The sequence below is a fragment of the Priestia sp. BR_2 genome (assembly GCF_041954005.1).
Taxonomy (GTDB): domain Bacteria; phylum Bacillota; class Bacilli; order Paenibacillales; family Paenibacillaceae; genus Paenibacillus_AQ; species Paenibacillus_AQ lautus_A.
The window spans coordinates 1-230686 of record NZ_JAVFHM010000193.1; the positions used below are offsets into that span (position 1 = coordinate 1).

The 230686-nt window shown below is 48.5% G+C and carries 190 protein-coding genes and 4 pseudogenes (1 of these 194 cut by a window edge); 44 read left to right on the forward strand and 150 right to left on the reverse strand.

The features are described from left to right. From RB298_RS13390 to RB298_RS13410, 5 genes are all read right to left on the reverse strand, one after another. Nucleotides 1-337, reverse strand: a 337-nt coding sequence (locus tag RB298_RS13390) for a hypothetical protein (protein ID WP_486047312.1), incomplete at its 3' end; no start/stop codon positions are given. Between the two features lie 22 nt (nucleotides 338-359). After that, nucleotides 360-965 (reverse strand): hypothetical protein, encoded by a 606-nt coding sequence (locus RB298_RS13395; protein ID WP_375119863.1) that lies wholly within the window; start codon nucleotides 963-965, stop codon nucleotides 360-362. A gap of 448 nt (nucleotides 966-1413) precedes the next feature. Next, nucleotides 1414-2811: a catalase gene (locus RB298_RS13400; RefSeq protein ID WP_486047313.1), complete on the reverse strand. Its 1398-nt coding sequence runs from the start codon at nucleotides 2809-2811 to the stop codon at nucleotides 1414-1416. Between the two features lie 171 nt (nucleotides 2812-2982). Beyond that, nucleotides 2983-3111 carry a hypothetical protein gene (locus RB298_RS13405; RefSeq protein WP_283771833.1) on the reverse strand — a complete coding sequence of 43 codons (129 nt, stop codon included), beginning with the start codon at nucleotides 3109-3111 and terminating at the stop codon, nucleotides 2983-2985. Continuing rightward, complete coding sequence (locus tag RB298_RS13410; protein WP_486047314.1) at nucleotides 3108-4289, reverse strand: Gfo/Idh/MocA family protein; 1182 nt, start codon at nucleotides 4287-4289, stop codon at nucleotides 3108-3110. Before RB298_RS13410 ends, RB298_RS13405 begins: the two co-directional genes overlap by 4 nt. A 160-nt stretch (nucleotides 4290-4449) precedes the next feature. Between RB298_RS13410 and RB298_RS13415 the strand changes: the two genes are divergently transcribed. After that, nucleotides 4450-5319 carry an AraC family transcriptional regulator gene (locus RB298_RS13415; protein ID WP_486047315.1) on the forward strand — a complete coding sequence of 290 codons (870 nt, stop codon included), beginning with the start codon at nucleotides 4450-4452 and terminating at the stop codon, nucleotides 5317-5319. Nucleotides 5320-5415: 96 nt separating this feature from the next. Here the strand turns inward: RB298_RS13415 and RB298_RS13420 are convergent, their stop codons facing one another. Further along, on the reverse strand, nucleotides 5416-6498 hold the full coding sequence (locus RB298_RS13420; RefSeq protein ID WP_486047316.1) for a nucleotidyltransferase domain-containing protein: 1083 nt from the start codon (nucleotides 6496-6498) through the stop codon (nucleotides 5416-5418). A gap of 258 nt (nucleotides 6499-6756) precedes the next feature. Continuing rightward, a complete protein-coding gene (locus RB298_RS13425) occupies nucleotides 6757-7692 on the reverse strand; it encodes a ketopantoate reductase family protein (protein WP_486047317.1) in 936 nt (311 codons plus the stop codon). 148 nt (nucleotides 7693-7840) lie between these two features. Between RB298_RS13425 and RB298_RS13430 the strand changes: the two genes are divergently transcribed. Further along, nucleotides 7841-8392, forward strand: a complete 552-nt coding sequence (locus RB298_RS13430) for a TetR/AcrR family transcriptional regulator (protein ID WP_486047318.1) — start codon at nucleotides 7841-7843, stop codon at nucleotides 8390-8392. A 558-nt stretch (nucleotides 8393-8950) separates the two neighbouring features. Here the strand turns inward: RB298_RS13430 and RB298_RS13435 are convergent. Then, nucleotides 8951-9334, reverse strand: coding sequence for a MerR family transcriptional regulator (locus RB298_RS13435; protein WP_096773792.1), 384 nt, complete (start codon nucleotides 9332-9334; stop codon nucleotides 8951-8953). 230 nt (nucleotides 9335-9564) lie between these two features. Here RB298_RS13435 and RB298_RS13440 point away from each other — a divergent pair, with 230 nt between their 5' ends. After that, nucleotides 9565-10320 (forward strand): SDR family NAD(P)-dependent oxidoreductase, encoded by a 756-nt coding sequence (locus RB298_RS13440; protein ID WP_213578685.1) that lies wholly within the window; start codon nucleotides 9565-9567, stop codon nucleotides 10318-10320. A 452-nt stretch (nucleotides 10321-10772) separates the two neighbouring features. Here RB298_RS13440 and RB298_RS13445 read toward each other — a convergent pair whose 3' ends face one another. The 20 genes and pseudogenes from RB298_RS13445 to RB298_RS13540 form a co-directional block, all read right to left on the reverse strand. Beyond that, the gene (locus tag RB298_RS13445; protein ID WP_486047319.1) at nucleotides 10773-11144 is read right to left on the reverse strand and encodes a VOC family protein; all 372 of its coding nucleotides are present in this window, start codon (nucleotides 11142-11144) and stop codon (nucleotides 10773-10775) included. After that, entirely contained in the window at nucleotides 11141-11458 is a 318-nt protein-coding gene (locus RB298_RS13450; protein ID WP_486047320.1) for a luciferase domain-containing protein, read from the reverse strand. The genes RB298_RS13445 and RB298_RS13450 overlap by 4 nt, the downstream gene beginning before the upstream one ends. 14 nt (nucleotides 11459-11472) lie before the next feature. Then, the gene (locus RB298_RS13455; RefSeq protein ID WP_486047321.1) at nucleotides 11473-11922 is read right to left on the reverse strand and encodes a MarR family winged helix-turn-helix transcriptional regulator; all 450 of its coding nucleotides are present in this window, start codon (nucleotides 11920-11922) and stop codon (nucleotides 11473-11475) included. Nucleotides 11923-12275: 353 nt separating this feature from the next. Continuing rightward, the gene (locus RB298_RS13460; RefSeq protein ID WP_486047322.1) at nucleotides 12276-12914 is read right to left on the reverse strand and encodes a hypothetical protein; all 639 of its coding nucleotides are present in this window, start codon (nucleotides 12912-12914) and stop codon (nucleotides 12276-12278) included. 775 nt (nucleotides 12915-13689) lie between these two features. Beyond that, the gene (locus RB298_RS13465; RefSeq protein ID WP_486047323.1) at nucleotides 13690-14130 is read right to left on the reverse strand and encodes a DUF5946 family protein; all 441 of its coding nucleotides are present in this window, start codon (nucleotides 14128-14130) and stop codon (nucleotides 13690-13692) included. Between the two features lie 590 nt (nucleotides 14131-14720). Further along, a pseudogene (locus tag RB298_RS13470) lies at nucleotides 14721-15758 on the reverse strand (NAD(P)/FAD-dependent oxidoreductase). Between the two features lie 167 nt (nucleotides 15759-15925). Continuing rightward, the gene (locus RB298_RS13475; protein WP_486047324.1) at nucleotides 15926-17515 is read right to left on the reverse strand and encodes a helix-turn-helix domain-containing protein; all 1590 of its coding nucleotides are present in this window, start codon (nucleotides 17513-17515) and stop codon (nucleotides 15926-15928) included. Between the two features lie 151 nt (nucleotides 17516-17666). After that, nucleotides 17667-18653 carry an ABC transporter substrate-binding protein gene (locus tag RB298_RS13480; RefSeq protein ID WP_486047325.1) on the reverse strand — a complete coding sequence of 329 codons (987 nt, stop codon included), beginning with the start codon at nucleotides 18651-18653 and terminating at the stop codon, nucleotides 17667-17669. A 568-nt stretch (nucleotides 18654-19221) separates the two neighbouring features. After that, nucleotides 19222-19650 carry a protein-tyrosine phosphatase family protein gene (locus RB298_RS13485; RefSeq protein ID WP_486047326.1) on the reverse strand — a complete coding sequence of 143 codons (429 nt, stop codon included), beginning with the start codon at nucleotides 19648-19650 and terminating at the stop codon, nucleotides 19222-19224. A gap of 36 nt (nucleotides 19651-19686) precedes the next feature. Beyond that, nucleotides 19687-20178 carry an NUDIX hydrolase gene (locus RB298_RS13490; protein ID WP_486047327.1) on the reverse strand — a complete coding sequence of 164 codons (492 nt, stop codon included), beginning with the start codon at nucleotides 20176-20178 and terminating at the stop codon, nucleotides 19687-19689. 322 nt (nucleotides 20179-20500) lie between these two features. Next, on the reverse strand, nucleotides 20501-21076 hold the full coding sequence (locus tag RB298_RS13495) for a dihydrofolate reductase family protein (RefSeq protein ID WP_486047328.1): 576 nt from the start codon (nucleotides 21074-21076) through the stop codon (nucleotides 20501-20503). 342 nt (nucleotides 21077-21418) lie between these two features. After that, entirely contained in the window at nucleotides 21419-21892 is a 474-nt protein-coding gene (locus tag RB298_RS13500; protein WP_096773802.1) for a VOC family protein, read from the reverse strand. A 143-nt stretch (nucleotides 21893-22035) separates the two neighbouring features. Next, entirely contained in the window at nucleotides 22036-22710 is a 675-nt protein-coding gene (locus RB298_RS13505) for a Type 1 glutamine amidotransferase-like domain-containing protein (protein WP_192571825.1), read from the reverse strand. 407 nt (nucleotides 22711-23117) lie between these two features. Beyond that, on the reverse strand, nucleotides 23118-23876 hold the full coding sequence (locus RB298_RS13510) for an ABC transporter permease (protein WP_486047329.1): 759 nt from the start codon (nucleotides 23874-23876) through the stop codon (nucleotides 23118-23120). Then, the gene (locus tag RB298_RS13515; protein WP_486047330.1) at nucleotides 23873-24622 is read right to left on the reverse strand and encodes an ABC transporter permease; all 750 of its coding nucleotides are present in this window, start codon (nucleotides 24620-24622) and stop codon (nucleotides 23873-23875) included. The genes RB298_RS13510 and RB298_RS13515 overlap by 4 nt, the downstream gene beginning before the upstream one ends. Then, nucleotides 24619-25332 carry an ABC transporter ATP-binding protein gene (locus tag RB298_RS13520; RefSeq protein WP_486047331.1) on the reverse strand — a complete coding sequence of 238 codons (714 nt, stop codon included), beginning with the start codon at nucleotides 25330-25332 and terminating at the stop codon, nucleotides 24619-24621. Before RB298_RS13520 ends, RB298_RS13515 begins: the two co-directional genes overlap by 4 nt. Before the next feature lie 92 nt (nucleotides 25333-25424). Further along, nucleotides 25425-26435: a HAMP domain-containing sensor histidine kinase gene (locus RB298_RS13525; protein ID WP_486047332.1), complete on the reverse strand. Its 1011-nt coding sequence runs from the start codon at nucleotides 26433-26435 to the stop codon at nucleotides 25425-25427. After that, a complete protein-coding gene (locus RB298_RS13530; RefSeq protein WP_486047333.1) occupies nucleotides 26432-27109 on the reverse strand; it encodes a response regulator transcription factor in 678 nt (225 codons plus the stop codon). The genes RB298_RS13525 and RB298_RS13530 overlap by 4 nt, the downstream gene beginning before the upstream one ends. 320 nt (nucleotides 27110-27429) lie before the next feature. Continuing rightward, on the reverse strand, nucleotides 27430-27786 hold the full coding sequence (locus RB298_RS13535; RefSeq protein ID WP_486047334.1) for a DUF998 domain-containing protein: 357 nt from the start codon (nucleotides 27784-27786) through the stop codon (nucleotides 27430-27432). 627 nt (nucleotides 27787-28413) lie between these two features. Continuing rightward, nucleotides 28414-28620, reverse strand: coding sequence for a hypothetical protein (locus RB298_RS13540; protein WP_375119879.1), 207 nt, complete (start codon nucleotides 28618-28620; stop codon nucleotides 28414-28416). 142 nt (nucleotides 28621-28762) lie between these two features. Between RB298_RS13540 and RB298_RS13545 the strand changes: the two genes are divergently transcribed. After that, nucleotides 28763-29371 carry a TetR family transcriptional regulator C-terminal domain-containing protein gene (locus RB298_RS13545; RefSeq protein ID WP_375119880.1) on the forward strand — a complete coding sequence of 203 codons (609 nt, stop codon included), beginning with the start codon at nucleotides 28763-28765 and terminating at the stop codon, nucleotides 29369-29371. 255 nt (nucleotides 29372-29626) lie between these two features. On the opposite strand, the gene RB298_RS13550 is transcribed toward RB298_RS13545, so the two are convergent. The 8 genes from RB298_RS13550 to RB298_RS13585 form a co-directional block, all read right to left on the reverse strand. Beyond that, nucleotides 29627-31516: a sensor histidine kinase gene (locus RB298_RS13550; RefSeq protein ID WP_375119881.1), complete on the reverse strand. Its 1890-nt coding sequence runs from the start codon at nucleotides 31514-31516 to the stop codon at nucleotides 29627-29629. After that, on the reverse strand, nucleotides 31509-33149 hold the full coding sequence (locus RB298_RS13555) for a response regulator (RefSeq protein ID WP_486047335.1): 1641 nt from the start codon (nucleotides 33147-33149) through the stop codon (nucleotides 31509-31511). The genes RB298_RS13550 and RB298_RS13555 overlap by 8 nt, the downstream gene beginning before the upstream one ends. Nucleotides 33150-33174: 25 nt before the next feature. Continuing rightward, complete coding sequence (locus RB298_RS13560; protein ID WP_486047336.1) at nucleotides 33175-34431, reverse strand: FAD-dependent oxidoreductase; 1257 nt, start codon at nucleotides 34429-34431, stop codon at nucleotides 33175-33177. Between the two features lie 68 nt (nucleotides 34432-34499). Then, nucleotides 34500-36032, reverse strand: a complete 1533-nt coding sequence (locus RB298_RS13565) for an extracellular solute-binding protein (RefSeq protein ID WP_486047337.1) — start codon at nucleotides 36030-36032, stop codon at nucleotides 34500-34502. A 157-nt stretch (nucleotides 36033-36189) separates the two neighbouring features. Then, entirely contained in the window at nucleotides 36190-37065 is an 876-nt protein-coding gene (locus tag RB298_RS13570) for a carbohydrate ABC transporter permease (RefSeq protein ID WP_015735479.1), read from the reverse strand. 13 nt (nucleotides 37066-37078) lie between these two features. Further along, entirely contained in the window at nucleotides 37079-38026 is a 948-nt protein-coding gene (locus RB298_RS13575) for an ABC transporter permease (protein ID WP_486047338.1), read from the reverse strand. 517 nt (nucleotides 38027-38543) lie between these two features. After that, on the reverse strand, nucleotides 38544-39323 hold the full coding sequence (locus RB298_RS13580) for a hypothetical protein (RefSeq protein ID WP_486047339.1): 780 nt from the start codon (nucleotides 39321-39323) through the stop codon (nucleotides 38544-38546). Nucleotides 39324-39621: 298 nt separating this feature from the next. After that, nucleotides 39622-40425, reverse strand: a complete 804-nt coding sequence (locus RB298_RS13585) for a phytanoyl-CoA dioxygenase family protein (RefSeq protein ID WP_096773816.1) — start codon at nucleotides 40423-40425, stop codon at nucleotides 39622-39624. Between the two features lie 120 nt (nucleotides 40426-40545). On the opposite strand from RB298_RS13585, the gene RB298_RS13590 reads away from it, so the two are divergent. After that, nucleotides 40546-41343, forward strand: a complete 798-nt coding sequence (locus tag RB298_RS13590; RefSeq protein ID WP_015735483.1) for an AraC family transcriptional regulator — start codon at nucleotides 40546-40548, stop codon at nucleotides 41341-41343. A gap of 50 nt (nucleotides 41344-41393) precedes the next feature. Here the strand turns inward: RB298_RS13590 and RB298_RS13595 are convergent, their stop codons facing one another. The 6 genes from RB298_RS13595 to RB298_RS13620 form a co-directional block, all read right to left on the reverse strand. Then, nucleotides 41394-42932 carry an extracellular solute-binding protein gene (locus tag RB298_RS13595; RefSeq protein ID WP_096773817.1) on the reverse strand — a complete coding sequence of 513 codons (1539 nt, stop codon included), beginning with the start codon at nucleotides 42930-42932 and terminating at the stop codon, nucleotides 41394-41396. Nucleotides 42933-42964: 32 nt separating this feature from the next. Further along, nucleotides 42965-43825, reverse strand: a complete 861-nt coding sequence (locus RB298_RS13600) for a carbohydrate ABC transporter permease (RefSeq protein ID WP_096773818.1) — start codon at nucleotides 43823-43825, stop codon at nucleotides 42965-42967. Further along, a complete protein-coding gene (locus RB298_RS13605; RefSeq protein WP_486047431.1) occupies nucleotides 43819-44721 on the reverse strand; it encodes an ABC transporter permease in 903 nt (300 codons plus the stop codon). The genes RB298_RS13600 and RB298_RS13605 overlap by 7 nt, the downstream gene beginning before the upstream one ends. A gap of 282 nt (nucleotides 44722-45003) precedes the next feature. Further along, a complete protein-coding gene (locus RB298_RS13610) occupies nucleotides 45004-46785 on the reverse strand; it encodes a sensor histidine kinase (protein WP_486047340.1) in 1782 nt (593 codons plus the stop codon). A 41-nt stretch (nucleotides 46786-46826) separates the two neighbouring features. Next, nucleotides 46827-48371, reverse strand: a complete 1545-nt coding sequence (locus RB298_RS13615) for a response regulator (RefSeq protein WP_486047341.1) — start codon at nucleotides 48369-48371, stop codon at nucleotides 46827-46829. A 54-nt stretch (nucleotides 48372-48425) separates the two neighbouring features. Next, nucleotides 48426-50678, reverse strand: coding sequence for an FAD-dependent oxidoreductase (locus tag RB298_RS13620; protein WP_486047342.1), 2253 nt, complete (start codon nucleotides 50676-50678; stop codon nucleotides 48426-48428). Nucleotides 50679-50794: 116 nt separating this feature from the next. On the opposite strand from RB298_RS13620, the gene RB298_RS13625 reads away from it, so the two are divergent. Further along, nucleotides 50795-51637 (forward strand): helix-turn-helix domain-containing protein, encoded by an 843-nt coding sequence (locus RB298_RS13625; protein ID WP_486047432.1) that lies wholly within the window; start codon nucleotides 50795-50797, stop codon nucleotides 51635-51637. A gap of 73 nt (nucleotides 51638-51710) precedes the next feature. Here RB298_RS13625 and RB298_RS13630 read toward each other — a convergent pair whose 3' ends face one another. The 11 genes from RB298_RS13630 to RB298_RS13680 form a co-directional block, all read right to left on the reverse strand. Continuing rightward, the gene (locus tag RB298_RS13630) at nucleotides 51711-51989 is read right to left on the reverse strand and encodes a hypothetical protein (protein ID WP_486047343.1); all 279 of its coding nucleotides are present in this window, start codon (nucleotides 51987-51989) and stop codon (nucleotides 51711-51713) included. Nucleotides 51990-52291: 302 nt separating this feature from the next. Next, a complete protein-coding gene (locus RB298_RS13635) occupies nucleotides 52292-52678 on the reverse strand; it encodes a DUF1259 domain-containing protein (RefSeq protein WP_486047344.1) in 387 nt (128 codons plus the stop codon). Between the two features lie 18 nt (nucleotides 52679-52696). Beyond that, on the reverse strand, nucleotides 52697-52837 hold the full coding sequence (locus tag RB298_RS13640; protein WP_486047345.1) for a hypothetical protein: 141 nt from the start codon (nucleotides 52835-52837) through the stop codon (nucleotides 52697-52699). Nucleotides 52838-53320: 483 nt separating this feature from the next. Then, entirely contained in the window at nucleotides 53321-53884 is a 564-nt protein-coding gene (locus RB298_RS13645) for a dihydrofolate reductase family protein (protein ID WP_486047346.1), read from the reverse strand. 145 nt (nucleotides 53885-54029) lie between these two features. Continuing rightward, nucleotides 54030-54581 (reverse strand): dihydrofolate reductase family protein, encoded by a 552-nt coding sequence (locus RB298_RS13650; RefSeq protein WP_486047347.1) that lies wholly within the window; start codon nucleotides 54579-54581, stop codon nucleotides 54030-54032. A 589-nt stretch (nucleotides 54582-55170) separates the two neighbouring features. Continuing rightward, nucleotides 55171-56436 carry an FAD-binding protein gene (locus RB298_RS13655; RefSeq protein WP_486047348.1) on the reverse strand — a complete coding sequence of 422 codons (1266 nt, stop codon included), beginning with the start codon at nucleotides 56434-56436 and terminating at the stop codon, nucleotides 55171-55173. Nucleotides 56437-57084: 648 nt separating this feature from the next. Continuing rightward, entirely contained in the window at nucleotides 57085-58803 is a 1719-nt protein-coding gene (locus tag RB298_RS13660; RefSeq protein WP_486047349.1) for a response regulator transcription factor, read from the reverse strand. Between the two features lie 3 nt (nucleotides 58804-58806). Continuing rightward, complete coding sequence (locus RB298_RS13665; protein WP_228468915.1) at nucleotides 58807-60426, reverse strand: sensor histidine kinase; 1620 nt, start codon at nucleotides 60424-60426, stop codon at nucleotides 58807-58809. A 152-nt stretch (nucleotides 60427-60578) separates the two neighbouring features. Continuing rightward, complete coding sequence (locus RB298_RS13670) at nucleotides 60579-61457, reverse strand: carbohydrate ABC transporter permease (RefSeq protein ID WP_015735497.1); 879 nt, start codon at nucleotides 61455-61457, stop codon at nucleotides 60579-60581. 12 nt (nucleotides 61458-61469) lie between these two features. Then, a complete protein-coding gene (locus tag RB298_RS13675) occupies nucleotides 61470-62372 on the reverse strand; it encodes an ABC transporter permease (RefSeq protein ID WP_486047350.1) in 903 nt (300 codons plus the stop codon). An 88-nt stretch (nucleotides 62373-62460) separates the two neighbouring features. Continuing rightward, nucleotides 62461-64170 carry an extracellular solute-binding protein gene (locus tag RB298_RS13680; RefSeq protein ID WP_486047351.1) on the reverse strand — a complete coding sequence of 570 codons (1710 nt, stop codon included), beginning with the start codon at nucleotides 64168-64170 and terminating at the stop codon, nucleotides 62461-62463. A 279-nt stretch (nucleotides 64171-64449) separates the two neighbouring features. On the opposite strand from RB298_RS13680, the gene RB298_RS13685 reads away from it, so the two are divergent. Further along, a complete protein-coding gene (locus tag RB298_RS13685) occupies nucleotides 64450-65937 on the forward strand; it encodes an alpha-N-arabinofuranosidase (RefSeq protein ID WP_486047352.1) in 1488 nt (495 codons plus the stop codon). 221 nt (nucleotides 65938-66158) lie between these two features. On the opposite strand, the gene RB298_RS13690 is transcribed toward RB298_RS13685, so the two are convergent. The 4 genes from RB298_RS13690 to RB298_RS13705 are packed head-to-tail and all read right to left on the reverse strand — an operon-like array spanning nucleotide 66159 to nucleotide 72142. Beyond that, the gene (locus RB298_RS13690; protein WP_486047353.1) at nucleotides 66159-67733 is read right to left on the reverse strand and encodes a glycoside hydrolase family 43 protein; all 1575 of its coding nucleotides are present in this window, start codon (nucleotides 67731-67733) and stop codon (nucleotides 66159-66161) included. Nucleotides 67734-67781: 48 nt separating this feature from the next. Further along, entirely contained in the window at nucleotides 67782-69758 is a 1977-nt protein-coding gene (locus RB298_RS13695) for a YjhG/YagF family D-xylonate dehydratase (protein ID WP_283771788.1), read from the reverse strand. Between the two features lie 16 nt (nucleotides 69759-69774). Next, on the reverse strand, nucleotides 69775-71241 hold the full coding sequence (gucD, locus tag RB298_RS13700) for an alpha-ketoglutaric semialdehyde dehydrogenase GucD (RefSeq protein WP_486047354.1): 1467 nt from the start codon (nucleotides 71239-71241) through the stop codon (nucleotides 69775-69777). Between the two features lie 25 nt (nucleotides 71242-71266). Beyond that, on the reverse strand, nucleotides 71267-72142 hold the full coding sequence (locus tag RB298_RS13705; protein WP_277745911.1) for a fumarylacetoacetate hydrolase family protein: 876 nt from the start codon (nucleotides 72140-72142) through the stop codon (nucleotides 71267-71269). Nucleotides 72143-72314: 172 nt separating this feature from the next. Here RB298_RS13705 and RB298_RS13710 point away from each other — a divergent pair, with 172 nt between their 5' ends. Continuing rightward, nucleotides 72315-73238, forward strand: coding sequence for an AraC family transcriptional regulator (locus tag RB298_RS13710; protein WP_486047355.1), 924 nt, complete (start codon nucleotides 72315-72317; stop codon nucleotides 73236-73238). A 35-nt stretch (nucleotides 73239-73273) separates the two neighbouring features. Here RB298_RS13710 and RB298_RS13715 read toward each other — a convergent pair whose 3' ends face one another. The 7 genes from RB298_RS13715 to RB298_RS13745 form a co-directional block, all read right to left on the reverse strand. Further along, entirely contained in the window at nucleotides 73274-75541 is a 2268-nt protein-coding gene (locus tag RB298_RS13715; RefSeq protein WP_486047433.1) for a glycoside hydrolase family 95 protein, read from the reverse strand. Nucleotides 75542-75982: 441 nt separating this feature from the next. Beyond that, entirely contained in the window at nucleotides 75983-77641 is a 1659-nt protein-coding gene (locus RB298_RS13720) for an ABC transporter substrate-binding protein (protein ID WP_486047356.1), read from the reverse strand. A gap of 53 nt (nucleotides 77642-77694) precedes the next feature. Further along, on the reverse strand, nucleotides 77695-78615 hold the full coding sequence (locus RB298_RS13725; RefSeq protein WP_486047357.1) for a carbohydrate ABC transporter permease: 921 nt from the start codon (nucleotides 78613-78615) through the stop codon (nucleotides 77695-77697). A 24-nt stretch (nucleotides 78616-78639) separates the two neighbouring features. Beyond that, complete coding sequence (locus RB298_RS13730; protein WP_176502406.1) at nucleotides 78640-79614, reverse strand: ABC transporter permease; 975 nt, start codon at nucleotides 79612-79614, stop codon at nucleotides 78640-78642. A 274-nt stretch (nucleotides 79615-79888) separates the two neighbouring features. Continuing rightward, nucleotides 79889-82204, reverse strand: coding sequence for a helix-turn-helix domain-containing protein (locus RB298_RS13735; RefSeq protein ID WP_486047358.1), 2316 nt, complete (start codon nucleotides 82202-82204; stop codon nucleotides 79889-79891). 340 nt (nucleotides 82205-82544) lie between these two features. Beyond that, on the reverse strand, nucleotides 82545-83810 hold the full coding sequence (gene xynC / locus RB298_RS13740) for a glucuronoarabinoxylan endo-1,4-beta-xylanase XynC (protein ID WP_486047434.1): 1266 nt from the start codon (nucleotides 83808-83810) through the stop codon (nucleotides 82545-82547). Nucleotides 83811-83896: 86 nt separating this feature from the next. Continuing rightward, on the reverse strand, nucleotides 83897-84721 hold the full coding sequence (locus RB298_RS13745; protein ID WP_486047359.1) for a sugar phosphate isomerase/epimerase family protein: 825 nt from the start codon (nucleotides 84719-84721) through the stop codon (nucleotides 83897-83899). A 132-nt stretch (nucleotides 84722-84853) separates the two neighbouring features. Here RB298_RS13745 and RB298_RS13750 point away from each other — a divergent pair, with 132 nt between their 5' ends. Further along, a complete protein-coding gene (locus RB298_RS13750; protein ID WP_096773837.1) occupies nucleotides 84854-85636 on the forward strand; it encodes a helix-turn-helix domain-containing protein in 783 nt (260 codons plus the stop codon). 95 nt (nucleotides 85637-85731) lie between these two features. Here the strand turns inward: RB298_RS13750 and RB298_RS13755 are convergent, their stop codons facing one another. From RB298_RS13755 to RB298_RS13815, 13 genes and pseudogenes are all read right to left on the reverse strand, one after another. Continuing rightward, complete coding sequence (locus RB298_RS13755; RefSeq protein WP_277745916.1) at nucleotides 85732-87123, reverse strand: ABC transporter substrate-binding protein; 1392 nt, start codon at nucleotides 87121-87123, stop codon at nucleotides 85732-85734. A gap of 352 nt (nucleotides 87124-87475) precedes the next feature. Further along, nucleotides 87476-89287: a family 43 glycosylhydrolase gene (locus RB298_RS13760; protein ID WP_486047360.1), complete on the reverse strand. Its 1812-nt coding sequence runs from the start codon at nucleotides 89285-89287 to the stop codon at nucleotides 87476-87478. A gap of 285 nt (nucleotides 89288-89572) precedes the next feature. Further along, nucleotides 89573-91441, reverse strand: a complete 1869-nt coding sequence (locus RB298_RS13765) for a beta-L-arabinofuranosidase domain-containing protein (protein ID WP_096773840.1) — start codon at nucleotides 91439-91441, stop codon at nucleotides 89573-89575. Between the two features lie 37 nt (nucleotides 91442-91478). Next, the gene (locus RB298_RS13770) at nucleotides 91479-91820 is read right to left on the reverse strand and encodes a carbohydrate ABC transporter permease (protein WP_486047435.1); all 342 of its coding nucleotides are present in this window, start codon (nucleotides 91818-91820) and stop codon (nucleotides 91479-91481) included. 341 nt (nucleotides 91821-92161) lie between these two features. Continuing rightward, nucleotides 92162-94375 carry an ABC transporter ATP-binding protein gene (locus tag RB298_RS13775; RefSeq protein WP_486047361.1) on the reverse strand — a complete coding sequence of 738 codons (2214 nt, stop codon included), beginning with the start codon at nucleotides 94373-94375 and terminating at the stop codon, nucleotides 92162-92164. Between the two features lie 23 nt (nucleotides 94376-94398). Continuing rightward, nucleotides 94399-94929 (reverse strand): DUF1854 domain-containing protein, encoded by a 531-nt coding sequence (locus RB298_RS13780; RefSeq protein WP_192571786.1) that lies wholly within the window; start codon nucleotides 94927-94929, stop codon nucleotides 94399-94401. Further along, the gene (locus tag RB298_RS13785; protein WP_486047362.1) at nucleotides 94926-97193 is read right to left on the reverse strand and encodes an ABC transporter ATP-binding protein; all 2268 of its coding nucleotides are present in this window, start codon (nucleotides 97191-97193) and stop codon (nucleotides 94926-94928) included. Before RB298_RS13785 ends, RB298_RS13780 begins: the two co-directional genes overlap by 4 nt. Before the next feature lie 104 nt (nucleotides 97194-97297). Continuing rightward, nucleotides 97298-97702, reverse strand: a complete 405-nt coding sequence (locus tag RB298_RS13790; protein ID WP_486047363.1) for an alpha/beta hydrolase — start codon at nucleotides 97700-97702, stop codon at nucleotides 97298-97300. Between the two features lie 127 nt (nucleotides 97703-97829). Beyond that, nucleotides 97830-98078 (reverse strand): annotated as a pseudogene (locus RB298_RS13795) (esterase family protein); the annotation flags it as partial. An 83-nt stretch (nucleotides 98079-98161) separates the two neighbouring features. After that, nucleotides 98162-99904, reverse strand: a complete 1743-nt coding sequence (locus RB298_RS13800) for an SGNH/GDSL hydrolase family protein (protein WP_486047364.1) — start codon at nucleotides 99902-99904, stop codon at nucleotides 98162-98164. Between the two features lie 19 nt (nucleotides 99905-99923). Continuing rightward, the gene (locus RB298_RS13805) at nucleotides 99924-101444 is read right to left on the reverse strand and encodes a glycoside hydrolase family 43 protein (RefSeq protein ID WP_486047365.1); all 1521 of its coding nucleotides are present in this window, start codon (nucleotides 101442-101444) and stop codon (nucleotides 99924-99926) included. Nucleotides 101445-101493: 49 nt separating this feature from the next. Beyond that, entirely contained in the window at nucleotides 101494-102528 is a 1035-nt protein-coding gene (locus RB298_RS13810; RefSeq protein WP_486047436.1) for an endo-1,4-beta-xylanase, read from the reverse strand. A gap of 98 nt (nucleotides 102529-102626) precedes the next feature. Next, on the reverse strand, nucleotides 102627-103925 hold the full coding sequence (locus RB298_RS13815) for an endo-1,4-beta-xylanase (protein ID WP_486047437.1): 1299 nt from the start codon (nucleotides 103923-103925) through the stop codon (nucleotides 102627-102629). Nucleotides 103926-104245: 320 nt separating this feature from the next. Here RB298_RS13815 and RB298_RS13820 point away from each other — a divergent pair, with 320 nt between their 5' ends. After that, entirely contained in the window at nucleotides 104246-105019 is a 774-nt protein-coding gene (locus RB298_RS13820) for a helix-turn-helix domain-containing protein (protein WP_213578740.1), read from the forward strand. Nucleotides 105020-105124: 105 nt separating this feature from the next. Here the strand turns inward: RB298_RS13820 and RB298_RS13825 are convergent, their stop codons facing one another. The 13 genes from RB298_RS13825 to RB298_RS13885 all read right to left on the reverse strand — a co-directional run bounded on the left by RB298_RS13825 (nucleotide 105125) and on the right by RB298_RS13885 (nucleotide 125039). Continuing rightward, on the reverse strand, nucleotides 105125-106660 hold the full coding sequence (locus RB298_RS13825; RefSeq protein WP_486047366.1) for a glycoside hydrolase family 43 protein: 1536 nt from the start codon (nucleotides 106658-106660) through the stop codon (nucleotides 105125-105127). 288 nt (nucleotides 106661-106948) lie between these two features. Beyond that, a complete protein-coding gene (locus tag RB298_RS13830; protein WP_486047367.1) occupies nucleotides 106949-108571 on the reverse strand; it encodes a response regulator in 1623 nt (540 codons plus the stop codon). Beyond that, nucleotides 108564-110324, reverse strand: coding sequence for a sensor histidine kinase (locus RB298_RS13835; RefSeq protein ID WP_486047368.1), 1761 nt, complete (start codon nucleotides 110322-110324; stop codon nucleotides 108564-108566). The genes RB298_RS13830 and RB298_RS13835 overlap by 8 nt, the downstream gene beginning before the upstream one ends. An 87-nt stretch (nucleotides 110325-110411) precedes the next feature. After that, a complete protein-coding gene (locus RB298_RS13840; RefSeq protein WP_374705879.1) occupies nucleotides 110412-112064 on the reverse strand; it encodes an extracellular solute-binding protein in 1653 nt (550 codons plus the stop codon). A 196-nt stretch (nucleotides 112065-112260) separates the two neighbouring features. Continuing rightward, nucleotides 112261-113205: a carbohydrate ABC transporter permease gene (locus tag RB298_RS13845; RefSeq protein ID WP_486047369.1), complete on the reverse strand. Its 945-nt coding sequence runs from the start codon at nucleotides 113203-113205 to the stop codon at nucleotides 112261-112263. A gap of 15 nt (nucleotides 113206-113220) precedes the next feature. Then, nucleotides 113221-114138, reverse strand: coding sequence for a carbohydrate ABC transporter permease (locus RB298_RS13850; protein WP_096773854.1), 918 nt, complete (start codon nucleotides 114136-114138; stop codon nucleotides 113221-113223). Further along, the gene (locus RB298_RS13855; protein ID WP_486047370.1) at nucleotides 114135-116693 is read right to left on the reverse strand and encodes a DUF5696 domain-containing protein; all 2559 of its coding nucleotides are present in this window, start codon (nucleotides 116691-116693) and stop codon (nucleotides 114135-114137) included. Before RB298_RS13855 ends, RB298_RS13850 begins: the two co-directional genes overlap by 4 nt. Nucleotides 116694-116705: 12 nt before the next feature. Beyond that, the gene (locus RB298_RS13860; RefSeq protein ID WP_096773856.1) at nucleotides 116706-117332 is read right to left on the reverse strand and encodes a Yip1 family protein; all 627 of its coding nucleotides are present in this window, start codon (nucleotides 117330-117332) and stop codon (nucleotides 116706-116708) included. After that, nucleotides 117329-118789, reverse strand: a complete 1461-nt coding sequence (locus tag RB298_RS13865; protein ID WP_096773857.1) for a hypothetical protein — start codon at nucleotides 118787-118789, stop codon at nucleotides 117329-117331. The genes RB298_RS13860 and RB298_RS13865 overlap by 4 nt, the downstream gene beginning before the upstream one ends. Before the next feature lie 18 nt (nucleotides 118790-118807). Then, nucleotides 118808-119671, reverse strand: a complete 864-nt coding sequence (locus RB298_RS13870) for a carbohydrate ABC transporter permease (protein ID WP_175495229.1) — start codon at nucleotides 119669-119671, stop codon at nucleotides 118808-118810. 14 nt (nucleotides 119672-119685) lie between these two features. Continuing rightward, nucleotides 119686-120639 (reverse strand): carbohydrate ABC transporter permease, encoded by a 954-nt coding sequence (locus RB298_RS13875; protein WP_192571771.1) that lies wholly within the window; start codon nucleotides 120637-120639, stop codon nucleotides 119686-119688. Nucleotides 120640-120659: 20 nt separating this feature from the next. After that, nucleotides 120660-123551, reverse strand: coding sequence for an extracellular solute-binding protein (locus RB298_RS13880; RefSeq protein WP_486047371.1), 2892 nt, complete (start codon nucleotides 123549-123551; stop codon nucleotides 120660-120662). Between the two features lie 96 nt (nucleotides 123552-123647). After that, the gene (locus RB298_RS13885; protein ID WP_486047372.1) at nucleotides 123648-125039 is read right to left on the reverse strand and encodes an ABC transporter substrate-binding protein; all 1392 of its coding nucleotides are present in this window, start codon (nucleotides 125037-125039) and stop codon (nucleotides 123648-123650) included. Between the two features lie 301 nt (nucleotides 125040-125340). On the opposite strand from RB298_RS13885, the gene RB298_RS13890 reads away from it, so the two are divergent. Continuing rightward, nucleotides 125341-126030 carry a helix-turn-helix domain-containing protein gene (locus RB298_RS13890; protein ID WP_486047373.1) on the forward strand — a complete coding sequence of 230 codons (690 nt, stop codon included), beginning with the start codon at nucleotides 125341-125343 and terminating at the stop codon, nucleotides 126028-126030. 52 nt (nucleotides 126031-126082) lie between these two features. Here RB298_RS13890 and RB298_RS13895 read toward each other — a convergent pair. Together RB298_RS13895 and RB298_RS13900 are read right to left on the reverse strand one after the other, a co-directional pair. Beyond that, nucleotides 126083-126247: pseudogene (locus tag RB298_RS13895) on the reverse strand (Type 1 glutamine amidotransferase-like domain-containing protein); the annotation flags it as partial. Nucleotides 126248-126404: 157 nt separating this feature from the next. Beyond that, on the reverse strand, nucleotides 126405-126833 hold the full coding sequence (locus tag RB298_RS13900) for an SRPBCC family protein (protein WP_486047374.1): 429 nt from the start codon (nucleotides 126831-126833) through the stop codon (nucleotides 126405-126407). A 453-nt stretch (nucleotides 126834-127286) separates the two neighbouring features. Between RB298_RS13900 and RB298_RS13905 the strand changes: the two genes are divergently transcribed. From RB298_RS13905 to RB298_RS13915, 3 genes are all read left to right on the forward strand, one after another. Next, nucleotides 127287-127871: a TetR/AcrR family transcriptional regulator gene (locus RB298_RS13905; protein ID WP_486047375.1), complete on the forward strand. Its 585-nt coding sequence runs from the start codon at nucleotides 127287-127289 to the stop codon at nucleotides 127869-127871. A 319-nt stretch (nucleotides 127872-128190) separates the two neighbouring features. Next, nucleotides 128191-128703: a hypothetical protein gene (locus tag RB298_RS13910; RefSeq protein WP_486047376.1), complete on the forward strand. Its 513-nt coding sequence runs from the start codon at nucleotides 128191-128193 to the stop codon at nucleotides 128701-128703. 72 nt (nucleotides 128704-128775) lie between these two features. After that, nucleotides 128776-129417 carry a peroxiredoxin-like family protein gene (locus RB298_RS13915; RefSeq protein WP_096773865.1) on the forward strand — a complete coding sequence of 214 codons (642 nt, stop codon included), beginning with the start codon at nucleotides 128776-128778 and terminating at the stop codon, nucleotides 129415-129417. Nucleotides 129418-129667: 250 nt separating this feature from the next. Here the strand turns inward: RB298_RS13915 and RB298_RS13920 are convergent, their stop codons facing one another. Continuing rightward, a complete protein-coding gene (locus RB298_RS13920) occupies nucleotides 129668-130192 on the reverse strand; it encodes a phosphotransferase-like protein (RefSeq protein WP_375119923.1) in 525 nt (174 codons plus the stop codon). Between the two features lie 254 nt (nucleotides 130193-130446). On the opposite strand from RB298_RS13920, the gene RB298_RS13925 reads away from it, so the two are divergent. Both RB298_RS13925 and RB298_RS13930 read left to right on the forward strand, forming a co-directional pair. Continuing rightward, a complete protein-coding gene (locus RB298_RS13925) occupies nucleotides 130447-130905 on the forward strand; it encodes a DinB family protein (RefSeq protein ID WP_096773867.1) in 459 nt (152 codons plus the stop codon). A 225-nt stretch (nucleotides 130906-131130) separates the two neighbouring features. Then, nucleotides 131131-131340 (forward strand): hypothetical protein, encoded by a 210-nt coding sequence (locus tag RB298_RS13930; protein WP_375119926.1) that lies wholly within the window; start codon nucleotides 131131-131133, stop codon nucleotides 131338-131340. A gap of 221 nt (nucleotides 131341-131561) precedes the next feature. On the opposite strand, the gene RB298_RS13935 is transcribed toward RB298_RS13930, so the two are convergent. The 3 genes from RB298_RS13935 to RB298_RS13945 all read right to left on the reverse strand — a co-directional run bounded on the left by RB298_RS13935 (nucleotide 131562) and on the right by RB298_RS13945 (nucleotide 134548). Next, nucleotides 131562-132431, reverse strand: coding sequence for a hypothetical protein (locus tag RB298_RS13935; RefSeq protein WP_375119927.1), 870 nt, complete (start codon nucleotides 132429-132431; stop codon nucleotides 131562-131564). 209 nt (nucleotides 132432-132640) lie between these two features. Beyond that, a complete protein-coding gene (locus tag RB298_RS13940) occupies nucleotides 132641-133570 on the reverse strand; it encodes a poly(ethylene terephthalate) hydrolase family protein (RefSeq protein ID WP_486047377.1) in 930 nt (309 codons plus the stop codon). A gap of 75 nt (nucleotides 133571-133645) precedes the next feature. After that, nucleotides 133646-134548, reverse strand: coding sequence for an AraC family transcriptional regulator (locus RB298_RS13945; RefSeq protein ID WP_486047378.1), 903 nt, complete (start codon nucleotides 134546-134548; stop codon nucleotides 133646-133648). 153 nt (nucleotides 134549-134701) lie between these two features. Here RB298_RS13945 and RB298_RS13950 point away from each other — a divergent pair, with 153 nt between their 5' ends. Further along, entirely contained in the window at nucleotides 134702-135613 is a 912-nt protein-coding gene (locus RB298_RS13950) for a DMT family transporter (protein ID WP_486047379.1), read from the forward strand. A 232-nt stretch (nucleotides 135614-135845) separates the two neighbouring features. Here RB298_RS13950 and RB298_RS13955 read toward each other — a convergent pair whose 3' ends face one another. From RB298_RS13955 to RB298_RS14000, 10 genes are all read right to left on the reverse strand, one after another. Continuing rightward, a complete protein-coding gene (locus tag RB298_RS13955; RefSeq protein ID WP_486047380.1) occupies nucleotides 135846-136394 on the reverse strand; it encodes a stalk domain-containing protein in 549 nt (182 codons plus the stop codon). Continuing rightward, nucleotides 136366-136632 (reverse strand): stalk domain-containing protein, encoded by a 267-nt coding sequence (locus RB298_RS13960; protein WP_486047381.1) that lies wholly within the window; start codon nucleotides 136630-136632, stop codon nucleotides 136366-136368. The genes RB298_RS13955 and RB298_RS13960 overlap by 29 nt, the downstream gene beginning before the upstream one ends. A 111-nt stretch (nucleotides 136633-136743) precedes the next feature. Beyond that, the gene (locus tag RB298_RS13965; RefSeq protein ID WP_486047382.1) at nucleotides 136744-138162 is read right to left on the reverse strand and encodes a leucine-rich repeat domain-containing protein; all 1419 of its coding nucleotides are present in this window, start codon (nucleotides 138160-138162) and stop codon (nucleotides 136744-136746) included. 412 nt (nucleotides 138163-138574) lie between these two features. Next, entirely contained in the window at nucleotides 138575-141061 is a 2487-nt protein-coding gene (locus RB298_RS13970; protein WP_486047383.1) for a DUF4855 domain-containing protein, read from the reverse strand. Nucleotides 141062-141376: 315 nt separating this feature from the next. Beyond that, entirely contained in the window at nucleotides 141377-142651 is a 1275-nt protein-coding gene (locus RB298_RS13975; protein ID WP_486047384.1) for a Gfo/Idh/MocA family protein, read from the reverse strand. A gap of 96 nt (nucleotides 142652-142747) precedes the next feature. Further along, nucleotides 142748-144430: a response regulator gene (locus RB298_RS13980; protein WP_486047385.1), complete on the reverse strand. Its 1683-nt coding sequence runs from the start codon at nucleotides 144428-144430 to the stop codon at nucleotides 142748-142750. Nucleotides 144431-144442: 12 nt separating this feature from the next. Beyond that, on the reverse strand, nucleotides 144443-146173 hold the full coding sequence (locus RB298_RS13985) for a sensor histidine kinase (protein WP_192571757.1): 1731 nt from the start codon (nucleotides 146171-146173) through the stop codon (nucleotides 144443-144445). A 40-nt stretch (nucleotides 146174-146213) separates the two neighbouring features. After that, nucleotides 146214-147098 (reverse strand): carbohydrate ABC transporter permease, encoded by an 885-nt coding sequence (locus RB298_RS13990; protein ID WP_486047386.1) that lies wholly within the window; start codon nucleotides 147096-147098, stop codon nucleotides 146214-146216. A 37-nt stretch (nucleotides 147099-147135) separates the two neighbouring features. Continuing rightward, the gene (locus RB298_RS13995) at nucleotides 147136-148041 is read right to left on the reverse strand and encodes an ABC transporter permease (protein WP_009590100.1); all 906 of its coding nucleotides are present in this window, start codon (nucleotides 148039-148041) and stop codon (nucleotides 147136-147138) included. Between the two features lie 115 nt (nucleotides 148042-148156). Beyond that, complete coding sequence (locus RB298_RS14000) at nucleotides 148157-149830, reverse strand: extracellular solute-binding protein (RefSeq protein ID WP_277745950.1); 1674 nt, start codon at nucleotides 149828-149830, stop codon at nucleotides 148157-148159. A 305-nt stretch (nucleotides 149831-150135) separates the two neighbouring features. On the opposite strand from RB298_RS14000, the gene RB298_RS14005 reads away from it, so the two are divergent. The 6 genes from RB298_RS14005 (at nucleotide 150136) to RB298_RS14030 (ending at nucleotide 155344) form a co-directional block, all read left to right on the forward strand. Then, entirely contained in the window at nucleotides 150136-150984 is an 849-nt protein-coding gene (locus RB298_RS14005) for a helix-turn-helix transcriptional regulator (protein ID WP_096773882.1), read from the forward strand. Between the two features lie 106 nt (nucleotides 150985-151090). After that, nucleotides 151091-152473: an ADP-ribosylglycohydrolase family protein gene (locus tag RB298_RS14010; protein WP_251496289.1), complete on the forward strand. Its 1383-nt coding sequence runs from the start codon at nucleotides 151091-151093 to the stop codon at nucleotides 152471-152473. A 339-nt stretch (nucleotides 152474-152812) separates the two neighbouring features. Then, on the forward strand, nucleotides 152813-153271 hold the full coding sequence (locus RB298_RS14015; RefSeq protein WP_486047387.1) for a LytTR family DNA-binding domain-containing protein: 459 nt from the start codon (nucleotides 152813-152815) through the stop codon (nucleotides 153269-153271). Continuing rightward, nucleotides 153268-153678: a DUF3021 domain-containing protein gene (locus RB298_RS14020; RefSeq protein WP_486047388.1), complete on the forward strand. Its 411-nt coding sequence runs from the start codon at nucleotides 153268-153270 to the stop codon at nucleotides 153676-153678. The genes RB298_RS14015 and RB298_RS14020 overlap by 4 nt, the downstream gene beginning before the upstream one ends. A 17-nt stretch (nucleotides 153679-153695) precedes the next feature. Then, a complete protein-coding gene (locus tag RB298_RS14025; protein WP_213578762.1) occupies nucleotides 153696-154607 on the forward strand; it encodes an ABC transporter ATP-binding protein in 912 nt (303 codons plus the stop codon). Further along, entirely contained in the window at nucleotides 154604-155344 is a 741-nt protein-coding gene (locus tag RB298_RS14030) for an ABC transporter permease (protein ID WP_145036672.1), read from the forward strand. Before RB298_RS14025 ends, RB298_RS14030 begins: the two co-directional genes overlap by 4 nt. A gap of 27 nt (nucleotides 155345-155371) precedes the next feature. Here the strand turns inward: RB298_RS14030 and RB298_RS14035 are convergent, their stop codons facing one another. Continuing rightward, nucleotides 155372-155740, reverse strand: coding sequence for a winged helix-turn-helix transcriptional regulator (locus RB298_RS14035; protein WP_096773888.1), 369 nt, complete (start codon nucleotides 155738-155740; stop codon nucleotides 155372-155374). A gap of 139 nt (nucleotides 155741-155879) precedes the next feature. Here RB298_RS14035 and RB298_RS14040 point away from each other — a divergent pair, with 139 nt between their 5' ends. Further along, nucleotides 155880-156233, forward strand: coding sequence for a DoxX family protein (locus RB298_RS14040; protein ID WP_036660610.1), 354 nt, complete (start codon nucleotides 155880-155882; stop codon nucleotides 156231-156233). A gap of 157 nt (nucleotides 156234-156390) precedes the next feature. On the opposite strand, the gene RB298_RS14045 is transcribed toward RB298_RS14040, so the two are convergent. Next, nucleotides 156391-156987, reverse strand: coding sequence for a TetR/AcrR family transcriptional regulator (locus tag RB298_RS14045; RefSeq protein ID WP_375119938.1), 597 nt, complete (start codon nucleotides 156985-156987; stop codon nucleotides 156391-156393). A gap of 323 nt (nucleotides 156988-157310) precedes the next feature. Between RB298_RS14045 and RB298_RS14050 the strand changes: the two genes are divergently transcribed. Both RB298_RS14050 and RB298_RS14055 read left to right on the forward strand, forming a co-directional pair. Continuing rightward, nucleotides 157311-158192: an ABC transporter ATP-binding protein gene (locus RB298_RS14050; protein ID WP_096773891.1), complete on the forward strand. Its 882-nt coding sequence runs from the start codon at nucleotides 157311-157313 to the stop codon at nucleotides 158190-158192. 23 nt (nucleotides 158193-158215) lie between these two features. Beyond that, on the forward strand, nucleotides 158216-159829 hold the full coding sequence (locus RB298_RS14055) for an ABC transporter permease (protein WP_486047389.1): 1614 nt from the start codon (nucleotides 158216-158218) through the stop codon (nucleotides 159827-159829). 240 nt (nucleotides 159830-160069) lie between these two features. Here RB298_RS14055 and RB298_RS14060 read toward each other — a convergent pair whose 3' ends face one another. Next, a complete protein-coding gene (locus RB298_RS14060) occupies nucleotides 160070-160471 on the reverse strand; it encodes a DUF6223 family protein (protein ID WP_486047390.1) in 402 nt (133 codons plus the stop codon). Nucleotides 160472-161099: 628 nt separating this feature from the next. Here RB298_RS14060 and RB298_RS14065 point away from each other — a divergent pair. The 3 genes from RB298_RS14065 (at nucleotide 161100) to RB298_RS14075 (ending at nucleotide 163278) form a co-directional block, all read left to right on the forward strand. Next, entirely contained in the window at nucleotides 161100-161786 is a 687-nt protein-coding gene (locus tag RB298_RS14065) for a response regulator transcription factor (RefSeq protein WP_096773894.1), read from the forward strand. Continuing rightward, nucleotides 161783-162919 carry a sensor histidine kinase gene (locus RB298_RS14070; RefSeq protein WP_486047391.1) on the forward strand — a complete coding sequence of 379 codons (1137 nt, stop codon included), beginning with the start codon at nucleotides 161783-161785 and terminating at the stop codon, nucleotides 162917-162919. Before RB298_RS14065 ends, RB298_RS14070 begins: the two co-directional genes overlap by 4 nt. A gap of 173 nt (nucleotides 162920-163092) precedes the next feature. Next, nucleotides 163093-163278, forward strand: a complete 186-nt coding sequence (locus tag RB298_RS14075) for an FIMAH domain-containing protein (protein ID WP_441007202.1) — start codon at nucleotides 163093-163095, stop codon at nucleotides 163276-163278. A gap of 244 nt (nucleotides 163279-163522) precedes the next feature. On the opposite strand, the gene RB298_RS14080 is transcribed toward RB298_RS14075, so the two are convergent. From RB298_RS14080 to RB298_RS14090, 3 genes are all read right to left on the reverse strand, one after another. Continuing rightward, nucleotides 163523-164020, reverse strand: a complete 498-nt coding sequence (locus RB298_RS14080) for an AAA family ATPase (RefSeq protein ID WP_255250498.1) — start codon at nucleotides 164018-164020, stop codon at nucleotides 163523-163525. An 88-nt stretch (nucleotides 164021-164108) separates the two neighbouring features. Next, entirely contained in the window at nucleotides 164109-165533 is a 1425-nt protein-coding gene (locus RB298_RS14085) for a response regulator transcription factor (protein ID WP_486047392.1), read from the reverse strand. Beyond that, nucleotides 165530-167275: a sensor histidine kinase gene (locus RB298_RS14090; RefSeq protein ID WP_486047393.1), complete on the reverse strand. Its 1746-nt coding sequence runs from the start codon at nucleotides 167273-167275 to the stop codon at nucleotides 165530-165532. Before RB298_RS14090 ends, RB298_RS14085 begins: the two co-directional genes overlap by 4 nt. A 364-nt stretch (nucleotides 167276-167639) precedes the next feature. Here RB298_RS14090 and RB298_RS14095 point away from each other — a divergent pair, with 364 nt between their 5' ends. The 4 genes from RB298_RS14095 (at nucleotide 167640) to RB298_RS14110 (ending at nucleotide 172134) form a co-directional block, all read left to right on the forward strand. Continuing rightward, nucleotides 167640-169340 (forward strand): extracellular solute-binding protein, encoded by a 1701-nt coding sequence (locus RB298_RS14095; RefSeq protein WP_096773897.1) that lies wholly within the window; start codon nucleotides 167640-167642, stop codon nucleotides 169338-169340. A gap of 97 nt (nucleotides 169341-169437) precedes the next feature. Further along, a complete protein-coding gene (locus RB298_RS14100; RefSeq protein ID WP_009590468.1) occupies nucleotides 169438-170328 on the forward strand; it encodes an ABC transporter permease in 891 nt (296 codons plus the stop codon). Between the two features lie 65 nt (nucleotides 170329-170393). Beyond that, on the forward strand, nucleotides 170394-171284 hold the full coding sequence (locus RB298_RS14105; protein WP_015735575.1) for a carbohydrate ABC transporter permease: 891 nt from the start codon (nucleotides 170394-170396) through the stop codon (nucleotides 171282-171284). 463 nt (nucleotides 171285-171747) lie between these two features. Further along, on the forward strand, nucleotides 171748-172134 hold the full coding sequence (locus tag RB298_RS14110; RefSeq protein WP_486047394.1) for a hypothetical protein: 387 nt from the start codon (nucleotides 171748-171750) through the stop codon (nucleotides 172132-172134). 173 nt (nucleotides 172135-172307) lie between these two features. Here RB298_RS14110 and rarD read toward each other — a convergent pair whose 3' ends face one another. Then, entirely contained in the window at nucleotides 172308-173186 is an 879-nt protein-coding gene (gene rarD, locus RB298_RS14115) for an EamA family transporter RarD (protein WP_192571744.1), read from the reverse strand. Nucleotides 173187-173714: 528 nt separating this feature from the next. On the opposite strand from rarD, the gene rsgA reads away from it, so the two are divergent. Both rsgA and RB298_RS14125 read left to right on the forward strand, forming a co-directional pair. Next, nucleotides 173715-174788: a ribosome small subunit-dependent GTPase A gene (rsgA, locus tag RB298_RS14120; protein WP_486047395.1), complete on the forward strand. Its 1074-nt coding sequence runs from the start codon at nucleotides 173715-173717 to the stop codon at nucleotides 174786-174788. Continuing rightward, nucleotides 174785-175801 (forward strand): phosphotransferase, encoded by a 1017-nt coding sequence (locus RB298_RS14125; RefSeq protein WP_375119947.1) that lies wholly within the window; start codon nucleotides 174785-174787, stop codon nucleotides 175799-175801. The genes rsgA and RB298_RS14125 overlap by 4 nt, the downstream gene beginning before the upstream one ends. Before the next feature lie 127 nt (nucleotides 175802-175928). Here the strand turns inward: RB298_RS14125 and RB298_RS14130 are convergent, their stop codons facing one another. Continuing rightward, nucleotides 175929-178760: an NHL repeat-containing protein gene (locus tag RB298_RS14130; RefSeq protein ID WP_486047396.1), complete on the reverse strand. Its 2832-nt coding sequence runs from the start codon at nucleotides 178758-178760 to the stop codon at nucleotides 175929-175931. A gap of 547 nt (nucleotides 178761-179307) precedes the next feature. Here RB298_RS14130 and RB298_RS14135 point away from each other — a divergent pair. After that, complete coding sequence (locus tag RB298_RS14135) at nucleotides 179308-180264, forward strand: ABC transporter ATP-binding protein (protein WP_176502409.1); 957 nt, start codon at nucleotides 179308-179310, stop codon at nucleotides 180262-180264. Between the two features lie 2 nt (nucleotides 180265-180266). Next, entirely contained in the window at nucleotides 180267-181097 is an 831-nt protein-coding gene (locus tag RB298_RS14140) for an ABC transporter permease (protein ID WP_096773905.1), read from the forward strand. Nucleotides 181098-181334: 237 nt separating this feature from the next. Here the strand turns inward: RB298_RS14140 and RB298_RS14145 are convergent, their stop codons facing one another. From RB298_RS14145 to RB298_RS14175, 7 genes are all read right to left on the reverse strand, one after another. Beyond that, nucleotides 181335-182261, reverse strand: coding sequence for a DUF2268 domain-containing putative Zn-dependent protease (locus RB298_RS14145; protein WP_486047397.1), 927 nt, complete (start codon nucleotides 182259-182261; stop codon nucleotides 181335-181337). Between the two features lie 260 nt (nucleotides 182262-182521). Continuing rightward, nucleotides 182522-183505, reverse strand: a complete 984-nt coding sequence (locus RB298_RS14150; RefSeq protein ID WP_486047398.1) for an alpha/beta fold hydrolase — start codon at nucleotides 183503-183505, stop codon at nucleotides 182522-182524. Between the two features lie 317 nt (nucleotides 183506-183822). After that, complete coding sequence (locus RB298_RS14155; RefSeq protein ID WP_192572632.1) at nucleotides 183823-184221, reverse strand: YkvA family protein; 399 nt, start codon at nucleotides 184219-184221, stop codon at nucleotides 183823-183825. A 374-nt stretch (nucleotides 184222-184595) separates the two neighbouring features. Then, entirely contained in the window at nucleotides 184596-185054 is a 459-nt protein-coding gene (locus tag RB298_RS14160) for a DUF2269 family protein (protein WP_486047399.1), read from the reverse strand. Between the two features lie 14 nt (nucleotides 185055-185068). Continuing rightward, nucleotides 185069-185797, reverse strand: coding sequence for an NAD(P)-dependent oxidoreductase (locus RB298_RS14165; RefSeq protein ID WP_277745991.1), 729 nt, complete (start codon nucleotides 185795-185797; stop codon nucleotides 185069-185071). 270 nt (nucleotides 185798-186067) lie between these two features. Further along, nucleotides 186068-186400, reverse strand: a complete 333-nt coding sequence (locus tag RB298_RS14170; RefSeq protein WP_486047400.1) for a winged helix-turn-helix transcriptional regulator — start codon at nucleotides 186398-186400, stop codon at nucleotides 186068-186070. A gap of 361 nt (nucleotides 186401-186761) precedes the next feature. Beyond that, the gene (locus tag RB298_RS14175; RefSeq protein WP_486047401.1) at nucleotides 186762-188531 is read right to left on the reverse strand and encodes a glycoside hydrolase family 2 protein; all 1770 of its coding nucleotides are present in this window, start codon (nucleotides 188529-188531) and stop codon (nucleotides 186762-186764) included. Between the two features lie 136 nt (nucleotides 188532-188667). Between RB298_RS14175 and RB298_RS14180 the strand changes: the two genes are divergently transcribed. After that, nucleotides 188668-189459 carry a helix-turn-helix domain-containing protein gene (locus RB298_RS14180; RefSeq protein ID WP_486047402.1) on the forward strand — a complete coding sequence of 264 codons (792 nt, stop codon included), beginning with the start codon at nucleotides 188668-188670 and terminating at the stop codon, nucleotides 189457-189459. A 215-nt stretch (nucleotides 189460-189674) separates the two neighbouring features. Here the strand turns inward: RB298_RS14180 and RB298_RS14185 are convergent, their stop codons facing one another. From RB298_RS14185 to RB298_RS14245, 13 genes and pseudogenes are all read right to left on the reverse strand, one after another. Continuing rightward, the gene (locus RB298_RS14185) at nucleotides 189675-190685 is read right to left on the reverse strand and encodes a phytanoyl-CoA dioxygenase family protein (RefSeq protein ID WP_486047403.1); all 1011 of its coding nucleotides are present in this window, start codon (nucleotides 190683-190685) and stop codon (nucleotides 189675-189677) included. 103 nt (nucleotides 190686-190788) lie between these two features. After that, nucleotides 190789-191682 (reverse strand): helix-turn-helix domain-containing protein, encoded by an 894-nt coding sequence (locus tag RB298_RS14190; RefSeq protein ID WP_486047404.1) that lies wholly within the window; start codon nucleotides 191680-191682, stop codon nucleotides 190789-190791. Between the two features lie 377 nt (nucleotides 191683-192059). Further along, on the reverse strand, nucleotides 192060-192404 hold the full coding sequence (locus RB298_RS14195; protein ID WP_015735592.1) for a DUF1048 domain-containing protein: 345 nt from the start codon (nucleotides 192402-192404) through the stop codon (nucleotides 192060-192062). Between the two features lie 9 nt (nucleotides 192405-192413). Next, nucleotides 192414-192761, reverse strand: coding sequence for a DUF1048 domain-containing protein (locus tag RB298_RS14200; protein ID WP_096773913.1), 348 nt, complete (start codon nucleotides 192759-192761; stop codon nucleotides 192414-192416). A gap of 2 nt (nucleotides 192762-192763) precedes the next feature. Next, a pseudogene (locus tag RB298_RS14205) lies at nucleotides 192764-192976 on the reverse strand (hypothetical protein). Nucleotides 192977-193324: 348 nt separating this feature from the next. Next, on the reverse strand, nucleotides 193325-194893 hold the full coding sequence (locus RB298_RS14210; protein ID WP_486047405.1) for an iron chelate uptake ABC transporter family permease subunit: 1569 nt from the start codon (nucleotides 194891-194893) through the stop codon (nucleotides 193325-193327). Nucleotides 194894-194899: 6 nt separating this feature from the next. After that, nucleotides 194900-195451 (reverse strand): OsmC family protein, encoded by a 552-nt coding sequence (locus tag RB298_RS14215; RefSeq protein WP_096773914.1) that lies wholly within the window; start codon nucleotides 195449-195451, stop codon nucleotides 194900-194902. A gap of 113 nt (nucleotides 195452-195564) precedes the next feature. Further along, nucleotides 195565-196515, reverse strand: a complete 951-nt coding sequence (locus tag RB298_RS14220; protein ID WP_486047406.1) for an ArsR/SmtB family transcription factor — start codon at nucleotides 196513-196515, stop codon at nucleotides 195565-195567. A 154-nt stretch (nucleotides 196516-196669) separates the two neighbouring features. After that, nucleotides 196670-197635, reverse strand: coding sequence for an ABC transporter ATP-binding protein (locus RB298_RS14225; RefSeq protein ID WP_486047407.1), 966 nt, complete (start codon nucleotides 197633-197635; stop codon nucleotides 196670-196672). Next, nucleotides 197628-198611 carry an ABC transporter ATP-binding protein gene (locus tag RB298_RS14230; protein ID WP_486047438.1) on the reverse strand — a complete coding sequence of 328 codons (984 nt, stop codon included), beginning with the start codon at nucleotides 198609-198611 and terminating at the stop codon, nucleotides 197628-197630. The genes RB298_RS14225 and RB298_RS14230 overlap by 8 nt, the downstream gene beginning before the upstream one ends. Before the next feature lie 7 nt (nucleotides 198612-198618). Next, entirely contained in the window at nucleotides 198619-199503 is an 885-nt protein-coding gene (gene opp4C, locus RB298_RS14235) for an oligopeptide ABC transporter permease (RefSeq protein ID WP_228468988.1), read from the reverse strand. Nucleotides 199504-199568: 65 nt separating this feature from the next. After that, nucleotides 199569-200522: an ABC transporter permease gene (locus RB298_RS14240; RefSeq protein ID WP_015735600.1), complete on the reverse strand. Its 954-nt coding sequence runs from the start codon at nucleotides 200520-200522 to the stop codon at nucleotides 199569-199571. A gap of 99 nt (nucleotides 200523-200621) precedes the next feature. Continuing rightward, complete coding sequence (locus RB298_RS14245; protein WP_486047408.1) at nucleotides 200622-202370, reverse strand: ABC transporter substrate-binding protein; 1749 nt, start codon at nucleotides 202368-202370, stop codon at nucleotides 200622-200624. A gap of 710 nt (nucleotides 202371-203080) precedes the next feature. Here RB298_RS14245 and RB298_RS14250 point away from each other — a divergent pair. Continuing rightward, nucleotides 203081-203980, forward strand: coding sequence for a dihydrodipicolinate synthase family protein (locus RB298_RS14250; protein ID WP_486047409.1), 900 nt, complete (start codon nucleotides 203081-203083; stop codon nucleotides 203978-203980). Nucleotides 203981-204209: 229 nt separating this feature from the next. After that, nucleotides 204210-205109, forward strand: coding sequence for an EamA family transporter (locus RB298_RS14255; protein ID WP_486047410.1), 900 nt, complete (start codon nucleotides 204210-204212; stop codon nucleotides 205107-205109). A gap of 230 nt (nucleotides 205110-205339) precedes the next feature. On the opposite strand, the gene RB298_RS14260 is transcribed toward RB298_RS14255, so the two are convergent. Together RB298_RS14260 and RB298_RS14265 are read right to left on the reverse strand one after the other, a co-directional pair. After that, a complete protein-coding gene (locus tag RB298_RS14260) occupies nucleotides 205340-205825 on the reverse strand; it encodes a DinB family protein (RefSeq protein ID WP_486047411.1) in 486 nt (161 codons plus the stop codon). A 112-nt stretch (nucleotides 205826-205937) separates the two neighbouring features. After that, nucleotides 205938-206846, reverse strand: a complete 909-nt coding sequence (locus RB298_RS14265) for a DMT family transporter (RefSeq protein ID WP_486047412.1) — start codon at nucleotides 206844-206846, stop codon at nucleotides 205938-205940. Between the two features lie 125 nt (nucleotides 206847-206971). On the opposite strand from RB298_RS14265, the gene RB298_RS14270 reads away from it, so the two are divergent. Continuing rightward, nucleotides 206972-207859 carry a helix-turn-helix transcriptional regulator gene (locus tag RB298_RS14270; protein WP_486047413.1) on the forward strand — a complete coding sequence of 296 codons (888 nt, stop codon included), beginning with the start codon at nucleotides 206972-206974 and terminating at the stop codon, nucleotides 207857-207859. 118 nt (nucleotides 207860-207977) lie between these two features. Here RB298_RS14270 and RB298_RS14275 read toward each other — a convergent pair whose 3' ends face one another. From RB298_RS14275 to RB298_RS14315, 9 genes are all read right to left on the reverse strand, one after another. Continuing rightward, nucleotides 207978-208919 carry a hypothetical protein gene (locus tag RB298_RS14275; RefSeq protein ID WP_192571723.1) on the reverse strand — a complete coding sequence of 314 codons (942 nt, stop codon included), beginning with the start codon at nucleotides 208917-208919 and terminating at the stop codon, nucleotides 207978-207980. Between the two features lie 177 nt (nucleotides 208920-209096). Further along, the gene (locus tag RB298_RS14280) at nucleotides 209097-210416 is read right to left on the reverse strand and encodes a sensor histidine kinase (RefSeq protein ID WP_486047414.1); all 1320 of its coding nucleotides are present in this window, start codon (nucleotides 210414-210416) and stop codon (nucleotides 209097-209099) included. A gap of 216 nt (nucleotides 210417-210632) precedes the next feature. Then, nucleotides 210633-213224 carry an FtsX-like permease family protein gene (locus tag RB298_RS14285; protein ID WP_486047415.1) on the reverse strand — a complete coding sequence of 864 codons (2592 nt, stop codon included), beginning with the start codon at nucleotides 213222-213224 and terminating at the stop codon, nucleotides 210633-210635. Then, complete coding sequence (locus RB298_RS14290; protein WP_096773924.1) at nucleotides 213221-213904, reverse strand: ABC transporter ATP-binding protein; 684 nt, start codon at nucleotides 213902-213904, stop codon at nucleotides 213221-213223. The genes RB298_RS14285 and RB298_RS14290 overlap by 4 nt, the downstream gene beginning before the upstream one ends. Before the next feature lie 89 nt (nucleotides 213905-213993). Then, a complete protein-coding gene (locus RB298_RS14295) occupies nucleotides 213994-214932 on the reverse strand; it encodes a VanZ family protein (protein WP_486047416.1) in 939 nt (312 codons plus the stop codon). A gap of 102 nt (nucleotides 214933-215034) precedes the next feature. Further along, nucleotides 215035-216036 carry a sensor histidine kinase gene (locus RB298_RS14300; protein ID WP_192571719.1) on the reverse strand — a complete coding sequence of 334 codons (1002 nt, stop codon included), beginning with the start codon at nucleotides 216034-216036 and terminating at the stop codon, nucleotides 215035-215037. Continuing rightward, the gene (locus RB298_RS14305) at nucleotides 216037-216720 is read right to left on the reverse strand and encodes a response regulator transcription factor (RefSeq protein ID WP_015735612.1); all 684 of its coding nucleotides are present in this window, start codon (nucleotides 216718-216720) and stop codon (nucleotides 216037-216039) included. A 151-nt stretch (nucleotides 216721-216871) separates the two neighbouring features. After that, entirely contained in the window at nucleotides 216872-218113 is a 1242-nt protein-coding gene (locus tag RB298_RS14310) for a YbfB/YjiJ family MFS transporter (RefSeq protein WP_486047417.1), read from the reverse strand. 43 nt (nucleotides 218114-218156) lie between these two features. Beyond that, a complete protein-coding gene (locus RB298_RS14315) occupies nucleotides 218157-219242 on the reverse strand; it encodes a polysaccharide deacetylase family protein (protein ID WP_486047418.1) in 1086 nt (361 codons plus the stop codon). Nucleotides 219243-219371: 129 nt separating this feature from the next. Here RB298_RS14315 and RB298_RS14320 point away from each other — a divergent pair, with 129 nt between their 5' ends. Further along, a complete protein-coding gene (locus tag RB298_RS14320) occupies nucleotides 219372-220268 on the forward strand; it encodes a LysR family transcriptional regulator (RefSeq protein WP_486047419.1) in 897 nt (298 codons plus the stop codon). Nucleotides 220269-220478: 210 nt separating this feature from the next. Here the strand turns inward: RB298_RS14320 and RB298_RS14325 are convergent, their stop codons facing one another. Further along, a complete protein-coding gene (locus RB298_RS14325) occupies nucleotides 220479-221195 on the reverse strand; it encodes a glycerophosphodiester phosphodiesterase (protein WP_486047420.1) in 717 nt (238 codons plus the stop codon). Nucleotides 221196-221583: 388 nt separating this feature from the next. Between RB298_RS14325 and RB298_RS14330 the strand changes: the two genes are divergently transcribed. Then, complete coding sequence (locus RB298_RS14330; RefSeq protein WP_096773931.1) at nucleotides 221584-222066, forward strand: MarR family transcriptional regulator; 483 nt, start codon at nucleotides 221584-221586, stop codon at nucleotides 222064-222066. Nucleotides 222067-222125: 59 nt separating this feature from the next. Then, nucleotides 222126-223157 (forward strand): nitroreductase family protein, encoded by a 1032-nt coding sequence (locus RB298_RS14335; RefSeq protein WP_375119973.1) that lies wholly within the window; start codon nucleotides 222126-222128, stop codon nucleotides 223155-223157. Nucleotides 223158-223259: 102 nt separating this feature from the next. Here RB298_RS14335 and RB298_RS14340 read toward each other — a convergent pair whose 3' ends face one another. The 4 genes from RB298_RS14340 to RB298_RS14355 all read right to left on the reverse strand — a co-directional run. Beyond that, a complete protein-coding gene (locus RB298_RS14340; protein ID WP_096773933.1) occupies nucleotides 223260-223685 on the reverse strand; it encodes a DoxX family protein in 426 nt (141 codons plus the stop codon). Beyond that, nucleotides 223678-224166 (reverse strand): phage tail protein, encoded by a 489-nt coding sequence (locus tag RB298_RS14345; protein ID WP_096773934.1) that lies wholly within the window; start codon nucleotides 224164-224166, stop codon nucleotides 223678-223680. The genes RB298_RS14340 and RB298_RS14345 overlap by 8 nt, the downstream gene beginning before the upstream one ends. A 75-nt stretch (nucleotides 224167-224241) precedes the next feature. Continuing rightward, a complete protein-coding gene (locus RB298_RS14350) occupies nucleotides 224242-224721 on the reverse strand; it encodes a GyrI-like domain-containing protein (protein ID WP_096773935.1) in 480 nt (159 codons plus the stop codon). A gap of 338 nt (nucleotides 224722-225059) precedes the next feature. Beyond that, nucleotides 225060-230686 carry the 3' portion of an S-layer homology domain-containing protein gene (locus RB298_RS14355; RefSeq protein ID WP_486047421.1) on the reverse strand. The gene runs 271 nt beyond the window's last position, so only the last 5627 of its 5898 coding nucleotides appear in the window; its start codon lies beyond the right edge, outside the window — the gene reads right to left on this strand; it ends in the stop codon at nucleotides 225060-225062.

The following is a 230686-nucleotide window of genomic DNA, read 5'->3' on the forward strand; positions in this document are numbered from 1 at the left end:
CGTTTACATAATCTCCCCAATATCCCATTGTAATATAGTTTTCATGTAATGAAATCCACTGCAATGACACGATAAAATGTTCTATATTAAAATTACTGTTTTCATAGACTTCTTTACAATAAAGCTGCACTCCATTATCAAATACATCCATTTTAGATATAAAGTGTTCAAACATTTGATGAGAGATATTTTGGAAACCGTCTACTTCTATTGACCAATCCGAATGGGCGGATTCTAATAGTATTACAGCTTTTGATTTATCCGCGTTTTCCCATGCCGTCAAAACTTCATTTGCTGAGAATCTGTTGAATTTAAACAACAGTTGTTGTTTCATCATTAGTGTCACTACCTTTCAAACTTCAATTACCTCTGCTCCAAAAATCATCAAGCGTCTTCTTGCTTTCTCCTAATGAGCGAAGCTGGACAATATCCCCTCTTTCATTTAAAGTAAAATGTCCTTTGAAAGCATCTGGCATGGCATGATATTGTTTTTCTTCCTGCTCATATGCCTGGACAAAACAAGCATATCCATATTGATTTACTAGATACGGCAGCCCAAAAGCAGAGCGAAGCAGCTCATATTCTTGATAGTTATAAGGCGTGCTTTCAGGACGCTTCATCAGAATTTCAATGAATTTAGTCATTAGTTTCTCTACTTCTTTCTCAGTTTCATACTTTGCATAGCCTCGAATTGCAGTCAATCTCATATCTAGGTAGCGCTCTTTTTTAAACGCTTTTAAGAAGAATTCCTTTAAATCAATATCTTCACTGAACACAAGTGCTTTCAATATTGTGTTGCGAGTGTACAAATTTTTAGCCTTAAAATACAGTTCTATTAAAAATTCAGCATCTTCATTTGACAACGTTATATCCTTACATCTTTCCAGCAGCTGTTGAAAATCGTCTTTATTTTCATACCCTCTTTTTTGGGACATCTTCTTAAGCTCTTCAATTATGTTTATCATTTGAATCCCTCCACCATTTCCTTCTCTTCTCTGGCTTTACCCTATTGGCACATCATTCGCCCTTATCCTTTTAACTTCTTAAACCTAGTTAAATATTCACTGACCAATTGGAATTGCACTAACATGTCCCGTTAGTGCAATGGAGTGTCACCTAAATATTATAAAGGAAACATTCCCCATCTGTCTGATAATAATGGCCACCCATCACGCAAAACTGCCCGTTAGATTGTTTGGTATACATAGTTAGATGCTTATCTAATCGGTATTCGGCTCATGTTCTTGTACCGATAAAACAAAAAAGCCGCTATTTTAGCGACTTTCTATGGGACCATGTTCTTGTCCCTCGACATGATTTCTTTTTTTGGCCACATATACCTGTAGCTATGATCCAAAAAAGGCCAACCGAATGGATTGGTTGACCTCATTCTCCTTCATGTCATTGCGTGAATCATCCCTTCTTCGGTGCGGCGATCTGACGTGCTACCCTATCGGCTAATGTTGCATCGGCCTGGAATAAATAGCCTAACACAACCCTTTGAATCTCATGAGAAGCCGCCGATAAGTCATCAGCGAGGTTCTGAACAAGATGATCCTGCTGAACTTGTGTGAGCGATTGGTAGAATTGTCCCGCTTGCGCGAAATTATCGGCCTTCGGAATATCGGATCGAACGATCCGACCGGCTACATAACGACCTGCCCCGCTCGTTACCTGTTCAGTCGGTGACCAGTTTGCTTGATGGTTAATCGGAATTTTGCGGAAATCCGATCCAAGGCGATGCCGCTGTGAATCCCAATAAATATTGCTGCGACCTTGCAGCATTTTATCATCGGACAGCTCGGCACCATCCAGAAGATTTGACGGGGAGAATGCCAGCTTCTCGACCTGCTCCTGATAATCAGTAGGGTTCGTATCCAATACGAGTCGACCAACCGGCAGCAGAGGGAATTGATGCACATCCCACACTTTCGTGTCATCCAGCGGATCGAACGACAGCATCGCCTCATCCTCTGGGTTCATCAACTGCACATACAGCCCGTATTGGACCGGTGTGCCTTTGGCAATCGCGTCATACAGATCTTTACCCGAATAATCCGGGTTCTCGCAAGCCAAACGAGCTGCTTCTTGCGCATCGATATATTGCTCTCCAGCCAACGGAATCCAGCGATATTTGACGTAGAAGCGGACGTTCTGTGCATTTTTCCAAACATAGGTGTTAACACTGTGTCCTGGCGTATGGCGGAAGCTCTTGACCGTCCCTTCGTCCGAGTACAGACGTACAACGAAATGGGTTGCCTCTGGCGCTGTAGCAATGAAACCCCAGAATCGATTCGGATCGATGAGATTGTTAACTGGTGATGGCAGGAAAGCATGAATTGACTCAGGGAACCGGATTGGGTCTCGTACGAGGAACACAGGGATATGATTACAGAGCAGGTCGAACACGCCATGCTCGGTATAAAATTTCGTCGAGAATCCACGCACGTTGCGGGATGTATCGGGTGTCCCTTTGTTGCTGACCGCAAGTGAGAAACGAACTGTAACGGGTACCCGTTGTCCCGGCTGCTGCAAGAAGCACAGTTTCGTATAAGCGGCCATCGAGTGAAGGGTTTCAAAATAACCCATGGCACCAAACCCCTTCACGTGGACCGGACGCTCTAATAGCTTTTCGTGGACAAAGGTTTCAAGTGTTTCATGCAGCATGCTGTCCTGTTCCAGAATCGGTCCCCGTTCCCCCACCGTTTGCGAATGGTGTTCCGGCGACTGCATAGCACTCCATTGTGATTGAGCATTGCCTCTTTGCCAGCTTCGATCGTTTGCCTGATTGTTAGCTTTGTTACCGTCCATTGACCCGCCTCCCATACCTACATTCTCGGGGATATATATGCATGGCTATGTACGGGTATGACAGCATGTCAAATTGTATATTGAATTGAAATGAGTAAATGTGCATTCCATCACATAGTAAAGAAATCCTGTAAACACACTACGTTATCCGCATAGCTTTCTGCTGCGCTTTCAGACACAGTTCTGCCGCCATAAAAGCGGATCGAGCGCAACAGCGGCGATGATAAATTCACCCGGCTTCACCACCGGACAGGGCTTCCCCTTCGGGGCATAGTTCATTCCGTCGCTTTTCTGCATCATGATAATCCTCCGCCCATATCATTTTTTTCGCCATAATTGCTTCCTGTCGTGATCTTCCCATCCTCAAAATTCTCAATGCTCTTGCCCTTTTGGTAAAAATAAGGAACGTTTAGTTGAGCACCCTCTTGCGTATAGAAGGGATCATGCTTTTGTAGCGGGAGTTGCACGTTCTCTCCCATGCTTGCGGATTGGTAGATGCTCATGATCAACTCTAGCGTGCTGCGGCCGTCTTCTCCGTCGATGAGCACCGGCGTTCCATGCTCGATCGCGCTCAGCACATTGTCGATCTGACCAGTATGACCTTCGTACGGCAAATCCGGCAATTCGTCATAGTATTTCTGGATTTTTTCTTCTAGTTCCAAATCGCGATCAGGGAATCCGTTCGGCAAGGAAGTGGAAGCCGTTACCCGCCACGGGGCAGAAATCCGTGCATACTGTCCTTGGAAGATGTATTGCTGTTCTTCTCCGTGGTGGACGACCGAGCTGGTAAGTTGCCCCAAAGCTCCATTCGGATATTTCATCATCGCGATGGATAAATCCTCAACCTCGGCATTGTCATGCGCGACATTAGCCATGTAGGCTTGTACGTGGCTAGGACGACCAAGCATCCACAGCAATCCGTCGATATGATGTACGGCATGATTCAGCGTAGGGCCTCCCCCCTCTTTCTCCCAAGTGCCGCGCCACCATAAGTCGTAATAACTATGGCCCCGCCACCAAAAAGAATCCACTTGGGCATGCAGAATCTTGCCGGCCAGACCGCTATCCAGCACTTGTTTCAGCTTCATAATCGGATTTCTGAATCGATTCTGGGCGATCACGGACAACACCTTGCCGTTAATTCGTGCCGCTTCGATCATGTCATCACATTCCTTAAGCGACGCTGCCATAGGTTTCTCAACAATGACATGGCTTCCTGCGTTCAGGAAATCGACCGCAACCTGCGCATGAACGTACGGAGGCATACAAATGGACACGAGATCGATTCCGTCTTGAAGCAGTTCCTTATAATCGTGTGCGATTTTAGCTTCCAGTCCGTACTGCTCCCGCCTTACTTCAGCCTTCTCTGGGTAAAGATCGCATAAGGCAACAATTTTACAGCGGTCCTTAAACTGCAGATATGCTTCGATATGACTGGGCGAAATTGCACCCGTACCTATAATCGCAACCTTTAACATACGTTATTTTTTACCTCCCAACTTTATTTTTTATATAAAAAATTATATGCGGTGCAAACTTGTAAATGTGTTTTGCTATGGGGGAAAAATAACGCTAGATTGCGGATTGTATGGTATATTCAATGCATGTACGAAGACGAGGTAGAAGGAGGCAAACAAGTTGTCATTCGTTGCAAGCAACTACAGTATCTCTCCCTTGTACTTTGCCTATAGACGTAAAAGCGAAAATTACGAGCATAAAGAGACTTTCCATTCCCATCTTGGCCTTGAAGTGTTATTCATTCATCAAGGAAGGGGGACCATGATCGTTAACAACAACAGCTATGAGATTAAGCCGGGCATGCTTTGTATATTTCAGCCCTGTCAACTCCACCACCTAAAGCTTGAATACGACGATCATCAATGCTTCGAACGTTCGATTGCGATTTTTGAACCGACGGTGTTTGAGGCTTATTTTAAACAGTGGCCCGTTCTCCATGAATTTTACAATTTTATTTATCTAGGCAATCTTCCTTTCCCTTGTTTATACGAGGTCGAGAACCCGTGTCTGGAAGGTGCATACAAGAGCATGAACGATCGATTCCCGACGCTGTCCGACACGGAAAAACATGAAGAAATTTCGCTGTTTCTTGTCGCACTTTTTCGCTCCTTGAAACCAATCTGGGATAAGCGGAAAGTACGGAGTTCAACTTACCAAGCCCGTAAAAATCATCGGGTGGAGCACATCTTAACCTGGATTGAGACGAATTATACGATTCCTTTCCGATTGAACGACATGGCGAAGTCGCTGCATCTATCTCCCTACCATTTATCACATCTCTTTAAAGAAGCGACAGGGATCAGCATCACGGAATACATAGCAGCCCGAAGGATTCATCAATCCATACAGCTCCTAGCGACTACAAAAAAACCGATCTCGCTTATTGCGGAGGAGATCGGATTAACGAATAGCTCTTATTTTTGCAAATTGTTTAAGTCGCAAATGGGAATCACGCCGCATCAATATCGAAAAAAATGGACGAGTACTTAAATAACGGGAATGCGCCTGATATTTATATGGACCTTAGATAAAAAAGTTGATCGTGTCAAGCATGATCAAAGATAGTACACGAACTGGGATGTAAGATCAATGATTGATATAATGGTCATATAATTGCTCGATGGTTGTAAAACGTTCGACTTCTCTACCGACCTTACCATATTCGTCTACATATTCATCCATCATTTCAAGGAACTTCTCTTTCATTACTGATAAATCACTTGCATCAAAGTACTGCATAAGATCAAATTTCTTGGTTCCTTTCTCCGCAGCCATTTCATCAAGATATCCTTGTGCTCCAAAGGCCGAAAGAAAGGCATAGGAGGCATCGTTCGTTTGAACACTGTTCAAGATTTTATTGCGGTAGTTGCACCACAATTCTTCGTAAGTTCCCCTCAGATTATCAAAAGTCGGAGCGGGTTTAACAATGAAGTTATCACACATCTTGCTATGTAACCTCGTAACGCTGTTCAACATATTAAAAGAGGCAATTCGGATATCTTCAATGGTATGAGCTTCGATGACAGACATGTATAAGGATTCGAGGTCATCTGGAACATGGCGATACGAGCGTATTTCTTCTAAATATCGCTTGACACCTCGTTTGATGCACGTGTTATTCATGCTGACCAAGGCATTGACCAAATTGTACAGAACGCCGGCAGATGCATGTCTCACTGAACCGATATTATCACCCAGCATCGTATCGCTGTATGCTTGCTTAGCCAGATCGATCCATTTTTTTGCTCGATTAAGACACGCTTCTCCTATCGGCTCCGCAAGCGCATCAAGAGCTTTCTGCCTAAAGTCGTTCAATTTCTCCAAATCCTCAGACTTTGCATAATAGAGAATTTTAAGCTCGGTTAGGCTCGACACGTTAGGACTCTCTAAGATGGATTGTGCGTGTATTCTTGTATCCCATGGGGTGCAATAGATGTCATAGCCAACGTCATCTAAGATGAAGCAATCGGATATTCCCCATCCCCTTTCCGTATTATTTATGATAATTAAATCAAGATCGCTCTTTTCGTGAAAGTCCCCGGTGCTAAACGAACCAGTAAGCCCAATAATTGCGATATCGTCTTGAAAATCTCTTCTTGCGCGTTCGATCACCATGTTGATCAGCAGTTCATTTTTGTCCAGCAGCTTCTTCTTTATGATTTCGTTCATTCGTTACACCCCTTCGTATGAGCTGGCCGTCCTTCATCACAACAACCTCAACTAGAGTCTATCGATTTAGAGGTGCGGTTGCTATGTATAAGTTGATTTAATTCATCTTTGCACAAAATCCGCTAAACCGTCGATATGACGATTAAGCGGATTTCAGTAGTTCTTTTTTCTTTATGCTTTCGCATGACAAGAAATGCCGATCCGCCAATAAACAGTCCGTTAGCTTAATGCCTGCAGCAAGTTTAGCTTTGTAATACTTTAACAAAAATATGACTGAAGATGTATTTCCGATTTGACATCATTTTGATTTAAAAATTTCATTAAATCATGACTCAGCTGCACAATCTCATTATTCGCATTATTCGCATAATCCGGCAACATCATATCCCTAACCATTTTAGTTCGTAGCCATGTCATAAAGAAAAGATCCAAAAATAAGTTTGGAAATTTAAGCACCATTTTAAGCATGGGTGGATCAATTGAAACGCCAGCTTTTTGTATTGCCAATAGATACGCTTTTAAAGTGGCTGTTATTTGGCGTGCCGTCTTTCTGGTTCCGATTCTTTTTTTGTCAATTATCTTATTTTCAGACTGCAAAACGCTCAACATGGCAATATCTGATACGGAATGCGTGATTAGATACGCTTGCATATCCTTTTTAATAACGTACGGAAGCTTTGCTGTTTTAAATAATTTTGCGAGGTTTTCTATGCGTTCTGTCACTACACCATTAATCTCTCCAAATACAGTTGCCATTATAAACTTTGGTAGAAATCGTGCATGCAATACTCCATCTTTAATCTGTCCGCCGAAGCCGGGAAAAGCGGGTAAAAGTCGATCCCCTACAATATCCAGCCACGAAGAAAACCCAATTGAATTACTAGTCATCGTAACTATATGTTTGCTTTGATTATCTTTTAGCGCTAACAACGCTGATTCGGACCGATCATAACGAACTGTGACGAAAATAAAATCGTATATATCGTCATTTTCGAGCGAATCAATGACCTTCACTTGTATAGATTTAACTGAACCTTTTTCTGTATACTGCAGGCCATTTTCGCTTAATGATTTAAATCTTTTTGAATGTGCAAACAGCGTAACGTCAAACCCTGCTTCAATAAGCTTCATTGCGTACATGCTCCCGATGACACCTGCACCAAAAATTAAAATTCTGTCTTGTTTTGCTGACATGAAAACCACCCCTATTTATTAACATTTCCTTTGGATTATCAGACAACATGTTGTATGATGTGATCATAAATCTTTATTATTCCTTGATCAACCATCAGTATTTTAGAATTTGTCGGATGATTTTTTTATTGGCTAGTAGGAGGGTATCATGAAAAAGCAGCCCCAAATAACGGAGAAAACAAGACAAACGTTTATAGAAGTTTTTTGTGAATTATATAGCCAAATGCCGATTGAAAAGATTTCGGTTCAGGAAATTGCGAATAAGTCAGGATATAACCGCAGCACCTTTTATCAATACTTTACTGACATTTACGAATTGTTAGACTCTGTTGAAAATGACTTATTAAATGAAATGAAAAAAGAATTGGCGAATAAAGAGCTATCGATGCATACGGTTCAAGATACGCTCTATTGTCTGGATAAAAGAGAACATCTCCTGATCCTTAATGCCCTTTTGGGTGATTATGGAAGTACCCGTTTTTTAAAACGCTTAAAAAAAGAAATCACTTTGGATCATTTAGAATTAAACGTTCCGCAAAACCATTCCTTAACGCCATACTTCATTGAGTTTTACCTGACAACTTCCCTTTCTCTATTTCGTCTTTGGCTCCAGCGTCAAAACGACTTATCGTCAGAAGAATTTTTCAAGTTAGTGGAGAACCTATATTCAAGAGGGATTACGCCCTATTTTAAAGAATGAGCCTGTCATTCAAACCGAATCCATATGTTGTATAACTATAAAAAACGCGCATAAGACAGCCTGACTAACTATAGCTTAATCGCAACTTTTCCAAAACCCAAAGGGAAACACACGATCGATGACCGGATGCAGTTGATTCGCTGTAATCGCATGATTCAGTGTCTCAAACATTTCTCGACTGCCTCCATTAATTCTTTGAATGGTCGGCTTTTTCAACATAACCGAAGGAACATTAAATTTTCTTGGCATTTATACCGGTCCGAAAGGCCATCCTCCAAGACGACGCCTGCTGGTTTACCGCAACGGTCCCCTTTCGCAAAAGCATTTAACGTATACACTTCCACATTCATGTTCCTCTCGTCCTCTCCTTATCTTAAAAAAACCGATGTGCGCAACCGTACGTCCTACTCGATGCCATGAAACGGTTGTCGGGGCTCCCGCGCTATTTGGAATCGTTCCGTATCTGTAACATCGTTGAAGTTAATTAAATTTGACCGATATTTCGGATTATACAAAAATACAAAGTCGCTAGATTAGCGACTTTGTATTTGGGCATAATCAAATTTTGATGTTAGTTCGTTCAATCTGAGATTCTATTACATCATATAGAGCAAGTTTATAGTTTATTTTATCCAAATTAAAATATAGCTCTCTTATGCTTTTCTCAATTTCTTTTTTATGATGGAGCATCATCATTTTTCGTTCCGAAATCGTCGAATCCCCTTCTTTATACAAGTAGACATACTTCTGAATTTGAGCAATCGGCATTCCTGTAGCTCTAAGCGCAGTAACGAAGTGAATCCAGCTTAAATCATTTTCGTCATATAAACGCTTCCCATTTTCATTTCTCTTCACATGTGGAAGCAGCCCCTCCTTTTCGTAATATCGAAGTGTGGGAGCCGCTATTCCTGTCAATTCAGTCACTTTCCTTATAGTCAACATAAATAAAACTCATCGCCTCCTATTAAAGTAAACTTTAATTAAATTTTTGGCATATCTAATTAAATAATCCAAATTTATGCTGTGAAAGAAGAAGGAAGATAGGATGAAATCAATTATTTCACTGTTTCATTATACACTTTTTCTTCAGTGGAAAAGTCTTGACTTAAAGTGAACTTTATAATCTATGATAACAATGTAATTAAAAATGAGCCTGGAAGGATGAAGTTACAATGAATAATATCTCAATCGTCACTGGTGGTAGCCGTGGACTTGGTCGCAATTCTGCCATCAGTATTGCCCGTCATGGCGGTGATGTCATCTTGACCTATCGTAGCCAAGCAGAAGAAGCAAAGTCTGTTGTTGCTGAGATCGAATCTTTGGGTCGTAAAGCAGTGGCATTACAACTTGATGTTGGAAATATTGCCAGCTTTGCGGTCTTTGCTGAGACAGTACGTTCGACCCTGCGGTCAACTTGGGATCGTACCACTTTCGATCATTTAGTGAATAATGCCGGCCACGGAGAAATGATAGACTATGCCGAAACTACAGAAGCTCAGTTCGACGGCCTGTTTAATGTGCATGTCAAAGGCGTATTTTTCTTGACCCAGGCTCTTCTGCCGCTTCTTGCAGATGGTGGTCGTATCGTGAACTTCTCATCGGGACTCACTCGCGTTTCTTATCCTGGCTTCTCTGCCTATTCCGCCGCAAAGGGCGCGGTCGAGGTTCTAACCATCTATATGGCCAAAGAACTTGGTCACCGAGGCATTACCGCTAATACCATTGCACCTGGAGCAATCGAAACCGATTTTCTAGGAGGTTCTGTACGCGACATACCTGCTTATAATGACACGTTTGCCTCGATGACTGCCCTTGGTCGAGTCGGCGTACCTGAGGACATTGGTCCTGTAGTCGCCAACCTGCTTGGATCCGACAATCGCTGGGTTAATGCGCAGAGAATCGAAGTCTCGGGTGGTCAGAACATCTGATCGCAAGTAATAGCAGCAAAGACAATCCGTGAAACTGGGGCTGTCTCCGAACGAATACGACCATATTGGGTAAGAATAAATCCCACCCCCATCTTGGTCGTAATCGTTTCTCCCAAAAAGAGAACGCTGATCACGATCGCAATGAGAGGGACCTGAAAATTAAACGATCCGATTTTGCCGGCTTCGCCTCCGCGCACTTCTTGACGAATATATTGCGAATCATTGGGGAGAAACATCCGGGGCTGACATTTGAACTTCTTGTGCATTACGGTAATCGGTACAAGTTCTTACTCGGGACAAGAACTTGTACCGCTAAAACAAAAAAGCCGCTAATTTAGCGACTTTCTACGGGACTATGTTCTTGTCCCTCGACAGGAAGCAATACTTGTTCCAGCTCCTAAAGAGTCTACGAGTCGCCCAATAGGACGACTCTTCTTCTCGACTTCTCAGCATTAAGTTCGATAATAGGACAGCACCCAGCACACGCCGTTTCGGTCGGTAACGATAGCCAACAGTCCGTTAAACGGAGCCTCATATGCTTCCGAGTTAATAATCCCTTCGGCTGCAAATTCTCCGTAGATCCTCTGGAACGCCTCCTCTGTCTCGATTCTCAAGAAAACTCTCACGTAATCGCCTTTCATTACCGGCTTTGCCGCTTGAGTATCAGCAAACTTAAGGGTTACCCCCTCTACATGCAGGTCCGCGTTAAACACCTCTTCCCCTTGCTTGCGAAGAATGGCAATCTCACCACCAAACACGCTTTGATAAAACTTGATTTCGTCTTTGCAATTTTCCAGTACGATGAACGGATTTGCTATCATCATTTACATCCTCCTAATTTTATTTGATCATATTTAGAACGTGCGATTTCAATGGCATGTGCAACATCTTGCTCGGTAATTAAATATACGGATACCCAACCCGAATCGGGATACATATGATGCGGCCTTGCCTTCCCTTCTTCAATCCATCGATCTCGTTCCGTTTTCGGGATGAGCATGTCAAACAAGTGGTTGCCGTGAAGATGCCCAATTTCATTACCGTTCAACTGAAATTCTAACCCTCCGAACTGATGAGGGCGCATAGTAAGGCCAGACCATGTCATTTCGGTCAAGCCTGCCCCTCCGTTCCCACTCATCTCTTCACCTCCTACTACTCGCTCAGATTCCGAAGCACAATTTTAAGCAGGTCCACAAACAAGTCATACTCCTCATCGGTAATGCCCTTCCGGGTTTTGTTCTTAACGCGGTCCAGCGCCTCCTGTACCTTCGGAACTACCTCACGTCCCGATTCTGTCAAATAGAGCAGCTGATAACGGTTATCGGCGGGATCGGCTTCCCTCCGCACGTATCCTTCTGCTTCCAGCTTGGTTATCGCCTTGGCGGTAGTCGTCTTGTCAATGAGCAACTTCTTGCTTAACGCCTTCTGCGTAATTGGCTGCTGAAAAGCAATCGCCATCAGAAATATATACTGTCCGCTTCCGATTCGATATGGCGCCAGCTCGGCTGAGATCAATATCTGCATGTGGCGATAGATGGCTGCAATGTATTGGCCGTGCGATTCCGTTTCGCCCTTTTCAGGTTGTCTCCAATGCTCGCTCAATTTACTCTCTCCTTGAATAGGATGTTATTGCAACTAATTTCATGATAAGCCATATAGGATGTTATTGCAACTATTTTTATGTAAAATTCCACCATAATAGTTACCGCAACTTGGGGTTCCCTGCTGTATTATTTCTCTTTGTAATTTATTGATTTATCGTTTCCTGTTAGCTTAAAGAAAAAGCAGCCGTTCGCATAGAACAGCCGCTCTTACGTTGTTGGACTAACGTTTCCCGTTGATTGAATGTTCATATTTATCTTTATAAAAGAAGCAATCCGAAACTACCACGTTTAGCTCGCAAAAGGAAGCGCAACTGCTTGAAGGCTCTCTGCTTGTAGGGTTGGTTCAACCTGCTATTTTCCGCCTACACTTCGAATTTCCAGCACTCTAGTGATTTGATTAAAGCTCAGAACAAACCTCCTGCCGGATGTGAAGCCAAAAAATGCTGCAGTCCTACGACTCGTTTCAAACCCATCACTAAATCCCGCTTCACCCTCTGCGAAAAGTCGAACCTTCATTTTCTTTTCTTTGCCGGCCCTTCTTACCGTTATCACAGTATTGTCTGGCGGCAAATTGAGTGCGTTGCTAGTGAGTCCAGCAGCCAAAAATACATTGTCTCTATTAACATCGACTTGTTCAATGCCGAAAGGAGCGATGGTTTGAGTTCTTCTAAGACTTATGGTTAGAACATTCGTATTTGGGTCAAATTCCAGCGTATACAAAAATCGGCGATTAACCAGTCCAAACATTCTTGCGGTTGCCGGACTGACATCCAAAAAATTGTTAAACTGTTCTCCTGGACAGTTTTGTCCGGCTTCGGCATTTATGGTGACACGTTTTCTTACTAATCTTCTTTGGAATATCGCAGAGATTCCATTAGGAATTTGAAGTAGTGAACTGCCGCCTTGAGCACATCCGTCTACAAAAACGACGTTATTCGGAACCGATCTGTTAATCCTTACGATAACTGTTCCCCTGACCAATATAATCATCCTTTCCCGTGGATCCTTTTGAATGAAAATTGGTTGGATAACCACCATGGCATATTATGCAAATCAAACAGCATGAGTTCTAGTTGATAAGAACTTAAAATCTATTCTCTCCATCCTTCAATTCCGTGACTTAGTATTTGTCATCGGCGCTGACGTCAGCAACTCCTGAGAACCAGGATGTCTGTAACGCAAAACTACCTTAACTCCTCGTAAGCGCAACGCGGCTGCCGGAATAAGCTGGCAGCCGCGTTTTAGTTATTTATTAAACTCAATAGCTCATCACCGAGTTCGTAATAAGAATCATTCCATCATCTTTGCATTCTCATTTACACCTCTCCTGAAAAGGAAAATGCCCCTTCGAAAAAGGGGGTGCTATTCTTTTGATGACGGAGGTCGTTGGATGAATATGCTCGAAAACTTGAATGGAGGATTAGATTACATCGAACAGAATCTTGAGAAAGAGGTGTGATGAACACGAGATAGCAAAACGTGCTTACTGTTCGGTTTTTCATTTCAAAAGGATGTTTTCATACCTCGCAAGTATTCCTCTTCAAGAATATATTCGTCGTAGACGTGCTCAACTAATCGGTAATCGGCACATATTCTTGTCCTTTATGGCATTCGGTACAAGTTCTTGTCTTCGAATAGAGACAAGAACTTGTACCGATAAAACAAAAAGCCGCTAAATTAGCGACTTTCTATGGGACAATATTCTTCTCCCCCGACATCAACTCAACAGCCTTTTGTCATGGTGCTGCTAACGTTTCCCGTTAGTTTAATCATTACTTTTCATAACCAACGGGCCCATTTCTCTCAGTGTAGTACGCCCCCACTGCTCTACAAGCTTACAATAACTATCGGAGTCACGCATTCGAGAGGCAACATCGGCGATTGTCATGGTCCAAGCTATCTTAGGTAGCGGTATTGCATTCATCGGCCTTCGAATACCCTTCGTGCTTCCTGGTCCACTTGCCATATCTTGACGTATCAACTCCGTAGGATATCCTTCCTCCAGATGCTTCCGCAAAGCGGTTTGCACCCATACATACATTTCATCGCTGTAGCCTTCATGTTGAACCATGTACGAGGCAACAGTTAGAAAGTGCACCTGCCCATAGCTAGGATCGGTGAATTCAAGTGCCATAAATTCATTGAATATCGATTCGCATGTATTCTCCTTCGACAGCTTGGCGCCACATTTAACACAAGAATTCAATATGATTTCCTCCTATGTGATAGTTACAGTCTATTTTTATTCTTGTTCTTAGCGTACCTTTGGACGTAACTATTTAAATCACGTATCTATTCATCTGTGACCACCATTTTCCCATGCTTCTTCTTTAGTGAGAGGAGACCTAAACCATTATAGTAAGCTATTATTCTTTCAGAAATGCCCGTTTCTCGCTCTACATAACCTGTCGTATAAATCTAAATCTCCTCTTTCATTTAAATCATAAACCATAACCTTAAGGTAGAGTCAAGATCTAGTGAACTCAAATTATCTATGTAGGGTTTGTATTATTTGTTATAGTGTTCTCGGCAATCGGTACAAGTTCTACTCCTCGCCTTGGGACTTGTACCGATAGATAAAACAAAAAAGTCGCTAATCGCGACTTCCAATGGGACTATGTTCTTGTTCCTCAACATAATAAGCGATTATCTGCCGGAGGACAAGAACTTGTTCGATTAAATGATTCGGGCAAAATCGATATAGTTGCGGACACCAATCCCACTCCAGTGCAAACTCTCATGCACCCTATAAAGGTAGGATAGATTTCCCGTCCGCCCTAATGATAGCAGACCCTGCTATTCATCGGATACGCCAAGCGCTTTGTTCCGTTCTTTAAACCTCTCGTTATGCGACGATACATAAGCCATTCTCGGCGCCTCGGGATCCAAGTACCGTTTGGCGCTGTTAAGCGCTAAGGCCGCATCCGTGAACGCTCCTGCAATGAGGTTAAGCTTGCTTTCGTAATTGGCGAAGTCGCCAGCCCCGAAAATGCCCGGCAAGTTCGTCTCAAGTCTCGGGCTGACGAATATGTTCCATTCGTCCATATCCAGTCCCCAATCAGATATACCTGTAAAATCAGACTTCAGCCCGTGGTTGACGATAACCTCGTCTATTTCTATCTCGCGCTAGTCCCCTGATTCGGTATGGGTAATCGTCACCCGTTCAATCGTCTTTCCGTTGCCGCTGTATAACTGCGTGACTTCATATGGCGTATGCACATCGGCAGAAGACTCCTTCATTCGAAAAATGTTTTTTTCATGTCCGCCGAAGCGGTCGCGCCTATGTACGACTGTAACCTCAGCAGCGATGGGAACCAGCTCGTTCGCCCAATCGACAGCGGAGTTTCCCCCACCCGAAATAAGTACTCGTTTCCCCCTAAAAGGCTCTAGTTCTTGCACGGTATAGTGAAGATTGGACACCTCATAGCGCTCAGCCCCTTCCAGCTCCAGCTTCGCCATTCGCAGAATGCCGCGGCCGATAGCCAGAATGACCGTGCGAGTCCAGTGCTTCTCCCCCGTTGCCGCCTTCAGAATATACGTCGAATCCGCTTTTTTCTCCAGTCCGATGATGTGCTGGCCGAATACAATGGTCGGGTCGAACGTCTTCGCCTGCTCCGACAATTGGGCGATTAACTTCTCGCATAGGATCGGCGGAACCCCGCCAACATCCCAAATCATTTTCTCGGGATAAATAAGCATCCGCCCGCCGAGCTCGTCTTTCGCTTCTATTAGCTTTGTCTTCAAATCGCGCATTCCACTATAAAAGGCAGTATACATTCCCGCAGGACCACCGCCGATAATCGTCACATCGTATAATTCAAGCTGCTCAGTCAATTGATATCCTCCTCAAGCCGGCTCATGTAAAGTTCATGTTGTGATAATCATTATCAATATAATTTTAGCTTCAGCCAGGTGATAATAACAATGGACAAAATCGACGGTTGCTTTATACAAAATACAAAATGGAGAATGCAGACTTTTCAGTGGCAAGCAAAACCGAATCAAGCTAAAGAACGCAGTATATCATCGATTTTTTTACCGTTGGAAATAATTCCGTTATTCATCCAAGTTAGAAAATCAACCTCGTAAACGTGGTTATTTCGTACAGCGGGCAGCTCACGCCACTCCGGCTGCTCTAGCAGTTCCCTCTCCTTTCCTTCTGCCTGGCTATGCCACTTATCGAAAGTAATGAACAGATGATCCGCGGTTAACGTGCGTAGGTCCTCTACAGAGAGATTGAACATGCCCGGCCTATTCGTTTTTGAAGCTACACCTACTGCGGAGTGGGAACGCAAGCCAACATCTCCATAGAGAACAGTCGAAACAAAGCCTTGCCCTTCTTCCGTATATTGAATGATGTGGTCCGCCGAGATACGCAAAAAAGCGACCGTTTCACCTTTTATAACCTGACTCAGCGTATGACTCGCACTCCGTGCTTTGAAATCATACTTTGCGATAGCATCTTCGGCCAACTCTGTCCGACCGAAATAATCAGCGACGGTACGCAGCAGCGTACGCCAATTATTGGTCTGCTCACGCAGGATGCATATGTTGGATATGCGTCGGCACTGAGAATATTGCTGTTGCTCATAACGATCCATAAGCAATATCAAATCCGGCCTATAACCGGAAAGCGCGTCAAAGTTGCCGCCGTTCTCGTCGAACGTCGGTATATGGTTTAAGCCTAGATAGTCTTGCTTGCCCCATTTCGCATGCCAGTACTGGGCGATAGGCTGCATATCCAGCGCGACCAAGAAATCCTCCAAATACGGCGCTACTACTCTAAGCTTTTCCTTGCGGCTGCGACGGTATTGTCCGGGCGATATGCCTACCGTCTGCTTGAAACGACGATTGAAATAATATTCATTGTTGAAACCTGCATTCAGTGCAATATCGAGCAGCTTGTCATCGGTGCTTGCCAGCCACTTCTTAGCTTCATTAATCCGTACTTCATTCAAGTACTGAAGCGATACTTGACCCGTAGCCTCTTTGAACAGACGAGTATACTTCCAGCGATCAATGGCTGCGAGGGAGGCTAACTCCTCCACGGTCAGAATCTCACGGTAATACTGATGAATATGACGTATGCTGAGCTCTATCCCATGCCGCTCGATATCCGTTCCCTTATCCTCGGCTGCAGGAGCATTTTGACGGAATAGAAAAAGCAGCAGTTCTTGAAATCTTACAAATCGTTGGAACAGCTCGAGTTCGTCGCTCGCCCCGCGGAGTCCATATATCTCATCAAGCAGCTCCATCGTCTTCGCGAAAGGTGCGCAGGCAAGCTCTTGCTTATCCGGCAGCAAGCTCGAAGCTGCATCATATCCGCTCGTTACGAAGCACACACGGTAATAGCTGCAGTTCATAATCTCTTGATCAATAGATAAAGATCTCCCAGGACCCTGCAAATAGCATTTTCCTTGTCCCGTCCCGCTCATTATAATGAGCAGTTCAAAGCTTTCCTTATCGTTTCTATCGCTGCCGTCCAAATCACTCATTTCTACTTGCTCGCCCGCAACGATCAAGCGGATTGATCGCAGCACATAATGGACTAAAGGGGCAGTCCCGGCTTGTTTGCGCTGATCAATATCCATCGTTACTATCAACCCCTTTTTAATTGATATTCATTCTCAATGAACATAGTGTAAATCAAAAAGAGCCGCCCATCAACCATCGTTGAAAAGCGGCTCTTTCTCAATTATGGCGATGAGTCCTGCCAATGAACTTAATCACGCTTATGTCCTGCTAAGAAGCCAGCAGTCGAAGTAAATCATCCATCTTCAATCCGTTGGCCGTAATGGCTCCCGTCTGCCAAAACGATCTCTCTACGGGATATACATGGCCGTTCTTAAATGCAGGAACGGTCTGCCATAGCGGATCTGCCTTCATTTCCTCAAGCGCTTTCGCGTTGCTCTCTTCCTCCCACGTTCCGTTGGACGGAAGCAAAATAATATGGTCCGCGTCAAGCTCCGGAATGACCTCTTTCGACAAGACGATATTGCCCTCCGTCATCGCCTCGGCGAGCCCCGGTGCCTTCAAACCAAGATCCTCATACAAGATTTGTCCGACAAACGTGTTATGAATGCCGAAAATATTAATCGATTTGTCTACAACGTTCATCCGCAGAACAACAAGCTTTTCATCGCCGATCGCCGCGTTCAGCTTCGTCTTCACGTCGACAATACGGGCTTCGTAATCGGCAAGAACCTGCTCCGCCTTGTCGCTGAGACCAAGCAATTCGGCGATTAAGGTCAATGTTTTGCGCGAATCCGCTAGTACGTCATCCGGCAAGCGGAACGTCGGTGCAACCTTGGAATAGAGCTCGTATTGTGCTGCATCAACCTCTCCGGCGCCGATGATCAAGTCCGGTTCGGACACAAGCAAAGCTTCGATGCTGCCGGTCACGTCGAACAACGGTACTTCCAGCTTCAAATAATCCTGCTTGCCCCACATCGGGTTATAATATTGCACAATAGGAGTTACCCCAAGCGCAACCAAATAATCTTCACGATAAAGAGCTGAGATTCGCTTTGGATTTGCCGGAATCTCTACCTCTCCGAAGCCATCGGTTACGACGCGCGTTTCCGTCTGAGGCGGAGCTTCGCTTGGCGCTGCGGTTGCCTGTCCAGGCTGATCGGTAGTACCGCCTGTCGAGCCGCAGCCTGTCACCGTAATCATTGCTGCCGTTATAAGTGATATCCATCCTGTTTTCATAAATCCCGATCTTGCCATGATTTAATTCACTCCCATAAGTTTTATGTTTTGTAGCAAAACAATTCGTTTATTGTTAATAATGATAATCATTATCATTTTGCTTGAGTAGATTTTACACCAAATTGGTTTACATGCTCAATATACATTCTCTACGACAGGCTTTATACAAACTCGTGACTTCCTACTAACGAATAGCAATGAAACATTCATGACCCTCTACCGGGTCACAGACTATGATGAAATGTCTTCTAAACCCTCCAATATTGCTAATGAACCAAGCAGACCTCGTGGCTTTCTGTGTTATAAATACTGAAGCGGTAACCTTGAAACACATAGGTTCAGGCACTAAGTCGTATCTTACAAAACCTCACAGCTTATGGCTATTAGAATCATTAAACATTGTCATGTCCTTGGCACGGGACATCTTGTACCTATAAAACAAAAAAGCCGCTGCAATAGCGACTTTTAATGGGACTCGACAACATTCTTAGCTTCAGCACCATATTCCAGTTTAAAGCCTTTGTGTATACAGAAGCATGGCTTTTGCAGGGCTCTCTGGCGTTATCCTCCACCTATAGGGCCCTTCCTATTTGAAACGAGAGACAAAGCGGCGTTGCCAAGGCGTCTCAACAGCTCGTGGACTGTATTGCTGCCGAATATAGTCGACAGCTTCATAATTTGGTAATCCATCAATCACAGCGAGACAAGCTAGTGCCGTACCCGTTCGCCCAATCCCTCCCCCACAGGCGATCTCAACCCGTTCAACTTCAGCCCGAGACCATGCTTCCCGAAGTGCATCAGCGGCTGCAGCCTTGTTTGTTGGCAACCAGAAGTCCGGCCAAGGAATCCAGCGGCTTTCCCAAGCAACGGGCGCTGGTTGTCGTCCGAGCAGGTAGAGTGCAAAAGTGGGCTGAAGCCCTTGGGGAAGTGGACGTCTGAGTGCTCGGCCGCGGACGAGTCGACCTGAAGGAAGGCGCAACACACCTGGCGATTCGGGGTTCCAAGTATCATTCATTGTGTCACCCTCCTAAGGATTTAAGAACACGTACAACTAAACACTCCTTCGAAGCTTAACATTGCATTCTGACGTTGTCGCAGTGACGTACTCCATAAAATTCACAGAGCCGTTAAAGTTCAAATAAGCTTCATAACGCATGCGGATTGCGGGTAAAGTGATCAAATCCAGAACATTCTCCTTTGGAACCCACCTGCATTCGCTAGATTCTTCAGTCGATTCAGCTAACTCTCCACCCACAGCTTTGCACACGAAATCAAACATGACCTTCGTAGGAACATCTGTTTCACCGTCATACCACTTATGGACCGCTGTATTCGAAACAACACTGATTAAATGGCTAACAATGGCGTCTATTCCACTTTCCTCTTTAATTTCACGGATCACGCCATCAATCAGGTTTTCTCCAACTTCAGTTATTCCACCAGGATATACCCAACCGTCGTCGTGGGCTTTTACTAACAGGATATTTCCAATTCCATCTTCTACAATTCCGCCTGCCGATACAATATGTGTCGGAAACGACATTTCTCAACCTCCTAATACCGATAATTTGTATATTTATTCCACGTGTTTCTTGTACTTCCCTGCTTTCATAAATTTATATGCTTTAAGGTACTCACGAAACGATTGGACTATCCTGCCCGTTAGTTTAATAACAGGGCGTCTGCCGCTGTCGATGAAATCATATTGGGAATTATTCTTCAAACAAAAAAGCCGCATAGATTGCGACTTTCAAATTCATCATGTTCTTGTCTCTCGACACGTGTCTGAATAACAAGCCAGCTCTTCAATTTCTTCATTGAGATATATCGTGTCCCGTTAGCGTAATCTACTTTTGGAGACAGAGTCATCGAACCGTCTGGTAAACGAGGCCTATAGCTCCAGAATCAAATGTCTTGTTTTCGATAAGTTTAAGATTGACTTTCTCCTTGAGACCTTGGAATAACGGCAACCCGCTGCCGATCAGGACGGGAGAAACCGTAATTTTATACTCATCTATTAAATCAAGCTGCATAAGGTAGTGTGCGAACCTAGGACTGCCGAGGATGACCATATCCTTGCCTGGCTGCTGTTTGAGGTTTTTGATCTCTTCCTCGACATCTTCTTTCACCAGTCTGGAATTGTTCCATTCGACTTTCTCCAGCTTCGTGGAAAAAACGACTTTGGCTGTCTTTTCGATCCACTCGGCATGATTAAGTTCATGCTGCGAAGCTGATGGGTTCGAGGGCACAGATGGCCAGTAACTGTGCATCATCTGATAAGTTCCACGTCCCCAAATGACAGTGTCGGCAGTACTCAGAATTTCTTTCGCGTGCTTCTCCAAATCAGAATCGTAAGCAACCCAGCCAATGTCCATTTCACCGTTCGGCCCTTCTACAAAACCGTCAAGCGATGCGTGCAAGAATAGAACAAGTTTTCTCATTTTCAGTTCTCCTTTGTTTATGAGGGGTATCTACATTAACTACATTATAGGACAACTCAGCCTGGGTTGTTTCTTACGGATTGCTAATCACAAATGGAGTAATTTACTAACCTAGAAAAAATCCTTCCTTTATATTCTACAAAACAGCCCGTTAGGTAATCGGTACAAGTTCTTGTACCAAGGCATGTGCAAAAAAATTATACCGATATAATAAAAAAGCCGCTAAAATAGCGACTTCAATGGTCCATATTCTTGTCCCTCGACATTTAAAAAAGACAACCGATCGCTCTGACCGGCTGCCTCCTCTTCTTTATTCAGCTCCCGTTAGCGAAATTGATCTGATTAATCGATTAAAGGCTGCCAAACTTCCCATATGTTACCGTCAGGGTCAGCAAACGTTATGTTTGGTCCGCTTGTGACCCGTTCTCCTAAAATATTCACTCCGTTTTTCTTAAAACGTTCAAATAGCTCTTCGATCCGTGGTGTAATAAAACATGCAATTGCGTGGGGCTTGCCGTTGTCCAATGACCATGAAAAGCGTAATCGCCCGCCCTCTTCGTCTGATTTGTGAAGGAACAGAGCGGGTACAACTTGCCTTAAACCAGGCGAAGGCAGGTTTCCATTCCGATCGGGAATATTCAAAACAGCCATGACCATCCCAGGCTCAACATGATCGTTGTTTGCAGGTTGGTACCCTAAATTCTTTTGATACCATTTAATAGACTCGTAAACATCACTTACCGGTACGTAAATACAAGTAACTCCCGTAATGTCTTCCAGCCTTTCTTCCAGTTTGAATTCCTCATTTGCCCGCATAGCTTTTCATCCCTTTGTTCATTCTTATTCTAGCCTTTTATCAAAACAAGGTTAAATGCGATGTTTTTCCCCTGGTGTAGCTTGGAGAAATACTAGAGGACAATGAGGCAATCTTCTCTCCATTGTGCACTTCTCCACTCTTCCTATAGGAGGGGCGAAAAACGTTTCCAATTCCCTTCGGAGACAACTTCAACCGTTCCGTCGATCACTTTGATCGCGGTCTGATCATCAATCGCATACGCTGGCCCTTGCATCCCGGCGGCCCATCTCTCTGCATCAGCCATGGTGTTTCTCGGCAGCATTTCGTGATCCAGATGCGGAAATATTGCAAAATCAACCAGACTCAGCGCGTCATCGCCGCCAGTGGGTGGAGTCCAGCCAACGAAGAATTCCCCGATGTTAGGTGCCATCACCATACTCCCGGCACTCAGTCCCACATAAACTGCCTGCAGAGACGGTAAGAGGTCTGCAAGTCCGGACTGCCGCATCCAGTGGCACAGGTAGAGGGCGTCGCCGCCCGAAACCAGCAGGACGTCCGTCTCCCTTACTAGCGGCACCCAGCGGTCTTTGTCGATGCTTGGCAGCGCTGTGAGCTCCAGCACGCCGACAGACTTCCAGCCTAGGTCGACCATGGGATTCTCGGAATTCCCGCTGATGAATTGCCAGGCTTTGACGCCGGGGCCTACCCAGGGGTGTCCGTACATCGCGGTGGGAATACACAGGGCATTGCAGTCGGCGATCGGCTTGCCCAGCATGTCAACTAGCGCATTGTGTATGCTTTTGTTATTAATGCCGGCAGATGTGAGCAATAATTTCATAACTTCACTCCTTTGTTTGCGTTTGTCGTTTATTCTTTAGACTTTAGGGGGCTACATAAACTATAATATAGTACATTTCCGTGCGGATTGTTTCTTACAGATTGCTAATCTAATCTGCCCGTTAGTTCAATATAAGGGCGTGTCGCCGTCGATCAAATCATATCGGGAATGTTATCAAGTTCTTGTCATTGTGTTTTAACAAGAACTTGTCCCGATAAAACTAAAAAGCCGCTAAATTAGCGACTTTCTATGGGTCTAGGTTCTTGTCCATCTACAACTTTCAATGAGACTCTCAATGAGACTTTGTTTTTGTACTCCGTCACATCTATCATATAGACCATCGTACTTTTTCAGAAATTTTTTAAAAAATCACTAGCGTTATATTTTTGAATGGATGAAACTTAAACTCAGGCATCTCGTTTACGGTAAAATACAATAGCTGCCGTAATAAAAATCAGTGTCCATATCAATGAAATCCCTGTCCCTTGCATTGGTGAAAGGACATTTATTTCATCAGAGGAAGGCGGCATATACATATAATATCCTGCCGTATCCGGAAAATACATTTTAAAACTAGGCAGAAGATCTCTCGATAATGGACTGACAACGAAATAATAACCAAGCAGCACCACTAAAGCAGGGGTGGTTCGTCTTAATAAAGCACCTATAGCTGCACTGAGAAGTGAGGTTAGTGTCAGATAGCCTGTTGCACCTGCTAATGCTTCTACCATGGTATCTATATCAATCGCTGCTGCTGTGTCTTTCATCATCATATAAGTATATACTACACCGGATGCAGCGATAATAAAGGCCGCGGGAACCGTTATGATTGCCAATGCCAAATGCTTCATGGATAATTGAATCCCACGACAAGGTATCGCAGCTAACGTAGTTCGAATCTGTCCACCGATATACTCTGAACAAGTAGCTAGGATCCCAAGAATAATGAATCCTGCTTGAAGATAACCCATCGAAGCAAAACCTATATTCAGTATTTTTTGCGTCCCTATTGCTCCTTGTAAACCTATAGAAGTAAAAGCTGCGGCTAATCCTAAATTAAGAATGAATGTACCCATAAGAGTGAGCCATATCAATGGTAATGTAGCTAATTTATCCAGTTCAGCACGAAGGATTTGTGTTATCTTTCTAATAGAAGGGACACTCATGCAGCAACGTCCCTCCTATGGAATACGATAGCTGCAGCAATGAAAAGAACGACTACCCAGGCAGACATGACTATGCCGCCTATGAACGGGGTGAGGAATCTGTCGCTCAGAAACATAAACATTTCAAGGCCGACCCGATCCGGTAGGTATAACGCTAACTTTGTAACTTTAGAAAGCAGGAAACTAAATGAAACAACGGATGTATTTATGATGAGCACAGCAAGCGGAATCGTGCCATTCTTAGTTAGTACAGTAATCCCGAATGCTAATAGAGCAGTGAATGTCCAGTAACAAACTGCACCGAGCAGCTTCGACCATTCAAATGCTGGGGAATACTCACCAAGAACAAGATGCGTGGCTGACACAGTTGTCATGATAGCAACAATACAAAGCAGTATACTGATTACTGTCACAGCGCCTGCTTTTGCCAGCAAAAATTGAAGCCTTGATGAAACAACCGTTAAACTTGTTGTAATCTGTTGTCCTCCGCCAGATTCACTGCTCTCTGTCAAATACTCGCTGCTGACAGCAAGCACACCAAGGATGATGACACCTTGTACACCAAGGGCTAGTCCAATATAGCCAACTTCCAAAAGCCGTGTGCTAACTCCAGCTATAATCTCCTCTTTTTGAGCTATACTGTCTAAGGCGGCTATGACCGCAGGAGAAAATGCTCCAACAAGAAAGGCAAGCCAAATGCCCGGCAGGGAGAACAATTTAGATAGTTCCGCGTTGAATGCTCTCATACAACACCACCAGCATGATCAGATGTCCGGGCAAAAAAAGCTTTCTCCAGCGTGGAATGGTTACCTATTACTTCGTCCAACGTTCCATCTGCAACGATTGTTCCTTGCTTAATAATAACCACATCATCAACTGTCTCTGCAAGCTCTCCTATTAGATGACTGGATAGTAACACCGTGTTGCCAGACTCAGCCCGTTTACGTAAAAATGTCCGGATCCAACGAATTCCTTCCGGGTCGAGCCCATTTACGGGTTCATCTAGAACCAATATCGCGGGATCACCCAGCAGCGCAGCGGCCATTCCAAGTCTTCTCCCCATACCAAGCGAATATTTTCCCACTCTTTTGTCAGCTGCATTAGTAAGACCTACGATTTCCAAAACTTCCTCGACACGTGAGTTAGACAATCCTGCGGCACGAGCAATCCAGCGCAAGTGTGCCCGCCCTGTTCGCATACGATGGGCCCCAGATCCATCAAGTGCAGCACCTACTGTTGCTAGAGGATTATGTAACTCTGAGAAGGGTTTGCCATTTATGAGAGCACTCCCTGATGTGGCGCGATCTAATCCAAGCAGGATGCGAATCGTTGAGCTTTTACCTGCCCCATTTGGACCTAAAAAACCAGTCACTCTGCCAGGTCTCGCTTTAAAACTGATACCCGATAAGATTTCTTGAGATCCGCGATGTTTGACTAAGTTATTAATTTCAAGCAACCATAACACTCCCTTTCTGTTATGGCTCTCATTATAAAGTAGCAAAGTTACATCACGGTTATCATGGTGTTTACTTCCGGGTTACCTTTGGGTTACGCTCTACCAATAACTACTCTTGTGCCATTTTCATTTGAAGTAAAGTCAGCTCTCAGCTTCATTTTTTTCAACATATAATTTGAAGTCGATAAACCAATCCCTGCCCCATGCTCATGGGAAGAGTTATCCAAACCTGGACCTCTGTCTGCAATAATGATCTGTTCTTTTTCTACATCAACCACAATGATTGCATATTTCCCTTCTGCTGCATGGCGAAGAATATTCTGAAATAAATTATCCAAAACCCGTGTCATCCAATTCGGATCTGCTTCCCAATAAAAAGTCTCCTCTCCCGGAAAATCAACATCAAGCTGAATTTCTTTGTCTTCAAATACAGGGTACCACGCAGCAACAGATGCTCTTACTAGACGTCCAATATCTGTTGAAACGGGCACGAAAGGATGTTTTCCCGAGGTAAGCAATGTATAGGACAGTAAATCATCCATTAGATCTCCGACTCTTGTAATCGTATGGTTGATCTCCGTTAACGAGTTTTGTCCTTCTTGACTCATGGGTTCTTTATTTAAACGGGTGACATGTCCTCTCAAAATGGTAAGCGGTGTTCGTAAGTCGTGAGATAAATTCGCAATGAGTCGATGTCGTAATAACTCCTCTTCATATTCTCGTTTGCGACTGTCTTCAAGCTGCTGAATCATCCAATTAAAAGAACTTCCTAACTGGTCTATCTCATCCATACGATCACTTTGAACAGATATGGTTTTAGGAAACGAGTTGTTTTTAGCTGAAAATGACATGACTTCTTGTAAGCGGGCAAGACGTTTTTGAAGTTTCAAGAAGAAGCGCCAAGATAAGATCACAAATGCGACAATAATAAAACCAAACACTAGTACGGTAACGTAAAACAGATGTAACGTATTTACATTTTTATCATGGATATCTGAAACCCCAAAAAACGCACTGATAAAAATAATCATAATGGGAGGAAAAAAAATAAATAGAAAATGTACTTTTAGAAAACGACGAAATAATGATCTATTTTGCTTCATAGTTTCACCCGATAGCCTATACCCTTCAACGTTTCAATAATCTCGGGGGAATCGGGATGGCGTTCCAGCTTTTGACGCAGCCGGTGGATATGCACCATCAGTGTTTTATCGCCTGTTATATAAGCTTCATCCCAGATAGCCTCATAAATTTGTTCTTTTGTTAAAACTTGATTAGGGTGGCGTATGAAGTACATTAAGATTTGATGCTGTTTCCCTGTTAAAATAATTTCTTCTCCTGTGTGTTTGTCAAATATCATTTGACCTTCCGGATCTACTTCAATCTGATTTCCTAATGTAATGCGATCGGATGTTGATCCACCACTACGACGGATTAATACTTCTATTCTTGCAACTAATTCATCCGTATGGAATGGTTTCGTTACGTAGTCATCAGCAAATTGCAAACCATCTACTTTATCATCTATCGATGTTCGAGCAGTTAACAGCAAAATAGGAATAGCAGGAGCTGTCTTCTTTAATCGTCTTCCCACAGTAAATCCGTCTAAACCGGGTAACATGATATCCAATATAACGATATCGTGCTGATTGACTTCTTTTTCGGCTCCTTCACCAGTTAGCAGCCACTGAACTGAATACCCTCGCTGTTCCAATTCTTCCTTTACCCAACTGCCTATTTTCTCGTTATCTTCAATATATAATACGTTTCTTTTCAAGTAACATCCCTCTTTTTAAATGGAGTCCACTACAGATTAACACACTATAAAAAAAAGTTTCCAGTTAAGACAATTTTATCGTTCGCTTATAGAGTTTTATAAAAAAGAGGCCCGTCTAACGGATTGACACTTTTCTGCTCATGACATTAGATTTAATACGAACAATAGAAAATCCCCAAAACCCTCACTGTATCGAGGGTCTTTGGGGATTTTCGTACCGAATGAATTATTCGAGTATTATGACGTAGACCAGCTGCAACTTCAATGCAGCCGGTTTAAGATCATATGTATTTTTTCTTCTGCGGTTTCCTCACCTACACTTATTTAGAAGCTCCGAGCTTGACTCCATGAATCCCTACAACAATCAGCCACGTAATCTCCGCCAAGATTAAGAATCGTCCGAACATACCGGCCAAAACCTCTGGTCCGAATTGCCCGTCTTGCGGAATTTGAAGAACGAATACCAGCATTGCGACGATTGCAATCATCGCGCTTGTCAGCAACACTCGCTTCATAGGACGCCAAACATCAAGTCGACATAACGAAAGACTGATCAATAATGCGGCTATCGGCGTGTAGTCCAGCATCGCACCGATAGAGTGCATGCTGCCGCTAAACGTCGCATCATCCGGACTAACGGAGATGGGATCGGTCACGAAGATACCTGCGATTATCACGCCTATTGCACGGATTCCAAGATTAACAAGTCCAATGTATCCCGTAACCGTACGAATATGCGGGAATATCGTAATTGCTACACTGATTTGAGCAAAAGCCAACAATCCAAAAGACAGGTGCATAACGCCATGTCGGATCAAATTCGGGCTGCAGCAAGTGCAGGCTGCATAGGAGAAGCACGAAATTTCCAAACAAGGTATTGTTTCGGAGAGCCCTCCTCAATGTCATTGAGCGTAAAGAACAATCTTCGTGCTCGGATGTGCACGGCCAGGATAACTTCTAATACGACTAGCCTCTAAAAAACCGCATTACGGTGCGGTTTACAGACGTTTCGCACTCAAGGAGCCGCTATAATAAACGCGGCATATTATTTAACTTGTCGGTAATTGTCATTGGCGCTGCGTAAGTTCTCGTCCGCTGTTCGGGATAAGAACTTGTACCGATAAAACAAAAAAGCCGCTAAATGAGCGACTTTCTATGTGGCCATGTTCTAGTCCCTCGACATTGCCGGGCATGTAATACCCAATGGAGTTAAGCTCCTTCCATATGAGTATGAATTCTGCATGTAACATGCAAGTATGACGAGTGCCCATACATTTCAGGGATGGCCCCTTCTGTCCTGCAACCTAATCTCTGCCGGTCAACAGTCGTCTTCCTAACTGCAATCGTGCTTCAAGCTCAATCCCGTTTTTGCAATCTTCGCAGCAATGCATTCCATTGAAATTTCGTTTCACACGGTCGTAAGCTTGAGTCCCCTCAATGACATAAAACTCTCTTCTGCAATGATAACAGGTGGTACGAATACGAAAAAATCCATCGATTTGCTCTAGCATTGCTTCCCTCCCGTCAATCACAACAAAGTCCAGTACTATTGACGTGTTAATTGCGACGCGATATAACTAAATAAACTCTAAATAACACAGTGTGTTATTTATTTTAATTCATTGTGCTAAATAAAACAAGGGGGCGTTAGCCTTGCCGAAAGTCGTGGATCACGAACAAAAAAGAAAACTGATCGCCGAATCAGCATGGAATATTATTAAAGAAAAAGGGATCGAATTCGCGTCAATCCGTGCCATTGCAGCTGCGGCAGGGTTATCACCCGGCGCATTGCGGCATTATTTTTCAACACAGGACGAGCTGTTGCTATTTATCGTGGATTATTATTTGACAAGAGGAGTTGCCAGAGCAGAAGAGCGCCTCGAAATAAGCCCTATTCCGATGAAGGCTGCGAGGGAAATTCTGTTACAACTGCTCCCTTTGGATGCAGAAAAACGAACGGCCGGCGGCGTCTGGTGGGTCTTCGCCATCCGCTCCCTCACGAGTCTGGCATTACAAGCTAAAAAAGACGAGCTCACGGACGGACTCCACTACCTGACAAAAGTCGTCCTCGAAATCCTAGCTGAGGCGAAGCTTCTCCTCCCTTCGGTAGACATTCAACTTGAAACATTAAGATTGGCCGCGATTGTCGAAGGCTTGACGATACTCGCTTTGCTCCGCCCTGAGCTCTACACGCCGGAGACAATTGAGCAGATCGTCAGCCGCCATCTTCAGGAGCTGTGCTCGCAAGCTATGGATGAATGAGCATGTAGACTTAACTAGAAACTTAACTAATCAATAGTCAGCTCATGTTCTTTTCCTTTGCGGCAATCGATGCAAGTTCTCGTCCTCGAGACATGAACTTGTATCGATATAACAAAAAAGCCGCTATAATAGCGACTTTCTAACAGGTTCCGATTCTGTGTCTCCACCCTTCTATGAGGCTGACTCAACGAATGTCTTCTGCGATTACGGCTCGTAGACGATGCCAGGATAACCCCGATCCCCTATCGCATGCAGCTAAGCTTTATTTTCTTCAGAATCTCGGGAGGTCATAAACTCTGCTTTCATCCGGACGGTGACAGAGGTACCCGCACAGAGTTTCGACGAGACGCTCAAGCCATACCCCTCACCAGAGTGCAGCTTGATCCGCTCGTTCACGTTAAACAAGCCGTAGGAGCTTCCGTTGCCCGTGTGATCACCAGGGCTGACTCGCTCCTCCGTCAGCAGACTGCGGGACATCTCCTCGTCCATGCCAATGCCGTTGTCCGAAATCACGAAAACGAGATCGCTTTGATCCAACTCCACCGTAATATCGATAAGCCCTTTCCGGTCCTTCGCCTTGCGTATGCCATGCAGCAACGCGTTCTCGACGATCGGCTGCAAGATAAGCTTAGGCATGCGATATGCCTTCAACTCATCCCCCGCAGCCACCTTGAAATCGAACGAGCCGAAAAATCGGCTCTGCTGAATTTCGAGATACACCTCTGCCAGCCTCAGCTCGTCCGTAACGCTTACGATGGTATTTCCTTTATTGAGACTGAGACGGAAATACTTCGCGAGACTGTCAATCATCATACTGATGTCAGTCGCACCCTTACCGATGGCAATCCAGTTGATCGTATCCAGCGTGTTGTAAAGGAAGTGCGGATTGATCTGCGCCTGCAACGCTGACAGCTGGGCTTCCCGTTCGCGAATCTCAGCTCTGTAGTTTTCTTCGACGAGCGTACGCACCCTTAGGATCAGATGGTCGACGCTTCGCTCCAGCATATGGAAGTCACCATTAACCGCCGGTAACTCATGCAGACCGTCGATCGCTTCCTTGCCCTCCTTCCCTTCCTTTCGGATGACGGTGATCACGTGGTTGACTCGCCGGTTCATCCCCCGCACGATAATCGCCAGAAGGACAAACGGAAGGATCAGAAACAACGCGACATATTCAATCAGCGAGCGCCACTCTGACTGCTTCGTCTGTCGCTGCGTAGCGGGCGACAGCTGGGATTCCGTTCCCTGAGCGACAAGCTTCCAGCCCGTCGGCGCAAGCGTCGTATACAGCACGTCGCTTTGTTCATTGTTCAGCAGAAGCGACTTTGTTCCTTCCGCCCCCTCGTTCAGCGCATCCAACAGGTGAGGTTCAACCGCCTTGCCGATAAGTGCCTCATCGGGATGATAAACGATTGAGCCATCCTGAGCAACAAGGTACACTGCTGTGCCCGGGGCGAACTGAAGATCGGATAAAATATTGGAGACGATGTCTTGACGAACGTCGATCATGAGCACACCGGACACTTTGTCATAATTATCGGGATCCCGCAGCATTCGGGCAGCAGATAATATCGTCTCATTGGAGCCGCCGAGATACGACTCCTCGTAGACACCCGTCCATACGATCCCACCGTTTCCATCGATGATGGAATGAAACCACGGTCTAACCATCAAGCTATCCAGCGTAAAGAAATTGATTCTCTCTTCTGCATACAGCTTAGATTTGTCCACGAACACCCGAACATGAAACACGTCGGAGTTAGACTGTACGGTCTCGACCAAATACCGCAAATCCTCAATCACCTTGATCTGTGTGCCGATGGACTGATCATCCGAATTAATGGATAAGTACGAATGCAGGTTTGCGTTCATGAATGCAGCGTCACTAATATCCTCGATGCGCTCCAGCCGGTAGGAGAGATTGCTCCCGGCCTGCTTTAGCGCTTGCTGCATCGTCCGGATGACCTCGCTCCTCAGAATATCCGCGGAACGCGCGTAATAACCATACAAGAAAATGCCCGCCGGAAGCACAATGAGCAGCAGATACGCGATTAACCAAGAACGGGGGATCGAGAAACGGCGAATCGCCGCTGGCTGGAGCAGCGGCGAAAGCAAGCCGGTTACGGCGACCCAGGCTCTACGCATGAGACCCCCGGTATGCGCTAGGTGTAACACCCGTTACCTTTTTGAACAGCTTTGAGAAGTAACTAGGGTCGGTATATCCGATCGCGTAACAAATATCATAAAACTTGTACTGCGGATCGCGCAGCAGCTCCTTCGCCTTATCCACGCGCACTTTAGTCAAATATTCGCCCACCGTCTGCCCCGTCTCTTGCTTAAACAGGAGACTGACGTACGTGGAAGACAAATAGACCGCCTTGCCGATATCGGCTACGGTAAGCCCGCCGTTGGCGTAGTTCTGATCGATATACCCGCGTACTCGCTCAATGACGTTTGCCACCCTGCCAGTCCGCTTCTCCCGAATGTGTTCCCCGACAGTCGCCAGATACGATTCGATCAGCCCCCGCATATCTTTTAACGTCTCCTTCGCGTACAACGCCTCTGTCAGCTCTCCCTCCATAACTTCCAGTTCGGGGTCCCCCGCGCCAAGCTCCATGAGCAGCTGTCCGATCGCGAGCACGAGCTGCATGCACAGATTGCGGCCGTACTTCAGGCCGTTCGGGCGGGTGTAGGACAAGCTGGCAAAAATCATCTCCACGGCTTCGCTAATCTTGTCCTCATCGTCCGCCTTGAGTGCGGAAATCAGCTTCTCATTGAGCTCGTAATCGTATTTCCGCATGGCGCCTTCCTCCGGCTCTGCGCTCTCCAGACTGTCCATAGTGATGATACGGTTTTTGCCGAGGTACCACTTGTAATCGACCGCTTCGCGAGCTTGCTTGTAAGCTGGCGCCAGTCCGGATAAGCCGCCTGCCATATCGCTAATGCCGATCGTCACGCCGATCTTGAGCCAGCGTTCCAGATTGGAGCGAAGGTCGCCGGCCAGCGCAAACAGTGCCTCCGCCGCTTCGGATACCGAATCGCCGCCGGGCTCCGACACCTTCAGCACGCCTACAAATTCGCCGGTACGTTGCTCGAAGGCATACCCTCGCAGATGCGCATCCAGCAGCTCCTCGTAGATGTTCAGCACCGAATACCACAGCAGCTGGCGGTCGCGCTCGGAACGGCTGGCCATCACATCGGCAAGATCATCCACGCAGACGACCATCACCCAATAGGAAGCATTCACGGGCAAGTCCAATCCCAGAAACGATACCCGCTCCGCCAATTCCGACTTCGGCGCACCCTCTCTGATCATGGAGAGCAGGAACTTCTCACGCAGGAGCGGCATACCTTCCTTTAGTTTAACGAGCAGCTCCTGCTTATAAATCCGTTCGGAGCTCTCCGCGTCCAGATCGGCAACGACGCGCTTGATGACCGTACTCAGCTCCTGCAAATTAACCGGCTTAAATATATAGTCGACCGCGCTGACCTTCATCGCTGATTTAAGATAATCGGCGTCGTCGTGCCCGCTCACGAATATGATCTTCATGGCCGGATATTCGGACGAGATACACTGCGACATCGTAATACCGTCCATGTTCGGCATTCGGACGTCCGTTAGTATAAGGTCGGGCTGATCGCGGGCGATCATCTCAAGAGCCACGTCTCCATCATCCGCTTCGCCTGCCACTTCAATTCCGTAAGCGGCCCAATCGAAATAAGCGCGCAAGCCCGCTCGGACCGCCGGTTCGTCATCCACGATAAGCAATCGATACATCGCCCGCCATCTCCCTTCTCCTAATTTAACGGCCTAACAGTATAGCGTCTTGATTGGCAAGCTCGGCCTGCACCTTGTCAATGTCTACTTCGCGAACGGGCACGCCGTCTTCGAGCGAGATCGCGGCCGCAATGCCTGCTGCTTGACCCAGCGCATAACAAGTCGCTTGGACGCGCATCGAAGACATCGCGACATGCGTTGCGGAAATCGATCTGCCCGCAACGAGCAGGTTGTCGATATCGCCAACAGGCACCATCGTGCGATACGGAATATCGTAGCCGTCTACGCGGCGCTCGTCGGTTGTCTTGCCCGCATCCGGGCTATGAATATCGATCTCGTAATTTGTTTGGGCGACCACGTCCGGGAAACGCGTACCGCTTACAACATCTTGTTCGGTCAACGTGTACAGCCCTTCAATTTGATTGGTCTCCCTAACACCTGTCTGCGGAGCGATGTGGGCGATGGCGTATGTCTCGAAGCCCGTTCTCTGCAAATAATGCGCGATCGAGAACACCTGCTTAAGCGCTTCGGTCTCCGCGTAATTGACTTGCTCCATATCGGCTCCGTTCGCCTTGACGCGCGACATATTAATGAGCAACACGCCGTCTTCGCGCTGCTTCCAATATAACCTGCGCCCCTGCGGCAGATCGGATACCTCCTCGTAATAATAACAGCCTTCCGGAAGTATCTTCTCTACTGGCTTTCCCGTATCCTGCATCGTAAACATAAGTGTCATCGGCTGCGTGAGTCCATCAGACTCGCGGCCCGTGCGGTAAGGTACACCCGCATCGATGGCTACTCGCGCATCGCCCGTGCAATCGATGATGACATCGCCTTCTATCGCCCTTAGGCCTTCGCGCGTCGAAACGATAACCGAACCGATCCCGCTGCCGCTGCGGATCGTGCCCACGAATTCACAATGGAAGTAGACCGATACCCCTTCTTTTTTCATTTTGTCATTCAAGTATTGGCGAAGCAAAAATGGCGAATATTGCGGCGCGACCGATTCGTCATGGCCTGCGGGCAGATAGTCGGCCAGCATCTCCTTGATGATCTCGCGGTAGATGCCGGTCACATTGCCGACAGGCATAAAAACGCTTACGTTGGCAAGCGTCCCCATCCCCCCGAGTTGAGCGGACTTCTCCAGCAAGATCACCTGTTTGCCGCGTCTGGCCGCGCCAATGGCAGCGGCCGTCCCCGCAGGTCCGCCTCCGATGACGACAACGTCGGCCTTGGCATGGGTTTTCACTTGACGTTCGAACGAATACACTGCATGTTTCATGATGATCTCTCCCTTAGATCGAAGTAGCGGTGTGAGCAACAAAGGATCACCACCGCTTATCCTGTTTTTTATTTAGTCGTTGCGTACCAATCGTTAATTTCCTTTGAAGCCGCTTCCCCGCCCGCTGACATAAACTTGGATTGAAAGTCGGCAAGGCTATCGATGGACTCCGCGCCGGCGATCAGTTTGACCGTGTAGTCGCCAACCATGGTGCTCAATTGCTGATTCGTCTTCGAATATTGCTGCATGTACGGAGCAAGACCCAGAACGTTTTTGATTTTTACTTCGGCTGGCTGCTCGTTGTTCAGGAAGTTAAACGCATCAAACATTACCGGGTTTTTGCGAACGCGCGCTTGCCAATATTGCGGATAGTTTTCTTCATCCGTTCCCGCCATGTAGTTATTCGCCAAGTTGCGCTCGTCGGTGAAGATCGGCTGGATAGGCTCGTATGCTCCGTCTACTACTTTATAATGCGTGCCTTCCACGCCGATCGCCATATTTTTGAACGTTTCCGGCTCCAGGCTTTCATTGATCCATTTGATCGCATCTTCCGGATGCTTTGATGCTTTCGGAATGAACGTCAGACGGTCAAATCCGGCGTTTGCCGCGAAGCCGGCTTCTCCGTTAGGCCCCTTGAGCGCCGGCACAAAAGCGAATTTGGCCTCCGGCTTGGTCTTCGCAAGGGAATCCGAGATGGCCGGAATGTCCGCCCAGTGAACAACGATGGCGCCAGCTACGCCGCTTGCGAATTTCTCCTTCGCTGTAGCGTCTTTGTTGGCTACGAATTCTCGGTCGATCAATCCTTTCTCGTACAAGTTGCCTACGTAAGCGACATAGTCCTTAAATGCCGGGTCCATGACACGCGGCACAAGCTTGCCGTCTACGTCGTTCCAAGCATTGGCGATGCCGAACGCGCCTACGAGGTTGTCAATCATCGATTGGTCACCCTTGATCGTAAGTGGTACGTTGCGGTCGCCGTTGCCGCCTGGGTCCTTCTCCTTGAATTGCGTGAGAACGTTTGTCAGCTCTTCGGTCGTCGTCGGCATGGACAGACCCAGCTTATCGAGCCAGTCCGTACGGATGAGTATGGAACTGTTGATATCATACGTAACGGTTACCGGGATTGCGTATAGCTTGCCATTTACCTTAAGCGCTTCCATCGATTCGGGCTTTATAGCCGCCTTAATATTTGGGCCAAATTCGTCGATAAGCGGCGTCAGGTCGACGAGCGCACCCTTTTGCGCATAATCCGAATATAAAGCCATGTCGTTATAGGAAGTGACGATGTCATACGCTTCGCCGGAAGACATGATTAGGTTCAGCTTCTCCGCCCACTTGTCTTGAGGCAGCATATCGTATTGTACTTTGTAGCCCGTTTTATCTTCGAGCAGCTTGGCTACCGGGTATGCATTGTATTCTTCGTTCTGCCATACGTTCAGTCGCTTTAAGGCTGGCTTTTCCGCATCCGATTTGGCCGTCGCTTCGTTGTCCGTGTTCGTTCCGTTGCCTGTGTTCGTTCCGTTGCCGGAACAAGCAGCCATAGTCATTACCAGAAGCGCAGACATGGCCATGACAGACATCCATTTGAATGCTTTTTTCATAATGAGACCCTCCTGCAATTAATATAATCTATATCATTAATTTTCCCGCAACGTCCAGATGAAGGGGCAATTCTCCGGTACCTGAAGTCATGCCTTGACGTTCATCGCCATTGCTGGAAAAGTTAATGCCTTTGGAAAGCTGCTTTACATGCCTCCATCAACCTTTTACGGAACCGATGAGCACGCCTTTGATAAAATATTTCTGCAGGAACGGATAAACGAGCAGAATCGGAATCGTGGATGCGATGACCGTTGCTGAACGGACGCCTTCCGCAGGCACGTTCATGAGATCGTCGGCCGTCTTGTCAAGCGCCGAAGATGTATCGGCATTCATGACGATGTCCTGTAGGTACAATTGCAACGGCTTCAGCGACGAGCTGTTGATGTACAGCATCGGGTTGAAGTAGTCATTCCAATAATAAACGGCGTAAAACAGACCAATCGTCGCAAGCACGGGACCACTTAGCGGCAAAATAATACGGAACAGAACCGTTAAATTGCTCGCGCCCTCGATTTTGGCGGATTCCTCCAGGCTGGCCGGCAAGCTTTCAAAGTAGCTCTTGATGACCAGCATGTTGAACACGCTGATGAGCGCCGGCAAAATGAGTGAGCCTAGGTGGTTAATGAGGCCCAACTCGCGGATGAGCAGATAGTTGGGGATGATGCCCCCGTTAAACATCATCGTGAAGATGAACAAAATGATGATGATGCCCATCCCCGGCAGTTCGCGCTTCGAGAGCGGATAAGCGGTCAGCGCCGTAATGAGCAGCGATGCGAGAGTACCGATGACTGTAATCAGCACCGATATCCAGAGCGAGTTTAGAAACTGGCTGTTCGTGACGACGAATTTCATCGTTTCGAGCTGAAAGCCGACCGGGAAAATTCCGACTTGGCCCGACAGGATGGCCCACTCTTCACTGATCGACTTGGAAAATACGTTTACAAACGGAAGCAGTGTAATAAGCCCCATTGCGATGAGCAGAACGTAGATAGAGCCATCGAGCATGAAATCTTTGACAGTTTTCCTATACATGGTCGTTCCTCCTTTACCAGATGCTGCGATTCAGAAATTTGCGGCTGAGCATGTTGCCGATGACGATAAGCAGGAATCCGACCGCTGAGTTGAATAGGCCAACCGCCGTACTGAAGCTGTAATCCTGCTGGCCGAGTCCCATCCGGTATACATAGGTGCCGATGACGTCCCCGGTCTCGTACACGAGCGGATTATACATGGTTAAAATTTGTTCCGTCCCCGCCTCCAGCAGGCTGCCGATCCGCAGGATGAACATCAACACGATGGTAGGCAGCATGCCCGGAAGCGAGATCGACCACATCTGTCTGATCCGCCCCGCCCCGTCGATGGCTGCGGCTTCGTATTGCTCCTGCTCGATACCCGCAATCGCGGCGATAAACACGATAGCGTTCCAGCCGATTTCCTTCCACCCGGCCGTGAAGACAACCAAGCTGCGGAACAGGCTGTTGTCGGTAAAAAACGAGATCGGCTCTCCGCCGAACGAACGGATGATTTCGTTCACGATACCGCCGGTAGGTGACAGAATGTTAAGGAACAACCCCGAGATAATGACCCAGGAAAGGAAATGCGGCAAATAAATGATCGTCTGGATCGTCCGCTTGAAGAACATGCGCCTCACTTCATTTAGCATAAGCGCGATGACGATCGGAATCGGGAATAAAATCGTTATTTTGTACAAGCTGATGAGCAGCGTATTTGCTAATACTTGCAGAAATTCATCCGATTGCAGCAACCTCTCGAACTGCGCCATCCCTACCCACTCGCTGCCGGATATGCCGCCGAAGATGTTGAAATCCTGGAAGGCGATAACGATGCCGTACATCGGCGTGTATTTGAACAATAACAAGAACACAAGGCCCGGTATAAGCAGCAAATACATATCCAAGTTGCCTCTAATCAGCTTCCAACGCCGTCCGCCGGCGTACAGGAGAGTGCCTTCTCTTCCGCTGCGTTTGCTCACGATCTCCACCTACTTTTCTCTGTCTTGTCTCTTATTGTAGGGGAGGCAGCCCAGAGGGAGTAGAGGTCGATCCTTTTATTTCTGGTCTTTTCCAACACAGTTTGCGAATGGGCTTGGGACATGGCGGGGCCCTGTAGTGTGCTGCTTTGCCAAAAATTTTAGATAGCGCTTAAAGTCCTTTAAATCCTATCGCCCCCCCTAAACGATTGCCCGCTCAGGGGATCCACATTACTAAATAGGTATTGCAGCAGCGTCTATAAGCTCGTTCGCCAGACGGTCATAAACGCACATTCGACAAAACAAACGCATGTTGGGATGCCGGCATGATCAATATAAATCTGGATATGTCCGTCAGGAGCGCAGCATAATGGAGGTTCGGTTCGCCACTCATTAATCTTGTAATAATGACCCTGATTGCACAAAGCAATAGGGTCATTTTTCTAGTGTACCTTCAAAGAATTGGTCAGCAATTTGTCCCTTACGGCAATTGCCCCAATTCTTGTCCCTCGACAGAATTCTATCGGCAAGTCAGGTTAGCCAATCGCCGTATCTCATCGCTTAACTTTCGATTGACTGGATACACCTCTTCTATGAAATTTAAAATACGAAGTGCCGATTCTGGAACATGATCGTATCCCTGTATCATATCTCCTATGATTCCAGCAAAACGCGGGTATCTCCTCTCTAGCCGCCTCTCATTGCCGAACGGATCGGGAAAGTAGTCCACCTCTTGCTCCAGCAGATGGAGCACCGATAGAATCCGATCCACTGCGTAACCTTGAACAAACCTTGTCGCGGAGAGACGCTCTCCCCTTGCATAGCGACCGAGCCCCACGTATAGATTGGTTAGCGCTTCATTCAAAGGAAAGTCCAAGGAATCCACTTTTAGGTTGGGGACCGGGTTGGAAGGTTTGGCGATGGCCGTATTGGAATACAGGGGGTTCTTCTTCCATATGACTCTGCCTTCAGTATAGGTCGCATTCGCCAGCTCCCACTCCTCGAATACAGCATATTCCCCGAAAATACCATCCTCGAACAATACTTTGTAGCCAACATCCGAATTCTTAAACGCATAGGCAAGAGGGTGTACGTCCTCGAGCCAATCCAATCGGTCTATATATCGGTTTTTCTCCCTTGGCTCTACAATGACAAAGAAATCTAAATCCGAATATTCATCCAACCGTTCAGTTTCGACCCCAACGGAACCAACGCCTAATAATAAAAGAGCTCCCCCCTTGCGTTCGAGCGACTTGCCGATCTCGCCCAGCCGCTGTAACAGCAATTCCGTTCTCAACATTACGAACCCTCCCCTAGTTTTGGAATGCAAAAAGGGTCCAACCCACTTTTCAGCGAGGTTGAACCCGAAGGTTGCATTGCCTTTATTATCCTGCCATCAAGGTATCACGTATTCTTATTGCCGTCAATCGAAAAAAACTTGCCATGATTTGTAATTACGGTTCACCGCACATGATCTCAATCTATCCTGCCCTATATTTAATGGACTTTGAAGCTGCTGCCGGCGGCAAGCTGCTTCCTGGTGCGTTTGAGCTATCGTCAGGGCACCGTGGTATCAACATAACAAACCCTGACATTCTTCATTTGATCAGCATGGATTTGAGAGGCACCATCGATTCCTCTGGGACGTAATAATTGAATTTGTTGTCGCTGATCTGTCCAAGAAGCTGGCGGCGTATCGGATCGGCGTCCTTCAGCAGACTCACAGACGCCGAGTGATAGTCAATAGGACGCATCCAGATCGGGCTGTAGCCCAGGAACAGCTGCCTCCTTGTGAATGTGGAGCGATTCGGCGAGCCAGCATGCCACAAGTTTTGGGCGAACACGAAGACGTCACCTGGTTTTCCGCACACTTGTACCTCTCCGTCAAGCTGCTGGCGCACATCCTTGTGATTCGGATTGTACGGCTGCTTGTGACTGCCCGGAATCACTTTCGTATTGCCGCGATCCGGCTCCGACATATCGCTCAAAATATAACAAACCTTAATATAATAGGTTGCCGTCAAGCCGTTAATGACAGGAAACTGCGGATGCGGACCGTCTTGATGCCAATCGATAAAGCTGTGCGTGTCCGTTTGGGTTTCGCTTGGATTCGGTTGTCTGATCGTGAGGTGGGAGATATGAAGCTGGATGTTGTGGCCAAGCAAATTAACGATTAACGGAAGAATGGCAGGCTGATCGATTAATGCAGCAATCTCGGCATGGCGTTCTACGCTGTTATAAATATTACGCGAAAGCGCTTCCGGTTCAATCGAGACAATTTCGTCGATCGCGGCATTCAGCCGGCTTACCTCTTCCTGCGACAAAATATCTGGTATAACCAAATACCCCTGTTCATGAAATTGCTCCATTAATTTCGGTATTTCCAAATGGGCTGTCTTCATCCTTTATACCTCCTACTTGTATTTAATTTAATTATATTTGGCGAACCATCATGTTATAATGTAAGAAAAATCGATTTTCCTTGTAAATAATTTCAATTTGCGAAAGGGTGTTGTCATGCAATGGAGTTCAGCGGATTTCTGGATCCCGATTTGCAATACCATGTCTACGTGAAGGATACCCCTCAATTTCAGAAAACGCATGATACATATGATCATTGGGCGTTGTTCATCGTCGAAGAAGGTGCTTTTAATTACAGAATGGGCAGCCAAAGCGGAAGGGCGGTCAAGGATGACATCGTATTATGCCCGCCCGATCTAACCTTCTACCGGCAAACGGACGGTTTATCATTCCATCTCATGGGGTTTCAATGGATCAATTCCCTAGAGGGGCCGCCGCGTGCGGCGGATTTCCCGACTTTCGGCAAGCTTCGGCTATTGAACCACAAACGCTTCCAATCCACCCTCTCTCAATTTCGCGAAGCCCAATACTTGCATGCAGGGATTGGTCATACGTACAAGAAACATCTTCTCAGGGATCTGCTCTATTTGCTTCAGATCGAGCAATCCGAGCAGCATACGATGACCTTGTTCAGCGAGGATCCGACCCTTGGGCGAGCCCTGCATTTGCTTCAGCAGCAAGCAGAATTCGGCCTATCGTTGAAGTCGATCGCTGTGGAGCTTGGTCTAACCCAGGTGCAGCTGACAAGACTGTTTACACGCGAGTTCCGCATAACGCCAAGCGCCTACGCGACTAATCTTAGAATGGACAAGGTCAAGCAACTCCTTGTATACTCTTCGCTTACCCTTGCCCAAATCGCCGAGCATTGCGGATTTACCGACGAACATCATTTAAGCAAAAGCTTCAAAAAACTGTGCGGCGTCAATCCTTCGTCTTACCGAAAAACGCATAGCGTATAATAGAACAGGCCGACCTGCATCGAATGAGGTCGGCCTTTCGTTCCCGTTATTTAGTCACCGTAACCAAGCGCCTTGAGCTGTTCCATGGCGCTGTCCACTAACGCTTTGTAGTTCATGGACGTTTCCAGCGTCTTGATAAAGTCATCGTATTCGGTCAATGGACGTTTATCGTAAATAAACTTCGCGATCTCCTCTTCCATGTACCGATTCGCATCGGCAGGGTTATACCCCTCCGGATTGTCAACAAATCCGTTCAACGCTTCAATACGGGGTTGATCGTTCGCGAATTCGATTGCAGCCGATTGTGCGGCGAACTTCGCTTGCAAATACTCCATTTCCGGTCTGCCGGTGAATTGGTACAGCCAAGAATGGCCGACTTCGCCCGCCTTGTCCGTCATCATCGGCTTGCCGTCCTCAAGTGTGAAGTGCGTATCCTTCACCCCGAACTGCACGAGCAGCGAGCCTTCGTCCGGATTCGAAATATAGTTGAGCAGATCGAACACCCGCTGCAGTTTCTCCGGGTCTTTCTCAAGCGCTTTCGGAATGGCATATCTCCCAGGCGCCGCGCCGATATCCCACGAACCGTCGAATTGTCCTCCTGTACCCGAAGGAGCGGCGATTTGCAGCCATTCCGCATTCGGATTAACGGTTTTGATCTGTTCCACGAACTGCTCCTTCGTCATGTTCGGCCAATCGATATAGACGATGCCCGCCTGCCCTTTGATCGCCTTCTCCTGATGCTGCAAACCGCTGTTGGCCAGCAGCTCCGGATCAACCGATCCGGAACCAATCATGTCCTTAATAAAGGCCAAAGCATCTTTCATTGCCGGCTCATGAAGCGCATTGACGACTTTGCCGTCCTTCTCGTAGAAGTTGCCTGGCATTCCGACGCCGAAGGCTCCGAAAACGGTCGAGAATGCACTCAGCTTGCTGCCCGTTAGACCAAAGGTATCCGGCTTGCCATTTCCATCCGGATCGTTCTTAGTGAACGCATCCGCTACGGAAGCCAACTGTTCCACGGTCGTCGGCACTTCCAGCTTCAGCTTGTCGAGCCAATCCTTGCGGATCCATAAGGTATTGTATGGGATTTGCGGAGATTTGGAGATGCCATATACTTTCCCGTCGACCATCCCCTTCTTGACGCTGTCCTCCCCGATGAACGCCACCGTTTGCTCCAATTTATCCATATACGGCGTCAGATCGAGCAGCAGCCCTTGCTTGGAAAATTGAATTAACTGCTGCCGGTCGACCATGAACAAGTCGGGAAAGTTCCCCGAGGACATCCGAACGTTTAGTTGATTGTTGTAATCGTCCGCTGCTGGATATACCGTCAGGTTCAGGTCGATATTCAGCGCCTTATCCAATTCCTGCTTAATGATGTCTTTATCGGGTGACGGAAGATTGTTCCCCGTCTCGATAATGTCGAGCTTAACCGGTTTGCCGCTAGACTGCTCCGTCGTTTCCGTTCCGGGCTTGGCGGTAGCGCCCGAAGGATTTCCCGGATTACCGCTGCTGTTTCCACCCGAACACGCCGTAAGCATGGCCCCCGCTAATGAAACGGCTACGAGCAAAGTCCCTAATTTCTTCATGATCTTAACCCCTCTCTGAATGGTTTCATCGGTTAACCTTTAATCGAACCAAGCAGCATCCCTTTTGTAAAATGCTTTTGAAGAAACGGATAGATCACAATGACCGGCAAGCTCGCAATCATGACGGATGCCATTTGCATCGTCTGCGTCGGCATCATATTTTCCGCGTTCTCCAGCGGCTGCTGGCTTTGCATCAGAATCTCCCGGACGACGACCTGCAGCGGATACAGCGTGCGATCGGTCACATAAAAAATCGCTTGAAAAAACTCGTTCCAATGGCCGACCAGGTAAAACAATCCAACCGTCAACAAGACAGGAACGGAAAGCGGCGTAACGATTTGCAGCAGGATGCGGAACTCTTTGGCTCCATCCATTCGGGCCGACTCGAACAGCTCCTCCGGCAGCCCTTCAAAAAAGCTTTTCATAATAAGAACGTTAAAGCTCCAGATTGCATTCGGCAAAATCATCGACCAGATAGAATCGAGCAGCCCCATCGACTTAACGACCAGATAGGTCGGAATAAGCCCTCCGCTGAACAACAAGGTGAACACGATCATGAGAAGAAAAAAGTTTCTTCCCGGCAAATTCCGGCGACTAAGCGGGTACGCCATCAGTGCCGTCAAGACGAGATTGACCGCTGTTCCGATCACCGTAATGAGAACGGTTATTTGGAACGCCTTCGGAATATTGGACTCCGTCAGCAGCGTGCGGTAAGCGGAAAACGTAATTTCCTTCGGGAACAATATGAATCCGCCGTTACGCAGCACTTCTCCGAACGGAGTGATGGATACGGATACGACATAAAGGATCGGCAGAATGGCGACAAGTCCGCATATTCCGAGAATGACGTATATAATTGCGTTAAAAATTTTATCATCGAGGCCCCTTACCATATGCCCTCACCCCATTTCTTCGCCACACGGTTAGCTCCTAGCACAAGGATAAGTCCGATGACCGATTTGAACAATCCGACTGCCGACGCCAAACTGAAATTAAGCTGCTGCAGACCGGTTCGGTAAACCCATGTGTCGATGATGTCCGCAACCGGGTATACCTGAATATTGTACAGAATGTAAATTTGATCAAAGCCTGCATCAAGCAGATGGCCAAGCTTCAGAACGAACAGCAGGACGATAATGCTTCTAATGCCAGGAAGCGTAATATGCCAAATCATTCGCATTCGGCTCGCACCATCCACCTTCGCCGCCTCGTAAAGCGTCGGATCGATGCCCGCCATCGCGGCCAAATAGATAATCGCACCCCAGCCGAGATTTTGCCATACCTCCGATCCAACCAGTATGCTGGGGAAATATTCCGTCGAGGTCAGAAACGGGATCGAGCTTCCCCCCGCTTCCACAATCCAGCGGTTGATGAGACCGCCGTTCTGGGAGAAGAGCGTCAAAAGAATGCCGAAAATAATGACCCAAGACAAGAAGTGCGGCATGTAGGTCAGCGTTTGTACAATCGACTTCAGCCAGCGAATGCGGCATTCGTTCAGCAGTACGGCCAGCATGATCGGCGGCAGCGTCCCCCATAACAGCTTGTAGAGGCTGATCAACAGCGTATTGGTCAGCAGCTGGCTGAAATAAGGCGACTCGTAAAAGCTCTGAAAATGCTTATACCACGGATCAACCCACGAGCTGCCCGTTATGCCGTCCAGTATTGCAAAATCTTTGAAAGCGATAATGACTCCGTACATCGGGAAGTACCGAAATATGACAAAATAAATAATGCCGGGCAGCAGCATGATGTAAAAGGCTTTAAACCGCCATGCTAACTTTAAAATCATGAGCAGCCTTGTCCGCAGAGAAAACCGTATCCGAGGGGCTGGCGTTAGGCTATGATTGGTTTCCATCGTATCCCTCCCTAGTTTGAATGCGCTTCCAATAAGGTAAGTATAAAGGTCCTGAAGTCTCCTCGATATACACAAAAACGTAAAAAATGTAAGCATTTCCTTCATCATCATTAACATCGAATATGGATCCATCTGCATCAATATCAACGATAAATGAGTAAAGGCTGTCACGAATGGCCTGAAGAAACCACGTGACAGCCTTGGTATCGTTTTTGGTTAACGCCAAATACCTAATCGTTCGTCGCTTTCCGTCAGGACGGGCATATCGACGCGGACCACAGTTCCTGCCCCTTCCGCGCTTCCGATCCGCAAGCCGTACGTCCCGCCGTGATGGATCCGAATTCGCTCATGCACGTTCCGCAGCCCGATGCCCGTAAACCGGTACATGGAGCCCTGCCCACCGTCCTGATTTTCCAACAGCAGCCTGCTTCGCTTCTCCCGCATGATGCCTATTCCGTTATCGCGCACATAGAGTCTCAGAACACCCTTCCTCAGCCCGCCTTTCACGACGATAAGCCCGCCGTGATTCGGCGTTAATCCATGGAAGAGTGCATTTTCTACAAGCGGCTGCAGCGTAAGCTTAAGTATGCGATACTGCAAAAGGTCAGGATTGATATCAATCATAAACTGATATTGTTCCCCAAAGCGCACCTGCTGAATATGCATGTACATTCGCAGCCCTTCCAGCTCCTCCTCAAGCGATACGTATTCCGATTGCTTGTCGAAGCTGAAGCTTAACAGCTTGACCAGCGAACGAATCGTATCGCGCAGCTCGTCGATACGCTGCTGCTTTGCCAAGCTGCTTATGCAGGCGAGGGTATTATACAGAAAATGGGGCGCAATCTGGCTTCGCAGCATCTTCAGCTCGTATTCCTTCTTCTGCTCCTCCGCATGTTTCGTCTTCTGGAGCAGGTTCTGAATCCTCTCGAGCATAGCGTTATAGCTCTGCGTTAGCCTGCCGATTTCGTCCATTCTCGTGACAGGCAGCTTCGCCACGACCTGAAAGTTGTTAAGACGGTCCATCTTCTCGACAAATCGGCGAATCGGATGCGTGAACGATCGGCTGAGCAGATACGCGCTGATCAGTAGCATCATGATCCATACGATACTCGCGGTCCGGTAGTTGCTGTTCAGCTTCTGCAGGTCCTGATAGAAATAATCCTCTTCGATGAACGCCGCAAGCGACCAGCCTAGACGGTTTTTGGTCGACTTCACGGCAACGAGCGGATTCAAGGAATCCCCTTCTATGCCGCTGACGCCGACTTTGAGCAAGGCGAGCTGCCCTCGAAAGCTCTCCTCCAGCTTCGGCGGATACGAGGCCGATTGGAAGGGGAGCAGCTTATCGCGGGAATCCAGCCGATTAATGACGCTGCCTTCCTTCGTGAACAGTATGTAAGATTGATAGATCATTGGCGCAATACGCTCCGTGAGCAAATCGAGATTAAGTTCGGCGACAACGACACCCTTCACCTTATTGTCTGCATCCGCAATAGGCAATACGTAAGCAAGCGTTCGCCCCGACATCGGCGAATCATAAGGTTCGCTCACGTTAATAGCCCCATAGTTAATCAGCGCTAGCTCATAGAGCTGGTCCAGCTTTGGATTGCCGATGATGTCATAAACGACCTGCGAGCTTGCAAATACTTGGCCGTCAGCTCGAATCATGTACAAAGTTCTGGCAATGGAATTGTTAATCCCAGCGAACTTGCGAAGCGTCTCGACGGCTGCCTCCTCATTCCCTTCCTCCAGCAAATCGGCGCGGGTCGAGAGTAGCAGCAGCATATTCTCCACATTATCCAAACTTGCATCAATATATTGATTCGTCCGGCTGACGAGCAGCATGGCATCGCGAATGACTTGATTCTGAAGCACACTTTCCGCCTCGTGGAGGTTTCGCCATGCAAGCACTTGAACGAGCAGCAGCGTCACGATGAACAAATAAATAAACTGCTTGGAAGCGAGACCAAGGCTGGCATACCAATGAAACAGTTTCCTCATTTCCACCCTTCCTTCGCGCTCGTTCTCTCTCACCTGTGCTTTCAGCCATTCCGTTTATAGTCCGTCGGCGATACCCCAGTCCAATTTCGAAACGTAACGGTAAAATAGCGGTAGCTCGGAATGCCGACCTCTTCCGCGATCTCATATACCTTCATATTCGAATGCCTAAGAAGCTCAATCGCCTTCTCCATACGAAGACGGGTAATATACTGATTGACCGTACTCCCCGTTTCCTCGCGAAACAATTTGCTGATATAGTGTGGGCTCAATCCTACCTGCTCTGCAATAACGGGCAGCGAGATCGGCTCCTTGAGATGGTCTTTGATCCATTGCACGGCCAACCGAATCTCAAAGCGCGAACGCGACTTCCCTAGCTCTACAGCTTCCATAACCTGAACAATATTGGCAATCATCTCGGCTAACGTTCCTGCGTCCATTAATAGCCCCATACGGACTGCGCTTAGCTCAGCGCCCTCTTGCTGCCTGTGCCAGTCAACCTGCCAATGGAGTATCCGTTCCTTCAGTTGACTTGGCTTCACTCGCTCAGCGATGCACCAATCCCTGAACTCGCCAAGCAAGCATTCCTTCAAGCTCGCAAGAGACAATGATGCTTTTCTCAGCATCTCGTTTAATTCCTTCGTTTTCTTTTCCGTCAGATCCGATAGAGGCAGCGAATGCTGCGCGTACACAGCGCTTTCCTCGGGACATCGGTCGTAAAACAGCGCATCTTTCCACTCGTTCGAATAGGCGAGCGCCGATGCAATTTCTTCCTTCGATGCGACCGGTTTGCTAAATAGGGCACATACTGTCGCCCACCGTCCCTGCTTGGTCTCTTCCCTATTCAACAGCTCCGTCAAATGCTGAACGACCGTGCGGAGTGACTCAAGAACAGCATTGGCAGAAGTTCTGCCTTCAAGCAGAACAAAATATTCCCGCTCCCGTACCGTCAGCCAAGTCAGCCAAGTTGGATCCCTTTTTTCCTGCTCGGTCAGTCTCTGCCGAACCGTTTCCTTCACGGGTAGATAGGCTAATGGAGGAATGTCTAGCTGAAGTCGTACCAGCCGAATCGGACGATCTACGCTTAACGTCATCGATTGCCAATCGGAGCCGGCTGGCTCTTGCCCATGAAGCAGCTTGCCGAATAAGGCGGCTTGCAGCTGCCTCTGTTCCCTTCTCGCATGCTCCTGCACCATGCGCTCCTTGACGACCGCAGCTCTCACTTTGTCCATCGCCTGCTTAAGCTCTTCTTCCTCCAATGACACCTTCAAAATATATTCAAGCGCTCCAAGACGGAGCGCTTCTTGTACGTAATGAAAATCGCTGTGACAGGTTAACAATATGATCTGAACGTGCGGGTGCCGCTTCCGGAGTTCCCGAATGAGAGCAATGCCGTCCATAACCGGCATCGTAATATCCGTTATCACGACATCTGGCGTGCGTTCAGCACATAGCTGCATCGCTTCCGAGCCGTTGCTCGCTTCCCCTATCCATTCGGCTCCGCACGCCTCCCATGGAAATAGCCGAAGCTCTTGCCGCAGAGGAATTTCATCTTCAACGATCAATACGCCAAGCGGCTTTATGACCATGATATCCTCTCCTTTACGCCTCAAAATGTAAGCGCTGTCATTTATTTTATTCCATTATAGAGCATAAACTCTTATTTCGGCAACCTCCGCGCGTGGTCCTCCGTTCGTTTCGTCGATCCATAGTCTAATCGTATGTGACGAGATGGAACGGCTGAGCTTATGCACTTTTTTGCGCTTATGGTTGTGCTTCTCTTCAGCCAGTGTAACCCACTCCTCACCGATGAGCGCCTCTATCCGATAAGCTCGGACGAGCTCGGGAATCGCTTCGAAAGCCGTGCGATGATGGTGCAAATTGATTAAATCTTCATTAACGTCGTCGTTAAAGGTGACGTGGATCTCGGCGATCGATTGCACTTCAGCCCACTCCAGCTGCAGCCATTCCGGTTTGCCTGGAGACATCGGCTCGGACATCCATAAATGCGGACCGGCAAACGGCCGAATATACCCGTCCGTCACCGCTGCGGCAGCGTACGCTTCCGTATTAGGCGTAACCTGCAGACACAGCGGCTTGCGGTTCCAACGGCGCATGCTCCACTGTACGACCGGCTGATCCGGTTGACGATCCTCTAAAAGCGTAGAGACGATCGGCTTTGGCCCCTTCTCAAAGCACAGCACGCCGGTCATCGGACAATCCGATCCGTGCAGCTGAATCGCTTCGTTCGCCTTAATAATAAGGAATGCATTACAGGCTGCATCGGGCTGCCAAAATAAGTCCAGCTTAACCCATTGCCTGGTACCTTCGGCTACTGACACCGATGCTTCAGCTACCATCTGCTTTGGCACGTAGTTTTCACCTTTATCCGTATGCCACAGCTCCACTTCAAGAGTAGCAGCCTTTGCCGCATCGATCAGCAGCTTCACCGATTCAAGCGAGGGATTCACTGGAAACAGGATGCCCAGTTCTTTATCCAACGGGTGCGTATAGGTTGAGTCCGTCAGCGAAACTTTGGTCATTGTGCTGGATGCCGTAATACGGGCCGACTTGGCGTGATCGTTAGGGTCGTCTGCCGCGATCCCGATAATCGACGCATCCTGCCTGAGCATCGTCTGCTGCAGGTCGTTCATATGGTCACGGTGCAGCGCACGCGGCGATATCCCTTTCTGCACGCACAGTGCGGCACCGCTTCCGGCTGCTTCGCCGATGACCGCACAGGTTGCCATTACCCTCGTGGTACCGAATGCGACGTGAGTTGCGCTGATATCGCGGCCTGCGAACATCAGATTGCTGACGTTGCTGGAGTACAGACACCGAAATGGAATATGATAGATGCCGTCCGAAAATAAATGCTTTGAACCGCTCTCTGTCGAATACATGCCTTGCGGCGGATGAAGATCTATCGACCAGCCTCCGAAGGCGATGCGATCAGTGAAGGGCTCCTGCGCGATAATATCGTTTTGGTTCAACATATAATCTCCCGTGAATCGGCGATACTCCCGTTTGCCAGGGAGCGATCCGACCCATTCCAGCGTCATGCGATCGGCATCGAAATTGCCGGAGTTTTTGATATAATCCCATACCCCGTAAATGACCGACCAGAGCTCATCGCGTATTCGTTCATTATCATGCACCGTATCCAGCTCGCCGCCCCATTCGATCCACCAATAGTGGCAGCCTGAGTCGCCGCTGCGAATGACCCGCTTCATCGGGATCGCCGTTTGGGTAATGTCCTTCGCAAAGCTCGGCGGAATGTATTTGACCGGCCGATCGGCCTCCTTCGTATAGAACAGGAGCGTGCTGCCAAGCGTAATATCGTCCGCCGTCTCCGGAGCCCAGTCCTCGTTGTATTCCTCTGCTGCCTCGCGGCCGATCCGGTATTTAGCGCCTGCCAGGAAACCCGCAAGGCCATCTCCTGTACAATCTATGTACATATCGCTTTCAAACCGGATTTTCCGCTCGGAGCCCATCATCCAGCCCGTGACCGACTTAATGGTGCGCTCCTCCTCCGCGCCCTCCGCTTCGACCTCGTGCACATCCGTATTGAGAAACAAAGCAATGTTCGGCTCAGCTCGGACCGTCTCGAGTACTACGAGATCCCATAAATACGGATTTCCATCCGGGTTCCGGTATTGATTCTCGACGAACATTTCTCCCATGATGCCGGTTTCTCTCGCGTAACGCTGCGTGCCATGCGCCGTAGCGCCGCATACCCACACCCGTACCTCGCTGCTTGAATTACCTCCGAGTACGGGTCTGTTGTTCACGAGCGACACGGTTTGGCCGAGACGTGCGGCTGCAACGGCAGCGCATACGCCGGCCAATCCTCCGCCAATAACGGTAATGTCGGATTTTACGAATTCAAACTTCAATCGAATCCCCCCAAGTCTAGAATTACTATCATCTTAATCGAGGGGGTCGTTATTTAACATGCACTGCGCTATCATATTGGCATATACTTTATTTCATTCTGGAGCTGATTGCGGTGATGATGTTGAATCGAAGCCCCATCCTATATCCTAGCCTAATGCATCATGTCTTTTGGAATCATAAGAAGAAATTTCAATACAGCGTGGACACCTACAGACATTGGGTTCTATTTGCTGTGGAGGGCGGCAGCTTCCGTTATGGGATCGGCGACAGCGAGGGAGTGGCGCAGATGGGCGACGTCATCGTTTGCCCTCCGGGCGTCGATTTTCATCGCGACGTTATCCATGCGCCGTCCTTTCATTTCATCGGATTTTCGTTAGGCTCTATATCGGGAGAGGCGGTTGCAGGGCAAGAGGCAGAGCAGGACGTCCATCATCGTTTAGCGGCTTCTGCCTACAAGCCCACAGTCGCGCATAAGGAGAGGTTTGCCGATAATTTGAAATATTTCAAGAGGCAGGACGAAGCTGCCGCGGAGATCGATCAGCGTAGCTATTGGCAAAACCATGCGCTGAACGATATTTGGCTCTTTTGTTTGCAGTCGATAGCGGCCGGCGTGGTTGGCGTAGACAAAGAACCTGCCGATCCTCTGATGGAGCAGGCGCGGCTCTATATCCAGCAAAACGCCTATAAGGACATGAGCATGCTGCTGCTAGCGGACGAGCTGGGCATCAGTCCCGTTCAGCTCACCCGCAGATTCACACGAAGCGTGGGGATGACTCCTTCGCGCTATTTAAGCCATATTAGGCTGGAGCAAGCAAAGTCCTTGCTCGTCGATACCCATCTGAATTTAGAGCAGATCGCATTAGCTTGCGGCTTCAACAATGGCTTCTACCTCAGCCGCGTGTTCACGAAGCTGATGAAAGTCAGTCCTTCCGCATACCGGAAAACGAACCGGGTCTAATGCCTGCAACAATCCCCTCTATTCAATAGTAGGAAGCGACAGGACAAATACACTTCATTGTTCCGAGCTTTCCCTAACCGTTAGCAGCCTGCCTTGAGCTTGAGCCAACTGCCTGCGAACGTATGGCCAAGGCCTGGCCGCGAACGGCATGCTTCTTGTTCTCGCCGCGGATGAACCGCTCGAAGATATTCTTCCTGTTGCGGCAGTGGTATGCCTTGACCGTTGTCAGACACCACGCATCGTCTCTTTCGCTTAGGGAGACGGGGATGCTTAGCGGCCGATTCGGATGAAGGGGCTGTACGATTTTATTGAGTAATGTCTTCCAGTCCTTCTTCCATTTTAAATTCCTCATTTGCCTGTATATCCGTTTCATCCCTTTGTTCATCAACGTTTCAAATCATTTTTATTGCTTGCAAGGCCACATGAGGCAGTGTATGTGAGACGGGTACAAAACTGGGACAGATGATCCTTCAACTTTCGGTCTTCTGTCCTGAACTGGTAGAGCGAAGCCGCTTGCATTGCAGGTGGCTTTACTTGCTCTTCCCCCTTCTAGAACAACTAAAAAGCGGTACCACGCGCTTCGGTGTAGTTGGATTTTTGTTATATCTAGTAGCCACCACGGCTAAACTGACCAAGCGGAGGCGAGCCTAGTGGTTACAGCAAGTCAAGCGCTCTTCTGACTTTTCTGGCGAAAATGAGCGGCTTTTGTACCGCTTCGATGTTGACATAGATCAATCTGGGGCGCTCGAACAGCCATTCGTTATGAATGGACGAAACGATGATGCCCTGTTTAAGAAGGCTTGCGATAAACCGATCCGTTTCCTTTTGCAACAGGGCAACTCTTCCCAAACACAACGCTCTACTAGTCACAGCATTTAACGATTCAAACGAGAATGATGAGGTTAACATAAACCTTTTCTTTAAAATCGTTGCCTTTACTCGATTGCGCGAAATGGTTGCGACGCATTTTCCGCCTGCAAATCCGGGGGTTCCTCCAATGATTTTGGCAAACCTTCCGCAAATACGTTCATTTCTACTCATGCTCAACCGAATTCCTCCTTAAAAGCGTAGCAGATTCCGGAACTGCTTTTGCTTGACCTGCTTCATTTTCACTTCGTAATAAGTACCCTTGGCTCGGCTGAGCTTCGGCATTAGAATCGGGGGAATGGCCAACGGGGTAACATATTTTTTGAGCGGCACAGATATATCCTCCTACTGAAGACTAGACATTTGTAAGTTCAAGGCATTCGCCCTGAAGTCCTGATATAGTCTAATGCCGCATCGGAGAAACGCGATACGTACAGCAGCCCACGGATACCATTTATTTTATTACGCTAAACTTGCGAAAGAGAAGATTTGATAAGGCTGTTGTTTTGGAGACCATTGATCAATAAGCTCAGTGGGGGTACGCCTATATATTAATTCATATGAAGAGACCATATGAAGAGACCCCACCTGAATTATGAAGGCAGGGTCTTCGTCATGCGTGACATCGTGCACGATAGGCATGATTACGAGTAACAAGGTCATCGTGGGTTTGTGATCGTTCCTGCCAACGTGATGCTTATTGATTATTTTATGCACAATAAAAAGCCGCACATTGTGCGACTTTGTTTATATCAGCCTATCGCCATACCGGTATCTGATAACATGACATCTCTTGTATTCAATCTAGCGCCATTGTCAGACAATCATGCGGTAGTGAAGATGAACAACGCCGCTTGGGAAGTGGCGCACACCGAGCAGCTCGAGCCGCATGCTGAGGTTGTCCGGCAATGCTCGTTTACCTCCACCCAAGACGATCGGATTAAGAAGCAGATGACACTCTTCGATCAGTCCCGCTCTCATCGCCTCCCCAGCAAGCTCGGGGCCGCCAATCGTGATATCGGCTCCTGAAGACTCCTTCAGCCTCCGGATCGCTTCAGGATCGAATTCGCGCTCGATCCTGGTCCTGGCGCTTGAAACCGCCAGAAGTGTCCGGGAGAACACGATCTTCTTAGCTGCTCGCCAAATCTGTGCGAATTCCCGTATTACCTCTGGTTGATCACTGGGCTTGGCGCTCGCCGTCTCCCAGTACACCATCGACTCGTACAATCGGCGCCCGTATAGGTAGGTGCCAATCGGCCGCTCGAAGTCAGTCCAGAACGCAAATACCTCGTCATCGGAGATCGTCCACTCGATATTGCCGTGTTCGTCCTCAATGTAACCGTCCAAAGAAACGTTGGCTGCATAGATCAGTTTAGCCATTTCCATAACGCCCTCCAATTTTCAGTTTCCAGCCAGACCAAGTATGACTTCTGAATTTGCAATCCTTGTGATATAAACGAAGCAGCCGACAAATGTATTATGGCTCGTATAGCAGTGCCAAGCCGCGGTGATCAGCCAGGCAGTATTATCGAACGGGCGTGTAGTGGAGCACGACGACGCCGGAGCCGAAAGGCTTGGTCTCGGTCAGCTTCAGATTCAGTCGATCACGAACTCCCCCCAATAATTGGGGGCCATGTCCGGCAACGATGGGCTGCACCAGAAAGTGATACTCATCCACTAAGCCTAGTTGTGCCAGGGTGGACCCGAGTCCGGGACCGCCGTTAACGACTAGGTTCTTCCCTTCTGCCATAAGTCGCGGCATCTCCTCGGAAACAGGCCCCTTCAACAAGAAAGAGTTCTGCCACGACACGTGATCCAGCGTCCGCGAAAAGACGTACTTGGGTTTCCGATCGAGCTTCCGCGCGAAGTCGACCAAGAACTGAGGTCCGTCGCCGCTGCTGGCAATGGATGGCCAAGCACTTTCCATCAACTGGTAGATTTTACGTCCGAAAAGCAGACCATCAGACTCGTCCATCAAGTCCATCGTATACTGGTGGAGATCCTCATCCGCAATTACCTGCTTGTGGTCACAGCAACCGTCCAGTGTCACATTCATCATCAGGATTATACGTCCCATATGCAACCTCCTTATGCCTACATTTTATCATCCAAAAGCAGGCCATGTTTCTCATAGATTGCTGATATGAACAGTCTGGGCCAGACCGAATACAACTTTAGTAAAATGGAGGATAGTAAAATGGAGGATAGTAAATTAAACAATTTTGCCCGTTAACTTATTAAGTAGGTTTGTGTGTTAGTCATTGAGGATTTCTGTTACGTTCCAGTCTATTTTCCAAGTCTACTTCTAGTTCATCAAAACAAATTTTCATCCCCCTCTTTGATTCCCAATATCAGATAAACTTCAACGAGACAGTCCCAAGTTAGTTCGTATACTTTACTATCTTAAAAGTGATTCCTTTTTCAGAGTGAAGATCGTTGTTTGATAGGGTACGAAGCCAATCTGTATCTATCATTTCTGAGATACTTTGTATATCCATACGTTTCCTCTTTCCTTAACTATTGAAGAAGTTAACGGAATATATATTATGTTACCATCTAAAAACCCCCAACCCTATATTTCAGTGTTGGAGGTCTTAGCGAATGCAACAAATTAACATTTTTGTTTCATTCCATTACATCACTTTTTCTAAAATGGTGATTAATCCTTAACATCTATGCATAATGTAATGATCCAGAAACGTATTTCGAAACTTCCCTATTGGATCGTATCGAAGTAGCAGCTGACGGAAATCCGCTAACCGCTCATACCGAGCTTGTATCATTTCCGACTCCATCGTAAACAGTTTCGCCCAATGTGGGCGTGCTCCAAACGGTTCGAGTTCACGTTCTACAAGCGGAAGTAATTGGCGCACGCGCTCCCAGTCCGGCTTCCATGTAAAATGAAAACCAACACTGTCTTGCCGGTAGCATGGGCTCATCCAGAAGGTATCCGATGCAATTGTTCGAATCTCGGAGATAAAGAGCAGAGGCGCAATTCTATCACGCAGTTTTCCTAGCGCACGCATTGCCTCGACCGCATGACGCCTCGGAACGAAATATTCACTTTGCAGTTCGTTGCCCGCGCTGGGGGTAAATTCCATGCGGAAATGAGGCAACCGTTCATACCATGGTCCAGGAGCGCCCATCTGCTCGCTACAGTTCACCACAGATTGGCCAGTTACCATATGCCGTTTTTCCGGAGCTGGCAAAGCCCCGAAGAAATCGGGAGATATCTCATCCTCCCCGTTTATTCCCACCTTTCGTTTTACCCACACTTGATTGAATATGGGCTCTGCCCAATCCGTAAACAAGCTGACACTGTATGCGGAAGAAAAAATTTCGTCTATGCCGTGATCCAGTGCAGAAAAAGGAAGACGATCATATACGATCTGACTTACCTGGAACGAGGGTACTAAATCCAGTTTAAGCTTTGTGACGACTCCAAGTCCGCCGAGTCCGACAACCGCCCCATCGAAGTCGGGGTCTATCCCGCGCGTGAGTACCGTAACTTCTCCATCCGATTTCATTAGCTCGATAGCACGTACAGAAGACGCCAGGCTTGCATTCAGATCACCCGAGCCGTGCGTGGCTGTCGCCACGGCGCCAGCCACGCTTATGTGCGGCAGCGATGCTAAATTATGCAACGCATAGCCATGATCATTTAAATAGCGGCACAGATCGCCATACCGAATGCCACCCTCGACGGTTACAGTTCCCTGTACACGGTCGAGATCGATTACCCGATTCATCTTTCGAAGCGAAAGATGGCTGCCCCCGGTGTCGGCAATCCCGTTAAAAGAGTGGCGCGAGCCAAGCACGCGTATGCTTGTGCGGCTAACAACTAGGTCCTTAACTTCATCTAGACTTTTAGGCTCAAGCAACTCCATCGAACAGTAGCGATAATTCCCGGCCCAGTTCAGTTTATCTCCCATATGTACGCTCCTATTTCATATGCTGGTTTTTGTCCTGAATCTATTTGATCATTGGTTTACCTGATTATCCAAATACTCCTCACTTCCGTCCAAACGGTACTCATAAACTTTCACAAACAGAGGCTATCGCACCTTTGTGTTGATTTACCATTACCTTACAGGAAAATCAACTTAAAACTAGGTATTCGGCATAGCGCCCCGCTTTCCTGCCCATTAGCATAATGAATTTGCATGGAATCCGTAGTTAGAAACTTATCTAATCGGCAACCGGACAATGTTCTTGTCTTTGGCTTGGGCCAAGAACTTGTACCGAAAAAAAAGTCGCTAAATTAGCGACTTTTAATGGGATTATGTTCTTGTGCCCGACAAAATAGTAATTTCTCATGGTTGTCGAGTAAGCTAGCTTCTGTTCCCTCTTCTATCATCTCAAAATTATTCTTATGATCCTGATTTCTCGATGACATTTCAGGGGTATTGTGACGATTCATTCAGCGAGCCACATCGATAGTATCCGGGAACTCTGATCTTGTAGTTGAAAGCATGTAGGGCATTATGTCGTTTCAATTTGATAGCAGTCTGCATCCACAGCCGAGGTGCCCTCGTCAAGAATAAGAATCGGCATGTTTCGAATCAGCGCTGGCATGCCGGCTATGGCTTTTGGATCATATGCTTTTCCTTGTATTCCTGCGGTGAACAGCCGGTAGCCTTTTTGAAAAAACGAGTAAAAGAGGTTGCGGTTTCGTAGCCCACACGGCGGGCAACTTCACCGATTCGGAGATTCTCGCTATGAAGTAAACGCTTCGCTTGCATAAGACGGGAGGAGTCGATAAACTCCGTCAGATTGTTTCCGGTTTCCTGTTTGTAGATACGGGATAAATATGACGGATTCAAATATACTTGTTCCGCCAATCGCACCAACGACAGGTCTTCATCCAAATGATTCCGAATGAATTCCTGCAAAAAATCGATGATATGATCCGCGCGTTTTTTCTGCTCTACTTTTTGCAAGTCGAACAACACAGACGATAACTCCGTCAAATATAAGGAAGCTTCGCTCCAACTGTCAAAAAAATCGATCCGCATCAGTCTGTTTTGACCCAACTGAGCTTCAATCTTCTCATTGAGTGCCCATCGATTGATATAGGACATCAAATACAGGGAGACAGTGTAATAAATTTCCTGGGCAAAAGCATTATTTTTTGTGCGAACGTCTCTGATAGGACCAAGAAGCAGCTCCAAGGCTTCAAAATACTTACTCCTTTGTCCTGCCTCCAGATATTGCTCGATAAGCGAAAGATCGTTGGACTTAAGCACCCGCGCAAGCCTTTCTCCTTCGAGATCCTCTTCCTTCAAACCCTGAACATTGCCTGCCTCATCGGGTTCATCATGACTAACCACATCGTCGATCAGAAGAACTGTATTTTCGAGTCCGATCCGGTAATTGAGCAAGTGGTGAAGCGAGTGATACTTATTGGAAACCGATTCCCACCCATCCGCTTGGCTGCCGATTGTAAAGCTGATCGGAAGTCCGATATTTTCCTGGCATGCCGACTGGATGACCTCCAATATTCCTTTAAGGAACGACACAGTTTTATTGAACGTCTGTAGGATCGTCTCCGCATTCTCAGTACCGGTAGCGGACAACGACTCCTTAGGCTGAATAAAAATCACGAATCTGCGACTATCATCCAGCACAATCACAAAATTGACACGGGTCGCTAAGTACCTATGCATGATTTGACGTACGGCATAGATTTGCTGTATCTTCTGCATATAACCGGTAGAGTCGGGGAATTTATCGATCTTGCCCACGACCAGGGCAACCGGCCACTTAACATTCAGCGGGATCGACAATTCTTCGAACTGTGATTGGCTGGCTTGTAACCCGCGACTGCCTTTTAACATGCCTAGAAGATAATCTTCTTGAAACAAATTAAGCGCTATGTTTATTTGCTCTTTGGCCTCCCGGATCAGATCTTCCGTTTTGATTTCCTGGCGAATTTTTGATACGGTCTCTTCAACCACCTGAATCACTTTGTCGATATTCTCGGTCTTCAGAATATAGCTGACATCCTGATACTGAATCGCTTTGTATACATATCTGAATTCACTGTGCCCTGTCAAAAAAATCACTCTGCACTGAGGCCAGCTTCGAAAAATCTCCTCCATGAGCTGCAGACCGTCAATGTGGGGCATGTCGATATCGGTCAACACGATATCAATTCTTGTACGGTTGAGCCACTCGATGGCTTCTTCTCCCCCATATGCTTTATAGACATCGAGATCCAAATGGTCAAATCCTCGAAAAATTTCATAAAGATGATTCACTATAATCTCTTCGTTATCGACAATCAGGAGTCTGTACATCCCTTACACACTCGCTTTCGGGTCAAGTTGCAGCGTCACCTTCAAGCCGCCCATTGCGCTTCGTTCCAAAATCAGGCCGTGTTCGTCACCATATATCAAGCGAAGCCGGCGATGAATGTTAATCAGACCTGAGGTCTCGATATTGGACGTATCGTAAAGGAGCTTTTGGAGCGCGGATAATTTGGACTCCGACAGATCCGTTCCGTTGTCCTCTACGATTATACGCAATGCGTGGTCGTCCTGCTGAAAGCGCATTGTGATCAAGCCTTTGACTTTGGTTTGTTCCACAGCATATTTGAATGCATTTTCAAGAATCGGTTGAAGAATCAATCTAGGCACCTGAATTTCCTTGACCTCATCCGGAAGATCTTCAAATTGGATCGTCAGCCGGCTTGGAAAACGCATGAACTGGATCTCGCTATAGGTCCGTGCGTGCTCCACTTCCTCACGCAGCGGCAAAAAATCCGAAGCATTTCTTGTAATAAACTGAAAATAATCGCCCAGCAGCTTAGTAAACGGGATTAAATTATCGTCCCCTAGTTTGGCCATCGTGTTAATCAAAAACAAGCTGTTATATAAAAAATGAGGACTAATTTGCGATTGCAATTGCTTTAGCTCCGCTCTCTGGTTTAGAATTTTCTGCTTGTATACCTGCTCGATCAAAGCAGATACGTTCTGTACCATGGAATTAAATCCTTGATAAAGATAACCGAACTCGTTTTTGCTGTTTACGTGGATCGAAACGTTAAAATTTCCGCTCTCGACGTGTCGGAACGATCCGACAAGCTTACGCATGGGCTTGTGAATTAAGTTATAGGTGTAGATAGAGTAAAACAACATAATCATTGCGCCTGCACCGGTGAATACCCACAGCCAGATATAAAAATCCTGTAACGGCACAAAGATGAGCTCTTGGGGAATATAACGCAGTAAGAGCATATTCAAATATTCCGATTTGACAGACACCACATACATTTTCTGACCGTTTATGTTGCTGTATGTGACGTTCCCGTTCTTCAGTTCATGGTAGTTTCCCGCCAAATCTTGTAAGCGTACATTTGCATCGTTACCTTTGCCGCTAATGACGATGTCGTGCGTGAGATCAATTAAAAAGGATCCGCTGTTGTCGTAGGTATGAAACTGGCCCAACGCCTCTTGAAACGCCGCCGTATCCAGTTCAATCTCGATCATGTACTTTTGAGGCAAGCCGGCATTTCCGGTATGAAGAGTGGTTATGTAAAGATTATTCTTGTATTGTACCAGCTGCGCCCCAGTTTCCCCCGCCGGAACGCGAATCTGATCGAATTTGTCCATATCGATCGGACTTACGGTAGCCGTGGAGGAAATGGTTTTTTGAATCGGTAAAATGTGTGCGCTTACATTCGAGGTGTAGGAGCTGCTGTTATGAATAGTGACGAGACGCTGATGGAGCTTTCGCATGCTTTCCATGATTTCATACTCGTCCATGATGGAATAACGTACCGCGAGTTTGCCCAGGTATTCATCAGTCAAGCTTTCGTGTTGCAAAATTTTAATGCGTTCGATCTCCTCCTCCAGGCTGGTAAGGTAGAACGAAACCTGTGCGGTCGAAGAATTAATAATTTCATTTTTTACGGTGTTCAAGCTCCAATTGTACAAATAGATGCCCAAGAAAATAATTAGGACGATCGCCAATAAGAAGGACGCGATCAATCGTGCGAAAATGCTGTTCTTGATCTGCCCTCCCTCCCTTATTCACGATTATTATTGCGGGAAACGAGGTCGGCCTTTCGTGTTTATCCTTTCACGCTCCCGAGTACAATTCCTTTGACAAAGAAACGCTGCAGGAACGGATACACGCAGATGATCGGCAGAGCTCCAAGGAAAATCTGGGCCGAACGCAGCGTCTTATCCGAAATATCCGCCATGAGCTTGGCCTCTTCCGGCGTCATCGTGGCTAACGAGCGCTGAACGACGATCGTCTGAATGTAGCTCTGGATCGGGTAATGGCTGGGATCGTTCATATAGATTAACCCATCGAACCAGCTGTTCCAGTGCGTGACCAGTGAAAATAGCAGAATGGTCGCAAGAGCCGGCAAGGATACCGGAACGTAAATCTGCCACAGCGTTCGCCAATGTCCGGCACCATCGATAAACGCGGCCTCACTCAGTTCCTTTGGCACTGCTCGAAAAAAATTCAACAGCAAAATGACACTGAATACAGGAATTGCAGTTGGGAAGACCAGCGCCCAGATCGTGTCGATCAACCCGAGCTGCTTGACAACCATATACGTCGGAATTAATCCGGCCCCAAATATCATTGTAATAAAAAAGGCCCATGAATAAAAGGTGCGCAGCCGGAATTCTCCCTTTTCTTTCGAAAGCGGATATGCGACTGTAGCGATCAAAACGAGATTCAGCGTCCCTCCCAATGCGATGCGTTCCAAGGAAACGAGCATCGATTGCCAAAAGGCTGAACGATGTGCGACAAATTCATAGGATTTCAACGTAAATTCCTTCGGCCACAAGGTTACGGTTCCTGTTGCAGCGACAGCGCTGGAGCTTAATGACACGGCCAGGATGTGTATCATCGGAATCAAACACAGCATTCCGACTGCGATCAAGAATATACTATTGCACACAACAAACCAATCCAGCCTCTTTTTTACAGGCATATCGGTCCCTCCTTAGAAAATCCTGTAGTCCGCAACTTTATACGCGATGTAATAGGAAACGGACACGAGAACAAGCGCGATAACGGACTTGAATAATCCTACTGCGGTTGCAACCCCGAATTGCGCATCCAGCAGTCCGATGCGGTACACGAAGGTATCGAGAATATCCCCGCTTTCATATACCATCGGGCTGTACATGTTAAAAATCTGGTCAAATCCGGCATTCAGCAAATTCCCCAAATTAAGAACCATAAGCAATACGATAACCATCTGCATCCCCGGCAGCGTCACGTGAAGCGTCTGCCTCCAACGGCTCGCTCCGTCGATTTGCGCCGCTTCGTACAGGTTCGGGTTGATGCTTGTAAGCGCGGCCAGGTAGATGATGGTTCCGTATCCAAACTCTTTCCATACGTCTGTCAAAATCATGGTGTTTGGGAACCACCGATTGTCCCCAAGGAAAAAGATCGGTTCAATCCCGAACGATTGAAGCGCCCGGTTGACCAAGCCGTCATTCGGTGACAGAATTTCGATAAAGATTCCGCCCAATACTACCCAGGATAAAAAATGGGGCAAGTAAATCGCCGTCTGCACTCCTCTCTTCAATGCCATATGCCGGACCTCGTTTAATAGAATCGCAATCACAATGGGCACAAGCAGTCCTAGAATGACTTTCATCATCGCGATATAAAACGTATTCCACATGATGTTATCGAAGTTGGGCAGGCTCATTACATATTCGAAGTTGCGCAGACCAATCCAGTCCTGATCGCCGAACAAACCTTTCGCCGGTATAAACTTTTGGAACGCAATAATGATTCCGCCAATGGGAAGGTAATTGAATACCAGCAAAAAAAGAAAACCCGGCAAAATCATAACATGCAGAGGCAATTCCCTTTTCCAGCTTCTTTTTTGCATAATAAATCACCCGTTTCTTAAGATGAGAATGAGGAAGGGAAAGGATGCCCTTGATCAATGCAGCATCCTTTCTCATGGTCCTAGGTACTTATTTTACAGATGCGTACCACTCATTGACTTCTTTGGTCATATCGGCTCCCCCAAGCGTATTCCAGTTTTCTACGAACTTGTCGAACTCATCAATCGAAGTGGCGCCCATAATGATTTTGACAAATACCTCGGTTTCCAGTGCTTTTAGTGTAGACTGCTTTTCCGCCATCGTTTGGGTAGGCGGTCCGGCAAACGCCTCAAGCATGAAATGGTCGTTCTCCAGGTACTTCACGCTATGCTGGAACACGCCGTCTTCCCCATAAATTTTAGGCCATCCCCATAAAGTGGTTTCTCCATTGTTGAAGGCTTCCATATTTTTCTGAATCGACAGTGCCTCGCCGGTTAGCTGATCCAAGGTTTTATTCTTACGCGCCTCCTCGATTTCCTGGAACGCATTCACGTTTTTAAATGGCGGGTAGGGTTGTACCGGCGAATATTTCCACACGCCTACGCTGTCATTGGCGGAGGGCATATAATAATAATCGAAATCTCCGCTTTCTCCCCAGTTCAACTCAATGTGCAAATTAAACATTTTCACCAGGGCTTCCGGATTGGAAAATCCTTTTCTGACGACCCAGAACTCCGATGCGGCAAATTTCTGCGGTGACAGCACCGGTTCCCCGTCCACCGAAACCAAGGCGTAGCCTTTCCAATCTGCACCCGGATCGTTCTGATAGTTGCTGATGAGCGGGTACATCGGATTCCATTGTTGCCCGAACTCCATGCCCACCTTGCCGGCTGCTATCGTCTCAGCCACCTTGCCGCCGTCCTTAACTCCGAATTCCTTGTCGATTTCACCGGCTTTATACATTGAAGACAGCGCTTTCAATCCCTCCTTTACTTCAGGAAGCGTACTGCCCCAAACCAGATTTCCCGATCCGTCATCGATCCACATGTTCGGGTACGCGTGGTAGCCGGCAAAAAAACCTTCCAGCCCCATGGCTCCGCCGTACAGATCCTTCGTAATTGCTAGACCGTAGGTGTCGTTGACCCCGTTCCCGTCCGGGTCCTGCGTGGTAAACGCTTTACTGATTGCAATCACATCATCCATCGTTTTGGGCTCTGAAAGCCCGAGTTTCTCTAACCAGTCGGCACGAAGCCAGATAAATACGCCGTCTCCGTATACCTCCGGCGGACCAAGGCCCATCATCTTACCATCAACCGTAGCGGCCTGGAGGACCGCAGGCCCTTGCACCGCGTACAGCTCCTTCATTTGGTCAGAAGCATATTCGTCCCAGTACGGTGTGATATCCTCGATCATATCTGCTTCAGCCATCTGTTTCATTTGTGCCGCTGTGACTCGGATCATGTCCGGAATATCCCCAGATGTTAACGTTACGTTAACCTTTTGGGTATAAGCATCCCCGCCGCTGACCGTCCAATCGTATTTTACGTTGATTCCCAGTTTTTCCGAGAACGCTTTCAACCAGCGGTTGTCTTCCACTGTTTCGCCAGGTGTTTTGGGTATGATGTTATCCTGCATATCGTTGTCTACATCGCGGGCAAATCGAATCGTAAGCGGTTCTTCATATTTGCCGAACGGTCCTTCCGCTGCGACGGCTCCCCCTTCAGATGATTTGCCTGAACTGCTTCCTGAAGGATTGGCTGACTGTTGATTGTTTGAGTCGGAACTACATGCGGTGATCAATCCTGTTAAAAGTATTGTCGCTAAGATGAGGACGACTTTCGGGTAAACCCTTCGTTTCATGCTAATAACCCCCTTGAAATCGTTTTTGCCTTGAATCACGTTTCATTTTAACCCTGAAAATTAGGAATGAATACAGGCGAGCTGTTACATTTCTAACATTTGTTTACTCTTTTGTCTCACCCCATGCTCGCAGTTTTCAACAAGTTTATCATTTCTTTACGACCTCGTTCGGGAGCATGAAATCGGGTTGAACCGTTAAAATGAAAGCGCTATAATGGAACATCGCAAGGAAGTTCACAGGTCTAGCAATTATAATTTTTCCGAATGGAGAGGAAGGCTATGGCGTTACTGTTCATCGATTCAGGGCGGAAGTACGGAAAAATCAACAAAAATGTCTACGGGCATTTTTCAGAGCATTTGGGACGAGGTATTTATGGCAGCATTTATGTCGACGAAAACAGCCCCATTCCCAATATCCGCGGGATACGCACCGACGTTGTCGAGGCATTGCGGCATATCCGGGTGCCGGTGCTGCGCTGGCCCGGCGGATGCTTCGCTGAATATTACAATTGGAAAGACGGCGTAGGTGCTGAGCGCAAGCGCATCGTGAATGCAGGCTGGGGCGGCGTCGTGGAGGACAATTCATTCGGCACCCACGAGTTTTTGGATCTATGCGAGCAGATCGGCTGCTCGGCTTATATCGCCGCCAACGTCGGCTCCGGTACCCCTAGAGAAATGAGCGAATGGATTGAATACATGACCTTTGACGGAGACTCGCCAATGGCGAACTGGAGGCGCCAGAACGGCAGGCACGAGCCGTGGAAGGTTGAATATGTCGGCATCGGAAATGAGAATTGGGGATGCGGCGGGCACATGCGGCCGGAATATTATGCCGATGTGTACAAGCAATTCAACACTTATGTTCGCAATTACGACAATCATCGGATTTTCAGGGTTGCTTGCGGTGCCGACGGCAACGATTATGCCTGGACGGAAACCTTGATGCGCGAAGCGGGCACCAATATGGATGGATTGTCTCTGCATTATTACACCATGCCGGGATATTACAAATCTGACGAATATCCCGAGGAGCGCAAAGGTCCGGCTCTGGAGTTCGACAAGGCGACCTATTATCGCACCCTGCGCCGAGCGTTGTATATGGATGAATTAATTACCCGGCATAAACATGTCATGGATCGCTACGACCCCAAAGGGAAGGTGTCGATCATTATCGACGAGTGGGGAACCTGGCACGAGGCGGAGCCTGGGACTCACTCGGCATTCTTGTTTCAGCAAAATGCGATGCGAGACGCCATTGTCGCCGGAGTGTCCCTGAATATATTTAACGCCCACAGCGACCGGGTTCAGATGGCCAATCTGGCACAGCTGGTCAATGTGCTCCAATCGGTCATCCTGACGGAAGGCGAGGATATGGTGCTCACACCGACGTACCATGTGTTCGATCTCTATAAAGGGCACCAAGATTCGACACGGATCGAAAGCTATATACAACCGCAGCTGACGGGGACAACCGAAGCCGAGGTGCCGGCTCTGCACGTCAGCGCATCGAAACGGGCGGACGGCCGCGTTCACGCGACAGTAGTGAACTTGTCCGCAGATGAGTCCCAGCAGCTCCTTTGCGTGTTAGATGGCCAAGCGTTTTCCTCTGCCGAAGTTCGTTACATTTCTGGGACCATGACGAGCCACAACGCGTTCGGACGTCCCCCGCAAGTCGAAATAAAAAAGATGCCGGTTATTCCAATTAAGGACAACCGTTTGGATATGCACCTTCCCGCCTGCTGCGTTGCTGAAATCGTGTTGTCTTAATGCACCCAGGCTAGCTAGTGGCCGAGTTCGTTAATTTGTCGATAGCTTCACTTTCCCTACAGATGAAGCCGGACGGCTTTTTGCTTGAGTCTTCTGAAAAGCTTGAATTTTGCTCTTTATTTGCATCATAAAAAGCACCCCTAGAAATCATCGGAATAGCCAGGGAATTCCAATGTCTATTCTAAGGGGTGCACTTAATGGTCTGATACCGCCTTTGCCATTCACATTTCTTTATATACAAAATAATCAAAATCAGCGTGTTTGCGGGTCCCGCCAAGATCCTGCACGCAAAGACCGATGTAGGTTCCCGTAAACCGGATATATTCAGGAGATTCATCCGACAGATGCGTGATATCGAACCATCCGCCTGCCGGGTGCCAGGACGGATCATCCTGAAACGCATAGTAGAAGCAGGCACGGTCATGATCAACCACAACCTTTAACCGGATTCCGTTCACCGATTTCAGCGGAATATCCTCCAGCAGCTCATCGTAAACCCCGTATCTGGACTGAATGATTCCCAGGCACAATCCTTTTTCTTCATGATAAGTTACCCGTAAATAAAGATAGTCTTTCGTATCGTAATACAGAATCAGCCCTGCCATTTGCTGCGGATGGTCCGGTGCAAACTCCAGACAAGTCTCGGCTTCGCACGCAAAAGCCTGCAGTCTTCGGGCGACCATGCTCTGCCTGTGCGTCGAGCTCATCGACTCCATGCCGCGCAGGCGCAAGTAACCGGGACGTTCCGTAAGGCTCAGCCACGTCGGATCCGGCGGAATACGAAGCGTATCCCAATCGCTCCGGAGCATGGGTTGATCAAAGTGGTCCATCTCCGGTGCCGGTTCAAAAGGATGCGGTTTGATTTTCGGTGCAGGCACCTGAACCTCGGGATATCGGTGACCGCTCGCAAGCCGCAGCCAGCCGTCCTCGCTCCAAGTGCACTGCTGCAGCGCCGTCTCACGGCCAAGCGTGCAAAATTGTCCTTTGACGGGCCGGCCGACCAGGTGGGCCAAGTACCATTCGCCGGTGTGCGTCTCGACGAGACTGCCGTGACCGGCCTTCTGGAGCATTAAATCCGGCCTGCCGTATGAAGTAAGGATCGGATTGGCAGGATCGACCTCATAAGGTCCCTGTAACATGCGGGAGCGTGCTACCGTCACCGCATGCTCGTAACCGGTTCCCCCTTCAGCCGTTATTAAATAAAAAAAATCCTTATATTTGTACAGATGCGGCGCTTCCGTCAGCCCTAATTCCGTGCCTTTGAATATGTTGACGGCTGGCCCGATCAGTTTTTGTTCCTGAACGGAAAATTCCTGGAGCACGATGCCCGAGAACCGGTTTTTTCCCTTACGGTGATCCCAAATCATATTGACCAGCCACTTGCGTCCGTCCTCATCATGGAATAAGGATGGATCGAATCCGCTGCTGTTCAAATACACCGGCTCGGACCACGGGCCTTCGATATCCGTTGCCGTCACAAGGTAATTATGGGTATCTTTAAAAGCGCCGACCCGGCTTTTGACATCCGTGTAAATCAGGTAAAACACGCCGTTGTCATAGCTAAGGCAGGGAGCCCATACTCCTCCGGAATCGATGTTGCCTTCCATATGCAGCTGCGATATCCGGGTCAGCGGAGATTGTATCGTCTTCCAATGAACCAGGTCCCGGGAATGGTGAATCCGTACGCCCGGGAACCATTCGAAGGTGGACGTGGCGATATAATAATCTTCCCCCGCCCGGCATATGGACGGATCGGGATGAAAACCGCGAAGAACGGGGTTTGTGATCATATTCATTTAAGTTCCCTCCGGTATGAAAATGATGATTGTACAAAATGGTTGATTTCAGTGCCAGCCCAGTGCTTTTTTGCCGGCTTCCAGAGCGGTTATGATCCGTTCCACGTCGTACACATTCCCTCTCCATGTCCCTCCGCTGACGGACTGCAGTGCAGCCCACAGCCTGGTGTCATCCGGCAGAGCTTCATCCGGCCGCATATCCGGATGGAAGGGCCTCTGTGCAAGGATGAGAGCTCCCTCCTCCGGCGAAACCTCGATTTCCCCTTCGCCGACAAAGTTCATGCTGCCTTCCAGCGTGTTGCGATCCACGACGATATCGATCAAGTCACCGTTCCGAAGCTTGCCGATCGGCCCGCCTGCCAGTGCTTCGGGGCCAACGTGGCCAATGCACGCCCCGGTGGAAACACCGGAAAACCGGGCATCGGTAATGAGCGATACGTATTTGCCGAAAGACAAATGCTTCAGCGCAGACGTAAGTTGGTAAGTCTCCTCCATCCCGGTCCCTGACGGCCCCCGCCCGAGAAGTACGACGACGTCGCCTGCCAGAACACCGCCGTTCTTAATTGCACGGATCGCTTCGCGTTCGGTTGTAAACACTTTTGCTCTTCCTTTGTGACGATACACGCCATGGTTATCCAGTACCGTAGGGTCGATCGATGTGGATTTGATCACAGAGCCCTCCGGAGCGATATTCCCTGTTGGAAATGTCACAGTAGAGGTAATGCCAAGACGCTGCGAGTACTCAACGCTCATAATGACACTGTCCGGATCTATCCCGTCCTTCTCCTTCAGCTGCTTCCGCAGCAGATGACGGCGTTCCGACGATTCCCACCAGTCGAGAACCTCGCTCAGTGTCGTACCTGTTACGGTAAGCACGGACTCATCCAGTACGCCAAGCTGCCTGAGGTGAAGCATCACTTCGGGCACGCCTCCAGCCTGAAACACCCGAATGGTCGGGTGGAAGATCGGGCCGTTCGGCAGGGCGCTGACCAGTCTCGGCACATGTTTGTTGACCTGGATCCAGTCCTGCACCGCAGGCACGGTTAAACCGGCTGCATGGGCAATGGCGGGAATGTGCAGCAGCAGGTTGGTAGAGCCGCCGAATGCGGCATGAACAGCCATCGCATTGCGAATCGCCGCATCGGTGACAACGTCCGCCATTCTCAGCCCATCGGACTCCATCGCCATCAGTGCGCGTGAGGATTGGCGCGCCATTTCGATCCAGATCGGCTGCCCGGAAGGTGCAAGTGCGGCATGCGGCACCGTCATGCCCATCGCCTCGGCGACGACCTGGGCCGTTGCCGCCGTGCCCAGGAACTGGCAGCCTCCCCCCGGTGTAGCACATGCCCGGCAGCCGAGCTCCGCCGCCGCTTCCAGGGAGAGCTCGCCGCTGACGTACCGTGCGCCGATCGTCTGAATTTTGCCGGCGTCCTCTCCATCGACAGGCGGAAGGGTGACGCCCCCGGGAACGATAACACCTGGCAGCTGCGGCATGCCTGCAAGCGCAAGCATCATCGCCGGCAGACCTTTGTCACAAGTGGCGACGCCGATCACGCCTTTGCGCGTCGGCAGGGAGCGAATCAATCTGCGGAACACGAGAGCGGCATCGTTTCGGTACGGCAGCGAGTCAAACATGCCTGTCGTTCCCTGTGATCTGCCGTCACAAGGGTCGCTGACATATCCGGCAAACGGGATCCCTCCGCGGCTTGATATCTCTTCCGCCGCAGCCTTCATCAGCAGGCCGACCTCCCAATGGCCCGTATGATAGCCGAGGGCTGCAGGACTGCCGTCCTCATTGCGAATTCCGCCCTGGGTGCTCAGTATCAGAAACTGTTTTCCGTTCAATTCCCCGGGCTTCCAGCCCATTCCGACATTCTGGGACATGCCGAACAAGTCGCCGCTCGGAGCGTTCCGCAGCAAATCATCCGTTAAAGGCAGACGTCCCGCCGCCCCGGGAGCATGCGCTATAATATCGAAACCGCTTGAGTCTTTCTCCCCCATAATCGACATAATCTGTTCGTGCATGGCACCCTCCCGCAACTTATGACTTCACGAAGACCGTTTTGATGGAAGTGAAAAACTCGATCGCCGCTTGACCCTGTTCCCTGGAATGCGAGCTTGACATCTTCATCCCGCCGAACGGTGCCTGCAGCTCTACGCCGGCCGTTTCCGCGTTGATCCTGACCAATCCGGCATCCATATCCCGGATGAAAGACAGCATTGCGCCGACATTTTGCGTATAGATGGAAGCACTCAGCCCAAAGTCGCTGTCATTGGCCGCCTCTATGGCTTCCTCCAAGGAATCCACCGCGATCAACGCAAGCACGGGGCCGAAGATTTCTTCCCGTGCTATGGACATATGCGATGCTACACCCTCAAATACAGTCGGCTGGACATAGAATCCCTCTTCAAGCCCTGGAGCGTCCGCTCTTTTTCCGCCGGTCAGCAGTACGGCACCTTCATCCTGCCCTTTTTGAATATAGTTCAGCACCGTTTCGAGCTGTCCTTCGTTCGCGCACGGTCCCATCCAGCTTTCGGATGACATGCCATCGCCCAGCCGGATTTCCCGGATTTGCGAAAGGAGCTTTTCTTTAAAGTCTTCATATATTTTTCGTTCAACAATAACCCGGCTGGTGGCGGTGCATTTTTGGCCGGTGGATTTCAAGCCGCCGCTGATGGTCGCCTCGACTGCCAAGTCCAGGTCCGCATCTGCCGCGATAATGATCGGATTTTTGCCGCCCATTTCAAGCTGATACTTGGCCCCCCGCCCCAAAGCGGCGGCGCCGACCCGTTTTCCGACTTCGTTGGAACCTGTGAACGTAATCCCGTTGACATCCGGATGCTCGGAAAGCGCAGATCCGATCACCGATCCTCTGCCGCATACAAGATTGAGAACACCTGCCGGAATTCCCGCTTCCTCAAAGCATTCGATGATTTTGGCTGCTGTGACCGCCGTTTCCTGTGCGGGCTTTAACACAACCGTATTGCCGTATATCAATGCCGGGGCCGTCTTCCAAATCGGAATCGCTACGGGAAAATTCCATGGGGCAATGACGCCCACGACGCCAAGCGGTACTCGAGTCGTAAACATCAGCGCTTCGCTGTCCGTGGAAGGAATGACATCGCCGATTTTTCGCATCCCTTCGCCGGCGTAATACCTTAGGATCGCGACGCCGCGCATCGTCTCTCCCTTAGCTTCTGCGAGCGTTTTTCCCATTTCCCTCGTCATCGCCTCGGCGACCTCGTCGGCCCGGCGTTCCAGCACGTTCGCCGCCTTGTACAGAACATTGCCGCGTTCCGCGCCGGTTAATCGCCGCCAGGCTCGGCCTGCTGCTTTGGCCGCTGCGACAGCACGGTTCAGATCCTCTATACCGGAAACCGGTACATACCCGACTACCTCATTCCGGTTTGCCGGATTGATGCTGGGTTCGGTTTCTCCGGACGCAGCCTTCATCCATTCTCCGTTGATATAGTTCCTGTATACTTGCTCTCCTTGAAATGCCGTCATGGAAGTACGTCCTCCTTATTCAAAACTAGTTTGATAAAACAGGGTTCACCAGCGTACCGATACTGCTGATCGAAATTTCAATCCGGTCCCCGGGCTCAAGCGTGAACTCATTAGGCGGCACAATGCTTGTGCCTGTCAAAAGCACCGTACCGTCAAACAAATCATTGTCTTTTGCCAGGAAGGAGACCAGTTCATCCAGCTTTCGGTTTAATTCACTCGTACTGGCCTCGCTCTTAACGACCATGCGCCCTTCGCGGTAAATCTCGCAGACGATGCTGAATGCATATGGATTCTGCACCGTTTCCGCAAGCCGGATGGCCGGTCCGATGGAGCAGGATTTGCGCCATATTTTGGCTTGCGGCAAATACAGCGGGTTCTCCCCTTCAATATCGCGGCAGCTCATGTCATTGCCGACGATATATCCCACAATGCTGCCATCTGCGCCAAGCACCAATCCCAGCTCAGGCTCAGGGATCTGCCATGTGGAATCACTGCGCAGCGTGACGGCCTCGTTCGGTCCGATGGTGCGGGCGGCCGTGGATTTGAAAAAGATTTCAGGCCTCTCAGCCTCATAAACTTTGTCGTAAAATGTCTCCGCATCCAGTTTTCCATCCGTAGCTTCATAATTTCGTGCTTCGCGGCTTCGTTGATACGTAACGCCTGCCGCCCATACCTCCGGTGCTTCCACTGGCGTGACAAGGTGCAGAGAAGTCCAGTCACCAGCCAACTCATTCGCAGGACTAAAAGCGCTTTCAACCAGTTGGACAGGAGAGATCCCGCGCTCCCTGGCTTGATGGATCAAAGTCATAAAATCCGGCTGCGGCAGACGATAGGCTGCTTCATCATCCGTAACGGCTGCCAGCCGCTTCTGTTGCCTGTCTAGAAATCGAATAATTCTCATTCAGGCTTGCCCCCATTTCTTCCCCTTCGGGTTGATATTACTACGATAGCACCACCGATCGTCTATGACGATGCGCTAATCTCTACGACGATTTACCCTTTTCACGCATGATTTTTCTGTTAAGATGAGTCTAACCGTTACTGGAAAACAGGACATACCGAGGAGGTTTGCTGTGAACAAGTTTTCCGAAGCCGTATATTTAGGCCGTCTGCCCGATGTTCGCATGTCTTTTCAATTATTGGGGCTGCATGCAAGAAAAGTGGGTTCCCGCTGGACTTATCCGTCCCACGAGCATTCCATGTACGAAATTCATTGGATGATGGACGGAGAGATGAATATGGTGGTAAATGGACAGCTGTACAAACAGTCCGTTGGAGACTTGTTGTTCATCCGCCCCGGTATGACGCATTCCTGCACTGGCGCCGGTCCGCAAGGTTTCACTTACTTTTCCGTCCATTTCAGCGTTCACGATACATCCTTTTGCAGAGAACTCAACCGCTGCAAGGACATTTATTATCCGGCTGATTCGGTTTTAGCCCAGGGACTGTCTTCTTCTCTCTCTACACTCTACAGTCTGGCCACAGAGCACTTATCCAGCCCACCGCCGGCCTTCAAACAGATGAAAGTGCATGCCGCCGTCTTTGAACTGCTCGGCTCCCTGGTCGGACAGCTGTCTCAGACCCCATCCGTCACCTTATCGAAAAAAGAAGCTATCGCCCGACAGATCGCCGAGCATATTGAAGACTCCGTAAAATATATCCATCTTCACGGTGAAATTCAGGAGACCGAGCGAACCTGGATCCAAGACATCGCCAAGGAGCTGAACCTTAGTCCGTCGCAGGTGAATCGGATCTTTCGTGAAGTGTACGGCAAAGCACCTCGCAAGTTCTTGTCAGAAACCCTTTTGGGCGAAGCTCAGCGGCTGTTAAAGCAAACGGATTTAAGCATGGACCATATCGCGATGATGCTAGGATATAAGACCAATGCGCATTTCAGCCGCCAGTTCAAGCGGTGGACGGGGATGGCGCCCAGTGAATACAGAAACCGAGTCCAGCAGCAGTCATTAGATTATGAGCCGGATCCGCAGCCTCATTAAGAATGCGTATCACGAGCAATAAAGTTAATTGATGTTCACTCCTCCCTTTTCTTGGTGAACGTGTAGGAGCGGCCGGCTTCCCCCGTAAAGGAAACAGGGTCAAGTCCAGGTGCTTGTAAACGGCATGGACCGGAAAGTGCGCAGGACACGACCACTTCAGTAACCTGTCCCTTCGTCCAGGTGAAATTCAATGTGAAGCCGCCACGTGCCCGCAGCCCTCTGACTTCCCCATCGCTCCAGCTGTTAGGCAAAGCGGGCAGCAAACGGATCAAACCAGCGTGGCTTTGCAGCAGCATCTCGGCAATGCCCGCCGTGCCGCCGAAATTACCATCGATTTGAAACGGCGGATGGTTGTCGAAAAGGTTAGGCAGCGTAGAGTGGTGAAGCATCGCTCTTACGTTTTCGTAAGCTTTGTCGGCATCCAACAGTCGTGCCCAGAAGTTGATGATCCACGCCCGGCTCCAGCCGGTATGTCCGCCGCCGTTAGCCAACCTTCGTTCCAAAGTCGTCCGAGCGGCTGCGGCGAGCTCCGGCGTGGAATCCACGTTAATGCCTTCGCCCGGATAAAGCGAAAACAGATGGGAGATGTGGCGATGTCCCGGTTCCACTTCCTCGTAATCCTCCATCCACTCCTGAATTTGCCCATGTTTGCCGATCTGCGGTTTGGGCAGCCGCTTCAAGGCGGCAGCGAGCTCCTCGCGGAACGCCTCATCTTCCTCGATGATTTCTCCGCTGCGGATGCAAGCCTCAAACAGCGCTTCGATAATCTGAAAATCCATCGTGGCCCCGGCGCAGAGAACACCTGTTTCGCCATTGGGCAGCCTGTAGCTGTTCTCGGGGGAGACGGACGGACATGTCACCAGACCACCTTCGTTGTCCTCGATTAAATAATCGAGCAGGAACAACGCCGCCTCCTTCATCGTCTCGTATGCCCGCGCCAGAAAATATCGATCCTGACCGAATCGGTAATGCTCCCACAGATGCAGGCACAGCCAGGCGGCGCCCATCGGCCAGAAGGAAGCAGGAAGGTACGTATCCTGCGGGGCCGTGTCCGCCCAAATATCCGTATTGTGATGCGCGGTGAAGCCCCGGCAGCCGTACATGACGCCGGCCGTAACCCGCCCGGGCTCACGCATCCTTTCGATTAAATCGAACAACGGCTCGTGGCATTCGGCCAAATTACAGTTTTCCGCATGCCAATAATTCATCTGCGCATTGATATTGATCGTGAATTTGCTGTCCCACGGCGGGGTAAAGCTGTCGTTCCAGATGCCTTGAAGATTCGCGGGCAAAGAGCCCGGCCGGCTGGAGGCAATGAGCAGGTAGCGCCCGTATTGAAAATAGGTCGTGATCAGGCCGTGATCTTCCTCGCCGTGTTGGAACCGCTTCAACCGTTCGTCGGTCGGGAGCGCGGCTTTGTCCGGATTCTCGGGCAGCTTCAGTTCGACCCGTCCGTACAGCTCGCGGTAATCGGCGACATGCCGGGCTAACAGCTCGGCATACGGAACTCGACTCAACTCCTCCAGCCGCCGTTTGCCGTCAAGCTCCGGGTGGGGATGCCGGAACGTCGTTCCGGCGGCAAGCAGCAATGTGACCGAGCTTGCGCCGTCCACCAGCAAATACTCGCCAAGCGTGCGGCAGACGCCGCCTTCCGGGACCGCCTTCAAGACGGCGCTGAAGGAGCTGCCTCCTTCGCCGCCGCAATCCCCGCGCATGACCAGCCCGCTCGCCTCCCATTTGTTCGTCTTCTCCACGTACCTCCAGTTCCGGCGGTTGAACCGGGCTTTAAACGTGACCGCCTCCTGCTTGTCGGCGGTGATGCGGATGACGATCGCCTGATCCGGATAACTTGCAAACAACTCGCGCGTATACCTGATCCCGCCGATCCGATAGCTGACCCGGGATACACCGCGCTCCAAATCAAGCTCCCGCATGTAATCCTCGGCAACCTGGCCATGCTGACCGAACGACAGCAGCAGATCGCCGAGCGGCACATAGTGCCGCTGCGCTTCGGGCAGCCCCGCCATCGTCATCGCCGCCAGCTCCTCCGCTTCCTGCAGCCTGCCTTCCATAATCAGCTTGCGGATCTCGGGCAAATGGGGCAGCGCATCTTCGTTGTTGCGGTCGCGCGGGCCCCCGTACCATACCGAATCCTCGTTAAGCTGCAGCTTCTCCTCGGCCGTGCCGCCGAAGATCATCGCGCCCAGCCGGCCGTTTCCGATCGGCAGCGCCTCATTCCATTCGGTCGCCGGTTTCCTATACCACAAGCGATGCTTCAGTTCCATGCCATTCAAACTTGTCATGCTTCTCCTCCAATCCGCTATCGCTATTTGAACTAGTTCAGCTCCACCAACGCCTTGATCACCTTCGATTCCGGCAAGAGCCAGCTGTCGAACCTGGCCGATGCCGTGCCTCTGCAATTGCGGTTTGAGATCGGAAGGCAAATAGTCGCGGTAAAGCACCGGAATTTCGGGCGTAATCCATCCGTAATCGTTGCGTTCGATTTTCCAAAAATGCTGATGGGCGTCAATGCGCATCGAACACTACCTCCATTCCACCTTAGTGTAACATCCGATAACAGAATAGAAATTGCCGAATCCCGCATATTTGTACCTTTTTTTGATGTCACGGTCCCAAATCGAAGATCACTTACACGCCGAACTTTAAAAATAATGAAGACAAGAGCCCCCGCGTCCTGAGCGAAGACTCCTGCCTCCAAGAAGCCGGGCTTATCGGGCCACGGTTTATTTCGATATTGTCGATGAATCGTAAGCAGCCTGCATGATTTCAATATAACGCGGCATGTTCAGACCCTCCAGCCCTTTTACATAATCATCCCAATCCTTATCCAGGCTCTTGGCACCGGTGATGAAGAGCAGGGCGTTCTGGTCAATATAGTCCTTGATGTTCGTCTGCATCATGCTGGCTTCGTCGGCAACCAGCGGGTCGACCCATAGCGCCCAGTGCGGAAAGATATCTTGCGGCTCCTTGCCTTCCATCAATAGCGTTGCCTCGTACAGGCGGCGTTCGTAACCGTCATCGGCGTAAATATCCGTGCCCTGAACCTCGGCATCGCGGTATGCCCGGTGATGGTTATATTGGGTTAATGCTCCCCAATTGTCATTGCGGGGCTGCTCCCCGGGTTCAAGCGGGATCGCTTTATAGAGCGGCTCCACTTTATCGTTCAGCGCGATTTCTCCATCCTGCGGCTTGCGCCAGCTTTTGCCTTCTTCACCGAGGTAGGAAAGCATCGCGCCTTCTTGCGTGTAGAAATAGTCCAGCATTTGAATGGCGGCGATTTGGGCCTCTTTGCTCGCTTTATTCGTCAGGACGAAGGATGCGCCCGGATCAATCGGATAGTTGAATGTTGCATAATCGGCATGCGGTCCTCGCAAAGGCGGAAGCGGGTTATAGTCCTTGCTGTACGGCGCGTCTTCTCCCGTCGTCAGGAACAAGGCGGGATGCATGCCGGCCCCGGCGCCCAACAGCTGTGCGTCCGCGTTATCCCCGATTTTTTTGTACGCGCCTGCATTTTGCGTAAAGGCTCCAGGGTCAATGAGCCCCCCATCATAAAGCGATTTGATGTAGGCCAGCGCTTCCCGCCATTCCGGTTTGTTCGCGGCGGTGTCTACCTGGCCCTCCTTCATGATGAGATACGTTCTGTCGTCGTTGTATATAAAGCCGTTCATAAGGTACGGGATTACGTGAACGCCGAAATTTTCGACGGATCCGCTGAGCGGCACTTCGTCCGCCTTGCCGTTGCCGTTCGGATCCTGTGTCTTGAAAGCCTCGAGAACCGCTTTGAATTCTTCCGGCGTCGTCGGCTGCGCAAGCCCCAGCTGATCAAGCCACTTCGTATTGATCCACATTTTATTCGGGTAGGAGCAGTGGAAGCATTCGTTTAAGCCGGTCAATCCGTAAATGTTGCCATCCGGCGCGGTGTTCATCGCTTTATAATATTCGTTGTTCTCCAGCACTTCCTTAATGTGCGGAGCATGCTCATCGATCAGTTCGTTCAGCGGGATGATCACCCCCTGCTGTCCGAACTTCAATAAGTCCGTCTGCGAGAAACGGTCTACCCATGGAATAAGCATATACAAATCCGGATAGTCGCCGGACGCGAGCGAGATTTGCCGTTTTTCGGCCGCGCCGTCAAACGGAACGGTTGTCCAATTGAATTGGATGCCGAATTGCTCTTCCATTTTTTTCGTAAACTTGTTGGTTTTCAGATCCATATCCGATCCTTGATGGGCAAAAACGTTGATCGTTACCTTCTCGCCGGAGTCCGGCATGCCGCCTTCCTTCCCTGCGCTTCCCGGGTTGTCATTTCCGCCGGAGCATCCGGCAAGCACGAAACTAAGTATCAGTATGAGAACAAGCAGACGAGTTGCTGTTTTTCTCAAATCAATCTCCCCCTCATGAATTGGTAATGCAACATAACGGGCTCTGCCCACGATCAGCCCTTCACGGAGCCAATCAGCATGCCTTGCACGAAATAGCGCTGCACGAACGGATAGATCACCAGCACCGGGAGGCTTGCCACCACAATAAGCGAGTATTTCATGAGCTCGGCCATTTGCTGCTGCTTCACCATCTCCCCGGCGTCCATATTGCCCGTTCCGCTTCCCAGGATGAGAATGCTGCGGAGAATGAGCTGAAGCGGATAGAGCGATTGCGATTTCAAGTAGATCAAGGCATCGAAATAGGCGTTCCACTGCCCCACCGCGTACATTAGCGAGAGCACGGCGATAATCGGTTTGGCAAGCGGAAGAACGACGCTGAAAATGTAGCGGATGTCGCTGCACCCGTCGATGTCTGCCGCCTCGGAAAGCTCATCCGGGATCGAGGTCTGGAAGAAGGTTCTGGCGATAATGACCTGCCATACCCAAACGGCATTCGGAATGAGCAGCGCCCAGCGGGTATCGATCATGCCCATCGATTTGACGACCAGATAGGTCGGGATCAACCCGCCGGAGAACAGCATGGTGAAAGTAATGAAAACCATAAGCGGCGTGCGGCCGAAGAATGACTTTTTCGACAGCGGGTAAGCGACCATGATGGTCAGGGATACGCTGATGAACGTACCGGCAACGGTATAAAACAGCGAATTGGCATAGCCTGTCAGCACCTGGCCGTTTCGGAACACCGCCTCGTACCCTGCCAGCGATACGTCGACCGGCCACAGCCACACCTTGCCTGCAGAGACGGCGCTTGGACTGCTCAGGGACGAGCTTACGATGTAAATAAGCGGATACAGGACGGCAATTAAAACCAAGATCAGCAAGATGTAGGTCACGCTCAAAAAAAAACGGTCCCCCAGCGACTCCTTGATCCTCACGCTCCGTCGGCTTCCGGAATGGGCCCGCAATGCGTTCATGTCACTCACTCCTTTTTGTGAAATTTACCAGAGGCTGGTATTGGATGCCCGCTTGGCAATGGCGTTGACGACTAGGAGCAGCACCAGATTGATCAAGGAATTGAACAATCCTACCGCCGTGGCGAAGCTGTAGTTTGCGTTCAGCAATCCGATTTTGTACACATACGTGGAAATGATCTCGGACGAGGACAAGTTCAGCGGATTCTGCAATAAGTACATTTTCTCGAAGCCGAGTGCCATGATGTTGCCTACACTGAGAATCAGAATGATGACCGCGGCCGGCAGAATGCCGGGAAGATCGACGTTCAGGATTTTCTGGAACCGATTGGCGCCATCCACTTTGGCCGCTTCATATAATGACGGGTCCACTCCCGCCAGAGCAGCAAGATAAATCACCGCGGAATAGCCCATGGTTTGCCATACGTCGGACAGCACGTAGATCGTACGGAACATGCCAGGCTCTCCAAGATAATTGACCGCTTCAAAGCCAAGCGCGCCAGCAATGGTATTCACGATCCCAAGACGCGGGGACAGGAACAGCATGATGATGGACACCATGACCACCGTGGAGATGAAATATGGCGCATAGGTGACCATCTGCACGGTTTTTTTGAACCTTGCGCTCTTCACCTCGTTCAAGGCCAACGCCAGCAGAATCGGGATCGGAAACCCGACGATCAATTGATAGAACGAAATGTACAGCGTATTTTTGATCAGTGTCACGAACGCAGGGTTGCGAAAAAACATCTCGAAATACTGTGTGCCGACCCATGGACTCCCCCAAATCCCTTTCATTACGTTATAATTCTTGAATGCTAGCACGGCGTTTGCCATAGGCAAGTACTTGAAGATGATGAAGTACAAGACCGGCGGAATGACCAGCAGATACAGCTGCCAATGTCTTCTGAAGCTTCGATAGGCGGCTCTTCCGATTTCCGAGCGCTTGCCGCTCGGGGCTCTGACCGTTTTGGACTTGGAAAATAGAGTACTCAGTTCCATCCCTCCTTCGATGAGTAGCTGCCAATGAAGCCAGAACTTATTTGGCAGCGCTTTCTTGTGCGTAATCATAAAATTGCACGCTCGGCTTCGTAAAGGCACACTTTCTCCCTTGCCGTACAATTTCGGAAACGGATGCTTTCCAAGCCTTGATTTTACTAGGTTTTTCATTAGGCGGATTCGATTAAAAAACGTCCGCCAAGACGTTCGATCCCCATCGATTAAGCAGACGGCTGACCTCCCTTTTACGCAAAAGATTGGCGAGATCGCCGTCTCCTTAATCGGCCATTTGCCGGAATGTGCTCGGCGACACGCCGCGAACCCGCTTGAAGGCCCTCCGAAATGAATGGGCGCTGTTATACCCCACCTGCGCGGCGATCTCGTCAATCGTCAATAGGTTCTCCTGCAGCAGCTCGGCCGCCTTGCCGATCCTCACCAGCTCAACGTAGTCCGAAGGGTTCGTTCCCGTATGTTCCTTGAACATTTGGGAGATATACTTTTCGGGCTTGCCAATATGCTCCGCGATACGATAAAGCGTCAACTCTGCGTCGGAGTAACGCTCGTGGATATAGCGGCTGATCTCACCCACGGTCTCGGCATGCATGTCGCATTTTTTCTTCCGGACGTCCATGCAGATATCATGAATGAGCTTCCCGAATCTGCCCCTGAGCTGATCGACCCCGTCCGTCGTCGAAACGGCAGCGATCTGTTCCTTGATATGGTCGGTCAACGGCTCGTCGTGGAATATTTTTTGTTCGGCCAGCTTCAAAAAGGTTCCCTTGAGCTCCGTCACAAACTGCTGCGTCATATCGTACGACAGCTCCCTTTCTTCAAAGTTCCGGCTGAGCAGCTGGTCAAGAAGGCGGCTTGTTTCCTCCAGTTCACCCGCCTTAAGCGTATTGAGCATACGCTGTTCGGATTCAATCGGATAATAGTACAGCTCCGTTGCTTTCATCGCATCCTCGAACCGGGTGATGCCGACTGCCCCAGTATGGACGGCATATTCCAACGCTTGCTGCGCTTCGTTGAAAGAGTCAGCTACGCCGTTCCACGCGTCGAACACCGAACCCAGCCCGATCGTGATCGACAATCGATGCTGCCGATATACGGTATCGACCAGTTCGAGCAGACCGGCTTCCAGGCGACGATGTAAATCGTCCAGCGGCTCTCCGGCAAGCGCATGCACGAAAGCGATCTGGTCCGAACCCCAGTCCGTAACCAGCACATCGGGTTCCAGCCGACTCAAGGCCTGCCGGACGATCAACCGTGCGACGCTGAGTTCCTGGATGATTTCCTCACTGTCAGCGCTGCCATATCCGGCAACTTTTAGAATGCCTGCACGTCCATGCTCGCCGCGGAGGCGGACTCCGGTTTGACCGGAGACCGCCTCGATCTCGCGCAGCGTATAGAAGTCGCCTGTCAGCAGCCGCTTGATAAACGCATCCCTAAGCAGCGGGAGCTGATCGTTCAGTGAAGACTCCAGCAATTTATTGTTTGCGATCAGCGCCGCGATATTGCCGGCCAGGAAATCATACTCGTTACCGATCTTCTCCCGAGAAATGTGGTTTTGCTCGCGAAACACGGACAGGAGCGAATGGAGCTTAACACTGTGCCGGTACGCGAGCACAAGTCCGATCAGCAAACCGATGACCAGCGCAGCCAGCGTAAACGTCGTCGTGACCCGCTGGATTTTGTCGGCCTTCGTCAACAGCACCTGCTCGGGTATTCCGGCCATATAGGTCCACCCGTTCAGGTCGGACCGGATGGAAATCAACAGTCTGCCGTCGCCCGCGGGGCTGATTTCGCCGTTTTCGTCTCCCGGAGCTTCAGTGAAGCGCTTGGCTTCCTCTTCGCCGATGCCGCGGGACAGGATCAAGCTGCCTTCCCGGTCCGCAACCACCGCCCAGCCGCCGTATTGGTCCACGATGTTTTGCAGCAGGCTGCCCATATGATCTTCATCGATCATAACGCCGATCATCGCCTGTGGATTGTTGAAGCTGTTAAGCGGTATCGACTGCAGAAACGTGACTGCCGGCTTTTCGACAAACACCGTATCGCGGATTTCCCGCCTATATTTCTTAAGCGGAATCAACTCATTTAGATGAGGTTTCTTTATTACGGCCTCTTCCCATTCCTCGAACGTCATTCCTTCAAGCCGATTCGCCTCGTAATAATGCTCAGGCCGGTAATAGACGGTGCTCGGCGTAATAATGGCGTTATAATTGCGTATGTAGATGAAGAAATTGGACAGGTAATCGTTCGTGCTGCTGTACATGGACAGACTGCGCTGCATCCTCCCCAACCCGTAAACGTTGTTGCTGTCGAGCGGCTTGGGATCGGCGATCAGACGATATAAATCCTGATTGATCGCAAGCTGCTTCGTGAAGGCTTCCACCTCCACCAGATGCCGCTCGATGATCTCTTTTCCCAGATTCAATGAACTCAGACTGTTTTCGATCGAGCTTGATTTTGCTACTTCAATCGAAGCCCTGTACGATGCATAACCTGCGATTTGGGGGATTAACAGCACAATCAGGTAGGAAATCAGAAATCTGCGGAACACCGGGGAGAACTTGGACCATAAACGCTGCATATGTACCCTCCTCTATAGAAAGCGTTTTCAAATATGAAGCAATTCGATGATACACTTGACTGTTCGCAAGAAAAAGGTACAATTCCTTCCTCGGAGTACAATTGCAAACGATATGGCAATAGGTTAGGAGCGAAAGGACGCAAATTCCTTTACGAGGCAATATGATCAATCGGAGTTAATATAAACATTAAGCAGGAACCACTGCGAGCTGAGTGTCGGCACTTCGTGGATTTCCTTATTGATTACCAGCCCAGAACAAAGAGCTGCCCTTCCAAGTCACCCTTGTGACTTGAAGACAGCCCTTATCATACGCTTTGTTAACTGTACCGTAGACGATGTGTTACCGGAGTTCACCTACAAAAGTCGTAACGCTTTGCGCGGGAAGATGAGCCCAGAAATTGTTCCCTGTTACATTGAGAGACGTTCCGGGTTGAAGATTGCTGCTGCTGCTCGTGATCCACCTCGATACCTGCGCAACGGATCCATTCTGAAGGACAAAGTTCTGATTGACCCCGGAGTTGTTCCGGTTTATGGCAACGATAACGATTTTGTTGTCGCCTTTATAGGCGGATACGTAAACGTTCGTTTCTGGATTTTTCGAAGCATCCACCCTGACATAGCCGGGACGGACAAACTTGGAGAAATGAGCCATATTGTAGCCGCGTTTGCTGATCGTGCCGTCCTCTTTCATCGGACCGTAGGATCTGCGGATATACCACCAAACGTAAGCTTGAAAATCTCCCTCTACCATCGCATTGTGGATATGGTAAGACACATCCAAGGCTTCAGGCCAGCGATCCGCCGAGTTGTTGTCGCTATTCGGGTAATACACCTCGGTCATCCAGAGGTCTTTTCCCGCTCCTTTTTGTTTGAATAATGGATACGCAAAATTGCTAACTTGGGTACCGTACAGATGAGCGGCAAGAATATCCATATTGGCAAGCGCCTGGGGATCATTTAGAATCGGGTCCGACATATTTTTCAGATATTGGAACGATTCCGGTGCGATCACTCTGCTGTTGATCGATCCGGCATTTTCTTTCATAAAGCGAAGCATTTCCTGCGGCGTCCACCACGTCCAGTCATGCGCATAATCGGGCTCGTTCTGGACGGAAATCGCGTAGAGATTCACGCCATTGTTTCTCATGTAGGTTACGAAATCGTTAAGATGCTGGGCATACGCGGCATACTTGTCGTAACGAAGTCGCTTTGCCGACGTATCGCCGTTGCGGTTGAAGGTCTCGACCATGTCGGCGGGCGGATTCCATGGCGAAGCGAATACGATAGCTCCAAGGGCAATCGCCCGTTTGGCCGTATCCAGTTCACGGTACCACTGATTTCGGTCTTCGTGCACGTAGATTCTTAATATCGAGAATCCTAACTGGTTGTTTCCGTTTCCGAATGCGGTTTCTCTCTGTGCTGCCGTCAAATCTCCGATCCATGCCGGGTGGTTGATGCCCCCGAAACCGCGAATCACTTGTTTCTCAGACGATACATTCACAACGGCGTCGCTGGCTGCGGCAACATCGCCAGGTGCCGGCAAAAGGGACAACGCAAGGACAAGGGCCAAACATGCACTTATGGCTTTCTTATAACGTGAAATCAAGAAACGATTCATGAGACTCTGCTCCTCCCATAATTTTTATTGGATTCGTGACAGGATGCACTCGGGTTAAATTCATATCTGGCCTTTCAATTCCACTCCATCCCTTCCTCAGCTAGCAATCGCTTTATCGCTTTGGAAGCCTCGACGAATAGTTGGGGATTCGTGAATCCCTCGAACCTTCCGTCGGCCCGCAGATGCGGCTCCAAGGACAGAAAGCCGGAATACCGCCTGCGGCTAAGCTCTTGAAGGAGCAGACGTAGCTCGCCGTCTCCATCGCCTGCGGGCACGACCATCCCCTTCCCCATCATGGCGTCTTTGACATGGATATACGCCGTATATTCGCCGACCAATGGGTAGGCCTCGCCTACGGGTTTCACGCCGCACTGCACGAAATTCGCCGGATCGAATGCCGCCCGCAAATGGGGGGACGAAACTGATTGAAGCAACTCCAAGCATCGCTCGCCGGTGTCTCCGTAAATATGGCTTTCGTTTTCATGAAGCAGTACAATGCCTTCCTGCTGTGCCAACTGAGCGAGCCGAAGCATGCGCCGTATTACCTCTGGCCGATATTTCTCGTGGTCTCCGTCGGGAATGTAAAAGGAAAACACGCGGACATAAGGCGCTTGGAAATACTTAGCCAAACGAACGGCATGCTTGGCATGTTCGAGATGAGGTTCAAAGTCGTCGGTGATTTGGATTTTCCCGATCGGCGATCCGATTGAGGAGACTCCGACCCCCCGCTGCGATAATCGTTCTTTTATGCCAGACAACTCTTCTTCCGTCAACTGCAGCACGTTTTTCCCCCATACGCCTCGAAGCTCAAGATAACGGATGCTTTCGGATTCAAGGACATCCAGCTGTTCCTCCAAATCCGGGGAGATCTCATCCGCAAACCCGGTTAACGTGATCATTCGACCATTCCCTTTCTTAGCTGAAAATTTCGATAATCGCAAGCGGCGATTCCATAGTAAAATTACAATCCAATCACAGGTTGTAAAAGTTCATTAAGACGTTACAATTTTTTAAAAGGAGGCGATTTTCGCATGGAGCTTGAATATCACCCTCATCTCGTACCGAATATCTTTCTGTTCGTAGACCGTAAATGTTATCCGGATTGGAAAATTCAGAAGTCCCGAATCGGATTTCATGATTTGACGTTCGTTGTTGAGGGCCGGGCAAACTACTACATTAACGGCAAAAAATTTGCAGTCGAAGCAGGCGACCTGGTATACGTTCCCGGAGGAAGCGTACGAGAAGCCCATACATGTAAGGAATCGCCCATGCATGCGTATCCGTTCAATTTTTTCTGGGCCGATCCGCATAATTATATCCGGCTTCCGTTTGGCGTGGTCACAAAGAAATTGATCACCAAGGAGATTCTTGCCTACATCCGGGAGTTCAACCACGTGTGGATGAATAAACAACCGTTTTATATGATTCATGCACGTGCATTGTTCGAACTCATTCTCCACCGGCTGCTTCACGCCATGCATCGCCAAACGATCCTGCATATGGATCCGCGGATCAAGAAACTGACCGCATTCATCGAAGAACACTATGCCGAGGACTTGTCAATAAACGATTTTGCCGAGCAGTTCAATCTTCACCCCGTTTATTTAGGAAAACTATTCAAAATAAACACCGGTTCGACCTACAAGGAATACCTGCAGCGCGTTCGCGTAAATAATGCTGAAATCATGCTGGCGACCGGCAATTGTACTGTAACGGAAGCCGCGGAATGCTGCGGTTTTTATGACCTTTCCTATTTCAGCAAAGTGTTCAAGGAATCGAAAGGCTATCCTCCCTCTGCCATTAAGAGGCATTAATCGAAATCGCTTTCCAACACGAATGGCTTTACCTGAAGCCGCCCTCCTAATCGAAAGAGGATGCGAGGGCAGCTGTTATGCTTGACGATCCCTGCTCACTTTTTCCAAACTGTATCAATCGCGGCCTGGAACGGCGCTTTGTATTTCTCGACGACCGTCGAAACCGGGATGCCTTCCATGATCTCCCCTATAAAATCGTAATAAGGCATCGATGGATATCCGCTCTCGGTATCGATCACTTTAATGCTCTCACCGGCCATCTTGGCATTTTCAATATCGTCCTCGTTGCTGAATAAAGTCTCCAGCGTAGATTGTTTCGGATAGTCGTAGATCGAGTCGATATCGTTGATTTTCTCATAAATGTAGACCAGTCGTTCGGGATGCTCCACCGCGCTTGGAATCGTCAAGTAGTTTGGGATCGTATTATGCGAATGATACCCTGTGGCGCTTGGCCCTTTCGGGAATGGAAGAAAGCCGATATCGTAATCCGGCATGTCCTGCTTGAAGTTCTCCATTTCATAGTCGCTGCCGGCAAGCATCAATGTGTTGCCTTGGCGGAAAAATTGGCCCGCCTCAGTCCAGTCCCCTCCTTCCGTAGGCCTGCCAACCGCCTCGGTTGCAAGTCGCGATAAGAAGTTCAATACTTCCAAGGTTTTTGGATCCTCGAGTCCTTGCTGATCGAGAATGACCAGATTCGCCTCGTTCGAAGCCATGGCAGGAACCAGCAGGGAAGCGGTTGCAAGCCCCCAAATATCCAACTTGCCGTCGTTATTTGAATCTTTGTTCGCTTCTTTCGCGACTTGAATGAATGTGTCCCAGTTCCAGTTGTCTTCGTTGACGTATTCCTGCAACGGCTTTATGCCCAATTGATTCATTAGCGTGCGATTATAGAAAATGCCGGATGATGCGCCGTTGATGCCGGTCCGAAATCCGTAGCCTCTTCCTTCGTATTGGGAGTACTCGTTCGTGTACTGCTGTATGAATACCTTCTCATTCTTGGTGTATTCATCCACTGGCGCGAACAAACCTTGATTGACCAGCGTCGGAATCATCCATGGCCTTGCAACCCGGATGATATCGCCGATCGGTTCGCCCGCTACCAGCGAAGCTGTCACCTTGTCCTGATATTCGCCGAAATCCACGGTTACGTATTCCATTTTAAAATTATGCTTTTCCATTAACTCTTCCAAATTTCGTTTCCGATTAATGTTGTCAGGGTTGTCTTCCTGAATGGACTCGTCATACCAGGACACCCATTTGATGGTGCTGCCGCCCATATCAAAATCCATTTCCGGCGTACCGGTTATGTCTTCTTGGGCGCTTGGTTCGTCTGCCCGTTCCTCGTCTTTCACTCCAGGCTCGTTGACGGCCTCATTCGCTATGCCGGGTTCGCTCGACTTCAGATCACCGCCCGAACCGCTGCTGCATGCCGTCATGATCACCAGAATCAGGCTGCAGAACAGCAGACTGATCTTACGCATCCACATGCGTTATTCCCCTCCCTTGGTCATGGCTGCATTCATGTTGCAGCGCTTACATTTTGTAGCTACCAAGATCATATAACTGCTTGCTTTAACGGACCAGAGAGAAACTAAACATGATTTGTAAATTCTAAAAGTGTTGATGCTCTGGGCAACGCAAAGGGCCGGAAAGTGGAAAGCGCATGAGCATCGGCTAGACGGTGTGCCCAATCTGAATTCATCATTGGCAAAGGATTAACCTCGGGTTCACATCGTCAAAACGCAAAAGAAGCGCTGCGTACCCGCACACGGGAACACGGCGCTTCTTTTGTTCTTCATGTTCAACAATTCGCACAAACCCAGAAAAGTTGTTGTTCCGTCAGCCTTCCACCAATGCTTCCACCTGCACATCCAGGTATACGGACGCAAGCGCTGGATTCAGGTCCTTCTCTTCCGTCAAGCCCAGCATCGGTTCACCGTCAACGTCGAAATGCACGCGACGGAGACCCGAGCAGCGGGGCTCTCCGATGCCTGGACGAGCGTGATATACGCTCCAGATCGTTCCTTCCTCGTCCTTCACATAAGAATTGTGTCCTGGCCCGTATTCGCCCGGCACGCTTCTGGAGGTTAGCAGCGGGTAATTTCGCTTCGTCCATTGGTTCGGGTCAAGCAAATCAGCGTCAGAATTGACGGTGAGCATGCCGACGCAATACGTGGCATCGACCAGAGCACCGGATATCGTCACGAAGATCTTCCGGTCTGTCATGAGTGCAAAGGGCCCTTCCTCCACGAACGTTTGATTGTTCGCCCAGCCGTAATCGGGCTTGGACAGCAGGACAGGCTCCGATATCAGTCTCCACGGTTCCCTCTGATCCGTCTCGGCGATATAGATCCACGAGCCCAGGTCATGCGGTACCAATTCCCTTTGCGCCCAGAGCACATATAAACGGCCTTTCCGCTCTAATACGGTCATGTCCAGCGTTATGCCGGCTTGAAACAGCGGGCTTCCGTCATGCCTGGCGACCCGGATCGGGGTCCCCCAATCCGCAGCCATTCTCGGATTGCCGCCATTCTTTAACCGCATAACATGCGATTGAATGTCTTTGAACTCGCCGCTGCTGCCGGCAAGAAAAATATACAGATCGCCGCCGATGCCATGAAGCTCAGGCGCCCACAGAAATCGCTTCAGATGATCATGCATGCCTGAATCCAGGATTTTGGTTTCTTCTGCCGAGACCAGACCGAATATGGAATCCGCCTCCCGGATCGATATCGTATGGTTGCCGTCGGCATCATTGGTCGCGACAAAATAATACCTTCCGTCCCACTGCGCAATGCAAGGGTCGGCACGGTTCATCGCCATAGGAAACGTATAGCGATCCTGCCGAATGCTTCCAGAAATGCGATAAGTTCCGGGACGGCTCCAATCGATCTCGGACGCATCCCACTCAATCGGCTTGATCGCGGTTGTGCCATCACTGTATATCGCCGTCACTTTAACGGCTTGTAACTGTTCTTTGGACGTAACGGCCACACGCTCCGGCAGTTCATTACGCACATGAACCGGTACCGTAAGCTTATGAATCAGCCTCTGAGCCACGCCTCGCGATACACGAATCGCATTGCGGGGCACTGCTCCTTCAATGTCGACGCGTCTCGGGCTTAGCGTGAAAGCTTCGCACGGCTTCGGCTTGGCAGCGTCGTCCGGGCATGTCACGTCCGCCATTTCCCTTTGATAATACCTACCGTCTTCTTCACGCCAACGAAGGATATACCTTCGGGAAGCATGTTCATATTCGCACATGATATCTTGTACATGAAGCCCGTTCGTTAGGTTCAACAGACCGAGCTCCCGATACTGCAGCAAGTCCGGGGAAGTGAACAAAAGCACCGAGCCCTTGCTCTGCTGATCGGGAGAACCGTCCGCTTCCGTCCGAATGGCCAGTACGCCAAAGTTTCCGTCAGCCATGTGGAACAGGTACGGATTCTTCAAACTCTTGGCGGACAGCGTGGCGTTTGAGCGCTCGGCGGCTTTAGCGAACAGCACCCCCGAGTTGTGATTAAGCTCCCGATAACTCATTCCGTCATCGGTGTAAGCGAGATGCATGCTATATGCAAGCTTCGGGGAATAGATTTCCGGTTCAAGCGGTTCTCTCGTATAGCAGAGAACGCTGTGAATTTCATTTTCCATACGCTGCTCCTTCCCTCCTAACGGATAAGGCTTTTCAAGAATAATCTCTTCCAGCTTTGCAGTCCGGCTTCGAGTAATGAATATTCACTCCGATCGTCCCGCCGAACAGGAACGTTATATGAAACCTCCGACAACTTACATCTCTCAAATCTCCATTACGGAAATGGCAATTTTACCGATCTCAGTATCCTCCTGTTTGATCGTACTGGTCCTCAGCCTAGATCTATCGCAGGAATGGATGTTGATCGGCTGGACACACAGAATATTTTTATTTTTCTCTCTTCACTATAATTTTGTACGCGTTACTTTGAAGTAAATTTGATAAGGTTCGTACCCGATATCCCGAATTCGTTTGAACGTGATGGCAGGTTCCTGGTTGACTGTCTTGAAGAAATACCGCCAACTCCCCCATTCACGTTCATTTTCGTTCTCGATAGCGGACGCAATATCCTCATCCCACATATAGAGCTGCTGTTCTGATTCGCACAAGCCTGCCAACACTTCTGGCCCGTATCGGAAGGCACCTGTTCGTTCGTCGTCCGGTAGCGGAACAAACCGAATGCCGATTGGCAGCATAATCGAGACGGTATCGCCTTCCTTCCATGCTCTGTGAATGTCATAGAAGTTCTCGCTGTCCAGAGTCGTCCCCTGCAGAACGTCATTGACGTACACGGATGCTCCCGCCATGATCCACTCAGGTATGCGGAAGCGGAGCGTGAACGTTGTCGGTGCGGCAGCAGATACAATGAAATCGTATTTGCGAAAAGTAGGTATATTTTCATTTATCGACGCTGTATCATTAATAGCTTGGTACCCGGCCGTGTTAGACGAGGATAGGAGGCTCCCGCTCATTTTGTCCTGCGTCTGTACGATCCGTATGAGGGTTCCAGCGATACTTGTGTCCAACTCGGAATCGAAATATTGATTGATATAGACGATATCCCCGTCCTGATAATAAATCCCCATGTTCCAGGCCGCATTCGCCTGAACCATCGTGCCGTGGCAGCAGAAGAAGCTGTCGGTTTCCGTGCTCCACTCCTTGCGCAGACCGGCCTTCATGGGGAGGAAATAGGTCAGCAGGCCGGTTCTAGGATAGTTATGCTGACTACCAGTCAAACCATATTCCTGATAATAGGCTTGCGCCATAATGCCATTGTATAGATTGTACTCGATATATTGCGCGTAGGTAGGGTCGCCAGATTGACGAAATAAGAAATCTGCTAGTCGGATCATGTTATAGACAGTACAATGCTCCTGATTTTTGTCACCTAGGCGGGCCTTCATCTTCATCTTCGGCATCCAGACCTCTCCAGCGGTTTGACCGCCTGTCGCCAGGCTTCCCCTTTCCGTTACAGCGCAATTCCAATACGCTTGGACGATGGACAGCCACCTGTCATCTCCGGTAACCTCATAAGCTCTCGCACAGCCGAGCACTTCCGGTATCGTAGTGTTAGCATGCATATTCGTAAGCGGATCCTTGCCCTCCAGCAAGGGTTGAAAGAGCCGACTGCGATAATACCGGTCTAACAGCACACGATATTTGTCCGCTCCGGTTATGTGCAACAGATCGGCCCAAACCTCAAGCATTCCGCCTGTCTCCACATCGAGAATATCGTCGAATTGCTCTCTTGTGAATGTGCCGCTCCATTCGACAAACCAGTCCGCGAACCGATCCACGATATCCAGGGCCTGCCGATTACCGGCATATTGCCAGGCATCGACCAACCCCATTAATATTTTGTGCAAATTGTATTGGGGCGCCCAGATGCTTTTTCCGCTTGCAATCCAGTGCAGATATTTTTCGGGAATCGGACCGACCCACTGACCGCCGTTATCGCGTTGGCATTCATGCAACTCATGCACAATAGCATCCAGTTTGGCCTTTAATTCGATGTCGCCGCTTTCTTCATAATGCAACGCCGCACCAGACAACCAATGACCAAGAAAATGGCCGCGCAATTGGCAGACCGGCGTTTCCCAACCGCCGTGCGCACCTTCGGGAATCGTTCTTCCATGAAATCTTCCGGCCTCCAAATGATAATTAAACAACAGATGACCGCTGTCCAGCTTCATCAGATAGCTTCTGTTCGCTCGTTCCCTGCGAATCAGTTCTTGCTCTTTCAAAATGACCTGTTTGCCTCTCAATGCTTTCATTGAGTTCCTCCCTTCGATATGTCGGCAGAACGAGCTTTTAATCTTTCAGCCCGGATACCGCAATGCCTTTAATAAAGTACTTTTGTCCTGACATAAACAGCATAATAGGCCGAACGAGAACCATCGTGGCCGCCGCCATCAACAACTCCCATTGAGCTGTGTAATAGCCAATAAATTGCTGCAGGCCAAGCGCCAGCGTGAACTTAGATTCCTTGTTGATGTAAACAAGCGGGCCCAAAAAATCGTTCCACACACCCAGAAACTGAAACAGCCCAACCACAATGACGGCCGATTTGGATAAAGGAAAAATAACATGCGTGAGAATGTAAAAATAACCTTCTCCGTCAACAAGAGCTGCTTCGTCAAGTGATTTGGGGATCGTTCTATGCGATGACCCGGCACCGCTTTCTCATAATCATCCATCCACTCCCGGCTGGCTGGAGGTAATAAGTAAATATCGGCCGAATTGAAAATAGGTTCGATCAGCCCCTTATCCTCTCAGCCCTCCCTTAAACCGTTTCAGCCTGTCTCCGGTCGACAGCGTGTTTTTTCACAGCTATCTTGCAGACTAAGGGTCACCCGGATGAACAGTTCAGTGTAATCTTTACTATGTCGGGCAGCAGCTCAGAATAGGAAACTTGGCTCAATTTCTCCAACGTTCATAAAGATCCATCTTTGTGTTTTCCATATCGTCTATTTCACAGTAAGCTTCTGGCGGCGTCATACCACCACGGAAGGGTCGCTCTTGCGGGACATGCCGCGCTGGGCGGAGATCAGATTGTAGTAGATCCCCTGCTTTTTCATCAATTCTCGATGCGTGCCGATTTCGGCGATCCGCCCCTTATCAAGGACGATAAGCCGGTCGGCATTTCGCAGCGTGGATAGACGATGCGCGATAGCGATCGTCGTGCGATTCTTCGTCACCCGTTTCAGCGCTTCCTGGATGGTCGCTTCCGTCTCGATGTCAAGCGAAGCCGTTGCCTCGTCCAGAATGAGGATTCGGGGATCGTTCAGCACGGCCCGTGCGATCGCTATGCGTTGACGCTCGCCACCAGACAAATTGTTCCCGTTCTCTTCGAGCCTCGTATCGTAACCGTCGGGCAAATTGATGATAAAATCATGCGCGTTCGCGATTTTGGCCGCCTCGATTACTTCTTCCGGTTTCGCGCCCGGCTTCGAATACTGAATGTTCTCCGCAATCGTCCCGCTGAACAGGAACGTCTCCTGCAGCACGACTCCGATCTGCGAGCGCAAATCTTCCTGCCGGATCATCCGGATATCGATATCGTCGATCCGAATCTCCCCTTCGTTCACATCATAAAAACGGGAAATCAGATTGATCGTCGTTGATTTGCCCGATCCAGAATGGCCGACGAGTCCGATCATCTCCCCCGGCTTCACGGTGAGGTTGATTTCCTTCAGAACAGGCTCATACGATCGGTAACCGAAAAAAACGTCGCGGAACTCGATCGAGCCCCGAATCCGGTGGCCCACCGCGTTCTTTGCATCGATGACTTCCGGCTGCTCGTCGATCACCGAGAATACACGATGCATAGATATGACGGCATTCGCGATCCAGCGCGGCATGAACATCAACCAGGAGATCGGCCCGAATATCATTGCGGCGTAAGCGCTGAACTGAATCAGTTCGCCAACGTTCATTTCCCGGCCGATAATCATGTAGCAGCCGATCATGAGGACGAGATATTGGCCGATCTGAATCAAATAATTCGAGATCGGCGATAAAACGCTGTACAATTTCTCGCTCTTGATCGCGGCTGCGGCAAATTCGCCGTTGTATTTCCGGAATTTGCGGATTTCCCGCTCTTCCTGGCCGAACGCCTTCACGACCCGGATGCCGCTTAAAACGTCGTGAAGGAATGAGTTCGCCTTATCGGAGATTCGCCACTGCTTGTGAAACAGCTTGTGCAGCACGCGTCTCCAAATATAGTAGTGCAGATAAGCAACGAACGGAGCGGGAAGGAGCACGACCAGCGCTAGCCGCCAATCGGCGGTAAAGAGCAGCGCCGCTGACGCGACCAGGATGATCAGTTGGTAGATGGCCGTTGTGCACATCTCCTGAATCAAATGACGGATGCGGTCCGTATCGGCCGTCACCCTGTTCATCAGGTCTCCTGCCCGCTGGGACGTCAAAAATCCGAGCGACATGTTCTGAATCCGATCGAATACCGTTTTGCGCAAATCGGCCGCAATGCCCGTACTGACGCTGGCCATGATCCGGTTTTTGGCGATGCCGAGCAGCTCGCCGAAGGCCAGGGCGAACAGCATCCCGGCGAGGGCAAGGAAGAACACCCTAACGTTCGCTTCTTGCCCGGCGGGGGGCAGCAGCGCAGCGTTGACGAGTAGCTTCTGGAAATAGGGTCCAGCCATCGCCAGTCCCGAAGCGACGATCAGAACGCCAAGCCCAAGCATTAAGCCTCGCCAGTGCCTTCTCGACACGAGAAGCAGTCGTTTGAAAGCGGCTGTTCTGCTCATGCATCGGGGACACACCCGCGTACCCGGGACAAGCGATCGTCCGCAAGCTGCACAAACCGGATCCGCTTCATCATGATAAATACGGATGGGGCGAGTGGCAGCCATGTCATTCAAGATTTGGGCGATATAGCCGTACCTGGCCGCATGCTGCATCGTCACCCGGACGACGATTCGCTTCGTCTCGTTCTCCGTGGCTTCGAGCACTGCATTGCCAACGAACGGCACCAGCTTATAATCGCTGGCGTCCGCGATGTTTCCCTCATCTCGCACCTGGCCGTCTTGCACATAGGCCCACCTGCCACCGCCGATCGCAAGATAGCCTTCCACCCGCCGCCCTTCCAGCGACAGGTCGGCCGGGACGCAATAAGCGATCTCCGCTCCGACGACTTGCCGCACCGCCGCTAGATCCTGCTCTGAAAGCGTGAAATTCAAATTCATCGATTGTCCTCCGTTACCGCCGTTTACAATCTCATTTCGACCATTCGGTATTCCTTTTCGCTCAGACGGTCCACCTGAGGGATGACGAATCGGTTTCCGTCGACGTCGATAATCAGCAGGCGGTTCTCCGCCGCGAACTTGACGTTGCCGCTGCCGTTTCGCACCGTAAACCTGCACAGTCCGGCAGTCGTTGCAACTTCCCAATAGGAATAGCCGAACTCCTCGGTTACGGCAATAACCTTCGTTATTGCCGGCGTGAAATAACGGATTATCATCTGCCTTTCAATCAGGGAGGCCGTGCCTTGGGGAAAATCGTCAAGATGGCGGATCATGCCGATCTCCTTGTTATCCGCCGTACGAATCGACAAGAATGAGCGCTGGTTCGTATGCGGAAAGGAACAATGCACGTAAACCGGCGAATGCACTTCGCCCCCGGTACAGACCGATAGCATACGTCCGTTCGTCTCCGTAAAATCCGTATTGCCCGGGGTCAAATATCGGATGCCTGCCGCATCCGCCAGCTCTGTCCCCCGATGTTCGTCCATCGTCGTCATGCGATGATCTCCCCCTTCATTCTGAGCGCTTCGTCATGTTTGCGGACCAGTTCCCTATAGACGCCCTCCATCGCCATCAGCTCGTCGTGCGTGCCCTCTTCGACGATGACGCCTTTATCCATCACAACCAAGAAATCGGCTTGCCTTAACGTGGACAGCCGGTGGGCGATCGCGATCGTCGTCCGTCCTTTGACAAGCGAATCGAGCGCCTGCTGAATTTGCAGCTCCGTCTCCGTATCGAGCGAGGCGGTCGCCTCGTCTAGAATGAGCACCTTTGGGTTGTGCAGCACAGCCCTGGCGATCGACAGCCTCTGCTTCTCCCCGCCGGACAAGCTGTAACCGCCCGATCCGACCTGGGTATCATAGCCGTCCGGCAGCTTTTCGATGAAATCGTGCGCATTCGCGATTTTGGCCGCATGCAGAATGTCCTCCGCCTGGCAATCGGGATCGGCGTACGCGATATTTTCGGCGATGCTGCCCGAGAACACATAGACATCCTGGGATACGATCCCGATATGACGCCGTAGTGAAGCTGTCGAAAGATCCTTGACATTGACGCCGTCGATCCGGATTTCCCCCTCGGTTACGTCGTACAATCGCGACACCAGATTGACAAGCGTCGATTTCCCCGCACCCGAATGGCCGACGACGCCGATCATCTGCCCCGGTCTCGCGCACAAGGACACCTGCTTCAAAATCGGTTTGTTCGGCTCGTAGCCGAACGAAACGTTATCGACCACGATATCGCCTTTCATCGCCGGCAAATGAACGGCGCCAGGACGCTCGGCTACATCCGGCACGGCATCCTGGATCTCGAAGATACGCTGCGCCGCCGCCATGCAATTGGACCACCAGCCGACGATATTGTTCATGAACTGAATCGGCCCGTACAGCATCATCATATAGTTGACGAACGTCAGCACGGCGCCGAACGACATCCGGCCTTGCATCACGTACCAACCGCCGAACGCCCAGATCAAGATCCCGCCCGTCTGCGTCAGAAAATTGAGCACCGGGAACACGGTTCCGCTCAATTTGTTGAAACGCTGTTCGGCCCCGGAGAATGCATCGTTCGCCCGCTGAAAGCGGCGGATCTCCACCTTTTCTTTACCGAATGCCTTGACGACCCGCGAGCCGCGAACCGAATCGCTGATGATTGAATTCAGGGCGCTCACCCTGCGGTGCCTTCGCCAGGACAAGCGCCACAGCTTCGGAAACGCGCTCCGGACAAGCCAAAGGACCAGCGGCATCGGCAGCAGGCAAATCAGCGTAAGCCGCCAATCCATCCAAAGAAGCACGGCGGTGATGCCGATGATGTTCAACGCATTTACGATGAAATAAGAAAGCCCGTCTACGAAGAAATATTGCAGTTCCTGTGCGTCGTTATTCACTCGGGTCATGAGATGACCGGTCTGCCTACGCATGAAAAAATCGAGCGACAACCGCTGCAACGCGGTAAATACGGCCGATTTCAAATCGAATGCGACCTTTGCCGCCAGTTTTGCGATAATGGTGCCGAACAAGACCCCGAATAACAGCGATAGCGTTCGGAATGCGAGAATGATCACAATGACAAGACCGATCTTCCCCGCGAAAGCGCCACTTCCGGCAAGCGCCTGATCAAAAAGCACCGTGCCTTGAAAATAAGGAATGACGAGACCGGTCGCCGAATTGAGCAGCATAAACAACACGATAAAGAAGATGGACAGCTTATACTTGCCCGCAAACGACAGCAAACGTGCGAAGACGGCATGCCTCTTCATGCATTTCGGGCAGAATGGCCTGCCTTCTTCAGGGTACATCAATCCGCATGTCGGACAGGAAGCCCCTTCCGATTCCTCGTTTTGTTCGAAGGCCTCCAACCGCTCGTTTTTCTTCATTTTGTCGAAGGCTCCCGCAAATCGGACGGCCTGTTTCATTTGACCGCTCGTGAATGCGCCGATCACTCGCTCTTCCCGCTCCTTGGCCACGACCATGCCGGAAGCGACCAGATTAACGATGACCAGGGATTCCAATCGTTCGACGGGAATGCGTTCCCATGCCCAATCGATGGAACGGTCTCTCCCCGGCTTGCCAGCGTCCTTGCTCCGGCGGGCTGCATCACTCGAAAACGTCTTCTCCTTCGAAGTGACGCTGCCACGCAAGATGTGAAGATATTCCCGGGACAAGACGAGATATCCGTCCGTATAGCCGCCGTCCGGCAACCGGTCACACTCCATCCAGTGCACCAGATCAGCGGCTTTTGTACCTTTTCTGTCCAACATGGACATGATTTCCTTCGGCAGTAGCGTCATGATCTTTTCGCCTTTCGGTCATTTTGGCTGAAAGTAAAAAGCCCGGCCATAAACGGACAAGGCTTCCTTGCACATTAGCTATCTTTAAAAAGGTGCTGAGAAAAATGATACAAATCGCTCTTCCATACGGACCAATCATGTCCGCCAGGTTCCTCAAACCAAATATGTGGAACCTGGTGCTCCGCCAAATACGCATGCGTCCGGTCGCTAATCGGCTTAAGACTGTCTTCGTCGCCGCATGAAAGCCACAGCAATTTGAGCCTGGCCGACGCTTCTTCCGGATGCGGGACGAGCTGTTCAGGAGATTTCGTATTGGGAGCCGGGGAAAAAGCGCCGATCCATGCGAAACGGTCGAGGTGCTTCAAGCCGATATTCAAGGATTGCCCCCCGCCCATGGACAACCCCGCAATCGCACGGTTTTCCCGACCTGTCGATACCGAATAACGCGACTCGACAAAGGGAATCAGGTCGTTTAGCAAATCGAAATTCGAACGTCTCGAATGCTTTCACTTTGTCCGGATCAAACAGGTCCCCTTCAGCCCGATCGTTCGGCATCGCACGGCCATTAGGAAAAACGACGATCATCGGCGCGAGCTTCCCATCCGCGCATAGATTATCCAGAATCGTCTGCGGATCCGCATGGCGGTGCCATTCCGACTCATCACCACCGATCCCATGCAATAAATAAAGCACGTTGTACGTTTTATCATCGCCATACCCTGGTGGCGTATAGATCGTCGCCTTTCGAAAGTTGCCTACCGTTTCGGATGCATATTCCACCGTTTCGATTATTCCCCTGTCGATATGTTCCCGCGGCCGATCGTATCCAGCCAATGCCGGTGCCGTCTCCTTCATATTCCTCTCCCCTTCATCTTATTGATTTAGCGCCAGTTAATGCCCAATCAAGCCTACCCTTGGAACTTTAAGCTATCGCAATCCTACGGGACGTAACCGAAGCCCAAAATCGTGAATCGCTTATCCTCGTGCCCTTCCGCCATTTGGATCTCTACCACATGTTCTTCTGACTTGGACTCATTGTATAAAATCACAGCATTGCAGTGGGTCCAGTTCACTTCAAGCGGATCGGCGGTCTTCTTCAGCTTCCCGTCCACCCATATCTTCGCGGTCCCGAATTCCCGGCTGCCGGAGTCTTTATAAACAAGGATGAGACTCTTGCTCCGGAAGGTCATCTTGAAGCTGTGCTTGCCGGAATCGGCCGTGTGCATCCAGTTGTGCGGGAATTGCGGCGTGCCGTATGCATGATCGTCCAGCTCCGCCATTTGCAGATCCGTGTCGGTGTCCGAAAAACCGCCAGGATCAATGCGGGCGATGCGGTCGCCATTCCTGCGATCAAGCAGCTGCGTTAAGGCGAAGTCGTTTCCGATCAGCGGAGGCTGTACATCCGTCAGGTCCTCCTCGTCGATGGAGGAACGATCGGTTACCTCGAATAACCAGCCCAAACAATCGGCCATCACCCGATGTCCTGCATTGGTCGGATGATATATGTCGTAGAAAAACTGCCTTTTCGTAATCACGTTGACTTGCTCCTTGCTGTATCGAAACTGTTCCGTGACCGCATCCTTCACGCTGACCATCGGAAGGTTGTAATGCCAGCCTACGGGGGCTAGCCGGTCTTGAAGATTCCAGTCGTTCACGAATACGCTGAACAGCAAAATCACCGCCGGCTTGTGATCGGCACGAAGAGCCTTGAGGACCAGGCTCTCGTAACAGTTTCCTTTCGTTTCGTCGCCGGCGTCGTTGACGGCAAACTCGACGATCACGATATCCGGCTGTACCTCCCCTTCTCGAAGCACATCCCGATCATAGCGGACGATGCCCAGCTCCGACGGTGTGCCGCCTACGCCGGCTTTGATCAGACGAATCGGGCTGTCGGCGGCTGGTGCAAACCTTCGCTTGAACAGGTCATAGGATTGGTATGCGTAGCATTGGGAATGGAGCGGGACAGCACCGGCCCCTTGGGTGATGGAACCACCGATGTAGGCGATGGTTACGGGCTCGCCTCGCTTCGCTTTTTCGATCGCCGCTTTTAGTCGTTTGTTATGGCCCGGGCTTATGAGCGATTTCTTAATCATGTCTTGATAGGCTTGTGATTCCACATCGACCGGCGGGTCGGCTGCAACCTCGGGAACTTGGTAACCGTCACGAAGATAGAATACGATGCTTGCCGTTGCCAACACGCCCCCTCGCTCAAACTCCAAGACGAATTTGCCCGGAACATGGTCATCCGAATATCGACCCTCGTCGTCGCCCAGAACCAAGAGCGTTTCCGTTCCGTTGGCTGGACAGGTTATACTCTGCCGGAATCCCGTTTCGTATGGATTCGCTTTTCCCTGGTTCCAAAATGTGAATAGGGCGCTCGATACGTCTCGTTCATGAGCATGAACGGAGATCCCGATACTGTCCACCAGCCGGCGGAGACCGCTGCTGCTCTTTAGCAGCTCAAGAATGGTTTCATCCGTCACACCCCCCGTAAATCGGGCTCTATCGACGAGTTGGCTCCCGTCCAGGTAAATCTCTTGCGTATACTTCCCATCGGGACGAATCGTCGCTTCGATTATCGTCTCATACAGGATGTACAGTCCGCGGCGTCCGACTGCCGGATCCTGCGGTGCGGCCGGGCCTTCCGTTTCATTTGCCGCTGTCGTCCCATGGTCTGACATGGCTCGTCATCCTCCTGCTCTACCGTTCGGCTTTTTCGTAGCGGAAATAATCGAAGTCGGCATGGCCGCCGATTTGCGTGGTGGCATAATAAAATAACCCGATCCGATAACCCATAAAGTGATCCAACGTATACCGCATGTTCAGCTCTCCGCCGATCGGCATCCACTCCGACCCGTCGACAGAATAATGAAAGGAAGCCACATCTTTGCTGTTTTCAAAATCAAAATGGATTTTCAAATGCACATCCCTGCCGTGAAAACGTACGGTTTCCAGCTCCTTCTCTAGGCCATTCCCATCGTTCACGCTCATCCCGATGAACTTGTCGCCGTTTTCTGCCACCTTAACGCCTACGGTGCCGAAATGGCTTTGCAGGGCAACAAGCCCAGCTCGATCGCCCGGCTTCATACGATCCGTATCCAGCAAGGCCAATCCCATGCAAGCAGGCCCTTCCGTACGCTGCGTTAACGTATTGCGCGCCTGAAGCACGCCTGCAGCCAAGCTGCCCGTCGTCAGTCTTAGAAAACCGGGGCGTTCGGTCACCGACCACGACCGATGATCCGGGTTGTGGTTCCACTGCCAATTCAGCGCCAGTTTATCCGATTCGTATTCGAATTCGTCGCTGATCACGAGCGGCTTCGCCGCGCCTTGCGGCAAGTCGACATCAAACCGTTCCGGCACCTTGCCTTCCATGCCGAACACCGGCCAATCCTCCTCCCAGGCCACCGGCACCAAGCACGGGATTCTGCCGACGGCATCATGATCCTGGAACAGCATCGCGTACCACTTGCCATCCGGCGTGTCGAATATTCCTCCCTGGGCAATTCCCTTGTTACGGTATCCGAGATCGTCATCCAATACGATTCTTCGTTCATAGGGGCCGAGCAATTCCCGTGACCGGTAACAGATTTGTCTGCGCCGGCCGTTGCCGAAGCCTGCTTTCGGCCATTCAATGAACAGCAAATAATAATAACCGTTGATTCGATAGGCATGGCAGCCTTCGCAGCGAAGTCCGATACCCTCCGCTTCCGTTTTGAACAGCAGCTGGTGGATTCCGTCCGATTTAAGAGCCGTGGTATCCGCGGTCAACTCGGTGATGTAAATATCCCCGTTGCCGTAGATTACGAAGACGCGGTCATCATCGAAGAGCAGGCCCGGATCATGCCGAAGTCCGTCGATGACCGAACGCTGCCACGGCCCCTGAACGATATTGTCCGTGCAGTACAAGTAAAATTTCCTGGTATCGTTGCTGGAGAAACAAACATAGAATTTGCCCTGATGATAGCGTAGGCTGGCCGCCCAGGATCCTTGCCCGTATATATTTTGGCCGTCTTCCAAACGATGGGCCTCGTTATCTTCGAGCGTATCGTATACGTAACTAACGATTTCCCAATGCATCAAATCCTCGGATCTCATGATCGGACAACCCGGCATCGAATGCATGCTGGTGCTGACCATATAATAAGCATCCTCTGCGCGGATGACATCCACATCCGGCACGTCCGCCCATATGATCGGATTCGTGATCAATGTCTTGTTCATAGATGGTTTCTCCCTTCAACTATTGGAGACTGCTGGGAACGGTGCGCGATCAAACATCCTGAAATGTCTGATCTGCCTTGGCTTCCTTCAACAGGTTCCAGTAAGATTCCTTCGGATGATGATTCTCATCGAAGACAAACGGCCAATTTTTGCGGCCCCTTACCGGAAAATGATCCAGCCAGGTATAATCGTCCGCCGCGCCCCAGAAGGTTACGGAAGTAATGCTGCCGCTGTACTCTTTAAGCAGCCGGAACAATTGTCCGTAACGCTCCGCCTGGCGCTCAAGCATTTCTTCCGTCGGCGCCGCCAGATCGGTCCGCTTATCCTCATGCGTGAAAACGGATACGTCAAGCTCCGTTATATGGAGCATCAGGTCAAGGCTTGCATATCTTTCGATGGCCCTGCGGATATCGTCAAGCGAAGGGAACTCCAGATTCCAATGAGCTTGAAGCCCGACGCCGTGAATCGGCACATCCTGCTCCTTTAACGATTTAAGGAGCGCGTAAATCTTCTCCCTCTTCTCCGGTACGGATTCGTTGTAATCGTTATAAAACAGCAGCGCTTGCGGATCCGCTTCATGCGCGTATTCGAATGCCTTGGCGATAAAATCCTCCCCGATTGACGCAAGCCACGGGGAAGAACGAAGAAGTTCGCTTCCGCTGTCGGCAATGGCTTCGTTCACGACATCCCAAGCATGGATATCTCCGCGATAACGGCCAACCACCTCATCGATGTGCGCTTTCATCCGCGCAAGCAGCAGCTCGCGGCCGGCTTTTCCGCCGGAGCTGTTTTGAAACACCCATTCCGGCGTCTGATTATGCCATACGAGGGTATGTCCTCGCACCGCCATTCCGTTCGATTTGGCAAACGATATAATCTGGTCGGCTTGCTCGAATGTATATACCTCTTCCGATGGGTGCAATCGCTCGAATTTCATTTCATTTTCCGCCGTAACGCTGTTGAAATGGTGCGTCAACAATTCCTTTTGGGTCACCATCGTGATCGGATTCACGGCAGCTCCGATGTTGAAGCTATTTCCAAAGGCTTCATGAAGCTTGGGCAGCTTCTCCACATTCATTCTCATCATTCGGCTTTCTCCTTATCACGTTTATTTGGGTAATCGGCATCGAGCTATACAATTGTTTATCCATAATTCTTGCTCGACACTGCGGTAACGTCTGTTTATAACTCGGTCTTCGCTGCCTCAACAACGGCCCAAAATGCCGGTTTGGGCTGATGTCGTTGATCGAACAGCAAAGGCGCATTGGTACGTGCGACCGGAAAACCGTGAAGCCAGGTATGATCGTCGGCGATGCCCCAAAATACGACGCCGCTAAGAATGTCCTTGTTTTGGCGGAATGCCTTAAACAACTCGCCATATCGTTCGGCTTGCAGGTTTAGGATTTCTTGCGGGAGATTTTGGCCGTAATCGCTGCGGTCGTTCCAGGCATAAATGCTCATGTCGAGCTCGGTGACGAGATTGTCGAGGCCAAGCTCCGCGAATTTCCGCATCGACGCGATGATGGAATCCACCGATGGACCATACATGTCAATATGCGTCTGATGTCCGACACCGTCGATCGGAACACCTTGCTCCAGCAAATCTTTCACCAGCTGAAACAAACGGTCCCTTTTCACAGGGTTATCCGTTCCGTAATCGTTAATATAGAGCTTCGCTTCAGGTCCTCCGGCTTCCCGAGCCGCTCGAAAAGCCGTTGCGATGTAATCGGTACCGGCAATTTTATACCAATCGCTCGCGCGCATCCCATCCGGATCCCCGGGTTCAATGACTTCATTCACCACGTCCCATGACGTAATCTCGCCCTTATATCGGCCGACGATCGTCCTTACGTGGGTATCCAGGCGTTCCAGCAGCAATTTTTTGTTCGCTTCCTGGCGCTTGGGGTCTGTCTCATCCACCATCGGCTTGCCTTCCGCATCTTGGAAAAACCATGCACCAACTTGGGTATGCCAGACCAGGGTATGGAAACGGACTTGCATGTTGTTCTCCTTGGCAAATTCCACGATTCGGTCGGCGTTCGTCCATTTAAACTGGCCTTCCGATGGCTGGATCGCATCCGGCTTCATTGCGTTCTCCGCCACCAGCCAGCGGACATGCTTCTTCAGCAGCTCCGACGATGGGCCGTTGGTCTGATTCGGTTCGATCGCGGCGCCGATCGGAAAATCCTCCTCGAATAGTTCATGAAGCGATGGAATATCTTGCCGTACAGACGGTTGTGCCTGCGGTTCAGTAGACGCGGGTTTGTTTGCCCTAGCTGGGGATTCGGCACTCGAATTCCCGTTCGACGCTTCGGAGTTCCCCCTTAGCTCCGCGGCTCCTTCCTCCAGTGTTCCTTGTGCCTGACTTTCCGCGGCCTGCTTGTTGCGGCTGTCCATATAGGACACGATTAAGAGGAGAACAACGGACGCTGCCACCGCAGTTGCCACTGACGTTACCGCCCATCTGCCGAGTTTAGACATACGAAGCAAAACACTGCCTCCTTTCCGCTTCGAGCAAAAAACAGAAATCCGGTACGGAACCCGGAACCCCGCCCGAATGATCATAACTCCATATTAGCGCTTACATTGTTTTTGCAACAACCTGCCAAATTGGGGTCCTTCACCCGTCCAATCTCAGGTTGTCAAAATTTCTTACGCGTTCACATACCGGTTATATTCAGTAAGAAGTAAATATCGGTTAGAAATATAAAGATCGGCACATTGTGATCCAGCCTTCCGTTCCCCATAATGTTATCAAACCGTATGTAAGCGTTATTACAAAGAAGTTAGGGGGAAGCATTGTGCATGATATTCTGCTTGTTGATCTGGAAACTCATGATGTAGAAACACCGGGAAGCCCGCCGGATTGGAATGATTTGAGATGCTCGCGGTGCCGCTGCGTCAGGTCCTCCTCGTCCGCTATGCAATTCGTTGCCTTGGAGCCTTACACGGTAGTAATTATCCATGCGTTCGGTTCAGATTCCGCAGGCATGGAGTTATGCGAACAAATCCGGTGCGTAAGCCGAGTCCCTATCATTGTTGCCGGAGGCAGCACGGACTTTTATTGGACCCGGAAAGCCTTGCAGCTGCAAGTCAACGATTATTTGCCAGCACCGTTCACGATCGAAGAGCTCAGCTCCAGCTTGCAGATGATCACGCCGGCAACCGATTCCGGTGACGGGAATCCGTGTCTTAGAGTGTCCCATGTCCATGCGGAAAAGGAGGATCAGGTCATTCAAGAGGTCAAGGAATACTTGGAAGATTCGAAGTATCAAAACGTCACCTTGAAAGAAATTGCCGAGCGGATGCATTTCAACTACTCCTATTTAGTCCAAAAATTCAAGTTCCACGAGAAGATGACCTTTAACGAATATCTGTTGCAGCAGAGGATGGAGAAAGCGAAATTCTTGCTGGTGCACACCGACATGAAGATATACGAAATCGCTGACATGGTGGGTTATAACGATATGGACTGGTTCTATAAAAAATTCAAGTCCTATGCCGGCGTAAGCGCTAACATGTTTAGAAAAATGCATGGATCGCAGACAGTTCAGATCGCCTCTGGCCAGCATTAACTTGTACGTACATTATAACCTCGAAACCTAAAAAAGGCGCTGCTTTTTTCGAGAGCGCCTTTTTAGATTGCAATCATGTTATTAACGAACAGGCAATATCAGCAATCAATGATGAAATTTCCATGCCTCGAAATCAAATAGCCTCTGATCCCGCTGCCCGGTAAATACGAAGTAAAGATGATGGATGCCGGATGCGCCCGAAACCTCTATGGAGAATTCCCTACGCTGTTCCGTACCGGATGAAGGCGGTACGTCCACCGTGCCGATCCGTTCTCCATCCGGACGATCCAGCCGAAGCTCCAGCCGCCCTCCCGCATCTATACCCGAGACCCAAGCCGTAAACGCAGATGCTCCTTTCCCGAAATCAGCATTGGCCACAGCGATCCAATCCTTGTCATGGATGTCCGTGACCGTCAGTATCGGGCCGCCCTGCGAGTCCTCAGCAGCCGTAGACGTATCGACTTGAATTCCGGCATTCCATGCCATCGTTACCGCCTCCGTTCGTTGGAAAGGATTGAGCGGCTGGATCCCTTTCACGCCTTCCATGTCAGCTTCAATCTCCCTGATGGTACCCTCCGGCTCGAAATAAACCCGGTTCAGATGGGTGGAGCGATAGCCTTTGGGAACCCCCATGGATTTCGACAACGTTTGGGCGTGATAGGCAATATACCAGTTTTGTCGGAGCTGAAAGATGACGTGATGATTATTCCCTCCGACCCCGAAGAAATGCCCTGGATTTTTCAAAATAGTCCCTTGATACGTCCAGGGTCCCATCGGATGCTCGCTGACCATATAAGCGATCTCGCCTGGAGGAGGACTGTTCTCCGGCCGCGTTCCTCCGGAGAAATTGGAACAGTACGTATAGTAATACCTTCCACCAAACTTGTTGATTCCTGAATCCTCGAACATATAAGGAGCCGGAATCGTGACGGCTTCTCCAAGCACGCTGACCATATCTTCGCCAAGCTGCATGACGCGTGCCGTATCCGGCATTTCGGCTTTGCCTTCCGGAACGCCGCCGCCAAAGTAGATATAGGCTTTCCCGTCATCGTCAACGAGCACGGCGGGATCAAACAACCACGTGACTCCTTCCACGCCAGGCGTGTTTCTTGTGATCAGCGGCTTTCCTATAGGATCTATCCACGGGCCAACGGGGCTGTCGCTCGTCAGTACACCGATGCCGCTGGCATTGTTGGCAAAATAGAGGAAGAATCGATCTTCCCCGTGAATCACCTTGTGCGCGGCCGCTGGTGCCCATGATTGCGTTGCCCATGCGGCAGCGCCGGTCGGTCCCGCGACCTGGATTGCGCCGTGATCGGTCCAATTGACCAAATCCGAAGAAGAGATGACGGACAGCTTGTTGATCGTGCTGTAGCTGTTGTCCTTGACGTTCCCGTCACCGTCATACTCTAGTGCGTCATACGTGTTATATAAATATACACGTCCGTCTACTGCCAGAGCATAGGGATCCGCGCCGAATTTATGCGAGACGACCGGATTCCCATTCGGAGGAATCTTGCCGATCGCGACCGCGTACGGCTCGCTGCGGGTGCTGTCCGCATCCCGAATCGTATCCTTGCCGCTGCTGCCCTGGTCCATCATTTCAGTTCCCGCCTTGCCTGCTTTGATTTCATCACTCATCTTGTCACTCAACTCCTGGTTTAACAGTTTTGGATCGTCTTGGCCACGATTCGCAAGGTTTGCAAAGACAAACATTATGCAAACGAACGCGAATACGGTAGATATGACCAGTAACGGCTTTACGGGCTTCATCCCTGAACACGCCCTCCTCCATCGTTACTTGGCGACCTGTCATTCCCATTACGGGTCGACATTCCGGAAGTGGTCGTAAAAAGTGTACCTCTTGCTAAGCAAGGCAACAACCCGACATTCCATCTGAAAACACCGGACTAATGGTAGGTGGCCGGCCTAATTCACGAGATTGTCCCGGTACTCCTGAGGCGTTAACCCCGTCGCCTTTTTGAAGAAGCGGGTGAAGGAATGGGCGGCATCGTATCCGACAAGAGGAGCCACGTCCCTTACTTTCAAATCCCCTTCCTTAAGCAGCTCCTTGGCTCTTCGTATTCGGCATTTTTCGATATATTCGGAGATGTTGATTCCCCGTTCTTGCTTAAACAAGCGCGATAGATAGGACGGATTGAAATAATAGCGTTCGGCAAGATGCACAAGGGTCACGTCCTGATCCAAATGCTCCTCGATATATTGACATACCCGATCAATGACATGCGCCGTTTTGCCTCGCTCATCCATTCGTTTGAAAGCGAAGATGTCTTCGGCCGTTCGCCTCAAATACCGAAAAGCTTCCTTCATGGAATCATGGCCTTCCAAGTCCAGCAGCTTTCCCCGTTCACCGGTCGGATCCTGAAGACCTAGCCGGGTCAGCTTCGCATACAACACCAGCGCAATAGAATAATAAGCTTGGGCAGCGTGCTGATGAAGATCGTCCACGGTCAGCACGAATTCCGACATCTGCTCCAATTCTTCCATAAATTCATTTTCCCTTCCGGCCTCCAAATGTGCTTCCAAGATGTCCGCCTTATGGCTCGCCTCCACTCCTTCCTTGCAGTGCGGCGATTTGTCAGAGTCGGTTTGATCCTTGAAAATCATCGGAATTCCGTCGCCCAGCTTTAGCTGCTGCAGCCTTCGCAGCCGTTCATACTGTGGTGTCACATCCTCCCACCGGCACGGGAAGCCGCTTATGGTGAACGATACGGTAAGTTCAAGAGAATCAAGGCAGGCTTCCTGGATGAGTTCAAGCGTACCCTCCAAATAAAGAACCAGACGATCCCCGGTTGGGTTCTCGGACCGCGGCTGGAGCAGCCATAATAAATCCCCGTGTTTGTCCACGACGCCGATGCTGCGGACATGCTCCTCCATAAAAGAATTCCATATCCATCTTACCGATCGATGGCCATTTTTCTTTTCTGCATATGCTTTGCCTGCTGAATACGCTACGCGGCCAAGCGCTAACAGTACAGGGAATTTCGGATTCAGCCCAATGTTCAAGGTTTGGAAATCGTCAATCATCGCTTCGTTATCCGCTCCAAGCAAGCTGCTGTCCGCTACGAATTGCCGGAAGTACTCCCCCTGCTCCATCCACTCCAGCGCTTCGATCTGCATGCGAGATTGCTTAAGCCATTCTTTCATGCGGTTGCCGCTCTCGATTTCATGGATAACTTCCTTCACGACCTCCATGACCTTATCGAAACCTTCCGTCTTCAACAAATAGCGAATATTGGGCATCTGGATCGCTTGATAAGCGTAATCGAAATTACTGTACCCGGTCAGAAAGATAATTCTGCACCTTGGCCAGAGAGCGCGGATGCTCTCCGTCAATTCCAATCCGCTCATGCCCGGCATGCGTATGTCCGTCAGAACGATGTCGATTCTCGTGCGCGATATCCAATTCAGCGCTTCCTTGCCGGAGTAGGCCCGGCAAACATCAAGCTTTTCGGGCATCCATTGATGAAATACTTCGAACAAACTGTTCGTAATTATCTCTTCATCGTCGACGACCAGCAATCTATACATGTCCATTCCCCTCCGTCAGCCTGATTCGAATCTGGACCCTCAATCCATTCAATGGACTTCTTGAAAGAACTAATCCGCTGCTTTCCCCGTACGTTAAAGCAATTCGCCGATGGATGTTGATAAGGCCCGTCACTTCAGGGGATTCAGGGGATTTAACGGATTCGGACGTCCGTTCAAGCCGCCTGTTTAGCGCTTCGATTTCGTTATCCGTCAGCCCGTTCCCATTTTCTTCAATCACGATGGAGGCTTCGTCATTATCCAAATGAAACGCTACATGCAGCAAACCTTCATCCTGCATTTTTTCGAGACTGTGCTCATAGGCGTTTTCGATAATAGGCTGAATGATCAATCGCGGCACCTTGATGGTCTCCATTTCCTTCGGCAGCTCCCCGAATTGAACGCGGATCCGCCTTGAGAATCTGAGCTTTTGAATCTCGGTATAAATGCGGGAATGCCTTGTCTCTTCCAGCAATGGAACGTTGTCCGCATCATTGCGGGTAATGAATCGAAAATATTCTCCAAGCATGTTCGTGAACAACTCGATTTGCGCGACATCCCCCGTTTTGGCCAGGGAACTCAAGATGAAGAAGCTATTATATAAAAAGTGGGGATTGATCTGGGATTGGAGCTGTTTCAGCTCCGCCCTTTGCATCATGAGCTTATGCCTGAAATCCTGATCAATCAAATGCTGCAGCTTGATAAGCATATGATTGAATCGATCGTATAAATAGCCGAACTCATCCCTTTGTCCATGCCTGATCCGGATATTAAACATGCCATCTTCCATTTTCCTGAAGCTTTGGACAAGCAGGAGCAGCGGTTTATGAACCAGCTTGTATGTCGATACGGCATAGATGGCGATGGCTAAGAGCGTCGTGCCTGCAAACAGCCAGGCCCAGACATAAAATTTACTTAGCGGCCGCTTCACCACCTCGGTAGGCAAGTAGGTGAACACGGATAATTTCAGCTTGTCGGAATACGCCTTATCGATCAGATACCTGCCTGTACCGATCGTAATCATTTGGCGATTCGCATTTGGGATGGCCTGCATGGCCCCTCCCATTAAACGATCCGCCTCTTCATGGCTGGCCAGAGCAAATCCGGACGGCTCGGAAACGATAAAAGCCCCGCTTTCCGGATATACGCTGATTTGCATCAGGGATTCCCTGAGTTTGCTCGGATCCAGTTCGATCTGAACGATCAGGAACGGCTCTTCCCCTTTTCTAGCTCCGTATTTAGCCGCTACAAGATGGAGCGTATCGTCGATCTGCAAGAGTCTCGCATTGCCGCGCGCCTTTCCTACTTGGACATTGTTATACCGTCTCGAGTCGAATGGGTTCATCCCGGTCATGGCTGAAATCGTTTTATCCATGCCGCGGATATGAACGAATACGTCTTTTATGTAGACACTGCTGTTTTTGATGGAGACCAGTCGAGGCAGCAAATAATGGAGGCTTGCTTTTCTATCGACCGTGCTCATCATCTCCCATGTCAGCGCCATTTTGTTGAGTTCCCCGTCCTGCAAAATATCGTATTGCTGAATTTCCAACCATTCGATTTCCCGGTTCAACCCGTCCAGGTAAGCCGAAAGTTGCGCTTGCGAATTTTTGGATATTTCCTGGCTAGCGTATTGGTAACTCCAGTTATACAGATAAACACCGAGAATGATAAGCGGAAGAATAACGAATAGATAGGTAGCAACCAATCGAATAAAGATGGTATTACGAATGGAATTCACGGGTAACTTAAGCAATTAAACTCCTCCGATGCGTGTGAATATGCTTGATGATTAGCCGCCTGATGGCCTTTGAAGCCAATCATGCTTGCGGGGCTCATGGTTCTATGGACGGCCTTTCTTGTCCTCGTGCCATTGATTCACTTCGGCCGTAATGTCCGCGCCGCCAAGCCGATACCATTCCTCGACAAACCGGTCGAATTGGTCGACGGGTTCGCCGAGGATGATATTAACGAAGTAATCATGCTGAAGATTGTCCAGAATGTTTCTTCTTTCGATCATGGTTTCGGTCGGAGCGCCGGCAAATGCATCGAATAACAACTGATCGTTTTTCTCGTATTGGTCCAGGATACTCATCGCACCGGATGCCCCGTAGATTTTTTCCCATCCCCAGCCGGATTCGCTGTCTTCTTTCTTATCCATATATCGATCGATTCGGTCTTGTATGAATCCGGACTCACCTTGTAACTGTGACGTCGAGCCTTGTCGACGCGCTTCGGCGATTTGCCGGTAGGCTTCGAGGTTTTTATCAGCAGGGAAAGGAGTCACGGGAGATAGACCCCACACGGGCGAGGAATCGTTGTAGTAAGTCCCGTACTCGGCCGTTTTGCCCCAATTTTTTTCAAGATGCAAATTGAACATTTTCAGAATCGCTTCCGGGTGAGCGAAATCCTTTCTTACGGCGTAAAAAGAACTTGTGGTAAATTTAAGCGGAACCTTTGGCGCCTTGCCGGAGTCAGTAACAATGGGAAAAGCCTGCCACTCTGCATCCGGATCGCCGCTTCGGCTGGATTGAAACAAGAACGCTCCCCATTGCTCTCCATAGGCCATTCCGATCTTCCCATCGGCTATGAGCTGTTTTGCTTTGCTTCCGTTTTTAAAAATGAATTCACTCTCGATTTCATGGTTGCGATACATATCCTGAAGCGCTTTGAGCGCCTGTTTCACTTCGGGCTGAATGCCTCCGTATACGAGTTTGCCGCTCTCGTCTTCAAGCCATATGTTCGGGTAGGCTCCATAACCGGCCATGAATCCGGTTAAGCCCATGACGGGGTCCCACAAATATTGGGTAGCCGCTATTCCATAGGTGTCCTGTTGGCCATTTCCGTCGGGATCCTGTTCTGTAAACGCTTTCGAAATTGCCAGGACATCATCCATCGTTTGCGGAGGCAACAGTTCCAATCGGTCCAGCCAATCCGTTCGAATCCACAGAAACATCGCCTTTTCGATAGAGGAATCGGTCTCTGGTATGCCCATCAGCTTGTCACCGATTATGCCGGATTCCAGGGTGCCGCTCCCTTCCTGACGATGAACTTGCCGAGTCAAAGCTGAAGCATATTCCTCATAAGCCTGCGTCAGATCCTGGATCAGACCGGCATGACTCAATTGCCTGAGCTGCTGGGCATTGACCTTGACGATATCCGGAATGTCCCCTGAAGCCAGCATAATATCCAGCTTTTTGTGGTATTGTTCGCTTCTCACAGCCCATTTGTATTTGATTTGAATGCCAAGAACTTGTTCGTACAACTGACTCCAGCGATTGTCCTCCAGCGTTTCATCAGGCAATGCCTTCAGAATATCTTCCAAGCCGTCGCCGATTTCTCTCACAAGCGTGACTTCGATCGGCGGATGATAAACGCTTAATGACTTATCGTTGTATACGCCCTCCCCGCGTGTTTCCGGCCCCCGATTGTGGTCGATACCGCTGCTTTGGTGACAAGACGCCAGTGTTGAACCAAACAGTAAAGCGCTTAGCATGACCTTGGAGAAATTCTTTACGATGATCAGCAACAGATAACACCCTTTCCTATCGATTAATTGTATTATTATACTTTAAAGGCTCCGGCCCACAATAAACATTTTTTTACTTACTATCCCATTATTTACTTGTTGCTGCATGCAAGCAAAAACCGCCATCCCCTAGATTCGGGGTGGCGGTTTTCATGTTGAAATGTTAGCCTACGATACCGGTACGCTCGATACTTTCCACGAAGTATCGCTGGATGAACAAATAAATGACGATCAACGGAAGGATGGCCAGCAAGATGCCGGTATCCTGCACCATACTCAAATAAAAAGGGTCTGCCTTCGACGGATCGCCGCCCAGCATGATGGACAGATTGTACGGCAGCGATGAAAGCTGGGTGGACATGACCTTGCTTGAAGTCAGATACGTCGTCGTGTAGAAGCTGTCGTTCCATTGCCAGACGAAGGAGAACAACGTCGTGGTAATGACGGCAGGAATCGCGTTCGGCATCATGATGCGGGTAAAGGTGGTTCCGACGCCCGCGCCGTCGATATACGCGGCCTCCTCCACTTCTTTCGGAATGCTGCGGAAAAATTGTCGGAATATAAAAATGTACAAACCGGCTTTGAGGGAATTGGCCGTCAGCGAAGTCAGAATGAACGGCCAATAGCTGTTTAACAGATTGGCGGATTTTCCGGTTATGAGCGGGATCAAGCCCATCAGCGTAAAATCTTTCAGATTCAAGTATATAGGAATGAGAATCGTGGTTGGGGGCACCAGTATCGTCAGGATAACGCAAGCGAACATAAATTGGCTGCCCTTGAACTTCAAACGGGCAAAGCCGTATCCCGCAAGCGCGCAAGAAGCGGCTGTCAAGACCGTCGTCGTCGCCGACAGCGCAAACGTGTTGAACAGCGTTTCCCAGTAATCCATAATGCGGATGGCATCAAGGAAATTGCTCATCGTGAAATTTTCCGGAATCCATACGACGACCGGTGAATAAAGATCGGCCTTGTCTTTGACGGCCGTCGAGATTTTTTGCAGAATCGGATACAGAATGACAAAGGACAGGCCTGCGATCAATGTTAAACGTATGAAAGACCAGAGCCATCGTTTCCAATGATCGAGCGATAGCCACCGAGATACCGGCATAGTATTCACCTTCTTCTATTCATGGTAAAAGACCTTCCTGGATACCAAATATGCGCTGATTAATAGGATGATAGTAATGGCTAAGAAATAAATCCAGGCCATCGCTGAGCTAAGGCCGAAATCGAACTGAACGAAGCCCGTGGTACGGATTAACTCTGTCAGCTCATTTCGGGAGAACGAGTCGATAATCGTATAAATCATATTGACCAGGATTAGCGGGCTGACCATCGGAAACGTGATTTTCCAGAAGGCTTCGTAACCCGTTGCCCCTTCCATCTTGGACGCTTCATACAGCTGGGGAGATATCGTCTGGATGCCAGCCAGGAATATGAGAATCTGTACGCCGGATTGGCTTACAATATCATAGATACGATCCACGGCTCCCGTTAAATAGTTTACGATGGTCTCGCTTACGCCGGCTTGAAGCATTAATCGCTCGAGCTCAAAGCTTCCCAAAGCGTTGATCAGCCCTCCGGAACCGGCATTCTGATCATTGATCGCCTGAACGAGGCTGCTGCTTTCCAGGGTCAGTATGACCCCGGAAGCAAGAATGACAGGCAGGAAGAATATCGATCTGGCAAAGGAACGGCCAAGGAATTTCTGATTCAGGACAACAGCCAGAAAGAGGCTGAAAATAACGATCAAGGGCACGTTCACCACCATATTAACAATCGCTTCGGTCAGCATTCGATTAAAGCTGGTGTTGACCGTAAAGGCGGTCACATAATTTTTCATCCCCATTAGCGTAATGCCGATTCCTTCGGAATTCGCGGTTACAGTGCTAAAACTGTAGATCAGGGAAGTCAGCAAAGGGATCAGGAAGAAAAATATAAAGCCGAGAAGCCAAGGCATAACATAAGCAATGCCCCATAAAGCCTTCTGTTTCCCATAGCTCCTTTGCTTTCCCCCCAATCGCTGGGTTATGAATTTCACGGCGCTTCACCACCTGTCACATAGCTTTCGGCTTCAATGGTTAGATCGTCAATCGTCACCGGTACATGATTATAATTCACGATGACATAAACGCCGCTCTCATATATCGTCTTGAATACGCCGTCAGCCAATTCGTCATGTCCGATGATCCGATCATGGCGAACCTTTTTCAGAAAAGCATTCACTTCCTCATAGATACGGGCGGCTTCATCGATCCATATCTCGTAATTGGCGGAGAACAAGTCGTTATGCGCCGTGTCCTTTATGTTGTGATTCGGTTCATAGATCCATTGGAAGTACACGCCGGAACCGTACTCCAAACACTTCAATATATACGGTTTGGGATCGGTATACGCAGTCAGATTGTAGGGTGAGCCTGTGTAATCGATATAACCGCGGACGACCATTTGATAGAACGGGATTTCCGCGTCCTCGATTTTAAACCTGCTGCTTGTCATGGGCGCGTGGGTGATATCGGTTAAGAAAGGCAGCGCATAAGCATTTCCTCCGTTAGCCATGACCTGAAGATTGGCATCTTCAATTTTGTTCAGCGCATCCTGAGACAAATGCTCGGACTCCGTGCGGTCAATTTGGCGGTGCTTGCGAAAATCGCTATCGAGCTCGGCGGCCAGATCACTCAGCGAAACGGCATTTGCGCCGTATTTGCCATAGTCCTTTAAGAAAGCTTCCGTGTAACTACCTATAAACCGCGGCGATATGACATAGGTCGGCGAACCGGTCCGATCCCGGCGCTTCAATGCCGGATTGAATGAATAGAGCTCTGCGGGGACGCCTCGCAGCGTTCTGGCCGCCTCCTTCGTTACGTTGAACCCGGAACCGGACAATGCCGTAAGGATGGCGACATCCGGATATAGCGTTACCCCATTCTCGTTAGCATAGGATAACAGGCGCCGAAGTCCCTTCTCTCCTCCTACCTGCTGGTCAACGGAGACGCTGCCAGGTACCTCATGAGCCAGCCCCTTGTTGAACCAGCCGCTATACTTCAATTTGATGTCATGGATTCCACGCTGGCTCATGTCTGTCAGAATACTTTGCGCTTGTTCAAAGGTCGTGAGCGGCTCCAGCGCCCGATAGGGAATTCCTGCAAAATGCTTCTTCTTATAAATGCTGCCTACGAGCTCCAGATAGAACGGCATATTCTCCCCGTTCCTCTCGGCAATTGCGGGAAGACCGCCATGCTGCTCCAAATATTTTCTGTAATAGGCAGCAAGTCCTTGATAGGAAGCCGACTGCTTGCCCACGAAGGCATATCGGACCGTAAAATCGCTTCGCATCGGAGCTTCCTGAAATTTCGGAAGCGAGCGCTGCTGGCCGTTCGCATCCAGGCTTAAGTCGCCTTTGTTGATCACCGTGAACGTCGGGTAAACGTAGTTATAGCTGTTCAGTCTGCCGCTAACGTCAGCATTGATTGTCGCGGCCGGAGCCCCTTCCTCGATGATGCCGATAAATGCCCCGGCTTGACGGATGATTCCGAACACCGGCAGCCTGATTTCCTGGCTGAGTTCTGCCGTTTCGATGCGGCTCATGGTTCGGTCAGTTCCGTACACGTTCTGTTGGTAGGCTGGATACCGGGTCTTGCCGTTATTAAAATGGATCAGCGCCCCCGATCCGTCCGGAATGAAGATCGAGCCTTTTTCTTCCGTTCCCCCGGCACCGAAGAAACTCAGGAACGATATGGTGTTCACTGGATATTCAGCCGGGAAATCGATGCTGGAAACCGGGATCTTGGCGAGCAGACTGTCGCCGTCCAGCGCGTATTCAACCGAAGCATGAAATACCCGCGGTTCAGGCTTGGTCTGATCCAAATGGTTTTCCTCAATGTCGACCAGCAAATCTTCTTCGGTATACCCGGCATCCTCAAAGGCTTTAAGCGCCCGCTCCAGCTGAAGGCCTTTAAGCGCGCCGTCGGACCGGACATACATCCCCTGTTCCGCATCCTCGGTGTACGCGATTTTCAGCGTTCGCTGGCCCGTGCTGTCCAGCTTGCTTAACAGGTTCTGCTCAAAGCGCGACTTGCTGATCTTCATGGGCATGTCGTCGATTGTTTTCTTGTCCGAGCCGAACCGGTAGTTTACGCGAACGCCATTTGCGATTTCCTCCATGCCGATTTGTTTATAGGCCACGCTATCGGCATGCGAATTGACGGAGTTTATTTGTCCGAAACTATTATAAAAATCAAGCTTCAGCTGAGAGGACAACAAACTCTTGTTCACGCCTGCAGCCAGCGGATCCGACTCGCGCCCGGGAGGATTGCTGTGCCAAACTTCCCCGCTCGCTTTATGCACGACGGCGATCGCCCCCGTCTGATCGTCCGCTAGCAGCTGCAGTTGATCGTTCTCGGCGATGCCTTTCATGCCTTGGACTTTCGGATTGGCGAACGACGCCTTAAGGGTTGAATCGAGTTTAAACGTTTCGGTGAGCCTGTTGACTTGATCGCCACCTGCCTCATCGGGTCCTTTATCCGTACATCCGGCCATGATCAGCGCTGTCAGTACACTGGCAGCAAGCAGCATATATCTAGCGAAATTTCCCATTTTTCCTCCTCCTTAAGTTCTCATGACAAATTCTTGATAGATGACGGATATAAAGGCCACGATCTGTTGGACCAAGCTGAAAAACAGCAAACTGATAAAAGCCATGAACCCCATGGCGACCAGGGTTAACATCATAATTCCGATCGTTTTGGACGGGGAAAACTGATGTACGGTCATATTGCCGATAAACAGCAGATATACGAACCAAAGAACCGCAACGGAGTTGGAAAAATAATAGAAGGCGGTCTCTTGCAGCGAAACGAGATTGCTGAGCCAAATCCATGGAAATTGAATGATCACGAGCGGCAGAAGCGCAAAGCAGGTCGAAGTGAAAATTTCGACGAATTTGCCTTCTCCGTCCATCAAGGTCGTAAGCGACCAGTTGGCCACGCACCAGAACAATACCGGCACGATCACATAGACGATTTCCATGAAGCTGTTCATGGTCTCTGGATTGTACACATGGACTAGAAAACCACTGTACTGGCTCCCCAAAATGTTCGTAACGGCCACCAGGAACAATACGCAAAATGAAATGATCAACGTGAATTTTCGGTTGCGATCGTATTTCAGGTCCCAATAGCCTTCAAAGGGATGAACCATGAGATTTAGGGGGAATCGAATCCAATCCCTGCTCATGCGGAAGCCCCCTTTCTTCGTTCCTTCACTTTCCGAAGCCTTGCCGCGGCAAAAATACCGATTCCGGCTAAGAACAGCATGGTCATGATCACCGGAAAATGCTCTCTCATGACTTCTTTTCGATATAGCAGGAATGCTTTGGAATAGTTTTTTTGATCCAAACTGCGTTTAAAATGCTTCATGGCGTCCTTATAATCGCCTTGACGAAGCAAGGCTTTACCGATCCCCGCATAGGCAAAATCCAGATTGGCATTCATGGCGATCGTTCGATTAAACAACGCAAAAGCGGTTTCTTCCTCGCCACGGTAATAGCTTTTGACTGCTTCATTCAGCGTTCGACCGTATTCGGTCGTTCGGAAGACGGTGATTTCGCCAAGCGCTTTATCCAGCACAAGAAAATCCTCGCCGATTCGATCGATGGCGGCCGGCGTATGAAACTGGCCCAATTGGTTCCCCAGCCCGCCGAATACGTACATCAGATGACCGTCCCCGTTGTAAGTAAACACCCGCCCTCGCTTGCCATCGAGAACGGAGTAAATCTCGCTGTCTGTAACATCGATATCGATCAGCTTAGAAGGACCTTCGCTGCTGATGTAAAGAATGTCGCCCTGCGGGTCGGAATACCCAGTTCTTCGTAAAATGTCGCTGCCTTGCGCGTTTAGCTTCTTAATGTTGTTGCCCCACTGGTCTCCGTTAGTGGCATAGATAAATCCTTCCGAATCAATATCCAGATTCGTAAACTCCGTAGGCGTAAACATGACCATCTGGCTTCGCTGCGCTTTAGTCGAGATCTGCTTCCAGAAATATTCGATCGGATCGATATAAACGCGATTCGCGCCAATGAAAGTAGTAAACGCCCCTTCGGCGTTGAATTCCATGAACCCGTCAAACACGCCGCCAGCCATGACATAAATTCGCTGCGCATGGTCCATTACGACCCGCACGGGTTCGAATTTAAACGAATCCTGCAATAGTTCCGACTCCGGCGAATCGATGATCTTGACCAGCTGAAAATCCGCATCTAAGTGAACCACCCTCTTGTTACCCGTGTCCGCTACAAGCACATCGCCGTCATCCGTCACGAAAATCCCTAGCGGTTGAAGGAATGTATCCGGCTTGCCCTCTCTCGTAAAGGAATCCACGGTGCTTACCAGCTTTAGATCACGGTCCAGCACAACGATCCGATTGTTGCCTGAATCCAGTACGTATACGCGATTGTCGGCGGCGACGTGGAGATCGCTGGGCTCTTGGAAAGGTCCCGTCCCCAGGTCCGAGCCGCTGATCCATTCGGTCGCCACATAAGCGGCCGGCGCTGCGACGGCATCGCCCCAATAGGAATAATTGTAGGAGTCCGCGGCGCTCTCGGCGCTTACGTTCCCCGTTCCTGCGCCAACCCCCAATAAGCAGCAGATCAAGATGAGGAGAGGCGTTTTCAGTTTGCGCAAGCTATTGATCAATCTGGTCATGCCTCCTTTCTAATCCTTCATCCCTGAAGTGGCCATCGTCTGCATGACGCTGCTCTGGGAGATGATAAAGAGCGTGATGGGAACGATCATCAGGAGCAAAGCAACGGCCGCGCCGACGCCGGCTCTTGCGATTCCGCCTTCCGTGATCTGTCCCAGCGCGAAGTGTAACGTCTTCAGATGCTCGCTGTATATAAAGCTGCCGCCATCGCTGCCCCAAAGCGCCGGAAATTGCAAAATCATAAGCGTCAGCCAGGCAGGCTTCACGTTCGGCATCACAATGGACCAGTAAATCCGATACTCGCTGGCCCCGTCAATTTTGGCCGCCTCGAGCAGCGCGTCGGGAATTTGCTCCATAAACTGCTTCATCAGGAACAGCCCGAGCGGAAAAGCCAAGGAAGGCACGATGATGGAGGCATGCGTATTGATCCACCCTAGCCAAGACATGACCATATAGTTCGGGATCGCCGTTACATGGGGCGAAAACATCAGGGCGAGCACCACGATGGAGAACAGCGCTTTCGAGCCGGGAAACCGGTATTTGGCCAGCGGATAGGCTGCTGCGGACGCCAGCAGGATATGTCCGGCCGTTCCAATGATGGTGATCAATAGCGTGTTTGCGAAATAGCGCGATAAGGGTACCCAGGAATTCCCCATTAACACCATCAAGTCCAGGAAATTATCCATCGTCGGATTGTTTACGAAAAACCGTGGAGGGAAAATGAACAATTCGTCCAGCGGCTTGAATGCGTTGTTCACCGCGTAAATCAAGGGCAATGCCATGAAGGCTCCGAACAAGGCGAGCAGCGCAAACAGCAAAATGCTAACGGGCAAAGAACGGTTCAGCGTTCTCGGCAGCCGGAAATATCGAATCATTTTCGCAGCCAACGTTACTCACCTATCTTTCTCAACATTTTTTGCGTCAACTTGTTGGTTCCTACCATCAGCAGGAACAGGAACGTCGCGATGGCCGATGCGTAGCCGAGTTCAAAGCGGATCGTGCCGAAATCCATCAGATGGGTTACGATCGTGTGCGCCGCATAGTTAACGCTCGGAAACCCGGCGAGCGCGATGGAAATATCCGCGACCGCGAATGCGGTTGTAATCTGCATGACGGCCCCGAACATCAGCTGCGGCCTCATGGACGGCAGCGTAATATACCAGAGCTCCTGCCAACGATTTTTTATGCCGTCCATTGCCCCGGCTTCGATCAGTGACTTGTCGATCGTTTGCAGACCGGCGATAAAAGCCAGAAAGCTGGTGCCCAGGCTGAGCCAAAGCTGTACGATAATCACGATCCATAGAATATAGTTTTCATTCAGAAGCCATTGAATCGGTTCCAAGATAAAGCCCGCTTTCATAAGAAATCCGTTTAAATACCCGTAGCTGTCACCGGAAAAGATGATGAGCCAAATGAAATAAACGTTTCCCGATATGGAAGGCGCATAAAAGACCAGTGTCATGAACGCTCGCACTTTGGGCGACAGTTCATTGATGATCCATGCGAATACAAAGCAGGCGATATAACTGACAGGACCGGTTACGACTGCAAACATCAAGGTGTTTTTCAAGGCGATCATAAAGATATCGTCATTCAGAAATAGTCTCGAATAGTTTTGCCAACCGACGAACCTCGGAAATTCCAGCATGTTAAAGTAAAAGAAGCTTAGGGCAAAGGAAAAGACCACTGGAATAACCGTAAACAGAAAGAAAATAATCATATACGGACTCATCAGCAAATAGTAATGCTTGCTGCGTTTTAACTCATTTATGAAGGAGACCCAACGGCTGTTCCTCTGCACATTCGATTTGGGGCTCTTCACGGTTTGAATTCCTGGTTGCATCGACTACCGCACCTCCCCTGTTAATATGGCAAATTGAACTCCTTCCGCTTGATCTCGATTTCATCGTTAATGTACAGAATATAATCGGATAAGGCTTCTCGCGGATTTTCGCTGGCATTCACCACTTTTCGAAACGCATTGTCCAAATGCCTGCCCGTGAAATATCCTCCTGGCACTTGCGGAATGCCTCGTACCCATTGCCATTGGTTCTCCAAATTCCGGTAATCCTTCATCGGCCAAGGCAGCTCCTCCAGCGCTTCGATGTTGGCCGTCGGATAGCGGGCCGCCTCACCCATCAAGCCTTCCATCTCTCGTCCATACGCAATTTGCGTCTCCTTGCCGGTCCACCACTTCAGAAATTCCCAGGCGGCCTCTTTGCTCTTCGAATTCTGAAGCAGCATGACGGCGGACGTATGGCTGGCAACCTCGTGGTTCACGGTGCCGTCCCCGCGTTCAGTGCCCGGCACGATCGTAAAATCCCACAGTCCCTTAATCTCGGGGGCCATGACCGTCAGCATGTTGTACGTTGTGTAATCCGCAATCCCGATCGGCATCTCTCCGGTCCGGAAACGGTTCGGGAAATCCGCTTGAAGCGGGAACTTGTAGCTGGTATAGAACTGCGTCCACTTCTTGAAGGCTTCCATGGAGATGTCGGAGTCGAGCGCGCTCTTCGTATCGTTATCGCGGTAGAACTGCCCGCCGTTCTGGTAGAGCAGCATCGCGAACGTCGCATTCGGGACCAGGCTTGCATTGGTGGCTTCCAGCGGCAAATAAAATTCCATGTTGTGCTTCTGAAGCACGGATATCATGTCATAGATTTCTTTCCAGGTCGCCGGCGGCTTTAAACCAAGTTCCTCCAGAATATCTTTGCGATAGAACAGCATCGGGAAGGTTTGCTGCTCAGGCAAGGCGTACACCCCGCCGTTATATTTGTAAGGCTCCAGCCCGCTATCGCGGAACCGGGTGGCCACCTGCTCGAAATCATTGAATTTCGTCAAATCGGCCGCAGCGCCCCTCATCGCGTAGTTGACCGGCACATCCTCGCCGATTTGCATGGCGACATCAGGACCCTCTCCGGCAAGCGTGGCTGGCAGAAGGATATTTCCCGGAACAAGCCGGAGATGCACCGGAATGCCCGATTCAGGCGTAAACGTGTCGTCGATCAAAGCTTTCAGCACTTGGGCCTGATCGCGTCCTGTAGTTACCCAAACGGTAATGCCGTCTTCTTCATCGCCGGCGTTGCCGATCGTGTCATAGTCTTCCGTGTATGAAGCCACGTAAGCGCCTAGCTCATGGCCCGTTATCTCGAGAAACGACGCGTCCGGTTTGGGCAGCTTGCGATCCGGCGAGTGAATGATAAGGTAATCGAGCGAGATGGGCTGCTCTTTAATCTGCAGCATCCAGGTTCCTAGACCGCCTACGTTCACCTTATACGTATCCAAGCGCTTCGCGACGGTTTCGGGATTATCGGCAAGCTCGTTCAGCTGGTGCACCATCGAATGCAGGACGGCTACCTTGTCGCTTCGCTCGCCCGTTGCCTCTTCCAGGTAATCGGCCACGCTCTGAATGATTTCGGCCTGCTCGGCGAACACCTCCACCATATCCGGAATCCGCTTCTCCAATTGATAATCGCGGAACGGATCCGGCGTATTGGAGGTGATCATCAATATTTTTCGGTACATTTCATTCAGTTCCAGCACGCTGGATTCCATCGTCTGCAAGAGCGGCGCGATCTCGCCAAGAGACACCATCATTCGGACCCGGTGCGTGCCTTTGGTGAAATGGAATAGATAAGGCTCTTCCTCGCCCAGCACATTCATCTGCCAATCGCGGTCGTAATGAAAGCGGATTCGTTTCATTTCCTGAAAAGGAAACTCCCCGTCAATCATAAGGCTGCGGGTGGCGAAGACGCCGCGGAGCTGGTCCTGCTTTTGCTTTAAGGCGATTTGGTATAATCCGTCTTCTTCCACCTCGAACTCCCATTCGATCCATTGTCCCGGCAGCTTCCAGTTGACGCCTCCGATGGTGTTGACTCTGATTTTGGAAACGTCGTAAGGCACCACGGTCGGGCTGGATCTGTTGGATGTTGGATACAAGGTCGGCGACGATTTCCGCTTGGCGTCCTCCGCTTGGATCAGAATGTACTGATCCCGGCTCGGCTCCAAGCCCTCGGACTCATATTCATTCGCCAGCTCCTCGTACGTTCTCAAGGCATGATCCTGGTAGAGCTCGATATAATCAATGGCCATCGGCTCCCGCAAGGACGTTAGCTTAAGCTTCTGCTTGCCCTTGTCAAAATAAAAGGAATACGGCTCATCATAATAGCCATACCGATCGGAGAGCGGCGCAAGCTGCCACGAAGGCTTTTCGACCTGCCTTGGCCGCAGATCGTTTCCCCGGTTATCCTGCCTGATTTCTTCGTCCCGATTTCCCCATACCCTGTCGAATAGCACGATATCCGCACCTTTGAAAGGCACCGCGTCATTGATAGAGAACTGTCTTTCGATCGCCGAACTCTTCCCTTCCATAGGATAGTATCGGATCCGTATATGGTATAAGCCCGGTTCCTCCACGTTCACGTCCCATGTGATGGAACCTACCTCTGGCGTGATCACGGATTTGCCTTCGGAACCGTGTAATTTCTCCGCGATCTCGAATCCCTTCCCAGCGGTTGATACAAAAGACTCGCCTTCGATGCGGACAATGCGGTCCGGACGATTTGCCGATGCATGGGCGTCTAAATACTGGCTGTACCCGTCCTGCCCTTCCGTTTCCATGATCGCTTCAAAGTCGGCGGTCGCTTGAACGGTGCCTTGGTTTGTCGATTTCGAAGGGTAGAAGGCCCATAGAGACAAAAAAAATAGGACGATGACAAGTATGGCGCTGCCGAAACGCTTGTTCCTGGTGTTCAATTTCTCTCCCTCCCACACGGTTAATCCATCCAATGACCGCCCCTGCCGCAGCAATGAGCTCCGCAGGGACGATCGGTCTTCGGCCAATATTCAAGGTCAAGGACCATATACTTCGTCGATGGCCGCTTGAAACGTTGACTTATACTTCTCAACAACGGTGGAAACGGATATCCCTTCATTCAGCTCCCCGACGAAATCGTAGTACTTCAAATTCGGGAATGTATTGTGGTCAAGAATAATCATATTTGGCGCCACCATCTTGGCGTTGTTCAAGTCATCTTCATTCGAGAATATCGTTTCGTACGAGCCTTGGTCCGGATAATCGTATACGGAATCAATGTCATTGATTTTCTCCCAGATATACAGCAACTGTTCCGGATTTTCGACTGCTTTCGGAATGGTAAGCGCCTGGAAGAGTGCTTCGGCAGAGTGGTATTCCGTTGCGTTCGGCCCTTTTGGAAAAGGTGCGAAACCGATGTCGTAATCCGGCATATCCGTCTGCAAGCCGCTCATCTCATAGAGGGCACCGGCGTACATTAATGTATTGCCTTGACGAAAAAATTGCCCTGGCTCCGTCCAGTCGCCGCCCTCGGTCGGTCTTGCTATTTTCTCGGTAGCAATACGAGAAATGAATTGAAGTGCATCCAATGTTGCAGGATCATCGAGATTTTGCTTATCTTCTTTGGTCAGCCCCGTATTGTTGGAATACAAGGCATGGTCCATGAGCGAGGAGTTTGCTAGCCCCCAAGTGTCCAGCTTGCCATCGTTGTTCGTATCTTTGTTGGCTTCCTTAGCCACTTGGATGAATGTTTCCCAGTTCCAGTTATCTTCGTTCACGTACTCTTGAAGCGGCTTTAAGCCAAGCTGGTTCATAAGTGTACGATTGTAAAAGAAGCCTTGAACCAGATTTGCCTGGTTTTCGGTAAAACCATACCCCCTGCCTTTATACGTGTAGTATTCCTTCGTAACCTTTTGATTAAAGGCGATGGGGTTTTGGGTGTATTCGTCGATCGGCCAAAGCAGATCCTGTTTAACCAAGGTAGGCACCGTATAGGTTTTGCCAAGTCGAACGATATCGCCGATCGGCTCACCGGCTATCAGGGAAGCGGTAACTTTCTCTTGGTACTCGCCATAATCGATCGCCACGTACTCCACTTTAAAATTATGCTTTTGCATCAGGTCTTCAAGGTTCTTCTTGCGCTCGATATTGTCCGGGGTATCCTCCGGAATCGTCATATCCCACCAAGAGACGATTTTGATGGTCTTGCCGCCTAAATCAAAATCCATATCCGGCGTTCTGTAGACTTCTTCCTTGCCGCTGTTTTCGGTCTCGTCCGTTCCCTTCGACGTCTCGTTTTCAGTGCCGCTATTCGTCACCGATTCAACGGTTTCTTGGTTGCCGCTGCTTGGGTTGCCTGAGCCTCCGCTGCAGGCTGCAAGCAGCAGCGCCAATCCTAATAACAGAACCATTAATTTGCGAACGCGCATCTTTAATCCCCCTCAACGATTGATGTTTGGTCCATATTCATCCAAAGTTTAGCGCTTACATTTCCATGCAACAACCTGGGGAAATCGGGATGTTCAACCTGTGAAACGCTAGATAGCCAGCTTGTTCTGCGGCATGTTCACCGATCTTTATAACCCAGCTATGAAAGAAGTAAAGAACGGCTAGCTATGCAAAGAAAAGCACATTGTGAAGAACGGGATCAGGGCAACATAATGTAAGCGTAAACATTTTGAATGATATTCCGTTTAAGGAAATGTACGGGGGGGAGTCATCATATCTAAGATGCTGTATATCAATCTGAGTTGCTGTTCCGAAAGCGATATGCTTCGCCTGCAGGATTGGGGCAAATGCGGGATGAACATGGACATATGCGAACATGATTGCGACGTATCGCTGCATCTGATTGAGAAGAATGGATATTCGCTGGCCGTCATCAACATGAACGGCAAACCTAAAGAAGGGTTGGAACTGTGCGGTCGGATCCGGAGGATAAGCCGATTGCCCATCATCGTCATCGAGGATGCCATGAAATTTGCCGTTATTCGAAAAGCGCTGCAGCTTCAGGTCAGTGATTACTTACCGAGCACGTTGCCGGCTGAGGAACTGGTGAAGAGCGTAGCTGCTATAATGGCGAACCATCACCGCACTGAGGATGACGTGATCCACAGAGTAAAGGAATATGTAGGAAAAATGCTTCACGAAAATATTACCCTGAAAGACTTATCGAGCAAATTCCATTTCAACCGCTCCTATCTTGGTCAAAAGTTCAAGAACCATGAAAATATGAGTTTTAACGAATATTTGCTCATCCAGCGCATGGAAAGAGCGAAAATATTGCTGGAGCAAACGGATCTCAAGGTTTACGAAATTGCGTATGAGGTGGGCTATACGGAAATCGACTGGTTCTATAAGCGATTTAAATCCTATACCGGCGTAAGCGCGAACGAATATCGGAAGATGGTCGCCTCCTAACGCCAATAGCCCTAGGTTATCCAAGGACTGTCCCCCTTTGCCCGGCCGTTTTGATGAACTGCCAGGCTTTGACACCGGGACCCACCCAAGGGTGTCCGTACATCGAGATGGGGATGCACTGTGCGTTGGAGTTGGCAACGGCTTGCCCAGCATGTCAACTAGCGCGTCGTGCATGTTTTATGTTATTAACACCTGCAGATGAGAGCAATAATTTCATAACTTTATGCGTATGTCGTTTATTATTTGACTTAAGGGGGCTACATAAACTACAGAAAAGCTACATTTCGGTTCGTATTGTACCGCTAAAACAAAAAAAGCCGCTAAATTAGCGACTCTCAATGGATTATGCTCTTGTGCCCGACAAGTTAATTGAACTATGATATCACTTTTTCTGCTAATAGCTTTATTTTGTCTAAAGTCTCTTCCCAGTTTTTATCCGAGTGTTCATACATCGTTGGTGTTGAAAAGTTGCGGTGCGTTAAAACAAGTGTTGTGCTGTCGTGATTATCAAATAATCGGAACGCAATAATTGAGTAATTTTCTGGAGTGTCTGGAGTTCCCGATAACCCACTCCAATAATCATAAGAGAAAGTGTCCGGTTCCATGAATTTCAATATATGTCCCTTATCGGTAAGGTTTTTTCCGTCCCATGAGAATGAAAATGTGATCGGACTCTCTTCTCTCCAATCCGTTTCAATATGTACCCCTAACCAATCTCTAATGGAATCAGGATCAGTTAATACCTTCCAAACAACTTTCTTACTTGCATGAATATCTCTGGTTTTTTCAATAATCAAATCCATTGAACTTGTTCCTCCAATTCCGTACATTACGAACATTTGTTCTGTATTGATTGTATTCATTAATCTGCAAAATGTCAATTTATACCTCCTCACTACTTGTATCTTTGCTCGTTAGGTTCAGCAGAAAAGCTCCACGTCGAAGCAGCCGACAGATGTTAGCCGGCTGCATCTTGTGCTCATATAGATTCGTCTGGCAGTGCCTAGCTGCGGTGATCAGCCAGGCAGCTAACGAACGGGCGTGTAGCGAAGGACCACGACGCCGGAGCTGAAGGGTTGGGTCTCGATCAGCTTCAGATTCAGTCGATCACGAGCTCCCCCAATAATTGGGGGCCACGTTCACTACCGTTAGCTTAAAAAGGCAACTGATCGCTCTGACCAGATACACCTCCTTTAGTTTTTATAAGATTTCGGAACTCACTTGACAGTCTACCTACTAGTTGGTAGACTGATGACATGAAAAATTTAACTACTACTTCTGATGACATTCTGACTTGTGCTCGTTCTTTGATCATCGCCGGCGGCTACAACGGTTTTAGTTATGCTGACATCGCTGAAGTGGTTGGGATTCGTAAGGCGAGCATCCATCACCATTTTCCAAGCAAGGTCGATCTGGTTCGAACACTGGTTGCGCGGTATCGGGAAGAAGCTGAAGTGGGGATGGAGAATATTGAACTCCATGTATCCGATGCTCTCGAACAGCTTCGGTTTTACGTTGGCTATTGGGAAGCCTGCATCGCGGACGCTAGCGCTCCGATTTGTGTCTGCGCGTTGTTGGCAAGTCAACTCCCTGTCCTGCCCGAGGAGGTTGCCATGGAGGTCAGGGAGCATTTCCGCTATCTGTCAACGTGGTTGACATCCGTGCTGGATCGCGGATCGCGGCTTGGGCAACTTCAACTTAGAAGTACCCCGCAGGCCGAGGCCGAAGCATTCATGGCTACGGTTCACGGAGTTATGCTTTCGGCGCGGGCCTATGGCGATCCGAATATGTTCAGCTTCGTGACAGGCCCGCTCTTGGAGCGACTCGCAATTCCATTGTGATTGGTCCAGTGTCGAAAATTACAGACATGATCGAGATCACAAGAGATTAACTTAACCCCTTAGCTTAAGTCATCTAGAGAGGAGGCTACGTACTGTTGAGGATATGCTCGCTATTGTCGAACGAATCGCGTCATATCCGCTAAGTGCCGATATATGGGTCATCTAGTTGTCGGCAGTCTACGAAGAAGGCATGTTCGTTCGCAGTCCGACAGTTGGTGGCGCGAAGGACATGATGTCAGTCGCAATTATTGGCTCGCGTAAATCTATCGACATAACAAAACAAATCACCCTTGTCTTTAAGGACTGAAAGGAGTCAGTTATGTTTGGAATTTCATCACTCGGCTGGGTGCATACGCTCAGCAGCTTGCCCGCCATTCCGCTGGCTACATATATGTTTGCTCGCTACGGACGAATTGTCCCTAGGTCAAGGCCTGGTGTCGTCTACTTCATTTCGATGATAATCGGCGCCCTCACGGTATTCCCCATCGCTCATCAGTCGGTCAGCTATGTCATTAGCACGGCAACGATCCTGCTGCTGCTCGGCGGATACGGCGTCGGGCGTATTTCAGGCTTTGGGAGTTCCGGCAAGTACCTTGAGACCATTTTCCTTAGCCTGACGGCGTTTCTGCTGATGTTGCCGACTGTTACTGAAATCCTGACCCGTGTTCCAGACGGCAACCCCTTAGTCTCCGATCTGAGTTCGCCAGTCCTACTTGGCGCTCAAGCCACTCTCCTCGTCATTTTTATCGTTGGTTTGACAGCACAAATCATCCATTTACGCAGGCAAAACAGACTGGATACTTTCGACTCGTCAACCGAGATGTCTGCCTAAAGATGCGGGAAGGAAGATAATGAGTCAAGGATCAAACCGAGAGGATAATTAACTAAAAAGAAGGAGCAAAACATGTCATTAACTCAAGCATTAGCCACAGTCAAACAGGAATTTATAGCGCATACCCCTTTGGAGATCCAAGCGGAGATGTTCCGACAGATCCAGGAGCAACAGGAGTCCGGTATAGCTTACGGCCGACAGGAGGGCCAGAAGGCCAAGGATTTCACACTCAAAAATGCTTTGGGAGAAACGGTTAACCTCTATGATGAACTGTCCAAAGGACCTGTTGTCCTAACTTTCTACCGGGGCGGATGGTGCCCGTTCTGCAACACTCAGCTTAAGAGCTATCAGGAGCTACTTCCGGATATTGAAGCCCTCGGGGGTCAGCTCATCGCAGTCAGCCCACAAAGTCCGGACAACACGCTTTCCCAGCAAGAGAAAGAAGAGCTGTCCTTCCAAGTGCTTAGCGACACAAACGGTCTCGTGGCAGCCTTCTATAATATTCTTTACGACGTTCCGGACTACATCCAGAACATTATGAAACAAGTAGGCATGGACCTAACGGAATACAATGCGATGAACCGCTGGGTCCTGCCGATTCCTTCCACCTTCATGATCGATGAATCTGGTATTATCCGTTCCGCCTATGTCAATCCGGATTTTATGCAGCGATTGGATCCGGAAGACATTCTGCATGAGTTGAGAAAGCTTTAAGTTTTTGTTCTTTGTCAGAGAAACACCTTTAGCTCGCAACATCAAGAACACGAATACAAGGCGCTTTGAGGTTTGCAATTATATTGAAATTGTATACTACCTAAAAACGGTACCAAAGATGCCATGTTTTTGTCCCTCTTCACCTATCTACAGAATACTCAGCACGTCAGTTGAAAAAAAAAACAGCCGATCACATTGGTCGGCTGCCTTTTTGTTGTTATTGAGCTGTTTCCCGTGAGGCGTAACATGATTAATCTTTTGACCTACCATGCAAACATTTTAGAATCGAACCCGCACACTCTTCAGATGAATTTATGTATGTGTTGACAGTACAGTCGTACTGTATATCTTTTGCCATCATTCTGTTTTGCCTGTCTGATTGATCTTCAGCTCTATCTCCACGTTCAATATTTCTTTGGCGGCAAATTTCCAAAGGACAAAACACTTCAACCATATAAAAGGGGTACCCGGCAAATATGTCCTTAACTTTTTCATAATGCGGCTTTAACTCAGGTCTTTCTACCAAGATGCCATCGATAAGCACATTTTTACCATGGTCAGAAAATAGTTTGGCGGTATGATACATCATAATAATGGCATCACTTAAATATTTCCAATAATCTTCTCGAAGATAGTGGTCGCCAATTGTATTCTCAAATAGATCGTTAGCAACAACATAATAAAACTCATCCGATTTTAATTGAATAGCGTCTACAATAGATGTTTTTCCTGAACTGGTTACTCCGTTCAAAAACACGATCTTCCCTTTACTCATCTCTAATTCCCCAATTCGTTCAATTTAATTACAGTTTAACAGTTTCAATGTAGAAACAGGATTGAGAAAACAATTATAATTGAACTATGAGTAATGAAAATGAAGCAGCTGCCAACAGGCAAACTGCTCCATCTGTTTTCTTTCAACTATCGTAACTTTGAGATTCCGTTGTTCCCGTCCATATATTAAGCTATAATGAACCTCTATGATGATAGTTCAATTTTTACTTATTCTATCTTCTTACCGGAGGAGTCATGAAACTAGTTGCTTTTTTTCCTTATCGAAATGATGTAAGGAAGATCCTGATCCCTTATTTAAACCAATTGACGGAAGAACAGTGGTATGCAAAGCATCCCGATCATCCCAACACTATCGCCTGGATCGTTGAGCACATCGCGCGCAGCGAAGACGAGTGGATTAACGTGATTAGTTCTAAGGGAAAATGTCTACTTCCGCAGTCTTTGGAGCACTCGCAGCAAATTTTACAGGCCTATATCGACATTCGGAACCAAACGGAGCTGAAGCTCAATTCCATGGTTTACGATGAATATGCACCAGCCATACAGCTCCCTCGTTTTTCAGACGGTTGGGAACCGCCTTCGGCGCCGACTCTGCGATGGATTTTCCATCATGTTTTCGAGCATGAGTCGTACCATGTCGGTCAAATCGGCGTCATCGCACGTCTGAATGGATTCCCCGGTCCCCTATTCTGAACCTAAAAATCATTTTGTCTTATAATGGTAAAGCCTGTTGCTACCCAACGTCGGACTAATCCACAGGAAAACGATGCTGAAAATGACTTTCCGACTCTCCTTCTTTAACAGTTCACTTTAGCTTATCCAGACCTTCAAGTTCCGGAAGACCCGCTTCTCAACGTTTCTAGAATAAGATGATTTATATTCAGTGGTTGTTAAAGTTAAGGAAGGTGAAAAATAGCCATGTGTAAAACAGGCAGGAACGTAACAGGTATTGTATTGGCCGTAATTTACTGTGTTGTTCTTTTTGAGATTTTAATTGATGCACCCCCTGGTGAAGCTCCAAATAATCCGCCTTGGGCATACGCAATGATTCCACTTGGAGCTGTTGCAATCACCTTTCTCTTTGATTATGTGATCAAGTTCGATTTCTTCAAAAAAAAGAAAGAGTGAATGGGATGCGATAAATGACAAAATTAAATATGGATATCACATTTTGCGGAGTTCTCCTTTGATTGTTGAACTACCCGGATCGATGATGCTTGCTATGCCGAAACACCCACTATGGTTTTTTAGCCCATGTTCTTGTGCCGCGGCAATCCTTGAACATATACCGTTAAAGGACAAGGCCCCTTTCCCGCACTTGCCCCTTTTCGCCTATCACCTATCCAATGTTACCAGGACGAGAGCTCTGTTCTTTTCCACTTGTTTTCGGTAACGCAAACATATACATAATCGTCGTCCCATGCTATCTGACCCTGACTACAGGCATCTGTGGATGAAGCTGGCGTAAATTTCTCCCGGATTCGAAGCATATCCCCGTTTACATCTAACTTGGTATCGGGGTCATTCGTACCTAAACCGACATTACCGCTGCTGCGCTTTATGGTTAGCGGGGAATCAACGACGCTGCCGTCATCGTCGTAACGAACGAACTGCATATCGGCTCCGGAATTATCCCCCGGTTCTTCGGAACTATCTGCCCGAAGGGCCCATCTCGTTATCGTCTCATTTTCCTTGCCGGCTACACTGAACTGGATATCCCGGTTAGTCCCTTTTTCCCCTGCGACTCGCAATATGCCGTTCATTACATTGAAGTTGGAAGAATGCGTACGAATCTCGCTAACGTCAGTATCGTAAGGAATTTCAAACCGGGTAAACAGTTGGTTCGGATATTCCCCCGTTGGCGACATCGTCGTCTCGAATGAGATATGCTTATGGTCGTGCTGATCAGGATTGTTAGCCTTGTCATGCGATATGATCGCCGTTTTGTTCATTCCCTTCTCGTCGAGCCACACGATTGCAGGTTTAGCCCTTTCCGCCGTCCATTGAAGCCGAATCAGATCAGACTGATGCCCTTCTTCCTCAACCCACCTCTGATCAGTAGACATATGCAGTCGGTCATTATGTGGTACGCGAATATTGTTATCGGATTGTTTGAGTTCGCTTAGGGTTATCTCCGATTCTTGTTTCTGAACGGTACAGCCAATGCCCAACAAGCAGATGCCGCCTACTATCATCATAATCGTCCTAATGTACTTCAAAGCGTTTCCCTCCGTTGTCGTAAATTCGAACTTGTTACGTAATAAGACTGATCGTATTATATTCAACAGAGGTCGTATACCCATTTCATCAAACTTCCCGGAAAAATGATTCTTTTCGTCTATACAAGCAAAAGAGCACTCCGCCAGAGAGAAAGTCCTATAAATTACACGAACATAATCCCACGAGGGGATATAACCGAACATGATTGTTATGGATTCACGAATGTATGATCATCCATATTAGCTTGTTCAACGTCCACCCAATTCGTATTTAGCATCATCTCGGAAGAATCCCCATGAAATGCCTTCATGGCTTCCTGATCATCAAACAGCCGATATCTCATCCAAGCCGTCAAGTACCCCCTATGATTGCCCCCATTACCTTCAATCGCTGTATGAGCAGCACCTTTCGCCATCCCCATCATAACTGGCGTGCTTGCATGAGTATTATGTAAGGCTAATTGATTCGTTGATACCGGTGAGATTATGAAATCTCGTGTACCTCCCATAATGAGAAAAGGAACGGTAATACGTGCTGTATCGTACACATCTTCCGGATCACAATGCTTCAAATCCGGGAGAGCGATGGAAACAACCGTCTTAATCAACGATCCACTTTTATAGTTGGTATGTGCATTAATGACACCTGTAGCCCCTTGAGAATGCCCAGCTGCACCAATATGTTCCATTTGTATTTTTTGATTGAACAAGCTGTTTGCTTGTTCGTTTTCATTTTTCAAATAATCAATAGCCTCCACAATTTCTTTGCCTGTTCCTGTTGTCTTGCTGTACGAATCTATTACTATGAATCCCCAGCTAGCCAGATGAGTTAAGAGCTCATCATAACGATCTGGCGTGGCATCTGTTCCATTCCCCCATGAAATAATAGGATAGGATTCGTCTTCTTGAAATGCCGGGTAGTATATTCTAAATAAAGCCTCCTCGCTCATTTTCTTAACTTCTTCTACCTTTACATGATAGCTTCCTTTCTGCGCATACCGCTGCTCAATGCTACCATCCGCAAGTTCTGGTATATTTGAATGAATGATAATTTGCATGAAAATTGTTATTGGAACTGCAACGATCAGGACTAAAGCGGACAACCATAAAATCCACTTGCGTTTTTTCAGAACCGACATATACGTGACCTCACGATAGACTACCGATTTCTCTATCGTCTTCTCAGTTAAAGTATGAAACTGAATGGATATACGTTAAACTTTGGAATGTTTCATTTCAGCTCTATGCTTTCTAAAATCTTTGGGTGTTCTTTCGTGGTACTTTTTAAAAGACTGAATAAAATGATTGACATGATTGAAGCCTACCCTGCGGGCGATCTCGGTTATGGTGTCGTCCGTTGATATTAATAATTCGCTGCTTTTCTTTATCCGGTACTTGATCAGATACTCGTAGGGGGTCATATGAACCGTTTTTTTAAAACATCGGGTGCACTCCGAGATGCTCAGATGCGCAACATCGGCAATTTCTTGCAGCGTTACAGGAAACGAGTAGTTTTGATGTATGAAGCTAAGCATGAATTGCAGTCTCTCCTGTTGCCGCTTCACGTGTTTTGGTGCTTCCACGGGAGAGACCGACATATTGGAGATCAAGATGTACCATAGCTGTACGGTTTGAATCGAAATCTCATATTCCCATCCCCAGCTTTTTTTAATATTAAACTTCTTTCTCATTTCCCAGAGCAGGTCCAATACCTGCTTCTCCCACTCCGCGTCTCCTGTGATCACGAGCGAAACGAAAGAAGAATGGGTAAAAGGGAGCACATAATTTTTTTCCATGGCACTGTCCGTGTGGAAGGCGAGCAGTTTCTCAGGAAAATTGAAACTCACATATTGACCGTCATGCGTTAGCTGCGTCGCCACATGAAGAACTCCCTTGTTGATCAGAATCGCCTGGCCGGTTTCCAGCTCATGATCCATCCCATTTACTTGAATACTCAGTTTTCCTTTCGTCACCAACGTGATCTGCAGATCTTCGTGCCAATGCAGATCGTTGAATCCTCTGCCTTCGGGAATGCTTTTATGAAGCGTATGCGTGTACATGATATAAGGAAACGAATCGTCGGGGTACAAAATAGTTTCATGCAGCGGCTTTGCCATTCCAACTAGCTCCTTTCTATGACGATATATCTATATTATTGAAGGATATAATTACACTATACAATAATATACGATGATATTATTATATCATGAATTTGGCTTATCACTAGCCTGTGCACAGACGATCGGATAGGCCCTCTTGGAGGGTAATCATTGAAAAGATATAAATTAACGTTACAGCTTCATCCGTATATCCTGCTTTTTATCGCCATTCTGTCGGTATCCGTATCTTCGATCATGATCAAATCATCGGACACGCCAACCGCTGTAGCCGGTATGTACAGACTTTATCTATCGGCACTCATCATGCTTCCGTTTGTCCCCTGGAAAACGCTCCGCTCCTCGAAACTGGACTCGAAGGATTGGAGAACCGTTTTTTTGGCCGGCCTGCTTCTGGGATTGCATTTCCTGTTTTGGATGGAGTCGTTGGTATATACCTCCGTGGCGAGTTCCATGGTTATCCTGGCGCTACAGCCCTTGTTTGTGATGATCGGTTCGTACTATATGTTTAGGGAACGAGCGAGTGTGTTGACCGTTCTCTGCTTGGTTGCCGCCTTGTTTGGCTCGCTTATTATCGCTTGGGGAGATATTGGAGTTTCAAGAGAGGCATTGATCGGGGACGGTTTGTCACTGATAGGAACCATACTGGTGTCGGCTTATATGCTGGTCGGACAGAAAGTGAGCCACAAAATCAATGCGAATCTATATAGTGCTGTCGTCTTCTTTACTGGGGGGAGTGTCCTGCTCGTCTACAGTTTGTGGAATCACCATTCTTTGACCCATTACAACGCTTCGGATTGGACATACTTCCTTCTGCTTGCGATCATTCCCACGATCTTTGGCCAATATGTTTTCAACGTGCTGCTCAAGTCCATTGGTGCAACAACGGTTTCCGTAGGCATTATCGGCGAACCCGTTTTGGCCATTATGCTGGCTTATCTGTTGTTGGGAGAAACGATCTCCGCATTTCAATTTGTAGGTGGAATGATTACGCTGCTGGGCATGCTGACATATTTTTGGCTGCAAACCTTAAGATATTCAGCTCACAAAAATCTTTCGCATTGATCAGTGTATGTAGTATTAGTCCATCGGTAGAATGTAACTAGCCAGCATCCTCCATATGGAATAGGATACATTGCATCCCTTACGATTGCATGAGGTATAACATTATTAAGCTGCTCATTAGCTTAAACACAAACAGCCGATCCACGTGGATCGGCTGTTTTTAAACCCTTCTTTAAAAATATCATGCAGCGACATCATAATTCTTCTGGCGCTTATCCTGCTCTCGACCGTATTATGGCGCAATAATTTGTCTACCCACGTTCACATCATCTACCTTCCATTGGTTATCAACCAATTTATAGAATACAAAACGATCAACAAGCTCAAGATTGATAGGTCCGCTTTCAAAGTAAGCCGATTGGTGCATTCTCGCCGCTGTGGTACTACTGTAAGTAATATCGGCCTTTTTTGTTAGTATAGCGTTATTTTTAATGCCATTACTGTGAATAATCTTGTTTATAAATGAGTCCGTGAAATAAGGTCTGAAATGTGTTCGGATTTGGGAATAGCTTGAGAGATCGGTGGCTTCATTTATCTTTTCATTCAGTACGTTTATTCTTTCTTGACTCATTCTCCAAGGCTTCTGCGGCTCTGTATGGATAAAGACCAGTTGCAGACCGATCGTAATGGTTGTTTTTCGCTCTTGTTTGGACCACAGCGCCGTTCCGCCAAAAGCTTCAGCAAAAACACGTGCGGGCACATAAGTCGTTCCATGATCGATTTTTGCTGGCACATCAAGGCTGAAAGCAGCGTTATTTAATAAAGCTGTGCGAGAGTTCACGCGCAGCAATAGCTCTCGTTTGCCGCGAATAATCGTAATGCTTTTTTTTTGCCTGGTTCCAAGTTACTTCTGAATTGAATTTCTCTGAAACAGCGCGTAATGGAATCAGCATTCGTCCATTTTCGATTATTCCATTGTCAACCGTGTTCGATAAATTATCGGCGAAGCTTATCGCTGGATTACCGATTAGTAAGGTACACACTAAAGAAAATGTTAGTGCGAGTATTGTTTTTTTCATGGATGACTCCTCCCACGGTTCGATTATATCCTTGACCTTAACTCAATCCTTGTTATTTTAAAACAAACCCCTCCAGCAATTTACGCCGGAGGGCTCAGGCAGTACGTAAAGCTATTTTTGCTCAAATATGATTACCGTTTTGGGATTCGCCACGTATTCAACGGGAGAGCCTAACAGCTCGGACACGAAGCGTACGGGGATAAACGAACTATTCTTCTTCAACAGTAACGGCGCATCAAATGAAACGGTTTTTCCATTCACGTTTGCTTTCTTTTCATTCACTTTCCAACGGATTGTCGTGTTGTCTTTGCTGATCGTTACCTCTTGTTTGCTTTGGTTCCACCCTACCTTCGAACCCGATCGCTCGGATACAAATCGAATCGGGACATAAGTGCGGCTCGAAGCAATAAACGGGGATTCGCTTAACTTAAAAGAACTCTCTCCTATGTAAGCAGTTCTGCTCCCGATCACTAATCGCTGGGCTTTCAGTTGGCGGGATCCATCCCCACCGAGCTTATTGAGTAGTTGATACGTTTTGGTCGTACTTCTTAAATCCAAATAGTTACCGCTTAAATCCAACGCGTATCTAATTGCTCCCGTGTCAAAATGAGGAGGATCGAACGTATGATTTCGAATGGGATCCAAATTCCACACACGGTTATCCGCTAGATGTAAATAATGAAGTTCGCTTAAGGATTTCAAAGGCTCAAGATTGTAAACCAAATTAGAGTTTAGATTCAAGGAAGACAGGTTAGACATTTTTTTCAGTGGATCTAGTTTCTTGATCTGATTGTTTTCCGCGGAAAGAGCCCTCATTAGCGTCATCCCTTCAAGCGCACGGAGATCCGAAATTCGATTGCTTCCGATGTTTAGGCTCATTAAACTTTTGGATAGAGGCTTAAGTGGACTCAGGTCCGAGAATCGATTGCTCGCTATTTCCAAATTCTTTAGCTTGGTTAATCTGCTCAAGGGCTGAATATTCGCGATCTGGTTCCCGTTCAGTTGTAACCATGTTAATTCTGTGGCCGACGATAATGCCGTTATATTCGAGATTTGATTATCGTTCGCTTCGAATGTATGCAGACGCCCAAGCTGCTTGATCACATCAATCGACGAAATTTGGTTCCGGTTTACGATCAACATTTCCAAATCCGTCATGGCGGACAAATCCTGAATTGAAGCGATCTGATTGTCCGCAATATCAAGTTCGCGAATCTTAATCAATGGCTTGAGAGGCGTAATATCGTCAATTTCATTATTGGACAAGTCAAGAAATTTCACATTGGAAGCATATTGCAAGCCTTGAATGCTTTTAATTCCTCGTCTTGAAAGATCAAGTAATGTTAATGATTCCATATCTTTCTGTGTAACAGCCGCATTTTCATCCTTTTTTAAAATCTGCTTTATCGCTTGCTCCAACTGTTCGTCCTGAAAACTTACTTCCAGGGAAGCCTGCTCCATAGATGCCTGGCCCGGTAAGCTGATCATCATTACCAAAACGAATACGAGCCCTGATAAAACCTTATTCATTTCCTTTCTATCCCCTCTTCTGCTGGTGTCTTATGGTAATGACGCTTACAACCGATAAAAGTTGCAGTACATTTTTTTCCATTGTGCCATCAAGACGAGTACAAAAAAAGGCCAACCAGTAGACTCTGGCTAACCTTTCCATAAATCCTCCAGCCTTACACGATTCTTTATTTAGTGCTCATACGCTCGAGCATATTTCTCATGGTAGTCGATCATCTCGTCCAACTCGGCTTCCTCGAGTCCTTCACTTCCCATGGGGGCGCCAGGACCGATTCAAAAGCAAAAGCCATGGGTCACAGCGTGAAAAATAATGCTGCGCTCATGGCTTTTTATTAGGAATCATAAGATACCGTGCATCATGGCGCGACAGAATATGTCATGGAATTCACTGCCGTTACCGGATGCCCGGTATTTACGGCGTCGGCGGCAAAACGACGGCACCATTCGCCTTGCCGTCCATGCCAAGAACTTCGATTTCATCAAGGAAGACCCAGACGTTGACCGGGAATTCGATCTTGACGTAGCGGGCGAACACTTTATCGGCTCCCGCTTTCCCCGGCACGCCGTCTGCTGAGCCGCTCCATCTCACGTATTCGGCAGAGGCAGCATCATGAGCCGATGGCGGAGAAACGGTTGCCAGCGAGCTCCAGGTTTGGCCGTTCGTTGAAACGGAAAAAGCGACGTTCTGTGGGAAATAGATGCCAGGTCCTTGATCCTGAAGAAAATGGGCTCTGATTGATCCGATCGATTTGTTGCGGCCCAAATCCAATGTGATGGTGCGGCTTCGTTCTTCAGGGTAGGCGCTTCCCGCATGGCCCTGCCACTGCTCGTTGCTGAAATCCGTTCCGCCGAATAGGCCGTTCGTCAGTTCATTCCCGGAATCGGGATAGTTGCTGTTAGGCGGTCGCGAAATGGCATAGCTTAGACCTTGAGCCAGATTGCTGAGGCCCCAGTCGTCAGACCAAGTTTCCATGAGAACTTGGGCATAGGTATCAAGCACCGTTGCTGCCGGTGCCGAAATCAACCCTTGTGCTTGCACGGCCGGGTCGTGAATGTGTACGAGGAAATCCTGCATATACGTTACGGCATCCTTCGGCTTGTTTTGCTCCAGAAGCAGCTTGATGATCTGCAAACGATACAACAACTCATTGCCAAAAGCCGAATTGATTTCGTTCGACGCGACATAACTGCGTACAAGCTCCTCCATTGTCTCCGGTGTCGGGCTGCTGTCAATCGTGTACGTTCCGTTCAAGAACTGGTACAGCCAGTCATACATCAAACGCAAGCTTGGGTCTTTGCTTACCCCTAAGTTGTAAACGGCATTATTGCCTTGGTAATAAGCTCTAAAACCATTTTGCATCAAGCCGGTTTCAACGCCGCTGTTCAAGTATTCGACATAGCGGTTGCGGAATACGTCGTCCGACAGCATCCGATCATCGAACTCCAGCTCGTTTGACATCCCATATTGCTTGGCCAGGTTCGCGGCATCTTCCAAGCGGTCGGAATCCGTTCCGCCGAAGAAATAGTTAGGCTGAAGCGCCACGGCATCAAACCCTACCTCTTTCCACATAAAGCTTTTGTATGCCAAAGAGTGCGGAATCCAGAAAAATTTCAAGTTCATGTCATGAACTTTGCCGCTTACAGCTTTGATCAAATCCGGACCTGTATCGCTTGTGCTGATTTGTTCTTCCAGCCAGTACATCCCGACAAGCTCCAGATGGGAATAGTTCGCCTCCTGCCACCTCTGGCGAACCTGATCCAGCCACCACTGCATCGCTTTTATCCGGTTTTCGAGCGCTTTCTCTTTGCCGACAACCGAGTCGTTAAAGCTTTCGGATACCCCGTCACCGTCAACGTCGCCAAAGTCGTTTACGTACTCACCCGGGTTTGGAATCATGAGGACAACCTTCATTTTATGATCAGGCTGATTTAGCTTGGCTCCGACCTCTATTGTAGCCTCATTCAACTGCTGCATATCCCCCGTGGCAGCGAAGGTTTTATCCAAATACCAGTTCCAGTCCTCCAGGATCGTTTGTCCGACACCGAAGTCACGGCCGGCAGGCGAAGCCAGTCCGAGATATAATATACCGTCAAAAAGCCAGTCGACAGGCTCGCCATCTTGATTTACATAACTGATGTTCGGGATGATCCGTTCTTTGTTCCAATCGCCCAACCCATCTGCATATTGTCCGTTATACAGCAGATTCAGGTTCCGGATACCGGCTGTAGCTTCTCCCGGCTCCAAAAAACGAGGCTGTTCGGCAGGAACCTTTACCGCCCCCTGAGCCTTGCCATCCGTACCTATAATTTCGATTTCGTCAATGTATTCCCATTGCGAAGGATGCATCGTAAAGGTTACTTTAACATAACGCGCATAAGCCAGCTTGCCGTCCGTATTCCCGCCTTTGATTCCATCCCGGCTGCCGTCCCATTCAAAGTTCTCCTGCCTTGGCGGTCCTTCCCCCCAGAGCAGCTGAGTGGCGTTATGTGACAGCAGGCCCCAATGTTCTTTATCATCGGAGACAAACATCGATACGGTCAAAGGTACGAGGATCGAGTTGGTAGGATAATCTTGGAAGAAGTGAGCGGTAATCTTTCCGATTGACTTTTCCTCACCGAGATCAAAGACGACTTCCCGCGTTTTTCCACGCAGATGCCCTACCCATGCCGGGTCATTCTTATCCAACGTGCCGTATTTTCCATCCGTAAGTTTGTAACCGTTGTCAGGATGCGACGCTTCTGGCTCCTCGGACCATTCATACGGGAGGCCGGCCGCTAGATTGCGGAATTGCGTCTCCTCCACTGCCGGAACAGGCGATTTTGCCTGCACCGCAGAAATCGAGGAAATCAGCAATACTACTGTCAGAAGGACGGATCCCCATTTCTTGTTCAACGTCATTAGGTCAGCTCCTTTTTAATCTCAAGTGTAGAAATGCCTGAAATCTTTACCCGCTTAGTGATGAATACCTAAATGGATCCCCCCTTTCACGAAATTCGGCAAACGCCCTGATTGGAATCGCTTTCAAAAATAAAAAATTCTCATTCCTCATTCCCTTCTTGCTCGCGAAATGTCTTAGAAGATCAGTCCGAAGGTGAACCATTAGCCGGCAGATATCATCTGCAGCGGCTATGGCGCCGTCCACCCTCGCGGCTTCATTCAATTCATACGGCGAATTTGCGGTCGAATTAATTCAAGTTCCACAGTTGTGTACAATTAAACGCCCGCTTCTTCCTTCTGATACATCTCGGTCAGCTTGATGCTTCTGCCCTGCTGCAAACGGGATTGTTCGGAAGCGAAGGCAATCAAATGGCTTTGCAAGGAAGCGGTAGCCGATGTAAGGCCTTGAGACGGGTTGCGGTCGAACTTATGTACATTTTTAAGGAAGGAGCTCACCATGCGCTCATCGCCTCCGCCGTGGCCGTCGCCCTGCACGCTGCATTTAATTTCAATCTCTTCGCCCGTCGCATAACGGTACAGCGTAAAAGAACCCTTATCCATGTCGCCTATGATCTCTCCCTGCGTACCCATAATCTGCACACGGCGAGTACCGCTTTGGGTTAATCCCGACATAATGAAGTTAGCATTAGCGCCGCTGGCAAATTCCATATTGACGACCTGATGGTCGACAACATTATTATCGCAGCGATAGACGCAGCGTCCGAACGGTCCTTCCTTGAGCGCCCGGATAATGCCTTCCTGTGATAAATCATGCGTCATATAGCGCGCCCAATGATCGGCAGGTTGCTCCAAATACATTTTAATCGCTGAAAAAGCACATTCCCTCTCGGCTTCGCAACCATCGATGCAGCGGTCCGTAGCACCCTCCGGCGCGTTCTCGGCTTTAAAATGAAGCAATGAGCCAAAGGAGCTGACCGCAGTGCACGGTTCATCCATCAGCCAGGAGATGAGGTCCAGGTCATGGCAGGACTTGGCCAAAATCATCGGGCTTGTTTCCTCGGAATTGCGCCAATTGCCGCGTACGTAGCTATGAACCATATGGTGATAGCCTACGTTTTCGGTTAACTGAATGGTGCCGATGGCACCCAGCTCCCCATCCTCGATGCATTTTTTGATGCCCGACCAGAACGGGGAATAGCGAAGCACATGCGTGACCACCAGCAAACGCTGATGTTTAAGGGATGCTTGCTCCAGGTCTATACATTCCTGCACATTCGGTGACATGGGCTTCTCCAGCATGACATGGTAGCCAAGCTCCATCGCTTTCATTGCTGGTATATAGTGCATCCGATCAAGCGTGCAGATTATCATTACGTCGGCTATTTTCCCCTGCTCAAATGCTTTGTCCCACGAATTGTAAACGTGTTCTTCAGCAATCTGATGAATCTCTGCAAAACGTTGTCTGCGTTCATCATCAGGCTCGGCTACCGCAACAAACTTCAGTTCATTCGGAAATTTTTCCGCATACGGTCCATAGATGTATCTTCCTCTACTGCCTGCGCCTAATAGTACTGCTGTTAATGTTCTCAATGCTGTTCCCCCTTGCATATCCAATTGCATCATAACTTCATTGTAAGGGGTGATTCCGCGCATCAAAATAGATCATTGCTTACATTCCATATACATTTATTGACCTTGGTGCATGGTTTCGGTGCGAGCCGTCCGAAAATCCTGCGGCGTCATATCATTTTGCTTCTTAAAGAAGCGGATAAAGGCAAGAGCTGAATTGTAGCCAAGCTTGGCGGCAATTTCATTGACCTTCATGGATGTATTGAGCAGCATATCTTTTGCAATGACATTGCGGTAATCATTTACGTACTTAGACAGTCCGATTCCGGTTATCTGCTTGTAAAGCCTTGATAAATAGGATGGATTCAAGCTGACATAATCCCCGATCGCGGTTAGGGATATATCATCCGCAATATGCTCCTCTATATAACGATGCACCTTATTGACGACCTCCGCCGGCAGCTCTGTTCCTCGAATCGCATTCCATTCAAAAAAGCAGTCCGCAATTTGCCAATAGTATGGAATGAGCTCCGTCCATGAAGCGGTCTCCTCCTGGCGGAACAGCATATCCAAGTTAATCTGGGTATTCATATAGTCTCGCATATCTTTATTTTTGTGCAAATGCGCCAGAAATACCGCAGATAGGAAATGGTACAACTCAACCTTGCGCTCATATGGAGTATCCGGATCGTTCCAGATGTCTGTCAATTCAACGAATTGATGATTAAACTGCTCGCGGTGATTATTTTCAAGACAGCTCATCAGCAGCTGTACGCGAGCGTGAAAAAAGCTGTCATGATAGCTTTTCGCCTTCTCTTTTTCTTCGGACTTCTGAAGATCTTGATCTGTCATGATGACCTCATGGAACAAACCATGGCCTTGCATAAGCCCGTATTTCATCGCATGAAAACGATCCGACAGCCGATTCCATGGGACAGCCTCGCTGCCAATAAGAAAAGATACGGAGAGGCTCAGCAGCTTTTTGCTGGTCGCCTGGATCGTCTCCAAATTGCCGCTCACATAGCGGTATGCCCGGGTCCATTCCATCGTACCGGTATCCGCCGTTATCTCCGGACCGGCTTTAGGCTGAAAGATCCATACCATTTTGTTCATATCAAATACGACGGAGAAGCAGCGCACATGGGCGGATAAATACTCATCGCCGATATTTTGAAGTGCGTAAGCGAGCAAAGCCTTGTCCGGTGTCGTGAACATTTCCTTCCAGGCATCGATCCTGCCAATCAGTAAATAGACAGGGAGCGATGCGTCGAGCGGAATGTCCATTTCCGCAAAAGCGTCCCGAAGCTGCTGCCCCGTCATCGTCTTGCCTTGAAATAAGCCCCAGATATATTCCTTCTGCAAGGAAGGCATCGCTATTCTCATTTTGGACTGGGCCCGCAAGATCATTTGAGCCTGACCCTGTTCCTCTTCGATTTCCTCTATCGCCCGTTCAACGGTATGAATGATCTTCTCGTCGCTTTCCACTTTCAGCAAATAATCAAAGGCGCCAAACGTTAGGGCGTTCTTCGCATAGTGAAAATCATTGAACCCTGTCAATAAAATAACTTTGCACGCCGGCCACTGCGATTTGATTTCCTGAAGCAGCTCAATGCCCTCTATGCCGGACATCTTAATGTCCGAAATCACAATATCCATCCGGTGATGTGACAGCACCTCAAGCGCTTCTTCGCCGGAATAGGCCTTCATGACTTCAAGCTCCAAACGCTCCGTCTTCTCGAACAACTCCAGAAGACCATCTACAATAATCGGCAAATCATCCACGATTAAAAGCCTGTACATGGCGATTCCTCCTTAGCTCATGCTCAGTTTAATAATAGCTTGAAGCCCGCCAAGCTCAGAGCGTGATACGGTAATCCCATACTCTTCTCCATAACGAAGCTGAATTCTGCGATGAACATTAAGCAGGCCGGTTGTCTCCTCCATCTGGTTCGTTGAATAACGCAGCTTCTTGCCAAGCGCTTCGATTTCCTCATCCGTAATGAACTCGCCGTTATCTTCTACGTAAATGTAAAAAGCATCATTTCGCAGCTTGCTGTGCACCCATAGCTCGCCCGTGCCGCGCATATTGCCAAGGGCGTACTTATAAGCATTTTCAATAATAGGCTGCAAAATCAATCGGGGAACTTCAATCGGCTGGGCTTCGACTTCAAACAGCACTTCGATTCGTTCCCCGTAACAGATCGACTGCATCTCTACATAAGTGCGGGAATGCTCAAGCTCCATCTCCAGCAGAACGTCGTCATCATGATGGCGAGTAATGAACTGAAAATATTGCCCGATGTACAAACAGAACTGGTAGGCTTTTTCCTTCTGGGTATCGGATTTAATCAAGCGGCAAAGCACGAAAAAGCAATTATATAAAAAATGAGGATTGATTTGCGATTGCAATCGCTTCAGCTCCGAACGCTGATTGCGAATTTGCTGCTCATAATTTTCCTCAATCAGTGTTTTCAAAGATTTCACGGTATCGTTAAAAGCCTGGTATAAATAGCCGAACTCATCCTGCCTGCGGTCGATCAAGATCGGCTCCAGCTCGTTTTGCTGCATGCGGCGGAAGGAACGCACCAGCTTTAACAACGGACGGTATATTAATCGGATGATAAAATAGGTAAAAAATAAAAAAATACAAACAGCAAGCGCGCAAGCCCACCAAAACAATGCCCTATATACCTGCAATGAACCGAGAATCATCTCTTCCGGTATGCAAGTTACCGTGTATGAATTCCAGAGACTGGAATACTTGAATACGGTTAGAAAGCGCTTGTTTTTATAATGAATCGTATCATAGCCTTCATCTATTTTCGCCGCCTGCTTCTCAAAAGCCAGCTGCTTCATCAGATCATGCAATTCAAGGTCGGAGCCGCTATTGATTTCCCAGCCGCGCTCCAGGTTTAACAATACGGTCTGGCCTCCCCTGCTATTGCCGATTTGCGCTAAGGTTTCTTTAATTTTGCCGGTTGAGAGCTCTACGCCTACCACATAGAGCGGATTTTTTTTGCTTGCAGGGTACTGCATCGTAATAAACAGCCGGTCCTGCCAGTAAATAAAGGGCTCCGTATAAAGCTTCTTGTCCGGCTGCATCGCTTCATATTCTTCCGCATTCAGCTTGGTTTCAAAGCTGTTGCTCAGCACAGTGCGCTCGATTAGCGGAATGTACGCCTTCGCCTCGCGAATGAACGGACTGGAATTTTTCATTAAATCCAGGCGGTGCTGAATATCCAATATTTTATACGACCGCTCATAGGAGTTCATCTGCTCGCCTGTCGCCGCCACTTCCATCAAATCCCTGTCCATAACGTAGTTAGGCAAATATCGGCTGATCCGGTCTGCTTCCTGATCCAGGGATTCTAAATAAAACCTTGTCGTATTCAAAATCGAATCGGATATTTCACTGCGGATATGATCGGCCCCTTGCTCATTTATCATCCAGGTAATTGCCATAAGCGGCAGTAAGGCTGCCAAAAAGGCAGCCATTATTTTTTTGAATATAGAGGAATCCTGTAAAAAGAATATACTTTTCATCGTCTGTTCTCCTGTGCCCGAGATCTACGACCTTCTTTGTCTATTCTTTTACGCTTCCCATTACAATGCCCTTGATGAAAAACCGCTGCAAGAATGGATAGACAATAAGAATCGGGAAAGCCGCTACGAAGATTTGTGCCGCCCTGCTTGTACGGTCAGACAGCTGGAGCATGAGTTCCACATTTTCTGATTTAAGAAATCGGAAATCCATCTTAATAATAACGGTTTGCAAGAAAGTTTGCAGCGGATAATTTTCCGGGTGATTCATATAAAGCATGCCGTCGAACCAGCTATTCCAATGCCCTACCATCGTAAAAAGCCCCGTTGTCGCCAGTGCGGGCAACGATAGCGGTACATATATTTTCCAAAGCGTTGCAAAATGCCCGGCTCCGTCAATCCGTGAAGCGTCCTCAAGCTCCCTGGGCAGATTGCGGTAAAAGTTCAATAGCAGGATGACGTTGAACACGTTAATTGCCATAGGTAGCACCAACGCTCCGAGAGTATCAATAAGTCCCAAGCTTTTAATTGTCAAATAGGTAGGAATGAGTCCGCCGTTGAACAAAATCGTGAAAACAAATATCCATGCATAGACGGTTCTTAGACGAAACGTATTGCGATCCTTGGATAAAGGATAAGCTGTAATAATCGTTAACAACATACTTAATACCGTCCCGACAACAACCCGTTGAATCGAAATGCCAAAGGCTCTTACATACTCAGGCTTGCCGAACACGTTATCATAAGCCGCCGTTGTAAACTCTACAGGCCACAGCGCAACCTTGCCGGCTGCCGCCGCCGAACCCGAGCTAAACGAAATCGCCAAAATATGAAGGATCGGCATTAAGCATAAAAAAGATATACACGCTAGAAAGACTAGGTTGCAAACTAGAAAAGCCCTTCTTCCGAATGACGGTTTAATAACCACGGTCAGTCTCCTTTCTGAATCACCGACTTTTCATCTATTAGAAAATACGGTAATTCGCTAGTCGGTATGCGAGTACGTAGGATACGGAAATGAAAATAAAGGATACGACGGATTTCAATAAGCCGACAGCTGTGGCAAATCCGAACTGGGCTTGCTGGATCCCCATACGGTAGACAAAAGTATCAATGATATCGGCACTTTCATAAACCGGTGCGCTGTACAGGTTAAAGATTTGATCAAATCCCGCATTCAGCACATTGCCGATATTAAGCGTCAGCATAAGAACGATGATCGGCATCATGCCCGGCAGCGTCACGTGAAGCGTTTGTTTCCAGCGGCCCGCACCATCGATTTGAGCGGCTTCATAAAGCGTAGGATTAATTCCTGTCAGTGCGGCCAAATAAACAATGGTACCAAATCCAAATTCTTTCCATACATCGGAGATGACCATGACATAAGGGAACCAGTTATTATCGCCAAGAAAGAAAATCGGCTTCATGCCGAACCATCCAAGCAGCTGGTTCAATATGCCGGAGGAAGGAGACAAAATATCGACCAAAATCCCGCTCAGCAGCACCCAGGATAGAAAATGGGGCAGATAGACCAGGGTTTGGAACGTTCTTTTCATCCATTCTCTACGCAATTCATTAAGCAAAATTGCTATCGTGATTGGCACGAACAAACCGGCAACGATTTTCATTACAGCAATGTATACCGTATTAAAGAAGATGCGGCCGATATCCGGATAATCCATTAACAGCTGGAAGTTCCTCCATCCGATAAACGGGGAGCCGAACAACCCTTTATTCGGCACATATTTTTGAAAAGCCATCATGATTCCTGTCATAGGAATGTAACTAAAAATAACAATCATAGCTAAACCCGGCAGCAGCATCAAATGAAGCGGCCATTCCTTCTTCCACATGCGCGTCAGACTATTCATATCTTCACCTCGCTGATTCACTTTTCATGTTGTGCGCATTCCTTGTTCAAGAACCCGATTGTTCTTGAAAAAAGGAGGGATTGCATAGATTCAATCCCTCCCTGCACTACAGATCCTATTGAAGCGATTTATACCACTCGTTAACTTCTTTCGTGATTTCATCGCCGCCAAGCTTCTTCCACTCTGCAACGAATGTATCGAATTCGTCTACGGATACTTGGTTCATTATGATTTTGATGAATATTTCATCACGTTTCTTCGTTAAAATTTCTTGACGGTCTGCCATCGTCGGCGTAGGTGCGCCGTAGAATTTGTTTTGCAGGTATTCTTTGTTTTGCTGGATTTTTGGGTTATGCGATACCGCTCCGTTCGGCCCCGAAATCAGCACTTCCCACCACATATTGATATCGCTACCATCGATAAATTTCATCGCACGTTCATAACGACCCTTCTGGTCTGCAGTTTGAAGAATGCTAGGATCTTTCGTTTCGATCGCTTTCGGCAGAATTTCGCCGTTGTTATCCATCTGTTTGCCTACGCGAAGCGGGTTCAGCAGCCAGTAGTTGTTGCCTTTTTCTTGTTTGTCTTTACCATACAGATAGATTTTTTGTTCATCTGTCGGATTCATCGTATTATCAACGACGATCCATTGGTTCAGCAATTTGATAACGCCTTCAGGATGCTTGGCTTGTTTAGAGATCACATAGTACTCGTCAACACCAAGACCAATTTGATTCAATGTAGGCTTGTTGTCTACGGAAGGGATAGGGAACACTCCCCATTCTTGAACAACCTTCCCGTCTTTCACAGCGCCCTGCACAAGCTGCGCCGGTGTCCAGGAAGCACCAAATACCATGCCGATGCTGCCGTCGTAGATGAGCTCAGCGGCTTTTTCCGTATCTTTAACCGCAAACTCAGGATCGATCAACCCTTTTTTGAACATGTCTTGCAGCGCTGCAAGCGCCTGCTTCATCTCGGGCTGGATATCACTGTTCATCAAACCGCCGTTCCCATCTTCCATCCAAATGTTTTCATAAGCGTGATAGCCGTTCAAGAACGCTCTCAGACCGGTAACGCCTGTCTCGATACTAAATGGGTTTTTGCTGACCGCAATACCGTAAGCTTGTTTTGTGCCGCCAGGATTCTTGGTTTTGAACGCTTCGGCAATTTCAATGAAATCATCCATTGTTTTAGGCTCAGGCAAGCCAAGTTCTTTCAGCCAGTCGGTACGAACGAACAAGTATTGATAGTTGAACGGGTTGTATGAGCTTGGAATCCCCATCATTTTCCCGTCGATCATCGCAGTTTTCATCTGCATGCCGCCGTCCATGGTCAGAAACTTTTTCGTCTCTTCCGTAGCATGCTGATCATAAATCTCTGTCAAATCCATAATCATATCCGCTTCCGTCAGCTCCTTAAGCTGTGCAGCGTTTACAAGCAAGAAATCGGGAAGATCGTTGGATGCGATGGCAATTTTTACTCTCTCTTTGAATTGGCTGATGTCTGCAATCCACTTGTTTGTAATTTTGACACCGATATCTTGTTCATAAACGTCATAAACTGAGTTTTTGTCGAAGTCTTCACCTTCGTCGAATTTCAAGTAAGGATCGCTTGGCGAAACCGTTGAAACCTCAATGATATCATTGCTGTTTCCTGTGCCTGTTGTTTCAATTGGTTCCTTGGAATTTACAGGTGGTTGGTTTGGCTCAGACGACGTTTTGAATCCGCAGCCTGTAATCGCCAATGCAAGCGTCAAGGAGATCATTGCAAGTGCCTTTTTGCTCTTCAAATTTTACCCCTCCGGTACATTTCGTTTAGTTTTCTGCAAATTGTATTGCAGTCTTTCATAATTCCAGTATAGAAAGAAGCCCCCCGCTGTTCTATATACTAGTCTTTACTTTCGTATACACCTCTTGACACCAGGCAAAAAGCAAATAATTATCGTGATTCACTTATACATCGGCAGCATTTACTTTTCATTTAGAAATACCTCAAAATGTATGTATGAAAGTAAATAACAGTATCTGGTTGAAGTCATCCCTTGTCTATATACTTAGCATATAAATTCATGATTGTCTGGAGGCGTTGGACATAATGAGACTTCATATTGCCTATGACCATCCCATTGCTATCAATGCTTTCGAATGGACCCCTGCCACTTATCGGCAGCCGCCTCATGTGCACGCAAGCCTGGAGATCGGTCTCTGTTTAACAGGCAAAGGCTATTTTTTCTTTGGCAACAAACAATATGCAGCAAAACCTGGCGACTTATTTCTGGTCAACAATGATGAACGGCATATTGCCCAATCTGCCCCCGATGACCCGAGCCGCTATCTTTTTATTAATTTTGATCCCGCGCTGCTGCTAGCGGAGGAGCCCGGTCTTCTGCTGCCATTCTCCTATCGCTCCACTCATTTTTGCAATCATATTATGGGCGGCTCGCCGCTCGCCAAACAGCTTACGCCTTGGGTGCTGGCTATAGCGGAAGAACTGCGGGAAAAGTCCCCCGGTTATTTGGCAATGGCCAAAAGCGCGCTCATTCAGCTGTGCGGCCGTCTTCTTCGACATTACAACGGTTTGCTGACCGATGATGAGCGTCATCATATGCTACATTCCGTTCGCCAGGCGCAATCGCTTGCCGCTTTGGTCGAGCATCGTTACCACGAGCCGGTTAGCTTAGGGGAATTGGCTGATGAACTTGGTTTAAGCGTCTCGCGCGTGAGCCGGGCGTTTCTGGAAACGACCGGTTATCGTTTCTCGGAATATGTTTCCTTGCTGCGTATCCAGGCTGCCAAGAGGGAATTGGCAGGAACAGACAAAGCTGTAGCCGATATTGCTTTCGAATGCGGCTTTCAAAGCTTGCCGACCTTTTACCGTGTTTTTAAAGAGATTGTCGGCCTGTCTCCGATCCGTTATCGGCAATCAATAGGGATTACGGAATGAGCAAAAAATGAGAATAACGCTTTCATGATTTGAGAAGCCATTGCCGGCATGGCTGGTTATAATCAAGGCATATTTTGATTATATGGATTTCAGGAGGGCAACCTTGATGACGAAATGGATTGGACTGAGGGAATTAGTTCGGGATGAAATCAAACAGCGCGGAGAAGAAGGCTGTCATGTTGAGGGGATGGCCGAGCGTCTGGAAGCAGCCGGCACAGACGAAGCAAAGTTAATGGAAGTATACCAGGCTTTAATGGCTCTTGAACCGCATGCGGATTTCAAGTATTTCGAGCCGTCGGAATTGGAGGCCATTCGCGCCGAACGTCCGGATGGACCGAGATTCCTGTCCGGAAACTGGGATGAGCTTAAATGGCAGGATAAATTTCATGGTGCGTGGCTCGGCCGTTCGGCTGGTTGTGCGCTCGGAAAACCTCTCGAAGCTCCTTCCTTCATGCAAGGCTCGGGCGGAAGACCCGGCTGGCACAATGTTAAGTTGTGGTTCGAAGGCGCAGGGCAATGGCCGATTCGCCACTATACACCGGGTGAATCAACTGCAGAAGCCGAGTACGGTATCGAGATCGCAAGGTGGAGCAGCTTGGCCAGCTGCCGGGATAACATTCGTTTTATGGAAACGGACGATGATATTCGATATACCGTTCTCGGCCTGCTCATGCTTGAGGAACGCGGGCTCGATTTCAACTCCTGGGATGTGGGCAAGCTGTGGCATCGTCATTTGTCATTCGGGCAGGTATTCACGGCTGAAGCGCAGTCCTATCTTAATTTCGCTCGCGTCACTTCACATATTAGCGGCGATCGACCAGATGACTGGGAGAAACACATCCAATGGGGCCGTTCTTATTTAAACCCCTACCGCGAATGGATCGGCGCCCAAATCCGTGTGGACGGCTATGCATACGGTGCTGCCGGCCAGCCCCAGCTTGCAGCTGAGCTTGCTTGGCGGGACGCTTCCTTCTCCCATGTGAAGAATGGTATTTATGGCGCCATGTTTTGCTCGGCTATGATTGCCGCCGCATTCGTTGAAAGTGATATGAAGCGAATTGTTGAGATCGGATTGAGTGAAATTCCGAAACACAGCCGTCTTGCAGAAGATATCGCATTAGCGGTCAACATTGCCGAGGAAACGGAAGACACAATAGATTTGGTGAGTAAAATATGGGAAGCATTTAAGCACTATCACCCTGTTCATACCAATAATAATGCTGCATTATGCGCGGCTGCGCTCATTCATTCCGGAGGCGATTTTGAGAAAGGCATAACAACAGCCGTACTTGGTGGCTGGGACACCGATTGCAATGGCGCCACCGTCGGTTCAATTCTTGGCGCATCCCTTGGAGCGGCGGCGCTTCCTGAGAAGTGGATCTCGCCGCTAAACGATACGTTGTATGCCGATGTCAGTGGCTTCCACCCCATTGCCATCTCCGAATGCGCGCAAAGAAGCTATCGCGTCTTTCGAAAATTGCAGCATTAACATGATTTAGGATGAATCGAGTATAATGCGGTATCATATTAAACTAATATGTCCGTTCACTTAAGAAGGCAGCTGATCGCTCTGACCAGCTGCCTTCTCTTTTTTATCAAATTCCTCTTGGCAAGTGTTCTATACGTCCGATGAGCTCATTTCGATAATTCATTTTTGAAGGCTTAATGCATTTTCGTGTAGTATTTTATCTGCTTTGCTGCAGGTCGGACGCCGATACATGCATCTTACTACCCGCGTCCTGCGTGTCGCCTTTGTTTTAATGACAATTGAAAAATCGCCATCTATACTAAACCTATAGAGCGTATGGAATGGAGGAGCCGTCTATACATGAAAATTTCACTCGACATCGACCCGCGCAACGAAGAAACAACGGTGACGATTCACTGCAAAGAATTGACCCCAGCCATCCAGGAGATCCTCGAGTACCTCAATAAGAATGATATGGATTTGATCGTCGGAAAAGATGGAGAGAATCAGCACTTAATTAAGCACGAGGAAGTACACTACTTTCGTACAGAAGGCGATGTGGTCACAGCCGCCACCTCAGAAGGAATCTTTAAAATAAAAGAAAAATTATATGAGCTCGAAAACTCCCTTCCCTCCCACCGGTTTATCAGGATCTCAAAATCCGTCATTGCGAACCTGCATGCAATGAGCCATTTCGAACCATCATTTAACGGGACCCTCTGCGTTCACTTTAAATCAGGTGAAAAAGAAAATGTTTCGCGTCATTACATTGGCCGAATTAAAGAAATTTTAAAGATGAACAGGAGGGAAACGAAATGAATGCATTTCTTTTCAGAAGCATGATCGGTATATTCTTCGGGGCCTTTATTGCTGTAATGACTACAAGTGCGCTTATTTATTTTGGCGGACAATCGACAATAGACGGAATGCATTTTATTAAAAATGCATTTGGTTATATATTCTGCGGCTGGCTGTTTAATGTCACACCCCTCTATTTCAAAATTCGCTCACTTCGCCTGCCCTTACAAACTGCCTTGCACTTTTTAACAGTCACCATCGTCTACTTTTTATTAGGCCAATGGATCGGCTGGATTCACATTAATGTAAAGAACTTTTTGATATTCCTGGGAATCTCTATTATCGGTTACGCCATCGGATGGATTGGATTTTATCTTTATTTTAAACATGAATCGAGAAAGCTGAATAACGATCTTAGAAGACATTGAATAAAAGGAGAAAACGCATGGAGAGTGTCATTACAGTTCGCAATCTATCGAAAAACTTTGGCGGGACCAAGGCAGTAAAGAATCTTTCCTTTGATGTTTACAAAGGTGAAATCTTCGGAATTATCGGGCCGAACGGCGCAGGGAAAACGACCACCCTCGAAATCCTGGAAGGAATCTCTGATCCAAGCGAGGGAGCGGTTGAAGTCCTTGGACTCGTTCCCAATAAGCAGCTTCGGGAGTTGAACAAGAGAATTGGTGTCCAGTTTCAAGCCACTTCGATCCAGAAGAAAATGAAAGTAAAAGAAGCGCTGGATCTCTTTTCTTCATTTTATGATAATGCCACGAAAAAAGATCATTTCATAGAATTGCTTGGCTTAAACGAAAAGCTGAACGTAAAATTTGATGACTTATCCGGCGGATGGAAGCAGCGGGTAACTCTTGCTTTAGCCACTCTGCATGAGCCTGAAATCTTATTTCTTGATGAGCCGAGCATGGGTCTTGATCCCTCAGCAAGGCGGGAAATGTGGTCTTTGATCCGGCTGTTACGGGATCGTGGAAGTACGATTGTGGTGACCACGCATTATATGGAAGAAGCTGAGCAGCTGTGCGACAGGGTGGCGATGATTTACAGCGGCCAATTAAAAGCTTTAAACTCCCCTCGTGAATTATTAAACGAAGGTGCTGCTAATTGTCTTACCTTTATCAGTGAAGGAGTCGCCCCCGAATATCTAAGCTCGCTTCCCGGCGTGGAGCGCGTTGAAAAGAATCAAGACGAATTTAAAGTGTTTTGTGATGACCAACAGACAACGGCTTATCACATTTTCAGTTACTGTCAGGAAAAAGGCATCCGATTGTCCAGCTTCAGGTTTGAAAAAGGCTCTCTCGATGATTTATTTATCCAGTACCTAGAAAAGGAGAAGATCGGATGAACGCAATCGTAAAACTCGCCAGTTTAGAAACGAAAATGTTCTTTAGAGACCGTTTAAGCATGTTTTGGACGTTTCTCTTTCCTATTGTGATGATCGGGCTGTTTGGATCCATGTTTGTTGGAGATAACATGAGTCAAAAGGCTTTTGCGGAATATTTTGTTCCTTCGTGGATTGGCGTCAATATCGTAACCACTTCCTTTTTTACTCTGGGAACTGTTTTAACCAATTACCGGGAAACGGGCGTATTGCGAAGATATCAATCAACACCGCTCCAGCCATGGAAAATCCTCGCCGCCCATACCTTTCAAGGGACCGTCATCTTTGCAATATCCGCCATGCTTCTGATGGTCTTTGGCATGCTGCTCTACGATTTAACCCTGCCGGCCTACATCGGAAGCACCCTGCTTTCATTGCTTATTAGCATCCTCGCTTTTTTCCCGTTTGCTTTATTCCTGACCTCATTAGCAAAAAACACTCAGGCTGCTTCCGCAATCAGTTCATTATTTCTAAACCTGATGCTGTTCCTGTCAGGAGCGACATTCCCGCTGGAAATGATGCCGACGGTTCTTCAATATGCAGCGAAAATACTCCCGCTCTATTACGTCATTCAGTTGCTGCGGGGGACGTGGACAGAAGCGCCAATTACGGAGTATGGCTTTGAAGCAGCTGTTTTGATTGGCATTGCCATTGTATCTGTTGTGCTTGCTACACGGTTTTTCCGGTGGAGCGGGAAATAGGAATATTATAAGAAGACTTGCATCGCCTCATTTATAATCGGTTGACCCGGTTTCATACCTGAAACGATCTACTCCATAGAGCGTATTCATATGCTCCATATGAGCCGCTCCCCAATTGTTCAATGCCTTTAGCACCGTGCTTAAACCTTTGCCATACTCGGAAATTGAATACTCTACTTTTGGAGGGACCTGGTTATAAACCTCTCGATGTACAATATCGTTATACTCAAGCTCTCTTAACTGTTGGGTAAGCATTTTTTTGTTTATACCCGGTATCGATTTTTGAAGCTCGCTGAATCTCATGGTGCCGTTGGAAATCAGTTGAAGTAAAATGACGGGCTTCCATTTCCCCACCAAAATATCAAGCGCTGATTCAAATTTGCAATACTCTTTCATTGAACTCCCCGCTTCCCTGTACCTTAGGTAACTTTTTATTCACTATGTTTAGATAAAGTGCCTACTTCATTGAACCCAATTACTAGACTATTATAACCTCAGAGAACGCAAATAAGTAATAAGGAGGTTAGCACCATTCATGAATATCGCATTATGGATCATTCAAGGGCTTGCTGCGCTGGGGTTTGTTTACTCAGGATGGTTGAAGGCGTTTCAGTTTGAAAAAGCCAACGCGTCTTGGGGATGGGTGAAAGACGTTCCCAAAGCGTTCGTCGTCTTTATTGGGGTAGCAGAATTGGTAGGAGCTTTCGGACTTATTCTGCCACTAGCGATGTATATCGCGCCCATATTGACGCCTATTGCCGCTGCAGGTCTTGCCACAATCGTTCTTCTTGGCGCCCTATACCATGTTGCACGCAAGGAGCATCGAGAAATAGGCGTAAACGTTGTCTTCTTTGTGTTAACTGTATTTATTGTGATCGGTCGTTTTTAAACCAGCATCTGCCGAAGCTGGATTCAATGTTTCAGTAGTGAATATAGCAGCAGAGAATCGACCTGCAGGTCGATTCTTTGCTCTACCACGATCGATGGTACGGTCCACCGTTAATGATCTCAAACGATCCTGCCCTTACTCTCTCATTCTTCTACCTTTATTTGCTTGGCGCAATCCCTTTTACCAGCAATTCCGTCCACTGGGCGGTATAAGGGAGTATCCTTTGGTAGATATGCGGGCTGGATATCCCTTCAACCAGGGCCTGGAAATATATCAGAAGAAATTCATCCGAATATTTCAGATCAACCTTGCCTTCTTTGCGCCCACGATGAAATAAATCCAACATAAGACTGTAGCTTTCGTTGACGTACTCCTGCATCATCAGTGATAATCCGTTATCGTCCTTCTTTGTAAAATAATCCATTAAATCGAAATAAAACTGCTTGTTGATCTTCTCCAGAAAATGAATTTTGATCTGACTCATGGCAATGATCGTTTCTTCGAAGGGTTTATTTTCGGCCATGATTTCTCGGGCATTTTCCCCCATTTGAGTTAAAAAATATTTAAACACCTCGTGGATCAGGTTTTCCTTGCTCCCAAAATATTTAAATATCGTCGTTTTACCGACATTGGCATGTCTAGCTATCTCATCCACTGTTACATTTTCGATGCCGGCTTCGGTATTCAACAAGTCAAAAGTTGCCTCCAAGACTTGATTTTTCTTCGCTTGCGTCCTCTTTTCAAAACCATTCATTCCTTATTCCTGCTTTCTAACGATTATGACTAAAATAAATTATTGCGGAGGTTTTTGTTCGTAATTTTCCTTCCTATTTATTATATAGCGAAATTATGAATTATCAAACGCATCAGAGTTCTAAACTTAGCTTTATTTGCGTTGACTATGACCATAATCGGGTGTATAACTGAAGTTGTAAATGAACTTTGGTTTAAAACAAAGCATTTTCAGCGAATATATGAACTATATCTAAATATTCAGTTCATTATTTATCAAGTTGAAGCTTTGCTTTAGACTGGAAAGCACGTTACTAAAACTGGTTAAGAAGGAGTTTTAGTGCTATGACAAACATTGTAAAGGTGCAAGGCTTGCAAAAAAGCTTCGGGAAGTTCAAAGCGTTGCAAGACGTATCATTTACGGTAAATGCCGGGGAAGTTGTCGGATTTATCGGGCCGAACGGCGCGGGGAAATCCACAACAATTCGTACGTTACTTGGGATTATCCGTCGGGATGCCGGGGAAGCGAAGATCTTTGGCAAGGATGTATGGAAAGACAGCCTTGAGATTCATAAACGAATTTCTTATGTTCCTGGGGATGTGGCACTTTGGGGCAGCTTAACTGGCGGTGAAATCATTGATTTATTTATGAAATTGCATGGCGGCGGAGACAAAAATAAACGCGACTATTTGATTAAACGGTTTGAATTGGATCCGAAGAAGAAAGCCAAGGGCTATTCCAAGGGAAATCGGCAAAAAGTCGGCCTGATCGCGGCTTTGGCCGTTAATTCCGATTTGTATATTTTCGACGAACCGACTTCCGGCCTTGATCCGCTGATGGAAGCCGTCTTCCAGGATGAGGTCGAAAAAATCAAGCTTGCAGGAAAAGCCATCTTACTGTCCTCTCATATTTTGAGCGAAGTGGAACGGCTGGCCGATAAAGTGGTCATCATTCGCCAAGGCAAAGTGGTTGAAACCGGGACATTGGATGAGTTGCGTCACTTAACCCGTTCTACGGTAACGATGGTAACGCAAGACAATGTGGCTATAATGGCATCCGTTAACGGTGTCCATGATTTCAAGCAATCCGGCAATCAAGCGACATTTTCCGCGGATAACGAATGTATCAATGAAATTTTGTCCGAAGCGGCAAAATTGGGCGTCAAGAAGTTTGAGTCCGTGCCGCCTACGCTGGAAGACTTATTCATGCGTCATTATGAAGTCTAAGGGCGGAAACGGAGGAGACTAGGATGCAAGAAAAATTTGCACGTTCGCGTGTACTATTCGTCCAATATCTGAAACGTGATTGGAAAAAAATCATCATCTGGATTTTAGGTTTAGGCTTGTTTTCAGCCGGATTTGTTCCTGCTTTTGAAGAAATCGGCAAGGGACAAGGTTTGCAAGGAATGTATGAAACCTTGCAAAATCCTGCCATGATTTCCATGGTAGGTCCGACACCGGTTGAGACATCGGCAGATTATACTTTGGGCGCGATGTATGCGCACGAAATGTTGTTATTCTGCGGTTTGTTTGCGATGATTATCGCTGCATTGCATGTAGTAAGCCATACACGCAAAGAAGAAGATCTTGGGCTTACTGAACTCGTCCGTTCCTTCCAAGTGGGCCGTCAAGCCAACTCGCTTGCGGTAATTGCCGAAGTTGTTGTGATCAATATGATATTAGCACTCGTGATTGGCGGAATGATGACTAGCTATGGAGCAGATACGATTTCGGCCGAAGGATCCTTTTTGTTTGGCGCATCCATCGGCATGGCCGGGATCTTGGGAGCCGTAATTGCCTTAGTTATGGCACAAATCATGCCGACTTCATCCGGTGCAACCGGTTCATCACTCGGAATTGTAGGCTTGCTATATATTTTTCGCGCCGGAACGGATGTGTCGAATACGGATCTCTCCATGATTAATCCGATGGGTTGGACGTATCTAACCTATCCTTTTACAGGAAACCATTGGGTCCCCCTAATTGTGGCGATAGTCTTAAGCGTCATCGTCGTGATCATCGCTTTTGGCCTTGAAGGCCGCCGAGATATGGGAGCCGGTTATTTGCCCGAACGTGAAGGACGGGAGTCGGCAAAAAAATCATTGCTATCCGTACCCGGCCTGTTTACCAAGCTGAACAAAGGCGTAATGTTCAGCTGGTTGATTGCTTTCGTCATCATGGGTGCAGCCTATGGTTCGATTTATGGAGATATGCAGACGTTCCTTGAAAGCAATGAAATCATGAGTCAAATGTTTACGGTATCCGGCGTTTCCATCGAAGAAGCCTTCACCGGGACCATTATGATGGTCATGATTGGATTAGTTTCCATTTTGCCGATTGCGATCGTAAACAAACTTTTCTCTGAAGAAACGCGGCGGCATTTAAGTCAGCTTTATGCTACAAAAGTGACGCGAGCTCAGCTCTATTGGACGAGTGTCATGTTGGCTATCGTTGCTGGAATCGTTGGCATTTTGCTCGCTTCAAGCGGACTTGGCGGGACGGCCATTGCTGCAATGGGTGACGGCTCGCCCATGAATATGGGGGATTTTTTCGCCGCTGGCTATAACTTCCTGCCCTCAGTGTTGTTTTTTACTGGACTTGCCGCTTTAGCTTTAGGTTGGGCACCAAGACTAGGCAAAGGCGTATATGCGTACCTAAGCTATTCCTTTGCTCTAAACTACTTTGGCGGCATTTTGGATTTGCCGGAATGGTTCTCGAAAACAGCCGTTCAAAGCTGGATTCCACGGATGCCGGTAGATCCGTTTGATTCTGCAACCTTTATTGCGATCTCAGCGATCAGTATTGCCTTCATGGTTTTGGGCTTTGTGGGATATCGCAAACGGGATATGATTGAAGGAGCTTAACCGATAAATAAACTGATCTCATACTTTGATACAAATCGAACGGAAAACGGGCTGAATTGTGCATTTTCAGCCCGTTGTTTTGTGCATTTACGAAGTTTATGCGGATGAGCAAACCAATATTTCCAAGCTGCTCGCCCGCCATTATTCGCTGAAACGCGGTTTGTGCTTCATCTATCGCGTAGATCCGTCCATTGGCTAAAATTACCTTTAAGTATTGGGATAGGAAGCATCATTGTCGGGTCAGCCGGCGCGGCGGGAGCGGGCCAGAGTTAGCGCACCGAGGATCATACCGATCAGCCCCATTACAATAGCAATGATCGCCCCAGCTCTCCCGGCGCCGGTACCGAAATCACCAGTGAATATGGTCAGATGCACTATAGCGTAGACTAAGACGATCAGCCCTAATACCATGGCCACGATCGACCCGTTTCGCCCACCATTTCCGGTACGACGAACGGAGCGGGCCAGAGACAGCCCACCGATGACCACGCTGATCAGGCCCACCACCGCGTCCATCGTGGCCCAGAGTCGCCCGGGGGTTAATCCGTATCCGACATTACCGTTGGTCACTTCAGCAGAGGCAATAGTTGGAGCAAGTAGAAATGCACAAAGCATTACGAATGTAACTAGCTTCAATTTCATTTGTTAATTACCCCTCTCGGTTGTTTTTTCATCATTTGCAAGGAGACTTCATGAGTTTGATAGGAGTTCCTGCTAGATCAACTAGTAAGATCTGTTTACCGCCAAAACCTGGCGACAATATCATTGCGGGTACGTAGGCCCGCTTTAAGCAGGGTTCTCCTCCTAGATTCTCATTTCTGGCCTAGACGTTCCAACGATCAGTACACTCGTCCGTATGCAATGATTGTGCTGAACTCAGCTAATTCAAACGTTTTTGTTTATTTAGATCTGATCAAGCACTGTCCTACTTCCGTTCTACTCAATTGTTACGGAATTGCCGGATAATCCCCCCTTAATGCCGAGTTCAAACAGCGCTTTCTCAATCGATATCGTATACAATCCGCAGTTCATCCTTCCGTTTTCAAAAATTACGTTTCTCAGAATCCGATTCCCATATTTATTGTCCTTGTTGTTCTTCGCGACCATCTCTCTCCTTTCACAGCCAGTTTACACAACAAATGTCGAGAACTTATGCAGATCTTCCGCTCTTTGTGTGGATTTCTTTAAGAACCTACCTAATCACGTTATAATTTTCGGTAAGCGGCGTGTACTCGCTATGGAATCAAACTAAGGGAAGGATGTGAGGGGAATGGAACCGAAATTGTTGATTGTGGAGGATGAACCGGGAATGCTGGAGGAGATGCAGACCTATTTGCAACGTGAAGGGTTCAAGGTATCGACAGCCTGTACCGGCAAGGAAGCGCTCATGATCGCCCGGTCTGAGCGGCCTGATCTCGTCGTGCTTGATTGGATGCTCCCGGAAAAAAGCGGAATCGACGTATGCCGCGAGATAAGACAAACCTCGCATTGCGGCATTATTATGGTCACGGCCCGATCGGACGAATCAGATAAAATCGTCGGTCTGGAAATTGGCGCGGATGATTATTTGACGAAGCCGTTCAGCTTGCGCGAGCTCGCATCGCGCATCAGAGCTTTGCTTCGCCGTTTACGCGGACCTGAAGACAAGTCGATATTCTTGGAAAGAGACAACTTGATCATTTCCGAGGCCAAATGTCAGGTATTCAAAGACGGTCAGGAACTCCAATTGACACCTACCGAATTCAAAATTCTGTTCACACTCGCGGGTCGTCCCGGCATTGTCTTTAGCCGTTTGCAATTGTTAAAGGCTGCTTTGGAGGATGAGTACATGGGATACGAAAGAACGATGGATTCCCATATCCGGAATCTTCGCCGCAAACTGGGAGACGATCCTGCCAATCCTCGATATATTCAAACGGTATATGGTTTCGGTTACCGGTTCGGTGAACGTACATGAAGATGACGGTCCGTATGAAAATGTTTGCCTGTATGGGACTGATCGTTTTCATTGTAAGCATCACGTTCTCCCTGACAACGCAGTTTTACACAAGCGGCTTGATCGATCAATTTCAAAGGGAACAAATCGATGCCAACTATTTGAGCGCATCGCCCGAAGAGCAAATCGAAATTTTTAAATCTTATATCCTTGACAATATGCAGCTGAACGAACTGCTTAATGTCACGCACGGCGTGCGCTTGTTCTTTTTTGTTGCGATCGGGTTGTTCTTCAGTTATTGGATGTCGGGGGTGCTTACCCTCCCGCTCAAAAAACTTATAGCCGCCATAGAGCGCGTGGCGCAGGGTGACCTGAATGTCAAAGTACCTGTAGACACGAAAGATGAGTATGGGAAAGTTGCCCAAACGTTCAACGATATGACGTTCCGTCTGCGTGAAGCCGAAGAGACCCGCAGGCGACTGGTGGCCGACATTGCTCACGAGCTTCGCACGCCGCTCTCCGTGATGCAGCTTAAACTGGAGAATTATCAGCAGGCCGGTCATCATGTCCCGCCGGAAATGCTGCTTCGGCTTCACGATGAGGTAATCCGGCTCAGTCAGCTTGTGAACGATCTTCATATATTGTCGCTGGCCGAATCGGGCCGGTTGTCGCTCGAACGCAAACCGCTCGATCTGACGATGCACCTAGAACGAATTGTGGACGACGTGAAATACGAAGCGGAAGAAAACGGATTAGACGTTTGTCTTTATACGATTTCGAGTCCGGTTACCGTTATGGCCGATGCGAGACGGATAACGCAGGTATTCATTAATTTACTGACTAATGCGATTCGTTACACGCCTCGTGGAGGGAAGATTACTGTTGAAATCGAAAACCGGGTCTTTGATAGGAATGCGTTCTTTGCATGTGTCTCGGTGATCGATACCGGCATCGGAATACCGGCGGAAGAGCTGCCCTACCTATTCGATCGATTTTACCGCGTAGACGAAGCGCGCTCGAGGCATACAGGCGGTACGGGGCTCGGGTTATCTATCGCCCATCATTTTGTAAGAGCCCACGGCGGGTTCATCCGCGTTGTGAGTCAGTCTCATGAAGGTACTACATTTACCGTTTTTCTGCCTATAGGGCGATGATGTCTATAAAAGTTGATAACTCGGCATATAAACTTGCAGGAATTCCATTTACGTTCAATCTCCTCATATATCCAGGTCTGGTAGCTTAATAAGGCTGAGACAGGACCTTTGGGGAGAGTATAGGCACAGCATATTTATAGAGAATTTAAAGACATTGACATTATATATGGCCCCTGAAACAGACCGAACATCAATTGCTCAAAAAACATACGACTCAGGCTATCCACCAACTTGAGAAATTCAACCGAGATCTTGCAGATCCGAAAATGAATGACTATATCGTTCCGGCCGCCAAGGAGGCATTGCTGCTCCAGGCTGCGGAGCTGCTGAATATCTTAAATCAACAATTGGACAGTTGAAATCGATGCTAGAGTTAAGCCTAAACAGCGTGTACCTATCGGTACACGCTGTTTACGTGGATGAAATCATTATCTTTAGGCTTTCGTGCATGTAGCCATTTGCCTCGCTTTAGTTTAATAACCATCTAAAATTATTTCAACGACTTTCTCTACATACTCGTCTCTGCCTTCCATCATTCCTTCTAGCCTTGCTTTTTCAACTAACGTTTTCCATAAGTTTAGCTAAACTCCCACGACCATTATTTCAAGCGTATTGGTGAACCCACTCTTTTATCCGAGAGGCAACCTCGGTTACGTCGGTATCCGTTGTATCAATGGTAGGCATTGGTGGGTTATAGACCTCATCGGCAATTTCAAGCAATCGTTTTGCGAAGTTTTTGTGGTTTTGAATCTCTTCCTTAGACCACTTTCTTTCACGTAGACGTTTTTCGCGAGTAGCTTCATCACAATGTAGGTTTAGGTAATATACATGCTTAAAAAAAGGAAAGTCCGCACATTTTTCAATATCCCAAGGCATCATGGTGCCGCATATGATAGTCATGCGTCCACTTTCAACGATGTTGCGTGCAACTCGCAGCCAAATATTTCGCATGTTCTCCCAATCGTGTCCGATAAATTCAACAAGATCATCAGGATCAAAAATATCAAAATCAGGCATCATTTTCCGCAGTTCCTTGATGACATATGTTTTCCCAGACCCACTTGCACCTGTTACGATAAATAAAGGCAATTTTCTTTCCATAGTTATAACCTCGTCTCATCTAAATATATCGCTATTCCTTTATACGCCAGCAGTGCCTAGACGTAACTACAAATTCATCTGGCAGTCACTACCTCGCCTTATACCGCTGTCTATATTCGCTCGGCAGCATGCCTGTCTGCTCTCGAAAGGTTCTGCTGAAATATTTCTCATCCTCGTATCCGGTTTGCTTGGCAATCCAAACAATTGGCCTGGCCGTCTGTTCCAGATATTCTCGCGCCTTATCGATCCGTACCTTGCGCAGATATTCATTGAAGGAATAGCCAACGATTTCTTTGAAACATTGATAGAAGTAGCTTCGGCTCAGATTGACCCGCTTCGCGACATCGATAGCGAATAACGGCAACTCAAGTTCGTCGTGCACGATTTTGACCGCGGTCATAATGCTGCCGCTCACTTCGGGGCTCAGCTGCAGGCTGCCTGATAGCGTTATCCCATTTTCCCTGAATTGTTTCAGCCAGTCCGCAACCTCCCGCCAGCACGTAAATGTGTCAGGCATCTTGATATCATCAGGTTGTATCGCTCTATAAAGCCGGTTCCAGTCAACCATACATCCATAGATCCATTGCATTAGCTTGGAGACGGGTATACGCAGTTCTTTCAATCGACTGCAAAGCTTATCAAAGGCTTCATCGTCATGGACCCATGTGAAGGCGTGTAGTAATTCCTTTACAGTGGCCGTCTCTTCTTCTCCCGGTTCAGGACGTTCCGCCATCAGCTCCATGACAGACTTCTCAATCGGATAGGGCTCATTGCCGTCGCAGTCGTAGAAAAAATCTCTGCTCCTATAGGCCCGTATTCGTAGAAGCAGCTCGGATGGAGATAAACCGGCTGTATGCCGTAGCCGTACCATATGCCATCCGGTGCTGCACGTTCCGTCTGGAAGCGGCGGCAACGGGTCTTCTTCTTCATTGCCATGAGACGGAACCTCCTTGGGAAGTTCCGTCAGCCACATCGGAATAGATCCATCCGCTTCCGCTATCCAGCCCAATGAAACGCAATCCGCTACCATTCTGCTTGTCAATGGCTCATCCGGGTACGTCAATAGCGCATAGGCCGTATCGCAAGAACAAGCCGCTACTATCGAATCCGACTCATTATTGTGCTTCTGCTTCACTTCCACAATGCGCGAGTGAATGCGCTGAAACACTTCTTCGAACTGTTCTTTTTCAAGCTCAACCTTGGCAATGTAATCAATGGCACCCAGTCGCAGCGCTTCCTGAATGTATTCAAAATCCTGATGAAGAGTCAGCACGGCGATCGCGATATTCGGATATTGCTTGCGCACAACCCGAATTAACTCTATGCCCGACATTACCGGCATGGCCAGATCGGTCATTAACAGATCTACCCGAGTCACCTTCAAAAAATCGAGCGCCTTCTCCCCGTTGGCAGCTTCGCCTACAACTCTCATTCCGAACGATTCCCATGGCAAAAAAGACATCAGTCCCTTACGTACAAGCTTGTCGTCGTCTACGATGAGAACATGGATCATTTCGTTAAATTCTCCTCCTCGATTTGTATCGAAATGATGATGCGGGTTCCTTTTCCAAGCTCGCTTGTTACCGTAAGACTCGCTCTCCCTTCGTAATGAAATTCTAACATTCGTTTGACATAATTCAGTCCAATTCCCATACCCACTCGATGGCGTTCAGTCTGTTCCTGCTCAAGCAATGCCTCAATCTTTTCCTCAGAGATCCCCCCGCCGTTATCTCGAATTTCGATCTCAAGCCTGTCATTCTTTCTAACCACCACCTCGATTCTGCCGTTATCATCTAGCCCGTGATACAGCGAATTTTCAACCAACGGCTGCAGAATGAATCTAGGAACCGTCACATCGAGTAATGCGTCGTCCACGTGAATATTGACATCGAACTGAAAATTGTATCGAATCTGCTGGAGAATAAGATATTGCTTCAGCGAATCAATCTCATCCCTGATCGTCGCGACACTGTTGCCTTTACGGAGATTGTAGTAAAGCAGTTTGTTCAAAGAAGTGACAAGCCTGTCGATCTCCTCCTGACCGTTCATAACGGCTAGCCAGTGCGCGGTATCCAGCGTATTCATCAGAAAATGCGGATTAATCTGATACTGCAGCTTCTCGATCTCCAGATCCGCTCTGCGCTTCTCCTTGGCCTTGATTTCAGAATACAGCTGCGTAATCTGAACCTTCATATGTTGAAACTGGTTTAACAACATCTCAAATTCCGGGATCCGCGATTGCGTGGCAGCCGCATTAAAATTGCTGCCCGCAATCGATTTGATCTCCTTATTAAAGCGCGACAGCGGCCGGTACACCATTTTCCATAGAAGCCAGCCAATCGTCAGACTGACTACAGCGAACAGCAGCGCCAGCCCCAGCATCTGCATCATCCAGCGATTTTTCTCGCGGTTGTAGTCGGATTTCGCAATAAGCGAGACCACACTCCAGCCCTGATTGCTGACTTGTCGATACCAATAATAGTCGGACGTACTGCCTGTTACCAGGGAAGGCGCTAGAGCGTCCGAAAAAAATGAATTTTCAGGAAAGATATCTTGAAGTTCGCTGTATGAAATCCTTCCATTGTTGTCCAGAATTAAATGATTGGTATGCTTGCTGACTTCATCCAAATCAAGAATGCTCTGCGTCAGCTTGAAACCGGACTCAATGTAGACATAGGCGTCTTCCCTCTCCGGCAAATCAACTTTTCGCAAGGCGGAAAGCACATATTGATTGTTGAATCGATCTTTACTGATATGCGGTCCAAAATAGGTGATGCCATAATACGCTGCTATGATGGGAAGGTCATCGATATCGAATGGCTGTTTCATGCCTGTATTCTCAAAAAGAGTGGTCCGATCGTCGCGTAAATAATACAGCGTTAATCCGACATTGGGATTGGTGAACGTGATTAGATTCAGCTGGTTTTTGATTTCATCCGTCAGATAACTCCGGTCATACGGCTGCTTCGCCATCAAAAACTTCTCAAGCTGCCTACCGACATTCCCCTTAAAGGTCAGTTGTTGGGAAACGTGATTCAGATTGTCCAGCGTGTTCTCAAGCGACAATCGGACCTGCTTTAAATTGCTTTGAATGCCGGATTGCAGCTTCGTATTCAGAATGGATGTAATGGTGTTGTACGACAGATAACAGGTGCAGATGAAAGGGATCAATGTTGCTGCGGCAAACAGTAAAAGAATTCGATTTTTCAAGGTCAATCGCTTCAGGCGGGACTTCCAATCCTTTTCCGGTTTCATCGTTTCATCCCCATCGATTATCGACTCCTCCTCTCTTTGAATCATATGGTCTATGATGCGCATAATCAGAAACAGGCGGAAAAATCTTTCTAGAATATAACACAAATTAAAATGATTATTGAGCATAGATTTCAATAAATCAGGTGCCAAATCCGTTAACGTTCAATTGAAAAAATCACGGGTAGACAAATGTCTTCTCCTTAGTGGGTGAAATGTCCAACCACCCGCAACAGCCGTAAATTTTTGTACATATGACCCCCTCATTTAGAAACCACCTTCTATCCATGAAGGCGGTTTCATTGTGCTACAGTTAAATGGTCCATACGAATAGTTATTCCATTCATCTGAAAGAAGGGGTGTAATTATGAAAAACAAGTCAAAGACGTTAGCGCTTTTACTGGCCTGTTTTCTCGTTCTAGCAGCTTGCAGCAATCCAACGAATAACACGCCGGCTGCACCGGAGAAAAGCGCGGAGTCCAGCGAACCCGCCGATCCATTTGGCCGCTACGAAGAACCTGTTCAGATCAGCATCAGTATTGAAATCGATCCCACCGATAATGAATTGCCTCCTGGCGACACGCCGTTGGACAATCAATACACTCGTCAGATTAAGGAAGCGCTTAATGTGGACGTCGATCATCAATTTGCTGCCTCTGGCCAGAATCTTCGTCAGAGAATTAGTCTCGCCATTGCAAGTAACGATTTGCCGGATGCTATGGTCGTCAATGCCGTTGAGCTGCGCCAATTGGTCGAAGCCGACCAAATTGCCGATTTAACGGAGGTGTATGAGCAATATGCTTCCCCGGATATAAAAACAATCATTGAAAACACCAACGGTGCTGCCCTGGATGCAGTAACATTCGATGGCAAAATCATGGCCCTCCCGGGTGTGCAAGCCAATGCCGATGGCATTCACCTCTTGTGGATCCGGCAGGACTGGCTGGATAAGCTGAACCTTGAACCGCCAACCACGATGGCAGAACTTGAGGAAGTCGCCCGTGCTTTCGTCGAAAATGATCCTGATGGTAACGGTCAGCGCGATACGATTGGGATCACCGGACCGGAAAGTGGTGGCAAGCTGTACGCGAACTTCCTTGAGTCGAAGAACAATTTATACGGTTTTGACGCAATTTTCTCCGCGCATGACTCCTTCCCTGGATACTGGCTCGAGGGCGAGGATGGCAGCCCTGTATACGGCTCAATCCTGCCGGAGACACGTGAGGCGTTAGCTAGTTTAAGAGATTTGTATTCCAAAGGACTTATTGATCCAGAGATGGGTGTTCGTAACAAAGCGGATGAGCCCATTATCGCCGGAAAATCCGGAATGTTCTTTGCGCCATGGTGGATGGCTTACGGCCCGCTAACCAATGCCGTAAAAAATGATGCCGAAGCCAATTGGCAGGCTTATGCTCTGCCTTTGAATCAAAATGGCGAATTTAAACCACATGCTGCTACACCTTCTACTGAGTTTGTGGTGGTTCGGAAAGATTACGAGCATCCGGAAGTTCCTATGAAATTGCTAAACAATCTGTTTAAAAACGAGCAAGAGAACACCTTTGACCCGAGCAAAGGCGGTCCTGGTTACTATCCGCTCCGCGTGGTATACGCTCCATCCGACGAAATTGAATTTACAGTCAAAGCCCTCCGTGATGTGCTGGCAGGCAATAAAACCGCCGAGGATTTTGCAAATGACAAGGCCTACAAACTGCTGCCTTCGGACATCGCAAGCATCAAGACGATCAAAAACGAGCCTTACGATTCCATGGATCTTTCAACATGGAACCCTGAAGCGAACTGGGGAGCATGGACTCGATCGTACTCCATCATGGTGGGCGGCAGGCCGCTGGTTGATACCGAGTTTGAGGAGGTGCCCAGTCTTCTGTATGAGCAGACACCGTTAATGGAGAGCCGTTGGGTGAATCTGCGCAAATTAGAGGACGAGACTTTCCTGCGCATCATCATGGGTGCGGCTCCGCTGGAGACATTCGACTCCTTCGTCGAGAACTGGAAACGTCAAGGCGGCGACCAGATTACCCAGGAGGTTAAGGAAGCGCTTGCGCAGTGATCTTAAGGCATACAACGAACCATAATAGCCAGAGCTCCCGGCAGCTGTCAGGAGCTCTGGATCACTCGATGCAGGATTCGGGGAAGGGAGTGCTGTCATGCGTATGAAAGGCTTCGCCAAACATTATTATCTGATGCTGATCCCGGGATTTCTATGGCTGTTCGTCTTCAGCATCGTTCCGATGTTCGGCATCATCATTTCGTTCCAATATTTTAATCCAGGCAAAGGTATCCTGGGCTCGGATTGGGCAGGGCTTGAGCACTTCAAGTATATGTTATTGCTGAAGGATACACAGGAAGTCTTCAGCAATACGCTTGTGATCGCGTCCATGAAGATTGTCGCCAATCTGATTGCGCCTCTGTTGTTTGCACTCATGCTCAATGAGCTGCGTTTGATGATTCTCAGACGCTGGATTCAGACCATCGTCTATCTGCCCCACTTTTTGTCTTGGGTTATTCTGGGGGGCATTGTACTCGACCTGTTCTCCTATAACGGACCCGTCAATCAACTGACTGCCTTGTTCGGATTCCAGCCTAAACTGTTCTTTGCCGACTCCCAACTGTTTCCGTTCCTCGTTGTCGGCAGTGACGTCTGGAAGGAATTCGGTTTTGGCACCATTATCTATCTTGCCGCGCTTACGGGGATCAACCCGGCACTGTACGAAGCTGCCAACATCGATGGCGCAGGACGCTGGAGAAGTCTCTGGCATATCACTTTGCCCGGGATCCGCACGACAGCCGTATTGCTTACGGTACTCAGCTTGGGTAATGTGCTTAACGCGGGCTTTGACCAGATCTTCAATCTGTACAACCCGCTCGTCTATTCTACAGGTGATATTATTGACACCTGGGTCTATCGTACAGGTTTGCTTAACCTGCAATATGAACTTGCGACCGCCGTCGGCCTGCTGAAGTCCGTTGTGGGCTTCCTGCTGATATCCGTCTCGTATTATCTGGCTTACCGTTTTGTTAACTATCGCATATTCTAAGGATTCATCCTGTTGCAAAGCTATATAGACTCATCCCATTCCAACTAGAGTAGGAGGTGCTGACCGTGGTCAGAGACCGGACGTTCGGCAACCGTGTGACGGATATTATACTGATTGTTGTCCTGATAGGCATTACGTTGTCATGCATCCTGCCGATCTGGTACACCCTCTCCCTTTCGCTTAGCTCCAACTCTGCCGCTGCGGCCGGTAAGGTCTGGCTATGGCCGGTCGATTTCAATCTCAACGCATATGCCCAGATTCTCAATGATCAACAGTTCTTCCGATCCTTCTGGACCTCGACCCAGCGAGTGCTGCTGGGGGTTATGCTTAATTTTATCATGGTTGTGCTCATGTCTTACCCGCTCTCGCGGACAGCGAAAGAGTTCAAGGGGCGCAATGTATTCATGTGGATTCTCATTTTCACGATGTTGTTCAACGGTGGACTGATCCCGCTGTATTTAACGGTCAAAGAGCTCAACATGCTGAACAGCATCTGGGCACTTGTCCTGGTCGGCGGCGCGCAGACACTCGTCTTCAACGTCATCCTCACGATGAACTTCTTCCGCAACCTTCCTAAGGAGCTGGATGAAGCTGCCCTTGTCGACGGCGCGGGACCATGGTACATCCTGTTCAAGATCTACATCCCGCTGGCCGTGCCGGTGCTGGCGACCGTCTCGCTGTTCAGTATCGTGTATCACTGGAATGAATTCTTGTACGGCCTGATCTTCATGTCCCGTGAGCAATTCTATCCACTCCAGACGTATATCCAGCAGCTTGTCGTCTCGGTCGATCCATCGACGATGTCCGAGGACCAGTACCGTCGCTTGTCTGAGTTATCCAACCGGACACTCGATGCCGCCAAGATCTTCATCGCGATGCTGCCTGTCCTCATCGTCTATCCGTTCCTCCAGCGCTTCTTCATTCACGGGATTACGCTGGGTTCGGTTAAAGAGTAGCTCCGCCACCCAGGACAACAGCTTTGAGAGATCCGAGCCATTTTCTTTACATGAATATAAAAATATACTGAAAACAGGCGCCGGGAGTACGTATCATCCCTCCCAGCGCATGTGCATTGTTTATCCTATGTACAGACAACCTCATTATCCTGGTTGTCTTTTTTTAATTCTACAAATATCCCCCTAATGGCTGACCTTCGTATGGTTCACCGTGCGTTAATCGCTTCACTTCGAGACCGTCTTCGATCGTTCTTCATAAAGAATTCAAACAGATGAAATTTCACGTAAAACACAATGTATCGTCATAAGTTCACAACATGAATTTGTTATTTTATAACGGTAAACAAGAACGCTACGGATTAGAAATTCAGAAACGAACATTAGGCCGACCCATCCGCTTTCGAGAATATCAAGAATTTTGGTCCTCACATCGTTCAATCACACCAGAAAGGAATTGTTTATAATGAAAACGCTCGATATCGTAAAAGAAAATTTGTTGTTTATTCTTGGTCTTGGCGCAATAGCTCTAGTGAGACCCATTATGAAGATGACGGGGATCATGGATTTGATCGGACAACAATTCGGCAGCATTCTCATGACGATTCTTATTTCCTTAGCTTGGATCGTTATCGTTTTAATTAAGAAACCCGCTTCTCCAGTGGTCATTCTTAGTTTTGCGGGTATGAGTTATGCCTTATATGCCGTCATCCTTAGCGGCTTAGTCTCTCCGCTTCTTGATGGAAAATTACAAGGTCCATTAACTAATCCGTTTGCTCTTGTAAGTGTCTTTGCTATAAATGCCATTTGGGGATTCATCGTTGGATTCATTGCCAAAACACTACGCCGTTAACGTTTGATATAACTGTTATCTCTTCCCACCATCTCTCGAATTCTTGACGTTGTAATTGTCATCGGCGCTGACGTCAGCAAATTCAGAGAAACACAATATGTAACGGAAAACGGCCATCTCCGCCCCTATCGGACGGAAATGGCCGTTATGTCTGTACCTTGAAGCCCTTACCGTCAGCTCGCCTTCGCGAGTTTCGTGCTGCGAACCGATGCCACAGCGTATACAACGAGCGCTGTCCAGATGAGCGCGAAGCCGATAAGCAGAACCGGCGAGACCGATTCCTTGAACACGAATATGCTCAGTAACAGCATGATCGTCGGCCCGATGTATTGTACGAAGCCGAGCGTGGATAGCGCCATCCGGGCGGCCGCCCGCGCAAAGAAGAGCAGCGGCAGCGCCGTTACCACGCCGGAAAGAAGCAGCTCGACGAACACCGGCGCAGGCAGCGTCCATGCCGTCGTCTTGCCCACGGCGGCCAAATAGATCCAGTAGCCGAGCGCGACGGGCAGGATTACGGCCGTCTCCGACAACAAGCCAACAGAAGCGTCCTGCACGATCTTCTTCTTCGCGAGGCCGTACAAGCCAAACGATACGGCCAACGAGATCGCGACCCAAGGGAACCGCCCGTAGTCGATGGCGATGATGAGCACCGCGGCGCCAGCGATGGCAATTCCGAGCCATTGGCCGCGGTTAGGCTTTTCACGAAGGAAGACGACCGCTAACAGAACGTTCAGCAACGGATTCAAATAATAGCCAAGACTTGTCTCGACAACATGGCCGTTGTTGACCGCCCAGATGAAGATGAGCCAATTCGCAGCGATCAGTAGTCCGCTGGCGGCGAGCGACAGCAGGAGCGAGCGGCTAGCCGCAACCCGCTTCATGTCGCCCCAGCGTCGCTGGACGGCGACGAGAATACCCATGAAAACGAACGACCAGACAACTCGATGCGAGAGAATCTCGCCTGCCGGCACATTGTCAAACAACTTCCAATATAGTGGGAGAACCCCCCACATGATATACGCGATAATAGCGTTAACCAACCCATTGTTCATTATGATTTCCCCTCTTCTAGCTCCGATGTCTTAACGGATTATACGCCTCGATCCTCGCTTAAGTAAAGAAAATAATTCGTGTCCGCTGGTAGACAGTCACGCTCTAGTTTGATTCTCGTTGTATTTTGAGCTATCGTTTTCCGTTCGTTTGCAGACTCGATGGAGCAAGCTGACACATTCTACGCTGTTAGTCATTGATTATTTTTCCAAAATAGGTTATTTTATAGACAGCTTAGCGATAAGCAAGTTCCTATCACGAAGGGAGATGTGTTTTAATGGCGACTACTTATATGGTGGTTTGGTCTTAAAACTGAATAGCAGGCATACGGGAATAAAACGGGACAACGCCCGTATTATTTGGTGTGCCATTCAAAGTAACCTTTCGTGAATATTGCTGTTTGCGAGATACGATGAAGGTCGTATCTTTTTTGCGTCCTGATGCCGCGCGACAGCAGCTTCTTTAGAGGCTGCTTGACCGTGGCATTTTTGCGTCCAAAAAACAACATTAAAGGAGCTAACAAAAAAAACATGATGGATTTGAAAACTTATGGCTACTCAGAAATAGAAGAAATTCAAGGCGGCTTATTGCCCGGCAGGGTGACGGAGCTTCGGCGCAAGCGCTTCAGGGTCATGACCGAGCGAGGCGAGGTAACGGCGGTGCTCAAGGGGGCGTTCTATCACGGTGCGGAAACGCGAGTGGACTTTCCTTGCGTCGGTGATTTTGTTTTGCTGCACTACAACGAAAGCGGAGATTCTCTCATCGACAGGGTATTGCCCCGTCGCTCCAAGTTCTCACGCGCGGATTACTCAGGGCATGCCGCAGGCTATGCCAAAACCGTGCGGGAACAGGTCGTTGCAACCAACTTTGACTATGTATTTATCCTTTCTTCTCTGAATTGGGATTTCAACGTTACCCGTATCATGCGGTATCTGACACAAGCCAGGCAGAGCGGCGGCCAGCCGGTCATCATTCTGACCAAGGCTGATCTCGCCCCAGATTATAATCTCCTGCTCGCAGAAATCACACAAAGCATCCCTAATGTGCCGGTTCACGCGATCTGCAGTCATACAGGCCTGGGGATGAACGAACTCGCTCCCTATTTGATGCCTGGTAAAACGGTCGTCTTTCTCGGCATGTCCGGGGTTGGTAAATCGTCTTTGCTCAATGCGTTGATAGAACAGGACGTAATGAAGGTTCAGGCAATCCGGGAGGTCGACAGCCGGGGGCGGCATACGACAACGCACCGTCAGCTGTTCATGCTGCCCTCCGGTACGATGGTTATTGATACGCCGGGTATGCGTGAGCTTGGGATTTTTGATGCCGACGAAGGCATACGCGCAAGCTTTATCGACGTGGAGGCATGGTTCCCGCAGTGCCGATTTACGGATTGCCGCCATCAGGCCGAGCCGGGCTGTGCCGTTCTTGCCGCGCTTGCCGACGGTTCATTGCCGCGTGAACGGTGGGAGCATTATGTGGCCCAGCAGCATGAGAACAAGTATGTCCAGGATAAAACCAGCTACCTCATCGACAAGAGGGCTCGAAACAAAACGAACGCCATGTGGAGCAAGCAAACGAAAAAAAACGGGGGATGGAAAATATGAATATTCAATTCGAATCGCTGATCTATGCCTTAAGCCGACAGTTCAAGAAGGATATCATCTCGGCCGACTGCCAAACCAACCCGTTGCAGGGCGGAACTGTGGGAAATGTGTACCTGGTAACGGGAATCGCCGATACCGCGGATGGCGAACAATTGCCGTACCGTATCGTGCTCAAAATCCAGCAGAAATGGGAGCGTTACGGCGATCCGGGTTCATGGCGCCGGGAATATGATCTTTATGCGTCTGACTTGGGAGCGACGTTCTCGGATGCCTTCCGCTGGCCGACATGTTATCACGCCGAGATCAATGCCGAGGAAAATGAATTCCAGCTGTGGCTGGAATATATCGATGGCGTAACCGGTTTAGATTTGACCGGTGACATGTATGAACAGGCTGCGCTGGAGTTAGGACGCTATCAAGGCAAGCTGTATGCGGAGCAGCCCGCTGTGCTGCAGAGCCTGACCAACCTGAGCCATGCGGATCTCATGAAGAATACGTATCTCCATTACCGGTCTTGGCCGGTCGTCTACGATTATATACGCTCGGAGAACTGCGATTTCCCGCAGCACGTGCGGCAAATGCTCATCGATATCGATGAGCATGCAGACGAGATTCTCGATCGCATCGAAAAATTGCCTCTCGTGCTATGCCACCGGGACTTCTGGGTGACCAACCTGATCTATGCCGACGGGAAAATCGCACTCATTGACTGGGACACATCCGGATGGGGCTACCTGGGCGAGGATCTCGCAAGCCTGATTGCGGATGAAGCGGATATCGATCACATGGTCGAAAACTACCAGCGATGTGTCCCCGCGTATTACAAAGGCTTTTCGGAATATGCGGATGTTCCTCCTATCGCCGAACATTGCGTCTACGAGCTGATCCTTCTCGGCTTCGGATACAGGCTTGTGGAGTGGTATCTCCACACAGAGGACGATGACGAAAAGACGAAGCATTTCCATACGCTCCAAAAAATCCATGACATGAAGACCACCCCTGTACTGGGTTGACTTTTAAAAAAAGAACTCCGAAAACCCTTGAATATAGTGGGTTTTCGGAGTTTCTTTCATAACTCCCATTCGATCGTCCCCGAAAGCTAGCTCGTGATAACATCTCATATTGCTATACATACACGTTTTAAAAAGGTCCGGTTATTTTCACCTTGATTTTATTGGATTCAACCGTTACCCCGTTCAATGTAATTCGAATCGATAACTCGGCTTGCCCCGGACGCTTGGCGATGATCTTTCCTTTCGGGTCGATCTCCGCCTTATCCGGACGGCTGCTCAAATACTCAATGACAGCGCCGGATAACTCCTTAGTCGTTCTTCCTTTATCAAGGAATACTTCGTAGGAATAACCGACTTCATCTCCCGGACGAAGCTGGAGCGATTCAGCCTCAAGCTGTACTTTGTCTAGCTGCACGACCAGATTCGGATCGCTATACTTCATCAGCTCGCTGCCGTATTTGAAATATAAGTTGCCAAAATCGTCCTGGGCCAGTTTTTCCGCATTGCTCTCCAACAAGATGGACAGCGATTTGCTTGCAGCTTCAATCTTAAACATTTTGCTTGTGTACGTATGGTCAGCAACATATCCCGTAAAAATAGTACCGTACACATTCCCGTCGGTTCCAACGGTTAAGCGAGGATTGCTGTGTGCATAATCTGCTGCAGGAAACACATCTTCGTTGTAAATAATCTCTTGGCGCTCCGGATCATAGATAAACAGAGACCCTAGCGCCATTCCCCAAACGTTACCGTCAGGGCCCCATATCAAAGAGGTTACTGCTTTTTTGCCCGCAACAGGTACCTGTTCCAGCTCTACTCGGCCGGATGCTGTATCGTAAATGGCAAGCTTCCCCTCTCCGCCTGTCATCGCGCCGGTGGCCATAAACAGCTTTCCATTTTTGTAAAGCAACGAATTGATCGAATGCCCGGATATAATGTCACGTTTCACATCAAACGTTCCGGTAACGGGATTATAGACGGTAAGAGCCCCGCCTGTTTTGCCTGCGATTGGATAAGAACCGATATATAACAGGTTTTCTTCCTCGACCCCGAGCATGGCAACGGGCCGGTCTTGCTCTGAACCCAGCTGACCAAGCCGCAGCGGATTATTCGGCTCTGATGGGTCCGTTCGGTTCCATGGCTTGGCTGGATCGTATTCAAAGATAGTCGCTCTAGGATAAACGCCGAGATACATTTTCCCGTTCAAGGAACCGAATCCCTCGACTTGGCCGATTTGAGGATAATGCTTGGTCTCGTTACGGGTTGGGGAGTAAATCCCCATACCCCCGCCTGAAATGAAGCCAGAGGACAGTATCTGCCCATCTGTGCTCTTCCCGATATTAAACAATTCCACGAACTGTGCCGGAAACGGAAGCTCCGGCGTTTCAATCAAACCGGTTTCCAGATTGTAATAAAATGCTCTTCCGCTATTTCCGGCCAATCCGACTAATGTCCAGCCCGGATACTTTGCCTGGTCCAGCTGTACATAACCAAAAGCTACGCCTGCTCCTTTGACGTCGACACCCAGTGAGCCGTAAACTCCCGTTCTCACGTCGTATGAATAGAGAGACCATTGCTGCGCGCCACCTGGAAGGGTTTCGTAATAGGTGTAGAATACCTCTTCGCCGTCAGGCGATAACGGTGAAAAGCCTCGTGCATTATAGGCAGTATTATTGTTAACGAGCCAGCTAGCGGTATCGGGATCATACACGAACATAACCGGTCCGGGATCCACGCGCACGAACAATTTACCTCCTGCATACTGGAGATCGTAAACCGAAGTCTTGCCGATAAATTCGGGATGATGAAGCGCAATCGACGTGCCGCTAGCAAGATCGAATTGATAAAGCTTAGCGACGTCTGCTCCCCCCACATAGATCATTTGACGATCAGAATCGTAAGCAAGGCTGCGGATATGAGCCTCTTTCGATGAAGTCTTGTAGGATTTAAGGATTCGAGTCTGGTCGGTAACGGGATCATATTCAAACAGCGATTGGGAATATCCTGTTCCTCCATACACTTTGCCATCTTCCCCGGCTACTAGCGTCCAGATGACGGTATCGGTAGGAACAGGTTTCCCGATGGCACGCAGCTTATCCTCTGCCGGATCATATTGAAACAACGTCCCGTTCGGCGTACTTCCGATGTATACCTTTCCGTCGGAGGCTGTCACAATCGCCCAAGCTGCGGAAACGTTGCTCCCGTCAAGCGCAACAAGTGGATGAGTGGATTTCACTTCTTTCGAAGCAACATCCATCACGATGAATTGTGCCGGATCACCCTGTGCGACCGTAAACAAAGCATCCTGACCATTCCTATCTTTACCGAATGCAGCCGTCATTAAGGTTAAACTTGAAGATTGCGGTCCTAAATTCGTTAAGTACGGGGAGGAAGCCTGCGACTCCAATGAGACGCTGTCAACGAAATACCTTCCGGTTAGGTCACCATTAAAACCAAAGGCTACCCTGACCTCCGTTGCATTTTTAGGGGCAGAAGCAGCCACTCTTAAATTCTGCCATTTGCCCGATGTTTCACCGACCAGGCCGCTCACTACGGAGACAAGCTTTCCGCCTGCATCATAAAATCTGAGGTCTGCTTTGCCGCCTTGGCCTTCATCCGATAGCACGCTTGCTGTCATGATGACATTGCCGAATGGTTGGGCGGCATATGCATCGCTCACAACTCCGGAGCCTGCGGCGGGCGACAGGCGTTCCATCTGAAGACTTCGTTCCCCTTCTGCGTACACGGACTCACTTACAGTTATGACAGCTGTGTCTTCATCGGGCTGCCAGCCCGGTAAGCGTCCATCTTCTTCGGAATCCTCGAAGCCGCCGTTGATCATAACGTTGGTCAATTCTTCGTCTGCTGCATACGTGATCGACTTTGCCCACCCGATACTTGCGAACATCATGATGACTGTTAGGGCTCCGGCAAGCCGACTCCTCCACTTGCTTCTCACTAAACTCTCCCCTTTGCGAATAAATTTTTTCAACAGATAGTAAACGCTTTCAATACGCTCTCATCTTATCATATCCCTTCATTCGTATACAAGTAATATACATGTAAATATAATTCTTTCCGATAAATGATGTCGTGTTCCCAGTTTGCTAATGCCGCCGCGCCGTCCGGGGTCGGATATACAGGGACAGGCTGTAAAGTTGTATCCAATGCCGAGCTTCGTAAACCACCTTCCGTCCGTCCCTCCGGGGAGCAGCATCCGCACCGGAACGGCCTCCTTATCCACTCTTTCGGCACATCGGACAGCAAACCGAACATCCCCAGTCGGGATTTGAGGCGCGTGGGTCATGGTGCGGAACTGGGGCACGGCATGCCGTCTCCGTCCTCAGACGGAGACAAAAACCATTCTGCCGTCCCTCACTTCTTCTCAGAGCAATAAGTTATCGTTGTATTAACGCCTGTTGATATACCGTTACACAGTCAAAGAATTCTCTTTGTATTTAAACACGCAGCAGAAAAACCTAGTTCGAAAACTGAAAGGGGCAAGCATGATGAAGCTGATCTATCAATTAGAGCATGTGAATAAAACATACAAAAAAGGCAAGGTTGTCGCCAATCAAAACATAAGCTTCGACGTTCAACAAGGGGAAATTCTCGGTTTGCTCGGTCCGAATGGAGCCGGCAAATCCACGCTGATCAAGCAGATGGTAGGCCACCTTGCTCCCACCTCAGGTACGGTACGCTATAAAGAAACCAGCGTGCAGACACAAACCAAGCGAGTTGCCCAGGAGGTCGCCTACTACTCACAAGAGCCTCACGCCCTGACCAGTTTAAAAACCTGGGAAGCCTTGTATTTTACAGGAAGATTGCGTGGGTTGACGAAGGAGTCCGCCTTAAAGCAAACAGAGGAATTGTTGGAACGCTTTGGTATGCAAGACCTCCGTCATAAGCTGTTGAAAAACGTTTCCGGCGGACAAAAGCGTTTAATCGGGATCGGTACTTGCTTGATCGGTTTTTCCCCCGTCATGATCCTGGATGAACCGACCAATGAACTGGATCCTAAAAAGAGAAGGCTCGTATGGGATCTGATTCAGGAACGCAATCGCCAAGGAGTAACCGTAATCTTGGTAACACACAACGTGCTGGAGGCCGAACAGGTCGTGGATAGAGTCGCTGTCGTAAATCACGGCAAGCTATTGGCCATCGATCATGTCGGTGTCTTAAAACAAAGGGTAGATCAGCGGATGAAGCTGGAAATTACGACTTCCTTTGGCGAAAGCGATTATGTTTGCCGAAGCTTAAGCGCTCTAGGGCAGTGGACCAAAACGGGAGAAAACCGAATCCGGACACTGATCGAGAAGCAAAACGCCAGCTACGCGATCGACTGCCTGACTGAGCAGCAATTACCGATTGAAGAATACTCGTTGGTCCCTCCGAATCTTGAAGATGTCTATTTTCATATTGATGACGATCAGGATAAGCATGCCAAAGCGGAGGTGGTCTAAACATGGAAAAGATAAAACCATCCATGCAAAGCCATGACATGCAGCTGCAAGAAACCGTCTTTCTCCAAGGGCACGAACAGCAGAGCATAATCCAGCGCAGAATCACGGAATGGCTGATCTTAGCCCGTATCCAATTTACGATCATCCGCGAGGCATGGGTTTGGATTTTCATCATGGCATGCATGTTTCCGTTAACTACGCTGTTGTTTCTCAAATTCTTTACGGTCGACCCAACGCCGGCGGTCATGACACGTATTATTACGGGGAATATGCTTTTCGGCTTAATCGTCATGGGACTCAATTCCATGGCTCAAGAGATATCTTGGCAGAAGCATCAAGGCCATTTCACGTACTATTCGTCCCTGCCGATCGCCAAGGTAAACTTCATCTTCGCCAATCTGCTGCGCGGCTTGATCATGTGCGTACCGTCTTTTATTATCTTGGCGATGATTGGTCAACTTGCTTACGGCATTCAATTTCACTACAGCTGGGGACTTGTCCCTGTATTGCTGCTCACCGTCTTTAGCGTGGTTGGCGCGGGTGTACTGATCGGCTTCTGGTCACCTAGCCATCAATTGACCAACATGCTGGTCCAGGCGCTGATGATGTTCATCTCGTTTTTGACGCCTGTCATGGTGGATATGGATCAATTGCCTATGATTTTGCAATGGTTCTCTTATATCTTCCCAACCACTTACGCCGCTGAGGCCATGCGGGAGGTATTGATATCGGGCTGGTCCGGCTCTGTCGCCTGGAACACGCTTGTTCTCTTGTTTTTCTCGCTGATCTCCATCGTATTGATCTTGAAAAAGGTTGATTGGCGTGTTGAGTAGTAAAGAAAAGTTCTCCTTGTTTACGTTCGTTAACTAGCAACCTCGACGAAAATAGATAATCACGAGCAGAACAAAGTCGTCTATTCAGGCGACGCTGGACACCTACTTGTACCTATCAAAGCAAAAAAGCCGCTAAAATAGCGGCTTTTAATGTGAGATGGCGTTGTCCCTCTGCCCGAAATTTTATAAACGTGGGCAATGCAGATTCCAAATGGTATCTGTTATTTGAACGAGATTTTAAGAGCTAATCACCGTTTCTTCATTCCAGAATTCTTTTACTTCGTCTAATATTTCAGCAGCAGGCGTTATGGTGGCCTCGAAAATCGTTCTACCTGTTTTCCTTAAATAATATTGAATTAGATAATATCCGCACGCGTATCCGGCACTATAAGGCATGTTGACCGGTTTAAAGTTTTGAAGTTTTGCGATCTCGTCACCGTAAAGATACGGAGCGATATTATCAAAACCCGTTAACTGCAATTGCTCTTTAAGCACAGGCTTTATGCGCCTGTTCAGTGTTACTGCGTCTGTTCTCGTTACCCAAGGGCCGAGCAATTCTTCTCCAAACATGAACGTAGCGTAGTTTTCGGCTAATCCTTCACTTACAATGAGCTCGCCCAAATGAACGGTGTGATCCCACTGAATAAATTGATATCGCACATTATGGTTGCATTCGTGCGCGAGCGCAGCCTTCATTCGAGGAATCGTGTACGCGTTTGGCAAGATGGTACCCCAGATATACCCGGGAATGCCTCCAAAACCGCTATAACCTTCGTTAATGGTTAAGGCACGGCTTTCCGGATTCCCTAGTTGAATAGTAAATAAATATTCAGAAACAGGGAGGTTTATTTCATGTTCCATAAATAGTTGGAGGCTTTTCCTTACTGCGTGCTCACACTCTAACCAAAAAGGATCTGACGAAATCAAATCTACCTCATGTGAAATCTGCGCGGTAATCTGATCAGGAGATCGATGCATTATGCTATTAAACGTAATAACGTCAAAACCGTTAGCCTCTTCCGCTCGAAAAGGGATCTGTTGAATTTGCCATTGTTTCATAAAGGGAGCCATCATTTCGTTTCTGAATAATTCTAGTTTTTCCTCGGGCGAAGCTTGGGCAACTTTTTGATAAATATGGTCTGAACGCAATGTTCTTATGTTCATTTCTATCACTCCTAGTTATGTATTCATAGAGAGACTTTTGCACGGCTACGATCGATTTCTAACCATAATACATAAACATCATATTTGAATAGAAGACAACGAGGATATGCCGATTATAGATATATTCATTTATTATCTCTTCCTGCCCGTTTCTTCATTTGAAAAAGGGAGCAGCTGCTGGCGGAATCTGCTCCCTTTCATTCAACTCGTTCCAGTTTATCTTTGGTAATGCAATCGAAACACACCATAATGGGATCTAATTATTTTATCCCGCCCGTAAAATCCCTTATTTTGTCCGAGATTTCTTTTGGATGAGAACGATATAAATAATGTCCCGCGTCCAATAAAACCATTTCTCCATGTACAGATTCCTCTAATTGCTTCTCATGCTCGGGGATCCATCGGTCCGTTACAGGGTGATTCGCTTGAACAAAGAAAAGAATAGGTAAATCGGGAGGAAAATTCAGCTGTTCTGCTGCTTTAAAGTTGGAATACATGCTCACTGCCTCATTTAATTGCGTGTTGTTATACATGTTTTTGCGTATCATAATGTTCAATTGTTCTTTGGTTTGTTGATCATACGGCAGTCCTTCATAAGGGTCAGCGCTTAGTTTCAATTGTAACCGGGCGAAGCCCAAGTTGCGGAACCATTTAACCGGTTCTGTGTCTGACGAATCAATCTTCTGTTCGCTCAGAGTCGGAACGCTGCTATCCAGCCCGATAAACGCACGCACTTCATCTGGATATTGGTTCACGTAATCCAGACTATAGAGCCCCGAAATGGAATGAGCCATGAGGATATAACGATTGATCTGGAGACTTTGTAACGCTTCGTGAAGTTCACTTGCGATATTTGCTGTACTGCGCTCCTTCTGGGTTCGATCGCTCAAACCGTAACCAAAAGGTTCAATCACGACGACTTTATAATAAGGGATTAACTCTGATATGAGCGGCTTAAAATCAAGTGCAGGTGCCGCTGTTCCATAACCGGGAAGAATCACAATGGTTTCTTCACCTTGACCTTGAATGAAAACATTCATCTGTTTTCCATCTACAGCTATACGCTGACCGTATGGCTCCATTCTTTTTTGTTCTGCATGACTGCTGATTTTATTTACGGTATACACGGTGGCGATGAAAAGCAGGATGGCTATAACTACTGCGACGATTATTTTAAGCAAAATATGTAGTACTCTCTTTGTTTTTGTACTATTCCTTACTTCCTTTCCTGCTGGTTGCGTCAAACTCTTCAGCTCCTTCTTGTCTATCTGTACAATGGCCATGGGGTCCGATAATGCAAGTCTAGCCAACCAAGATGTCCTCTCAATGAATGCAATATGAACGGAGCATGAACAAAGTTTATTGGTAATCGACACCTGCTTTTGTCCTCAGCTAGGGAATAGATCTTGTATGGACAAAACAAAAAAAGCCGCTAAAATAGCGACTTTAAATTGGTATCTCGAAAGCACAATAAATAGCAAGTGAGCACTTTGCTGTAATCCGTAAACAGCGAGTTGATCATAAGGTGAAAAGATGCAATTAAGAGCAGTTATAACCTACCTTAAGTGAATAATTTATAGCAGATGCTTCCGACCCATACGGCGATTAATACCCAAATCAAAATGAATAACGCGCCAGTCACCCAGTTTCTCGGTTTTCCCTGCTTCCTGATCTCCTCCGCTTTAGCTCTACATTCTTCAATAACCGATTGTGGAATCATTTTAAGCGCGATCGTAATTCCTAAAGGCACGATGATCAAATCATCAAGATAACCTAAAACGGGAATGAAATCCGGTATCAAATCGATCGGACTGAAAGCATAGGCAACCACTAACACCGCAAACAACTTTGCGTACCACGGTACTCTTGGATCTTTATAGGCCAGGAACAAAACAAAAACATTTCGTTTAATTTCTCTTGCCTTATTCTTTGCTTTTGTTAGAACCTTCGCTTCTCTCATAAAGACCTCCAAAATCATTTGCTATGTCCCCTGGCGCCGCACATTAACGGAACAAATGATGTTCCTTATTTCAGAAAACGGCAGCTGGATCGGCTGCCGTTTCTTGGCTATCATTCCCTTATCTTTCGTCAGACTATCAGTGAATTTTGGCTTCATTTTATACCGACATCACGAACGTGAGAACGATAATTAGATAGTTCTCCAGAAAGTATTATTAATTCAGCTAACTTATCAGAACTCAATTGGTCTTGACCATAACCCGCTTTTAAAATCCCAATTTCAATGACCGCCTTTTCTCTTAACCCAGCACTTTCCTAATTATATCACCAAAATCATGTGGCTATAAAAGTGAGTTAAGACGCTCCATCGGCTTTTTAAAAAGGCTTTACGACCATAAGCACCAATATGGCAATCATCATCAGCTGTGCTGCCGTCTCGATGGGGACGATCTTTTTGAGCAGCAGTCCGAACTCGGCGGGTATTTCATGACTCTGGTCTTGATTTTCAGATATGAGCTTGATGATCTTTTTCAAACGCGGCTCGATCCATCCGTCGATGAGGACGATCATGAGGAGCGATAAAAGGATAGACGCATTCAGCCACATTTGGGATATCCCCATTTTGGTTATGATCATAAGCCAAACCCCGGTTACAATAAGTAGAATGCCGCCCATTTTAGGTATGATGGCAAGTTTGATCGTTATACCAAAAGTAAAGTGCAGCTGGCCGACGGTTCTAGCGGATCTTCGAATGATGGGCATTACGAAAGCGGGACCAATGATGGCGATCGTAGCCAATATATGCAAAACGAGCAGTAATCCAAACAAACCCATGCTCCCCCTTCTCCTCAGCGCACCGAAATCTTGCTTTGATAGGCTAGCCCGACCCTTTTCCTTTTAAATGCTCCTCCGAGCTCAAGATGGTTGAGCATACACATTACAACATCGTCATAAGCAACATTGAGTTCTTGAAATCGGCTGAACAAATGACCGGCTATTTCTGCCTCGGAATATTCCTTGATCGTCTCCGACATCGGAACGGGCAAGGTTTCCGCTGTTACATGTAGATGAACCGGATCTGGATGCTCTCTTGAATCCATCATGGTTCCCGGACACATCATGGACCAATCGAGCCCAGTCCGTTGCAGCCTTTCGAAATTCAGGTTGTGATTTTTATACTCGGGTGGGAAGCCGGGTAAATGGTTGCCGATCAGATCGGTATATGGAATATCCAGCAGACCGGCTCCTCCCATGACCCATACCCGCCCAGAGAAACTAGGCTCCAATTCACATTGGCTTATGATATTATCGACGATACGAACAAACTCTTCCCCCTGTCCCGCATGACCGGCCGCAATAATAGCGGCGTCTTGATGCGCAAGCGCCTCGCTGACGCACACTGGGTTCAACATATCGTCCACGATCACCTTCACATGCTTTGCGGAAGGCTCACCTAGTTGATCATAAAGCTTCTCGGAATTCCGCACAAACGCGGTCATTTTATGCCCCATTTTTATTCCTTGTGCCAGCACTCTTTTCCCCGTATTCCCCGTCGCTCCAAAAACAATAATGTTCATTGTTCTTTCCTCCTCTTTAACGGCTCCAATATTTGGTTGACTCAAGCTTAGCATCGCTTCAAAAAGATGTTAAGAACCCACTTTAAAGTAGGGTACTTACTTAAAAGTAAGCTTCACAGAAAGAGAACCCATATTGTGCGCGGAGGTCGGGACGATAGGAAAAATCTTGTGGCAGATTGTGCGGCTGTAGACGAAAAAAAGCTGCCCGGAATTCCGTGGCAGCTTGTGTTATGGGTTGATTGAATTAGATTCGATTTCATTAAATCAGCTTTATGACGCTGACTCTTCATACTTCCGTTTGTTATGATTTTCTCCCCAAGCACACATGACTTCTGCTACAGGAATCAATGTTCTGCCGTATTCACTAAGGGAATATTCAACTTTTGGAGGGATAGCAGGGTAGACCGTTCGGTCGACTATGCCTTCGCGTTCCAAATCTCGGAGATGTTGGGAAAGCATTTTTTGTGAAACATCAGGTATAAGCTTTTCCAGATCGTTGAATCGCTTTGTGGATTCAATCAAATGCCATAAAATCAAAGGCTTCCATTTGCCGCCTAAAACATGCAGGAGTGTTTCGACTGGACATTCGCGCTGATGAATCATGGATCAATCATCCCCCTTACTTTTGAGTACGTGTATTATCCGATATTAATATAACAAAATTTTACATTAGGGATACCATCAAGTCAATCAGAAACCATTCTAATCGCCGATGGTATTACTGTTATGACTTGGACATTTATCGGTAATTTGATAATATTAATTGTTTTCCTTGTGGGAACCATACTGGAACGAGCTGTCAAAAAATAACGCCGAGGACACTGGTACCTCAACCTTCCGTGGCTATCCGCGACCGCTTCGGAATTTGTCATTCACCTAGGGTGGACTGCTTGCCATCATTATACAAACCTGCATTTTCTTTTGTTTTGTCTTTTCTTAGTACTCTTTTTTCTTCCCTGCTTCCCTACCCCAAATTAATCTCCCGGATCTTTTCCAGCGACACTTTCGGTTTTCGGTCTTCGGTAAGCAGGCCGTTAACCTCATGCTGAACGTCCGTAATCTGCGTATAACAGTAACCGGAGATAAACGGAATTGCTTTAATTGCTCCGGTTATGCTGGCGAATCGCTCCAGGAAAGCTTCCTCACTCTCAACCTGATTGCCGTAACCCCAGCCATGCTCGCTCCTGAATGCAATCCCGCCAAACTCGCTGATGATAATCGGTTGCCCTTTATAACTGTAGCCTTGGGCGAACGCAAATTTCCACTCGTTGTACGCACCGTTGCTACCCGTAATCGCGTCTTTATCCTTGTATGTTTCGTACAAATCTTCGCCACGCTCCACATAATCATGAAGAGTCAAAATATCAGAAATGGTGTGCTCCCATCCATCATTAGTGATGACTGGGCGATAAGGATCAATAGATTTGGTCAAATAATAAATACCTTCCGTAAATTTTTGCTGCCGATCGTCATGGATAATATTCTGAATGCCCCAGGATTCATTAAATGGTACCCAGGTAATAATGCAGGGATGATTGTATTGCTGCTGCACAACTTCAATCCATTCCTTTGTAAAACGTTCCACGGACTCATCGTTATATTCAAAAGCAGCCGCCATTTCGGACCAGACCAGCATACCTTTGACGTCACACCAGTATAGGAAACGAGCGTCTTCAATTTTCATATGCTTGCGCAAACCGTTGTAGCCCATTTCGGCGATCGCCTCGATATCTTCGATCAGCGCTTCTTCGGACGGAGGCGTCAGATGACTTTCGTTCCAGTATCCCTGATCCAGAATCAATCTTTGGTAAAGGGGAATATTGTTCAGAAGAATTTGTCCGTCTCGGATCGAGATTTTGCGCATGCCGAAATATGAACCCACCCGGTCGATCTCCCGTTCTCCTTCATACAGCACAAACTCCACATCAAACAGATTGGGATTGCCCGGAGACCACATGTTCTGCAGCCATGGCCCGTTGATGCCGCTCATCATGCTTGTTTCCACCGTCAGCCAGGCTCTGTCCACCGAAAGGCTCAGCTTTCTTACCGTTTCGCCTTTAAATGTGATTTCTGTCTCCAGCCGGAGATCTTTTTTGTTTTTCGTCCCGTTAAAGCGGAAGTCGAACCGAATCATTTGGCGGTCGATGTCCGGTGTCATTTTCACCTTATCCAAGCGGGTGTCATGGACATGTTCGAGCCAGACGCTTTTCCAAATGCCTGTCGTCTGCACATAAAACGAATCATGATTTCGTCCGGCCCAGCGCTGTTTGCCCCGAGGCTGCAGACAGCTATCGCTGTCTTCCACTTTCAGCACAATTTCATTTTCGGCGTCTTGCTTGAGGAGGTCGGTAATATCCAATGAAAACCGAGCATACGCCCCTTCATGCTCCCCCGCAAAACCACCGTTCACCCAACAGGTAGCTTTATAATCCACGCCTTCGAAATGCAGGATCGTTTGTTTCCCTTCCGCTTCTGGGGAAAGTGTCAGTTTTCTGCGATACCAAATCTGCGCATGGAATGTCTCCTCGCCGATCTCGCTCGCCTGGGTTTCATAGGTAAAGGGAACGTTTATTTTTTGTGCAGCGGGAAAATGGTCCATAAAGCGTTCCGCAACACCGGCTTTCTCATCATCGAAACAGAAATCCCACGCTCCGTTCAGATCCAGCCACTGGCTCCGTACAAATTGGGGTCTCGGATAGTTTTTTATATAAAATTTCGTAGCTGCTGTGGGCATTTTAGCACCTATCCTCTCTCAAATAACTGATGTATAATCTGTATTTCTTATCACAGATTACTATCTTGATCTGAGAAAGAAAATGATTTATCCTATCCATTGACTGATCTATTATCCTTTCTAGGAGTGGAAATCATTGATACATCTAAACCGATGTGGATATAACGTGATTCATCCGGAAGGCTTCACTGTTGACCGCCCGGACGGCTCCGGGGATTACGTCTTTTTATTCTTCCGGAGCAAAATGGAGCTTAAGATTCATTCGCAGGCTGTATTTGTTGAACCTAATACCTTTATTATTTTTAACAAAGACAGCCCGTATTTCTACCAGCATGCTGAACAACCTCTGGTCCATGACTGGTTTCACTTTGATATGGAGGACGCAGAGGCTTTTTTTGATCGCCTGAATCTCCCTTTAGATACCTTATTCAAAGCATACGACCCCTTCTATATTTCCAGAAAAGTGAATGATATTCATTGGGAGAATCTGCAGAACGGAACCTTCCGAAATGAGATCATCGATAATACCATTCGCTGCCTGTTCATGAAGCTTAGCGATATTCGAAATCATTTGGAGCCACACCATCAGATTAGTAAATACTACGATCAGTTCCTGAAGCTGAGAAATGAAGTTTTCAATTCTCCTTCTACTTGGTATACGGTCGAGTTCTTGGCGGACAAGATGAATATGAGTCGGTCGTATTTCCAGCATATGTACAAACAAATCTTTGGCATATCGGTAATTAACGATATCATCCTTAACAGACTAGGATATGCCTCTTATTTACTGAAGAACACTTCGTATGCGATCAGCCATATTTCTGGAATATGCGGTTATGAGAACGATGTACATTTTATGCGGCAATTCAAAAAATACGTAGGACTAACTCCGAGTGAATACAGAGGAAGGGCTGATGGTAGGCAATAATTCTATTTTCTCTCCTCATTACTTCAGAAAAGGAATCAACCTGCGCGTATTGTACAGTGTTTTCGAGGCAAATAATCAACGCGATTTGTGACTCGATGCAGACAGAAACGGACTAGCTTATGGTCGAACGCTAGTCCGTTTCTGTTTGCAAAATAATGAGTCCCTCAGTTCAAGCATTGAACTGAGGGACTTTTCCTCTTATGCTATTTTTACCTCTAATCCTGTTCTTTTTTCACTTGTACGACAGGCAGCATCATGCCGTCATCCATGCCCATCAACGTCACGCTGGATGATTCGGGTATCTCATCGTGCTGCGTAATATCTACCGGGGTATCAAATATCGGTTCCGCATAAGCAAGATGCGTCCGGCCGCGGGCCAATATCTGGCGGTAATTCCCGCTTTCGCCTTCATAACCGTCATGGTCCCACGGAACGAACGACCGAGCGTTACAATAATGGCACACATAGGAGCGGCGATAACGGTCCTTCGTTCGGTTCCGATATGAACGGTGGAACAAATGGGAATCAAAGAACAGCACATCTCCAGGCTTCATTCGCACTGGAATGGGGGCCGGATAATTGGACACCACTTTGGATAACGTGTTGACCTCATCGTCGAGGTGACTGACATTCTCCACGGAATGGAGATCGGTGAATGCTTCTTTAGCATGAACACTGCCGCCGTTATCTCCTGGCGGTGGGTAAATCGGTTCGTGATTGGAACCGGGAACGACCCACAAACACCCATTCTCTTCATCGGCATCCTCCAGGGCAATCCAGGCTCCGATTAGTGTGTCGGGATGGGTCTTGATGTAATATGCATCCTGATGCCAACCTTGCCCCCCTTTTCCCGGCGGGTTAAAGAACATCATCGATTGCAGAGCATAGACATCAGGCCCGATAAGCGCCTCAAGCACATCCAAAATCCGGGGATGAAGCATCAGCTGCTCCCCTTCAGGATGGACGCGGGAGATCATATGAACCCTCGTTTTCTCGGCAAACTCCGATTTGAGAGGGTCCTTATCTTCCGTAGATGCCTCTTCACGTTTCCCCTCATGTTCAATCCGCAGTCTCTCTGCCCACGCTGCATAATGCTCTATTTCTTTCGGATCCAACAGTCCTTCAACAATAAGGAAACCATCTCTGTGATAGTGCTTGTATTGCTCTACCGTTACATAATAACGGCCTTCTCTTAGTTTGACCTTAGGTACATAAGTCTGCCCCATGCTGATCCCTCCACAAGAATTGATTACCTTAAGTGTGAAGGATTCCGAAAGCGTTCTCAATGGAGAGGACACGGAAAACGGTGGACTGATTTGATATCCGTTATCATGTCCGTTCCTGATTCAGAGCGACAAAATGCCGGTTCAAGGGATAAGCGGACTCCTCTTCTTCGGTCATGGCCAACTGACGAAATAACGGATCCGCAAAACGATCGCGGAATTCCACGGCAGTGACACCGCGTGTCCGTTTGAACATGCGTGAGAAATAGTGCTCATCGGCAAACCCGACATCGTAAGCGATTTGTTTGATCGTTCGCTCCGCTTGGATTAATAGCTGTTCCGCTCTACGTAGACGGCGTTCCAGCAAAGCCTTCTGGGGAGGGATCCCAATCCAGCGGACAAACATTCGGGTAAAGTGCTCATGAGTCCAGCCGGAACTGCCCGCAATCTCTTCAATGGTAATTTGGTGATGAAGATGTTGTTCCATATAATCCAATGCCTTGATAATCGGGGCAGGCAGGTTCATGGAAGAGAGTGAATCGTCTTCATCGATCGCCTGCCATTCCTCCAGTACGCTCAGTAGCAAAATGGCTCCTCTTCTCTGCCAGCCGCAGGGTTTTACATGCACAATTTTGAGCATTTGTTTCAACAGGGAGGGAACAAGACTTCCCCCGGCAATCACCGACCAGTCCTGGCATTCCCCTCGGCTATCGTCTTGTCTGCAGAAGGTTTCCCGGAATGCTGCATATTCGAAGTGGACATATAAGTGCCTGGTGGGAACGAGCGGATCAAACCGGTACCTATGCGGCTCTCCGGGACAGGTGAATACAATGCCGGGCCGATCCAGCAGAAATTCGCCCCGGTCGTTTTCGTAAACGGTACGGGAGCCCGTCGGAAAGAATACCAATTCGAAATCATCAATCGTTCGCACCCCCAGAACGGATCCCTTGTTAACAGTGATATCCCCCATGACATGAAGTGCGGGCAGCGTTAGCGACAACGTATAACCTCCCATTCCTTCCTTTTGTTCTACATAATATGACGCAGGGCACAAGTTATAAGTTCCATTTAAAACGGTTTATATGCTACACCACTTAACTCGTATGAGTAAGGAAATAACTGCCGAAAATCATATGGACGATCTTTTTGCCAGTATGACGACGGGAATCAAGAAGGGATAAAAAGCGAAAGGAACTAGCATTGGCCAGCTCCCTTATATACGTCTAACAAATAAAGCCGACTATCGTTCGAATTTCAAAGTCATCATATTCCTGTCCTCTGATTTACTCTTCGCCAAAACTGTTTATAGTTCCGCATCCCGGGATGGCTATTTGTGCATGAAACTTCAATTACTGTTTCCATCCCGATATCCCACTTTTACTTTGTTTTATCCGTAATCTTTTTTATGGCCTTGCTTTGGTCAAATGATTCTTGATAGATATCAGCGTAAGTTTTTGAATCTTTGATAAGATCGTCGCAGAAAGCCGCTACGTCACTGCCCGTTACTTCGAGTACGCCTTTTCCCACGGCCGCGCCCTCTTCAAAAAGATCGATAATCCCCGAGAGCAAACCCGTCCCGTCGGTTAGTTCAACAGGGCCGACCTTAAAGAGATATTTTTGAATCTCTTTATAAACAATCTGATAATCTTTCGGGAGTGCTTTGACACGCGCCACATGCGCTCGCCACTCTTTTTTGCCTTCGATGATATCTTGTATTCTCATGTTATCCTCCTATTTACCTAATTTTTTAGCGATATTATTGTTGAGCTGCTCGCGCCACTTGTCACGAAAAGACTTTGCTCCTTCTTCGCCGGCCAGCGCTGAACAGAAACCTTTGATATCGTTACCCAAAACCTCTTGGACATTCTGACCTTCCGCCGCCGATTCTTCGAGCAAGCCAAGCACGCCGTCAAGAATTGGCATGAGGTTGCGACCGGTGAAATCGGAGTGAGGCCAAAGATTGGCATTAATTTCATTCCATGCAGCTCGATAATCAGCCGGCAGCTTCTTGGCTCGTGATTCAAAAGTTTTAAATTCTTTAGTCATGTCGCTGCCGGTGATTTTTTCCCAAAAATTCATGATTAATTCTCCTTTAACTCGTCTATTGTTGATGATACGAACTCCCATGTTTCCCAGAACCTTTTCAGCTCCGCGCTCCACGTACACCCTTCCCTCCACAACACGGAAGTTCAGTCGCTGCGTGATTTCGTAGCCGTAGGTTTCAATGCGGCATATAATTCCAAGGACACACCTTCAAGCATCCCTTTGAGCAATTCCGTTAGGTTTTCCAGCACAATTACCGCTGGCTATTCTGTAGCACTGGTATGAAGTGTTACTTACTACTCCTATAAAGTAACACGTAGTAGTTGGTTTGTCAATTGCATTTCCTCTGACACGGATATTATATGTTCAACAATCCTGGCCGTTGGTAGAACAAAGGCAGCCGATTTTATGAACGGCTGCCTTTTTGTCTTCTATTGAACTAGTTCTGCTAAAGGCATGGCGATAGTTCCTATATACTAACGTTCCTCCGGCTAATTTTCATATGAGATAAGAAAGTCCCTCCACTTTCTCTGTTCTGGGAACACGGCTATGAATCCATTTCGCTTGCTCAGTTGCACGCTGCCATTACTCGACTGATCTCAGGACCAGCCGGATCGGTTTATAAGGTAAGTTACAAGTTCATCGTCGAAGACGATGCCGAAACCCGGCGAGGCCGGAACATGAATCTCTCCGTTTTCGATACGATAGCCTGATACATCCATTCCTTCAATCGTGATGTCGTCATATTCCACAAATTCGAAGTTTCGCACCGCGGCAGACAAATGTCCCGACGCGTAAATGCCATAAGCATTGCCGTAACAATGAGGTGCAGACCGCAAACCATGGGCATCCAACTTCTCGCCTAATTCCATCCAATGCGTGAAACCAGGCCAAATGATATCGTACTGCAGTACATCAACACGGCCGCGAGTCGCCCACTCAATAAGATGAGGGGAGGCAAGCCCTTCCCCATCCGCGATAAGCACATTCTGCCCACGTTGCCCGAGCCATTCCTTCAGGTCCTCGTACAAGGCTTCATCCTCATGAAACGCTTCTTCCAGCCAATACAGATTCACATCCGATAAAGCCGCCAAGACCTCTTTGGTTAAGTTCAAATTATAGGCATTATTCGCATCGATCATGATCTTGCCTGCGGGACCTGCCACTTCCGAGATCCCGCGCACGATTGCAATATCTCGTTTCGTCCCTTCCCAGAGCGGCATATGGCGTCCGCCTCGGCCAACCTTAATTTTAAAATGACGTTGGCCTTTCGCATAACCTTGCATCGCTTCTTCCTGCATCAGCGCGACCGCTGCCCTCTCATCGACCAAATGCAAATCGTCGAAGTATAGAGAGGTATCATAGCAGGGGACAACCAATGGGGCTCCCTTTTCCAGGTGGGCACCGGACACTAAGTCATACACTGGTTTGCCTTGTCTCTGTCCTAACCAATCGAGCACAGGGTATTCCAATTGCAATCGATACGCTTCCCGCAGTCTGCCCTGGTGATCGAATAAATCAAGCAAACGGCGGCCTATTATGTCTTCGGCCCATTCCGGTGTCATATGAATCGAGCTGCCGTAACCTGTTTGTCCATCGATCGTAATTCTGGCGATATCCACTGTGCAGCCTTTGCCATGAACGCCGATTCTGCCATTGGCCCCCGCACTTCTGGCTCGTTCACCCGTTAACTTGGCGAATTCGATCTTTTCCACTTTCCAGTCAGATTGTATACCGGTAATGTTCATACGATCCTCCTTAACCGACTCGAACGGTTTCTTGTCCGGATTTGATTCGTAAGTAGAATACCATATCATAGAATTATACTGTGAGTTGAACTTTGATATTCGCACGAATAAGCCGCCACGAATCGTATCGTGACGGCTTATCCTTTTAGCTATTTGCGGTCCAATCAGGCCGATAAACCCCACGGCTCCGACCAGAGCGACCGATGATCCGGCAAGTCCCACGGCAATGAGAAGCAGCCATAGGCGTTGTCGCTGCACAGCCGCGCCGATGCCGGTTGCGATCCCTTCCCCAAGCGTGTGAATGTTCAAATGGCGGGCATTCAACCAGATGATCCCGCCGCAGAGCAACGTCCAAGGCATCAGTGTTAGCACCTGGTTCCAGGTAGTTTCATATACGCTGCCGGTTAGGCGGAATTTCATTCATTTCTAGAGGGAAGAACCCTCTGGCTGTCCGGCAGGCGATCGATGCACCACTCCACCGGAGATCGATTGCGGATATTTCAACAGGTTGTAAATCGGACATACGCGTTCAACCGCTTTATGAAGATCGGCGATGGTTTCAGCGGATTCTTCGGATACGATGTAAATGTTATATTCGATATTATGCGGATAGATAGGAATATCCTCGTATCCCGGTTTGCCGGCAAGCGGGTGCAATTGACCCGTGACTTCGACTTCAAGGGATTCCAGCGATACGCCTCGTTCCGCTGCCTGAATCAACGTAATATGAGTCAGGCAGCTGCCTAGTACGCCAAGCTGAATTTCGGGTGATGAAGGACCGAGGCTATATCCGGCATAATTCTCGGGACTGTCGCTGATGATTTGGAAGTCGCGTATGCGTATTTCACGAACGCCGCTGCGGCCTTTCGCTTGTACCTTGGCCGAATAAGTATTCGGCTTGGGGTCTTGCTCCGCTTGAGAACGCAGGGCCTCCGCCGCCGCTTTCTTTTGCGCTAAATATTCATTTAATGTAGTCATCGTATCTCGCTCCTTTAAAATATTGATGATTTTAACGAAAAAAGACACAGCTAAGCAGTTTATCTCTGCTTAAAGCTGTGTCTCCGACGATTCGGTCAACACTCGTTGCTCGGTTATACCATTTCATTAACGGGAATGGATAATCGGCTAGGGTTCATTCCCAAATAATCGAAAAGCCCCTGTTCGATTTGTTGAATTCGCTCCACTCTTAAACTATAGGTCGATACCGTCTCCCCGACGACATGAACATTGAGCAGCCCCGCGCAGCGCAAATTGAAAATATGGTCATGCGTTATGCCTTTGGATATGCCGAGGTGTCGAACCACTTCGATAAAAGTGCGCGGTTCGCTGCGCAAAAAGTGCAGGATTCGCAAACGACTCTTTTCACTCAGGCTGCGGAGAAGCCGGTATAAATGAAGCGACGGCTCATCTTCTTCCTCGGAATGCGGCTCGATCCTGGAGGCATAATGGCAGAGGGTCAGGCTTCCGTACGAGTAAAAGATATTGCCGGGCTGAAAATGGTAATGCGGAATCAGAACCAGCTTCTCCAGCCCGTTCACCGGCTCGAAACAAAACCCGTTCGTCAAGGCTGCCGCCTTCTCGTAAGCTTCAAGTCCACCCCATCCCGTCTTCTCTTCCGCTTCGGCACGCAAAGCCGTGACGATCCCCGGGTCGATATGTTTAAAATAGACTTCATTCCATTCAGACAGCATCCGATGCTGCCGGTCTCGTACCGCGCCGAAATCTTCGGGAAACGTCTGGACATACGGCGACAGCACGGCATAAAGTTCGCCCAACGTGAGTTTATGCAGCCAGGATAGAAAATCTTCGACGCTATTCTTGTTCGGGGACACATAGGCCAGAAGATGAAGCAGCTTCCATTCCAAATCGATTCCGGTCTGTTCCAATTGATCGGCGAATTCTGAAGACAAGGATGCATGTACATTCTGAGTCCAGTCAGGACCAAGATCAATCCGTTTGTGCCAGCTTTTGCAAAGATACGTATGGAGGCTGTTGATCAGTTCGTTGACGGGACTGAACGATAATTCCAATTGATAGGACAACAAGTTGCACTCCTTCTTTGACCTGTTATGACGGACTGAATGCCGTTAATTCAGCAACTGTCTCGTTCATATTGTACAACATTTGGCATCGGACGACACAGCCCAAGGCATATCCTCAATGTGTTATAAAATGATCTTAAAATGGCGTGCCGCTTCAAACGAGATGACAAGCCACGTAATGATCGTCCCCCACGTTTCGGAGCTCGGGCACGACCTCCCTGCACTGCGCCAAGGCATATGGGCAGCGTGTATGGAACTTGCAGCCGGAAGGCGGATGGGCCGGACTTGGAATATCCCCTTTAAGCACGATTCTCTCCCGCCTCAGCCTCGGAACCAGAACAGGGATCGCCGACAGCAATGCTTGCGTATAAGGATGCAGCGGACGGCTGAACAGTTCGTCACGCGAAGCCATTTCCATCATGGAACCAAGATACATCACCCCGATGCGATTGCACAAATGCTCCACGACGCTTAGATCATGCGAAATGAACAAATAGGTTAATCCGCGGTTATGCTGAAGCCTTTGAAACAAATTGATGATCTGTGCCTGGATGGATACATCAAGCGCAGACACCGGCTCATCGGCGATAATAAAATCGGGATTCAGCACCAGAGCGCGGGCAATGCCGATCCGCTGCCGCTGGCCGCCCGAAAACTCGTGCGGAAACCGATTGTAGTGATAGGCAGATAAGCCGCAAGCCTCCAGCACATCCAATACCTGATTGCGAACCTCATCTTTTTCGGCCAAACCGTGCTCAAGCAGCGCTTCGCCGATGGCGTGTCCGATGCGGATTCGCGGATTCAGCGAGCTGTAGGGGTCCTGAAAGATAAGCTGCATTTTAGGTCTAAGTTTGCGCATCTCCGATTTGGGAAGCTCGTGAAACGGGATTCCTTTATAAAGGATGTCCCCGCTGGTTTTCTCATGAAGCCGAAGAATCGTGCGCCCGACCGTGCTTTTGCCGCTGCCGGATTCGCCGACCAGGCCGAATGTTTCTCCGGCCCGTATACTCAAGCTGATGTCATCAACCGCTTTGACATGACCGACGGTACGGTTAAGCAGCCCTGCGGTGATGGGAAAATATTTTTTTAAATGTCGTACTTCCAGCAATGCTTCACTCATGCCGCGCCTCCTCTTCGTACAACCAACAGGCCGTCCTGTGACCGGGCTCCACTTCTCTTAATGACGGCTGCCGGGTTCGGCAGACGGGCATGCAGCTCTCACAGCGATCATGAAAATAGCAGGATTCCGTCAATTCAAGCGGATTGGGAACCTGACCAGGGATGGAGTATAACTGCTCCGAGCGCTGGCCGATGATCGGCTTCGATTTCAACAATCCCTTCGTGTACGGGTGTTTCGGATGGTCGAAGATCTCCTCGACGTCTCCTTCCTCGACGATTCTCCCCGCGTACATGACGATGACATAATCCGCCATCTCGGCCACTACGCCAAGATCATGCGTGATCAGCAGCATTGACATATTGGATTGCTCCTTGCTTTCCCTAAGCGTTTCCAGCACCTGCGCCTGGATGGTAACGTCCAGTGCGGTCGTCGGTTCGTCGGCGATTAACAGCTTGGGGCCGCACGAGATCGCGATTGCAATCATAATCCGCTGCAGCATGCCTCCCGACAATTGATGGGGATAGGAAGCCGCGATTTGTTCCCCTCGGGAAATGCCGACCAGCTCGATCAATTCGAGCGCTCGGGCATAAGCTTGTTTTTTGTTCATTCGCCGATGTAGCATGAGCGGCTCCATGATTTGCTTGCCGATGGTAATGACCGGGTTCAGGGAGGACATCGGTTCCTGGAATATGATCGAGATGTCGTTGCCCCGGATTCGGCGCATCTCTTCTTTGCTGATCTTCAGAAGATCTTTGTCCCCAAATTGGATCCTGCCGTTCACCACCTTCCCGTGCGGCCCTTCGACCAGTCCCATGATCGACATGGCCGTAATACTCTTGCCGCAGCCGGATTCGCCCACGACGCATACCGTTTCGCCTTCGCGGATACGGAAGCTGATATCATCCACCGCTTTGACCGTTCCGGCTCCGGATTCGAAATAAGTGCTTAAGTGATTGATCTCGATTAATGAATTCATCATCCGTTCACCTGCTTGTATTCTGTTTAGGGTCGAGTACGTCACGCAAACCGTCGCCGAAAATGTTAATGGCAATGACCGTCAAAAAAATGGCCAAGCCTGGTGGAATCCACAGCCAGGGCCGTTTCTCAAAATCGATGACGTTGTTGGCCGCATCGATCATATTTCCCCAAGTTGGCGTTGGAGGCATGACCCCCAGCCCGAAGAAGCTAAGGACCGATTCCGACAGTATAGCTCCACCGATGCTAAGCGTGGCGATGACAATCAGAAGCGGGAAGACATTAGGCAGCAAATGGCGAAACAGCTTCCGTTTATCGCTGAGACCAAGCACGTCGGCAGCCAGCATATACTCTCGTTCCCGCAGAGTCAGCATTTGGCTGCGGACGAGCCGAGCTACGCCGGGCCATCCGATGATGCTGAGCATGAGCATGACCAGATACAGCCGATAGTCGGTCGGAACCTTCCAATCCGACATCAGCGCACCCATGATAAAGAGAATTGGAAGACCCGGAATCGTGAAGAGCAAATCGGCGGTTCGCATGATCAACTGATCGACTACTCCACGATAATAACCAGAGATGACGCCGAGAACCGTCCCGATCGTCATAGACAGCGCCATGGACGCAAGACCGACCGTGAGCGATATTCGGCCTGCTTGCAAGAGTCGGGTCAGCACGTCGCGGCCGAGCAGGTCCGTTCCGAGCCAATGCTTGCCGCTTGGGGGCTTGTGCATCATGGCAGGATTGATTTTGCCATCCGCATACGGCGAGAACAACGGACCGATAAAGCATGCGACAAACATCAACACGATAAAGGCGAAGCCGGCTACGGCCAGCTTATTTTTCCTAAGTTGCCGAGTGGATTGCTTCCACAGGGAGTCTGGAACATCCATTCTTCGGGCGGCTTTTCCGGCTTGACTTGCCGTCGTTGGGATCGACAAGGTAGTCCCTCCTTTCTTTAAAGCCTGACCCGGGGATCGGAAGTGTGGTAGAGGATGTCGGATATGAGCGTCCCGACGACCGTCAAGATAGCCAAAAACATCGTAAAGCCCATAAGGAGCGGATAATCCCGCACCGTGAAGGATTGCATGTACAACTGGCCGATGCCCGGCCAATTGAAAATCTTCTCAATGATGATGGAGCCGCCGAAAAGGCCCGGCAATTCGAAACCGATCAACGTAATCGCGGGCAGCATCGCATTTTTCAATGCATGGCGGTACAGCACCGTTCTCTCTTTCAAACCTTTCGCACGGGCGGTGCGGACATAATCCTGCCGGATCACCTCCAGCATGTTGCTGCGGAAATAACGGGTGAGCGACCCGACGCCGAGCAATATCATAACGGCGGCCGGAAGCAGCATATGGTGCAGCACCTCGACAACGTAGTCCCACCCCTCGGCCCGGCTTCCCGTCGTAATCATTCCCCCTGGCGGGAGAATCTTTAAATCGACGGCGAATACTTTGATCAGGAATAATCCGATGAAGAACGAAGGAATCGACATCGCGGCGAAGATGCCGATCATAACCAGGGTATCGAGCAGCGAATATTGCTTATAGGCCGTTATAACGCCCACGACAACCGCGATGAACCAGGTGAAGAACGTGGAAACCACCGCCAGCACAAAGGAGTTCCATATGTAATCCTGAAACAGGTCGAGGACGGGGCGCTGCTGAGCCAGAGAATAGCCGAAATCGCCTGTGAAAATGTTGGCCATCCAATTAACGTATCGTTCGATGACAGGTTTGTTCAACCCGTGGATTTCCCTTAGTTCCGCCTTGCGCTCCTCGCTCAAACTCAAGTTGTTATCGACATAATCGCCTGGCGTTAGGGAGTACAGGAAGAAGATTAACAGGGATGCGCCAATTAATATCAAGAGCATGTACAAGCATCTTCGGAGCAAATAGGTTCTCATGTTCTCTCCTTCATTAGTCATCTCCTTGCCTGATGGGTTCAGGCAGGAGATGTCTTCTTTGATAGAGCAGTCTAATCTTCCCTCCAGCTGCCAGCTGGCTTATTGCAGATTCCATCCCGGCAAGCTGTATGCGATTCCCGCCAGCGGGTTCAATTCGAAACCGTCGATGCGCCCGTTGATCGCGATGACCGATTTGGTATAGTTGGTAAACATGATCGGTAATTCGTCATTCAATATTTTGAACATTTCGTGGTAAATCGCTTTGCGTTCTTCGACGTCGCCCGTGGCAAGACCCTGGGCGTAGAGCTCTTCGATGCGCGGATTGTCGTAGCCCTTCGTTTCGCCTTTGATGAACCGCTCCACCCCTTGCGAAGGATCGCTGATAATCGTCGTCGAGAACGAAGCCATGTCATAATCACCGCTGTTGACCTTGGATACGAGTGTGTTAAAGTCCGGGAATTGCTCAGGCACGAAATCAACCCCGAGTTCTTGATAGTTCTCTTTGGCGACGGCAATGAAAATATCGGTATTCGGGCTCTTTGATCCCAGATAGTTGATACGAAGTTTGACCCCTTCCTTCTCCCGAATGCCGTCTGCGCCGACCGTCCAGCCCGCTTCATCCAGCAGTTGTTTTGCTTTTTCCGGATCATACGGATACGGGTTGATATCCTCCTCGGTATAGGACCACAGAATCGGAGATGATGGGATGTTGGCGATCGACGCTGCCCCTTGCCTGGAATCCACGTAGATCAGCTGACGATTCAGGCCGTAAGTCAAGGCTTGGCGAACCCGCTTGTCTTTCAATGGATCCCTCTCCAGATTGAATTGATTATAGCCGTAGTTGCTGGCCGTGGACGGAATCAGGTTCAGGAAACCAAGGGATTTCAGTTTCTCGATGTTATCCGTCGTAGCCGAGAAGCTGCCATAGTCGACTTCTCCGGTTTCGATAAACTGCCAAGTGTCGCCCTCCGTCGTCTTGTAGATGAAGTATTCGGTCTCCGGTTTGCCTAACGCGTAGTTTTCATTGGCAACAAAACGCACTTCTTGGCCCGGAATGAACTTCTCCAGCTTGTAAGGGCCGTTCGTGATCGGATTGGCGTGCAGGTTCTTAATATAGTCCAGGTTGCCGAACTGATAATCCTTTCCGTAGTATGCTTTAGACAATATCGGTCCTCCGAGCACCGTCAACGCCGTTGCGTTGGTCTCTTCCAGCGTCACGGAAATCGTTCGCTCGTCGATAATTTGAATGCCTTCAATGGAATCCGCTTTGCCGTCCTTGTAGGCTTGACCTCCCTTGATCTTCGCCTCTACCACGCTGTTGAGACCGTCATACGACGGATCATGAAGCAAGGTCCATGTAAATTCCACGTCCTCGGTTGTCATGGGGGAACCATCGCTGTATTTCAGCCCTTCCCGAAGATGATACGTATACGTCAGCTTATCCTCGGAAATTTCCCATTTCTCCGCGAGACCAGGAACCGGTAAACCATCGGTATCGACGCGGACAAGCGGAGTGTACAGAACAGAGTTTACATTACCGTCATAACCCACTTGGGTGAAATATGGTGTGAATGCCCCGCTCGGATTCACCAGAGTGACGATAATGGCATCATTGCGCTGCTTCGCTCTGTCCGGTAGCTTGTTTAAATCGGTTGCAGCAAAGGGTTCTTCGAGCAAATGGGCCTCCGTACCTTGCTCAGCCGGCTCACTGGATGCGTTCGCTTCTGGAGTTGTCGGCGGCGATGCCGCCGTCTCCTTGTTAGCAGATCCCGAGGAGCAAGCAGACAATATCAAAAATAGCGACAATAGCCCTAACCATAACAAACCGGAATATCGTTGTTTTCTCATAGAAACCACCTTTTCCATTTTTTAGAGTTTAACTCCTAAGTAAAATTATATTTCAAATAGGTTAAGTAGGATTTATTGCCAAACTGATGCATCAGTAAGCTCATTTTAGCCAGCGTTATTGATTCTGTAAATAGCTAACTTCCGCGTGTTTCTGTCTAGACAGAAACATTCTGGCTACTTTTGGGCATTACAATGTTGGCCGTAACTTCGCCGGTATTTGTTCAAATGTTGGATATCAAATCATCTTTGATTCTCCAAGGTTTGCGATGGCTTCCTTCTATCGATTCTTGTCCTTCCATCTCCGTTCTATGGAATGACATGCCTCCTAATAGGTAGAAATCGAATCTTCAAGCTGCATCTGTTCTTGCATCGCTATGACCTATTGGGCCCTGGGAGATTCCGGTCCGTTATTTATCTTGATGTTGAGTTGTCCATATCGACCGAATTTAGTAATTCCATTCCGGTTTTCACATAAATTTTTTTCAAAAAAAAGTTTTTTCCTCCCCCTCTTTTCCGATTTTTCCGGTTCCGTCTACCGACAGCATATCCACTTCTATCAAGGTACTTTTTTATTTGAAACTGATACACCAATATTACTTTGATAAATTGGCCTAAATAAGTGTTTTGAAATTGGATCTTTAAGTGAGTCCGGTTGATTCTTATAATTTGTGTTATTTTATGAAAGTTAACTTTTGGAGGAGTGAAGCTTCATGTTCCATGGATTATCCGCATTTCCACTGACCCCAATGAATGAAACAGGAATTAATGAAAATGAATTTGTTAAGCTAATTGAACGATTGGCAGCAGCAGGCGTAGACTCCATCGGGGCACTGGGTTCGACAGGTAACTATGCCTATCTGAGCCGAGAGGAACGCTACCGGGTTTTGCAACTTGCGGTCGGTTACGCTGAGGGCATTCCCGTGATGACAAGCATAAGTGCAATGCGCACGGCTGATGTGCTTCGTTTGGCAGAAGACGCACAAAGAGCAGGAGCAAGTGCGGTGCTGTTAGCTCCTGTTTCTTACCAAGCATTAACGGATGAAGAAGTATACTCCTTATATAAACAGGTGACATGCTCACTCTCTATCCCGCTTTGCGTTTATGATAATCCGGGGACTACGCGTTTTCATTTTAGCGATGAACTGCATGGCCGAATTGCTGAGCTCCCCAATGTACGTTCAATCAAAATCCCTGGAGTGCCGTCTGAACCTGAAGCAGCCAAGACACGAGTAAGCCATCTTCGCGAGCTCATTCCTTCCAGCGTAACCATCGGAGTAAGCAATGATCCGTTTGCAGCCATCGGCTTGAATGCAGGTTGTGAAGCTTGGTACTCGGTGCTGGGAGGCTTATTTCCTAAGACATGCATGAGGATGACTCGATTGGCTTTGGAGGGCTTTGCAGACGAAGCCAATCGCCTTTCTAAACAGCTCGAACCGATTTGGACGTTATTTCGCCAATTTGGTAGTCTTCGAGTTGTAGCTGCAGCAGCAGAAATGGATAACTTGATTTCAAGTCCCAGCCTCCCTCTTCCGTTACAACCACTGAATCCTTCAGCCAGAGAGCATTTGAAGTCCATACTTGTAGACATTCAACTTATGGAATCATCTTGATTGACATCTATATTGGGGCTGTTGCGCAGCCCTAATATTTTTATACATAGTAATTGACATGGATCAAAGTATGCTTTTATACTGTTAAATGAAACTTAATATCTTACCTAAAACCTATTTGGGATGATGTGGACTTTTCTGGAGAATTAACTCTCCATTTTCGCCACGCAAAGGCCGTACGGTCGTTTGTGTGGCTTTTTTGCGTTTAACTAAGGAGGATAATGATTAGATGAAATTATGGCACTATGCATTGATCGTTTTTTTAGGAGGCTGCAGTTATGGGGTTTTGTCCACCTTCGTTAAATTGGCCTATGCAGCAGGTTTCACCGTGTCCGCAGTAACCGGAGGACAGTATCTCTTCGGCGTTGTCCTCTGTTGGCTTGCCGTGTTATTTACCAAAAAGAAAAAACTGACTCGGATCCAAGCTTTAAAGCTTATCCTTTCTGGAATTCCCTTCGGGTTAACGGGCATATTTTATTATCAAGCCCTACAAACTTTAAGCGCCTCTCTAGCAATCGTTATTTTGTTCCAATTTGTTTGGATCGGAGCCTTGTTGGAGTGGCTATTCCACAAGAAAAAGCCAACCAAGACGAAACTCATTTCCATCGCCTTGCTTTTGGCTGGTTCCGTGTTGGCAGCCAATATCCTATTCCAAGAACCCATAGTGTTATCATGGCAGGGATGCCTCTGGGGAATGCTTGCGGCATCGTCCTTTTCCGCATTCGTATTTTTGAGTGGGTCGGTTGAAAAGGAAACCCCTCCCATTTTAAAAAGCGCCCTACTTTCCACGGGAGGCGTATTGACCGTATTTATCGTTTTTCCGCCAACGTTTTTATTCGACTTGGATGTATTCGTGGGGATCATTCCTTACGGATTGGCACTGGGCATATTCGGCGGCGTCCTCCCCCCTCTTCTGTATTCGATTGGAATGCCGCATGTCGGTTCGGGATTGGGGACCATTCTTACGTCATCCGAATTGCCGGTTGTCATTGCCATGTCCTCTTTAGTCCTGGGAGAAACCATAAGCTGGTCTCAGTGGATTGGCGTGATCATCATTCTGGGCGGAATTTTTTACAGTAATATTCGATTTCGTACTCGGAACAGAGAAGCTTTGACAACCACTGTGTAAGCTAAAAGCATGTGACAAAAAAACCGCTAAACCCAATAGGATATGGCTCGATATCAAGTAGATAGAGTAAGAAGAAAAAGATAAATCCTTCGGTTCCATACTAGAACTGAAGGATTTTTGCTCTTTACGCCATTCGTTGGGGATAAGCAGTTCAGACATCTTTGCCGATTGCATAGCTGTGAACTCGTCCATATGCTGACCCTGGCATGTTTATCGTTCAATAGAATGCATCAGCATTTAATATCGAATAACCCTCTATGAATCAAGTTTGCAGTAACCGGCTGCTTTCCGATTTCTCGCGACCAGATAGACAATTGACCGATATGATGAATTTCATGGGCGATCACGTGACGCATCACTTCGCCGAATGTAAATCTTTCCTGTTCCCCGTCCTGGTTCGTGTCAACCATGATGCGATCTTCCAAGCTATCATTCCAGTCGTAGACGAAGGGTGCAATTTCCGCATGGGCTTGGGCCGAATAATCTCTTAATCCTTGGACGCTGGCACAATCCTCGAACGAAGGAATATCCAGCTCTTTCCCTTGCAAATCCCCGCACAACCAGGCATATTCAACGGTCACGATATGATACAGCGTGAAGAGAATGCTTCCTATGCCACCGGTGCGTTGTTTCAGCAACTCTTCCTCGCTCACGGTATCGCACCAGTCAAACCAATCTTGGCGAACTTGCCAGTTATACTCGAATAGCTTCAACATGTTACAGCCTCCTGTAATCATAAACTTTGTTGCGTATACTCATGATTCGCGATCTAATTCCATTATCCTCCCTCTATGAAGATTCCGGATCCGAGGTTTTACCTCTAGCATGTCATGTATTGTTGGATGAAGCGTCTCTATTCAAAGATAAGAAGAGAACCATAGCCATGATGCAGGACATCCCAATCCATTGGAGCCATCCGAACGAATCCTTCAACCAGAATACGGTTGTGAATACGGCTGCCACCGGTTCTAAGCTCCCCAAAAGACTTGACTCTTTGGGCGATAAGTGGTTTAAGCTTTCGATATAAAACCAAAAGGCCAGCATCGTTCCAAAAATAATGACGAATATCAAATATAAGCAGGCTTCGAACGGTAAGCTTTTAATATTCATCTGCCAAGGCGGGTGGATAAAACTCAATGCACCCCCCCCGATCAACATCGCCCAGCCAACAATGACTAATGAGTCGTATTTCGCGAGAAAGCGAACAGCATACAAGGTATAAAACGCAAGGGCAGCCCCGGATAATATTCCCCAAAGCACAGCGTCTGAGGGTACGGATAATTGAGACAGCGAACCATTGGTCAGCAAGAAAAAACTACCCAGTAATGCGAGCGAAACGGTATACATATCTTTTCTCGTTGGGGCAGATTGCTTACGGACAAACAAGTATATAATAATCATTACAGGAGCTAAATATTGCAATAAAGTAGCTACTGCAGCGTTTCCCTTTTCTATTGAAGCCATATACGTATATTGAACCCCGAGCATACCAACTAATCCAAAAATAACGAGCTGTAACGAGAACCTTTTATTCTTCCAGATCCCAAAAATGTCGGCAGGTCCTTTTTTTAAAATGTGAACGCATAGGAGCAGTAATCCTGCGATAAGTAGTCGGATCGTAACGAACCAACCCATATCGATGCCGTATTGCTGGAATAGCTTTTTTGCAACCGTCCCTCCGATTCCCCAAAATATTGCCCCTGTCATGATGAAAAATAATCCCTTTCCTTTATCCATATGTCAACTCTCCATCAAAGTTATAAAATAGTATCGTTTACAGACTATAATAAAGAGAAAATGTATAATTAGATACGAGAATCAGATCATAAAAATATAAGTATATTGAGATTGAGGTCATATGGATGCAAACAAAAAACTTCAAAGTCGACCAAAATTTTAAAGAGCTGACCGAACATCGAACCACAGTCTTGCCAATGGCATGTTATCGCACAACCATTCGTCAAAACATCAATGGATATATCCCCTTGCACTGGCATGAAGAATTTCAATTTGTTCGGATCATGAAGGGACAAGCCATCTTTCAGATCCAAGAAGAAAAAGTGACGCTGCGCGAAGGTGACGGAATTTTTATTAATAGCGGCTCCCTGCACCTGGCAGAAGATGATAACGACTCAGGTTGTCACTATATTTGTTTAAATGTTTTGCCTAGTTTTGTTCTCTCACAAGAGCTCTTTCGAACGTATGTATATCCTTATATCGAAGCGACGAACTTATCTTATATCATCCTGCCCCCAAGGGAACATTGGGCAAAAAACATCCTGGATGCGATATTGGAAATGGACCGACTGATCCATCAACGTCCAGCTTTATATGAATTAGACCTTACGATACAGTTAACTCACATATGGAGAAATTTGGTTGTTAACGGTTTTCCATTCGAATACAAAGAAGCAGATATGCTGAAGAACCATAGAATGAAGCAAATGCTGAATTGGATTCATCACCATTATGCTGAAAAAATCATATTAGAGGATATCGCAAAGGCGGGGCAATTGAGTCGGTCCGAATGCTGCCGATACTTCAAACGACTTCTAAAGAAATCGCCTTTGAATTATGTGATGGAATACCGTATTCAAAAAAGCCTGATTTTATTGCAGCAGCCCGAAAATAACGTCACGGACGTTGCCTATCAGGTAGGATTTAACAGCACCAGCTATTTCATCAATCAATTCAGAAAAACAATGAACATGACACCTTTAACCTATAAAAAGCTGAAAAAAATAACGTAACATGCCGTAATGGAGTTTAGGAACTTTATATGCTTCAAACAAAAAAGCCGCATACCATGCGGCTTTTCAGTGTATTCATGCCTCTTGTCGTTTGACAAAAACCAGCGGTACGGGTAATTTACCAGACTCGCCGTCGATCGTGCAGCACAAGAAGAATGATCATTACCATGATGATCCCCAAAATAATCCCCGCTTCCGTGGTCAACACCCGCAGCAACGCGTACTCCGGCGAAAATTGGGAGTCCGTGCGTATGGCGGAAAAGAGATTGTACGAGAATAACATTCCCGACGAAATCCACACCGTTGCCATCGGGGGGAGAAACCTTCGCGATCCGTTATCCGAAGTTAGAACCCGAGCTCCCCACGCTCCAACGATAGACCATGCTCCGGTACTAAACGTCAGCAGATGCCACCACACATCGCGTTCATCCACTCTTGCCGGGTCAATGCCGAAGGTCCCTCCCGCAGCCCAAAACACCTTAATGGTGCCGAGTAGAATACAGCCAACTCCAACAAACTTGGCCAATGTTTGCTGCAGCTTCAAAGTGTTCCCGGGTAAATCACGATAATCAATGAATGTGCCGAAGGCCTCCGGCCAGCGTGTTCTGGCGTAACCTGCTAGGGCGAGAGGCAGACAAATGCCGACACCGACCAGCGATATCATGACGAACAACTGTTCATAAACCCAAACATCGGCCGCGCCTGCCTCCTTATCCCGAGTCATGGCTGCCGGTCCTAGTACCGGTGCCAAGAGCAGCATAGGAACCAGCAGACCCGTACCCATCCAAATGGGGATGGCAACCAGCCAAGCAGGAAGACGTTCGCCCCATGGCATGCTGAACGCCAGCGCCAGCAGGATTCCGATCATTGCGAGCACTACGGTAGCTGCGTTGATCGCACGCCAGCTAACATCGCCCATTTGTTCGGTCGGAATGAAGAAACCTAAAGTCCAAACGATTTTGATCAACAGATACGGCAACACCGATATGGCTGCTCCATAGCCGCATATACGACGCATTTTCATCCATAACGGCGCTTGCAGCTCTTTCGACATTGCCATGTTATCATACCTCATGTTGGATTACTTACCTCCTTAAATAACGCTGCTTGCATATCCCATTCTATCTTCTGATTCGAAAAGTAAAGCGACCTTAAGTTTAAGAATGGGTTAAATTTCTGCATAAGTAGCCTTACGCGAGGTAATTGATCAAAAAAAGAAACTGCATGCAATCGTAATCTAAATGCTGCCGCCGCTATCCTTCCACAGATAAAACGAGCTTCCGTTTGCTTCGGACTTCAACTCCCATTGCAAACCCATCTCCCTGGTCATCATGGATACAATGGACAATCCAATTCCAGCTCCTTTTTCAGGAGACTCGTTACAAGTGCCGGGACCCTTGTCTTGTACGATAATAGCCTGATTGGGATAATCCGTGATTTGAATGCCGATGTATCGGCCAACTCCAGCATGACGCACCACGTTCTGGAACACATTGTCAATGATCCGATGAAGCCACATGGGGTCTACATTCCATAGGATCGGGCAATCAGGCAGCTCGACAACAACATCAAAGTCCTTTGCCTCGAAGATCGGATACCATTCGGCCACGCGGTTACGAACTTCTTCAGTGATATCGATCGATTGGATGTTAATGGGATACTTACCCGCCGATAGCAGTGAGTATGACAGCAGGTTATCCATCAACTTGTCGACTTCATCCAGCTTGTGATCAATGATAGAAAGCGACGTCTGTTCCTGGGAAGCAGCAGGATTACTTCGAACGGAATGAACATGCTGCCGAATGACAGTTAACGGAGTCCGGAGATCGTGGGAAATATTCGAAATGAATTGCTTACGCAGTTCCTCCTCCTCCCGCTCCCGCTGCTGACTTTCTTTAAGCTCGCAGACCATCCGGTTAAAGGCGCCTTCCAGCTCTCCAATCTCGTCTTCCTTGCTAATAACGACTTCATTCGGGAAGCCGGTCTTCCCGCTTAAGTTCATCGCTGATCGAAGTTTAATCAATCTTTTTCGAAGATTCACGAAGAACAGAAATGACAGTACCAAGAAGCATAGACAGACGGTGAAGAACATAATGGCTAACGGCATGTTTTCTGGAAACGACATTTCCGCAGATATAATATAAGATTCGGGAAGACTCATCACCATAAAGCCTTGTTTTGGATCGTTTCCGATGAGAGCCGTCAAGGTAAACGCTTCCTGGCTGCTATCCAGGGTTTGAAGCGAGAGCATATCCTCATAGCTCCATTGCGCCGGGATATCGTTCGAGGTGACCTTGATCGCATTCGTTCTACCCGACGAGTCGACCCAGAACATCTCCGCCTCCGGATATTCCTTGCTCAACGCGCCTAGTTTGGCATGAATCGCGGCACTTCCTGCACCATTCAGCTTGATGGCCTCCTCTTGCCACCTACGAGTGATCTCTTCCGGACGATACATCGAATGCTCGCTGAATAGGTAACCCGGTAAATAAAACATCGCTGGAATAACCGGCCATAGCAGCAATGCGGTCATCATCAGAGCCAGGTATTTGCTCATTAACGAGGTGCGCATCCTCATGTTCCCACTCGGTATCCGACGCCGCGAATCGTCTCAATCGTGAATGTCTTCATCTTCACACAGACTCCTAACAAATGGTATAAGGTTAGTCTAACACACGAAGGAAATACGGTGAGAGTTATTACGAGAACTTCTGTGCTTCAAGCAAAAAAGCCGCAGCTTATGCGGCTTTCCTAATAGTCAATTTCGATCTGCCTATATATTCTCCTGCTTTAACGCATCAATAATGTTTTCCTTTTTTAATTTCCTGCTGGAAAAAATAATCGCAGAAACGACAATAACAAATACGGCGACGACAACTGACAGCACACTCAGCCAGGGAACGGTGAATCCGTAGCTGAATCTGTTCGCAAATGACCTATAAATCAGAATCATCACGGCGACACTGACGGGAAGCCCGAACAGCAGCGACTTGACTCCATAAAAAATACTTTCATAGTTCATCATTTTCGCAAAGCCCTTTGGCGTCATGCCAACGGACTTTAACATCGCAATTTCTCGCTTACGAAGAGATAAGCCCGTTGAGATGGTATTAAAAATATTAGCAATGGAAATCGCGGAGATTAATACGATAAAACCGTAAGAAAAGACGGCCGTCAATAGAATCTGTTGTTCTTCGCTTTTTCTGGATTGATGTACATTGTAGACATTCAGATTGGTCTCAAACATCTCTTCGATTTCCTGCTGTGTTCTCATCGGCTCCGTACTTTTCAAATAGAGGTATGTCTGAAGGTTAGCCGGCTCCTCGTCGTCTGCCAATTGATCCATGATGCGTTCCGACACGATCATATTTAACCCGCCCACGCCTGCCCCGCTCATTCCCATCGGCGCTTGATCCGTCAGCGCGGCAACGGTCACCCGGCTTACCTTCGTTTTTTCCGCATTATCTTTATAGCTATTCGTTAGTTCGAAATTTTGACCGACATTCGTATACACGGCCTTCGTCTGGACATATTTCCCCGCATCCATATCTTGGTAGCGGATCGTATCCATCACGATCGCGGCAGGATGATCCGGATCACTAAGCTGTTCGTAATTTGCACCGACGGCATTGGCATAGGCTTGCAGACTCGAATCGTCTAATGCATGGATCTTAATCTCGTAAGGGTATTTTCCGTCCTGCAGTAAACCCTTATCCTTCTTAACCATCTCTTGCAATTCGTCGGCGATGTACGCTTCATCGACCCAAGCCTGCTTATAGAACTCTTGAATCAGGTTGTATTCCGTTACACCATCTAAGGATACAATCGATTGCAGCAACCGGTCGTCTATTCTTTTTCCAGTGCTGTACGACACTTCAATATCATAATTGACGCCTTCCTGCGACAGTTCCAGGGATTGTTTCATACCGGCGGTAAAAAACGATACCGTCAAAAACAAAACGATGCTGATGACAAGCGAAAATACAATGGCATGATATCTCCGTTTGTTTCTTTTTAAGTTTTTCAATCCGATTTCCGCTTCGATGCCGAAGAGCTTCCGAATGAACCTCGACGTTTTCACGGCTTTCGCCGTAAGCTTAACGTCGGACGTTTGGCGAATCGCGTCCAAAGCGGAAACCTTGGATGCTTTGATCGCCGGAAGATACGTCGAGATGAAAATCGTCAGCATCGAAACAACACAGGCAATCAAGAGTGATAACGGCGTGACGATGACCGTCAGCTTTTCACTGCTCCATAATGCCCCTTCAATCATCGGGTTCATGAACCAAAAGGTGATTCCGATCCCGGCAAGACCGCATAGAATGCCAATCGGAATGCTGATCAAGCCAATAATGACACCTTCAAAAAGCACGGAATTTCGCTTCTGCCTTTTCGTAGCCCCGACGCTCGCGAGCATCCCTAAATGACGGGAACGTTCCGAGACGGATATCGCAAACGCATTATAGATGAGCGAAACCGAGCCGATCATAATGACCGCCATGAGGATCGCCGATAAAGAGTACATCGTGCTGTACGATTCTTCGTTTTTGGATAAGCCGTAATAATGCAGCAAGTCGTTATTGTATTGGACCGATTCGATGTCGTTTCTCTTTGCCACATTTTCCGCATGCGCGAACAAGGACGGTTTGATTTTCTGCAAGACCACCGCCGCATTCACGTGATCGTTTGACCCGATCATATTATCATCGACATAGCTGATAATCGTATAACCCGGCGCCCAAGCCGTTTCCCATTCGGGACGCTTGATGTAGCCGACCACCGTATAATCCCTTGTCTCGATATGCTGCAACGATTCCGTCAATATGCCGTCTTCCCTACGCAGCGGTTCGGTCTGGTCCAAAGGATGATCGCCCCCTTGTTCGAACCGTTCGCCGATGCGAAGGGTTAGACGATCGCCGATTTCGTACTTCACTTTGGCGTTCGTTGCAACGGGCTCGGAGATAACGACTTCCTTGTCCGTACGGGGTAGACGCCCCTTGCTTAGTTCAACCTGAAATTGCGTGAAACCTTGCGCATCATACTCCTTAATGAACAAGTATGGTTTGTTGGGATTTTGTCCCCCTTCTAAAGGAGCGAAGCCAAGATCCCTTGTAATCGCAACGGTTTTAGTTGCCTCATCGGCTTGTATCGCCGCAAGCTGTTCTTTGGTAACATCTTGATATTGGACATGCCACTCCCCGCTATCCGCGATGGTTTGCCTGATCATTAAATCCGAGAAGGAGAACACAAGCGTAGCGACAGCGGTCACCATGGCAACCGAAATGATGACGCCGATGATGGTTACGAGTGTTCGTCTCTTGTTTTGCTTTATATTCCGGATGGCAAGTTTGTAGACAATATTCATCGACGGATCACCTCGTCTTTGGCAATCTTCCCGTCTACAATTGAAATGATCCTGTCGGCCTGCAAAGCGATTCGTTCGTCGTGAGTGATGACAATCAGCGTCTGATGATAGGTTTTATTCAACATTTTCAACAAATCGACGATCTCGCTGCTATTTTTGCTGTCCAAATTCCCGGTAGGCTCGTCTGCCAGCATGATGGCAGGGTTACTGATGATCGCTCTGCCGATCGAAACCCGCTGCTGCTGTCCGCCGGATAACTGATTCGGCAGGTGGTTTAAACGATGCTCCAAATTTAGGGTCTTTACGAGTCCATCGAACTGCTTCTTATCTTCCTGCTGGTTGTCAAGCAAGAGCGGAAGCGTCATGTTCTCTTTCACCGTTAAGGTGGGAATCAGATTGAAAAACTGGTAGATCAGTCCGATTTGTCGCCGACGGAAGATGGCCAGTCGCGTTTCGTCCAATGCATAGATGTCCGTATTTTCAACGAAAACCTTGCCGCTTGTCGGTCGATCGACGCCTCCCAGCAGATGAAGAAGGGTCGATTTTCCCGATCCGGACGGACCGATAATCGCGACGAATTCGCCTTTTTGAACCGAAAACGAAATATCGTCAAGCGCCTTTACCGCCGATTCGCCTGTGCCGTATATTTTAGACAGATGCTCGATTTTTAAAATTTCCATTGCTATATCTCCTAAAAGTTTTGTGGGCGTTACTTCTTGAATCGACTTCGTACAAAACTCACTTCGGAAGCATGAGCGCTCCTTCATGATCAATTCCAGCTATAGACCATCTCTTTATACCCAACATCCCACAGGGTTACATTTCCCTCTATGGTTATCGTAAGCTCATTGGCCTGAGGGAGATAAATGGAGCTCATATCCGGCTCATGACGACCGGCTTCTACAGATACAGTCAGGAACTCATGTCCATCGGCGGTAATCCTAATGCTGCCCCGGGAATCCTCCTGATCGGGAATTCCATAATTCAAGAAGAGGTACACCTCCTTCTTATTGCCTAGCGTGTACCTGTACGTTTCCTTGTTTTTGCCTTCGATGCTGTACACATTATATTGGGGTTCCACTTCTTGACCGCCAATCTCAAAACTGGCCGTTTTGGGTCCTGTTGTTGGATTCCCCGTACGATCCCTTAAATCGTTTATCGCCACAAAGGGTCCCAAATCTTTGGTGAACGCTTGGTCAACCATTCCGAAGATCCCCCATACCCCGAGCATCAAGACAATGCCGGAAAAACCCGCAGCAGCAATATTTCTCCAGTAGTTTTTTGTACGAAAGCCAAGTTTGTACGCCCCGAATCCGATGGCTGCGCCCGTTGAATTCTGTATGACGTCGTTCATGTCGAAGCTGCCGAGGAAAGTAAGCGCCTGAATCGTCTCCAGCATAAGAATGGACAGGACGAACAAAGTCATGAAGCGAACAAAGTTGGTTCGATATAACAACGGAATCAAAATGCCAAAAGGAATGAAAGCGACGACGTTCCCGAAACCCACAAAATCCATCAACGTCGGATGTAGAAGGTCGGATAGACCTGGCAGCCTAAAAAAATCGTCCGGTAAAAAAATAAAGGTGTACCCCATGATTGGATCTGCCTTACCTACTCTGCCGAAAGCGAAAAACAAAAAATAAAGAATAAACAGGGTGTAAAATATCGTGATAGCAAAAATAATCTTACGCTGTTGCTTCGATTGCATTGTCTTACCTCCATCGTTCTTCTGATGAAAATCATTTTATCTGTCTAAAATGACTTTTCAGTGACGATGGAGGTGACAATTCAGTCACTTAGAGGAGTGCTGCTAAATCACCTGCTTATAAAATTTAATCCGAAACTGCGTACCCTTCTCGCTGTCGCTCGTCACATCGATCACGCCGTTCTGGCTGGCAATGATGCTCTGGGCCATCGCAAGGCCTATGCCGATGCTCCCTTCGCTAGCATTCTTTCCTTTGTAGAAACGTTTGAAAATATACGGCAACTCTTCTTTCGGAATGCCTTTTCCGTTGTCGGCAATGACGATTTCCGTGTATAACGCGTTTTCGGAAAATGAGATGGCGATCGCACCGCCTTCAGGCGTATGCTCCACTCCGTTTTTCAAAATATTGATAACCGCTTCGGCAGTCCAATTGAAATCGCCGACAAAAGAGACATCGTCATCCCCCGCAATGGAAACCGTCTGTCCCTTAATATCCATCGGAATCATTACCGGCTCTAATGCCTTTTGGATAAGGTTTTTCATGGGTATTCGATCTTTTTTGAATGGGATGGTCTTCGCGTCCATTTTCGATAGCTTTAATAAAGAAGAAACAAGCCAGTCGATCCGTTCAAGCTGGATGCGAATATGGTGGGTGAACTCCGTTCTTTTGACCGGAGGCAGGTCGGGGGCGCTTAGCAGATCCGCCATGACGGTCATGGAGGTGAGCGGCGTTTTGAGCTGATGCGAAATATCGGAGATGGCATCCGTCAATTGAAGTTTGTCCCGCTGCAATAGCGACCGGTGTTCCGACAGCATGCGCGTCACTTTGTAAATATCATTCTTTAGGATGCTAAGCTCGCCTTCTGTATTATCCCGTACGTCAAGGGTATCATTGCCGCTGCTAATCTCCCGCAAATAGACGGACAGCTTTTCAATTTCCCGGTATCTCCATTTCGTAAATAACAAGCTGCCGCCAATGAGCAAAATCGATAGAAAGAAAACGAGCACCGCGGCGGCAGGAGAGATCATAAGAGCTGCAACAATCGCCGCAAGGCTGATTGAACCCATAACGAACAATAACATCTTAATTTCCCGATTGCGCAGCATCTAATCACCAACCTTATATCCCAGTCCGCGCACGGTTTTGATCAATGTCGGATGTCCAGGATCATCTTCCAGCTTTTCCCGCAGTCTTTTGATATAAACGGTTAACGTATTGTCGTTCACGAAATCGCCGGCCACATCCCAAATTTGCTCTAATAGCTGATTTCTTGAGAGAACCTGCCCGATATGGTTGCCAAAGATGAGCAATAAGCGATATTCCAAAGCGGTCAACGCTATCTCGGCACCGTTCTTGAACACTTTCCCTTCCAGCGTATTGATGCGGATATCATCGATATCCATGATGCTGTTAACTTGGGACGGCTTTTGGTATCTCCGCAAGACGGACTTGATCCGCGAAAGAAGTTCGCGAACCCGAAAAGGTTTGGTAATATAATCATCGGCTCCCATATCAAGCCCCATCACGACATTAACCTCATCATCGATCACGGTTAAGAAGATGACCGGAATGTCACGCCGCTCCTTCACCATCTTGCACAATTCATAGCCGCTTCCGTCCGGAAGCTGCAAATCGAACAGACATAAAGCGAACTGATCGATGTCTTCGGCGAGCACCTGTTTTGCAGATGCGACATCATGGCAAATAACGGTGGAATAGCGCTCTTGCTGCAGCGAATATTCCAGGCCGGACGCAATCGTTTTATCATCTTCCACTAACAAGAATTTCATATCCAAAAAGATCATCCTAACGTTATGATTAAATTTATGACCCCATCTTCATTCTGATAGTTTACCAACGCATCAGGAAAAATAAAAGCCGTTGCCACAATGAAACGGCAGCCGATCATTTGACCAGCTGCCTCAATATGATGCTTCAACATCAACTACGGATAGGCAAATCTCGAATCTCAAGCTTTCGTTGCTGTTGTCCATACAATACAGCCAACGCAGCGGCAATCGCCATAAAGATGGCGCTGGATGCCACGCCGAATGGCAAGCCGTATTGTTCGACGATCAAACCTCCTACGATGGGACCGATGATCTGTCCAGAGGCAAAAAAACCAGTGGCTATGCTGAGGCTTGGCGCATACGCGTGGTGAGGGACATGACGACGAAGAAGCGCGGTTGTCATCAGCGGAGGGGTAATAAAGGAAACCAACCCAATCGTGGTGGCTCCAAGTACAGTAAAGAACATATTATCAGTGATTACCCCACACGCACCGATCGTACCTAAGGTTAATCCCGACGCCAGCGTATACCCGCTCGGCCATCGGTCAATGGCTTTGCCTCCGATCCATCCGTTAAACAAACCCGCGAATCCGATACCGGACCATATCAGCCCGGCATAGAGGGATGGAATGCCTTGGTTCACCAGATAGGGAATCAAATACGTGAAATAGATGATGTATCCCCAACCGAAGAAGAAATAAGAAGCGATTAGGAACAAGAGCTTATTGGGGTTCAACAGGAGACGATACACATGATTGCTTTCTTGGTCCCATGGCTTCGATTCGGACGGCGCCGGTATTTTTACGACTCCCCTCTCTCTGGTAACAACGAACTCGAAGCCGAGCGCGGCAATTACACCGAATACGCCCATGATTACCCAAGCATAACGCCATCCCTGCAGGTGTGAAGGATCAATGATAAAGGGGGCGAACAAACCCGTCACTAGTATGCCGGCAGAACCCCCCAGCCATATAAGACCCGATGCAACGCCTCGTTCCGCCGGTCGAACGGCATCCATGGCAATGGACAGAACTAACACGGTCGCGAAGGCAGATAACAATCCGATGGCGAACCGCCAAAGCCCAAGCTGGGTAAAATGGTCACTAAATGCCGAGCCGATCAAAGTTAATCCGAGCAATAAGCACGTCATCCGATTCATGATATGCTTGTGGTCTGGAAACCGCGAGATCAATGGGGAAAGACACAACGTCCCGATTAAATAACCGATAAAGTTGACGGTGCCGAGTATACCCAACTGTCCATAGCTCCCCCCGATGACCCTCTGGATCCCGGGCAAAAACATGCCGTAGGAGAGCCGGGAAAAACCGAGTATCACGACAAATAATAACGATGCCCATAGCGTAATCCAATTCCATGCCGATTTAGTACTCATATCCCCCATCTTCCCCCAAAATAATAAGACGAACCATGAACCGCTACCCTTCCTGCATTACAATCTCGGCTTCGATGCCCATCTGTTCGCACAGCTTGTGAATCCGGCGCATGTCCTGTGTGCTGGTGATCCATTCGCAGCCCAAGGCTGATGCCTCGTGAGCCGCCCATTGCAGGATATAGACTATAGCATCCGCATGAGCTTCCTTCGTAGCGAAGTCCTCCAGTATCAGCGTGCCGCCCCGGATCGAAGCACGCACGTATGCCCAGTGCTGTCCGGCAAAGCTGCGTGCGACCAAACGCGTTTCACCATCCGACGGAGACTGTATGGAGAGCGCTTGCAGCCATTTGCCGAAAGCTCCTGACCCCGTCGGAGCTTTCGGGTTCCCCCATTCAAGTGAATCGGCAGCCAGCTTCCGCAATTCATCCTCGTCAGCGACGCTCTTCCACTGCTCACTTTGGTAAGAGTTCGGGAGAGTCGGTTTGAAGCGGACTTGCCAGCTGCGTTCGCCTGCCCTGATGCCATTGGCACGAAGGAGATCGGATACGGTGATCATATCAAGACCTTTGGCATGAGCATGGTGTACAAGCGATTTTACGGCCTGCGGCGTTTCTTTGGCGATTTCATTGGCATGGAACATCAAAATCGTCCCATTATCCAGCTTAGGTATCACCCGTTCCACAAGCTGCGCGCTTGGCGGTCCCGACCAGTCGACGGTATCCTCCCCCTCGATGACCAGATAGTTCCACTCCCGAAGCCATTCCAAATTTTCTTCCCGATAAGAGGCGTAAGGAAACCGCATGAAAGTCGGAACCGGCCTTCCCGTTGCTTCTTGATAAGCAAGCTCAGCCCATTTCAACTCTTCCAAGAATACGGCTTTGGTCACATCTGCCATTCTGCGGTGATGGTAGGTATGCGTGGTAAGCTCATGGCCCCTGGCTATCATTTCTCTTGCTTTCGCCGGATACCGATCAAACCACTCGCCCGTTAAAAAAAACGTCCCGCACGCGCCTCCCTGCTCCAAAGCATCCAGCCATGCGTCAACAGGAACCCGCATCGGTCCGTCATCAAACGTAAAGGCACAGTGAGAAAGCGCCGGATTGCCGCGAGTAATGACCAAATTAGACATCGTAAATCCCCCTTCTGTAATATCTTTTCACCAGAATACCGGTGAACCTATTGTAAAATTCCAGAAATGTTTTGTAAAATTGAATTATATGAACGAATGATTCAGATATCTTAAACAAAGGTGATGGAAATGATGGATCTTCGAGCTTTAAAGACCTTTGAGGCTTGCGTGCGTCTTGGACATTTTTTGAAAGCCGCCGAGGAACTCCAATATGCTCCTTCTACGGTAACCCTTCAGATTCAGCGTCTCGAAGCTGATCTTGGCGTTTCTTTGTTCGTGCGCGACGGAAAACGCGTGATTGTGACCGAAGCCGGCCGATGGCTCTATCATGAGGCCTCGGCTTTACTGAAATCGATCGGAGCCATGAGGCAGACCGTCTCGGATATTGCAACGGGAGATAACGGCTCAGTGCGTTTTTCCTCTATCGAGCCTGTCGCAAGCCAGCAGCTAGCGGCCGTGATAGCCCGCTTTTGCAAAACTAGACCGAAAGTGCAGTTAACCATGGAAGTAAGCGGCAGCAGATCCATTGCGGAGAGGGTTCGGGCCGGCGAACTCGATTTTGGTGTTTGCTCGGCTCCACCTTCGAAGCTCATGCTGGAGTTTGAGCCGCTGTTTGAAGAAAGATTAGGCGTCATGTTAAACATGAATCACCCATTAGCCGATCGAGATAGCATCACGGCAAGCGACCTCGCGGGGCATACCATTCTAGTCAAAGAACCGACTTGTATCTATCGGGAGCTTTGGGAAACGGCGATTGATGAGGCTGGGGATAACCTGTTCTCTTGTATGGAGGTTGGAAGCTTCTTTGTGATTCAACAAATGGTAAAGGCCGAGCTCGGCATCGGGATTGTTCCGATATACAGCGGTCTGGAACAGGAGGGCTCCTTGGTCATACGACCTATAACCGATTTGAATCCTGTCATTACGATAGGCATCGCTTATAAAGACAAAAACGTCCTAGGCAAGGCAGCTTTATTGTTAATGGAGGCCATTCGGAGCATCCGCGAACCCAAGCCTGCTCTCTAAAATTCGACAGGACCTGTATGGAAAATGACGATGAGTTAACTCCCATGAAAAATTTCGGCGGTAAAGCCGTGCTGTTCATGCCCTTCTTGTTCAGGGCTGCAGCGTGCGCGGAAAGTTCGAAATCGTCCTCATTTGCGTAAAATAAAAAAAGCCGCAACTGTGCGACTTTTAAGCATATATGTTGTATCGGTCCACGGCCATACCCCAGGACTACCCGTTCTGGCCGGATACCTTCGCCCAGAGTTCCAGCTCGTTCGTGCAGATAAGCAAGGAAGGATACTGGGCTGCCAATTTCATGTCGCTTTCTTGATTAACTGTCCATGAGATGAGCTGAATGCCTTCTTCTGCACAGCGATGGATGAAAGGCTCCGTAATATGTCGATGTTCGATCGACATGTAGCCGCAATGGATCTCTTTGGCAAATGGAAAAAATGCCGGCGAAGCCCCAATGTTGATCAGGCCAAGGCCGATTGTATCGTCAAGCTGTCTTACTCTTTCGAGGGAATAGTGGTCGAAAGATGTGATGAAGACCTGCCCCTGCATTCCTTTTTTCTTGACCATATCGAGCACAAGCTGTTCCATCCCCGGGTATAGATCGCCCATCTGCTTCAATTCAATATCAATGATGATCCGGTCCTTTAATAAATCGAGCGCTTCTTCGAAGGTTGGAATGCGCTCCGTCCCGTCAATCGTCAGCTGCTTCAGTTCGGCCAGCGTCAAGTCCTTCACTCGCCCCGCTCCGTTGTCAGTCATACGGTCGACAGAAGTATCATGGATGACCACCGGAACGCCATCCTTGCTTAATTGAACATCTAGCTCCAGGTGAGTGAAATTCAAATCGCAAGCTGCTTGAAAAGATATTAACGTATTTTCAGGGTATTTACTTGGATACCCCCGGTGCGCCATGCCTTTAATATGTTTTTTCATGCCATCCTCTCCTTTGCCCCTTTGCTTCGGGGAAGCAAATCCAGCGCTTCCAGCACTTCGATCATACCGTTGCTCATCGCCATTTTCGCGGCCGCAAATGAAAAAGCCTCAAGCCAGCAGCAACGGATGAATGTTGGCAATCGCGACTAACGGGCCCTTAACGATCTTATCACCTGTATATTACAGTGAGCGGCGCTATTGCACAATGCGTTTCTTCCAACTCTTGCATTCAGATCGTCAATAACACACTTCGCTTGTTCCCTGCGCTCAAAATACTCAGTAGCTGATTGTCGGACATCACATGCAAGAAGCATGCGCACTTGCTGAATCCGACAAACTGTGATATTTTAATTTCCAAGTAAACAATATGGAGTGTGAGACCGGAACTATGGATTACCCTGATCGCATCAAGTCAATCATTTATGAACAGCTGCTTCACTTCTCTCATTTGCATGAACAGCGAATGGAACTGGAACTTAAAGAAATCCAAGAGATGGTCCAGCTTCATCAACTGAAAGGCGTACCTGGAAATTTATCGACCATCCATGTCCTGGATTGCATCGGCCAACATGAACCGATCAATCATTCCGCGATTGCCGAAAAATTAAATTTGTCGAAGGCGAGCATTACCAAAATCAGCAAGAAGCTGCTTGCGCTTGACCTTATTCATCGGACCCAGCTTAACGACAATCGCAAAGAAGTCTATTTTCGTCTAACGCCCCAAGGTAAGCAGTTGTTCGAATTGCATCGGACTATGCACGAAGCAGAGGAGCAGCGCTTTATGCGATTTTTGGACGATTTCTCCGAAAGCGAGCTGCAGACGCTGTTGAAGTTTTTTCAAGGAATGGCCCGGTATATCAGCGAGAGATAAGTAAATTTTTTTAGTATTTTTGTTTACCGGTAAACTATATTATATAAGGAGGAATCAAATTGAATATTCCCCAAACGATAAGAGAACGCAGAACCATCCGGAAATTCAACACAACGCCGGTACCTCCCGAACTGGTCGTATCCTTGTTGAACGATGCGGTCAACCTGTACGAAGACAAAGGTACGCCCCGCTGGCGCTGTCTTATCGCTGGCACGCCGGAGTCCCGTCAAAGATTGGTGGAGAGCATGATGACCAAGATGAAGGAAAACCGATTCGTTAAGCTCATGCCCCCAAAAATGATTGATTTTTTCATTAAACGAGTAACGGAAATTCCCGCTCACCTGATTTTCATCGCGGAATCGGCCTCCGATCGGCGGCAGAGCGACGAAAACTTCGCTGCAGTTTGCAGTGTGATGCAAAATTTTCAGCTGCTTGGCTGGGAACGTGGATTGGGCGCGCTGTGGGACACGGACCCCATGTTTCAAAGCGAGTCATTTCTTGCGGAAATCGGTTTGCAGGAAGGTGAAAGGTTTGCCGGGATTTTGCACATTGGATATTTCGATAAAGCGCCGAGAGCCCGAAGAAGAACGCCGGCCGAGCAGAAATGGACCGCCGTCGGCGAAGGCCGAGAAGCGGATGGGCTTCGGTCGGAACGCGGCGGGATTTCAGCGCAAAGCATTCTGGAAGTGCTGGATGACGCTGTCTGGGCCCCGAATGACGGACTAAGAGAACCGTGGCGCTTCATCTATGTGACGGGCAGCGAAGCGGCCGCAAAGCTCTCGAATTCGGAAGGATATACATCATCGGCTTTTCTCTTGATTATAGCAGAGCATGAAGAGGATCCCCACAAGCAGGAGGAGGATTATGCGGCGATTTGCTGTTTGATCCAGAACGTACAACTATTGGTAAAATCCAGGCCGTGGAACGCACGCCGATCGATACCGGAATGGATTTATGACCAGGATCAGTGCAAAGCGTTCGGCATTCAGCCGGAGGATCGGGTTGTAGCGGTGCTGGAGCTCGGAGAAAAGGATCGATCGTTGCAATCGGTATCGTCTCCTCCCCCGCTCCTTAACCTGACGCATCTATGATGATATAAGCGGGGTGGACCTCCCCAGATCGCTTGATGTGAAGTCCACCCCGTCGTATTTGTGCAATAACCCCGTTCAGATAGCCGTGATTTCGCCCTGTTCTTAAGATAAGCGGTTCTTCGGTGGCCGTAGCGCCCACGAGACGATATTTAGTGCCGCATAAGAAAGCGGTAGGATAAGATTAAACCCGTAATCCCCATGGTCGTTAGCAAATGCATGAGATAATGCCGCACCCGTCATTAAAAAGAAGATGCCGGCGTGAACCCATTCTTTAAGTCGAGGTAAACCTGGCACGAGGAGAGCGATGGCACCAAGCACTTTCCAAATTCCGAGAATGGTCAATACATATAGTGGATAGCCCAGATTCGTCACCAATTCGAGGTTTCCCCCAAATTGCATCAACTGTCCGATGCCGCTTAACATAATAGCTGCTGCAAGCAGTCCTGTGACTGACCAATAAGCAACCGTTTTCCCTAGAGGGCGGGTATTTATTTTCATGCTTGTTTCTACACCGATCACCTTATTCATTGGTTTCCACCTCTTCATAATAATCTCTCTTGATCACAAAAAACGAGCCTCGAATCGTTCCTGCAAGTTTCGACTTCTGCCTAGCGAACTTGAACTTCCCTTCTAACTCTTCGGGCACCTCCATCCCCTCCGAAAGCTTAAAACCAACGGCTCTCTTCTTAGGATCATCCACGGTATACATTACGTTTAACCCGAGACCATTCTCGTAAAAAACATAGGCAAATTGAATGTTTTCCACTTGAAAACGTGACGTTTCCAATGGTTTGGCCGCAAACTCAAGATCACGCTCTTCTTTCAATATTCGGTTCACATAATCCAGGGTCTCCTGGCTCTCGCTAGCCGGTACAACCGTAAATGCATGCTTATACTTGTTCATAAAGTAACGGGCTTCATTCGCTCGTAAACCAGCAAGCGCTTCTGCTACGGGCGAAGACTCTAAACCAGTTGAAGATACATGTTTAAAATCAACGATATTGGACAAGATCATCCCTCCTAATAGTTTTGCAAGCTTTCCTTCTACTATAGGCAAAGCTCGCTCGAAAGCATTCGCGGCTATTTATTTCCGAACAACAGGAATCCACATTTCGCCTAATATTTGGCCGTTTCGCTGTCCCATATCCACCATGGCATTCGGCCCGCCGACATAAGCGAAATTCTTGGCTTCCGGCAATACTTGACCAAAGGCGATACCAGCAAGCAATTGACTCAGCTCATCAGCCGACTGCCCCTCCCCTTTTACAACGAGGTAATCCCCTTTAGGAAATTGGATAACGCGGGTTGCTTCGGGCACCGATTCCTCTGTCATGACGCCGGCGTAGAACATCATCTTGTTGTTAACCGCTTCGTTTACGGCAAAAATGTAGTCATTTGCGGCGATGCCCTTTAATGTGTCCAACCTTCCGTCTTGCTTCACGGCTTCCCAAAAGTCGGCCTTCTCCTTGTTAATGCCCGCATAGTCGGTGTAGTCGCTCTGAAGCTCAGTTCCAATTCCTAAAACGATAAAACTGTCTTTTTCCTCAAGGATGTAATTTGTCATTTTCAATCCCTTCCTTTTCTGTGAATATTCATTTCGTTCGATGGGTTAATCATAACTTTTAATCATGTCAAAAAATGATACTGTTTAGAGGGCTTATGAAAAAAGTTAAAACGTATGAATTCCATCACTTGGTTTCTTATCCTCAACTCGGGTCAAGAGCTTGCAGCAATAAGACAAACTAGCCTCGATTCTCGCAATCTCTTATGCATGTATATTCTTGTAATCAAGTGCTTACAAGAATACAAGCAACAAAATAAGAACGGGAAGTTTCTCCCGTTCTTATTTTGTGAGCACTTTTAATTCATGTCTTTTTGCCTGATCCGCATGTTTTCTTTTGTTTATGAGGCTTCCCGGCTTTTGACCAGGTAATTGTACATCAGCTCGGCTGCCATTGCCCGATTGGTAACGGCCTTTGGAGACAGCTTGCCTCCGGCGGTGCCTTGAATCAATGCGGCTTCAAGCATGAAATCCATCGCTTCCCGCGCATAACCGGATACGTCCTTCGCATCGGAATAACGATCCATGCCGTCTCCTCCGCCCGGCAACTCGCTTCCGGCCGCTTCCATCATCGCATGAAGCATGACGACCATATCCTGACGCGTGATCGAGTCCTCCGGTCTAAACCGGTTATCTCCCGTTCCATGAACCAGTCCCAGCTGCTTCGCAGTGGACAAATACGGCGTATAGTACCTGCTCCCCGCATCGGCAAAATTCATGGCGTCATCCGTTTTCCCTGGTTTGAAGCCGAAGGCATTCATGGCCATGACCAGGAAATCGGCCCGGCTGATCTTCTCCTGCGGAAGATATCGCCCTCCGCCTGCACCTTTTACAACGTCCCTGGCAGTGAGGTAATGAACGGCGTCCGCATACCAGCTGCGCGGGTCTATATCCCGGTAAGATACTTGCTTATATGCGATCGCATACGTGCCAAGCTTGCCCGTTTCAAAGGTCAGGGTACGATGCTCGACATTGTAATAACCGTTTAGGACAGCGGATTCGGATCCCATTGCATTGAGTCCCCACGCGACCAGCTGATCCAATCGCTCGTCAGCCTTGGCCTCATAATGGAGCGATACCTTTACAGGTGTGCTGCTTCCCGGCCACTCCACCGTCTTGCCATCGATCTGCAGCAGCAGCTCGACGATCGGTCTGTTCCCAATCCAGGCAAGTCGGTCCCCGGAAAGCCCGCCTTGATTGCCCGGACGAATCACGAGGCCCGTGAACTGCCCTGCTTCCTTCAGATTGTTCAGCATATTGGAAGGCACCTTCACGGTTGCCAGTGGGGTAACGATTTCGATCCGTTCATGTGCGTGGTTCCGGTTCAAGTACGCTGACGGTACCTGGATGACGATTTCGCCGTTAAACGTTCGTGCGCTTTCGTCCAGTTGAATCGTGACGGTCTTAATCCCCCGCCCATCTGCTGTTACGCTTTCGAAGGCTTCGCTGAGCTCCAATTCGCCGATGGCTGCCTGAGCCTTCCGACCGTTTATCGCAACATCCGCACTAATCGTTCCCGGTCTGGAAGCTCCAGTGGTCGGCGGTGTGGCACCTGGCTTGCTTGGGCCCGGTTGATTGCTGCCGCCTCCATTATTGCCGTTGTTTCCATTGTTTCCGTTATTGCCGCCACCGCCATTGTTTCCGCCGCCGTCATTGCCGCCACCTGGATGCGAGGATTTCTTTGTGGTCGTAAAACGATAGATTGGACTAAGCTGCCTGGCGCCGAATTCATCGGTAATATCCATATACCAATAATATGTCTCATCGGCTTCTCGTCCATTCCATACGGCAGAAGCAATTTCTCCGGACTTCACGTCTTTTTGCTCGCCAATCAGCGTATCTTTGTACACATTGACCGCGAAATAATCGGTTGCCACCCGTTTTTGAATATCCCTGAACGCAAACGGCTCCGTAAAATCCTCAATGGCGTCGTCAAAGAAATTATAATCGTCCAAGTAAGGCGAATACGTATCCACGTCCAGCGTGCCGGAGGTTGGATCGAATTTCAGCAGACGCAGATAACCGCTTCCTCCGTTCGGCCCTCCCTGATAATCCGCCAGCATTTCAATGACCTGTCTTGACGATCCGTCCGGATGCGTCACCGTTTTCACGACCCGGTTGGCAGCATGATAATGGCCGCTTAGCACCAGCTGCACGTTTTTGTTCGGCGCAATGACCTGGTCAAAAACGCGCTGCGCCATACTGGACAAGGTTCCGTTGCTCTCCAGATAAGCGTGCATGCCCACGATCGCGATGCGGTCCGCATGCTTCTTCAGCACCTCGTTGGCCCAAGCGATCGTCTCCGGTGTATCCTCCAGCCCGAAGCCGATATAGAGGAAAATAAAGTCGTGGCCTCCGAACGACACGAGGTCGTAATGGTTGCGGTTGTTATCCATTTCGCCGCCATACCATGGATTGTTCTTGTACCGGTCGGCCCCGACATATTTCCCGTAGTAGGAGTAGTCCACGCCGTCAATGATGACGTCGTGATTGCCCGCCAGCACGCCATACGGTACGCCCGCTTCGTCCAGCTTCTTCAAATTCCGGTCGGCTACGGCCCACTGCTTCTCGTCGTCGGCCACGTTCACGATGTCGCCGGTATGGATCACATAACTGAACAAGCCCTTCTCATATTCTTCCGTGATCCAATCGCCCAGCTTATCGAAAATGTCCGGGTACGATTCCGCGTAATACTGGGTATCCGTAAACCATAAAATGTTGAACGGCGCATTCGCGCTCTTCACTTCATCTTGGACCATGGCCTGAATTTTGCCGTTTCGCACGTAACGGCTAGGATCCACTTCCGCTGTCAAGACGATGTCGGATTCGGCTTCGTCACCGGTGGCCGACTTCAGTGCCGTCCACTTTCCGCTCTCATAATCCCAAGCATACAGCGTCACGATACGGCCCGGAAGCGTGCGCCCTTGCCAGTGCAGCTCTACGGTATCCTGTTCCGACCATGCTTCGTCCAGCTCGATTTCGAATCGATGATAAGGGAACCCGGAATCCGTATCCGTGATAAGATACTCACCGTCCGGATAAGCCATTTTCTCGGCTTCCTCCTTGCCGATCCCTTTCTCTCCGTCCGGCGCCAGCACGAGCGGAGGCTCCCGGTCTGCAACGTTAAAATGGCCTTCGATCCCGTCTTCGCGGGCAAAGTCATATTTATCCCCTTCCAAGAAGCGAACGTCCATCGAATCTCCGCTCGGATCGCTGAGTCGTGCTCTTAGGCTCGGATTCAAACCCACCTTCTCCGCGAAATCGGCTGGGGAAACCTCGCCCGGAAGAAGAGGTTTCTCCTCTTCGATCATAAAGGTGCGAGAAATCTCCGCCGAATTGCCGGCCCCGTCGAGTACGGTCACATTCAGAATATGCTCGCCCGGCGAAAGCAGCGTGGAAGATGTTTCATAAGGTAGCGTGATTGACTCGCCATCTAGCTCCGCCGTAATGCCCGTTACGCCTGTTAAGTTATCTGAAGCGACCACATCCAGCATGAACGGCCCTTTGAGCTGTATGGCGTCGGTCAATAATTGCCCTTCCCCATACGATATCCCTTCAATCTCGGGTGCGGTGTTGTCCACAGTCACGTCGACGGACTGGAAGACTTGACCGTTCACCGACATGCTCAGCGGATATACCCCGTCCTTTACCGAAGCGGTGTCGAGCTCGGCATATCTTGCCGTGAACTTGTCTTGCGGAATCGGAAAATGGAAGTCGCTGATCATCGGCTTGTTCGGGTTGCTGCCGTAATCCGCATCGCCGAATCCGTAGTACGTATCCTCCCGGTAATCCACGGTCGACTGCCCAAGGTTGCCCAGGTAGTTCAGTACCTTATCCGGTTTGACCACCGAACCGTCCGGCAGCACAAGATGTAGATTCATCACTTCAAAATCATCATGGTTGTTCTTGCCGAATACCTTGTCATGGTCTTTGACTTGATATGGCGCATTCTCATTTCCGGTATGCACGGAAACCGTTGTCCCGGTGACGAACAGGTCAGGAGCCATATCGAACATCGACCAGGCGCCGTCGATGTATTTGGGCAGGATGCGGCTGAAAAATACCGTCTCCCCGCTTGCATCCAGCGCGCTTGCCGACGCTTGGTAAATCTGATCGATCCCCCGGGTCTGCATGCCCAGCTGTACCCTACCCGGCAGTGCCTTGCGAAGCGGCAGCGGATTGACCTCAAAGCGAACTTCGATGTCGTCTTCAGCCCGGGAGCCGTAAGCATAGAAGGATGACTTTCCGCTGATCATGCTGCCGTTTGATAAGGACAACCCCGGCTCCGGCAGCTCCGTTCCCGTATTCTCTTCGTTAACCGTTAGCAAGCCGCCTCGGGAGTTATATGGAACCCGCGTGCGGTTGCCGCTGCCGTCGGCAGCTTCAATGATATACCGATAGACGCCGATCTCATTTAGCGTGATCGTGCCTTGATAGACGTAAAGTCCATTATCTTGGGACGCAAGCGTCAACGCATGCTTGTCCGTAAACGCTGTCGGCTCCTCGGAAGCCGCTCCAATCAGCACTTCAATGGAAGCAAGGGGCTCATCGCTGATCACGGAAACCGGATAAGCCTGTCCCTGGCCCAAGTTATAGGCGGTCTGCTCATGCTGCAGCGTCGGGGCAATCATGTCGACACCTGCAACAGGCGGCACCTGAACCGGATCAATGCTCCCAGGATTGGCGTACATCCGATTATCCAGGCGTTTCATGGTCGTTCCTGCATCCGGATAGGCATATCGAACTACCGCATTGCGGACGTCGTTGACCAGCCTGTCCGGGCTGTCCGGAGTGCTGGGATCGTACCAGGCCTGTACGATGTACGAATTGGCTTGTCCCGGCGCGGACAAGGCAATCCCGCGATGCAGCGAATTCGGAAGATTGAAATCCGAAGCTTTCGAATTATCGTAGAAAATAATATCGTTGTCGTTCAGCATGCTGTTAAAATGCAGATTGAAGTCCGCCGTCGTCGTATACCCCTTGCCGTTAGCCACGGCTTCCTTCGCGAACCAGATAACCGCTGCGCTGTACGGCTCGATCGAGGTATGATCCGGTACCTTCCAGCTCTTAGGCGCCGTTGTGCCCGGATATAGATACCAGAGGGTGTAATCCTTGAGGTCCAAAACCTGATCCGAGTTATTGTAGATTTCAACGTATTCGTACTGGTTGCCGCTTCCCCACCGGTAATCCCCGGCCGGGTTCGGAAGAATTTCGGTAATTAGAATACGCGGTACGTCCCCGCCTGCAGAAGCTCCGGTTAAAGCCGTTTCATAATCGACGGATCTCGACTGCTGAAACCCATCCGCTGCCTCGATATAATACTGCAGCTTATCCCCGGTCAACTGATCGGCCGGAATGACCGCATCGAATTGATCACCGCCCCGATCGATCATGTCGATCTGGCTGTAGGGACTATGGACCGCCGTTTTGTAATACATCTTAACTACCAGCGCATCTCCGTCCGCGTCATAGACGCTTGCGCTGACGGTCAGCAGCTGTGTCCGCTCGGTAAAGGCAATGGGCGTGTGATTGATTTCCGGCGCACGATTGTCAAGCGGCGATAGCTGGCCCAAGTCAACGATTCCGGCGCTAGGCGCAGCTTCCCTGGCGTAAGGAATCATCGCCGAACCGCCGGGAGGCAGCTGAAGATGTACACTCTTGCCGTCGCCGACATCATTGGCAGTATAATAGAAGCCGCTGATCACGGCGGCGTCGTCGTCTTTTCGGGTTATGTATAAGCCGCGGTCCGTATTGTTGAGGCCATCCTGTCCCCGTAGCTTGAATACCGGTACCTGGTCGGGAATCGAATGATACCGGCGGAAATCGGATTCCGTCAGGGCAGCGGCTGCTCCGGTAATGGATGAGCTTGTCCGTTCCACCCAGAGCACGGCCGGGCTGTCCGCCGGGATGACCACCCCATCCGGATTGCCGTATACGGTGTCCGTTACCGTCAACGTCTTCACGCCCG

What these genes read in the sequence shown, in the direction of transcription:
- RB298_RS13395 (WP_375119863.1), bottom strand. Translation starts at nt 965, where the DNA reads ATGATAAACATAATTGAAGAGCTTAAGAAGATGTCCCAAAAAAGAGGG.
- RB298_RS13400 (WP_486047313.1), bottom strand. Translation starts at nt 2,811, where the DNA reads ATGGACGGTAACAAAGCTAACAATCAGGCAAACGATCGAAGCTGGCAA.
- RB298_RS13405 (WP_283771833.1), bottom strand. Translation starts at nt 3,111, where the DNA reads ATGATGCAGAAAAGCGACGGAATGAACTATGCCCCGAAGGGGAAGCCC.
- RB298_RS13410 (WP_486047314.1), bottom strand. Translation starts at nt 4,289, where the DNA reads ATGTTAAAGGTTGCGATTATAGGTACGGGTGCAATTTCGCCCAGTCAT.
- RB298_RS13420 (WP_486047316.1), bottom strand. Translation starts at nt 6,498, where the DNA reads ATGAACGAAATCATAAAGAAGAAGCTGCTGGACAAAAATGAACTGCTG.
- RB298_RS13425 (WP_486047317.1), bottom strand. Translation starts at nt 7,692, where the DNA reads ATGTCAGCAAAACAAGACAGAATTTTAATTTTTGGTGCAGGTGTCATC.
- RB298_RS13430 (WP_486047318.1), top strand. Translation starts at nt 7,841, where the DNA reads ATGAAAAAGCAGCCCCAAATAACGGAGAAAACAAGACAAACGTTTATA.
- RB298_RS13435 (WP_096773792.1), bottom strand. Translation starts at nt 9,334, where the DNA reads ATGTTGACTATAAGGAAAGTGACTGAATTGACAGGAATAGCGGCTCCC.
- RB298_RS13440 (WP_213578685.1), top strand. Translation starts at nt 9,565, where the DNA reads ATGAATAATATCTCAATCGTCACTGGTGGTAGCCGTGGACTTGGTCGC.
- RB298_RS13445 (WP_486047319.1), bottom strand. Translation starts at nt 11,144, where the DNA reads ATGATGATAGCAAATCCGTTCATCGTACTGGAAAATTGCAAAGACGAA.
- RB298_RS13450 (WP_486047320.1), bottom strand. Translation starts at nt 11,458, where the DNA reads ATGAGTGGGAACGGAGGGGCAGGCTTGACCGAAATGACATGGTCTGGC.
- RB298_RS13460 (WP_486047322.1), bottom strand. Translation starts at nt 12,914, where the DNA reads ATGATTATATTGGTCAGGGGAACAGTTATCGTAAGGATTAACAGATCG.
- RB298_RS13475 (WP_486047324.1), bottom strand. Translation starts at nt 17,515, where the DNA reads ATGGATATTGATCAGCGCAAACAAGCCGGGACTGCCCCTTTAGTCCAT.
- RB298_RS13480 (WP_486047325.1), bottom strand. Translation starts at nt 18,653, where the DNA reads ATGGCAAGATCGGGATTTATGAAAACAGGATGGATATCACTTATAACG.
- RB298_RS13485 (WP_486047326.1), bottom strand. Translation starts at nt 19,650, where the DNA reads ATGAATGATACTTGGAACCCCGAATCGCCAGGTGTGTTGCGCCTTCCT.
- RB298_RS13490 (WP_486047327.1), bottom strand. Translation starts at nt 20,178, where the DNA reads ATGTCGTTTCCGACACATATTGTATCGGCAGGCGGAATTGTAGAAGAT.
- RB298_RS13495 (WP_486047328.1), bottom strand. Translation starts at nt 21,076, where the DNA reads ATGAGAAAACTTGTTCTATTCTTGCACGCATCGCTTGACGGTTTTGTA.
- RB298_RS13500 (WP_096773802.1), bottom strand. Translation starts at nt 21,892, where the DNA reads ATGCGGGCAAATGAGGAATTCAAACTGGAAGAAAGGCTGGAAGACATT.
- RB298_RS13505 (WP_192571825.1), bottom strand. Translation starts at nt 22,710, where the DNA reads ATGAAATTATTGCTCACATCTGCCGGCATTAATAACAAAAGCATACAC.
- RB298_RS13510 (WP_486047329.1), bottom strand. Translation starts at nt 23,876, where the DNA reads ATGAGTGTCCCTTCTATTAGAAAGATAACACAAATCCTTCGTGCTGAA.
- RB298_RS13515 (WP_486047330.1), bottom strand. Translation starts at nt 24,622, where the DNA reads ATGAGAGCATTCAACGCGGAACTATCTAAATTGTTCTCCCTGCCGGGC.
- RB298_RS13525 (WP_486047332.1), bottom strand. Translation starts at nt 26,435, where the DNA reads ATGAAGCAAAATAGATCATTATTTCGTCGTTTTCTAAAAGTACATTTT.
- RB298_RS13540 (WP_375119879.1), bottom strand. Translation starts at nt 28,620, where the DNA reads ATGCTAGAGCAAATCGATGGATTTTTTCGTATTCGTACCACCTGTTAT.
- RB298_RS13550 (WP_375119881.1), bottom strand. Translation starts at nt 31,516, where the DNA reads ATGCGTAGAGCCTGGGTCGCCGTAACCGGCTTGCTTTCGCCGCTGCTC.
- RB298_RS13555 (WP_486047335.1), bottom strand. Translation starts at nt 33,149, where the DNA reads ATGTATCGATTGCTTATCGTGGATGACGAACCGGCGGTCCGAGCGGGC.
- RB298_RS13560 (WP_486047336.1), bottom strand. Translation starts at nt 34,431, where the DNA reads ATGAAACATGCAGTGTATTCGTTCGAACGTCAAGTGAAAACCCATGCC.
- RB298_RS13565 (WP_486047337.1), bottom strand. Translation starts at nt 36,032, where the DNA reads ATGAAAAAAGCATTCAAATGGATGTCTGTCATGGCCATGTCTGCGCTT.
- RB298_RS13570 (WP_015735479.1), bottom strand. Translation starts at nt 37,065, where the DNA reads ATGTATAGGAAAACTGTCAAAGATTTCATGCTCGATGGCTCTATCTAC.
- RB298_RS13580 (WP_486047339.1), bottom strand. Translation starts at nt 39,323, where the DNA reads ATGTTGAGAACGGAATTGCTGTTACAGCGGCTGGGCGAGATCGGCAAG.
- RB298_RS13585 (WP_096773816.1), bottom strand. Translation starts at nt 40,425, where the DNA reads ATGAAGACAGCCCATTTGGAAATACCGAAATTAATGGAGCAATTTCAT.
- RB298_RS13590 (WP_015735483.1), top strand. Translation starts at nt 40,546, where the DNA reads ATGGAGTTCAGCGGATTTCTGGATCCCGATTTGCAATACCATGTCTAC.
- RB298_RS13595 (WP_096773817.1), bottom strand. Translation starts at nt 42,932, where the DNA reads ATGAAGAAATTAGGGACTTTGCTCGTAGCCGTTTCATTAGCGGGGGCC.
- RB298_RS13600 (WP_096773818.1), bottom strand. Translation starts at nt 43,825, where the DNA reads ATGGTAAGGGGCCTCGATGATAAAATTTTTAACGCAATTATATACGTC.
- RB298_RS13605 (WP_486047431.1), bottom strand. Translation starts at nt 44,721, where the DNA reads ATGATTTTAAAGTTAGCATGGCGGTTTAAAGCCTTTTACATCATGCTG.
- RB298_RS13610 (WP_486047340.1), bottom strand. Translation starts at nt 46,785, where the DNA reads ATGAGGAAACTGTTTCATTGGTATGCCAGCCTTGGTCTCGCTTCCAAG.
- RB298_RS13615 (WP_486047341.1), bottom strand. Translation starts at nt 48,371, where the DNA reads ATGGTCATAAAGCCGCTTGGCGTATTGATCGTTGAAGATGAAATTCCT.
- RB298_RS13625 (WP_486047432.1), top strand. Translation starts at nt 50,795, where the DNA reads ATGATGTTGAATCGAAGCCCCATCCTATATCCTAGCCTAATGCATCAT.
- RB298_RS13630 (WP_486047343.1), bottom strand. Translation starts at nt 51,989, where the DNA reads ATGAGGAATTTAAAATGGAAGAAGGACTGGAAGACATTACTCAATAAA.
- RB298_RS13635 (WP_486047344.1), bottom strand. Translation starts at nt 52,678, where the DNA reads ATGAGTAGAAATGAACGTATTTGCGGAAGGTTTGCCAAAATCATTGGA.
- RB298_RS13645 (WP_486047346.1), bottom strand. Translation starts at nt 53,884, where the DNA reads ATGGCTAAACTGATCTATGCAGCCAACGTTTCTTTGGACGGTTACATT.
- RB298_RS13650 (WP_486047347.1), bottom strand. Translation starts at nt 54,581, where the DNA reads ATGGGACGTATAATCCTGATGATGAATGTGACACTGGACGGTTGCTGT.
- RB298_RS13655 (WP_486047348.1), bottom strand. Translation starts at nt 56,436, where the DNA reads ATGGGAGATAAACTGAACTGGGCCGGGAATTATCGCTACTGTTCGATG.
- RB298_RS13660 (WP_486047349.1), bottom strand. Translation starts at nt 58,803, where the DNA reads ATGTACAGACTCCTGATTGTCGATAACGAAGAGATTATAGTGAATCAT.
- RB298_RS13670 (WP_015735497.1), bottom strand. Translation starts at nt 61,457, where the DNA reads ATGCCTGTAAAAAAGAGGCTGGATTGGTTTGTTGTGTGCAATAGTATA.
- RB298_RS13675 (WP_486047350.1), bottom strand. Translation starts at nt 62,372, where the DNA reads ATGCAAAAAAGAAGCTGGAAAAGGGAATTGCCTCTGCATGTTATGATT.
- RB298_RS13680 (WP_486047351.1), bottom strand. Translation starts at nt 64,170, where the DNA reads ATGAAACGAAGGGTTTACCCGAAAGTCGTCCTCATCTTAGCGACAATA.
- RB298_RS13685 (WP_486047352.1), top strand. Translation starts at nt 64,450, where the DNA reads ATGGCGTTACTGTTCATCGATTCAGGGCGGAAGTACGGAAAAATCAAC.
- RB298_RS13690 (WP_486047353.1), bottom strand. Translation starts at nt 67,733, where the DNA reads ATGAATATGATCACAAACCCCGTTCTTCGCGGTTTTCATCCCGATCCG.
- RB298_RS13695 (WP_283771788.1), bottom strand. Translation starts at nt 69,758, where the DNA reads ATGCACGAACAGATTATGTCGATTATGGGGGAGAAAGACTCAAGCGGT.
- gucD (WP_486047354.1), bottom strand. Translation starts at nt 71,241, where the DNA reads ATGACGGCATTTCAAGGAGAGCAAGTATACAGGAACTATATCAACGGA.
- RB298_RS13705 (WP_277745911.1), bottom strand. Translation starts at nt 72,142, where the DNA reads ATGAGAATTATTCGATTTCTAGACAGGCAACAGAAGCGGCTGGCAGCC.
- RB298_RS13715 (WP_486047433.1), bottom strand. Translation starts at nt 75,541, where the DNA reads ATGACAAGTTTGAATGGCATGGAACTGAAGCATCGCTTGTGGTATAGG.
- RB298_RS13725 (WP_486047357.1), bottom strand. Translation starts at nt 78,615, where the DNA reads ATGAACGCATTGCGGGCCCATTCCGGAAGCCGACGGAGCGTGAGGATC.
- RB298_RS13730 (WP_176502406.1), bottom strand. Translation starts at nt 79,614, where the DNA reads ATGGAACTGAGTACTCTATTTTCCAAGTCCAAAACGGTCAGAGCCCCG.
- RB298_RS13735 (WP_486047358.1), bottom strand. Translation starts at nt 82,204, where the DNA reads ATGCAGCGTTTATGGTCCAAGTTCTCCCCGGTGTTCCGCAGATTTCTG.
- RB298_RS13745 (WP_486047359.1), bottom strand. Translation starts at nt 84,721, where the DNA reads ATGATCACGTTAACCGGGTTTGCGGATGAGATCTCCCCGGATTTGGAG.
- RB298_RS13750 (WP_096773837.1), top strand. Translation starts at nt 84,854, where the DNA reads ATGGAGCTTGAATATCACCCTCATCTCGTACCGAATATCTTTCTGTTC.
- RB298_RS13755 (WP_277745916.1), bottom strand. Translation starts at nt 87,123, where the DNA reads ATGTGGATGCGTAAGATCAGTCTGCTGTTCTGCAGCCTGATTCTGGTG.
- RB298_RS13760 (WP_486047360.1), bottom strand. Translation starts at nt 89,287, where the DNA reads ATGGAAAATGAAATTCACAGCGTTCTCTGCTATACGAGAGAACCGCTT.
- RB298_RS13765 (WP_096773840.1), bottom strand. Translation starts at nt 91,441, where the DNA reads ATGAAAGCATTGAGAGGCAAACAGGTCATTTTGAAAGAGCAAGAACTG.
- RB298_RS13775 (WP_486047361.1), bottom strand. Translation starts at nt 94,375, where the DNA reads ATGAATTTGAATTTCACGCTTTCAGAGCAGGATCTAGCGGCGGTGCGG.
- RB298_RS13780 (WP_192571786.1), bottom strand. Translation starts at nt 94,929, where the DNA reads ATGACGACGATGGACGAACATCGGGGGACAGAGCTGGCGGATGCGGCA.
- RB298_RS13785 (WP_486047362.1), bottom strand. Translation starts at nt 97,193, where the DNA reads ATGTTGGACAGAAAAGGTACAAAAGCCGCTGATCTGGTGCACTGGATG.
- RB298_RS13800 (WP_486047364.1), bottom strand. Translation starts at nt 99,904, where the DNA reads ATGTCAGACCATGGGACGACAGCGGCAAATGAAACGGAAGGCCCGGCC.
- RB298_RS13805 (WP_486047365.1), bottom strand. Translation starts at nt 101,444, where the DNA reads ATGAACAAGACATTGATCACGAATCCGATCATATGGGCGGACGTGCCG.
- RB298_RS13810 (WP_486047436.1), bottom strand. Translation starts at nt 102,528, where the DNA reads ATGAGAATGAATGTGGAGAAGCTGCCCAAGCTTCATGAAGCCTTTGGA.
- RB298_RS13815 (WP_486047437.1), bottom strand. Translation starts at nt 103,925, where the DNA reads ATGTCTAAACTCGGCAGATGGGCGGTAACGTCAGTGGCAACTGCGGTG.
- RB298_RS13825 (WP_486047366.1), bottom strand. Translation starts at nt 106,660, where the DNA reads ATGAGTGATGAAATCAAAGCAGGCAAGGCGGGAACTGAAATGATGGAC.
- RB298_RS13830 (WP_486047367.1), bottom strand. Translation starts at nt 108,571, where the DNA reads ATGTATAGATTGCTGGTCGTCGACGATGAAGAGATAATTACGAACAGT.
- RB298_RS13840 (WP_374705879.1), bottom strand. Translation starts at nt 112,064, where the DNA reads ATGCTAAGCGCTTTACTGTTTGGTTCAACACTGGCGTCTTGTCACCAA.
- RB298_RS13845 (WP_486047369.1), bottom strand. Translation starts at nt 113,205, where the DNA reads ATGCCGGTATCTCGGTGGCTATCGCTCGATCATTGGAAACGATGGCTC.
- RB298_RS13855 (WP_486047370.1), bottom strand. Translation starts at nt 116,693, where the DNA reads ATGGGAAATTTCGCTAGATATATGCTGCTTGCTGCCAGTGTACTGACA.
- RB298_RS13860 (WP_096773856.1), bottom strand. Translation starts at nt 117,332, where the DNA reads ATGAGCAGGGATTGGATTCGATTCCCCCTAAATCTCATGGTTCATCCC.
- RB298_RS13870 (WP_175495229.1), bottom strand. Translation starts at nt 119,671, where the DNA reads ATGATTCGATATTTCCGGCTGCCGAGAACGCTGAACCGTTCTTTGCCC.
- RB298_RS13875 (WP_192571771.1), bottom strand. Translation starts at nt 120,639, where the DNA reads ATGCAACCAGGAATTCAAACCGTGAAGAGCCCCAAATCGAATGTGCAG.
- RB298_RS13885 (WP_486047372.1), bottom strand. Translation starts at nt 125,039, where the DNA reads ATGCGCGTTCGCAAATTAATGGTTCTGTTATTAGGATTGGCGCTGCTG.
- RB298_RS13890 (WP_486047373.1), top strand. Translation starts at nt 125,341, where the DNA reads ATGCTGTATATCAATCTGAGTTGCTGTTCCGAAAGCGATATGCTTCGC.
- RB298_RS13900 (WP_486047374.1), bottom strand. Translation starts at nt 126,833, where the DNA reads ATGGATTTGATTATTGAAAAAACCAGAGATATTCATGCAAGTAAGAAA.
- RB298_RS13905 (WP_486047375.1), top strand. Translation starts at nt 127,287, where the DNA reads ATGAAAAATTTAACTACTACTTCTGATGACATTCTGACTTGTGCTCGT.
- RB298_RS13910 (WP_486047376.1), top strand. Translation starts at nt 128,191, where the DNA reads ATGTTTGGAATTTCATCACTCGGCTGGGTGCATACGCTCAGCAGCTTG.
- RB298_RS13915 (WP_096773865.1), top strand. Translation starts at nt 128,776, where the DNA reads ATGTCATTAACTCAAGCATTAGCCACAGTCAAACAGGAATTTATAGCG.
- RB298_RS13920 (WP_375119923.1), bottom strand. Translation starts at nt 130,192, where the DNA reads ATGAGTAAAGGGAAGATCGTGTTTTTGAACGGAGTAACCAGTTCAGGA.
- RB298_RS13925 (WP_096773867.1), top strand. Translation starts at nt 130,447, where the DNA reads ATGAAACTAGTTGCTTTTTTTCCTTATCGAAATGATGTAAGGAAGATC.
- RB298_RS13930 (WP_375119926.1), top strand. Translation starts at nt 131,131, where the DNA reads ATGTGTAAAACAGGCAGGAACGTAACAGGTATTGTATTGGCCGTAATT.
- RB298_RS13940 (WP_486047377.1), bottom strand. Translation starts at nt 133,570, where the DNA reads ATGTCGGTTCTGAAAAAACGCAAGTGGATTTTATGGTTGTCCGCTTTA.
- RB298_RS13945 (WP_486047378.1), bottom strand. Translation starts at nt 134,548, where the DNA reads ATGGCAAAGCCGCTGCATGAAACTATTTTGTACCCCGACGATTCGTTT.
- RB298_RS13960 (WP_486047381.1), bottom strand. Translation starts at nt 136,632, where the DNA reads ATGAAAAAAACAATACTCGCACTAACATTTTCTTTAGTGTGTACCTTA.
- RB298_RS13965 (WP_486047382.1), bottom strand. Translation starts at nt 138,162, where the DNA reads ATGAATAAGGTTTTATCAGGGCTCGTATTCGTTTTGGTAATGATGATC.
- RB298_RS13970 (WP_486047383.1), bottom strand. Translation starts at nt 141,061, where the DNA reads ATGACGTTGAACAAGAAATGGGGATCCGTCCTTCTGACAGTAGTATTG.
- RB298_RS13980 (WP_486047385.1), bottom strand. Translation starts at nt 144,430, where the DNA reads ATGTACAGGCTTTTAATCGTGGATGATTTGCCGATTATTGTAGATGGT.
- RB298_RS13985 (WP_192571757.1), bottom strand. Translation starts at nt 146,173, where the DNA reads ATGAAAAGTATATTCTTTTTACAGGATTCCTCTATATTCAAAAAAATA.
- RB298_RS13995 (WP_009590100.1), bottom strand. Translation starts at nt 148,041, where the DNA reads ATGAATAGTCTGACGCGCATGTGGAAGAAGGAATGGCCGCTTCATTTG.
- RB298_RS14005 (WP_096773882.1), top strand. Translation starts at nt 150,136, where the DNA reads ATGAGACTTCATATTGCCTATGACCATCCCATTGCTATCAATGCTTTC.
- RB298_RS14010 (WP_251496289.1), top strand. Translation starts at nt 151,091, where the DNA reads ATGACGAAATGGATTGGACTGAGGGAATTAGTTCGGGATGAAATCAAA.
- RB298_RS14015 (WP_486047387.1), top strand. Translation starts at nt 152,813, where the DNA reads ATGAAAATTTCACTCGACATCGACCCGCGCAACGAAGAAACAACGGTG.
- RB298_RS14020 (WP_486047388.1), top strand. Translation starts at nt 153,268, where the DNA reads ATGAATGCATTTCTTTTCAGAAGCATGATCGGTATATTCTTCGGGGCC.
- RB298_RS14025 (WP_213578762.1), top strand. Translation starts at nt 153,696, where the DNA reads ATGGAGAGTGTCATTACAGTTCGCAATCTATCGAAAAACTTTGGCGGG.
- RB298_RS14030 (WP_145036672.1), top strand. Translation starts at nt 154,604, where the DNA reads ATGAACGCAATCGTAAAACTCGCCAGTTTAGAAACGAAAATGTTCTTT.
- RB298_RS14035 (WP_096773888.1), bottom strand. Translation starts at nt 155,740, where the DNA reads ATGAAAGAGTATTGCAAATTTGAATCAGCGCTTGATATTTTGGTGGGG.
- RB298_RS14040 (WP_036660610.1), top strand. Translation starts at nt 155,880, where the DNA reads ATGAATATCGCATTATGGATCATTCAAGGGCTTGCTGCGCTGGGGTTT.
- RB298_RS14045 (WP_375119938.1), bottom strand. Translation starts at nt 156,987, where the DNA reads ATGAATGGTTTTGAAAAGAGGACGCAAGCGAAGAAAAATCAAGTCTTG.
- RB298_RS14050 (WP_096773891.1), top strand. Translation starts at nt 157,311, where the DNA reads ATGACAAACATTGTAAAGGTGCAAGGCTTGCAAAAAAGCTTCGGGAAG.
- RB298_RS14055 (WP_486047389.1), top strand. Translation starts at nt 158,216, where the DNA reads ATGCAAGAAAAATTTGCACGTTCGCGTGTACTATTCGTCCAATATCTG.
- RB298_RS14060 (WP_486047390.1), bottom strand. Translation starts at nt 160,471, where the DNA reads ATGAAATTGAAGCTAGTTACATTCGTAATGCTTTGTGCATTTCTACTT.
- RB298_RS14065 (WP_096773894.1), top strand. Translation starts at nt 161,100, where the DNA reads ATGGAACCGAAATTGTTGATTGTGGAGGATGAACCGGGAATGCTGGAG.
- RB298_RS14070 (WP_486047391.1), top strand. Translation starts at nt 161,783, where the DNA reads ATGAAGATGACGGTCCGTATGAAAATGTTTGCCTGTATGGGACTGATC.
- RB298_RS14080 (WP_255250498.1), bottom strand. Translation starts at nt 164,020, where the DNA reads ATGGAAAGAAAATTGCCTTTATTTATCGTAACAGGTGCAAGTGGGTCT.
- RB298_RS14085 (WP_486047392.1), bottom strand. Translation starts at nt 165,533, where the DNA reads ATGATCCATGTTCTCATCGTAGACGACGACAAGCTTGTACGTAAGGGA.
- RB298_RS14090 (WP_486047393.1), bottom strand. Translation starts at nt 167,275, where the DNA reads ATGAAACCGGAAAAGGATTGGAAGTCCCGCCTGAAGCGATTGACCTTG.
- RB298_RS14095 (WP_096773897.1), top strand. Translation starts at nt 167,640, where the DNA reads ATGAAAAACAAGTCAAAGACGTTAGCGCTTTTACTGGCCTGTTTTCTC.
- RB298_RS14100 (WP_009590468.1), top strand. Translation starts at nt 169,438, where the DNA reads ATGCGTATGAAAGGCTTCGCCAAACATTATTATCTGATGCTGATCCCG.
- RB298_RS14110 (WP_486047394.1), top strand. Translation starts at nt 171,748, where the DNA reads ATGAAAACGCTCGATATCGTAAAAGAAAATTTGTTGTTTATTCTTGGT.
- rarD (WP_192571744.1), bottom strand. Translation starts at nt 173,186, where the DNA reads ATGAACAATGGGTTGGTTAACGCTATTATCGCGTATATCATGTGGGGG.
- rsgA (WP_486047395.1), top strand. Translation starts at nt 173,715, where the DNA reads ATGATGGATTTGAAAACTTATGGCTACTCAGAAATAGAAGAAATTCAA.
- RB298_RS14125 (WP_375119947.1), top strand. Translation starts at nt 174,785, where the DNA reads ATGAATATTCAATTCGAATCGCTGATCTATGCCTTAAGCCGACAGTTC.
- RB298_RS14135 (WP_176502409.1), top strand. Translation starts at nt 179,308, where the DNA reads ATGATGAAGCTGATCTATCAATTAGAGCATGTGAATAAAACATACAAA.
- RB298_RS14140 (WP_096773905.1), top strand. Translation starts at nt 180,267, where the DNA reads ATGGAAAAGATAAAACCATCCATGCAAAGCCATGACATGCAGCTGCAA.
- RB298_RS14145 (WP_486047397.1), bottom strand. Translation starts at nt 182,261, where the DNA reads ATGAACATAAGAACATTGCGTTCAGACCATATTTATCAAAAAGTTGCC.
- RB298_RS14155 (WP_192572632.1), bottom strand. Translation starts at nt 184,221, where the DNA reads ATGAGAGAAGCGAAGGTTCTAACAAAAGCAAAGAATAAGGCAAGAGAA.
- RB298_RS14160 (WP_486047399.1), bottom strand. Translation starts at nt 185,054, where the DNA reads ATGGGTTTGTTTGGATTACTGCTCGTTTTGCATATATTGGCTACGATC.
- RB298_RS14165 (WP_277745991.1), bottom strand. Translation starts at nt 185,797, where the DNA reads ATGAACATTATTGTTTTTGGAGCGACGGGGAATACGGGGAAAAGAGTG.
- RB298_RS14170 (WP_486047400.1), bottom strand. Translation starts at nt 186,400, where the DNA reads ATGATTCATCAGCGCGAATGTCCAGTCGAAACACTCCTGCATGTTTTA.
- RB298_RS14175 (WP_486047401.1), bottom strand. Translation starts at nt 188,531, where the DNA reads ATGCCCACAGCAGCTACGAAATTTTATATAAAAAACTATCCGAGACCC.
- RB298_RS14185 (WP_486047403.1), bottom strand. Translation starts at nt 190,685, where the DNA reads ATGGGGCAGACTTATGTACCTAAGGTCAAACTAAGAGAAGGCCGTTAT.
- RB298_RS14195 (WP_015735592.1), bottom strand. Translation starts at nt 192,404, where the DNA reads ATGAGAATACAAGATATCATCGAAGGCAAAAAAGAGTGGCGAGCGCAT.
- RB298_RS14200 (WP_096773913.1), bottom strand. Translation starts at nt 192,761, where the DNA reads ATGAATTTTTGGGAAAAAATCACCGGCAGCGACATGACTAAAGAATTT.
- RB298_RS14210 (WP_486047405.1), bottom strand. Translation starts at nt 194,893, where the DNA reads ATGAAATTCCGCCTAACCGGCAGCGTATATGAAACTACCTGGAACCAG.
- RB298_RS14215 (WP_096773914.1), bottom strand. Translation starts at nt 195,451, where the DNA reads ATGACTACATTAAATGAATATTTAGCGCAAAAGAAAGCGGCGGCGGAG.
- RB298_RS14225 (WP_486047407.1), bottom strand. Translation starts at nt 197,635, where the DNA reads ATGAGTGAAGCATTGCTGGAAGTACGACATTTAAAAAAATATTTTCCC.
- RB298_RS14230 (WP_486047438.1), bottom strand. Translation starts at nt 198,611, where the DNA reads ATGAATTCATTAATCGAGATCAATCACTTAAGCACTTATTTCGAATCC.
- opp4C (WP_228468988.1), bottom strand. Translation starts at nt 199,503, where the DNA reads ATGGATGTTCCAGACTCCCTGTGGAAGCAATCCACTCGGCAACTTAGG.
- RB298_RS14240 (WP_015735600.1), bottom strand. Translation starts at nt 200,522, where the DNA reads ATGAGAACCTATTTGCTCCGAAGATGCTTGTACATGCTCTTGATATTA.
- RB298_RS14245 (WP_486047408.1), bottom strand. Translation starts at nt 202,370, where the DNA reads ATGAGAAAACAACGATATTCCGGTTTGTTATGGTTAGGGCTATTGTCG.
- RB298_RS14250 (WP_486047409.1), top strand. Translation starts at nt 203,081, where the DNA reads ATGTTCCATGGATTATCCGCATTTCCACTGACCCCAATGAATGAAACA.
- RB298_RS14255 (WP_486047410.1), top strand. Translation starts at nt 204,210, where the DNA reads ATGAAATTATGGCACTATGCATTGATCGTTTTTTTAGGAGGCTGCAGT.
- RB298_RS14260 (WP_486047411.1), bottom strand. Translation starts at nt 205,825, where the DNA reads ATGTTGAAGCTATTCGAGTATAACTGGCAAGTTCGCCAAGATTGGTTT.
- RB298_RS14265 (WP_486047412.1), bottom strand. Translation starts at nt 206,846, where the DNA reads ATGGATAAAGGAAAGGGATTATTTTTCATCATGACAGGGGCAATATTT.
- RB298_RS14270 (WP_486047413.1), top strand. Translation starts at nt 206,972, where the DNA reads ATGCAAACAAAAAACTTCAAAGTCGACCAAAATTTTAAAGAGCTGACC.
- RB298_RS14275 (WP_192571723.1), bottom strand. Translation starts at nt 208,919, where the DNA reads ATGGCAATGTCGAAAGAGCTGCAAGCGCCGTTATGGATGAAAATGCGT.
- RB298_RS14280 (WP_486047414.1), bottom strand. Translation starts at nt 210,416, where the DNA reads ATGAGCAAATACCTGGCTCTGATGATGACCGCATTGCTGCTATGGCCG.
- RB298_RS14285 (WP_486047415.1), bottom strand. Translation starts at nt 213,224, where the DNA reads ATGAATATTGTCTACAAACTTGCCATCCGGAATATAAAGCAAAACAAG.
- RB298_RS14290 (WP_096773924.1), bottom strand. Translation starts at nt 213,904, where the DNA reads ATGGAAATTTTAAAAATCGAGCATCTGTCTAAAATATACGGCACAGGC.
- RB298_RS14295 (WP_486047416.1), bottom strand. Translation starts at nt 214,932, where the DNA reads ATGCAATCGAAGCAACAGCGTAAGATTATTTTTGCTATCACGATATTT.
- RB298_RS14300 (WP_192571719.1), bottom strand. Translation starts at nt 216,036, where the DNA reads ATGCTGCGCAATCGGGAAATTAAGATGTTATTGTTCGTTATGGGTTCA.
- RB298_RS14305 (WP_015735612.1), bottom strand. Translation starts at nt 216,720, where the DNA reads ATGAAATTCTTGTTAGTGGAAGATGATAAAACGATTGCGTCCGGCCTG.
- RB298_RS14310 (WP_486047417.1), bottom strand. Translation starts at nt 218,113, where the DNA reads ATGAGTACTAAATCGGCATGGAATTGGATTACGCTATGGGCATCGTTA.
- RB298_RS14315 (WP_486047418.1), bottom strand. Translation starts at nt 219,242, where the DNA reads ATGTCTAATTTGGTCATTACTCGCGGCAATCCGGCGCTTTCTCACTGT.
- RB298_RS14320 (WP_486047419.1), top strand. Translation starts at nt 219,372, where the DNA reads ATGATGGATCTTCGAGCTTTAAAGACCTTTGAGGCTTGCGTGCGTCTT.
- RB298_RS14325 (WP_486047420.1), bottom strand. Translation starts at nt 221,195, where the DNA reads ATGAAAAAACATATTAAAGGCATGGCGCACCGGGGGTATCCAAGTAAA.
- RB298_RS14330 (WP_096773931.1), top strand. Translation starts at nt 221,584, where the DNA reads ATGGATTACCCTGATCGCATCAAGTCAATCATTTATGAACAGCTGCTT.
- RB298_RS14340 (WP_096773933.1), bottom strand. Translation starts at nt 223,685, where the DNA reads ATGAATAAGGTGATCGGTGTAGAAACAAGCATGAAAATAAATACCCGC.
- RB298_RS14350 (WP_096773935.1), bottom strand. Translation starts at nt 224,721, where the DNA reads ATGACAAATTACATCCTTGAGGAAAAAGACAGTTTTATCGTTTTAGGA.